The following is a 230686-nucleotide window of genomic DNA, read 5'->3' as shown; positions in this document are numbered from 1 at the left end:
AACTTATGTCGGCGTAGTCGGAGGAGGCTATTTGCCTGACAACCCCGCAGGCACGGTCGTTGCCGGTCAAGCCGTATATGTCCTGTATGCCGAGCCCAATCCCGTCAATACGGGAACAGCTACCGCGCCGGTTTACACGGATGAACAGGAATTATGGAAGTTTGATAGCTCAAGCACAGGCGGTACAGATATGAATTATCAGATACCGTCGGCGGTAGCCCCCGTTTTAAGCACTAACTTCAGGTTAGAGGCATTTTATGTCGGAGATTTAGGCGGGCAGATGTGGGCGTTTGATACTCCCGGCGGGCAGGATATTACCGCTCCGGTTCCCAAAACCGATTCCGATATTTTATCGAATTGGACGGGATGCCCGCTTTTTCAATCAACCACTACGTCAACGGCAACCCCTTTAAATATTTTTTTTCCGCCGGCTGTTGCTTATGATTCTCTCAACAACCTGTGGCTGTTCTTCGGAACGGGGAATATGGAAAACTTGAATGGTCAAAATACAAGGGATAATGAGCTGATAGCCATTAACACGGCGGGAATACCTACCGGCGAATGTCCGACTTCTCCGTATAGCGAAACTAACCTTGGAAATGTAACAACAGGAAGCACTGTGACGGCTACCGCCGACGGATGGTATATTAAATTACAGCCGAACGAAAGGCTTGTGGCTCCTGCCGTAGTTTACGATAATATAGCGTATTTTGTTACATATACGCCTCTTTCTCCTGGCGCATGCGGCTACGGAACGGCGAGCTTATACGCGGTTAATTATCTGACAGGCGCTGGTGAAGTAACTACTAACACCGGCGCAAGCAGCGGCACTGTTACAAGTATTGGAACGGGCGGCACTTCGCAATCGGGAGAGATAGGAACGGGGGTGCCTTCGGCGCCGGTTATTTCCTCCACTATTTCGGGGGGCAAGGCAACCTTGACAATAACGACTCAGTCGGGTCAGCTGGTTCAGTTGCCGATACCCGCGCAGTCGTCTGCGGTGATGCCTACTTCATGGTTTCAATTGCCGTAAATATTTATTTAGAGCATAATTTATTTAATGAGGGAAAATTAAAATGATATTAACAAAAAAAAGATTTCCTGTAATATTTCCGGCAATATTACTTGCTGCCGCGTTTATAATACCCGGTCTTCCGATAGCCGCTTCGGCAGGCAGTTCTTCATCGCTCGTGCTTGCCTCATCTTCCACATCCCCTGGTAATTACATTTATTCGGAAGGGGCTATTTCCAGCATTGGCAGCTCCTCCATAACATTGTCCAGCGGTGCAACATACCTTATAAACAGCAGTACCGTATGCATCGCCCCTAATAAGATGGATATTTCCTGTTCGGAGCTTACCTTTAACCAGACCGTCATCATAGCGGCCGTGCAAAATACAAGCGGTCAACTTGTTGCAGTTAAAATAACAATATTTCCTTCTTGATGCCCTTGATAAATTCGCAGCCATTTTTCTTAACTCGATTTAATTCGAGATTTGGGAAACCTTTTTCTAATTTCCGCATAGTTTTGGATTTGACAAAAAAATAAAATTATTGTTAAATATGTTTAACAATTAATATTAAAATATATCAAATGGATTTTAATATATTTTTTGAAGAACAACAAAAATTAATACGAAATATATCTTTAAAGAATAAAAGATATTTATACGAAAAAATAAAATGGGGAAATAAATGTATTGCTTTACTCGGACAAAGAGGGGTGGGAAAAACTACCCTTATGCTGCAGTATCTTAAAGAATTTTATCATGATAACCCTAAAGCTCTTTATATATCGGCAGATAATCCTTATTTTAAAGCCGTCTCCCTTTATGAATTTGCCCAGCAATTTGAGAAATTGGGAGGGGATGTTTTATTTATAGATGAAATCCATAAATACGACGAATGGTCGTCCCATATTAAATCCATCTACGATATGACGGATTTGAAGGTCGTTATTTCCGGCTCTTCTATGCTTAGAATCCACAAACAAAAAGCCGATTTAAGCAGAAGAATGAATGTATATAGGTTAGCCAACCTTTCTTTTAGGGAATATTTGCAATTTAACGATGTTATTAAATTCGATTCTATTACGATAGAAGACATTTTTAAAAGCCACATTAAGACAGCGTCTGAAATTTCCTCTAAAATAAAACCCCTTCAGCATTTTAACGATTATATAAAATTCGGATGCTATCCTTTTATTTCCGAAGGGAAAGAACTTTATAGCAATAAACTTACAGGCATAATAAATCAGATACTGGAAAACGATTTGCCTTATATTACCAATATTAATTTTTCCCAAATAAATAAAATTAAAAAGCTTGTTTATTTAATTGCCGTATCAGTTCCTTTTTCTCCGAATATCGCCGAACTTGCAAGGATTACGGAAATCTCAAGACCTACGCTTATAGAATATTTATATTTTCTGGAACTGGCAAGCATTATAAATACCGTCTCATATAAGGGGCGAGGCTACGGAAAATTGGAAAAACCGGATAAAATATTTCTTTATAACACAAACATTGCAAATGCGATAACAAACAATCCGAACATCGGCAATATCCGCGAAACGTTTTTTATTAATCAATTTAAATCTTATAATTACAATAAAAAAGATTTCATAGTCGAAAATATACTTCTGTCGAAAAAAGGGGATTTTTTGATAGAAAACACATATACCATAGAGATAGGCGGCAGAAATAAATCATTCGAACAGATTAAAAGCGAAAATAACGCTTTTATAGCCGCAGACGATATCGAAATAGGTTTCAGAAATAAAGTACCCCTGTGGCTTTTCGGTTTTTTATATTAATTTAACATATCGGGATGAATAAAGTTCTTACGGCACGGTCTAATACGACAGTAAATTTCCTTTTAAGTTTGTATTGCTGGACGGTTATTTCGCTTTTCACCATAGTCTTGGGAACACTTGCCGTTATAACTTCGTTTTTCGGCGAAAAAATTCCGCATAATATAGCAAAATTATGGGGAGTTTTGATTTTAAAAGCCTGCCGCGTAAAAGTCGATATTACGGGTTCGGAAAACCTGTCCCCCGAAAATTCCTATATTATCACTTCCAACCACCAGAGCTATTTCGACATATTCGTTCTTCTTGCCCGCCTCGATACAGGCTTCAGGTTTATCGCAAAAAAAAGCCTTTTTAACATTCCGTTTCTCGGCCGGTCGATGAAAAGGCTCGGCTATATTCCGATAGACAGGGAAAATCTAAGGAGCGCGCTTAAAAGCGTTAAAAAATCAACCGAGATGCTTAAAAATAAAACCTCTATACTGATTTTTCCCGAAGGCACAAGGTCGCCGGACGGAAAACTATCGAGTTTTAAAAAAGGAGGACTTAATATGTTTTTAAAGCAGGGCAATATGACCGTTCTTCCGGTAGTTATTAAAGGCACTATAAACATTTTAAGAAAAAACAGCCTTGCCGTCCATCCGGGGCAAACAGTCGAGCTTCATATTTTAAAACCGATAGACGCCGCCGAAAAAGGCGATAGTAATCTTATAATCGAAAAAATAGAGCAGGAAACCCGCGCGGTTTTGGAATCCGGAATATAAAATTCTAACACGGGATTAGGGTAAATATTTTAATTGGAAAAGGTAATGTTATAATGATAAAATATACACAATGCGCTGGAGGTAAAATGAAAAATATTTTGAAATTTGCGGGAATTGCAAAAGGTATTTATAAAGAAAATTATATCGAAGAATTAAGAAGCGAATGGGAACAGCGGGAAATTAAAATAAAAAAAAATTAATTAATTTAATGCCTACATTAAAAGCAATACCCCTTGGGGGGCTTGGTGAAATCGGTCTCAACATGATGGTTTACGAGACCGAAAAAGATATTATAATAGTCGATTCAGGGATTATGTTTCCCGAGGACTACATGCTCGGGATAGATATGGTAATCCCCGACATCAGATATTTGTACGGCCCCGAAAAAAGGCAAAAAATCAGGGGCATCGTTCTTACCCACGGACACGAAGACCACATCGGCGCCATTCCTTACATATTGCGGGAGCTTAACCTTCCGATATTCGGCACCCCTTTTACCCTTGGAATACTTGAGGAAAAATTAAAAGAACACGACCTGCCTTTTAAGGTATCGCTTTTTACCGTAAAAACGGGTAATTCCATTACGCTTGGAGATTTTGAAATCGAGTTTATAAGAGTAGCCCACTCGATAATCGACGGAGCGAGCCTTGCCATAAAAACGCCCGTCGGAACTATAATACATACGGGCGATTTTAAATTAGACCAGACATTGGACAAAAACTCCGCAACCGACATTAACAGAATTGCCCATTACGGAGATAACGGCGTTCTGGCATTATTTTCCGATTCGACCAATATTGAAAAAGAAGGTTTTACTATATCGGAAAACGATATAAAAAAAACATTCAGAAATATTTTTCAGGGCAACGGCAGAAGAATTATAGTAGCCCTTTTTGCGTCAAACATACACAGGATTTCCGAACTTCTTTCCCTTGCCGTAGAATTTAATAAAAAGGTTATATTCAGCGGAAGAAGCCTCCTCACATATACTAAAGTCGCAAGGAAATTGGGATACTTAAAAATTCCCGAGGATATTTTAATAGACGAGGAAACGATCGACTATTATAAGCCGGAGGAGCTTTTGATATTAACGACGGGAACGCAGGGCGAAGCAATGTCCGCGCTTTCGAGAATATCCGTTAACGACCACAAATATATAAAGATTAAGCCTGACGACCTTGTCCTTTTATCCTCGAAATTTATCCCCGGAAACGAAAAAGCGATATCAAAAATCATAAACAACCTTTATAGAAGGGGGGCGGAGGTTTATTACGAAAACATTTCGGAAATCCATGTTTCGGGCCACGCAAGCAAAGAAGAACTTAAACTTATGATAAATATCGTAAAGCCTAAATATTTTATACCGGTTCACGGCGAGCTAAAGCACCTCTACCAGCATAAAAAACTTGCCGTAAGCGCGGGGATTCCGGCTGACAGCGTTTTTGTTCTGGAAAATGGCAACAGCCTTGTATTTACGGAAGATAGGGAATGTTACGCGGATGAAAAAGTTTACGCGGGGAGAATTTTTGTGGACGGGAAGGGCATCGGCGATGTCGGCACCCATACCTTAAAGGAAAGGGCGCATCTTTCGGAAAACGGAATGATTATAGTTTTGCTTGTAGTCGATGCCAAAACATCGAGCATAATATCGGGACCGGAGATTGTTTCAAAAGGCTTTGTCTTTGAGGATTATTTTAAAGAATTAAACGAAACGCTTCGTAAATTGGTAGTTCATGCTATAGAAGAAAATCAGAAATACGACACCGTCGATTGGGTGAAAGTTAAGGATGACATCAGGCGGGCGTTAAAGAAATATTTAAATAAGACGATAGACAGGCATCCGTTTATTTTCCCGATGATTACGGAGGTTTAAATTAATATAATTATTTTAATATAAATCTTGTTAAAAACATTTTTTTAATTTTAATTATGATATACTTTAATTAATGTAAACGATTAAAGATATTTGGAATTTAACCGTTTAATTTATAAAGGCTTACGGAGGTGATTAAAATGGCTTGTGCTTCAAAAAAGTCAACATCTAAAAGCAAACCGGCAAAAGAAAAAGGCAAATAAGGCAAGGTTGCGCTTTTTGGATAGTTTTGCCGCAAAACGCTTTTATTTTTAAGGAGTTTTCCAACGCCTTAATTTAAAAGCGTTTTGTCGTTATGGGATAAAACAAAACGCTTAATCTTCTTCGTTTTCTTCGCCGGCATCGTCGGGATTTTCGCCGCTGTCCATCTTGGAGCGGCGCGCCTTTGTTCTTTCGATTCTGGTATCTATTCTTTTAACAAAGCTGTCGAAAACCCCTTCTATCGCAAAAATCATTTCTTTGTTGGCGTTTCCCAAATGCTCGACGACATCTACGGGAATTCTATCGTATATTGCGTCAACAATCCTGTGCCTGAATTCGGACCTCTTTTCCCTAAAGGATTTCTCGTCTTTTAAAAGCATTTTTAACCCTCCGTATATTTTAAATCAGATATAAGCGAGCGGGAACAGACATTCAATAAAATCATTATACCCCAAAAATTGTGAAAATTCAAATTATTCTTAAACAATAATCCTGCAATAGAAATTTATTTTCTGGATTCCTGCTTACGCAGGAATGACAATGCAGAGATTGGGGTTTTAATCCAAAAGGTGTCATTCCCGCGAAAGCGGGAATCTATATAATATAGGAGTTTATATCGGCAATTTTGGATTATTCCGAATATTTTTTCCCTATTTCGTAGCCGAGTTTTCCTGAAATGGTGTTGCTTGCCTCGATTGTAAGGGGGATAATAATGTTTTTAAGTTTTTCGGGCGTCGTGCGTATAACCGGGGCGGACACCGATATGCCGCCGATAATATGGGTGGTATAATCCCTTAAAGGCGCGCCCACGCAAATAATGCCCTCGTCGAGTTCTTCGTTGTCTATCGCGTATCCCTGCCGCCTTATCTTTTCCAGTTCTTTAAACAGATTTTCCTTATCCGTTATAGTGTTTTTTGTAAACGCCTTAAGTTTATCGGGCAATAGTCTTTCTATCGCATCTTTAGATTCAAAAGCTATCTGGGATTTTCCAATAGCCGTGGCATAAATAGGAAGCATGTTTCCGACCCTCGAAGCGACCTTCAATACCTGCTCGGCTTCGACTATATCGAGATAAATAACATTTTTTTCCCTTATAACCCCTACATAAGCCGATTCCTTAATTTTGCCGACTAATTCCTTAAGCACGGGCTTTGCAATGCTTAACAGCCTTAAATGGTGAATAAAGGATTGTCCGAGTTCCAAGCTTTTTAATCCTAGACGGTAGTTTTCCGTAAAAGTGTCCTGTTCGATGTATCCCATGTATTCTAATGTGGCAAGAAGCCTGAAAATCTTATTTTTATGGAGCTTGAGGATTTTGCTTAATTCGCTGACGCCGAGTTCCGGTTTTTCCCCTTTAAAAGCCTCCAAGAGTTCCAGCGAATTTAAAACGGTTTTAATGATATAGCCTGCTTTATCCTTTTTTTTATGAATGTTGTCCTTTATATCTTTTTTATTTTTTGCCTGCATAGCCTCTTTCACCTGTTATTGTTTTAATTTAAAAATATAATTTATTTTAATTTTACATAAATAAAAAATAAAATGCAATTTAAAGATAAAACAACATTGTTATGTATTATTAATAAAGATAAAATAAGATATAATATAGATAATACTATTCAAAATGATATGAATTAAAAGAAAATAAAAAAATATGCCGAAAATAAATATTAATTCCATAAAATTTAAAATATATTTTCTTTTTATCATATCGAACCTTGTCGTTTTTTCGATAGGCATATTTTTAACCGTCCATTATATTGCCTTATACAGCCGTAAATCTTTAAGGGAAGAGTTAAGGTCCGGGTTAATGACGGGGCAAATGGAGTTTATAGGCGACAGGAACTATATGCTCGAAAAGGCTAACGATATTGTCGCGCATAACTTTAAAAGCCGGTTTATACGAAAAATATCCGATTCCAAAAAAATATCGAGCATAGTATTGATAAAAATAAAAAACGGGCAGGCGGATTACATAAATAAGTTTAAATATAAATATAACAATAAAGTAAAAAAATTAAGCAACTATCAAAGATTTATGGGAATTATTTTAACAAGAAAACAGGCTATATTTACCGGATTCGGGAGGGATAAATCGGACAGGCTTATCTCACTCAGGGTAATTTACTGGCTGATACATAAAAACAACGGGTTTATAATTATTTTAAATAAGCATATAACCAGCGATTATTTAAGAAGCATAGTCCTAAAAAATCATATGGCGGTGAATCTGGGCGTCTATTACGGAGCTAAGAGGTCGGCGGTTTCAACCGTAAAAAACCATAGGTATTGGGGCTTAGGCCAGAGCGCCACGGAAAAACAGCTCTTAGTTTTAAAAAAAGGCAAAAGCGTTTATACATTCGTAATCGTAAACGGCGTCATGTTTTATATATACAATAAACCGATAAAAAACTACGGCGGCAGGATAATAGGGATTTTAGGTTCAGGGATAGAACAGTACAGATGGTTCTGGTATCTTTCGAAGATTTATATTCCGATACTTTTTTTCATCGGTTTATCTATTTTTACAATCCTGATTTTTTATTTAGTTAATAAAAAATTTTCGGACCCATTTTACGACCTTTTAAAAAGCATCGAAAAAATAGACCCGAATAACCCGGAAAGGCAGGATTTGGCAGGCAAATATCAAAATAAGGAAAGCGAATTTTACGAGTTTGCAAAAGCTATTACGGCTCTAAATGACACGATAATAGAAAAACAGGAAGAAAATAACCTTATCGTATCGAATATAAACTATTTTTCTAAAACCGTTTCCGACAGGGATGATTTTAATTCGTTAACCATTAAACTTATGAACTTGATAGTCGAAAGAATGGGTTACAGCTATGCATGGTTCGGCGTTTTGGACGAGGACAGGAAAGAGGTAAAAATAATCAATGCCTATAATAACGATTTTAGTTATACAAATAATCTGATGCTTAAATATGACGACCAGGCCGGCGGCTTAAAGTATTCGCAAAATTTAGCGGCAAGGGCGATAAAATCCAAGAATTATGCGGTGATAAACGATGCCTTAAGCGATACGACCATTCCGCTTTATAAAGATAAACTTTTAGAATATAAATTTTTATCCTTAGGAGTGTTTCCATTGATCGCCCAAGGGAATATTATAGGCGTGCTGGGGATATATTCGGGCAAGAAAGATGCTTTTGACAGTATTAAGGCAGGAGCGATTTTTAATTTGGCAAATTATGTTTCATATTTAATGACCTATCTGAAAAACCTTAAAAGGTCGCAGGTTTTATCCGAAATGGCGGAACAAATATTATCTCCCCTCGTAACAGGGCATGGACATGGTTTGATTAAGTTTTACAATAAAGAATTTTTGAATAATTTAGAAAATAATTTACAAACCGATTTTATTGAGTTTATAGTTTACGACAAGACTAAAAATGAGATTACGGAAAGCGTGTTTTCAAGGGGATGGGATTATAATATAGGTATAAGCTCCATAGCGCCCGCCCCGACATTATTTGTTCAAAAAAGAATAGTGGAAAACAGGCTGGATACCTATAATTATCAGGAAGACGAATTTGCAACCGAAGGTTTTAAAAATATGGGCGTCAAAGACATAATTCTTTACGCATTCGAAGGAACGGGAGGCAGAAGGTATCTGGCGGTAACCGGCGTAATCAACAGAAGAACGGCGTTTTACGGCGAAGATTTAGAATTTTTCAGGGACGGCATAAATCTTTTTGCCACATATTTTGAGATTAATACGCTTTTCGAGAAATTAGATTCGTCTTTGGGACTACTGGAAAACAGGGAAAATTTGATAAATAAAATGGTCGAGTTCGGGGTTGTTTCCATAAATTTGACGGATAAAGTCGTAAGCCTTTACAACGATTACTTTGCTCAGGTTTTTAATCTGGACAAGTTTTCCGCCCCGATAAGTTTAGATAAATTTTATGAAAATATAAAACCTGCTTTCGAGGGCGAAAATTTTGCTTACAATATCTTCGAAAAATATATAAAAAACAGATATGTAACCACGATAGAAAGCATAGAAATCAATCTTAAAAGCGGGATTATATTAAGTATGAAGTCGAGCATATTTTTAACCAAAAGCGGCGGCATTATAAGGCTTCTTGTGTTCGGAAATATTACCGAACCCCGGAATTACACAAAAAACTTGGAAGACTTGACTAAAAAGCTTAATTTATTAAACGATTTGTCATATAAATTATCTACGGTTTTTACGCTTGAGTACGCCTTAAAGATATTTGCGGAGGGGTTATACGCGGTAAAAAATACAAAAGGTAGCGGAAGCACCTCGCTTCATATAAACATATTCGATACGATTAGCAAAAAGACCGTAACTTCTTTGATTTGTACAAAAAAAGAGGAAGAGATAGAAAAAGGGAGAGGGAATGGGTTTATTGACGAAAACCGGCGGGTGAAAATGATGGTGGCAACAAATAAAATCGATTACGACGATTACCTTTCAAGCTGCAAGCTTTTAAAAAACGGCGGCGGAAAGGACAAGACGGTTAACGACTGTGAATTTCGCGGGACGGACGGCGGTTATACCTGTTTTTCGTTAAAAATTAGCAATGAGGTCGTCGGAACGGTTTCGGTCGAATCAAAGGACAAAGATTTCTTTACCGAAGAGATAACAGGATTAATAAAAGAGATAATCAATATAGCTTCGCCGGTTTTTGCAAAGCTGATATTAATCGAAACAAACAAAGACCTTGCGATTACCGACCCTTTGACGGGGATATACAACAGGAGATACATGTACGAGTTCGCCAAAAGGGAGATTATAAGGGCGAATAGAAATTCAACTAATCTTTCCATGGCGATTTTAGACATAGATAGATTTAAGAATATAAACGATAATTACGGACATCAAATCGGCGATAGCATGCTGGCGGAATTTGCCGTAGATTTAAGAAATATTCTGATGAGAGGGCAGGATATTATCACAAGGTACGGCGGGGACGAATTTGTTATAATCCTGCCGGATACGGATAGACAAAATGCCGTAAATCTTATGGAAAAACTAAGGAATTATTTTAAAAGCAAGACATATAGCTTCGAAAATAATGTCAGCATAAGTATTACTGTGTCCTCGGGCGTTTCATCGGTGAAACACCCGCTTAAGCCTAAAATCATAGACAACAACGGCGCGGTCGAGGACATTTTAAATGATCTTTTAAAGGTTGCGGATGAAAATCTTTACAGGGCGAAAGATTTGGGAAGAGACAGGGTAGTCGGGTGAAAGATATGAAGGATTGGCGGAAAAGCATCGTAAAGTGCAATAACGATCCCAAATCCCGATTTAGAAAATATTTATATATTCTAATGATAAGCAATTCTGGATTCCCGCCTACGCGGGAATGACACCCAAAGGGTGAATATTTAAATCGCAGTTTAGTCATTCCCGCGAAAGCGGGAATCCAGAAAATAAAATCCTAAATCAGGATTTGGGACGATAAATAGAGGTGAATATATAAAATGGTTGCTATAAGGCTTTTTAAAAAAGAGGGTGAATATGTCCAATGCCTGATTTGCGCGCATAAGTGCCGGATTAAAGAAGATAAACTGGGGGTCTGCAAGACGGTTTTAAATAAAGGCGGGGAGTTATACAGCATAAATTACGGGATTTTAGTGGCTCAAGGCGTTGACCCGGTTGAAAAAAAGCCGTTATTCCATTTTTTGCCGGAAACTTTTTCGTATTCGATTGCCTCGCCGGGGTGTAATTTCAGGTGTCTGGGATGCCAGAATGCGGATATTTCCCAGAGTTACAGGGATGAAAGCTATGAATCGTATCTTGAATATTTTAAGGGGATAAAAAGAACTCCGCCGGAAGGGGTTGTAGAGAGCGCCATAAAAGCAAATTGCAAGTCTATTTCATATACCTATACCGACCCGGCGGTTTTTTTTGATTACAGTTTAGATGTTATGGAGCTTGCGCATAAGAACGGTTTAAAAAATGTGTTTGTTACAAATGGCTATTACACCGAAGAATCGGTTGCGGCGGTTAAAGGGCTTTTAGATGCGGCAAATATAGATATAAAGTTTTTCAATGATAGCAGTTACAGGAGGATTTGCGGCGGAAGACTGGAGCCGGTGCTGGAAGCCGTAAAAATGTTTTATAAAAACGGCGTGCATCTTGAGCTTACCACGCTGCTTATAGACGAATACAACAATACGCCAAAAGAAATCAAAGACATAGCGGATTTTATCGTTTCGGTAAGTCCCGACTTGCCGTGGCATATTTCGAGATTTTTCCCGCTTTATAAGATGAAAGACGGACAGGCTACGCAGCAAGAAAGCATTATAAATGCTTATAATATCGGAAAAGAGGCGGGGCTTAAGTATATTTATGCGGGCAATATAAGGTTGAACGGCTATGAAGACACCGTTTGCCCTTCGTGCAAAAAACTTTTAATAAAAAGGCAGGGATATAGCATTTTGGAAAATAATGTTATTAACGGAAATTGTAAATTTTGCGGGTATAAAATTTACGGGGTGTTCGAATAATAAAGAAGGATGCGGGCTATTTTATGACGTCCGAAACGGTTATAATTTTTTGTGATTCTAAGGGAATTTCCAGATCCCTTCTTTTTGTTTGCGGAAGGGTTCCTTTATGAAAATCCCTAATTATCTCTTTAAGTTTCTCTTTCATAAAGAAACAATATGCATATTATTTGTAAAAGATTTAATTGGTTTTCCGGCTTATTCGGCGATTCCGACTCTGCTTCCTCTACCGCTGATATAGGAGTAAATCCCGCATCGGGGCTGCCGATGATGGACGATTCCATGATAGACGGGCAGGCAATCCTATTTTAAAGCGGCAGGTTTAATAACATCGTAGAAATACGGCAAAACTAAATTACCCGCTTCGTCTATAAACGGGGGGTATTTTTCTGCTCGGGCAATAGACATCCTTAAAAGCATTTTGTCCTTATACCTTCTCCTTTTCAGGTGTCCCCTTTTATCAAAAGGATAAAGCCCCATTTTGACTAACTCCGGCTTTTTTGTTCTGGAAAGGTTTACAATTTCCTTATAATCCCATGTTCTATCCATTTTTTCCGGTTTTCTCCAAATGCGGTTTGGGCATTTTATATATTTTGTTCTTTGCTTTTTTCAGGATATCCTCCACCTGTTCTTCTAATGCCCTCCGCCTCAGGTATTTTTCATCTATTTTTCCCTTATAGTTATACAAAAGTATGATACCCCATCTCAAATCCTCGTCTATTTTCCAGAATTTATAACTGCAAAACCTGTCGATTATAAGGTCTTCGACCGTAATCAAAGTTATTATGGTATTATCGTTGATCTTGATTTTATTAGTCAGCTTTTTATCAAAAATACTTCCGCACACATCTATATAAATATCGAGGTCTTCATTAACTATAAACCTGTCTATTTCTTTGAATCCCCATTTTTTTAAAATATTAAGTATGGACTGCTTGCTTTCGTTTATAATTATATCTATGTCTCCTGTGGTATAATTTCCTTGCGTGTATATTTCAAGAGCCTCTCCGCCGACTACGACCGGTAAAAACATATTGTTTTTTCTAAGCTCTTCCGTTAAAAACCCAAGGAAAGCGACCCTTCTCTTTGCCGGTTCTTCGATTTTTTTTAAAACTGCCTGTATATTCATGCCATGTTTTGATATATTAATGATTTATATCTAAACTTATATCTAATTAGTAGATTTACATATGCCATTACGCAAAGATTATACCAAAATAAATAGCATAATTAAAGGGCGTAAAGGCATAAATGTCAATAACTGTTAAAATGTCTATCTGTAATTATCTATAATAAAGGTTATCCCAATGTTTTTCCGGTTTTTAAAAGGTTTTTTCACTGCTTGCAACGGTTTTATCTTTATATGTCGAATATGCCGATGCGGATTTGGCAGGTTTAGCCTGAACTTTGGCCTGGGTGCAGGCTCCGGAGGCGGCAGCGCCGCTCCTTTGTTTTGTTGCCGCCGGTCCGGTGGTTCCAAGCACCGTGACAATTGTTCCGTAACCTATGTTTTTGTGCAGGAATCTGGCATTGTCGTAAGGCAATTCCACGCACCCGGCCGACTGAGGAAATCCATAATGGGTGCGGGCGATATAATGCAGAGCTATTCCGCCGTTAAAATAATCCGCGTACTTAATGCCGGAATCATTGTACGCGATCCATTTTACGGGGTGTCCGTCTAAGCACCCGACCATGCGGGGATGTTTTAATTTCAGCGATTCGTAAACTTTCATGGAAATCCGGGAGGGGGACAAGCCGCTCATCGCAGTGCTGTGAAAGCGGAGGAAGACATACCATGTCCCGTCGGGAGTGGTCGCAAATTCACCCGTATTTGCCGGAGACGAAAAAACCTTTCTGCCGTTTTCGTAAAGTTCGACCATCTCGCCTTTCGCGGCCTGCCTGACTAATATCCATTTCCACGGGTAAGGGTCTAATTCCCCCTTTGCCGCGCTTTTTTTCAGTTCGGACAAAAGCCTTCCGTTTATTTGAGGTTTTGCGTATTCCCCGTCATGCAGCATGCCCGACGCCTCGAGATATTGCGTTATTGCCCCTAAAATAAACGGGTTTTGGGGGTTCCATTTATATGAGTCCGCGGTTTTCTGCAAAGCTTTCGGAACCGGAAACGAAAATTCGTAGCCGTATTTACCGGAGGGGGAAACCGAAACAGGGAGATAACGCAAGTAATGCAAATATTTTACGATGCAGGGGAATTCGGCGGTACTTTTACACCCTAAATGGCCGGAAGATTCACCGGATAGGGCGGCGGCGGATTTTAACTTATCCAAAAAGGCGGATGTTTTGCTTGAGGACGACGGCATATATTTCTCGATAGCCGCAGTAAACAAAATTAAAATAATAATTGCAGATGCGGCTAAAATATAAAAATACCGTGCCTTAAATTTCATAGTTAAATTCCATTTCCTCCGAGTAAATATTATAACATTTTATTTGCCGATTTTTTATAAAATTTAGATAAATTAATAAATTTTTTTATGTCCCAAATCCAGAAAATAAATTTCCAAATCGGGATTTGGGTATGTTATTTTTATTGACCTTTTTTGATGCTTTATCATATAATAGTAGAACTTATTCTTGATAAAACCCGCATTTTTATCAATTTGGGGGATCGTCTAGCGGCAGGACCTGGGACTCTGACTCCCATTACGGAGGTTCGAATCCTTCTCCCCCAGCCATTTAAAAACCGCAGGAAATAAGGCATTTCAGACAATATCCTATCTTGACATAATTTCTAAAATTTACTAAAATTTATGTAAATTTATAAAATTTTGGATACAAAAACGGATACATAGGATACAGTATGAATATTTATAAAAGAGGGCAGGTTTACTGGTGCAAATTCAGGATAGATAATAAATTATACCAATATTCCTGCAAGACTAAAGATAAACCGGCGGCAAGTGAAATTGCGGCGGCTATTTATGCCGATACAATAAGGGATAGATTTAATATACCGATTAAAAATAAAGCTGTATATAATTTTAAAGAAGTTTTTACGGAATATACAAAGCAGAGAAAAGAGAAAATCAGAGAAAGAACCGCATCAAATCATTTTCTACCCATTCTATCTAATAAAGAGATTATAAATATTACGCCTATTGACATTAAAAATTATCAGTTCCAAAGAAAACTTGAAATAATAAACTTAGAAAAAAATATAGGCAAGAGAGAGTCAGAAATTAATTTTAGGTCGGTAAATTATGAGATAGCTATCCTGCGTAATTTCTTTAATTACTGCATAGAGAAAGAGATTATTGATAAGAACCCTGCCTCCGGTATCAAGAAACTAAACGAATTATCCCGCCTTAAAACTTTAAGCAACGAAGATATAGATAAACTTATTGCCGGAGCGACGAATAAGCTGACAAAAGATTTAATAACTTTTCTGATTTATACCGGCTGTCGTAAAGGCGAGGCTTTAAATCTTAAATGGGACGACGTAGATTTGCAAAACGACGTAATTACAATTAAAGGCACAAAAACTAAATTTGACCGATATATTCCAATTTCAAAGCCGTTAAAGGCTATTTTGGTCGGCATTCAAAGAAATCAGGATAGTTTATATATATTTGAGAGGAACGGGACTAAATTAACCGATTTTAAACATTCTTTTCATACGGCGTGTCGCAAAGCCGGACTTAAGGATTTAAGAATTCATGATTTACGCCATGTCTTTGCGAGTAAAATGGTAATGAACGGAACGTCGCTTTATATAACGGGGGAGCTGTTGGGCCACAGAACGACTCAGATGACAAAGCGCTATTCGCATTTAGTCCCGGATACGCTTAAAAAAGCCGTTGACGATGTTTGGGGCAAAAAGAAATAAGTTCCTTTAATTTATTTGCATATTTTCTGAAAATAGGTATATAATATTTATATATTAAGAATAATTTATTAATATATAAATCAAATGAAATTTAAGACCCAGATGCGGAGGCGATATAAATGGAAACGTTAATAGTGGGAGAAAGAGGACAGATTACTATCCCGAGCAATTTAAGAAAAAAATATAATATAAAAAGCAAACAGCCTGTTATACTAGAAGAAAGAAACGGGGAACTCGTCATAAAACCGGCATATGCTATACCTTTAAAAAAATTAAAACAGGCAGCAAGAACATTTGACGATGATTTTGTAAAAGAACTTATAGAAGAAGATGTATTAAAAAAAGACGAAAAGGCTAAAATTCTAAAGAAATGGAAAAATTAAAGGTTTTTCTGGATAGCAACGTCGTATTTTCCGCCGCTTATTCAGAAAAAGGAAAATCCCGCTCCTATCTTTTCTTCGAGCTTCAAAATCTCAATATTATCAAAATTTATATATCAAATCTCGTTAAGTTTGAGTCGATTCACAACATAAAGATAAAGAAACCGGAAAAATTAGATTTTTTAAATGAACTTTTAAGCAAAGCCGATATAATTGAAGACGTTGATGTTTATTACGAATTTGCAAAGAACCTTCCCGAAAACGATAGGATAATTTTATCTTCGGCCGTTTATCACGATATAGATTTTTTTATCACGGGAAACACAAAAGATTTTTTAACTTTTTACAATAAGAAATTAAAAAATACTCTTATTTTGACCCCCAAAGACTTTTTAGAATTAACTTTCGAAAAATAAAATAAATCAGATACTTTTTTCTCGGGATACAAAACCCCCGTAAAATGATTTCAGGTTGAATTTATTATTATTTTACAATAATTTCGGGATATTTGCATATCCCGAATCCACCTATGCGGGTTGTATTAATTTATGGGAACATTATAATCATTTATAGATTCGATTAAAAATAATAATCTTATTTCAAATATAGCCGAGCTAGGAATAGGCACAAATAAAGAAGCTAAAAATATCCTTAATATTTTAGAAGCCGAAAAGATATTCGGTTCCATTCATATAGCTCTGGGAGATAATTCGTCCTTCGGGGGAAACGTGAGGGTTAATTTTCACGAAGATTTTATTTTGTTCGCACCCGTAATAAAAGTAACGACTAAAGCCGGAAAAGAGTTTATTCTTAAGCCTGCATAATACAAATTTATGGAATACGCAATTTTTGCCTAAATTTTCATTTTTCATATTGCCTTAATATAGAAGACATGCTATGCATAATTTACGTATTCATTATCATAATGGTTTTAATGGTCTAATCCTGTTTTAAAATAATTATAAATTATTTAAATATGATAGTATAATTTATTTGAGAAGGGTAAGATTAAATTAATTTATTACAACTTCATTAAAAGTAACTATATGAAAATCAACAAAATTTATACATTAATTTATATATCTTTTATTCCTGTTTTCGTATATCTTGCAGTTTTTATACCTAAAAATCTGAAAGCATCCGGGCATATTAATAAACCATCGTGGCTGCACTCTGTCCGCATTCCGGAGCCAGGGAGAAGAAGCGGATTGGATGCCGTCAGATTGATATATCCCGGCAACTTCTGGGCGGTAGGCGCTTATCAAATTAGTACCACCGATCGCACCTTCGCCATTCACTGGAATGGTAGAAGATGGGTGTATGTTTTTACACCAAACCCATCCGCGGGTTGGGCGCACTTTTTTGGCGTGGCGGGCAAAGGAGTAAATGATGTCTGGGCGGTTGGCACCTATGCGCCGAGTGATGCCGGGTGGCCCAACCTTACTTTCAGAACGCTTGCTGAACACTGGAATGGATTAAAATGGAGAGTAGTTCCTACGCCAAACAAGGGGAAGGCCGACACCCTTTTTGATATTGCTGTACTGGGACCAAACGACGCGTGGGCCGTGGGGGGCTACTACAATTCCAAAATTTCCTTTCAAAATCTTCAATTCGAGCATACAGGACATACATTGATAGAACATTGGAACGGCTATGGATGGAAAATAGTCCCCAGTCCTGATCCTGACAGAAGCTCATCGTTTGTCCGACCGGACGGTCATTTTCATCAGCGGATAACCGTGAACGCGCTTTCAGGTATTGCAGCCGTCAATTCCCATGATATATGGGCAGTGGGGCATTACTGGAACGGCGAGGCTAATCGAACTTTGATATTACAATGGAACGGACATCGCTGGATTCGCATACGCTCGCCAAATGCAAGCCGGTATGAAAATGTTTTATACTCTGCTGTTGCCATTTCGCCTCATAATGTCTGGGCTGCAGGAACCTACCGTCCGTTTCCACGAAAGCACTACCTGACGCTTATTGAACAATGGAACGGATATATATGGCGAAAAGTTCCAAGTCCGAACATACCTCGTCAGAATAATCAGCTATATAGCATCTCCGCATGGGGCAACAATGTGTGGGCGGTTGGCCGCCATGACAGTACAGGCGGAGGACCTCTTGCCATTCACTGGAATGGCAGAAAATGGGTGATAATACCAGGGCAAAAAGTTGGCAATTGTGGGTGCCTCAATACTTTTAACGGTGTAGCCGTTGGACCGGCGGCAATCTGGACAGCAGGCGAGTTTATGAATATGCAAGTTCATAAAAGTTTTGTTGAAACGGGCAGGTCTTTAAGAGTAAAACATTAGAATATTATTTTAATTCATTATTACCGATGGGCTTCGTCCCAGTTTTTCCCGATCCAATATTTATAACTAACGGAACATCTTTAAGAAGTTCCATTACTTTTCTTAGATTAAACCCGCATTTAACAAATCCTTTGAAAAATTTCAATTTCGTCGCAAATTCGGTAAGCAGGTCATAATTTACGGTATAATAACGGACTATATCGTTTTTGGAAGTATAGTATTCAATAAATTCTTTCAATAAGGAGTTTATTTTATTATACCTCTCATTGCCTATTTTCCACCACCGGGAATAAGATAATTCTTTCGTAATTATTTCAAAGAAACGGTTTAAAAGAGCCTCGAAAAGTGGCAGGGTCATTCCATGGTATTGCCGCGCCGGAACAGGTTAATATTACTATTCGTTGTTTATGGGAACATTATAATCGCACATACCGGCTTTAAAATGGAGTTTCCGATAGGCTACGCGGCGGTTATTAAAGAAAAGTCGGGGTTAGCCGTAAAGGGCGTAGAAATAAAAGGCGGTATTGTGGACCACGAATACAGGGGCGAAATCGTAGTGCTGGCAAAAAACAAATCTAAAGATATTATCACGTTATCGCCTGGTCAAAAAATAGCGCAGATGTTAATAGTTCCCGTGTGGACGGGACAACCGCAACGAGTCGTCAGCGTCAATACGGAGACTACAAGAAAGGATAACGGCTTTGGTTCTACCGGGGAATAAAATGCTATCTAAAATCTTATTTCAAAAAAGATATGCAAAAAGCGGAGGCTAAAATTGAGTGACAAAATTATGACCAAATCTTTTAGAATAATAATATCTATTACAATATATTTTGTTTTTATTTCGCCGGTATTTTTTTTATTTTTTACAGCAGACGTATTGCATCTTTCTGTGACTGACTGTACAGACGCTTTATATCTATATATGTTTGTTATTTGGCCGTCGGCTTTGGCTTTTTTACTATATTCACTATTATAATTGGGCGGATATCTCAAAAAGATATGCAAAAAATAAAACAGGAAATGTAAAAAATAACGAATCTTAATGTCGTCCGGTAACCGGACAAGATTAACCGACAAATCTTATGAATCAAAATTCATTAATCAATAAAACAACTTATTCCGTCAAATCTCAGCTATCCGAAAACGGAATTTTATATAACAAAATTTTCGTTTTCATTGCGGACAAGTTTTATAACGGCGTAAGATATAAGACCTATTTTTCGAATCAGAACGGAGCTTTCAGGGAACTTACGGAGGTTATAGAAAACGGATATAATATCGACGATTACGAAACCATTAAGGATTTTATAAACGACTATCCGGGCTATGCGGGTTTATCAAGAATAGGCGAGGTAGAAAATCTTAACGAATCTTTGAAGTTTAAAATCGATAGCGATATAAGCAGTATCGTTAATTTAGATATAGCGGGCTTAAATCTCGACGACTACGATTTTACGTGTTTGAGGCAGGCGGTTTACAAAAGACTTAAAGAAGAAGGGTTGACGGGCGAAAATATTATCGAAAAAATAGTTAAGCCGGCGCCGTTCAAGAAGACTATTTTTAAATACGTCCGCAGCGCGGACAGGATGGAAGAAAAAAGAGAGGCGTCGAAGCGGGAAACGGAAGAAATAGAAATTCAGGAAGATTTGATAGCGCAGGCTATATACGAAGATTTTGAAGAATTGAAAGGCAAAAAAGAAAAATACGGCAAAGACGACATAGAGGAATTGAGAAACGCTTTAAGCGTTTTAATAGAAAAATTCGGAAGGGACAAGGTTAAAATTTTTATAAGGTCGGTATATTTCAGGAAATGCGTAGATAGGTCTGTATTGGAAGTTCTTTTTCCGGAGAACTTCGCTATTAAAATATAGTAAAATATTTATAATGGGAGGCTAAAAATGTTTGAATCTTATAAACTCAAAAAAGCAAAGGCTAAACTTGAGATCAACGAAGTCAAAAAACAACTCAACGAAATTGAAGCGCAAAAAGAAAAAGAACGATGGGATAGGATGCCTCTATGGGAGCGCAATATTAAAACTGAAATGCTTCTCGCTAAATATAGTGTACCTAAAAATAAAGAGCACACTCCAAAATATTCAGCTATAATGGCTGGTATTTGGCTGGTAATTATTTCAGGAGGAGTTATACTTATCGGCGACGCTATTATTTGGACTATGCCGCCTTCCCCGCCGCATAGTCCATATATTACACATTCATATGCAACGATAGCATTTAGTTCTATGTTTAACAGTTCAGGATTTAAAGTTGCTTTTGGAGTTATAGATTTGCTCATTGCGATATTCGCATATATTGAAATCTACTATATTTATCGACGCGGATATGGGCATTATTAATAGAAATAGAGTAGAAAAGAAAATTGAGTATTTTTTAAAAGGATACTAAAATATAATAATTAAAATGGTGGGGAAATGACAAGCATCGAAAGAAATTCAGAAATTCAAAAACTTCAGGCGGCGGTTGATGAAGAAAGAAGGATGAGAAATGATGTTTTTGAAAAAAACATTGCCTCTGCTTCATTACAGCCTGAAGAAGAAAAAGCAATGAAGGATAAGTATCAAAAACTCGCCGAGGAAGTAGATTTTTATAAAAAATTAGATATTGGGCTAAAATATGAAAAAAATAATCCCACTATGGATGAAATTAGGGAATCTAACATGAAGTGGTTTATTATTTCAGTTTTAGTAATTTCTGTTATATGTATATCTATTTATTTTTCTGTTTTTTGGTAATGTTTTAAATGGACATTAACATTATTGATTTTTAACATTAATTTTATTTAAGAGGAGGCTAAAAAATGAAAAAAATCGCTTTATTTTTAATGCTGGCGGTATCGATGACCGCTCTTGCCGGTTGCGGGGCAAGTATGGGAAATAGTTCTATTAAAAACGAATCAAACGCTAAATTATCTGGACGTTATTAGTTCCGATGATATCTTAGGCAATCTTTTTGAACAGGTAGAAAAGACCTTAGATTTATTAAAATCTAAGTATCTCGTTTCTGTGATAGGCTATAAAGGGTTATACAGAAACGAAACTCTTGAATATCCCGAAGAAGCATTGAGGGAAGCGGTAACAAATGCCGTCGTGCATAGAGATTATGTAGGAGCGCACACTCAGATAAAGGTATATCCCGATAGATTAGTTTTATGGAATGAAGGCGGACTGCCTTCGGGAATGAAAATCGACGATTTAAAAAAATCTCATGCCTCAAAACCGCGGAATGAATTAATCGCAGACGTCTTTTTTAAAGCTGGCTTGATAGAAACGTGGGGAAGGGGAACGGTTAAAATAATCGAGGAATGTAAAAAAGCCGGACTGCCAGAACCGGAATTTAAAGAAGAATTCGGCGGCTTTTCGGTATATTTTTATAAGAAAACGGATTTTTATTCCGAAGATAATTTAAAAAAATTAGGATTAAATCAGAGACAGATAAAATTAGCCCTGTATATAAAAGAAAATAAAAGCGCAAATTTATCTTCCCTCGAAGGAATAATGCCGGATGTATCAAGAAAAACCCTTTACAGAGATTTGCGGGAACTTGCGGACAAGAATATCTTGAAAGCGACCGGCGCTAAGAAGCTTAGAATATATGAACCAGTAAAATAATTCGTTATCGGACATTTATCGGACATTTATCGGACATTTCTTGAAAGTTAATGCCGAAATCTTTACGTCAGCACTTAAACATAGGGCTTGACGAAATTGACAGAATTGATTTATACGGCTATACTATAACTGCTTAGATTGCTTTTACAGGCATTGAAACAATAAATAAGAAGATACAATTTCGGATACATAAGATTTTTAATAATTAAAATTAATAAATAAAATCAATAAGTTAAACTATGTAGTTATAGGACTCTGACTCCCATTACGGAGGTTCGAATCCTTCTCCCCCAGCCATTTAAAAACCGCAGTATTTAACTCATTACGAAGATTTTTCGCTTGACACCTGCAAAAATGGGGACAAAAAAAATCTGAAATAAATTTCATGTCGGTGAATCTGCTTAAAAATGGCATGTATTTATACGCTCATTTTGCCGGAAATAAATTTACATGACTAAATACGCTATAAAAATAGTTTTACTTAAATAAATTATGAAAGACACTGCCCCAGTTAGGCCCGTTAATACGAATATTTGAAGTGTTATTGCTTTTTTTGGCATTTTTTAATTTATTATATACATTTACTATCTTAGAATTAGCATCTGGTCTGGCAATAAGCCATTTTCCATTTTTATAATAGTACTTCCATGTACCCTTTCCTTCAAACATATTTTTTGAAATTCTTCCCGAATATAAATATTTGGAGGTTGAAAAAGCATATGTAGTCGCGAAAGAAATATGTCTGCCATTTATCGTGCCGGTTATATGGCCCCTGTGTACGACTCCAAACATTTTATTTTTCATCGTGCCGCTTATATTGTTTCCATTTTCATTGATGTCCATTGTAAAAGGAATTAATATGGTTTTGCCTGCTGATGTGAATTTCGTAAAAAAACCTACCCAGTTTCCAGCTATATTAATCTTCGGACTTATGCTTGTAATAGTTGGCTGAGGTAAACCTGGATGAGGAACATAAGCAACAACAGTTCTTGGCCGTCGTTTATTCGGATGCGGAGCATATACGGCGGTTGGTTTTGTGATAGGTATGGGTTTAACAGATTGTTTCGGTTGTGTTTTATTAGTAATCACACGGGGCTTGTAGTTATTTGGCACAGGATTTGTAAAATTGCCGGTTTTTTCCTTAGTTTTGGCGCCAGGATTAAATTTAAACCCCAACCGCAAGAAGCCGTAAATGCTTAATAAGGCAATAGCTAATATAGATATTATAACCCAATAGGATTTTATATGTTTTTTCTTTGCAAGATATACAGGTACAGGTCTATGCAAATCATTTATGGGCATCTGTTCGGTTTGAATCTTCGACTGCACAATTATTGCTTTTTCCAATTCCTCTCTTTTTTCATCATCATTATTGAAATTATATAAATCAATGTAGTTTATGCGTTCAAAGAGTGGCGGTATCTTATGAACCTCTTCAAATAGCACGGGAATAAAAGAATAATTATTATCCTTTTCAGAATGATGCATGGCGGCTGAAAATTCTTTATAACACCAGTTTTTTCCAGAGTCATATCCTTCAAAATAATTTTTGGTTATGACAGAAATTGTTCCGCGGGTATTTTCAAGTTTTGAATTAATTGATATTTCAAAGTCTTCGCCTGGTTTAATATCTTTCATAGTAACATAACTATATCCCTTTTTATCCAATAAATTTTCAAGCCATGCAACATAGCCTTCATCTATATCGCTTTTTTTAAAACTTATAAAAAAATCGGACTTATCTTTGTTATTATCCATAAGCATTTTAAATAATTAAAATTTAATAATTTTTACAATATTAAACTATAAAATAGAAACTCAAACATGTTTCCCAATCTTTTATCTACCGGTTTATTGTTTGGGAAGTCCTTCGGGAAGTTTCCTGTGCAGTAAAAGCCAGTCTGCATTTTCCCTTAAAGCCTCACGTCCAAGCATTAAAAAAATCCTCTGTCTCGATTCTACATCCTTCGAATTTTTAAGTAACTTGTTCGCGCGCTCGAATATTCCTTGCATACGGGAATACTCTTTAATATGTTCCGTAAAACCCATCCTTACCGAGTAGGTCTCAAGGATTGCTGCATAGGCGGGCATAAGCGCTGTCATGGCAATAAGTAGATTTAATGGCGGAAGAATGCCTGTTAAACCTTTTATCAGCGCCAGAACCGCGCTGATAAAACCTAACAAAAGAAGAATAATCGTGATAGTGCGTATAGTCGTAAGCTTTTTTTGGTCCCTTGCTTTTGCGCCCGTATAGTATTTTATTTGCCCATTTATCCAGTCCTTTTGAACCATCTCGAAGTCCGGTTTTATTTTAGGTTTGATGACATTTGCCGACCTCATCGCTTCCCTTACCCATTGAAGCTCTTCCGCCTGTTTGCTCAAATAGTTGTCCGCTGCATCCTCGTGAAGACCGGCAAACCTTAGAAAAAATACCACCCTTAGCCCCTCGGCAAGAGACCTATAGTTTATATAAGATTCACGGTTTTTATGATACCTTGCGATTATAAATGCTGCCAATATATAAAGGGTTATGTAAAAAACGAGGAGATATCTTATGTTTATAAACGAGTATATAATAAAGTCGGTGACGATAAGCCCAGTTATAACAAATAGAAGCTTCTGGGAAAACAGCCATTTTTTCTGATGTTTTAACGACAAGGCATCGGCATTGGCATAAAGGTATGCTATGTCTTTTTCCTTTTCAAAATCTTTAAGAGATGTTAAGTATTTCAAAGATTTATCCGCGTCTTTAATGGTCAATTTTTCCGCTTCAAAATTAAAGTTGTCAATGGGTCGGAATGCGGTGTCGCCCTTCTTAAAATGGTCGTTATGGAAAAGACGCTCAGCCGTTCTGTCTATTATTCGAAATACGCCACCCTCCTTTTTTTTACCTTCTGTCGCCATAATAATGTTAACCTTGGCATTGTAAGGAACGGATATATCGATGTTTTTTCTTCTTCTCGTAAGTATGTGGTATACTGGGCCGCTGTCGGGGAAGTCCAACTCGCATCGGTTAGTGGCATATTCATGCGGAAGGCCTTCCGATTGAAAGCGGATAATATCCGATGTGCCTCCGGTAAGGCTTGTATGTTTGCCGTCCCATAAGGCTACCAACACTTGGGAATATCTCACTATAAAGGCTCCGACAAGCTGGTATCTTTTATCCCTTTCTTTTCCATATTTGCTTATGGATTCTATTTTGTCTTTACCCAGAGGGAGTTCAAAAAAGTCTTTTGCATTTGAAATATAATGATCGAACTCGGAAACAGTGTCAGGAAAGTCGTTTTTATAAATATTTATCGGCAAAGGGAGGGGTGAAACATATTCTATGTTTTCTTCCAATGCCACCTCGGCGGCAAGCCTGTCGGCGCCTTCAGCAAGCGGCGTTATGAGGAGCAACGGCGTATTGGGATACTCTTTTCTTAAATCATCAAAAACATCTTTTATGCGCTTTTTAAGTAAAGGGATATCTTCTTCGACTAAATCCCTGTGTCCGGTTATGCCGACCGTAAGATAAAGTTTAGCAAGATATGTCATTGCTTTTTCCCCTATAGTCTTTTTATGATATTGCTGTCATACTAAATGGATTAATATTCCGTTTTGTCATAATATCATAGGGAGTGGCCTATTTTATCTTTATCATCCTTTTTTAAGTTCGTTTAATTTTAAAAAGAATTTCCAATATTTTTGATTTAATTAAATAATATTATAAGATAATGAAGAAATACCGGCAATAAATATAAACGCATGCCGCAAGCAAAATAAGCGGAACTATGAAAATACCCGCAAACATTACCATTTTGATTATCGTCGGTTTTTATTTATTTCTTTGTGTAAATTAGTAAGAGTATAAGATTTAATTAATTATTATTTTAAAGGATTATATTGTATAATTTATTCATTGTCAAAGCATTTTTTAAAACTAATTATTTAAAATTACTAAGTTATATTATAATATATTATGGCCTCTTTGGGAGCAGGAGGCCGCTGATTCGCATCACGATAATTTCTTTTTTCTAATCTCGAGGCCGCTTTTAACCAATGCCGATTCGAAATCGGGAAAGGATTTCATCCTTTTTTCGGCTTCTTTGCCTTTCCTTCCGCCATTCCATATACTAAAGAGCATATGGAGCGCTTTTTTATTGTCGGTCAGTTCTTCAGGAATAAAGCCTGCTTTTTTAGCCGCAGTCATAACGGTGTTAGGCGGCAAAGGTGTTGCTTTAAGCCATATTCCCCTTAATTCTCTTAAAAATATATTAACGGTTACATCCCCGATGCCCTTGCCGAGGGCTTTTAACCTGTTCTCGAGGTCTTTCCCGTCCGATGCCCTTGAGTGCAATATATTTAGGTTTCCGTTATAGTTTTCGGTCAGCGATTTGCAAACCTCGAGAAACTTTGTTGCGGTTTTAAAATCGTATCTTGCGTAACCCCCTTCATCCAGAATTGCGACAAGACCGTCCCATCCTATTTTTAAAATATCTTCGGGGGAGGCGATGTCTTTCGATATTAATTTATTATATGTTTTTATCGCAATACTTCCCGATATTCTTGCTCCGAAAAGCATGGAGGCGATAAACCATTTAAATATTTCGTCCGGATTTGAGGCCGAAAGACGGATGCCCAAGCTTGACGAAAATCTGCCGCCGTATTTGTTTATAAGCTCTTGAGGGTCCATAATATGAAATTATACTCCTAAAAATTCAAAAAACAAAAACGCCAAGCGCGGGGATTAGCGCGGAGGGGGAGGAGAGGGTCAGTTGCCGGCTCGCCCGCCCACTCGATGCCGGATAAATTTAACCCGCTGTTTCATTATTATCGGCGCATTGCCGATGCATTGCCGCCAACACTTGACAACTTCTTTTTTAGTGGTAAAATCCTAATATACCATAATATATGTATATTGGCGTCGTTAAAAATAATTTATATAATCGGCAATTATATAAATTATTAAAATTTAATAAAAAGGGGGTGAATAAAATGAAAATAAAATCCAGTTACGCAAGTTTATTCGGTACAAATCTAAAATGGTTCGTTTTAGTATTAGCATTATCACTGCCTATGATATTTTTATTCGGGGTAAAATCTTCCAGCGCCATTTATCCGCGCCCTTGCCCGGGTTGTCCCGTGCATCCGCCGATAGGGCAATTTTATTATCTTATTACATGGCACGGTCAAAGAGTGCGGCTTAGACTAGTTAAAAATGTCACGGTAGAAAAAGACAGGTGCCACAGGCTTGTCGGCATGGGAACTAACTTCAGAACCAACAATCCTTATTACATGAAACTTGACGGGAAAAGCCTTAAAGTCTGGGTTGACCTCAGGTGGCCAGGATTCTACGTCGTGCATAACGGCATGCAGGGTCCTCAACCCGTTTACGGCACATGGCTGTTTAAATCGCTGCGTTAACCGATCATTTTAGCCGGCAATATTTATTATTTATATTGCATATTGCCAAATTATTTCTTCCCCCTTCGCCTTAAAAGGCGGGGGGGGGGAGAGAAACTCAAGAAACATCTCTCCCGATTTTAAAATGCTCTTCTATCCATTTCCTCGTTATTTCTATAAAAGCCTTTGCGGATAAGGAAAGGTTGTCTAAAGAACAGGAAGGGCGGTATGCCAGAGCAATTTCTCTTTTTATTTCGGGGCTTAGGGGAACCGAACATATGCCCGCATAATTTAGAGGAACGGCAAGCTCCGGCATAATAGCTACGCCTATGCCTCCCCTGACCATTTCTATAACGGTGCTTATATTCCTGACTTCTATTTTTTTAATTTCGTCTATATTTTTCATTATGTTTATTAAATTAGACGCTATAAGCATGCCGCAGCTCGACCCCTTAAATGTTATAAGATGTTCGCCGGCAAGCTCTTTTATATTTATATGTTTCTTTGAACACAAGGGATGTTTTGCGGGAAAGACCCCGAGCATCTTATCCTCCAAAAGAGGGATAGTCTTAAGCCCGTCTTTGTCCGCACCTTCGATCTGCGAAGATGCGCACTCGGACAAAGGTACAGAGGACGATACGACGAACCCGATATCCACCGCTTCGCTTATTATCCAGTCCCTGACCTCCAAGTCCGTACCTTCAAACCATGAGATTTCTATTCCGGGATACTTTTGTTTGAATACCTTTAAAATCCCGGGCAGGATTCTTACGGAAACGCTTTGAAAGCATCCTAATTTCAGTTTTCCGGTCTGCAGGTTTTTTAACGCCGAAATTTCTTCTTTCGACCTGTCTATGCGGCTTAGAATATCTTTCGCAAGAATATAAATCTTTTCTCCCGCTTCCGTAAGGGAAACACTTCTCTTATTGCTTTTAACGAGCTTGATTTCCAGTTCGTCTTCCAAAGACGCAATGGAGTGGCTCACGCCCGATTGCGTTATGTGCAGGATGTCCGCCGTTTTGGTAAAGCTTTCCGTTTCGACCACGGTTTTTAAAATGTTTAATTGGGTAAGCGTCATGAGTAAATTATCATTTTAATTATAAATATTATTCATTTGACTCATTATATAACAGGTTTTATACTGTATGCAAGATAATATTAAGGTAAGTTGTTTCATTTTTAAAAATAACTTTATTTAAATAATTTCATGGTTGGAGCGGGGAGGGGGTGTTTTTGATGAAAAACGCATATAAATTAATATCGGGCGTGTTGCTATGTTTAATCTCTACGATAGCGTGGGGCGGGATGTTCCCAGTCATGGACGGCGCTTTAAAGATAATGGATCCATTTTATTTCACAGCGTTAAGATATACGAGCGCATCCATAATTTTTTTTATACTTCTCGTAATTTTCGAAGGCAGAAAAGCCTTTAATTTTAAAGGAAAGGTACTGCCGCTATGGCTTTTCGGCTCCGCGGGATTTGCCGGTTTCGGATTTCTTGTCTTTTTAGGCCAGCAGATGATATCGGGGGCTAAAGGCGCGATAATTGCGGCAGTCTTTATGTCAACTATGCCCCTTATGTCCGCCGCAGTCTCATGGGCGGCAACCGGTAAAAAACCTAATAAATTTACTTTTATTGCTATTTTTATCGCGCTTATCGGGGTCTTGCTCGTCATCACCGATGGAAACCTGATGCTTCTTTATTCGATGAAAAAAAGCCTTTTGGCGGATGTTTTTATGTTGCTTGGAGCGTTTTCATGGGTAATCTACACTTGGGGGATAACAAAATTCGCAGGGTTTTCCCCTCTGCGTTATACCGCCTTAACATGCGCAATGGGGGATGTTACGATTCTTTTTGCAGTAGTTTTGGCGACTGCCCTCGGCTGGCTGCATGTGCCTGCCGCGAACGAAATATCCGGCGTATGGCGGGAACTTTCGTATATGATACTTATAGCCGGGGTTATGGCGGTCTTCACTTGGAACGCGGGCAATAAAATTATAGGACCCGTTAACGGGGTTCTGTTTATTAATGCGGTGCCGGTAACGACTCTGATAATTGCTTCGTTATCGGGGCGCAAAGTAACCCTTTTCGAAATGTCGGGCGCCTTGCTTGTTATTGCCGCGCTGGTTTTAAATAACATTTATCAGCGCAAGGCTTTGAGAATAACGGCGGTAAAGAGCATGAGCGATGTTAGAAACAGTGAACCTAAAAGCATAAGCGCCGAAGGAGAAATAAATTAGATTTATGGATGAAAAGATAAATATTTCCTTGATTTTTATATCTTATAAGATATAACATTATAATGAATGGGGTAAAGATCGGAACTACTCAAGCCGTAATTTCGAGAATCGAAAACGGAAACGTCAATATAGGAATAGATACTATACAGAAAGTAGCAAAAGCTTTCGGCATAACCGCGAGGTTAAGTTTTAATTTAACCGTTAAAGATAAAATAAGGAAACATCTAAATAATGATAATCAGGCACCGGGGTTTTGAGCCTCAAATAGGCCATTCCGTCTTTGTCGCCCCTACAGCGGTAGTTTGCGGAAAGGTCGGCATAGGGAAAGACTCCCGCATAATGTACGGGGCGGTATTAGATTCCGAGGGTTCCCATATAGAAATAGGCGAATGCGTTATAATTTTAGAAAATGCCGTTATCAGGGCTACCGCCTTACCTGATAAAAATAATCCCGTTATAATCGGAAATAACGTCAATGTTGGGCCGCATGCAACGCTTTTGGGATGCACCGTAGGACCCAATTCGTTCATCGCAACCGGGGCTACAATTTTGCACGGTGCTATTATCCAATCCGGAGCCGTGGTCGCCGTTTCGGCCTTCGTCCATGCCAATACCGTTATTCCGAAGGGTTTTCTCGTTCCGCCCCATACGGTTGCGATAGGCAGTCCGGTTAAGATTTACGGTACGGATGATAAAGAGGCTCTTGCGGATGCCGTAAGGGCTGTCGGATTTGTTAAAGCCGCATACGGGGTAGAAGCAGACTGGGAAGACGGGGGCAAGCGGTATAAAAGGGTAACCGAAGCAAGGTCTAAAGAATTAGGGGAACATTTTAACGATATTATTCTGGATAAATAATAAATAATCGTTAATTGGTTTAATTCGGAAGGACGGAAATGTCTAAAGAATATAGCATAAGTAAAATTAAAATACTCCCCGTATTCCCCGTATTAATAGGCCTGTTTTTCACGGTAATTTTTAACATAACTTTAAATTTCGTATTTCCTGCTCCCGCTCTTGCCTTAAAACTGACAACCGGCTCTTTTAAAAGCGGCGGGGTTATACCTGCTATTTACACCTGCGAAGGAAGCAATCTTTCTCCTTCGCTGTCATGGACGAATGTTCCCGCCGGAACGAAGACCTTCGCCGTAATAATGAAAGACATGGATGCGCCCGGAGGCGTTTTCTACCACTGGTTGATTTACAATATACCCGGTAACGCAAGAAGCCTTAAAGAAGGCATATCCCCAAGCCGCCGCGCCGTTAACGGCTTTTATGCGCAGGGGATTAACGGTTTCGGCAACACTGGTTACGGAGGGCCGTGTCCCCCGCAGGGCAAACCCCACAGGTATTTTATAACTTTATACGCTCTTAGCGCAAAATTAGAATCAGGCAGGGGGGTAAACGCGGGAGAACTTATAAACGCGATGAAAGGACGCGTACTGGATTTGGTTTCGGTAACCGGTTATTTCGGGAGTTAAAGATATAAATGAATTCTACACATAAAGACCTCTCAAATAATCCTTTATCGTGCCATTATGATTTCCGTTATGCTATAATGGCGCATAAACCAGTTAAAACTAAGTAAATAATTTTAGAGGAGTAAAAATGGAAACGGACGCTGTTTTTATCAGAACGCCGGAAATAAGCTGGACGCCCGCAAGCTCTATTTACGGTGAAAGCGTAATGCATGACGGCAAAGATATAGTATTCGTTAAACAGTTGACTAACAGGCTTGAAAACGGAAAAGGAGTTGCTTATTTAATTAAATCCCTTCCTCCCGAAGGCAAGATAATCAGAATCGTAGCGGTTGCCCGTTCCGACGAGCATGTTTATATACTCGAAGGCGGACACTGTTACAGGAACGGGGAACGAAGATTTTTCCCCGGAGATTATGTATTAAATCCAGAAGGTCATCCGCATGCCGCTTTAGTTAATATCGAAACCACAGCCCTTGTAATATGCACCGGTGCAACGGACGAGATAAAAGAATTTACGGTAATAGAACCAAAGCCTTAAAAATATCCGTATCTTAAATTTGCTTTCTTATAAACATGATTATTAACGACTATAAAATACTCGAAGAAATCCTTAACGGTTCAAGCGTAGGAGTGCTTGTAAAAAAAGAGTAAGATATATTAAAAAATAATATCATGAACCAAAAAATCAGAGATACCTTTGACTCCATAGCTTCTAAATACGATATTAACAGAAAAAAATTAATTCCGTGTTTCGACGACCTTTACTCCATTTCCGTTTCTTTAATAAGAAAAACTTCCCTGCCCCTCGATGTTTTGGACCTCGGAGCGGGAACAGGGCTGCTCACCTCTTTTCTTCTTGAAAAATATGTCGACGCAAATGTTACGCTTATCGATATGGCATCGGGAATGATGGATATCGCCAGAATGAGATTTAAGGATAAGAGAAATATAAAATATATAATAGGCGATTATGCCGACTATGATTTTAAAGATACCTTCGATGCAGTAATTTCTGCGATGTCTATTCATCATTTGCCCCATGCCGGCAAAAGGCGGCTGTTTACAAAAATATATAATTATCTTAAGCCGGGAGGTATATTCGTCAATGCCGAACAGGTTTTAGGAAATACCGAAACAATAGAATCTTATTACAAAAAGGAATGGGAGAATTTAATCAGGCAAAACGGGCTTTCTGAAGACGATATAGCGGCATGGAAGGAAAGGTTGAAATTAGACAGGGAGGCTACCATCTGCCAACAGATAAAATGGCTTAAAGAAGCCAGTTTCGCGGATGCCGACTGTGTGTATAAATTTTATAAGTTTGCGGTAATATTCGGTATAAAGCAATCGGGCAGATGACCCTGATATTAGAAGGCAAGATGGAAGTTTGGTAAATTTTGAAAGTATAACTTGCAAAATGTTCTACTTATCATATATTATAAATATATGATAAGTAGAACATTGAAAATATTTTAATAAAACTTGCAAATCAATATCCTGTTGTTACTATTACAGGACCGAGACAAAGCGGGAAGACTACATTAATAAAGCATGTTTTCCCCGATAAGAAATACGCGAATCTTGAAACCCCGGATATAAGACAGTTTGCCCTTGCCGACCCCAAAGGTTTTTTGAACCAATACGACAATGCTATCTTAGACGAAATACAGCGGGCGCCGGAAGCCTTAGTTAACTTAGTTAAAGTAAAGAATATGTTCCCGAAGGCAGATACGATAAATTAACAGGGAAATGGTCTAAAATTATAAATCAAAAGGATGATTAATGTCCTATCCGATCTGGCTTAAATACCCTTATTCCTATATTTTTTCCGCGGTTCTTATTTTGATATTTATTTCGCATTTCTTTATACTCAAGAAACCCTTAGGTTATAACAAAGGAAAGGTATATGACCGCAGATGGACGCAAATATATATTGCATCGGTCGGTATCGCCGTCTTATCGGGTTTTTTATTATCCTTCGGAAAAATAGGGAGGATTGAAGGGCATGGAGTTTTTTGGTTTTTTTCGGGATTAATTTTTATGCTGGCAGGTTCGATAATCCGTTTAGTTGCGCTTAGAACGCTGGGGAAATATTTCTCCATAATGGTTGCGATTCAGCAAAATCATACATTAGTAAAAAAAGGAATTTACAGCCTAATAAGGCATCCTGCCTATACAGGACTTTTTCTTTTCATGCTGGGCATGGGGTTGTCTTTGGGAAATTGGCTCAGCCTGTTTATCATCTTTGCCGCAAGCGTTACTATCGTTTTCGTCAGGGTGCCTTTAGAGGAGAAGGCTTTGATAGAGAAATTCGGGGACGAATACCGCAGTTATATGAAGAAAACAAAACGTTACATACCTTACCTGTTTTAGCGCAGATTTAGTTCTGCATGTTCAGTCATATCTTTGCCGGATTTTCAATAAACGGTTCTGTTTTGGGGTTAACTTAATCTTTCGATTTAACGATGCTTTTATGTTAAAATATAAAATAAGTATTTTAACCGAGGATTGAACCGATGGAAATTTGCTATTCCGTTTGTCCGCATGACTGTCCCGACACATGTTCGTTAAAGGTGGAAATAGATAACGGCAAGATAATTAAAGTTGCGGGGAACCCGCTGCATCCGGTAACAAAAGGGGTTATTTGCGAAAAGGTCAGGGCTTATCCCGAGCGCATCTATAATCCTTCGCGGATACTATATCCTATGCGCAGAACCGGGAAAAAAGGCGCCGCCGGACGGCTTGACGGGTTCGAAAGAATAAGCTGGGAAGAAGCCGTAGAGACAATCGTAAAACGGTGGCAAGAGCTTATCAGGACATCCGGTCCCGAAAGTATTTTGCCGTATTCTTACGGAGGAACCGAAGGCGTAATAAATCACGGCAGTATGGATAGGCGCCTTTTTAATAAAATAGGGGCAACGAGGCTTGAGCGTACTATATGTTCCGTTGCCGGAAATTTAGGTTACCAGCTTGCTTACGGAAAGTCTGCCGGCATGAATCCGATAGATACGATTAGCTCCAGATTAATAATATTTTGGGGCATCAACGCTTTGGAAACAAATATGCATCAGGCTATTTTTGCCGACAATGCCCGAAAAAACGGCGCAAAAATTATAGCGATAGATGTTCATAAAAATAAAACCGCAAAATGGGCGGACGAATTTTATTTAATTCTGCCGGGATCCGACGGCGCTCTGGCTTTGGGTCTTGCCCATGTCATAATAAGAGACGGATTAGCCGACGAAGTATTTTTGGAAAAATATTCGCGCGGCTTCGAAAGTTTTAAAGCGAAGACAAAGGAATATCCGCCCGGACTTGTTGCGGACTTGACCGGTCTTTCGGAAAACCAGATTGAAAACCTTGCCCATTCTTACGCCGAAATAAAGCCGTCTTTTATCCGCATTGGAAACGGCCTTCAGCATCATAGCAACGGGGGCATAAACACATGGGCTATTTCACTGCTGCCCGCATTGACTGGAGCTTGGAAAGAAAAGGGCGGAGGCGCTTTGAGATCTAATTCGGGTCATTTTCCGTTAAATAGCGATGCGCTAGAAAGGCCCGATTTGCTTAAAAATTCTCCAAGGGCGGTAAACATGGTCCAGCTTGGAAAGGTCTTATGCGGGCTTAATCCCCCCATCCGTTCGGTTTATATTTACAACAGCAATCCGGCGGTCGTAGCGCCGAATCAAAATTTAGTTTTAAAAGGACTGGCGCGGGAGGATCTTTTCACCGTCGTGCATGAACAGGTTATGACCGACACGGCAAAATGGGCGGATATTATCCTGCCCGCTACCACAAGTTTCGAACATGCGGATATGTATGTAAGCTACTGGCACACTTCCCTTCAGTGGGCTGATCCTGTCATCGCAAGGGTCGGCGAGGCTAAACCGAATATCGATGCGTTTAAACTTATAGCAAAGGGTTTAGGCTTTACCGAGCCCTGCTTTTCCGATTCGGAAGAGGATATAGCCGGCAAGGCGTTAGACCTCCCGTACTGGCGCGAACAGGGGATAACATTAGACCGGCTGAAAAAAGAGCGGTTTATTACGCTGAATGTTTTAGACCGTCCATTTGCCGAAGGCAGCTCTTTTACTCAGTCGGGCAAAATCGAGTTTAAAAGCGGGAAAGCCGCCGAATTAGGGTTAAAAGATATACCGGATTATAAGCCTATTAGGGAAAAACGGCTCAGCGATGGTAACGGCGGGATCTATTTTTTTAATGCCCCTGCCGGTGCCGGCGAAAAAATACCGGCTGAACCCGATTTCCCGCTAACGCTTATAACTCCGCCGAACCACTTTTTCTTAAATTCCACTTTTGCCGATACCCCTTCCCTTAAAATTAAATCAGGGGAGCCGTTTTTAGAAATTAATCCGAAAGACGCTAAAGTCAGGGAAATAAACGACGGCGATCTCGTTAAGGTTGAAAACATGCGGGGCAGCGTCGTTATAAAAGCTAAAGTGATTGATTCGGTTTTACCCGGCGTCGTGGTTTCGGCCGGCTTATGGTGGAAAGAAAACTATGAAAACGGGAGCGGGGTGAACGCTTTAACGCCGGATAACTTATCCGACATAGGCGGAGGAGCGACCTTTTTCTCGGCATCGGTAGAGGTTAAGAAAATATGCTCTAACGATATTATACCATAATCTCGATTTAGGGTTATATAATTAAACGAAACGGGGAAGGCAGTTTTATATGTATAAAAATAACAATGGTTTCAGCCTTGTCGAGATAATAATGGTCATAATCCTTCTGGGGGTTATAGGCATCGTCGGGACGGTCGGGCTTAATTCCGCCGTTTCGAGCGACAGGGGGATGTATGAAAGACAGCTTCAATCGGCAATAAGATATGCCCAAAATTATGCAATGGGCCATTTCAAATATACGGCTGTCGTGTTTTCCGCTTCCGGTTCAAACCCTTCATGCAATTTGGCGAATAGCGCAGCGAGTTATTCGGGTTATGCGGTATGCGCTTGCAACGGCGCAGCAACTCCGGCTTTAGAGCCGCTGCCAAATCCGCTTGCGCAAACGACAAGCAATTTTTATGTATCTATGAATTACGGTATAAATTATATGGTTGCGCCGGGCGGAAACTATAACTATATTGCGTTTAATTCGGCTGGCGAGCCGGGGACATTGTCTTCCGCTTGCTCCGGCTTCACCCCATTGCCGCCGCCGTCCCCTGTCAAAATATCTTTCGGCTATTTGCCGTCCCAGTCATTTTACCTGTATCCAAACACCGGACTTGTAAGTTATAACGGGAACCTTTAATGTTTAATAAGCCTTAAAATAAAAAATTCTTTCATAAGTTTTTTAAAAAGGTTCACAAATTAATCCCCAAGTGGTATAATGGAAAAAATTAATTTTAAAAAGTAGGGGGGATTTAATTCATGAAAAGCCTTAAAGGTTTTGCAATTCAAACTATTTTGTCAATTTTTTCTTTTGCCTTTATTTTATCCGTTTTGCCCGGTATTTCTTTTGCCAAATTTTATTGTCCGCTCGGTTATTCCTATAATTCTAAAATACAACTTTGCGTCGGCAAGGGGAGCCTAAAAGGATACAATACGACCCCGAGCACAAAAATAAATATATTTAAGGGGGAAAATCACATTTATATATGTCCCGATAACTATATATATTCAAAAAATATCCAGCTTTGCAAAGGCGAGGGCTCTTTAAAAGGTTTTACCGCCCAGCCCACCGTTAAAACAATTGCCGTAAAAACAGTCGAAAAGTCAAAAAATATTAAAAACTCTAAAAAAATAAAGAAAAGTTAATAGCATTTATTGTTTAAATGAACATAGTTGCGATATTAAGGTCAAGGGAGATGTTCGGCATTTTAAAACCGTATCTTTCGGGACATAATGTAACACATTATACAGGGAAGGACGATTTTTTAAACGATATTAAAAAGGCAAATGATTCTAATTTAAAAGACGAATTAATTTTAATCGTAAATGCAGGTATCGGTATAGGCGAGGATATTTTATCCCTTGGTAATGTTAAGTTAATTCAGCAGTTCGGGATTGGATACGAGAATGTAGATATGGATTACGCCTCTAAAAGAGGGGTGCTTGTATTTAACGCTCCGACGGTCGGTACCTATAACGCCGTTTCGGTTGCGGAGCTGTCCCTGTTTTTTATTCTTGCGCTTGCAAGAAATTATAACGGATGCGTAAACTCGATTAATCACGGTGTTGCAAACGAGCCTATGGGACACAGCATTTCCGGAAAAAAATTTGGGATCGTCGGGCTTGGGGGAATCGGGCTTGAAATTATCAAAATATTAAAAGCAGTAGGCGCCGAAATTTACGGTTTAAAGCATAGCAAACCCGGGGCGGATTACGCGAAAAATATGGGCATTAAATTTGCCGGCACGGTAGAAGGCGACTTTAAAAAGGTTTTGCCGTTGGTCGATTATCTTATTCTTGCCGTCCCTCTGGCCGAAAATACCCAAAACTTGATTAACGACGAGGCGATAGGTTTAATGAAAAACGGTTCGTTTATAATAAATGTCGGAAGGGCGGGTTTAATCGATAAAGGCGCGCTTATAAAAGGATTAAAAAGCGGAAAGATTAAAGGGGCCGGGCTTGATGTATTCTGGAAAGAGCCGGTGCATATAAGCGATGAAATATTTCACTTTAATGTTATCGCAACGCCCCATATCGGCGGGGCAACCTTCGAGTCTATCGCGGATATTTCCCGCATTTGCGCCGAAAATATAAACGGCTGGCTAAATAGCGGCGATTTAACGAATTGCGTAAATAAAGATTTAATAACTAAAATTTAATTTCCGGATTACCGCTTCGCTCTCGCACCTGACGGTGCTCGTGAAGTTCCTTCGGAACTTTCCCGCTTTCGCGGTAATGACAAATTACAGGAACTATTATGGATTATAAAGACAGCTTGAACCTTCCGAAGACCGATTTCCCCATGAAGGCAAATTTGAAAGTTACCGAGGAAAAACTCCTTCGGGAATGGGAAGAAAATAAGCTTTACGAGAACCTTATAAAACAGGCGCAAAACAGGTCAAAAACATTTATTCTTCATGACGGCCCCCCTTATGCCAACGGGCATATTCATCTGGGAACGGCTTTAAATAAAATATTGAAGGATATAATAGTCAGGTTTAAACTGATGTCGGGGTACAACGCGCCGTTTATCCCCGGCTGGGATTGCCACGGGCTTCCGATCGAACACAATGTCGATAAAACTTTAAAGTCTAAAGATTCTATTTCAAAGAGCGAAAAGAGAAAACTTTGCCGCGAATACGCCGGCAGGTTTGTGGATGTTCAAAGGCAGGAGTTCAAAAGACTTGGAAGCATCGGCAGATATGACGACCCTTATCTTACGATGAACTATTCCTATGAAGCAAACACCGTTAGAAAGCTGGCGGATTTCATCAAAAACGGCGGGCTTTACAGGGCAAATAAACCGATTTACTGGTGTTCATCCTGCAAAACCGCTCTTGCGGAGGCGGAAGTCGAATATGCCCAGAAGTCGTCCCCTTCGATTTATGTCAAGTTTAGAATCAAATCTAACTTAGGAGATATTATTAATTATGCCGAGATAGGCGAAAAGGATATTTTTGCGGTAATCTGGACTACTACGCCGTGGACTATCCCGTCAAATCTTGCCATATCTTTAAATCCCGACTTCGAATATTCTTTTGTTGACAACGGAGGAGAGATTTTTATCCTCGAAGAAAGCCTTGCGGATGAATTAATGAAAAAATTCGGGTATCTTGATTATAGGGTTATAGCGAAAACAAACGGTAAAAATTTGGAAAATAAAATTGCGGCACATCCGTTTATAAATAGAGATTCGTTGTTAATACTGGGTTCGCATGTTAAAAAAGATGCGGGAACAGGGCTTGTTCATACGGCGCCGGGACACGGGGACGACGACTACGCTGTCGGCCTTAAATACAACCTTCCGGCTTACGCCCCCGTCAATAACGAGGGGAGATTTTTAAAAGATGTGGATACATTTGCGGGGATGCATGTATTCGAATCGAATCCTCATGTGATAGAAAAGCTTAAAGAAGCAGGCGCTTTGGTTCTCGAAGAAAAGATAGACCATTCTTACCCGCACTGCTGGAGGTGTAAAAATCCTGTAATTTTAAGGTCAACAAAACAGTGGTTCATTTCCATGGGCATTAATAACTTAAGGGATAAATCCCTTAAGGCAGTAGAATCCGTTAACTGGATTCCGAAATGGGGCATAGACAGAATTTCCGGCATGCTTGAAACGAGGCCCGATTGGTGCGTTTCAAGGCAGAGGTCATGGGGCGTTCCTATAACGGCATTTTATTGCAAAAATTGCGGCGAGGCGTTTATAGATTACGATTTAACACTTAAAATAGCGGGCGAGTTCGAGAAATACGGGGCGGATTTATGGTTCGATAAACCGGCGGATTATTTTATAAACTTAAGCGAAAAAGAGGTTAAATGCAAAAAGTGCGGTTCGAAGGAATTTGAAAAGGAAGAAGATATACTCGATGTCTGGTTCGATAGCGGGGTTAGCTATTACTGCGTGTTAAAAAACGATAAAGAATTAAAGGGCAATGCTTTTGCTTTTCCCGCTGACTTATATTTAGAGGGTTCCGACCAGCATAGGGGCTGGTTCCATTCAAGCCTTCTGATAGGGGTCGGAACAGGCGACGGCGCGCCTTATAAAACGGTTTTAACCCATGGTTTTGTGGTTGACAGTTCAGGAAAAAAGATGTCAAAGTCTCTGGGTAATGTCATAAGCCCCGACGAGATTATAAACAAGTACGGCGCCGATATATTAAGGCTTTGGGCGGCATCGGAAGACTATAAAAACGATATGAGAATATCGCAGGAGATAATCCAGAGGCTTTCGGAAGGATACAGGAAGATAAGAAATACATTGCGGTTTATGCTTGGAAATTTAAACGATTTCGACGATGGGCGAGATGCCGTTAAATATGAAAATATGGGGGATATCGACAAATATGCTCTTCACAGGTTAGTCCTTTTATCCCAAAACCTTATCAGGCACTATTCAAACTACGATTTTCACTTAGTTTATCAAAATACATATAAATTTATTATAGAGTTTTCTTCCTTTTATCTCGATATCGTTAAAGATATACTTTATACGGATGCCAAAAATTCCGTTAAAAGAAGAGCGGTTCAATCGGTCCTGCACTTTTCGTTAAATATTTTCGTCAAATTTCTGGCGCCCATAATGCCTTTCAGCGCGTCCGAAGCATGGGGATATTTTAGGAAATCGGGAAAACTTGACGATATTTTCCTCGAACAGCTTGATGAACCTGCCGAATCTTATGTAAATTTTGAGATTGCGGAAAAATTCGATAAATTAATCGGGATAAGGGATGTCGTGTTATCAAGCCTCGAAAAGGCAAGGGATAAAAAGTTTATCGGGAGTTCGCTGGAAGCAAAGGTTATTTTAAAGGCAAGTAACGAGGATTACGATTTACTGAACGGGGTTAAAGCCGAAGCCCTGAAAGATTTATTTATAGTTTCGGGAGTTGCGATAGAACGGAACACCATGGCGGATTTTAATATTACCGAAGCCGTCGTGGAAAAAGCCGAAGGGGAAAAGTGCGCGCGCTGCTGGAAATATGACGCAAGCGTGGGGAAACATACCGATTATAACGATGTTTGCGACAGATGCCATGATGTTTTGATTAATTTGTAAACATAAAAAGGTGCATAAAAGGTATCAGATTTTAAATCTGATACCTTTTATGTTATGCAAAGTAATGAAGAAGAACATAATCGCTGCAAATTTTAAAATGAATAAAACAAACAAAGATATAGAAGACTATTTCGATATCTTTGCTAGAAATATAAATAAATTAAAAAACAAAAATTCTTTCGACGATGCGGAAATAATTTTTGCCCCGCCTTTTACCGCGCTTTGCGAAACTTATAGAATAATTAAGCCGTTAGGTGATTTTATAAAACTTTCTTCCCAAAATATTTATTACGAAAAAAACGGAGCATATACCGGCGAAATTTCGTTGGATATGATTAAGAGCTGCGGCTGTGTTTATGCTATAATCGGACATTCGGAAAGGCGCAATATTTTTAATGAAAGCGATGAACTGATAGCTAAAAAAATAAGCGCGGTTTATAATAATAAGGGGATAACCCCGATATTATGCGTCGGGGAAAATTTGGAAATCAGAAATAAAAACGAACACGAAAATTTTGTTAAAAACCAGCTGAATATAGCATTAAATTCAATAAAGGGCAAAAAGACTTCCTCGTTAATAATTGCTTACGAGCCGATTTGGGCCATAGGGACGGGGATTCCTATAAAACCTGACGACGGCGAGGAAATGCACAGGTTTATTTATGATTATGTTAACGCAAATTTTTTGATAGGCGAGCTAAGGATTATATACGGCGGAAGCGTCACGGAATCGAATATAAAAGAGCTTATCGCCAAAAAGCATATCGACGGGGCGCTGGTAGGCGGGGCAAGTTTAGACCCTTTGATTTTTTTTAATATATGTGAACTTTCGGTCGTTTGACAATTTTTTAAAGGGGGTATAAAATCATACTATAAATTGAGTTTTTGTCATTCTAAAAAGTGCCAAGGGAATCATGCGAGATTCATGAGCTGTACCCGCAGCCGTAAGAGGATAAACGCTTTTAAAATTATAGCCACTGGAGGCAGTTATCCGGGAAGGCTTTAAAAGTTACATTCCTCAAGCCGGAAGACCTACTTTTAGAATTTATTAAATTAAATTAATCGAATTTGGCGGGAGGTCCAAAATGTTAAGAAATCTTTTAAGCAACAATTCTTTCAAATCGAAAATTGTTTTGATGTATTCCTTTCTCATACTATTTATAATAGCATGCTGGGGAGTTCTTTTAGTATTATCTTATAATAATCCGGCATTTCTGGCTTTAGGTTCTCTTGCTTTTCTATTAGGGTTAAAGCATGCCATGGATGCCGACCATATTGCCGCGATCGATAATGTTACTAGAAAATTTGTAAACGACGGTAGAAAACAGATAGGAACAGGGCTTTTCTTTTCGATGGGACATTCGACCGTAGTTCTGGGAATGGCGGTGGGACTCGTGTTTTCCGCTTCGTTTGTGTCCAGAAATATAAATTGGCTGGGGCATATAGGGGGAGTTATAGGCACCGGTGTTTCTGCCGCTTTTTTATATATTATCGCCGTAATGAATATCGCGGTTTTGATAAGCATCGTAAGGGCTTATAACGATATAACGGCAAAAAAGAAATCCGGCAGGGATATCGATGACGAAATAGCAAAATTGGGGTTTATGAACAGGTATTTTAAAAGGTTTTATAACTCGATAAAGTCAAGCTACCAGATGTATCCGATAGGGGTTCTATTCGGGTTTGGTTTTGATACCGCTACCGAAATTTTGCTTTTAGGCATAACCGTTTCGGCGGTATTAAACGGCAAATCCTTTTTGGTTGTGTTAATTTTACCTTTTCTATTTGCTTCGGGGATGATGCTCTTAGATTCGACCGATGGAGTGGTTATGCTTTTTGCTTATAAATGGGCATTTGTAAATCCGCTTAGAAAGATTCGGTATAACATCTCCATCACGAGTTTATCGATTTTTCTCGCCTTGATAATCGGAACAATCGAATGGCTTCAGGTGGCGGCTTTAGAATTGGGATATAAAAAAGGAATATGGGAAGCGGTTGCGAAATTAAGTTTTTCCGAAATCGGCGCGATTATTGCTATATTATTCGTCATATTTTGGGGAGGGTTTATTTTTGCATATAAGGTTAAGGCTAAAGCCGGTTCGCTGAGGGATATTTACTCCGAATAATGCAACAATATTTAGACTTTAAATTACCATATAATTATAACTGTTAAAAAGGAGGGTAATGAGTGAAATATGTTATTCAGGCAGCGAACGGGACGATAATGCCTGGTCTTTTGATGAATGTCATTAAAAACCTTAGCGCGATAGCCGAAACGGAAGAAATAAATGTCGTAATCTTCGGTCCCGCCGTTGTCGCGCTTCTTCATCACGCGCAGCTTAAGGAACAATTGAGGGCAGCGCTTACTAATAAAACCAATATTTATGTCTGCCGCAATGCTATGAACATGTTCGATTTAAAAGACGGGGATATTCCCGATTACGCAAAAATAGTTCCCGCGGGCGTGGAAAAAATTGCAAAGCTTACGAAAGAAGGGTGCGTTTATATAGCTCTTTAATTTAATCCGCAATGGGAGTATAAAAAAGTGCGAACATTACGATTATATCGTTAAGAATGAATATTAAATGGCTTATACGCGGGTTGGCATATGTTTGCCAGCCCTCTTTTTTTAAATTGAAAATTTATCGAGGTACCGGTTGGTTTTAAAATGAGCAGTCTTGTGCAGCCCCCCAAGGGGACGAGGGATTTTTTGCCCGAAGAGATGATATTGAGAAGAAGGGTTATGGAAACCATAAGGGATTGTTTTGCCCTTTACGGGTTTGTCGAGATAGATTCGCCCGTTTTTGAATATTTCGAGCTTCTTTCAAGGAAATGCGGAGAGGAAATCGAAAAGGAGATATACACCTTCGAGGATAAAGCCAAAAGAAAATTAGGCCTAAGGTTCGAATTTACCTCGCCGTTAGGAAGGTATTACGCGACAAACAGGGAAAAACTTACTAAACCGTTTAAAAGATATACAATCGGCAAAGTATATAGATATGAAAACCCTCAGACAGGAAGATACAGGGAGTTTTATCAGGCGGATGCCGATATAATAGGCTCTTATTCCATGAATGTGGAGCTTGAACTATTGGACTTGGCGATATTTACGCTTACAAAATTAGAAATGGGCAGTTACGAAATTATTTTAAACAACAGAAAACTCCTTGACGGAATTATTAATGCCGCCGGAATCGGCGAAGGCAAAAAAGACGCGGCGCTCAGGGCGCTGGACAAAACCGCAAAAATCGGAGAGGACGGAGTAATAAAAGAGTTTAAAGAAAACGGGATTAACGAAGAAAATTACAGGTCTTTTATGGAATTTATCAAATTTGATAAAGATTTAGCCGATATGGAAAAATTATCGATATTAAACAAAAGACTCAATAAATCCGTTAAAGATGAGTTAGCTAAGAATCAAGCTATAGAAGGAGACAAAGAGCTTTTGTCTATATTAGAAAACGCAGGCGCTATCGGTTTAGACTTTATAAAATACGACCCTCTTTTAGTCAGGGGGCTGGGTTATTATACGGGACCTATTTTTGAAATAAAATCTAAGGATTTAAGTATCGGAAGTTTTGCGGCCGGCGGAAGATACGATAATTTGGTAGAGCTCTATGGCGCCCGTCCGGAAGGAGCCTGCGGAATATCTTTCGGCGTAGAAAGAATTATAGATATTATAATGCAAAGAGATGAAAAAGCTCTTCAATTCCTGCATTCGCCCGTTAAATTATATATCGTTTATTTAAGCGAAAATGAAAGGTTATATGCTTACAAAGCTGCTAAAACCCTTCGTTTAAAGGGGATAAGCGTGGAATTATCCGTTTCGGTTTCTCCAAATATTTCGAAAGAGATTAAATATGCGGATAAGAAAAAGATAGAATATGTGGCTATAATAGGCGAAAAAGAGGCCGATGAAAAGAAATTAACCGTAAAAAATATAAAAACGAGAGAAGAAAAGCTTATAACCTTAGAAAAGTTGATTGAATTGTTAAACAACAATTATATATAAATATCCTATCAAAATGTCCGAATATATAAAAACGGTTTTTTTAGATATCGGCAGCGTATTGCTCACCAACGGCTGGGATAGAAAATCAAGAAAACTCGCCTCGGCTAAATTTAATTTAGATTATGAAGATTTTGAAGCAAGGCATGAAGATTTATTTGCTCTGTACGAAGAAGGAAAAATTTCTTTGGATTATTATCTCGATAAAACTCTATTTTACAAAGAGCGTCCTTTTTCCAGAAATGAATTTAAAGCCTTTATGTTTGACCAGTCCCAACCTTATCCGCAAATGATTGATTTATTTGCCGGCCTTAAAGAAAAATATAAATTTAAACTGGTTTCAATCAACAATGAGGGTCTTGAACTGTCGGTTTACAGGATAAAGAAATTTTCGCTCGATCCATTATTTGATTTTTTCGTCACATCATGTTTTGTCCACATAAGGAAACCCGATGAAAACATTTTTAAGCTCGCATTAAATTTATCTTATGCAAAACCGGACGAATCTATTTTTATAGACGATAGAAGTTTTAATGTGGAAACTGCCGCCAATCTTGGAATTAATGCTTTTAGACACACAGATTACGAATCTACAAAAGGAAAACTCTCCCTGTTTGGATTTATTTAATCCCCTAAAAAATAAAAATGAATATATTCGGAAATAAAAAAGCAAGGCAAACGGTAATTAAGTCGGAAATTAAGATAAATAATCTGGATGTAACGGTTTTAAAAAAAAATATAAAAAATTTGCATTTAAATGTTCTTCCCCCGGACGGAAAAGTAAGGGTATCCGCCCCTAAAAGGTTTAATGATGACAACATCCGGCTTTTCGTTATATCGAAATTGCCGTGGATTAGAAAGCATATCGAGCGTTTTCAATTACAGCCGAGAGAAACTCCGAGGGAATATGTTACAGGAGAAAGCCATTATTTTAAAGGCGCAAGATATTTGCTAAACGTTATCGAATATGACGGAAAGCTAAAAATAGAAACAAGAAATACGAAATATATCGATTTTTATGTAAAAAAGAATATGAGCCGCGAGCAGAAGGAGAGAATATTTTTACGCTGGTACAAGAAAGAATTAGAGAAAGAGCTTTCGGATATTTTCATAGAATGGCAGAATATTATGGGGGTCGGGATAAAAGAGTGGAGAATCAAAAAGATGAAGACAAAGTGGGGCACCTGCAACATTAAAGCCAAAAGAATATGGATAAATTTGGAACTTATTAAAAAACCTGCTTATTGCATCGAATACATAGTAGTCCATGAACTGGCGCATTTGCTGGAAAAGAATCATAATAAAAGATTTTACGGATATATGGATAAATTTATGCCCCAATGGAAAAATTATAAAAAAGAATTAAACGGATCTGCATTAAGACATTACGAAAATATATAAAATAATAAAGAGTTATCTGCTAAATCGGGATTAGGGACACCCCCGGAATTGCCGGTAGAAATGGTTAAAATGGTCTCAAAGTTATATGAACACTGGATTCCCGCCTGCGCGGGAATGACACCCGTCGGGTGAAAAGTTTAATCCTCTCAAAGTCATTCCTGCGCAGGCGGGAATCCAGAAAAATAATTTTCTATCGGCAATTTTGGGACACCATAGCCGATTGACTTTTTTAAAATAATGGTTTAAAATTAATCATCGACCGTTGTTTGTAAAAAGTTAATTGCCGTTCCGTTTCGTTCAAATTCTTTAATACAAACTGCTTCCGCTAATATATTTTGTCTTTGCTGTTAAATAAAAAACATAGCTGCAAGTCTATAAATTTTATGAAAAAATTTAAAAAAGTATTAATAGCCAATAGAGGCGAAATTGCCTCAAGGGTGATTAGGGCGTGCAAGGAGCTCGGCATTAAAACCGTTGCTATTCATTCCGAAGCCGACAGTCAGGCTTTGCATGTAAAAAAGGCTGATGAGGCATACCTTGTGGGGCCAGGTCCGATATCGGGCTATCTCAATATCAACAGAATCGTGGATTTAGCTATTAACACGGGAGCCGATGCTATACATCCGGGGTACGGGTTTTTATCCGAAAATCCTAAATTTCCGGAGGTTTGCGAGAAAAGAGGAGTTATATTTATCGGACCGTCTTCCAAGACTATTGCTATGATGGGGGATAAGATAGAATCCAAAAAACTGATGAGGTCTGTCGGCGTACCAGTTGTTGAGGGCTCTGAGGGCGCCGTAGGGTCGGAAGAAGAAGCAATCGCTATCGCGAATAAAATAGGCTATCCCGTCATGATAAAAGCATCTGCCGGCGGCGGCGGCAAGGGTATAAGGATTTGCTTTAACAATGACGAATTGATCAAAAATTTTTCCTTATCCCGCTCCGAGGCTGAAAAGGCATTTGGAAACCCTGAAGTATTTATCGAGAAATATATTGAAAAGCCCCATCATATCGAGTTTCAAATACTTGCGGATAATTACGGAAATATTATACACCTCGGAGAAAGGGACTGCTCTATTCAAAGACGGCACCAAAAACTTATCGAAATAGCGCCTTCTCTTATATTAAATGATGATACGCGCGCAAAAATGGGCGAGTCTTCGATAAAAGCGGCGCGTGCCTGCAATTATCGCAATGCAGGGACAATCGAATATATCGTCGATAAAAACGGCAATTACTATTTTATGGAGATGAATACCCGAATACAGGTTGAGCATACCGTCACGGAGATTGTGACAGGCGTCGATATTGTCGGGGAGCAGATTCAGATAGCCATGGGCAAGGAGCTTGACATTAAGCAGGAAGATGTTTCGATGAGGGGATATGCCATAGAGTGCCGCATAAATGCCGAAAACCCCAGAAAAGATTTTGTTCCAAGCACAGGTAAAATTACCGCCTATTATTCGCCGGGGGGAATTGGGGTTAGAATAGACGGCGCCGTTTATAAAGACTATGTCATTCAGCCGTTTTACGATTCTATGATTGCAAAGCTTACCGTCAGCGGAAGAACATGGGAAGAAACGGTCAGAAGGGCGCAAAGGGCGCTGGACGAATATGTCATAAAAGGCATTAGAACCACAATCCCTTTTCAGCTTAAAATAGTACAGGATGAAGACTTTATAAAGGGCAATTTTGATACCCATTTTATCGATGAAAGGCTGTATTTAAGAGATTATAAATTGCAAAAGGACCCGTTTGATAAGATACTTGCAATATCTGCGGCTATATCCGCTTATTACGGAATTTAGTAAAAGCTTAAAATTGCGCCGGATTTGGTCAATTTTTATTTTTTTAAAGCAATTCAATCATTATAGGTACGTATATGGAAGAAAAGAGCTATATCAGAAAAATCGGCGTTATGGAAACCGTTTTAAGGGATGCCCATCAATCCCTTTTGGCCACCAGAATGACCACCCCCGATATACTTGGGATAGCCCATATTCTTGATAACATCGGGTTTTGGTCTTTAGAGGTATGGGGAGGAGCGACATTCGATTCCTGTTTGAGGTTTTTAAAAGAAGACCCGTGGGAAAGACTTAAAAAAATAAGGAAGGCTTATAAAAATTCGCGCTTGCAGATGCTCTTAAGGGGGCAAAATTTAGTGGGATACAGGCATTATGCCGATGATGTCGTCGAAAAGTTCGTATCCTTAAGCGCCGACAACGGAATAGATGTTTTCAGGATATTTGATTCTTTAAATGATTTCAGAAATATTAAAAAAGCGGTAGAAATTGCAAAAAAGAAAAAAAAGATAGTCGAGGCTACGATTTGTTACACTACAAGCCCTGTTCACACGAACGAACTTTTTGCTCAAATGGCTGTGGAGCTTGAAGAAATGGGCGCCGACACTATTTGCATAAAAGACATGGCGGGGCTTCTTTCCCCGACCAATGCCTATAATCTTGTGTCGATGATAAGAAAAAAGGTTAATCTCCCCATCCATGTCCATTCCCATTCTACAAGCGGTTTCGCATCTATGTCTTTGTTAAAAGCTATTGAAGCGGGAGCCGATATTATCGATACGGCCATTTCTTCGATGTCGTGCGGAACTTCGCACCCGCCTACCGAGTCGATGGTTTTTACGCTATCGGAGATGGGTTACGATATTGATCTGGATCTGGAAAAATTAAAAGAAGTTGCGGATTACTTCAGGAAGATTAGAAAAAAATACGGTTCTTTTGAAAGCGAATATACGAATATTAATGCGGATATTATCGTAACGCAGGTGCCCGGAGGCATGATGTCGAACCTGGCAAGCCAGCTTAAAGAGCAAAATGCGCTGGATAAGATGGAAGAGGTTTTATATGAAGTACCGCAGGTTCGCGAGGATTTCGGTTTTCCCCCCCTTGTAACGCCTACCTCCCAGATTGTGGGAACGCAGGCCGCTCTTAATGTGATTACCGGCGAAAAGTATAAAGTAGTAACGAGCGAAACGAAAAATTACTTAAAGGGCTATTACGGCAAACCGCCTGCGCCTATCAATAAAGAAGTTCAAAAAAGCGTGCTTGGAGGAGAGGAGATAATTACCGCAAGACCGGCAGATTTAATTGAACCGGAACTTTCTAAGGATTATGAAGAAATTAAAGAATACGGCTTATCTCCTGAGGATTTACTCACTTATGTTTTGTTTTCAAAGATTGCCGTTGAATTTTTTAAGGATAGAAAAGAGGGCAAACTGCCCGATTATTCTAAAATTGAAAGCGCGGGTTTGGCCTTAGGCCCCGAACAACGAACGAGTGTTTCAAAAGAGTCTTTGCCGCAATGCCCCGAAACAGAAGGCGGGCTTGCCCCAAGCGAGTTCAATGTTACCGTTCACGGCGAAAGTTATAAGATTAAGATTGCGGGCGTTGGACATAAATCGGATCAAAAAAGACCTTTTTTCTTAAATGTCGATGGGGTATTAGAAGAAGTTGTCATCGAATCGCTTACGGAAATTGTTCCGAGCGCCGGCGGGGAAATCGTCGGCGAAAGTATTGCCAGGTCAAAAAGACCGTCCCCTAAAAGGGAAGGCGATGTTTATGCCCCGATGCCAGGGAGGATTACAAAGGTTATGGTTAAAGAAGGCGGCGCCGTAAGGGCAGGCGATACCGTTTTAATCGTCGAAGCAATGAAGATGGAAAATGAAATACATACTCCGATTGACGGCATAGTTAAAGAAATATATGTAAAAGAAGGAGACAATGCCAACCCCGACGAAACCTTAATTTATGTCGAGGCTTGCAATACATAATAAATACTCAAAATTGCCGGGCGGGGCATATAATATAATACCCTAATCCAGAAAATAAAATCCTAAATCTGGATTTGGGTAATGTCATGTAATTTTGTGATATAATTAGAATGGATGTCTTGATACTATCAACAAGGATGTGCCGATAATTTATTTTCTATAAAGAAGGTGAACGGCTTGATTAGAAAACCTGCTGCAATAGGTTATTTTTATCCCGAAGGATTAAGCAATATCAAAAGTTTGCTTGCCTCTTTTAATATCGTCCCGCCAAAAGAAAAAATAGATGCGTTTGGCATAATATCTCCCCACGCCGGCTATGTTTACTCCGGAAAGACCGCGTATTCGGGATACTCCGAAATTAATATAAAAAATAATATAATTATTATCGGCCCAAACCATACAGGGTTAGGCGCCGATTATTCGATAATGAATAGCGGGGAATACGGATTTAAAGATTTTAGCGTCCACGTTAATGCGGGGTTAGCCAATGCTATAATAAACGAGAAAGACAGCCCCTTTATTTCGGATGAGCTTGCCCAACTAAAGGAACATTCCGTCGAGGTTCAGATTCCTTTGTTATATAATGTTAAAAAGGATTTTACGATTGTTCCGATTGTTGTTTCTTTTATAAGATACGATGATGTGTTGCGCGCTTCCAGAACAATCTTTAACGCTTTAAAAAAGTTGAATCTGCTTAACGATGTTTTGATAGTCGCAAGCTCGGATATGACTCATTACGAATCTGCGGATGCGGCTAAAACTAAAGATAATATTGCCATTAAGGAGATTTTAGATTTAAACCCTAATGGTTTATATAATAAAGTGAGAGAGCATGAAATTTCTATGTGCGGTTTTATTCCTGCATCCATAATGCTTAATGTAGCCAAAATGGCAGGGCGGACGCATGCAAAACTTGTCGATTATACAAATTCGGGGGAAGTTACGGGCGATTACGCGAGCGTCGTCGGATATTCATCCATTGTCGTGTATTAATAATGTATAATGTAAGCCATTACTGCTTCACTTTCGCACTTCGTGCTCATAAAGTTCTTTCAGAACTTTCCCGCTGAAGCGGATTTGGACGGGGAATTTGTTTAATGTTTAAATTTTACAGTTAAAGTATAAATGAAAGATATTAAAGTCAAGACGAGATTTGCCCCAAGCCCGACAGGATATTTGCATATAGGCGGCGCGAGGACAGCCCTGTTTAACTATGCTTACGCTAAACACTTCGGCGGAAAATTTGTTTTAAGAATCGAAGATACGGACTTTGAACGCTCTACAAAAGAGTTTGAAGCCGATATATTGGACAGCCTTAAATGGCTTTCCATTGTTTCGGACGAGGATGCCGTTTATCAATCCCAAAGGCAGGGCATATACAAAGGTTATGCGGACAGGCTTTTAAAGGATGGTAAGGCTTATTACTGTTTTTGTTCCAAAGAACTTTTGGATGAAGACAGAAGCAGGCTTATGACCGAAGGCAAAAAGCCCATGTATGTAGGGCGGTGCCTTAATCTAAAACCTGACGAAATAGATTTGTCGAAACCCCATGTGATAAGATTTAAAGTCGAAAGAGGACAGGGGCTGACCACCGGTTTTAAAGATTTAATAAGAAACCAGTTTATAAGTTTTAATAATAATGAAATAGACGATTTTGTCCTTGTCCGCGAAGACGGGATTCCAACCTATAACTTTGCCGTCGTTATCGATGACGCGCTTATGGAAATAACACACATAATCAGAGGGGACGACCATGTCAGCAATACCCCGAAACAGATAATGCTGTACGGCGCGCTCGGCTTTAAAGCGCCGGAGTTTGCCCATGTATCGATGATACTTGGGCAGGACGGAAAAAGGTTATCCAAAAGGCATGGGGCGACCTCCGTTAATCAGTATAAAAAAGAAGGGTTTTTGCCCGAAGCCCTGGTTAATTATTTAATCAGGCTTGGGTGGTCGCACGGAAACGATGAAATATTCACGATGGATGAAATAATAAGATATTTTGATTTAAAAAATATAAGCAAGTCCGCCGCAATATTTAATACCGAAAAACTTTTATGGTTAAATTCCCATTATATTAAATCCAAAGACCCGTTTAATATTATAAATCTGCTGAACGATATAAGGGATGTTTCGGAAAAGCCTATAGCAGCCGACATTCAAACCGTTTCGCTGATAGATTCCCTTAAGTCCAGAGTTAAGACGCTTGTAGAGTTTAAGGCTAAATTAAATTTTTTTATAAGCGAAGAGCCGGGATACAAAACAGAGCTTTTAACCGAATTTAATTTTAACGAAGGGGATTTATTCTTTCTGAAGGAGTTTAAAGCGTTTATCGCCGGTTTGCCCGATATAATATTTAATTATAAAGAAGGCGGTTTAAGCGACAAAGCCGGAATCCTTAATTTTATAAAAAACTCCGTAGAAAGGGTAAAGCAGGAGTTTAATAATTTTTTATCCAAAAATAATTGGACTATGAAAGAAAAAGCCATGATTATAAGATTAGCTTTAACCGGCGAAAAGGTCAGTCCGCCGATATTCGAGATTATATTCGCGCTTGGGAAAATTAGATGCGTCAAAAGGATTAGCGAATTTTATGAATTTATTAATCATGCAAAGCCTGCAAGGGCATAGCGGGTTCCGATTTATGAATTAAATTTGCGTTTTATTCTTGCAATAGTTAATATTAAACTGTATAAGTAATAATATGGCTTTGCAAATATGCGGTATAGATGAAGCGGGGAGGGGATGTTTAGCCGGTCCCGTCGTATCGGCCGCAATAATCATCGATAAAAATAAAATTCCATCGGGCGCCAAAGATTCTAAGCAATTGACGGAAGGAAAGAGAAAAGAATTTTACGCGGATATTTTGGCAAACGCCGCGTCTTATTCGGTCGGTGTTGCATCCAATATCGAAATAGACGAGATGAATATCCTGAACGCGGCAATGTTATCTATGGAAAGGGCGTTTTACGGATTAACCGTTAAGCCGGATATCGTTATTATAGACGGTCCAGTCATTCCAAAAAATTTATTAAAAGTTGACGGCTTAAAAGTTATTCCGGTTATCAAGGCGGATGAAAGGATTAAAATAGTTTCTTGCGCCTCCATTATTGCTAAGGTTTTTAGGGACGAATTAATGATTTCTTTAGATAATAAGTACCCTGAATACGGCTTCAAAAACCATAAGGGTTATGCCACCAAAGAGCATAAAAAAAATTTATCGAAATACGGTTTCAGCGAAATGCACAGAAAAACATTTAAATTTTAAAATTTTTAGATATTTTAGATATTATACTCTCATATATGTACAGTAAAAATAAGAACAAGTCTTTAAATAAGGCTAAAGGAGATGCGGGGGAAAAAATTGCGGCCGAGTTTTTAGAAAAAATCGGTTATAAAATTATAAAAACCAATTTCAGGAGCGGGCATAAGGAAATAGATATTATTGCCGAAAGCGAAAACGGGGTTTTAAATTTTATCGAGGTTAAATCGCGGTTTGAAAATAGATTCGGGAAACCTGTCGAGGCGTTTGATAACAATAAAAAGAATAAGATAATTGGAATTTCCCTGTTTTTTATGAGCAAATTTAATATCGGCAAAAAATCTGTAAATTACGGCTTGATTTCGATTGAGTTTATAGAACGGGGTTCGGTGAAACTGATATACTTTGAAAATGCGTGCGATTAATATACTGCTTGCGCAGGTAAATCCTCATGTAGGGGATTTAAAGAAAAACATAGAAAAGCACCTTAAGTTCATTGAAACGGCAAAGGAAGAGGGGGCGGAGTTTGTTATTTTTCCGGAGCTTTCTTTAACCGGCTATTTTTTAAAGGACAGCATTTACGATGTAGGCGTAAATTTAAACGGCGAAGAGGCATTTATATTCGAACCGCTTTATAAAGCAAGTTTAGATTCGGGTATATCCGTTATCGCCGGATTTGTAGAAAAAGACGACAGCTATAATTTTTATAACTCGTCTTTTTGTATTTCAAAGGGCAAAATCATAAATGTTCACAGAAAGGTTTATCTTCCTACTTACGGAATGTTCGAAGAATTAAGATATTTTAAACCGGGAGGCGGGTTTAATATTTTCGATATGGCAGGCGTTAAGGCTTCCATTTTAACCTGCGAAGACGCATGGCATCTTTCCTCGTCTTATATAGCGGTTAATAAAGGAGCGGAGATTATCGTTGTCAATTCGGCATCTCCCGCAAGAGGAATTGCCGAAGGGCTTGATAAATTCAGTTCCATAAATATGTGGGAAGAATTGCTTTCCGTCATCGCCTTTTATTACAGGAGTTATGTAATATATGTCAACAGGGTAGGATTTGAGGACGGGATAGGTTTTTCGGGCGGCTCCTGTATATTCGGACCTACGGGCGAAATGGACGCACGCATAGATTATCTTGAAGAAGGATACTTAAAGGTTGAGATAAATTTAGATCTTTTAAATAATGAAAGATTTAAAACCCCTCTCATAAGAGACGAAAATTTAAATTTAACATTAAAAGAGCTTGAGGGTATTATAAATTCTAAATAATTTATATGAAAAAAGACCTTCCAAAAATAGATGGGCATAATTTTCCTATCATTTTTAAGCATCTTACCTATTTTATAAAGGATGAGGTTTTAAAAACGGGGATAAATAAGGTTGTATTGGGGCTTTCGGGCGGCATCGATTCTGCCGCAGCCTGCTATCTTGCTTCCAGCGCCCTTGGGAAAAGCAATGTTACCGCCTTGCTTATGCCATACAAAAGCAGCGCTAAGTCAAGTTTGGGAGATGCCATGAAGGTGGTTGAGGCGCTTGGTATTCCTTATTATATAATCGATATTACAAAACAGATAGACGATTATTTTCAGGCAGAAAAAGACGGCACCCGGGTTAATGATATTAAAGTTAGAATGGGAAATAAAATGTCAAGGGAAAGGATGTCCATTTTATATGACTATTCGTATAAACTTAAGTCTTTGGTTCTTGGAACAAGCAATAAATCGGAGCTTCTATTAGGTTACGGCACAATTTACGGGGATATGGCATCAGCTTTAAATCCTATCGGGGATATTTATAAGACCCAGATATATCAGCTTGCCAAACTGCTGGATATTCCGGACAGCATAATGACAAAACCGCCTTCGGCAGATTTATGGCTGGGGCAGTCGGATGAATCGGAGTTAGGTTTTACTTATGAAGCAGCCGACAGCATAATGTATCTTTTGATAGATAAAATGTATAAACCCGAGGTAATCGTTTCCCTCGGTTATAATTCAGGGCTTGTGGACGCCGTTTATAATAGAATAAAAAAATCGCAGTATAAAAGGCGTATGCCTTTAATAGTTAAAGTTTCCGAACGCACGATAAATATAGACTTTAGGTATTTAAGGGACTGGTCGTAAAATGCCCGCGCTATATATTATCGCAACCCCGATAGGCAATCTCGAAGACATTACCGTAAGGGCGCTTAAAGTAATGAGGCAGGTAGATTTTATAGCCTGCGAGGACACAAGAAAAACAAGAATATTAACCTCGCGTTATCATATAAAAACCCGTTTAATTCCTTATCATGAATATAATAAAAAGCGGGCGGCGGACGGCATTGTCGCGAATATAATAAAAGGGAAAGATGCAGCCTTGGTGAGCGAGGCGGGAACCCCCTTAATATCGGACCCGGGTTCGTATTTAGTGAGATTATGCATAGAAAAGGGGATTAGAATAATTCCGATTCCCGGCCCGTCAAGTATTTTAAGCGCAATTTCCGCGAGCGGTCTCGATGTCTCCGAATTTACATTTATAGGATTTTTGCCCAAGAAAGCGGGCAAACGAAAAAAACTTTTAACCAAACTTAAAGAGGAAAAGAGAGTTTTTATTGTTTTCGAACCGGCAAGAAGCGTCGAAAAATTACTCGAAGATATTTTGGATTTATTTGGCAATGCGAGAATTTGCTATGCTAAAGAGCTAACCAAGGTTTATGAATTTGTAAAAACCCAAGATTTAAAAGCATTAATGGACGAGATCAAAAACAAGCCCGAGCTTTTAAAAGGGGAAATTACCTTGGTTATAGAGCCGCCGCTTTTGAGCGCAAGCCCGCACGCAACAGGTTTCGACGGAGTTTATTAACTTTTATATATCGCATCTTTAAGCGAGGGATGCCGAAAGTTTACCTGATAACCTTAAAATCCTTAAAGTTTGACAGGCTTTCCTGTTCGTAAAGTTTAACTTCTTTAACTTTCGAAGACGGCGGACCTATATGAACCGTTGCAACCATTTCTTTTATCCTGTTTTCCTCGCCTTCGAAAAATGCCTCCACATGGCCGTCATGGGTGTTTTTGACATAGCCTTTTATGCCGATCCTATCTGCCTCGAGTTTGGTGAAATTTCTAAAATTAACCCCCTGAACAATGCCTTTTATTATGACCCTGTATGATTTTGCCGTCATCTTTGCTATGTATAAACCTGTATTTTTCTCAATCCGTATGTTTTTTGATATGGGACAGTTTGTGAATTTTTTCTTCCAGCGTTTTTATCTGTTCTTTTAATTCTTTAATTTCCGAGCTGCGGGCAATATCAGCCTTGCTCATGGCTTTTTTAATGGATTCATCGACTAAAGCGGAAAGTTTGGCTTTGTTCGAATCATACACTGTTTTCATTTTTTTAGAAAAATCTTCGGCCTCTTTTTTCCCGAAGTTTTGATTGACGATAAATTCATCGAGTATCTTTTGAAATCTGTCTTCCGTAGTCGTAAGAACCGAACCGATAAATTCGGCAAATTTATCAAGCGGCGTTTTGGGATTTTCCATTTAAAGCCTCCTTTTTAAAATATTTAATTGATATAATATGAATGTATATAGTACATAGTATATAGTACGATTATACCATTAATATTTAAAAAGTTTTACCGATTAATTAATTATTATTAATCATGTCGAGCCTTTCTATTTTAGTTTCCTTGCCTTTTTTCTTTCTCAAATAATAAAGCTTAGCCCTTCTAACCTTTCCGCGATAAAGAAGTTCGATCTTGTCGATTAAAGGCGAGTTGACTAAAAAAGTCTTTTCTACGCCTACGCCGTAAGAATTTTTTCTCACGGTGAACGAGGAACGGAGGCCGCTTCCTTTTCTTGCGATAACAACCCCTTCAAACACTTGAATTCTTTCCTTATCACCCTCTTTAATCTTTTGGTAAACCTTAACCGTATCACCCGATTTAAAAACGGGGACGCCGGTTTTTAGGGACGAATTCTCAATTTTTTCAACGATATTCATTTAAGGCTCCTTATTTTATTAATTTTATTTTATTTCAAAAATAAGCATTTTAATATAAAATCCGTGAATAATCAACGGGTTTTTTTATCCGCCTTACGGTTAACTAAATCAGGCCTATTTTCCATGGTCTTTTTAAACGCGTTATCTAATCTCCAATCGTTAATTAGTTTATGGTTTCCGCCGAGCAAAACCTCAGGAACGGTAAGATTGTTTACAGCCCTAGGTTTTGTATATTGCGGATATTCAAGTCCGGACTTATATTCTTCCGAAAAGCTTTCTTCGGTAAGAGATTCAAAATTTCCCAAAAAATTTTCAAAATACCTGCAAACAGCTTCAATTAAAACAATGGATGCAATCTCTCCGCCTGATAATATAAAATCGCCGATGGATATTTCCAATGCGGATGTTAATTCCGCAACCCTTGCATCTATTCCCTCGTACCTTCCGCATATCACTATCATATGATTGTAGCTTGAAATTTCCTTTGCGGCTTTTGAATTAAGGAGTTTTCCCGATGCGGACATTATAACGGTAATTAAATTATTTTCGCCGGCAGTCGGATATTTTAATTCATATTCGGCTTTTGCAGATTCATAGGCTTCCAAAATAGGATAAGCCATTAAGAGTTGTCCCGCTCCCCCGCCATAAATTTTATCGTCAACCCTTTTATGTTTATCTTTAGAAAAATCCCTCGGGTTGATAATGTTAATCTCCATAATGCCGTTTTTTATAGCTCTGCTAATCAATCCGGTATTAATAAATGAGGTAAAGTATCCGGGCATTATCGAGATTATATCGATTACCCTTTTAGTCCGGCATGTTTGAACATCAAGTTTTTTATTCATTTTGCTCAGATTTTTTTAGATTTTATAATTTTCTTCGTTTTTTACGACAACCTTATTATTATCGTAATCTACCCTGAAAATATTTTCATCCGTCATTGGAATTAGATATGTTCCTTCGGCAGATTTTATTTCTATTATGTCGGTGTCGCCCTGATAAACCTCCGCAACGGTTCCGATATTTTCATTTTTACTGTTATAGCAGTTTAAATTAATCAGGTCGGAAATTAAATATTCATTCTTATCAAGCGTTATATCGGTTTTTTTTATAAAAACCCGCTTTTTTTTAAAACTTAAAGCATCGTCTATTGAATGCGAACCGTAAAGTTTTATAAGGAAGCCCTTATTTACGGGTCTGATTTTTTCAACCTTAAGCCGCTCGTAAGCATTGTCTCTTTGAATAAATAAAGGTATGCCGGGCGAAAATGCTCCTGTATCAGGGTTATATGGTATAAATAAAAGTTCTCCGTTTATTCCGTGCGGTTTAGCAAATTCTCCGACACCGATATAATCGTTCATTTCCCCTGTTTTTTCAATAAAGACATAACCGTATCGCTTGGTTTAGCGCCGAGGCTTATCCATTTGTCGAACTTATCCCTGTCAACCTTAAATTGTAAGGTATTCGAGCAGGGATTATATGTACCCAGTATTTCTATGAATTTTTTTTGAACGGCTTTTTCACCCGAAGCCGCCACAATCCTGTAAAATGGTTTTTTGTGAGAACCTGTTCTTGCAAGTCTGATTTTTACCGCCACTTGAAATCTCCTTTGTTTTGTTAAATGTTAAAAGTTTTAATAATTTACTATCGATAATTACTATTATTAATGCAATTAAATGAAAAATTAAAGATTATTGAACATATTTTTGATACCGCCGATATTTTTCAAATTTTTAAGCGAACCGAATTTCCCGCCCTTGAGCGATTTCATCATTTTTTTTACTTCTTCGAATTTATTTATAAATATATTTACATCGTTGACCGAAGTACCGCTTCCCGCGGAAATTCTCTTTCTGCGTCCGCCGTTGAGTATTGCGGGGCTAAGGCGTTCCTTTTCCGTCATTGAGTTTATGATAGCGTTTATTTTTTTAAATTCTTTTTCGGCGGCTTCAGGGTTGAACTTGTCCTTTATTTTGGAAAAACCGGGTATCATCGAGGCAATCTGACCGATGCCGCCTATCTTAGAAACCATTTTTAGCTGTTCGGCAAAATCTTTAACCGTAAAATCTTTTTTATTAAGGCTTTCTTCTATGGCTTTTGCCGATTTTTCGTCCACGGCGTTCTGGGCTTTTTCGATGAGGCTCATAACATCGCCCATGCCGAGTATCCTGTCGGCTATCCTTTCTCCGTAAAAGGGTTCGAAATCGCTTAATTTCTCGCCGACGCCTATAAATTTTATCGGTTTATCCACGGTTTTTTTGATGGAAAGAGCGGCGCCGCCTCTGGAATCGCCGTCAACCTTGGTAAGAACAACCCCGGTTATACCTACCGCCTCGTTAAATGTTTTTGCAACCGTAACGGCGCTCTGACCAAGCATAGAATCGGCGACGAAAAGTATTTCATTAGGGTTAAATTTGCTTTTGATGGTTTTTAATTCTTCCATCAAAGGCTCGTCGATTTCAAGGCGTCCCGCCGTGTCTATTATCAGTGTATCGTAAGCATGCTTTTCGGCGATTTCTAAGGCGTTTTTGACTATTTCTTCGGGTTTCTGCGTAATCCCGCCGTCTTTTTCAGGGGTTTCGTAAACCGGAATGTTTATACTTGCGCCGATTTTTTTAAGCTGAAGAACGGCGGCAGGCCTATAGACATCCGCTGGAACAAGATAAACGCTCCGCTTTAACCCCCGCAAATAGAGGGCAAGTTTTCCGGCGGTCGTAGTCTTACCCGAACCCTGAAGTCCGGCGAGCATAATGACTACAGGCGGCTTAGCTTTAATATTAAGGGGTTCGTGGCCGCCGAGAAGGCTTGTCAGCTCGTCGTGTATAATTTTAATTATCTGCTGGGACGGCGTAAGGCTGTCCATAACCTTTTCGCCGACAGCCTTGTTCTTGACCGATTCGATAAATTCCTTGACTATGAGGTAGTTTACATCGGCTTCGAGCAGGGACAGCCTGACCTCTTTGAGAGCGTCCTCGATATTTTTCTCGGAAAGCTTCCCATACCCGCGAAGGTTTTTAAATATCTTTTCTAATTTTGAGCTAAGTCCGTCAAACATGGTATATACTGAACAAGATTTATTTTTAGCAGTTTAAATTTAAGTGATTAAAATGTTTTTTTGTTGTAAAATTTTTATTTTATTAGTTTTTGAAATTTTTGTCAATTAGTTTTCAAGCCCCAAATCCATAAATCTGGATCTGGGCAAGCTTTGAAGCTTTGAAATGCGAATAAAGGGGGAATTAATTAACCGTTAATCCATAAGGCAAGTTTGCGTCTTATCCTTTTAATCCTTTCGTTGTCTATTTGACCTATTTTGCCTAAAAAGATAGATTTGTTGACTACCGCGAGCCTTAATATTCGAATAACGCTCGGTTGTTTTAAGCCTGATATCGCAAAGTCGGAATCTTCCAAACCAATAAGTTCGTCTAATTCCGGAATCAGTGTATGAATTTGCGAGGATATCATGCATATTAGATAATCGTTAAGATTATTCGGCAGTTTGCGCAAGATAAGAGCAGGTCTTAGCTTTCCTTGTTTTTGATCGGTTTGCGGAAAATTAAATAAGGTTATCTGACCTTCTAATATCACGAAAAGGATTCCTTTATATCGCTCAAGGAATAAAGAGAACTTTCGGCTTCCATTCCTTTCATTGCCGACGAAAGAGAAAAATCGTTCCACTCCGAGGCGGCGGTTGTTGACTGTAGATATTCCATAAAGTCGAGAACCTCGACTTGTTTTGATTCAGGCAGCGATTTGACGGCTTCAATTATTTTTTCTGATAAATCCATAATAAGCTTTTTTTCTGTTTAGTATAATTTATTATCTTTTAAAAATTGATTCTATGCAATATTTATACAGCTATTTCATAAAATAGTCAAGTTGATATAGGAGCAAATGGGTAGCGAATTGGGAGTATTTGATATGTAGGGATAGCTAATTTTAATAGAGCTGGGAGGGGTATCAACTCTTTGAATTTATCAAAATTATGGAATATTTTTATTGATTTTTTATTTATATTATAATAATAACATTATATTGTATTATTATAATTATATAATAGCGCAAAAAAGCCCCTTGTTATAGCAAGAGGCTTAAAGGTTACCCCATTGGGGCATATCCTGCGAAGTTAAACTTCTTATTGTAAAAAGCAGCGCAGGCATTTGTCTGGTATAATATAACTTTATATTAATAAAATTTAATATTGATGTCAATATAAATATGGAATAATAATGAATATTGGATTTTAGGAGGGTGATAATGAGCAAATACACTCTTGGTCTTGATATGGGAGCAAATTCTCTTGGATGGGCTATAATTGGTAATAGCAAAGATGAACAGCCTACAGAGATAGTTGATTGTGGCACTCGCATTTTTCAAGAGGCGTTGGACGCGAAAACAAAAGTATCTAAAAATCAGGCGCGAAGAACTGCAAGGGCGATGCGCAGGCAAGTTGCGAGACATAAGATGCGCAGAAATGCGGCATTAAGGTATTTGACAAATAATAATCTTTTGCCGGCCGATCAGGTCGAACTAAAAAAAATTTTAACCGACAATAAAAGATTTGATCCTTATCAGCTTAGGAAGAAAGCGTTAGATGAAAAACTTCAACTGTGTGAAATTGGCCGCATAATATATCATCTTGCCCAGAGGCGGGGTTTCCAAAGCAATAGAAAGGTTTCATCCCCTGATGACGGCATTATAATAAAATCCATTAGCGAACTAAAAAAAGAAATTGAAAATTCCAACAGTCGAACGTTAGGCGAATATCTTGCTAATCAGCAAAAAAAAAGGGGGCTTTATACGGATAGGGATATGTATAAAGAAGAATTTGAAAAGATATGGGAAAACCAGCAAAATTATTATCCGGATGTTCTTACCCCCGCCTATAAAGTTATACTTCATAAATTAATATTTTTTCAGCGTCCATTAAAATTGCAAAAATATTTAATCGGCAAATGCTCATTCGAGCCCTCAAGAAAGCGGGTTTCCAAAGCCCTGCTTGAATATCAACGCTTTAGAATTCTTCAAGATATAAATAATCTTAAAATCAAAGACACGAAAACCCGCGATTACCGTTCTCTTGATAGCGATGAGTATAAAAAACTTATAGATGTTTTAGAAAGGCAAAAAACCATAAGCTGGAATAAAGCGCGAACTATTTTAGGCCTTCATGGCGGGGAAATATTTAACCTTGAGGAGGGCGGAAAAAGAGAACTTATTGGAAACCGAACAGCTTATGCCGTTCGTTCTAAAATAGGAGATAAATGGGATGGTTTGCCGGAGAAAGAACAAAAAGAACTTATAACCGATATTCTTACAATTAATGACGAAAATGGACTTTTAAATCGTATGAAACAACATTGGGGTTTTGATGAAAAAACTGCCGAAGCTATCGCAAAAATAGAACTTGAATCCGGATATGCGAGTTTATCTTTGAAAGCCATAAATAAAATACTTCCTTATCTTGGAAAAAGTATGCGTTATGATGAAGCATGTATTAAAGCCGGTTATAACCATAGCAATATCGATAACGCAAAAAAAATCGTTGACGAACTTAAAGAGCCTCCATATTTACGTAACCCATTAGTACAAAAAGCTCTGTATGAAGTTAGAAAAGTTGTAAATGCTATCATTAGGAAACATGGAAAGCCTTCTCGTATTACGATAGAAATGGCCCGTAAAATGAAACTTTCAAAAAAACAAAAAGAAAAATTATCTTTGAACATGAGAGATAGGGAAAAGAAAAATAATTCAATAAAAGCAATTTTGCAAAATGATTTTGGAATTCAAAATCCTTATAAGGAGGATATACAGAAGTATCAATTATGGGAAGAATGCGGAGCTGTGTGTCCATATACAGGGGATAGCATTTCACGGGAAATGCTCTTTTCGCAAGAAGTCGATATTGAGCATATATTGCCTTATAGCAAGTCGCTTGATGATTCCTATTGGAACAAAACACTTTGCATAGCAAAAGAGAACCGCCAAATAAAACACAATAAATCTCCTTATGAGGCTTATTCTGCCGACTCGAAGAAATATGAGGAAATATTAAAAAGAGTAGAAAAATTGCCATGGAATAAAAGAAAAAAATTTGAACAAAAAAATATCGATACCGATAAATTTATAGAACGGCAACTAAACGATACACGCTATATCTCAACAGAGGTAAAGAAATATTTATTTCAATTAGGTACTCCTGTAAATGTAACTAAAGGAGAAGCGACATCTGTGCTTCGTCATCGCTGGAAACTAAATATGATACTCAGCGTGGACGGCAATAAAAAAAATCGAGAAGATCATAGGCATCATACTATTGATGCAATAGTCATTGCATTAACATCAAGAAGCTTGTTTCAAAAACTTTCTAAACTTTCTGCAGAAAGTGGTAAATCGTTAAGCGAACACGGGTTTAATATAGACGCCCCTTGGCATTCATTTTATAAAGATGTTGATGAAAAAATTCAAAATATTATAGTTTCGCATTCTCCCACTCGGAAAATAACGGGTGCATTTCATGAAGAAACCGCATACGGATATAACGAGAAAGAAGATTATTTTGTATATCGGAAGCCGCTTTCCGGAATCACAAAAGCACAAGTTGAAAAAATAATTGATAAAAAAGTTAGACAATTAGTAGAGGAGCGGATTAACAATTTTAATGGCGATTTTAAAAAGGCGTTAAGCAATAGTAGTGATCCTTTATTTCACGTTGATGGAAAAACTAATATTAGGTCAGTGCGAATAGCTTCTAATTTTAATAGGAATTCGGTATATGGAATACGTGATAATGCCGAAGGGGAGTATAAATTTTATAAATACGGCAATAACCACCATGTTGAGATTATAGAGGATATGCAAACAAAAAAAAGAAAGGGTATTTTTGTTACCGCAATGGAGGCTGCAAGAAGAGCAAGAATTGATAAAACAAGTATTGTTAATCGTAATCATGGGGATAAATATAAATTTATAGCCTCTTTAGCTATAAATGATTTAGTCGAAATCGATATGCAGGATGAAAAACGTTATTATAGAGTGCAAATGCTTGACGGCTCAAATCAACGAATAACCCTCCGTTTACATACCGCGGCAACTTTGGATGATAAAAAGACAATGCTGGTAGGTTCAGCTAATAGATTGTTGTTTAAAAAAATTATGGTTGATACATTAGGATGCATTACTTATTGCAATGATTAAGAGAATTATAGAAGTGGGTAATGCTGCCCATCTGGCATTAAAGAATAATCAGTTGGTTGTAAGACGCAATGGATTTGAACCGGAAACCATTCCAGTAGAGGATTTAGGCGTCTTAATCTTAGACCATCCTGCTATTAGTTACACGCAAGCGCTTTTGACCGCATGTTCCGACAATAATGTTGCGGTCTTGATATGCAATGAGAAACACTTGCCTAATGCTATTTGTTTGCCTCTCACCGGAAATAGTTTGCATACTAAGATATTAAACAGGCAAATTCAAATTGCCGAACCTGTCAGGAAACGTTTATGGCAAGAGATTATCAGAGCAAAAATTTTGGGGCAGGCAAAAGTTTTGGATAAAGTCATAAACGAAGATCATCTTTTAAATATATATGCCGAAAAGGTTAAAAGCGGCGATTCCGAAAATATGGAGGCTCAGGCATCTAGGATTTATTGGCCAAAATTATTTGGAGGTAATTTTCGGCGAAATCCTGATGAATCCGGTATTAATACTTTGCTTAACTACGGTTATTCTATAATTCGTGCAGCCGTGGCAAGAGCAATTGTTGGAGCAGGCCTTCATCCTTCCTTGGGCATTCATCATCATAATCAATATAATAATTTCTGTCTCGCCGATGATCTGATGGAACCTATCCGACCGGCGGTTGATATCAAAGTATTTGAATTATTAAAATTATCGTCGGATGAGTTAAAATTAACATCCGGCAATAAACTTATTATCTTAAATATTTTAAATAATAGTTGTTGTATAGGTGGCACTAATTTACCGTTAATGTCATCACTGCATTATTACTCTGCAAGCATTAAAAGGGTATTATGCGGGGAAGACAAGAAACCGGAGATCCCTTCGATATGAGTTTTGGAGGGTATCGTAGTATGTGGATAATTACGATGTTTGATCTGCCGACAGACACTAAAGAGGCGCGGAAATCCTATAGCGATTTTCGTAGATTTTTACTGGATGACGGTTTTATTATGATGCAATTCTCGGTTTATGGAAGACATTGTTCAAGTGAAGAAAATGCTGTTGTTCATGAAAAACGGGTAAAATTATCCCTACCTGACGATGGTGAAGTGCGGATATTAATAATAACGGATAAACAATTCGAAAGGATGAAAATTTTCTTTGGAAAAATACGAAAACCTACAGAAAAATCACCCGAACAAATCAGTTTTTTCTGATCTGCTTCGGGTGATTTACCAATAAATACAACTTGTTACCAAAGTTGCATTATACCAAACAAATGCCTGACCGCAAATCACAACACTATCTCGGAAATTGAAAATAAAGCCGCATTATACCAAACAAATGCCTGACCGCAAATCACAACGGAAATGTTGTAAGAACGCTTTTCAGATATATTATACCAAACAAATGCCTGACCGCAAATCACAACGATGATTTTTGTTGTAAACTTCTGATTTTTATTATACCAAACAAATGCCTGACCGCAAATCACAACGGTAAGTATTCTGGCAATATATGATTCTAATTATACCAAACAAATGCCTGACCGCAAATCACAACGATGACAAAATGTTTAAAAAGATAATTAAAATTATACCAAACAAATGCCTGACCGCAAATCACAACTTAGGTCTCGTAGTGTTATATTTTCTTTTATTATACCAAACAAATGCCTGACCGCAAATCACAACTGTATTCTTTACTGGCTTCTTCTTTTTTGAATTATACCAAACAAATGCCTGACCGCAAATCACAACAGTTTTTGCGAACAGAATTTTTTAATATCAATTATACCAAACAAATGCCTGACCGCAAATCACAACTGTTCTTTCTCATCATAAGTTTTACATTCATTATACCAAACAAATGCCTGACCGCAAATCACAACACATTCGCTTTACGAGTCTGGCGTTTAAAAATTATACCAAACAAATGCCTGACCGCAAATCACAACTCAGTTCGTTAGGTTCTGCATTTACAAACGATTATACCAAACAAATGCCTGACCGCAAATCACAACCGGGGCGAGGAGGCTTTAAATGGAAATTAAATTATACCAAACAAATGCCTGACCGCAAATCACAACTGATCATAGTTGATACAATTAATATTTACTTATATCCAGCCACAACTCCGAGAACGCAGGTATTAAAAAGATTTGCCTTAATTGAATTATAATACGATAAAGACATCATATTATGAGATTCTACATAGTTTTTTAAGATAGAAACGACATGGCTGCACCTTTCATTGCTTACCATTCCGGTATGATATTTTGTGCGCAATTTACCCCAGTTGTAACCTAAATCGTAAGATGCTTTATATAAATATTTTACCGTATTTTCTTGCTTATTCGAAATATTTCCCGCATAAGCCTTCGCCGAAAAAATAAATACCAAAGAAAGAACGATTAAGAAAAAAATTGATTTTCTCATAATACCTCTGTATAACTTATAGTTTAATTATACCAAACAAATGCCTGACCGCAAATCACAACGAAATTATCCAAAGTTTTTTCTGTAGTTAATGGCTTCCGAAAGCGTGTCTTTATCGACATATTCAAGGTCGGAGCCTATCGGTATTCCCCTTGCCAGAGCGGTTATATGGACATTGTAAGGGGATAATATTTTTTGAATATAAACCATGGTGGCTTCGCCGTTAGAATTGGGGTTTAATGCAAGGATTATTTCCTCGAAGCCGCCCTGCTCCACCCTGAGCGCAAGTTCTTTAAGTTTTATATCCGAAGGGGTTATTCCCTCCAAAGGATTTATTAAGCCGTGGAGGACATGATAAAAGCCGTTAAAGTTGCCGCTTTTTTCGAATACATATATTATTTCAGGATTTTCCACGACGCATAATAATTTAGAGTTCCTTGAGGTATTTTTGCATATAGGGCAAAAATCTTCTCCGCTCAGATTAAAACAATTTTTGCAAAGTTTGATATTTTGTTTTGCATCTTTTATTGCATTTGCAAGGCTATATGCTACCGATTCATTTTGGGATAATATGTAAAATGCAAGCCTTCTTGCGGATCTTTCGCCTATTCCGGGAAGTTTTTTAAAGGCGGACACAATATCTCTAATATAATCGGATTGATTAATCGACATAAGTCTTGGATATAATTTAGATAAAAATTGTTTTTTTAATTTATTAAAAAAGGCCGGGTAAATTAAGTCCGCCCGTTAATTTGGACATTTCATTCGTAACCATATCTTTTGATTTATTTAGGGCTTCGTTAATAGAGGCGACTATAAGGTCTTGAAGCATTTCGGCATCGTCGGGATTAATAACGGCTTTATCTATCGTTATGGATATAAGTTCCTGTTTTCCGTTCACTTTTGCCGTAACCATACCGCCGCCGGAACTGGATTCGACAATTTTAGAACCGAGTTCTTCCTGCATTTTAAGCATATCCGATTGAAACTTTTGAGCCTGCTTTAACATTCCTGCCATATTTTTGGACATTTTAACATTCCTCCGGATTTCTATTTGCGTTTATATTATATTATTCTATAATTTTTTTTAAAAAATAACAAGGAGGTTTCACTTTTTTAGGTTACTTTTTAGTCTTATCTATCCTTTCGATATCTTTCCCGAAAATGTCTTTTATGCTTTCCATGATTATGCTTTCTTCGGGTTTTTCAGCTTCGTCGGCTTTAATGCCGTCATCTATTAAAGCGTTAGTTTCCTGCTTACCATTTTCTTGAGCTAATTTTTCATCGATTTTATCGAAGTGGGCAAAGAATTCGTCTGATCCCCCGTGCGTATTATTACCGTCATTCGGCGCTGTTTTAACTTGTCTGTCCGTTTGCGCATTTGCGGGAGCGGCGATTTTCGGCAGCGGCTGACGAAGTGCAAAGGATGAGTCAAATGCGGGCGGAGGCGGTGTCAGAGTCTCATCGTTTAAATTAAACTTGCCGGTTTTATCCTCTATTTTTGGATTTTCTGCCTGATTTGTTTTAAGCGATATAAATTTATCGATTTTATTTATGAGTTCCGTTACATTATGTTTCGATGGAATATTTATAAGCCTGAAAAGAGTAAGTTCAAGCATTAATGAAGGGGAAGAGATTTTTTGATATTTGGCGTCCGAGTTGAGTAATATATCTATCATGTCTAGAAGTTCCTCCTGGTGTTTTTGTCCGGCAAGGGGAATTAAAGCATTTATTTCTTCATCCGTCATATCGTTAATCATATCTTTATATTTTAATTTTATTATTAAAATATTTCTGATGTAGAATGCAAGCTGTTTTATAAACTGCCTTATATCTGCCCCGGAGTCGTGTATTTCTTTTGCCAGCCTGATGGAAGCTTCATAATCCTTCTTAAAAATTGCGCCGATAAGATCAACGATTGCTGCTTTAACGGTTAATCCAAGAACGGGCGATATATCTTCTTTTATATCCTTTCCGAAGTACGATATAATAGTGTCAAAGGTTGTGAGAGAGTCCCTAACGGATCCGTCGGCCAAAGAGGCCATAATCATTAAGTTTTCATCGGTAACGGAAATGTCTTCCGCAGCCGCAATCTCTTTTAATTTACGGTAAATTATATCGGTCGGTATTCTTTTGAAGTTAAACCTCTGGCACCTCGATAAAATAGTTTCGGGGACTTTGTGCAATTCGGTTGTTGCAAAAATAAATTTAGCGTGGGCGGGAGGCTCTTCGAGCGTCTTTAAAAGAGCATTAAAGGCGCTGTTAGAAAGCATGTGAACCTCGTCGATGATGTAAATTTTATATTTAAAACTCTGCGGCAGATATATTATGTTTTCTTTTAAATCCCTTATTGCGTCAACGCCCGTATTCGATGCCCCGTCGATTTCTATGACATCTACCGAACTGCCGTTTTGGATCTGGACGCAGGCGGAACAAACGCCGCACGGATTTATCGTAGGGCCGTTTTCGCAGTTAATCGATTTTGCAAGTATTCTTGCGATAGATGTTTTGCCGACCCCTCTCGTACCCGAAAATATGTAGGCATGGGCAATCCTGTCGTGGATAACGGCATTTTTAAGCGTTTGGACAATGCTATCCTGTCCCGCTATTTCATCGAAAATTTTTGGCCTGTATTTTCTGGCAAGCACCTGATACATATTTTATAATTATAACATATAATAATACAAGTTTTGCATCCAAATCCCGATTTAGAAATTTATTTTCTGGATTCCCGCTTTCGCGGGAATGACACCCAAAGGGTGAAACTTTAAATCACTGCATTGTCATTCCCGCGAAAGCGGGAATCCAGAATTACTTAATATTGGAATATCTTAAATATTTTCTAAATCGGGATTTGGGTTGCAAGTTATGATTGATTTTTATAAAAAAAATTGCTAAACTTAATAATCTATGCAAAAATCCGAAGAAAATTTTAATAATTTCAAAGATTTTCCGAAAAATTACGACTATCAGGCGGTCGAAAAAAAGATAGCGCAGTATTGGGAAGATAACGATACATATAGTTTTGATTTCTTTGATACCGAAAAGGAAATTTTTTCGGCCGATACGCCTCCGCCTTATGTTTCATCCGCCCATCTCCATGTCGGGCATGTAATGAGTTATTCCCAGGCCGAGTTTATCGTCAGGTACAAAAGAATGAAAGGGTTTAATGTGTTTTATCCGATGGGTTTCGACGATAACGGCCTTCCTACTGAGCGGTATGTCGAAAAAAAGTATAAAATAAACAAGTCTAAGATAACGAGGGAAGAGTTTATAGACCTTTGCTTAAAAGAGACGAAGATTGGCATCGAGACATATAAAGCCTTATGGAAATCCGCAGGAATAAGCGTCGATTACCGGCTGTCATACTCTACGATAGATGAAAGATGCAGGAAAACATCCCAAAAATCATTTATTGATCTTTACCATAAGAAGCTGATGGAAAGAAGGAACGAGCCTATTTTATGGTGCCCTCAATGCAGAACCTCGCTTGCACAGGCGGATATTATAATAGAAGAATTAAACGGTATTTTGTACGACATAGAATTTAAATCATCATCGGGCCAGGGTCTTATAATATCCACAACCCGCCCCGAATTACTAGGGGCATGCGTTGCGATTTATGCCAACCCTCTTGACGACAGATACAGATTTTTAAACGGGCAAAGCGTTAAAACCCCTCTATATAATAAAGATGTTCCGGTTAAATATGACGAAACCGTCGATATAAATTATGGAACAGGTTTGATGATGGTTTGCACCTGGGGCGATGCCGAAGATGTTAGAAAATGGAAGGAGCATAAACTTGACACGGCTATAATTATAGATAAAGCGGGAAGATTAAACGAGGCGGCCGGGGCTTATAGCGGATTAACCGCAAGGGATGCAAAAAGAGCAATAGTAGATGACCTCAAGAAATTATCGTTTATAAAAGGGGAAAAACCGCTTTTGCATAATGTCGGCGTTCATGACAGGTGTGAAACTCCCGTCGAATTTATTCGCGAGCTCCAATGGTTTATAAAAATTTTAGATAATAAAGATAAATTCTTAGAGGCTGCAAGTGAAATAAAGTGGTACCCCGATTTTATGAAACCGAGATACGACGAATGGGTTAATAATTTAAAATGGGACTGGAATATATCGAGGCAAAGATTTTACGGCGTGCCTTTTCCTGTCTGGTATTGCGCAAATTGCGGCGAAGTAATCCTTGCAAAAGAGGACGAACTGCCCGTGGACCCTGCCGTAGCCCATCCTAACATTATTAAATGCCCTAAATGCGGGGGAGAAAAATTTGACCCGGAGACGGATGTTATGGACACATGGATGACATCGTCGATGACCCCCCTGATTAACGCCTTATGGGCATATGATTCCCGCACCGCCGATAAAAAAAAACTTTTAGATAGGATTTACCCGATGAGCCTGCGGCCGCAGGCTCAGGAAATTATTCGAACATGGTTATTTTATACCGTCGTAAAATCTATTTATCATACGGGTAATATTCCGTTTAAAAATGTTATGATAAGCGGATGGGGACTTGATAAAAACGGCAAAAAGATGTCTAAAAGCTTAGGTAATTTTGTAGGACCCGAAGAAATAATAAATAAATATTCAGCGGATGCCTTAAGGTACTGGGCTTCAAAGGCAAATCTGGGGCAGGATTTAAGGTTTAACGAAGAAGATGCCGTGAACGGCAGAAGGCTTTTAATTAAATTATGGAATGCGGCAAGGTTTTTAATCACAAATGTCAACGAAGGATTTAATCCGTATGAGAAAGACATATCGGAGCTTGAATTGGGCGAAGTCGATAAATGGGTTATTACGGAATTCGAAAACACTTTAAAGATATGCGGGAACTATATGGAATCTTACGAATACTCCTCAAGTTTAAAGGCAATGGTCGATTTCTTTTATAATGTATATTGCGATAATTATCTCGAAATTATAAAAAATGTTTTTTGGGACGAGGAAGAAGAAAATTTTGACAGAAAAGATAAGGCTTTAAATGTTATGTATTTTGTTTCATTCAATATGATAAAAATATTTGCTCCATTTTTTCCGTTTATTACGGAAGAATTATATCTGTCGTTTTATAAAAATTTTGAAACGGCCGGCAGTATTCATTTGTCAAATTGGCCCGATTACAGAAAAGAACTTAACTTCGAATCTTCCATAAAAATCGCTAAAATTTTGTTGAATATTATAGAGGCTTCAAGAAAATTAAGAACAAGTTTAAATCTTCATCAAAATCATAAGATTGACAAACTTTTAGTTAAAACGCTGAACAACGATTATATAAGCATCTTAAACAGCGTAAACAGCGATATAAAATCTGCCGCACGGGCGAAAAGAATGATATTTTCCGACGAAGCGGATTTTAAGACCGCGGATGATAACCTGTTTATAAAGATAGAAAAATGAACATTGACATTTTAATATTTTATTAATAATATAGCATATATTTTTAAAAATTGGTTTAATTCAGATTAATAAAAGGAGATTTATATGGCAAATCCAAAGAAAAGACACTCAAAATGCAGAAGGGATAAAAGGAGAACTCATGACAGCCTTGAGGCAACTAATTATTCAAAGTGCCCGAATTGCGGGGAGCCCGTGCTTCCGCATAGAATGTGCGCTAATTGCAAAACATACAGGGGACGGGTTATAATTGCGGCAACCGAATCAAAAGCCTGATTACACAAATTATATAAAAGAGTTAACGGGCGTTAAAATTTTACCTACGAATGGGGAAATTATAAATGATTAGAATAGCTCTGGACGGCTTTGGCTCAGATAAGGCGCCGGAACCCGAGGTTTTAGGGGCAATAGCCGCCGTAGAGTCGGATGAGGGATTAGAGATAATACTCACAGGGGATGAGGCCGCATTAGAGAGTGCTTTTAAAAAACACGGGCATATGTCATCAAGGGTTAAGATAAAGCATGCTTCTGAGCGGATTACAATGAAGGATTCTCCGTCTTCTATCGTAAGGAATAAAAAAAACTCTTCTTTGCGCGTTGCTTACGAACTTGTAAAGAATAAAGAGGCGGATGTCGTTATCAGCGCGGGTAATAGCGGGGCATCATTGGCTATCGCTATGTTTGTTTTTAAGCGGATCAAGGGGATAGACAGGCCTGCGATAGCTACCATTATGCCGGCAATCGGCGGCTATACCGTTTTGATAGACGCGGGAGCGAATGTCGATGTCAAACCCCATCATCTTGCTCAATTTGCAATAATGGGCGCCGAATATGCCGCTTTTATGAAGGATATAAAAAATCCGAAGATAGGACTATTAAGCAATGGGGAAGAGGAATCCAAGGGCAACGATCTTACAAGGGAGGCTTATAAGATTATAAAAAATACCGATTTAAATTTTTACGGCTATGTCGAAGGCAGAGAGATATTTAACGGAAAAGTCGATGTAGTTGTTTGTGACGGATTTACGGGCAATGTTATTTTAAAAGCATCTGAGACGCTGGCCGAAACAATATTTAATCTTTTAAGAGACGAAGTGGACAAAAGCCTTATGGCGAAATTAGGGTTTTTTCTTGCTAAAAAATCATTAAAAAATTTTAAAAAACTTGTTGACCACAACGAATACGGCGGGGCGCCGCTTCTCGGGGTTAACGGAGCGGCATTTATCGCCCACGGCGGGGCAAGCCCAAAAGCAATCGCTAGCGCCATTTTCGTTGCCAAGCACTTTGTCGAAAAAGGGATAACTTTAAATATCAGCCATAAAATCGAAGCCAATGCCGAAAGCGGTTATTTATCCTAATAAAATATAAATTTTTGATAGCGAAGGTTTAAAAAATTGATATATTCACAGATTACAGGAATCGGTTCGTATGTTCCGGAAAAAGTGCTTACCAATGAAGAACTTTGCAGTATTGTCGATACATCGGACGAGTGGATTACCTCAAGGACCGGCATTAAAGAAAGACGGATCGCCGAAGCCGGCTTAACGACATCGGATATAGCCGCCAATGCCGCAAGGCGGGCAATTAAGCGCTCGGGGGTGAGCCCGATGGACATAGAGCTTATCATAGTCGGAACAATTACGCCGGATATGATATTTCCGTCCACCGCCTGCATCGTTCAAGAAAAATTAGGGCTGAAAAATGCGGCTGCTTTTGATGTAAGCGCAGGGTGCAGCGGCTTTATCTATTCTTTATCCATTGCAGACAGCTTTATTAAATCGGGCAGATATAAAAATGCATTAGTTATCGGCGCCGATTTACTTTCGAGAATTACCGATTATACCGACAGGTCAACCTGCGTATTATTCGGCGATGGAGGAGGGGCGGCGGTGTTATCCGCAAATACCGAAAATACAAGGGGTATCTTATCGACCCACATACATTCGGAGGGAGGGCACGATAATATACTTAAACTTCCCGCAGGAGGCTCTTTAATGCCCGCAACCGCTCAGACGGTAAATAATCTTGACCATTATATAAAAATGAAGGGTTCCGAGCTTTTTAAATATGCGGTAAAATATCTCAAAGATGTTGCCGAAGAGGCCATTAAATTTAACGGCCTTAAGCCGGAAGATATCGATTTGTTTGTTCCCCATCAGGCAAATATCAGGATAATAGAAGCCACCGCAAAGAAGTTGTGTTTTCCAATGGAGAGGGTTTTCGTAAATGTGGAGAAGTATGGAAATACTTCAAGCGGTTCAATCCCTATTGCGTTAGACGAAGCGTGCGTTTCTGGCCGCATAAAAGAAGGGGATCTTGTATTAATCGATGCTATCGGCGCCGGACTCGCATGGGCATCTTCTATAATAAGATGGTAAAACTATATAACTATATATATGGTAAAACGGGGACAGACTTAAGCCTGTCCCCTAATTAGGATGAAACAATAAAATGATAAAATCTCCCATATGTGATAAAATTGGGATAAAATATCCGATTTTTCAGGGCGGAATGGCATGGGCGTCGAATTATGCTCTTGCAAGCGCCGTTTCAAATGCCGGAGGCTTGGGTATAATAGGGGCGGGGCAGATGCCCCCGGATCTCCTTGTTAAGGAAATAAGAAAAGCCAAGGAAAATACCGATAAGCCTTTCGGCGTAAATCTTATACTGTATTTGCCTCATATAGGTGAATTAGTCGATGCCGTTATACGGGAGGGCGTCCCTGTTGTTACGACTGGAGCAGGAAACGCGGGACCTTACATTAAAAAATTTCACGAAGCGGGCATAAAAGTAATTCCCGTTATTCCATCGACGGCTCTTGCAAAAAGGATGGAAAAGGCTGGAGCAGATGCCTTAATTGCCGAGGGTACAGAATCGGGAGGGCATATCGGGGAGCTAACCACCATGGTAATTGTTCCGCAGGTTGTCGATAGCGTTAATATTCCCGTTATAGCTGCGGGCGGTATTGCGGATTACAGAGGGTTCGCCGCCGCTTTATGTCTGGGCGCAAGCGGCGTTCAAATGGGCACGAGGTTTCTTGCGACTAAGGAATGTCATGTGCATCAAAACTGGAAAGATATGGTAATAAAGGCATCCGACAGGGATACCGTCGTTACAGGAAGGCCGACGGGGCATCCCGTCAGGGTGTTAAAAAACAGGCTTGCGAAAATGTTTCTCGAATTGGAAGAAAAATGTTCGCCAGCCGTTGAATACGAAAAACTCGGCACGGGAAGGCTAAAAGCCGCGTCAGTTGACGGGGATATCGAAATGGGTTCTTTAATGAGCGGCCAGATTGCGGGACTCATAAAAGAAGAAAAAACCGTAAAAGAGGTTATAGAAGAAATAATTTTTCAGGCTGAGGATTTTATTAATAATATGTCTAAATTTATAAAAGGTTAAATGGAAAAAATAGTAAACTCTAATATCGCGTTTGTCTTTCCGGGGCAGGGGTCTCAGCATACGGGCATGGGAAAGGATATTTTTGAAAATTTTAGCGAAGCAAGACTTGTCTTAGAAGAGTCTTCGGATGCCTTAGGCATGGATATGAAAAAGTTAATTCTGGGGGACGATGAATGCCCGCTTAATTTGACCGAAAATACCCAGCCCGCCATTTTGACCGTGAGCATAGCCATACTTAAAGCAATGCAAAAAGAAACGGGCATTAATCCGGTTTGCGTTTCGGGCCATAGTCTCGGCGAGTACAGCGCCAATGTTTTTGCAGGTTCGTTAGATTTTTTGCATGCTCTTTTAATCACGAAAAAAAGGGGAGTTTTTATGCAAAACGCCTGTCCTGTGGGCTTTGGCAGGATGGCGGCAATAATTGGACTTGACGAGGATATTATAAAATCGGTAATTAATAAGATAAACGGTTCGGATAATAAGGACAAGGTATTTATAGCGAATTTTAATTCGCCCGTTCAAACCGTTATATCGGGGGAATCCTCCTCCGTGGACGAGGCATGCGCCGTTCTTAAAGAACGGGGAGCCAAAAAGACTGTTATATTGCCGGTCAGCGCCCCGTTTCATACGCCGTTTATGGAAGAGGCAAAGGGTAATTTGTCAGCCTATTTTAAAGAAGACTGGTTTTCTGATGCCCATTGCGAAATATTTTCAAATGCCGCCTCTTTAAATTATTCTAAAAAAAATGATGTTATCAGGCTTCTTTTGGAACAGATAACTTCTCCCGTGAGATGGAGCGAGTCCGTTTTGAATATGAAGAAAATATTTAATGTTTCCACCTTTATTGAAATCGGACCTTCAAATGTTTTAAGTTCTTTAATAAAAAGGATAGATAAAGGGGTCAATTCTTTATCCGTTAATTCCGTTGCGACATTAAAAGAATTGGAAAAATTTTTACTTGTTAATAACTAACGGAAAATCTAAACCGGTATTTTATCTGTAAGTTAATTATAATTTATGTCTTATTGTATCGATTTAAGCGGTAAGGTAACGATTGTTACGGGAGGATATGCGGGAATCGGGTTGTCCATTGTCAAATCTCAACTTTCTGCAGGAGCAAGGGTTATAATTCTGGGCAAGACTTATAGCAAGTTTTTAGATATTCGGAATGAACTTAAAGAAATTTCGGATGAATTCGACTTCTACGAGCTCGATATAAAAAATTCTCGAGAGGTAACGGATATTATACGGAAAATAGAAGCAAAGGAGTCAAAAATAGACATTCTTGTCAATAACGCAGGCATTGTTAGGGATTCTCTGCTTATAAGGATGAGCGACGAGGACTGGCTCGATGTGCTTGATGTCAATTTAAACGGACTGTTTTATGTTACGAAAAATGTGTTGAAATATATGGTAAAAGCTAAAAGCGGCAGGGTAATTAACATAACATCCGTAATCGGCGAAACCGGAAACGCGGGTCAGGCGAACTACGCGGCAGCCAAGGCGGGAATTATTGCCTTTACTAAATCTATTGCCAAGGAATATGCCGCCAGAGGCATAATCGCGAATGCCGTTGCCCCGGGTTTTATAAAGTCGTCTATGACCGATAAATTACCGGAGGATATAAAAGACGGGATAAAAAAGACAATTCCGTTAAGCCGCATCGGCGACCCAACCGATGTTTCGAATGCGGTGCTTTTTTTATCGTCTATTTTATCGGATTATATCACGGGCGCCGTTATTAATGTAAACGGCGGAATGTTTATGCAGTAATTTAATAATAAAAATATTAATTAATTTTATGAATTTAAATTAATTAACAAGGAGGGGGTGAAAAAGTAAATGTCAGTGGAAAAAAAGGTTAAAGAAATAATCGTCGAGCAGCTCGGGGTTACTCCCGATGAGGTTACGAACGAGGCTTCATTTGTCGAGGACCTTGGTGCGGATTCTTTGGACACCGTAGAATTGGTTATGGCTTTTGAAGAGGAGTTCGGGATAGAGATATCCGATGAAGATGCCGAAAAGATTAAAACGGTTCAGGATGCAGTTTCATATATCGATGAGCATACAAAATAATTTGCATCTTTATTATTAAAACCATCAAAATAAAGATTTATAACGGATTTATTATGAGAACAGTTAATTGCGATAGAAGAGTCGTTATTACGGGACTTTCCATGATTACTGCGCTTGGCAACGATCTTGAATCGTCATGGAATAAGATGATAAAAGGGGAAAGCGGCATCGGTTTAATTACCCGCTTTGATACGGAAAGCTACGCGACTAAGATAGCCGGCGAGGTAAAAGGATTTGATCCCGAGAGATTTATCGACAAAAAAGAAGTTAAAAAAATGGACCAATTTATTCATTACGCTTATGCCTGTTCCAAAATGGCCGTTGATATGTCGGGACTTGGGATTACGAAGGAAAATGCTCACAGGGTCGGCGTATGGATTGGCGCCGGCATCGGCGGGCTTATGACCATAGAAAAGTATCACACACTGCTTTTGGAAGGAGGACCCAAAAAAATTTCGCCGTTTTTTATCCCGATGCTTTTAATAAATCTGGCGCCGGGCCAGATTTCAATAATGACGGGAGCTAAAGGCCCTAACGCCAGTACCGTGTCTGCCTGTTCCACGGGCACCAATTCCATTGGAGACGCGTACAAAATAATAGCAAGGGGAGACGCCGACGCGATGATAGCGGGCGGCGCCGAATCCACGATTACCCCGCTTTGTATTTCGGGCTTTAACGCGATGAAGGCGCTTTCGACAAGAAACGACGAGCCGGCAAAGGCTTCGAGGCCGTTCGATAAAAATAGGGACGGCTTTGTCGTGAGCGAAGGGGCGGGTATCGTTATTCTCGAGGAGCTAAGCGGCGCATTAAAAAGGGGCGCAAAAATAATCGCCGAGATTGTGGGATACGGCGTTTCTTCGGATGCTTATCATCTTTCCACCCCGGACCCGAACGCCGAAGGCGCATACTACAGTATGAAAAATGCCATAGAGGACGCAGGGTTAACCCCCGATAATATAGATTATGTAAACGCCCATGGGACATCCACTTATTATAACGATTTAAACGAAACTAAGGCTATAAAGCAGCTTTTTAAGGATAAAACTAAGGAGTTAAAAATTAGTTCCATTAAATCCATGATAGGACATGCGCTTGGAGCGGCCGGCGGAATAGAAGCGGTTGCCACTGCATTAACGGTCAGTACGGGGATAATACCCCCTACGATAAATTTGGATGAACCCGGCGAAGAGTGCGATTTGGATTACGTTCCCAATGTAATGCAAAAGGCCGATGTACGATATGCGATATCAAATTCTTTTGGATTTGGCGGGACAAATGCCACATTAGTTTTTAAAAAATGGGAGGAATAATATTATAAATGATATTCTTAGGGTCTGATCATGCAGGTTTTGAATTAAAAGAGTCTATAAAAAATTATCTTAAAGAGAAAGGTATAAATTATCTTGATATGGGAACGGATTCGTTAAAGAGCGTGGATTATCCCGATTACGCCCTTAAGGTAGCCGAAAAAGTAAAGGCGGACGACGATAAGAATTCTTTCGGTATTCTCGTCTGCGGAACGGGTATCGGGATGGAAATAGCCGCAAATAAAATAAACGGAATCAGGGCGGCTCTGGCTTATGACGAATATACGGCGGAGGTTGCAAAGAAGCATAATAATGCCAATGTCTTAACCCTGGGCGGCAGGACAACCACGCCCACAGAGGCAATAAGATATATCGACAAATTTATGTCATCAGGGTATGAGGGCGGAAGGCATGAAGACAGGATTTCTAAGATTGCCTCTATGGAAAAATTAAAGGATTAAAGATATAATAAACTGGATATATGAAAAGTTTAATATGTCATTTCCGGCAATAATCTTATAAAACTTAATAAATTTAATTAACTTATAGGTGTAATAAATTGAATATTAAAGATTTAAAGGATTTCGACAGCGAGGTTTATGAGTTTATAGGTAAAGAGCTTAACAGGCAAAGGCAGTCCATAGAACTTATAGCTTCCGAAAATTTTGTTTCAAAAGCGGTAATGGAGGCGCAAGGTTCTGTTTTAACCAATAAATATGCCGAAGGATACCCGAAAAAAAGGTATTACGGCGGGTGTAATTATATAGATAGTATCGAGCAGATAGCAATAGACAGGATTAAGGATATATTTAAAGCCGAATACGCCAATGTTCAGCCCCATTCAGGCTCTCAGGCAAATATGGCTATTTTTTATGCCTTTTTAACCCCGGGCGATACGGTTTTGGGTATGGATTTATCGCACGGCGGACATCTAACCCATGGAAGTCCCGTAAATTTTTCAGGGAAATATTTTAATATTATTCCGTACGGAGTGAATAAAAACACGGAGACAATCGATTACGACGAATTAAGAAAAACCGCCTTAAACAATAAGCCGAAGATGATAATAGCCGGGGCAAGCGCTTACCCGAGAATTATAGATTTTAAAAAATTCAGGGATATTGCGGATGAAGCCGGATGTTATCTTATGGTTGATATGGCGCATATAGCAGGTTTGGTCGCGGCCGACCTTCATCCAAGCCCGATTCCATACGCGGATTTCGTTACGACTACAACCCATAAAACCCTTAGAGGTCCAAGGGGCGGGATTATCTTAGCAAAAGCTAAATATGAAAAAGAATTAAATTCGGCAATATTTCCCGGAATTCAGGGAGGGCCGCTCGAACATATAATAGCCGCAAAGGCGGTTGCCTTTAAAGAGGCTATGTCCGAGGAGTTTAAAGATTATCAAAGGCAGGTGGTGTTCAATGCCGCCGCTCTTGCGGATACCCTTAAAAACAATGGTTTTGAATTAATATCGGGCGGCACCGACAACCATCTTATGCTTGTTGATTTCAGAAAATCCGAAATGACGGGCAAGCAGGCGGAAGCCCTTTTGGACGAAGTCGGCATTACGGTCAACAAGAACAAGGTTCCTTTCGATGAAAGGTCGCCTTTTGTAACCAGCGGAATAAGAATCGGAACACCCGCCGTAACCACAAGGGGCATGAAAGAGGGTGAAATGGTAAAAATCGGGGAGCTTATATCGGAAGTCTTACATAATCTTCACGATGAATCCATCAAAGACGGCGTAAAAAAAGAGGTTCGGCTCTTGTGCGAGAAGTTTCCGCTTTATTGAAATTTTTATTAATTCGGATATATGAAATGTCCTTTCTGTTTTAATGACGACGATAAGGTTGTTGATTCCAGAGTATCAAAAGATGGAAGGCTGACAAGGCGGAAAAGGCAGTGCAATGTCTGCGGAAAAAGATTTTCTACATTAGAAACGATTATTGTTTCGTCTCCTCTCATAATTAAAAAGGATGGGCGCAGGGAATCGTTTGACAGGCAAAAAATATTAAGCGGACTTATAAAGGCGTGCGAAAAAAGACCTGTTCCGTACCAAAGCATCGAAGAAATAGTCCAGTCCGTCGAGAGATGGATTGACGAAACAAATTTAAAGGAAATAAAAAGCGAAGATATAGGAAAATTTGTCCTCAACAAGTTAAAAAGCCTTGACGCAATAAGTTATGTCCGTTTTGCTTCCGTCTATCTCTCCTTTAAAGACATAAACGAACTTTATGAAAATGTTTCCGAACTTATTAAAAAACAGTCTTAATATCTTTCCTTTCTGAATTTATATGAACTATCAAAGCAAAGATATCGATGAATACTTTATCGCCCAAACCTTTAATCTTGCAAAAAAGGCGGAAGGCTTTACCTCCCCCAATCCTATGGTGGGAGCGATTGTCGTTAAAGACGGACTGGCGGTCGGGGACGGCTATCATGAAAAAGCAGGTTTGCCGCATGCCGAGATAGCGGCTTTAAAAAAGGCCGGTTCAAGGGCAAAAGGCGCCACTATCTATGTAAGCTTAGAACCTTGCAGTCATTTCGGCAAAACACCCCCCTGTATTTATGCCATTAAAAAATATGGAATTAAGAGGGTGGTGGCAGCAGTGAAGGACCCGAACCCGTTGGTATCGGGAAAAGGATTTGATTATCTGCAAAATAACGGTATCGAAGTAACTTACGGAATTTTTGAGGAAAAAGCTAAAAAACTTAATGAGGTATTTTTTAAATATATTACGAGCGGACTTCCCTTTATAACCGTTAAAGAGGCGATAACCCTCGACGGTAAAATCGGGCATGGAAATATCGGGAAAAAGTCGTATATTTCCTCGAAAAAATCCTTAGAACATACGCATTATTTAAGATTGGCAAACGATGCTATAATGGTTTCGGCAAAAACGGTAATAAACGACGATCCGATGCTGGATGTCCGAATAAATAATAGAGATATAAAGAATAAGTTTTTAAATAAAAGATATACAAAAATAATTTTGGACAGGGATTTATCCGTGCCGCCGGGGGCAAAAATTTTCAAAACTTACGGAACGGTATTAATATTTACGGATAAGGATTACAATAATGAAAAGAGTAAAAAAAAACTGCTTTTGGAAGAAACAGGTGCAATTATAAAGGATGTGTATTATAATAATAAAGATAAAAGATTGTTAGACCTGAAAGAGATATTTAAGATATGCGCCGAACTTAAAATAACGAGCATACTGGCAGAAGCAGGGCCGAATCTTTTTGCTTCTTTAATTGGCGGGAGGCTTTACGATAAGTTAATATTTAATATAACGCCTTATATATTTGGAAACGAAGACGGGATGAATTTGTTTAAAACCTTGGATTTAAAAAATAAAAATATGTTAAAATTTTATGATTTAAACGCAAAAAAGATAGGCGATGAGATTTTTTTAACATATTATCCAAAAGATTAATAAATTAAATATGAATTTTGACTGTATATGTTTAGCGGGATAATAAAAGAAAAAGGGGTTGTTAAGTCCATAAATAAGGGTATTTTGTCAATAAGCGCTCCTATAACGGGGGAAAATGCTTATATAGGGCAGAGTATCGCCGTAAACGGCTTGTGTCTGACGGTCAGGAAAATTAATTGCAGGGAACTCTTCTTTGATTTTACGCCGGAAACTTATCTTGCATCCACTTTAAGATACTTCAAAATAGGCGAAAAAGTCAACATCGAACCCGCCCTCTCGGCAAACTCGGACATTTCGGGTCATTTTGTATTAGGGCATATAGACGGCACCGGTAAAATTGTCCTCAAAAAGCCTGCCAATAACTCTTTTGTTATGGGTATTAAAATTTTTAATACGATAAATGACGACATCAAAAATTACTTGATAAAAAAGGGCTCTATTGCTATCGACGGTATTAGCTTAACTATTAACGAATTTAAAAATGATGTTTTTTTTGTAAGCATAATACCTTTAACATATAACGAAACAAATTTAAGCGTTAAAAAGATAGGGGAATATGTCAATCTTGAATCCGATATTATAGAAAAAACAATAATAAAACGGGTGGACGATATTATAAGAAACGAAGATAAAAAGCCGGAAACGACCCTCAAATGTCATTCCCGCGAAAGCGGGAATCCATACTTAGATAGGGATAAAAAGGCGGGAACGGAACACCCGCTTAATCGGGACAGGGAGACTTACGGCGGTTTAACCTATGAATTTTTGTCCGAAAACGGTTATTTATAAAAGCGGGTATTTTAATAAAATTGTGCGCAAGAGGTGAAAAAACTTTATGAATTTAGCTACGGTCGAAGAAGCGGCGAAAGATATAAAAGCGGGAAAGATGATTATACTTGTCGATGACGAGGATAGGGAAAACGAGGGGGATTTGGTTGTAGCAGCCGAATATGTCACCCCCGAAATAATAAATTTTATGACAAAATACGCAAGAGGATTGATTTGTTTGACATTAACCGAAGAAAAGGCTAACAGCTTAGATTTGCCCCCGATGGTTACCAATAATGAATCTAAATTTACCACGGCGTTTACGGTATCAATCGAGGCAAAGGAGGGCGTTACAACGGGTATTTCCGCACATGACAGGGCAAAAACCATATTGACAGCGATAAAAGACGATGCAAAACCAGCCGACTTAGTCAGGCCGGGACATATTTTCCCTTTAAGGGGCAAAAACGGGGGGGTTTTAACAAGGACAGGCCAAACCGAGGGATCAATCGATATTGCCCGTATCGGCGGGTTAAAACCCTATGGGGTTATATGCGAAATAATGAAAGACGACGGAACTATGGCGCGGATGCCGGACCTGGCAGAGTTTTCAAAAAAATGGGATATAAAAATACTGACGATTAAAGATCTGATAAATTACAGGCTTAAGCATGAAAAACATGTCGAAAGACTTGTCGAATCCGTAATACCGACAGAATTTGCAGGCGAATTTAAAATTATAGTATATTCCAATAATATCGATTTTAAAGAACATATTGCTCTTACGAAAGGAGATATTAGACGAAACGAGCCTGTTCTTGTCAGAGTCCACTCCCAGTGCCTTACGGGCGATATATTCGGCTCCAGAAGGTGCGATTGCGGCGACCAGTTAAAAGCCGCGATGGAGATGATAGACAAGGAAGGCAAAGGGGTTATTCTTTACCTTATGCAAGAGGGCAGGGGCATCGGGCTTGTAAATAAATTAAAGGCTTATAATCTTCAGGATGAGGGATACGATACGGTTGAAGCAAATGAAAAATTGGGATTTAAAGCGGACTTAAGAGAATATGGAGTGGGGGCGCAAATATTAGTAGATTTGGGCGTGGGGAAAATGCGGCTTATGACCAATAATCCAAAAAAAATAATCGGGCTTGAAGGGTACGGACTTAGCGTGGTCGAAAGAGTTCCCGTAGAAATATGCCCAAATGAAACCAATAGGCACTATTTAAAAACAAAGAAGGAAAAATTGGGACATATATTAAAAATAAAGTAGTAATAAAATTAAATAAAATTAAATCGTAGGGGTATGAGATGAGCAATTTTAATTTAATCGAAGGAGAGCTTAAAGCCGCCGGTTTTAAATTTGGCATTGTTATGTCGAGGTTTAACGAATTTGTCAACAGCAAGCTTTTGGACGGCGCATTAGATTACTTAAAAAGAGCCGGCGCGAATGAAGGAGATATTACGGTTGTTAAAGTTCCGGGGGCGTTTGAGCTTCCTATGGCGGTCAAAAAGTTAATCGATGCTAAAAAATTTGATGCGGTAATCTGCCTTGGCACGCTTATAAGGGGCGAGACTAACCATTTTGATCTTTTATCCTCGCAGGTTACCAAAATGCTATCCGAACTTTCCGTCAGTTCGAGTATTCCCGTTAGTTACGGAATTATAACGGCAGAATCTATCGAGCAAGCGATATCGCGTGCCGGGACGAAAATGGGGAACAAGGGTTTTGATGCCGCAATGTCCGCCGTCGAAATGGCAAGCCTTTATTCTAAGATTAAAAGGGCTTAAATCCAACATATATTTTTATAATGCAGCTTTAATTAATATTTTATGACAAAAAGAAGAAAGGCACGGGAACTGGCATTGCAGTTTTTATATGAAACGGATGGGGATATAAACGGGTTAGATTATAAAATAAGAAGTTTTTATAATGATTTTGCTTCGGAAAGTCTTATTAGAGACGGATTTAAAAAGGACACATCCCAGATTTACGATTTTTTTTTCGATATTTCCCAAGGGACATTGCTTAATTTAGAAAAGATAGACAACATTATTAAAAAGGTATCAAAAAATTGGTCGATAGAAAGGATGTCAAGAATTGACAGAAATCTTCTAAGACTGTCGCTTTACGAGATTTTATTTCATCCTGAAACACCTAAAAATGTTATTATCAACGAATCCGTGGAAATAGCTAAAAAATTTGGAAACGATGAATCCCCTTCTTTTGTCAACGGTATTTTAGATGCAGCGCTTAAAGCGGCTTGAGCGGCTAAATTAATTAAGGAGAAAAAATATTAAGGAGAAAAAATGGAGGACAAATCTTACTTAAATTATGGAAACATCAGCCTCGATATTAGGGGGCTTTGCTGAGGGCCGCCTGTTTGGGCGGTCGTCCAAAAACTTAAAGTTTTAAAACAGGATGATGTTTTAATGGTAATTTCGGATAAGAATTCTTTATTAAACGATATTCCTGCGTTATGTTCGCTTATTAATGTAAAATTGCTTAATGTAATTAACTTGAAAGACCTTTACATATTTTTTATTAAGAATAAAAAGTGGGAATAGGAGAAAATACTTTGGCAAGAAAGAAAAACAGGTTAAGCGGCGAAGCGAGGCCGATGGTAATAACGCCGAATTATATGAAATATGCCGAAGGTTCGTGTTTAATCGAGACAGGGGACACTAAGGTTATTTGTACCGCTTCCGTAGATTATAAGGTACCCCCGTTTTTAAAAGATAAAGGGGAAGGATGGCTGACAGCCGAATATTCCATGCTTCCGAGGTCGGCGCAAAACAGGATACCGAGGGATTCGGTCAAAGGAAGGATTAACGGAAGAGCGCAGGAAATACAAAGGTTAATCGGGAGGTCGCTCAGATCCGTTATTAATTTTTCCGATTTTCCAGACATAACCATATTAATAGATTGCGATGTTATAAGCGCGGACGGCGGGACAAGAACGGCTTCGATAACAGGGGCATATGTCGCCGCTTATCTGGCATTCTTAAATCTTATTAAACAGGGCGATATCGAAAAAATGCCTTTTTATGACTCGGCGGCAGCTATCAGTATCGGAATAGTAAAGGGTGAAATTTTAGTTGATCTCGATTATTCGGAAGATTCCGTTGCCGAGCTGGATTTTAACTTTGTTTTAACGGGGTCTGGGAAGATAATCGAGGTTCAAGGGTGTGCGGAAAAAACGCCTATTGAATTAGATATGCTGACGAAACTTTACGAACTTTCAAAAAGCGCCGTATCGAAAATCACGGAACTGCAGCAAAAGGCGATAGACGGCGTAATGTAGTTTCCTTTCTAAATAAATAAACATAAATAAATTTTCCGTATTTTTTACTAAATAAAATAAATGATTAATATATTAATAGCTACAGGAAATACCCATAAGTTTCAAGAGATTAAATCGATAATGGGTAATTTTGCCGGGCGTAATATTATTTTCTTAGATAAAAGTTTTCAGGTAGACGTAATCGAAAATGGGAAAACCTATAAAGAAAATGCTAAAATTAAAGTAGAAGGTTATGTAAAATTTTTAAACGAAAATCCGGAATTGGATTCGGAAATGAGCCTGGACTACATAGCAGGAGAGGATTCGGGATTGGAGGTTGAGTGTTTGGGAGGCGCTCCCGGTCTTTTTACGGCAAGATATGCCGGCGAAAATGCTTCGGATATCGAAAACATTAATAAGCTGCTTGATACGATGAGGGCAAAGAAAGACTGCGTAGAAAACAGGCGCGCCAAATTTGTCTGCCTTGCTTGTCTGTATGATATAAAAAGACGCTCATTTCGGTATTTCGAGGGAGAACTAAAAGGGTCTATTTCAAATAAGATAAGCGGCACAAAGGGTTTTGGTTACGATCCTGTTTTTTTTGTTCCGGAATTTAACAAAACCGTTGCGCAGGTGGATTCTTCGGAGAAAAATAAAATATCCCACAGGGCAATCGCTTTTAAACAGGTTGCGGAGGCGATAAAAGAAAGATAAAAAATTAATAACCTTAATCTTGCAATATAAACTATTTAAATATTTACATTATTTAGTATTTCTGGATTCCCGCCTTTGCGGGAATGACTTTATAAGTTACTTTCATTTCTCCCTTAAGCGTCATTCCCGCAAAGGCGGGAATCCAGAAGAAAAAGTAATCCGATTATTTATGAAATTATGAATCAAAAACTTATAGGCGAATTTGAAGAGCTGTTGGGCAGAAGCAGGGTTTTATCCGAAAAAGAGGAACTTCTTTGTTATTCCTACGATGCCACATCAAAAGATTTTATGCCCGATGTCGTTGTATTTCCGCTTAATGCCGAAGAAATATCTAAGATAGTCAAATTATGTTTAAAATACGATACCCCCGTTGTCGGAAGGGGTGCGGGAAGCGGATTTTCGGGCGGCAGCCTGCCTTTAAAAGGCGGGGTCGTGGTTTCATTCACAAAAATGAATCATATTTTGGAAATAGATGAAGAAAATATGTTTGTTACCGTCGAGCCTGGGGTTATAAACGCGGATTTAAAATCATATCTGGCGGATAAGGGATATTTTTATCCACCAGACCCTGCAAGTTATGAATTTTCCACAATCGGGGGTAATGTTGCCGAGTGTTCCGGGGGGCCAAGCGCGGTAAAATACGGCGTTACGAAAGATTATGTTGCGGCTCTCGAAGTGATTACCGGAGACGGCGAAATAATAAATACAGGCTCAAAGGCCGTTAAAAATGTTTCGGGATACAATCTTACACAGCTTATGGTTGGTTCCGAGGGGACGCTGGGCCTTTTTTCCAAGATTACGCTAAAATTTTTATCCAAGCCTGATACAAATTTATTAATTTTAGTATCGTTTGACAATATAGACAACGGTTTTAACGCAGCCATTTCTTTGTTAAAACTTGGGAACAGGCCGTCAATGTTAGAATTTATGGATAAATCCTCGATTGAATCGGTTAAAAGTTATTTCAAAAGCGACATAATAAAAATAGAAGGGGCTTTTCTGTTTATTATAGAGGCGGACGGTTCTCAAATCGAGGTTGACAAGTCTATCGCGGAATACGAAAAGATATTAAAAGAATTTTCGCCGGTTTTTCTTTTTTCTTCGGGCAACGAAGAGGAGAAAAAGATTATAATGGAGGCAAGAAAGGCTATATCCCCGTCTTTAAGGAGGTATGGAAACCTGAAGATAAATAACGACATAGCCGTCCCGATAAATAAAATTACCTTTATGCTGTCTTTCATAGAGGAGGCGTCAAAAACATATAATATTCCTATAATAAATTTTGGACACTTCGGCGATGGAAATATTCATGTGAATATTATGTTAAATAAAGATGACGCGGATATGATTAAAAGGGGCGAGAAGGCAAAATTTGAGATTTTAAAGAAAACGGTTGAAGCGGGCGGAAGCTTGTCTGGAGAACATGGAATCGGGCTGGAAAAAAAGGAGTTTATGAAATTAAAATATAACGATTACTACATGAATATTTTAAAAAATATAAAAAAGGTATTCGACCCGCAAAATATAATCAATCCCGGCAAGATATTCTAATCCAAACATTAACGGCCGCCGCCTTTTAGTTTTTTATAGATACTCTGGATTTTCGCTTATGCAGGAATGACAAAAAGGAGTTTTATTAATTGGAATTGGAAGATAAAGATATAAGTTACCTGAATTGCGTCCACTGCGGCAAATGCCTTCCTGTTTGTCCGACATATAATATAAGCTTAAACGAATTTTATAGCCCGAGGGGCAGGGTCCGGTTAATTTTAACCGATAACGCGGATACGATGCCGTTAAAGGTTTCAAAGGTTGCGGAAGCTATGTCAACCTGCCTTTTATGCGGGAGATGCGTTAAAGTCTGCCCGAACGATGTTAAAATAGGAAATTTGATAATAAACGAAAAGATTAAATTAAATAAGTTTCAGGATAATAAATTTTCGGTTTCCGCTATAGCGCTTAAAGCCCTTAAAAATAAAAGGAAAATTTTATTAAAATCCGCCTTAAAAATTGCAAACATTCCGCTCGTAAATCAACTTAGCAGGCGATTTGCGCCGAATCCTCAGGGTAAAGCTTTTATCTCCGGCAGGGATTACCGGTTTAAAGCAGAAGGCGCAGACGCAAGCGGTAAAAGGGAGGAAATTAGAGCCGGTTATTTTAGCGGATGCGTATTTAACAGCATATATCCTCAAATATCAAGGGATACCGTTTCGTCTTTAATAAAAAACGGGGTTTCGGTTTTTGTTCCCGCAAATCAGGGCTGCTGCGGCCTGCCTTTTATATCAAGCGGAGACATAAAGTCGTTTAAAGACCTCGCTCTCAATAATGTCAATGCCTTTAAGGATAAGGATATAGATTATATAATTACATCCTGCGCATCATGTTCCTACTCCATAAATAACCTTTATCCTTTGTATTTTAATGAAAATGACGAGGGTTATAGCGAGGTTTTAAATTTTTCAAAAAAATTGCTTAATATCTGGTCGTTTTTCAAAATCTTGGAAAAAAGAGGCGTTAATATAAAAACGGGGAAACTAAAAAAGGATACAGATGCGGTATTTCATATCCCCTGCCATCTTTCTAATCTGCCCGGATTTAAGCCGTCGTCTTATAGCGAAAGTTTAATAGGGGAAGCAGGGCTGATTGCGGACAAAATTAACGGCTTAAAATTAAAGCCGTTGAAACATAACTATTGCTGCGGCAACGGCGGCATGTTCAATATAAGGCATTACGATTTTTCCAAAGAGATAACGAGGCGAAAATTTGAGGAAATTAAAGAAGCATCCCCTCAAAATATTTTGACATCTTGTTCCGGCTGTATGTTTTCTTTAAGCGATCAAAGGGGCATTTTAAAAGAAAAAGATGCGATACCCGTAAATCACTTAATAAGCATTTATGCGCAGAGCTTAAAGGAATGAGGCCGGATTTACGAGCATGGTTACCGCGTTATTTACCTTTTCTATTTCTACAGGCAGCGTTCCAGCAAATTCCCCGTCACATTGGTAATATATTTTTTCGTTTTGCGCCGGATCCAAAGATGATATATAAATTTTACCTGCCTTTATGTAAAAATCGGGGTTATCTTCATATTTTTTGTAAAGCGTCAGTGATTTTAGTATAGAAAATATAGTCTGTATCCTGTTATTTACATCTTTTACCAATCTTATATCGAACTTATCGTCTAAAGGCGAGTTTTTAGGAAATACTTTAAACGGTCCGCCGTAATATCTTATATTCGAAACAATAATCTCTTTGGCATAGTGCAGTTCCCGCCTCTCAAAACCGTGAGCATTAGAATCTCCGGTATTACCGCTATCTATTACATTTAAAGATAAGTCGTAAAATTTATAATTTCCGGATATTTTTATTATGTTACATATGTAGTTAAGATATTTTATAGAATTATTGTATATCCTTTTCTTGCTCTTTCTTATTTTTTCTTCCATACTTTTAACGATAAAGGCATCAAGGCCAATTCCGACCATGGCGATAAAATATTGCTCGTTAGCTTTTCCCAGATTTATTTTAACAGGTTTGTATTTGTATATAATTTCGTTAAGCGCTTCGCCCAAAGAGTAAGGGGTTTTGTTTTCCAGGGCAAAAAGATTGACCGTTCCCGTAGGCAAATGGGCGATCGGAATATCCGAGAAAACTAAATTATTTATAACATAATTTAAACTTCCGTCTCCTCCGGCTACTAAAACCATATCAAAAAAATTCGCAAGATTTTTTTTAATAGGCCTTTCAATCATATTTAAGGGATATGTCAGGATATTTTTACTCTTGAAGAAATTTAAAATATAAGACAGCTTGTCTTCGGAAAACCGTCCGGATTTTGGATTATAAATAATTAAAACCTTCTTTAAAAAAATCATTTAATTTGCCGTTTAATTTATCGGATCAGGCATTAGATAGGAATTAAGTTTATGAATTATTCAGTTCAATTTTATTGAAGCAATTAAATTTTAATAAAAAGAAAGAATATTTTCAAGAGATATGAATTAAAAGTACTTGAAAATCTAATTTATCAGGATTTGGGCAACGGCGCTAATTTGACTTTATTATGGTGTTGTAGTATAAATGTAATATAATATAAAGAACTATATATCAAAAACTAATTGGCAATATCTTAAGGAGATTATATGCACCACACAAATACAGGTATTTTTAATAAAAAGGTTTATATACCATATATGTCGGATGCTGCCTACGCTTTAAGCGCGGCATTTAGAAGATGCGGCGTGGATTCCGAAGTTATGGACGAACCGGATGAATCAACGCTCGATTTTGGCCTTAAATTTACTAACGGTAACGAATGCATGCCGTGTTTCGTGACCACAGGGGATATTATAAAAGTTATCGAGAAACCGGGTTTTGACGCCAAAAGATCCGCCTTTTTTATGCCCACCTCGCCGGGTCCGTGTAAATTTGGCCAGTATAACAGGCTTCATGAGTTAGTGTTAGATAATATGGGGTATAATGAAGTTGAATTTTTGGTTCCAAGCGCCAAAAAATCATATACAGATTTTGTCGGAGATAAGGCTGTTCTTTTCAGAAGGGTTGCATGGCAGGGCTGCCTTGCCATAGATACTTTAGAAAAGGCCCTGTATAGGGTCAGGCCTTATGAAATCAACAAAGGCGATGCCGTATCGGCCTATAAGGAATGCATAAATTTAGTAGTTAATGCGGTAGAAAACGGGAATGATATATATGATACAATGAAAATATGCGCCAAAAAGTTTGAAGAAATTCCAAGAAAAGATGTGGATAGGCCTCTTATAGGCGTCGTCGGCGAAATATTTTTAAGATTAAATAAATTTACAAATAATTTTACGACGGAAAAGATAGAAGCGCTCGGAGGGGAAGTATCCGTTGTTCCTACTTACAAGTGGATAACTTTTACCACTCACGAATATGCCGTAAACGCGTTTAAAAGTAAAAAAGTAAAGGATATCTTTTTAAGCTTCCTTGTAAATTATTACCAGAAAAAGGATGAGGCTAATATGTTCAAGCCTTTTAAAAGGCTGCTCAGGAACCATAAAGAAACAGACATCAAGGAAATACTTTCCTATGCAAGGAAATATCTCGATTTATCGCTGGGCGGGGAAGCTATTCTGACGGTAGGCGAATCTATAGATTTCGCAAAAAAGGGATATTCGGGGGTTGTCAGCATTCATCCTTTCCATTGTATGCCTGGTTCCATCGTGCAAACTATATCGAAAAAATTCAGGGAAGACCTTAATAATTTTCCATGGATAAATTTATGGTTTGATGGTCAGGAGAGCACCAATTTAATGCTCAGGCTGGAGGCTTTTATGCATCAGGCTAAACAGTGGAGGGGGGTTAAAAATGTTTTTTCGGAGGCTGCATAGATATAGTTTCACAATATTAATTTTGATTTTTTTTACGGCTCTAACCTATAATTTATTTGCAAAGCAGTCTTATGCTTACCGCAATAATAAAAGCAAAAGCGGTTCCATTGTCGAACGGCTTTTTAACAAGCTCAAGCCAAGTGTTGTGCATATCGAGGTATTAGGGGTTACAAGGCTTAAAAATGGCGCTATAATGCCGGAAGAAGACATCGGAACAGGGTTTTTTATAAGCAAGAATGGAGATATCCTTACAAACTTTCATGTTATCGGAAATGCGGGTAAAATTTACATAAGTTTTTTAAAATATAAGGATATAAGAGCAAATGTTATAGGAACCGACCCGTCATCCGATATAGCCGTCATTCATATTAATCCTGACGGCAAAACAATCATTCCTGTAATTATGGGAAATTCCGACAACTTAAGGGTCGGCGAAAGGGTTATGGCTATCGGAAACCCTTACAATCTTTACCAGACCGTTACCACGGGAATAATCAGCGGCCTTAAAAGGTCTCTTTTTTTTCCTTCGGCAAGATTTTACGGAAACATAATACAAACGGATGCGTCAATTAACTTTGGAAATTCAGGCGGACCGTTGGTAGATTATGAAGGGCGCGTCATCGGCATAAATACCGCAAAACTTGCAAATAGCGCTCAAAATATAGGATTTGCAATCCCGATAAATCTTGCGAAAAAAAATATACCGGAGCTAATCAAATATGGAAGGGTGATAAGGCCGTGGCTTGGAATAGAAGCGATAAAATTAACAGAAAGCCTTTCCACGCTTCTCGATATCAAGTATGTTAAAAGGGGGCTTTTAGTCGAGAAGGTTTTTTCGGGGAGTCCTGCTTTTAAAGCAGGTCTTGTGGCAGGGGACAGGATAATTGCAATGAAGAATATTACTTATGTAGTCGGCGGAGATATTATAACAAGGATAAACAACAAAAAGGTCTATTCGTTTTCCCGCCTTGAAGAGCTTATAAATACATTTGCTCCCGGACAGGTTATCGTTCTTAAGGTGCATAGAGGCAAAAGTGTCAGGCTTGTTAAGGTTAGGCTGTCAAGCATGCCTTAATTTAAATATGTTATTTTAGAGGTTGTATGCCATGTTTTTAACGGAAAAGAAAGATACCAAAGAGATAGACGAGGCATTAAATAAATATAAAAGGATAGGTATTGTAGGTTGCGCTTCCTGCGCTTCCGTTTGTTTAACCGGAGGAAGTAAAGAGGTTAAGGAAATGGAAAAACACTTGATAAATACGGGCAAAGAGGTTCCATTTACGATTTCGATAGATGAGCCTTGCGACAAAAGGGTTTTAAAGGAAGATATCCGCTTTGTGGAGGACGAGCTTGCGGATACTGAAGCCCTTTTAGTGTTATCATGCGGGACGGGGGTTCAAACAATAGGCGAATATACGGGTAAAAAGGTTGTAACAGGAGTCGATAGCAGGTATATTGCCCAAACGGAGCATATCGGAGAATATAATGCCTTATGCGGCGGATGCGACGAGTGCAGGCTTAATTTTACGGGCGGCGTATGTACTGTTACCCTGTGCCCCAAGGGATTATTAAACGGTCCTTGCGAAGGGCATAACGGCATTAATTGCGAGGTTGACGAGGAGAGCAAATGCGTGTTCATGAAATCTTATGAAAATATGTCTAAGTTTTTTGAGGAAGAAAATCTTAGCCTGATATTCAGCCCGAGGGATTATAGCAGAACAATAAGGCGAAAAATTTAAGTTTATAATAAAACTATACATTTAAAATATAATATAATATATAGATATAATAAATAGGTATAAGATATTAATATAACAACAACGATACAATGAAAATAATACCGCAAATCGAGACTCCTGCCGGCGAAAACTATATAAATTTTGAAGAAAATTTAAGCAAGCTTATAGAAGGCATAAAACATAAAGGTAAAAAATTTGGATTAAACGGGGCTGAGGGTGCAATGGATTCTTATCCCGTCGTTATAGAGCAGAATTTTGGAATAAACGCGTTATTATTATGCAATGATTTAAAAAATAGGCATAACAATAATAATCTTAATATAATTTATGCCTTTAATATGAGGGATAAAAATAGGGTTGCCATTTTATCCGATTTAATAACGCTTGAACAATTAGGGCTCAAAGATATAATTATATCGGAAGGCTTACATCCTTTAAAGACCGTATTTTATGCCGCAAAACCAGTCTATGATATAGATGTTTTAGGGTTAAGTTCGATTATAAAAACAGGTTTCCCGCTTCTTAGGGACAATGATTATGTAAATAATTTTAGTCTTTTCAATCTTGGGGTTGTGGTAGGCATATCTACCCCGGCGGATTTTTTGAAAATTAAGAAACTTTCTAAAATAGGGGTTGACAGGTTTATTATAAATTATTTTGGAGATAATCTTGATATAAATATTATTAATTACATAAAAGCCGAAAAAAAGCCTGTTTTTATATTCATCGACGAATCTAATGTAAAATCTACCTTAGAAGAATTTATAAAAAAGAATTTAGAATTAAATGTGGATGGAATTATAATAAAAATATTAAATGAAAAGTCAAATATATTTACGCAAGATTAATAATGATTAAATATGAGCAAGGGTAATTTATTTATAAGTGGAAGACAGGGCGATAAAGGTATAGTACTTGGAAACGAAGCCATAGCCAGAGGAGCATTGGAAGCCGGAATCGGTTACGCGTCCATGTATCCAGGGACTCCTGCCTCTGAAATTATTGCGGCGCTCGATAAAAATAAGAATAATATCGAAAACTTATATACGGAATTTAGTTTAAATGAACATATATCGCTTCATGGCGCGATTGGCGCTTCATGGTCGGGCATAAGGTCGCTTTGCGCTATGAAAAATGTCGGGCTTAATGTTGCAAGCGAACCGGCCCAGTTTTTGTCCTATACGGGTGTTAAAGCGGGTTTGGTACTTGCGATAGGTTCCGATCCCGGCGCCCCAAGCAGTTCAAACGAACAGGATGACAGATGGTATAGTCTTCACACATATATGCCTATTATCGAGCCTTCGAATATTCAGGAGGCAAAGGATTTCACCAAAGAGGCATTCGATATATCCGAAGATTTTTCTTTCGGCATTATGCTGATGGCGCCGTCAAGGCTCTGTCATAATGCGGGAGCGCTGCATTTTGGCGATTTAAGGGGAAGGTCTGATATTAAGGGGAATTTTGAAAAAGACCCTGAAAATTACCTGAACCTTTTTAATATGGCCGTCAAAAACCACGGCAAATATTTGGAAAGGCATAATCTTCTCAAAAAATATCTTGAAGATTCACAATTTAATTATACTATACTGCCTGATACTAAAAATACCGGGTCAAAAATAGGCTTTATATCTTCCGGCGTAATTTATGCGCATTTAATAGAGGCGCTGGATATATTAGAAATTTATGATCATAAGATTTTAAAACTCGGATTTACTTTCCCTATCCCCGATAAACTTATAAAGAATTTTTTTGAAGGGCTGGATAAAGTTGTTATCGTCGAAGAAGCCGAAGGATTTTTGGAGTTTCAAATTAAAAAAATAGCTTATGAAATAGGTTTCAGAGGCGAGATTCATGGAAAAGACATATTTAAAGCAACGGGAGAATTAACTTTAGACGATGTCATTATAGGAACGGGCAAATTTTTAGAAAAGACCCCGCCGGCATTTTTTGATTTTGCCGTTAAAAAATCGGAAGAATTAAAGGAAAAATTACCTCAAAGGTCGGGAACATTCTGCATCGGATGCCCTCACAGGGCAACAATTTATGCTATTCTTAAGGCCGTAGGATTTTCGAATACGGACGCTAAAGACAGGGACGCGGTTATAGCGGGGGATATCGGATGTTATACGCTCGGCCTTTTGCCGCCTTATAACGCAATGGATTTTCTTACCTGTATGAATGCGGGTCTTGGAATAGGGCAGGCAATAAGCCGTTTTGATAAAAAGAAAAAGGTTATTGCGCTTGTCGGCGATTCGACTTTTTATCATTCGGGAATTCCCGTATTGTTAAACGCCGTTCAAAATAATGCGGATATCCTTTATGTTATCCTCGATAATAGCTGGACTGCTATGACGGGGCATCAAAAGACGCCGTCAACCCAAAAGGATATAGACGGTACTTTATCTAATAATCCAGTGAATTTAAAGGATTTAATCAAATCGCTCGGCGTAAGCTACATTAAAAGCCTTGACCCTAATAGCGTAAAAAGATTTGCGTCCCAGGTAAAAAGCGCCCTGAAAGAGCCCGGGGTTAAGGTGCTTATTGCCAAAAGGGAATGTATCCTGCAGGAAGTAAGGAGAAACAAGCTGATACAAAAAACTTCCAATGCAAAAGTCGAAACGGCGGAATCCCTGTACGAAATTCAAAAATCAAGATGCGTAAAGTGCAACGAGTGTTTTGTCGAACTTGCCTGTCCCGCCATTATTCCTAAAAAGGACGACAATGAAAACGGCGAGTATTATTATATCGACCCTGCTTCATGCGTAAGATGCGGCGTATGTTTCGAGGTTTGTCCGAACAGCGCAATCCGTAAGGTTGAATTTGATTTAAAATCAGAATTAAATAAAAAGATTGATAAAACAAAGTTGACAGGAATACAGGTCCATGTTTGATAAACTGTAAATAAACCGTAATTAGTTTCGCTAATAAATTAAATAAATCTTCTTATTGCTAATAAACCGTTAAATGAAAAGATTTAACATCGCGATAGTCGGTCTTGGCGGTCAAGGTATTATAACGATGGGGACCGTTTTAAAGAACGCGGCGCTTAACTCCGATTTGCAGGATGTATCCGGTTCCGAAAGAAGGGGCGGCGCCCAGAGGGAGGGATATGTCGAGACATTTGTTAAATACATTTTTTATGAAGATAATTCCGAACTTAAAGATCCCAAAAAAAATATGCATTCCCCGATGATAGAGTCTGGCGGCGCGGATGTTTTAATATCTTTAGAGCCGCTCGAAACATTAAGGGGAGCCTGTTATTTAAACAGGAATTCAACCGTAATTTTTAACGAAATGCCGCACCCGCCTATCAGCGTAAGGATGGGGCAAACCTCTTATCCTGAGCTTTCTTATATTACTTATGAACTAGAAAAAATAACCGGCAAGATATTCTTTTATGATTTTGACAAAATTTCTCTCGGTAATTTTAATTCCCTTACGCAAAGAAATATTATTGCTTTAGGCGTTTTGTTTGCTAAAACCGATATGCCGATAGATAAAATTGTGGTAGAAAATATTTTATCGGCAGGGAAAGGCGCTAAAGATAATTTAGAGGCATTCCATATAGGGCTGACCCTTTAGCTTTTTAACCCTTTTTGCTAATTTTAATGCGCCTGCCGGGCAATGTAAGCTTTAATAGCGGCATAATGGTTAAGATTATAAAATGAAGGTTAATGATATGGATTTTGCTTCCGATTCAGATTTGGTTCAGTTTTTTAAAGGTGTAAAATCCTTCATAGAATCTCATAAAGAATATTTTACCGTTAGTTCAGCCGCATCTAATAAACCTATAATACTTGATGATTACGATATGAGAAATAAAGGCGAACCGAATTTAAAAGCTAACGCTCCGTCAGACCTGCGCAGCCAGCTAAAATTTTTAGAAGATGTAAGCGTAAATAAATGCATAAAGTGTAAGTTAAGCGAGACTCGAAAAAATATAGTTTTTGGAGAAGGAAACCCGTCGAGCAAGCTTATGTTTATAGGAGAAGCCCCGGGAGCGGAAGAAGATAATACGGGAAGACCTTTTGTCGGCAGGGCGGGACAGCTTTTAACAAAAATAATCGAATCGATAAATCTCAAAAGAGAAGATGTTTATATAGCCAATATAATCAAATGCAGGCCTCCCCAAAATAGAAATCCTTTCGAGGAGGAAATAAAGCAATGCTCCCCATTTTTAAAAGAACAGATTAAAATAATAAAGCCGAAAATAATCTGCACGCTTGGGAAATTTTCAACGGAGTTTATTATAGGAACGGATAAAGGAACGATATCGGCGGTTAGAGGAAATGAATTCGATTACGACGGCATAACCGTAATACCGACATATCACCCGTCTTATTTGTTAAGAAACCCTGATGCCAAAAGAGAAACATGGGAAGACATGAAAAAGATAAGGGATTTATATTTTAAAGCAACATAAATTAGCGCAGCTCTCATAGCCGCTTATTTTACCTTGGAGTTTAAATTTATGGTTTATTTTGCCGATGTTTTAATATTTTTAGCTTTTATATTTGTTATCACGGATTTTTTTGCAATGAGCTACGGCGTTTTTACAGCTGCGGGCGCAATTTTTTTTGTTGTAGGGACAGTAATTCTTTTTTCGGTTATGCCTGCTGTCCCGGGATTTTTTATAAGGATTGTTTTACCCACTTACATTACCCTGACGGTTTTTGTATCGATTTTTATTTACTTAGGGTACAAAGCGTATAGAACAAAAGTAAAAGTGGGAGGGGCTACCTTAATCAACGAGGTCGGAGAGGTTACCCGGGATATTAAAGCGGGAGGGGAAGGAAAGATTCTTATTAACGGAGAATTATGGACGGCTTATTCGGACTATGAAATATTAAAGGACTCGAAGGCGGTTATAATAGATATCGATAGCAGGCTAAGGCTTAGGGTTAAGCCTTTTGAAACTATAAAATGACAGCTTAATTATTTAATCCGGAGGGAGTATGGATACCAATGCAATTTTTTTTGCCATTATAATAATTGTTGCAATTATTATAATTTTAAATGCCATTAGAATAATAAACGAATATGACAGGGCTGTTATTTTTAGATTGGGCAGGGCAATTAGAATTAAAGGTCCGGGGCTGATACTTTTATGGCCCGTTATCGATAGAATGGTCAGGGTAACTTTAAGGATAATTACCCTCGATGTGCCGGCCCAGGATGTTATTACAAAGGATAATGTAACGCTAAAAATCAGCGCGGTGGTTTATTATAAAGTTGTCGATCCGTTAAATGCCATAGTTCAGGTTTACGACTATAATTACGCAGTATCCCAGCTTGCCCAGACAACTTTAAGAAGCGTATGCGGCGAGGGAGAACTCGATAAACTTTTATCCGAAAGAGAAAAGATTAATCTGGAGATACAAGACATACTCGATAAACACACGGGACCATGGGGTATTAAGGTTACGGTGGTAGAGCTTAAGCAAATCGACCTGCCGCAGGATATGCAAAGAGCCATGGCAAGACAGGCAGAGGCAGAAAGAGATAGAAGGGCAAAGATAATCAATGCCGACGGCGAATTTCAAGCGGCGCAAAGACTTAGCGACGCCGCTAAAATTATATCAGAAAATCCTATGGCGCTTCAACTTCGTTATCTTCAAACATTAAATGAAATTTCTTCAACGAACAATACAACGATGATAATGCCGATCCCGCTCGATATCATAAGGGAAGTGGGCAAGAGTTTGAGCAATAACGGTTCTAAGTAATAAGCAGGATTTTAAAATAGGAGATTACAAAATGGAAATTGGAATGATCGGTCTCGGGAAGATGGGAATGAATATGGTGTTAAGACTTTTAGAGGGCGGACACAGGGTCGTTGTCTTTAACAGGACAGTTTCCAAAGAAGAGATGGTTATAAATAAAGGAGCAATCGGTTCGAACACGGTTAAAGAATTCGCAGGAAAACTGACGGCCCCCAGGGTCGTATGGCTTATGGTTCCAAGCGGTCAGCCTACAGACGATATGCTTAACGAAGTTTTGCAATATACGCAAAAGGGCGACATAATTATAGACGGCGGCAATTCTTACTATAAAGATTCTATAAGAAGAGCCAAACTCTGCGGCGAAAAAGGAATTAAATTTATGGACTGCGGTACAAGCGGAGGCATCTGGGGCTTAAAAAACGGGTACTGCTCTATGATAGGCGGGGAAGATGAAACTTTCAAGTACTGCGAGCCGATTTTTAAAACGCTTGCGCCGGAAAACGGTTATCTGCATGTGGGTCCCCACGGTTCGGGGCATTTTGTTAAAATGGTTCATAACGCCATAGAATACGGCATGATGGAGGCATATGCGGAAGGGTTCGAGATAATGAAGTCAAGCGATTTCGATATTAATCTGGAGAAGGTTTCAGATCTATGGAACCATGCTTCGGTTGTGAGGTCATGGCTTCTCGAGCTTGCGCATAACGCCCTTAAAGAAGACCCTGAACTTAATAATCTGAAACCTATTGTTGACGATTCCGGCGAGGGAAGATGGACGCTGAAAGAAGCGATAGACAAAGCCGTTCCGGCACCGGTTTTAGCCGATTCGGTATTTATGAGGTTCAGGTCGAGGCAGGAAAATTCATTCGCCGCCAGAATGCTTGCGGCGCTGCGGCATCAGTTCGGGGGACATCCTATTTATAAATAAATTCATAGCCTTTTTGCGGCAATGACGAACATGACGAACAGGGGAAAAATATTATGTTTATAGATATAAGTATGGATATTGAGGACGGGATGCTTCACTGGCCGAGCGACCCCGCAATAGAAATCGACAACTATTCGGATATAAAAAAAGGAGCCGCTTCGAATAACAGCAAAATCACTTGCGGCGTTCACACAGGGACGCATATGGATGCGCCGCGCCATTTTATAGAAGGCGGCGCAGGAATAGATAAATTTAACTTAGATACATTGATAGGCCCGTGCAGGGTTATAGAAGTTCCCGCGGGGATTTCGCCCATATCTAAAGAGTTTCTTGAGCCGTTGAATATAAAAAGGGGCGGCAGGCTTCTTTTTAAGACGAAAAATTCGGAATGGATAAACGCAGGCGATAATAATTTCCATACCGATTATGTTTGCGTAAATCCTGAAGCCGCAAAATATATGGTTGAAAATGGGGTTATACTGGTTGGGGTGGATTATCTTTCTGTAGAGGGTTACCATGTCGGACACGATACCCATAAAACTTTACTTGGCGCCGGGGTTGTTATAATAGAAGGACTTAATTTATTTAAAGTTGCGGCTGGAGATTACAAGATTATTGCGCTTCCGGTTAAGATAAAAGATTCTAACGGAGCCCCTGCGAGGGTTATACTGGAGAAATAAATTCCGGCAACAATTAAATATTATTAAATCTTTATAGAAAATAAATAAAAATAAAGGCGGGTGCAGTAATGGCAGAACTAAAACCTTCTATAATCGTAATTTTCGGGGCAAGCGGAGATCTGGCGCATATTAAAATATTTCCCGCGTTATACAGCTTATGGGAGGACGGGTTTTTTCCCGATAGTTTTTTCATTGCAGGATTTGCCAGGACTGGTATGGACGATGAAACTTTCCGAAAAACAATCCTTGATGCTTTGAATGCGAATTGCAGGAAAAAACCCATAAATGAAGATGATTTTTTAAATTTTTCAAAGCATATATTTTATCTGAAGTCAAAATACGATGATGAATCGAGTTATAAGGAATTGGGCAAATTCGTTAAATCTAAGGCTTCGGAATATAATATACCTAAAAATATCGTTTATTACCTTTCCACCCCGCCGAATGTTTATATTAAAATAATTGACGGCATTCGAAGCGCAAATCTTACTTCAAGCGAATTTAAAGGGGATAACTTTTCAAGGATTGTCGTCGAAAAGCCGTTTGGCTACGATTACGAAAGCGCGAAAGATTTAAACAGTAAACTTCTTTCCGTGTTTAAAGAAGAAGAAGTTTACAGGATAGACCATTATCTTGGAAAAGAAACCGTTCAAAATATATTTGCTTTCAGGTTTTCGAACGCTATTTTTGAACCCCTGTGGAACAATAAATATATAGACCATATACAAATATCGGCATTGGAACCTATCGGGGTAGGGTTCAGAGCCGGCTATTTTGATAAATCCGGCATTATAAGGGATATGATGCAAAATCATATGATGCAGTTATTATCATCCGTTGCAATAGAACCGCCCGCTATTTTCCATGCCGACGATATAAGAAACGAGAAGGCGAAACTATTGAAAAGCATAAGGCCTTTCAGTTTAAACGATGTAAAAAATTTTGTAGTCAGGGGGCAATACGACAGAGGATTTATCGCCAATAAGCCTGTAATAAGCTACAAAGAAGAGGAAGGAATACCGCAGAATTCGAATACCGATACATATGCGGCTTTACGGCTTTTCGTAGATAATTATAGATGGGCGGGGGTTCCGTTTTACCTGAGGTCGGGTAAAAGATTAAAAAAGCATAAAACCGAGATAGCGGTGTTTTTTAAAAAGCTGCCTTACAGCCTTTACGGAAAAGACGGAATGGAAAAAATTAAACAAAATTCTATAATAATTACGATTCAACCGAATGAAGGCATATCGATAAATTTCGGCGCCAAGACGCCCGGGTTTAAAATGGATATAGAACCTGTAAATATGGTATTTAATTATAAATCGTCATTTAAACTTTCTCCCCCGGAAGCTTATGAAAGACTTATATATGACATAATTGTCGGCGATCAGACTCTTTTTGCAAGATACGACGATACGCTTATCGCATGGCAATTTATCACATCCATAATAAACGGGTGGTCAAAAATAGAACCTCCCGCATTTCCAAACTATGAAGCCGGGTCATGGGGGCCGAAAGAAGCAGATGACCTGATTAATGCCGATGGCAGGGTGTGGAATAATAATTAATTCATTTATATTTCTTTTTTAACAAAATTATATAAATCCTGCGGCGATAAACCTGCCAATTTGTATAACTCATCGGGCTTTCCCGAAGAACTGTAGAATTTAGCCCCCAGTTTTCTAAATTTTACGGAAATTCCGTTCTCGGCAAGCATCGACCCTAAAACCGTCCCAATGCCGTTTTTTATATTGTGGTCTTCTATCGTAACTATGAAGCCGGTTTTTGCGGCAAGACGCAAGTCTTCCGTGTCTATGTCGCTCGGGCAGGAAACATTTAGAAGCATCGGGTTTATTCCGTCTTTTTTAAGCATTTCGTATCCTTTTAACGCGTGCGTCAGCATATTTCCCGAAGATATTATAGTTAAATCCCTTCCATTTCTGATAATATCCATTTTTCCGTACCTAAAATTATAACCATCCCCGAAAAATGGCTTGTTCTCCTCATCCAATATAACCGGAATAACCGACCGCCCCATAATCAGCGCAAAATTGCCCGCATTAGAAGCAATATGCCTTACTGCCCTGTCCGTTTGATTCGGGTCTGCCGGGATTATGACCTTAAACCCGAATGTTGAGTTAATCACGCCGAAATAATCGATGCATTGATGCGTTTTGCCGTCTTCTCCTACATCTATTCCGCAATGAGTGCATACCACCTTTAAGTTTGTGTGATTTATATCGTTCAGCCTTTGCTGGTTATAAACTTCGTCTATTCCGAAGACGCCGAAGTCGGCGAAGAAGGTAAGGATGTTTTCGGTTGACAGCGCGCCTGAAATAACGGCGGTATTATGTTCCTCTATGCCCGATTCGAAGAAATTATCGGGGAAGGCATTCCTGAACGCGCCGGTTTTAACCGAGCCTTCTAAATCGCAGTCGAACACGGCAAAAGGGATATTCGGGGAATTATTTTGTTCTTTATAATTTTTTGCTATATCGTACAGCGCGTTGCCGAACGCAGAACGATTGTCCGTGTTTTTCTCCCTTGTATAAATTATGTTTTTATTGCCGGCGTTTGAAATCAAAAAATTGTTTTTCTTTTCTTTTAAGGGCTTAATAGGCAAACCTAATTTCTTTTTACCTCCGAGTTCATCGATATTTTCCGGTTCTCCAAGTTCGGCCAACGCCTTTTTGCAATCAGCCGGACTTAGTGCCGCGCCGTGATATTTAGCCTGATTTTCCATAAAGGATACACCTTTTCCCATTATCGTATTTGCGATAATGACAACAGGGGAGGCAAATTCATTAGCTTTTTTCACAGCAGAATATATCTCGTTAAAATTATGCCCGTCTATTTCTATGACATGAAACCCATCCGCCTCAAAATTTTCTTTTATATTATCGGGCATTACTTCGGATGTTTTTCCGCCGATTTGCAGTCCGTTTTTATCTACTATGACAGTCAGGTTATTTAATTTGTATTTTACCGCAAATCTTCTTGCCTCGCCTATCTGGCCCTTTGTTTGCTCTCCGTCGCCCATAACGCAGTAAACATTATATTTTAAATTATTCAATCTTGAATTTAATGCGAATCCGCAGGCGGCCGAAAGACCCTGTCCAAGATTGCCGGTATTCCATTCTATTCCGGGAACCGTTTTTTCGACATGGCCTTCAAAAGGAGACCCCGCGCTTCTAAAATTTAAAATTGCGTCTTCTATGTCGAAAAATCCGTAATTGCCGAGAGCGGAGTAAGCGCCCGGCGTTGTGTGTCCGTGGCTTATCACTATTCTATCCCTGTCTTGTTTAAACGGGTTTGACGGGTCAACATTGCAAAATCCGTATAAAACGGCATATATGTCGATTGAGGACATCGAACCGCCGGGGTGCCCTGAAGCGGCGAGCGTGGTCATTCTTAAAATATCTCCCCTGCATTTTTTTGTAAAATTCTTTAAAAATTCGATTTCTTCTCCCGACAATTCTTTCCTCCCAAACCCTTTATTAATTTCCATTACCGCAGGCGCCTCCTTAAAATTAAAATAAATTTAAAATAATTAATTTAAATATTCTCAATCGATTTAAGCAGCTTTTCATAGGAATCTTCAAACGATTTAACCCCGTTCAATTGCAATTTTTCGCCGACCTCATTTAAATCTATGCCTATTTTCAATAATTCTTCGTTTATATGCATCGAATAATCAATATCTTCGGATGCGGTTTCCGGAATCAAATTTCCATGTTCCGCAATATGCAGGATAGTTTCATCGGGCAGAGTATTTATAGTATTTTTACCGATTAAAGGTTCGACATATTTTAAGTCATAATAAGCCGGATTTTTCGTACTTGTGCTTGCCCATAAAAGCCTCTGAATATTAGCGCCTTTTTTTTTCAGGGAGGCAAATTCGCCGCCGTTATCAAAAATATCGCCGTATTTTTTAAAAATAATTTTTGCATTTGCGACGCCGGCTTTTCCCAACAAATTTGTAATTTTTTCTTTTATGGAAGAGTCGTTTGTATTTTTAATCAATTCCTCCAATTGTCTATCCACCATTGTATCAATCCTGCTTATAAAAATGCTTGCGACGGAATGAATGTTTTTTAAATCTATTCCATTTTCTGAAGCCTTTTTAATGCCTTTTATGTAAGCATTTGCCACTTGAGTATAGTGGTTTACCGAAAACATCAATGTAACATTAACATTTATGCCTTTGGACAGCAGTATCGGGATAATTTCAAGTCCTTCTTTTGTGGCGGGTATTTTTATCAGAACATTTTTTTCGTTTATAAGCGCAAATATTCTTTGGGCCTCGCTTATCGATGTTTCAATATTTGTCGCGATATTGGGGGGGACCTCTATGCTGACGAATCCGTCGTTTCCGCCGGTTTTTTTAAAAACGGGCAAAAGGATTTTAGCGGCTTTTTTGATGTCTTCGCGCGTGATGATGTCGTATATGGTAAAGGAATCTAATTTTTCCGACGAGAGTTTTTTAATTAACTCAGGGTATCCGCATTTTCCGGAATTTATAGATTTTTCAAAAATAGAAGGATTGGATGTTATTCCGGTAATTATGCCGTTTTTAACCAATTGCTCAAGTTCGCCGGAGTCTATCAGGCACCTCGATATATTGTCAAGCCACGGGCTTTGACCATATGAAATTAACTTTCTAAATTGTTCCTTTTTAGAAATTAAGAAATCGGCTTTCATTCCATCTCCTTATAGAATTAAATTATATACATATTTATAAATCGTATAAATTTATCCAACCGAATAGTTTATTATAGTTTATGCAAAATGGGCGTATGCATTATAATCAGGGATTAATTTAGTTATCGGGAAACATTTATTATTTATTTTTAAAAAATAGCCAGTGATTTTCTCCTGCCTTATCGAACTTTAGCAAGGTATATTCACCGTCCATTTTTTCACCGTTAAAATTAAGGATATACTTAGAATTGTCTTTTTTTATGGTTCTATAAGTCCCGTTATCCCAAATTTTAACGGTTCCTGCGCCGTAATGACCTTCGGGAATTATGCCTTCGAAATTTGCATAAGAAAGCGGATGATCTTCAACTTTTATCGCAAGGTTCCTTTTTCCATGTTCTAACGGAGGTTCTTTAGGTAAGGCAAAAGAAATTAAAACCCCGTTTTCTTCAAGCCTTAAGTCCCAATGTAAGTGGCTTGCATGATGTTCATGAACCACAAATATTTTATTCACAATAAAGATTATATCATAAAAAATAATTCGCGGGGCAATAGACATAATTAATTTTTCGTGATATTATTTTTGATATTAAATATTAAAAATTTAGATTAATATAAAATTTGGGATTGAAAGATTTGAAAATCGCATTATTTATCGTTGCGCACCGTACTATTAATTATAAATTGTAATATAATCTCAAATTAACGATAATAAGTTAAGGTATTTTTATGGCGGCTAAAAATTCAAGTGTGTGGAATGCTTTTTTGCGGATATATATAGGTATTTATTTTCTTTATGCCGTCCACTCTAAATTAAGTCCGTTTTTCTTTTCCAATTTTCATAGCAGGCTTTCATATTTTGCAAGTCATGACCCCTTACGGCTTTATGTTATATTTTTAAATCATTTTGTTATTCCAAACGCGTTTTTGTTTGCTATATTAATAGTTATGGGAGAGTTATTCGCGGGGATTTTTTTGACGGCAGGGTTTTTAACCGGAATCGCGGGTTTTGTCGGTATTTTTCTAAACCTTAATTATCTTCTGGCGATGTTCTGGATGGGTCCTGCAGAGTTGGCGATAAATCTTACCTTTATAATGTGCGAATTGGTGATAATATTTACAGGTTCAGGAAGGGCGTTAGGAATAGATGCATTATTTTAAGTTTAAAAAAATATTTAATTTTAAATTGAATTTTGATAAAATAAAATATATAGTATCTCTCTTATGGTGGATGTAGCTCAGCTGGTAGAGCCCCGGATTGTGACTCCGGTGGTCGCAGGTTCAAAACCTGTCATCCACCCCACTTAAAACCGCATATTTCATAAGGCTTTCCTGTTTTCAAACCTTTATCATATTTAATCAAATAATATCGTTTTTTACCCATTTTTGTCTTTTTATGGCGGAATTTTTACATGGGTGATATAATAGTCAAAAAGCCCGTGGAGATGGGTAAAATACGGCTATTATAAAATACGCAAGTTTTATTATTACGATTTCCTGTTCGGGGGAAAAAGATACAGGCACTCATGCAAAACTGCCGACCGCAAGCTTGTCGAACAGATTGAAATATCCGTTAAGAACGATATTATTAAAAGGGAAAATAGTCTGCTGACTAATAGAAACAAGAGCCTTTTATTTTTGGCCGCATGGCAAAATTACTTGAAAAATAACGGTAATTCCAAAAAAGCTATAGAGCGTAAAATTATTGCCGCCAGGCATTTTTTCCTTTCTTTAAAGACAAAACATTATCGGCAATCGTGCCGCTTGACATTAAAAATTACCGGCTCGAGAGAAAACTTGCATTGATGTCGTTGGAAAAAAATAAAAATAAAAAAGAAGCGAAGATAAATTTCGGGCCGGTAATTTTTATGTTATAATACCCATATGAAGAATATTGATAAAATTAACAACATTACGATTGACGACCTGAACCAGATAATAGAGGAAAAGGTTGTTGAACTGCTTGGCGACCCTGATTCCGGTTTACATCTTGATGAGGAATTCAAAGTCGAACTGGAACGCAGGTTAAAAAATCCTTCCAAAAAAATATCCCACGCGGAGGCGCTGAAAAGGTTTGCATAATGCCGAATGGACCGAGAACGCATTAGAAGACCTCGGCAGGCTCGATAAGCCTGTAGCAAAGCGCATACTAAGTAAAATATCGTGGTTCTCGGAACGCTTCGACAATATAATTCCCCTGCCCCTTTCAGGAGACTTATCGGGGGTTTACAAGTTCAGGATAGGAGATTATAGAGTTATCTACACGATTAAAGACGAGTCTCTCCTCATTCAGGCCGTTGGCCATAGAAGAAACATTTATAAGAAATAGAGCCGGTTATACACTCTCTTTTAGTTTCGGAAAATCAGGGACGCGATGCCGCTTAATATTTTTCAGTTTTGTTTGGCATCGCTTGGAGTCCTCTTATCGGCAATAAATTTATCCATGTCCTCTTTGATTTTCATAAAGTATTAAAAAAAATAAATCGGATACCTTTTCCACAATACGTTTTTTGACTCTTTTTTTGCGTTAGTAATTATTTAAGGGTTGCCTTCTGTTTCAACCTCCGCTTTTTCCAATATTGTTCGTTGGGATTCAGTACTATTGACAAGAAATATACCCAACAAAATAAAAAAGCCGCCTAAAATTATTTGCAAAGTGACAGGTTCCCTTAATAAAATTAATCCGGACAAAACTCCGAACAGCGGAGCTAAAAATAAAAAAGAGCTGACCTTCCCGGGGTTGTTTTTTTGAATTAAATAAAACCAGATTCCAAATTGCACAATGGAGCTCATAATTGCAAGCCAAAGAACGATTAAAACAAATGAAAAATTTAAAATGACATATGGATGCCCAAAAATTTCACTGATAAAAAGCAGCAGTATTCCTCCAATCAGCATTTGATAAGCGGTCAGCACCCAAATGTTTATAAAACTGGCCACCCGCTTAACCAATAATGTGGTTATAGCCCAAAATACCGCACCTGACAGTGCTATCCACACGCCTACTTGATAATAAGGGTGAAATCCAATTAATATTACTACTCCGATAAAGCCAACAATGACCCCAAACCACTGAAGCAAACGATATCGTATGCCGATAAACGCACTAAATAAAACAACTAATATGGGGTTTACGAATATTAAAATAGATGATTCTCCCGCAGTGATGGTGCGCAAACTCAAAAAAATAGCTCCAAAAACACCTGTTGTTTGAAAAAATCCAATCAGTGCAACGTAAAACCATTCGCTTGAATGTTTTGGATGAGGCATCCGCATAAGTCCTACAATGAAAGATAACAATAGCCCGGCCAGAATGAAACGTATCGCGGCAAACATTAAAGGCGATGCATACATATCGCCCATTTTAATTACTGAAAAAGCTGACCCCATCAGCGCAGTGGATAACACAATTAATATAATGAACTTTAAACGATTCATAAAAGAAATTCCATGCAGTTTAGTTTAAATTAATAGTCAAAATCTATTTAGAAATATAAATAATTTCAAAATTTTATATATATTTTTTATTTGATTTAAAATTATGTTATCATATAAATAATTTATAAATAAAATGAATAGTATTCATAAAATATGAGAAAAAACTCATGACATTAAATCAATTAATAATTTTAATCAAAATCATTGAATTAAAAAATTTTTCAATGGCGGCAGACGAACTTTATATCACCCAATCTGCGGTAAGTCACTCAATAGCAGATTTAGAGTCTGAATTAGATATAAAACTCATTCATCGAGGAAAAGACGGGATTTACCCCACGGAAACAGGTGTTAAAATACTCAAACACGCACGCGCTATTGTTGCAAATATGGAGTATATAAAACAGGAAGTTAGCGCTTCGTTAAAACTGCAGGCAGGACAAGTTAAAATCGGAAGTTTTGAAGGCGTTTCTACTAATTTTCTCCCCGGAATAATCCGTTTATTTAAATTAAGATATCCTAAAATTGATTTAAAAATTTTTGAAGGGACAGAGGGAGAAATAAGAGACTGGATCGTATCCCGCACGATAGATGTGGGATTTATTACATTTCCGTATGATACTCTTGAAACAATTCCTATAATATCCGATGATATGATGGTGGTTTTATCCGAAGCCCATACTTTGGCGACTCAAAATTCAATTAGCATTGAGGAATTAACTAAATATTCCATGATGATAACATGGAACAGTAACTGCCAGTTATTAGTAAAAAAAGCGTTTAAGTCGTTAACCGGAAAACTTCCGCCGTGGAAATACAAAGTAAGCAATATAGGAACGCTATTGGCTATGGTTAAAGAAGGACTGGGGATAGCTATAATGCCAAAATTTGCATTACCTGAATATATACCTAATGTTAAAATTTTGCCGCTTAAACCTATTTTAAAACGCAGGATAGGTCTTGCGTCTATAATGCCGTTTTCAGATCTTTCTCCCGCTACTTCAGCTTTTGTTGCAGTTACCTTGAAATGGATAAAAAATAATATATTGACAGACAGTAAATTTATAGAAAATGAAATAACATATTAATAATAACATGGAAGGTTTCAACATTTGCGGATAAATAAATTCGGCTCCATTATTATGTATTATTAATACTATAATAAATACAGTATATAAATAACGTGAGTAAATCTTTAGCGGAGAAAAAAATGCAGACGGTCAAAAATGAAGTTGCCGACCTTCTAAAGCGCTTGCCGGATAACTGCACTTTAAAAGATATACAGTATCATTTATATGTAATACACTAAATCGAACGCGGCTTGAAGGACGAGGGATAAAAAAGAGTCTTTAGAACCGGCAGTATAATTTGAACTGTAGTCCGATGCATGCGCGGGCGGCAGCAAATAAACAAACTGTACGAATATAAATATAATCCAGAGTTAAAAACAGCCTATAGGTTTTTTTTAAAATCAATCGTCGGATTTATCATTATTTTCATTCGCCCCCGTTATATCTTTCTTCTACCCTGCTTAATTTATACACGGCTAAGGATAGAAGCCATGCGGACGTCAATATTATAGCGATAGCGCCGCCCAACATTCCGAATGAAACATTATTGAAAAAATCCCACGGCTCTCCCCTCAGATTAAATTCCATTCCTATAACCTGAAGCCATTCTATCGTTCCTATGCAGAATGCCAAAAAAACGGAAATGCTTGTAATGGAGATATTATAAAAGATTTTTCTTACCGGATTTAAAAAAGCCCAGCTATAAGCATACTGCATTATAACGCCGTCGGTAGAGTCAAGCATCATCATGCCTGCCGAAAATATTAAAGGCAATATCATAACATCTATAAACGGATGTCCTGATGAAGCGAATAAAGCGGACATCGACAGTATCGCGACCTCGCTTGCGGTATCGAAGCCGATGCCGAATAACACTCCTACAAAGAACATCTGCCAGCTCGACGTTATAAGCTTCATAATTCCGCTGAAATACCGGAACATAAACCCTCTTTTCAGCAGTTCTTCTTCGATTTTTTTATTTTTTAGGTTTTTAAAATCCTTTGCAATCTTAATGATGCTTATTAAGATGATAACGTTCATAAAAGCGATAAGATACAAAAACAATGCAGAAACGCCCGTGCCTATCAAACCGCCTATATCGCCCAATTCAGGATATGCCTTAACCACAAATTTTCCTATTATTATGGTAATTATAGTTAAGACAAAAACGGAAACGGAATGTCCCAGCGAAAAAAAGAATCCGACTCCGACGGGCTTTTTTCCGTCATTCATTATTTTTCTCGTGGTATTATCTATCGCAGCAATATGGTCGGCGTCTAAGGCGTGCTTTAAACCGAAGAAAAAGGCGAGCGCGCCGAGGCTCAGCATAGTAGGGAATTCTCGTGATCTGTCGATTAAGATGACTACGGAAACTAACAGATAGGAAATTAATAAAGCGTAAAGAAGAATGGCTCTTTGTTTAAAACTAAAAGAATTAAAAAGGCGTGAAAACATAATTAGACCTCCCGCTAATTAAATTAAAATGTTATCTAAAAGCAGGTCTTCCGGCTTAAACATGGGAACATTCCGCCTTCCCGGCAAATATTAATCTTGCCAGTGGCATATCGGAATATTCTTAATAACGGTTTAGAATAAAAAGCCCGTTATAAGTTATCACGGCTGCGGGTACAGTACAGGATTTACACCTGTTTCCCTAAACTTTTAAGATAAAGTTTGGTTAATATTTATTTACAAAGAACGATTTGCCAAAATATTAGCATACATAAATAATTAGTGTCAAGGATTTTTTTATGGATTTTTTTCATATCTTTTATATGTAATACACTAAATCGAACGCGGCTTGAAGGACGAGGAATAAGGGCGCGTTTACGAAGAAAATGAAATCGAAAAGAAAATGTCGAAATGGCTCGAAAAATAATCCGGACATTTGAAGCCGCTGACGACCTTGAAGCGATTTCAGCTTACATAAAATAGAAAATGGGTGTATACTTTTAATATGTGATTTATTAAAGAATCATTTAATAAATTAAGCGGCGGCGATTAAGATAAAAGAAAAATAGGTAAAATAATATTATATTGGGATTTTAATTATGAATATTAATTTAAAAGGCAAGAGAGCTTTAATTACAGGCGCAAGTTCGGGGCTTGGCGAGGTTATTGCCAAGGAGTTTGCAGCCGACGGGGCAATGATAGGCCTTAATTACCATTCGGAAGCGGAAGCGGCAGGGGAAATTGCCTCGGAGATAAAAAAGACAGGCGGCGATGTGCTTACCTTGCAATCCGATGTTTCGGATGCGGGTTCGGTTGAAGCAATGATGAATGCTTTTATAAAAGAATGGGGTGGGATAGATATTCTCGTAAATAATGCCGGAATCGACGGAACCCGCTCCCTTGTGTGGGAATCGGATATAGCCGAGTGGGAAAAGGTAGTAAAAATTAATCTATTCGGGCCGTTTTATTGCTCCAGGGAGGCTTTAAAATATATGGTAATCCAAAAAAGAGGCGTAATTTTAAATATAACTTCGGTACATGAAAATATTCCGTGGAGCGGTTACAGCGGATATACGGCTGCAAAAGCGGGCTTATCCATGCTGACAAAAACTATGGCGCAGGAAGTCGGCTCTTTAGGAATAAGAATAATGTCTTTAGCCCCCGGCGCAATTAAAACGCCTATTAACCAAAATGTTTGGGATAATCCGGAAACCCTTAATAATCTTCTTAAAAAAATACCGCTTGGAAGAATGGGGGAATGTGAAGAAGTAGCCCGGGTAGCCGCTTTTTTGGTTTCCGATTACGCTTCTTATGTAACGGGAAGTACGATATTCGTGGATGGGGCTATGATTGATTATTCTAATTTTACGCATGGGGGCTAACTAACCCTAATTAATTAAATTAATTAAAAATAAAAAATTAGGATTTAATTTAATCTTTAATTTAATAAAAGCAAATAACAAATAATAACGATAAACGGAAAATTAAGAGGATTATAAAGAATGTCGGAGTCAATTTCTGCCCCGGGATGGCCGGGAATTCCTGGAAGGTGGACTAGCGCTAATAAAAGCGGAGTTGGAACCGCTTTTAAAGGAAGTCCCGTCTGGTTTACTATTTCCCACGGCATCCTTAATGAAGTCTATTCTCCGAGAATAGACGAAGCCGCCATTCGTGATCTCGGCTTTATTGTTACGGCGGACGATGGTTTTTTTTCCGAAGAAAAACGGCACGCCGCCCATTCGTCGTCGCTTCTTTATACCGGAGTTCCTGCTTATCATCTCGAAAGTGTCTGCGACAGGGGATATTACCGCTTCGAAAAAGATATTATAACCGATCCCGATAGACCCGTAGTTCTTATAAGAGGAAAGTTTACTCCATTAAAACCCGGAAATTACAGGCTTTATGTAATTATGGGTTCGCATATCGGCAATTACGGCGCAGGCAATACGGCATGGGTTAGTGATTACAAAGGAATTACGGGGCTTTTTGCCTCCCGCCATAATACTTCCCTTTGTCTTATGAATAATACCTGCTTTAAAGCATGTTCGGTAGGTTTTGTCGGATTTTCCGATGGGTGGCAGGACTTAATCCGCAACGGCTACCTTGCCTCTCTTTATACAAGAGCGGAAAACGGCAATGTGGCGCTTACGGGCGAGATAGACCTTAAAAACGATACTTTTGTTTTAGCGCTCGGATTTGGACGCAATCCTTCAGAAGCCGCACAGCAATCGAGGGCATCCCTTAATGAGGGCTTTCAAAACCTTCTTGATTCTTATAGCGGAGCATGGCGGCAATTTTGGCAGAGGCAAAAACCGGTTTTTTATGCCGAAAAACACAAACTTTTTTCAATAAGCGCTATGGTTATTCTTGCACACAGTTCTAAATATGTTCCAGGAGCTATTCTTGCAAGCCTTGCCGTACCATGGGGTTTTTCTAAGGGAGATGGGGATCTTGGCGGTTATCACCTGATTTGGCCGCGTGATATGGTGCAATCCGCAGGCGGTCTTATCGCCGCAGGCATTAAAACGGAAGTGAGGAATTTACTCGTTTATCTTGAATCGACTCAGGAATTGGACGGGCATTGGCCGCAAAATATGTGGATTGACGGCTTTCCGTATTGGAGCGGCATACAGATGGATGAAACAGCCTTGCCCATTCTGCTTTTTGACCTTGCCCGCAGGGAGACGGCACTTTTCGAAAGCGACATTGGCCGTTTTTGGCCCATGATAAAAAAAGCACTTAGTTATATTGCGAAAAATGGTCCTGTTACTCAACAGGACCGCTGGGAAGAAAACGGAGGATATACCCCTTTTACTCTTGCAGCAGAAATTTCCGCCCTTATAACCGGCGCCGAACTTGCCGAATTAGCGGGCGAAGAAGGTGCAGCTCCTTATCTGCGTGAAACCGCAGATGCATGGTATTCATGCATAGACCGCTGGCTTTATGTAAAAGGAGGGGAACTTGCGGATAAAACGGGGGTTAAGGGTTATTATGTAAGGGTTACCCCTCCCGATTTTGAAGAAGGCGATGATATTATATGTATTAAAAACCGGCCCCCCGCTTCCTGTTATCCTCATATTGCCTCCGTAGTGTGCACCGATGCTTTAGCTCTGGTTCGTTTTGGGTTAAGGAATGCGGACGATGAGCGGATACTTAGCACATTGAAGGTTATAGACACTTTGCTTAAAGTAGAAACTCCTTCAGGTCCCTGCTGGCATAGGTACAACGGGGACGGCTACGGCGAACACGATGACGGGAGGCCTTTTGACGGTACGGGCAGAGGGCGGCTGTGGCCTTTGCTCACCGGCGAGCGTACCCACTATGCAATAGCCGCCGGAAATTTCAAAGAAGCGGAGCGTTTGCTCAAAACTATGGAAGGTCTGGCAGACGGCATCGGACTTTTGCCCGAACAGGTATGGGACAGCCCCGACATACCCGGGCGGGGTCTTTTTTTCGGCCGTCCGACGGGGTCGGCGATGCCTTTGGTATGGGCTCATGCAGAATATTTAAAACTTGTCCGTTCGCTTACGGAAGAAAGAGTATTCGATATGCCTCCCCAGACGGTTTTCCGTTACCTTAAAAACGGCGTAACATCCAGTCTTATGCAGTGGCGCTTTAATCATAAACTGCATAAGATGCCTCAGGGCAAAACACTGCGCATCGAAACCCTCTCCCCTGCCATGGTCCACTGGAGCGATGACGGCTGGCATACTGTTAAAGATACGCAAACAAAAGATTCGGGTTTCGGGGTTTATTATGCCGATTTGCCTTCCTCTAATATTCCTGAGGACGGTGAAATAGCTTTTACATTTTATTGGATAAACGCCAACCGTTGGGAAGGAAGTGATTTTAATGTACAAATAAAAACTTAAGCGAAAATCTGGAGGAACATCCCATCCCGCCATGTTAATCCCATATTAAATTAACGACTTAAAGCGTTTTTCCGTATTTTTAAATATATTATAAGGGTCGTGTTCAAAATGGTAAATTTTGGCAACTTCTATTTTGAGCCATGGAGCCCATTTATTAAGTATAATAAGGGAAATAAAAACGCCGGCGAACGGACCTATCCAATATACCCACCACCCGCTCCACATTCCAGATGCCAAAGACGGTCCCAGACTGCGCGCGGGATTAGTACTTGTTCCCGAAATAGGCGCCTCAAAATAAACCATAACGGCATATAGAAATGGAAAAAGAGCCGGGGTATAAGGTCTTAATTTTTTATGTCCCAGAAAGAAAAAAAGACCTGTAATCAAAAGAAATGTGGTTATAGATTCTCCGATAACTGCGGCAATGACCCCTTCTTTTCCGGGAAAGGTAGCTCCGTAGAATACCCTTTTTCCTAATTTTCCCCATGCGAGAAGAGCGGCGGCGCCGGCAATGCCGCCAAGAATCTGGGATATGACATAGCCTAAGGCTACAAAAGTTTTAATTTTTCCTTTTAACCAAAATGAGAGTGTTACTGCCGGATTAATATGAGCGCCGCTCCATTTGCCGACAGGCGAAAATGTGATTAACATTCCCGTGCTTCCGAACAAAAAGCCGGTAATAATACGCCTTAATCCGGCGTTTGGAATCATTGCAGGTACAGGGCTTCCTTTGGCAAAATCGAGAATAACAAAAGAAACGCCTATACTTATAAGCAGCGCCGTTCCTATAAATTCAGAAAGATATAATCTCCATATTTTCATCTATGATAAATTTTAACTATAAACATAACCAAGTTAAGTTATTTTCCTGCCTTGCATAAATCTTGTATAATAATATGTAATATGCGCATTATAATTACATATATAATTAAAATTTAACATTAATATTAATGCTCGATATTGTATTAAACGGTTTAAATCCCGCAGGAACAAGCGTTTGATATTCAAGTTCATAGTAGATAGCAATATATATGTTTTTTACTATTTTCGTGCTCAATTTAGTTAAAGATTCGTAAAAAGAGCCGCCTTTGTTTGCGAGATATGCCGTGATTTCCTCTTTAAACTTGACACCTTTATTTAATTTCCAATGATACTTCGCTCTAATCATTGTCGTAACAGATCCAAAATACGGACCGCCGATAATTTTTTCCTGCCTTAATCCCGGCGCTAATTCTATGGACGCATTCATATTTTTAGAAATAATAAACTTTTTACCGTAGCCGATATTTTCGTATATTCTGTATCCGAATCCGGTAACAATATTCCTATCGAATCTTTCATCGGCAAACATGTAGGAAGTTTTGTTGAAATAATAAGATGAATTTTCTTGCGTAATAAGCCTTAAATAACTGAGCTGGCTATATTCTGTTATGTAATTGTAAACAAACCTGAGTTTATGATGCCATGGGTAGTTTTTGTATTTTAGGTAGTCCCGCGTATTTATATTAAATGACGGAATCGTTCCCGTCGTGTTTGATATTCCAAGACCGATGCCCGCTTTTAGATTTTTATTATTTGTCTTTGTATTTGCATAAGATATTTTAGTGAAAAAGATTAAATTTGCGAGTAAAATAAAAATGAATACAAAAACCGCTTCGGCATTTTTAGTCTTTAGGGCTCTAAGTGATTTTGATTTTCTCATATTTTAAAAATTATAGTATAATTTAATTATTATATCGCCAATAAATTCTTTTAACAACCTATAATATTAACCCAAATCCTATATTAGAAACTATTTAGGCATCGTAATGTTGGATAATGTAATATAGGAAATAAATTTCTATTGCAGTATAGGGGTTAATCCAAATCCCGATTTAGAAAATATTTATATATTCCAATGTTAAGTAAATCTGGATTCCTGCTTTCGCAGGAATGACACCCAACGGGTGAAACAATAAATCCTCTCAAAGTCATTCCTGCGAAAGCAGGAATCCAGAAAATAAATTTCTAAATCGGGATTTGGGGCTAAAAAAGATGTTGACAATTAATTTAATTTTTTGATAAGATTAAGGTTTCTAAACTTAAATTGGGTATTATTGGGTATTTTGCGAAGAAAAGGCTAAGCTGGCGTAGCTCAATGGTAGAGCAGCTGATTTGTAATCAGCAGGTTGCGGGTTCGATTCCCATCGCCAGCTCCATAATTTAAAAGGAAAGCGGAGAGGTGCCCGAGCGGCTAAAGGGAACAGACTGTAAATCTGTCGGCGCGAGTCTACGGAGGTTCGAATCCTCCCCTCTCCACCAGTATTATATTACCAGTATTATATTAAGGTATTATATTAAAATTATTTAAGAAAAGAGGTTTTTCATTGCGGGAATAGCTCAGTTGGCTAGAGCGTCAGCCTTCCAAGCTGAGGGTCGCGGGTTCGAATCCCGTTTCCCGCTCCATATTATAACTATAACTTATGCCCATGTAGCTCAGTGGTGGAGCACTTCCTTGGTAAGGAAGAGGCCATCGGTTCAATCCCGATCATGGGCTCCACAAATTATAAATTATAATAAATAATTTTTACAGGAGGAACTAAATGTCCAAAGAGAAATTTGACAGATCAAAGCCGCATGTCAATATAGGCACGATAGGTCATGTTGACCATGGCAAGACCACATTAACCGCCGCTATTACAAAGGTTCTTTCGAGAAAAGGCCAGGCTTCCTTTAAATCGTATGACCAGATTGATAATGCGCCCGAAGAAAAGGAAAGGGGTATTACGATTGCCACATCCCATGTCGAATATTCTACCGATAAAAGGCACTATGCCCATGTCGACTGTCCGGGACACGCCGACTATGTTAAGAATATGATTACCGGCGCCGCCCAGATGGACGGAGCCATACTTGTGGTTTCCGCAGCCGACGGCCCTATGCCCCAGACGAGGGAGCATATACTTTTAGCCCGTCAGGTCGGCGTTCCCTATATAGTCGTATTTTTAAATAAGGTCGATATGGTGGACGACCCCGAACTTCTCGAGCTTGTCGAACTCGAAGTAAGAGAGCTTTTAACCTCCTATAACTTTCCCGGGGACTCTGTTCCCGTAGTAAAGGGTTCCGCCCTTAAGGCCCTCGAGGCGGAGTCGGATAACGAATGGACGCAGAAGATAGTTGACCTTATGAATGCCGTCGATGAATATATTCCGCTTCCGAAAAGGGATATAGATAAGCCGTTCCTTATGCCGGTCGAGGATGTATTTTCCATATCGGGAAGGGGAACCGTTGCAACGGGCAGGGTAGAAAGAGGCATAGTCAAGGTCGGAGATGAAATCGAACTTGTCGGAATACTTCCGACATCCAAAACAGTCGTAACAGGCGTAGAAATGTTCAGGAAGCTCTTGGACGAAGGACAGGCAGGCGACAACATAGGCGTTCTTTTAAGGGGCAAGAAGCGCGAAGAGGTGGAAAGGGGCATGGTTTTGTCCAAACCCGGTTCCATAACCCCCCATAAGAGGTTTAAGGTAGAGGCATATGTTCTTACCAAGGAAGAAGGCGGCCGCCATACCCCGTTCTTCAACGGCTACCGTCCGCAGTTCTATTTCAGGACTACGGATGTTACAGGGGTTTGCACGCTGCCGGAAGGCGTCGAAATGGTAATGCCGGGAGACAATGTTTCTATGAGCGTAGAACTCATTACCCCGATAGCCGCCGAAAAGGAATTAAGGTTTGCCATAAGAGAGGGAGGACATACTGTAGGTGCAGGGGTTATAACCGAGGTTATAGAGTAATTTAAACAATTTAGAAAAGGGACAGGCTTAAGTCTGTCCCCATCGTAAAAAAGAGGTAATAAATAAATAATGAGAGAAATAATAACGCTTGCATGCAGCGAATGCAAACAGAGAAATTATACAACCACCAAAAATAAAAAACTTACCACGGAAAAATTAAATTTAAAAAAGTATTGCAAGTTTTGCAAGACTCATACTATACATAAGGAAACAAAATAATAATAATTTTTTAAATAGGCCAGTAGCTCCAACGGCTAGAGCGTCGGACTCCAAATCCGAGTGTTGGGGGTTCGAATCCCTCCTGGCCTGCCATTATGCGAATATAAAATGAGAGAAAATACTATTTTGGGATATGTAAAGATGGTAAGCAATCCTGTTTCGGAGTTTATAAAAAAAGCGAAGCAATATTTATATGAAGTAAGATCGGAGCTTGGCAAAATTATATGGCCTGATAAAGATAAGGCTACAAAGACCACATATGTCGTAGTTATTTTTATAGTACTTGTGACCGCTTTTCTTGGTCTTATCGATATGCTTTTTGCTAAAGTTTTTTCTTATTTTTTCCATATTATATAGAATAAGAGAATAAGAAAAAATAAGTAAATTAAAATAATCTTAGAGTTTTACATAAAAAAGGTTTTAGATATTAAAAATGATGGATGACGAAAAAATAACCGAAAATCATGCCGTAGATTCCAGCGATGCTAATGTAAATGTAGATACCTTGAACGATGACGGTATCCAGAAAAAATGGTATGCCGTTCATACCTACTCCGGCTTTGAAGACCATGTGAAGTTAGCCCTTGAAGAGAGAATTGCATCGAGCGGGCTAAAAAAGTATTTTGGCGATATTATTATCCCAAAGGAAGATGTTATAGAAAAAAATGTAAAAGGCGGAAAAAAAAAGGTTAAAAGAAAGTTTTTTCCGGGTTACATTTTTGTAAATATGAATGTAAATACCGATTCATGGCATTTGCTTAAAGGAACTCCAAAGGTTACAGGCTTTGTCGGAGACCAATTAAATCCTATGGCGGTCGATGAATCCGAGATGGATAAGATAATAGCTCAAATAACCGAGGGAATCAAAAGGCCGAAGGCAAAAATTGAGTTTTCTAAGGGCGATATCGTCAAAATCACGGAGGGGCCATTCTCAGGGTTTAATGGAACAATAGACGATATAAAGCCTGATAAGAGCAAGCTCGAGGTTCTTGTTTCCATTTTCGGCAGGGCTACCCCGGTAGAATTAGATTTTACGCAGGTTGAGAGAAATTAGTTAATATAAAATTATTATATAATTAATTATAGATATATTAAGATTTAATAACAGAGGAAAAAGATTATGGCTGTAAAAAAAATTCAAGCTTTGGTTAAATTGCAAATCGTGGGCGGAAAAGCTAACCCCGCTCCTCCTGTCGGACCTGCGTTAGGTCAGCACGGTGTTAATATAATGGAATTTTGCAAACAATTCAATGAACGGACAAAATCGCAGGAAGGAACCGTTATACCTGTTGTTTTAACCATATACGCCGATAGGTCGTTTGATTTTATTTTAAAAACTCCGCCAGCTTCCATTTTGCTAAAGCAGGCTTCCGGTATAGAAAAGGGTTCGAATCAACCAAATAAAAATAAAGTTGCGACTATAAACAGAACTAAAGTAAGAGAAATTGCAAAAACTAAAATGCAGGATCTTAATGCTAATGAACTTGAGCAGGCTGTTAAAACTATTGAAGGAACAGCCCGAAGCATGGGTATAGATGTCATAGATTAAAGGAGGATATGTCAGAATGACACTGAGAGGAAAAAAATATTTAGAAGCTTCTAAAAAATTGGGTATAGATAAAAATAAGAATTATACGATAGATGAGGCATTCAATGCCGTCGTAGATTCGCATTATGTAAAATTTGACGAGTCGGTTGATATTGCAATAAATCTCGGCATAGATGTGAAGAAAAATGATCAGCAGGTTAGAGGGTCTGTGCTTTTACCTCACGGAACGGGGAAAGAGGTTAAAATTCTTGTTTTTGCAAAAGGGGAAAAGGAGAGGGAGGCATTGACGGCCGGAGCGGATTATGTCGGACAGGAAGACATGATAACTAAGGTACAGCAAGGGTTTATGGATTTCAACAGGGTCGTTGCGACCCCCGATATGATGGCAAGTGTCGGCAAGCTTGGTAAAATATTAGGTCCAAGGGGCTTAATGCCCAATCCAAAAGTTGGGACAGTCACTTTTGATGTAGGGAAAGTTGTAAAAGAGCTTAAAGAGGGTAAGATAGAGTTTAAAGCCGAAAAAAGCGGTATTTTACACGCATCCTTAGGAAAGGTTTCTTTTGGGTCATTAAAACTTAAGGATAATTTTATGGCGCTTATCGAAACTATAAACCGGCTGAAACCGGCTTCCAGCAAAGGCGTATATATCAAAAAGATTTCTCTTTCATCCACGATGGGGCCGGGTGTTCATTTAGATATCATTAAACTTAGAAACGAAATAATGTAATAAATTATTTAAGTTTGTCAATGACGGCAGGTTTATAAATCCTGCCATAGACAAAAAAAGGGCATTATCAACCTGATTTTCTTTTAATTGCTCTTATATTGTTGTATTGACAAAATCGTAAGAGAAAATTTAAAAGAAAGGAGGGGAGAAAAAATTGAAAAAAGAGAAAAAAAATCAAGAGATTGAATTTTTAAAACAGAATCTTAATAATAGTCAGGGTATTTTTATAAGTAAATACCATGGGCTTAATGTCGAAAAATTCAGTCTATTAAGGAAAGAGATGCGAAGCCATGGCGCCCTTCTTAAAGTATTCAAAAATACTTTAAGCCGCATAGCGTTTAAGCAAACGTATGCGGAAGCCATTTCCGGTCATCTCGAAGGCCCTAATTTCTTGATTTTTACAAATGACCCAATGGCAAGCTCAAAAGCGCTTTTAAAGTTTGCGCAGGAAAATCCTGAAAATATCGAGATTAAAGCAGGATATTACCAGACGATATTGGATAAGAGTAGAATTACCACTCTTGCGACTTTGCCTTCCAAGGATATTTTAATATCGAGATTTATTTCTGTTATAAAATCTCCTGAAGTACGCCTTGTTTTTACGCTTAGAGCGCCTGTCGTAAATTTAATAAGAATTCTTCAAGCTGTGGAAGCTAAAAAATCTGCATAATAAATTTACCTTATGTTATATGGATTCGGCGCTTCTTTTGAAATGACAAATTTTTTTATTTAATTTTAAAATTATATTTTAAATATCGGAGGAAATAATAATGGCTGTAACTAAAGATGATGTATTAAGCTACATTGAAAATGTTTCTGTAATCGAATTGAATGATCTTATTAAAGAGATAGAAGAAAAATTTGGAGTCAAGGCCGACCAATTTGCCATGGCTGCCCCGGCCGGAGGAGCAAAGGCTGAAGCGGCTCCTGCCCAAGCTGAAGAAAAAACCGAATTTGATGTCATTCTTGAGAATGCAGGTGCAAATAAAATTCAGGTTATTAAAGTCGTAAGGGAGCTGACAAGCTTAGGGTTAAAGGAGGCGAAAGATCTTGTTGACGGCGCTCCGAAACCTTTAAAAAATGCCGTTAATAAGGAAGAAGCCGATAAAATGAGAGCAAAGCTTGAAGAAGTTGGCGCTAAAGTTTCGGTTAAATAAATAAAATATATTATATTTAAGTGAGTTAAGACGGGAGTTTAAATCATAAATGGCAAAAACAAAATTGCAATTTAATTTGGAAGGCAGTGTTCCCATAATTTTAAGAAAGGATTTTTCCAGAATTAAAAGGGTAATAAATACCCCTAACCTTCTTGAAGTTCAAAGAAAGTCTTATGAGAGATTTCTGCAAAAGGATATACCTCAAGATAAAAGAGCGAATAACGGGCTTCAAGGAGTTTTTAAATCTGTTTTTCCCATAGAAGGGTTAAGTAAAAATTTTTCTTTAGAATTTATGGGCTACACTATCGGCGAACCAAAATATAGCATTTTCGAATGTAAACAGAAGGGACTGACTTATAGCGCATCCCTGAAAGTCCTTTTTGACCTTGTGACCTTTGAACTTGATTCCGATTTGAACGGGAAAAATGTGCAAAGAGAAATTAAGGATATCAAGGAACAAGAAGTATATTTTGGTGAAATACCGCTAATGACCCAAAATGGATCTTTTATTATTAACGGAATCGAAAGGGTAATCGTAAGCCAGTTGCAAAGGTCTCCCGGGGTTTTCTACGATAATGACAAGATAAGAAGCCATACCCAGGGAAGACCTTTTTATACTGCGAGGGTTATACCTTACAGGGGGTCATGGCTGGATTTTGAATTCGACCAGAGGGACATGATTTTTGCCAGAATAGACAGAAAAAGAAAATTCCCTGCGACTATTTTGCTTAAAGCGGTGGGATATTCAAGAGACGATATTCTTGGCAGTTTTTATCAACATGAAGTATTTAAGCTCATTAACGGGAAATATTTCAGGAGAATGCCGAAGGATTTTCTGACGCAGACAAGGGCAAGCGAAGACATTATTAACCCGAAAACAAAAGAAGTTTTAATCAAGAAAAACAGAAGAATAACAAAACTCTTAATAGATAAACTTGAAGAAGCAGGGGTTGAGTTTTTGCCTTGCGATGAATCCGAAGTTATAGGGAAGTACCTTACGAAAGATGTTGCAAAGGATGGAGAGACTATTGCCAAATCGGTTCAACCCGTAACATCCAATCTTTTAGAGGTTTTCAAAAATCTTGGCATAAATGAGTTTAGCGTCTATTTCATTGATAATATAAATGTATCTTCCTCGATATTAGATACGATATTGGCCGATAAAATAAATTCTAAGGATGATGCCGTTATCGATATTTACAAGAGAATGAGACCAGGAGATCCGCCGAACCTTATATCCGCAACATCCTATTTCGAAAATATGTTTTTTAACCCTGAGAGATATGATTTGTCCGAGGTCGGAAGGCTTAAAATAAATAATAAATTGAATCTGAATAAAAGCCTTGACGACAGGGTATTGTTTCCGGACGATATTCTAAATGTCTTAAAATATTTAATGGAGCTCAAAGACGGCAGAGGAATAATAGACGATATCGACCATCTTGGAAACAGAAGGGTAAAAGCTGTGGGAGAGTTACTGGAAAATCAATTTAGAATAGGTCTCGTAAGAATGGAAAGGGCCATTAAGGAGAGAATGACCACGCAAAAACTTGACTCTTTAATGCCCAATGACCTTATTAATCCTAAGCCCGTTAATTCGCTGATAAAAGAATTTTTTGGAAGAAGCCAGTTGTCCCAATTTATGGATCAAACGAATCCGCTTTCCGAAATCACTCATAAGAGACGTCTTTCTGCGCTTGGACCCGGCGGCCTGACAAGGGAAAGGGCAGGATTTGAAGTCAGGGATGTTCATCCAACCCATTACGGCAGGATTTGTCCTATCGAAACACCTGAAGGGCCGAATATCGGACTTATAGCCTCTCTATCTTCTTATGCAAGAGTCAATGAATATGGGTTTATTGAGACCCCTTACCGAAAAGTTAAGGTCGCGGAGAAAGGCGCTATGGTAACCGACGATGTTGATTTTCTGACGGCTATGGAAGAGGAAAAATATGTTATAGCCCAGGCTAATGCGGAAATAGACAAAAACGGCTATCTTGTAAATGAATTGATTCCTGTCAGGAGAAGCGGAGAAACGGTGATGGTTTACCCAAATGAGGTCGATTACATCGATGTTTCCCCAATGCAGCTTGTTTCGGTTGCTACCTCGTTAATCCCATTTTTGGAGCATGACGATGCTAACCGTGCTTTAATGGGTTCCAATATGCAAAGGCAGGGCGTACCGTTATTAATGCCCGATCCTCCGATTATCGGAACAGGTATCGAAAAAATTGTGGCAAAAGACTCGGGTGTTTGTGTCGTAGCGGAACATAACGGCATAGTCAGTTATGTAGATTCGACAAAGATTTATATAAATCGTGACGGTGAATTAACCGAAAGCAAAGAAGATAATGATCCTGTCTCTATTTATAACCTTGTAAAATTTCAAAGATCGAATCAAAATACATGTTTAAATCAAAGACCGTTGGTTAAGGCGGGGGACAGGGTTATTGCCGGACAAATTATTGCGGACGGCGCATCGACAAAAGACGGAGAGTTGGCTCTCGGGCATAATGTCCTGGTTTCGTTTATGCCTTGGAACGGCTATAACTTTGAGGATTCGATATTAATAAGCGAAAAATTATTACATGAAGATGCGTTTACATCTATCCATATAGAAGAATTTGAAGTAGCATGCAGGGAAACAAAATCAGGCAAGGAGGAAATTACTTCAGATATTCCTAATGTAGGCGAAGATGCCTTAAGAAATTTGGATGAAAACGGGATTATCAGAATAGGCGCGGAGGTTAAAGCTCAGGATATATTGGCGGGCAAGGTTACCCCGAAAGGGGAAACGGTTCTTACGCCCGAAGAAAAACTTTTAAGAGCTATATTCGGGGAAAAGGCAAAGGAAGTTAAAGATACATCATTAAGGGTTCCTCCGGGTGTTTCCGGCGTCGTTGTCGATGTCAGGGTATTTTCGAGAAAGGGCATTGAAAAAGACTTTAGGGCAAAGGAGATTGAAGACAGCGAGGTAGCAAATCTTATTGCGGAATTGGACGATAAGATATTGTCTATTTCGGATAACGCCCTTGAGAAGATGCGCGGAGTGGTACAAAATAAAAAATGCGGTTCAAATACGGCACTTTCATCTGGACATAAGCCTGTGTACCTTAAAAAAGGGGATATATTGACGGAAAATATAGTTTCCAAGCTTACCAGAGACGATATTTTTAATATAGAATTTGAGGGCAATGCTAAAAATATATATGATAAATTAAAAAAGATAGACGATGAATCATTAGAAGATATCGACCTTTTGAAAGGATTTTACGAGGATAAAATCACAAGAATGCAAAGAGGCGATGAACTTCCCCCTGGCGTTCTTAAAACGATAAAGGTTTATATTGCTATTAAAAGAAGATTATCCGTAGGGGATAAAATGGCGGGAAGACACGGAAATAAGGGCGTGGTTTCCAGAATACTGCCCCTTAACGATATGCCGTTTATGAAAGACGGAAGGATAGTCGATATGGTGCTAAACCCTCTTGGGGTTCCTTCCAGAATGAATGTCGGACAAATTTTAGAGGTTCATCTGGGTTGGGCTGCGCATAATTTAGGTATTCAAATCAATAAGATTATAGAAGAAAATTTTGGTCCGGAAAAGGTTAGAGAAAAATTATTGGCGATTTTTAACGACCCTACGATGGTTCAATTTATTAAAGGATTAAATGGAGATGAGGTCATAGAACTTGCAAAAAAATATAAGAACGGGGTTTATATGGCAACCCCTATTTTTGACGGGGCAAAAGAAAGCGAAATTAGGAATTACCTTAAACTTTCGGGCGTAGAAGAAACGGGACAGGTTACGCTTTATGACGGGAGATCGGGTGAACCGTTCGACAGGAAGGTTACCGTCGGCATAATGTATATGCTTAAACTCCATCATTTAGTCGATGATAAGATACATGCGAGGTCAACAGGTCCTTATTCATTGGTAACTCAGCAGCCGTTAGGCGGAAAAGCGCAGTTTGGAGGACAGAGATTGGGAGAAATGGAGGTATGGGCAATGGAGGCCTATGGAGCCGCTCATACTCTTCAAGAGTTTCTTACGGTTAAATCGGATGATTCCGTCGGAAGGACAAGAATGTATGAAGCGATTGTAAAAGGGAATACATCTTTTAAGGTAGGGCTTCCTGAGTCGTTTAATGTTCTTATTAAAGAGTTGCAGAGTCTATGCCTGAATGTCGAGTTGTTAAAGGAGGGAGAAAATGTCAATTGATGACGATATAGATAATTATAGTAATGACAATAAGGATGCCACCCTTACGATTAGCCTGAATGATATTTCCGAAGACGAAGAAGATATGGTTCAGATTGAGGAAAAGGAGCCAAACCTTGAAAAATTATTTGACGGTAAAAATAAAAGAGATTTCTTTTTGAATGACAGGGAGGGGATTAAAGATCCGCTAAGCTTTAATTCTATCAGGCTGGGAATCGCGTCTCCTGAAACAATAAAAAAATGGTCGCATGGAGAGGTCAAAAAACCGGAAACTATAAACTATAGAACATTAAAACCGGAACGGGACGGACTTTTTTGCGCTAGAATTTTTGGCCCGATCAAGGATTATGAATGCAATTGCGGAAAATACAAAAGAATGAAGCATCGCGGCATAGTGTGCGAAAAGTGCGGCGTAGAAGTTATTTCATCCAAAGTTAGAAGAGAAAGGCTCGGGCACATTGAACTTGCTTCCCCCGTGGCGCATATATGGTTTTTTAAAAGTCTGCCTTCAAGAATTGGAAGCATTCTTGATATGACCCTTAAGGATATCGAAAAGGTCCTTTATTTTGAGTCTTATGTTGTTATAGAACCGGGTGATGCATCAAAAATTGGATTAAAATATAAAGATATTATAACAGAGGAAAATTATCAAAAAATTCAAAAGGAGGGGTATAATTTTAAGGCGGGTATCGGCGCTGAAGCCTTAAAAGAACTTCTTAAAGGAATCGACCTCAATTCCTTATCTAAAAATCTAAAAGAAGAGATAAAAGATTTGCCGAACGGCATTAAAAAGAAAAAACTTGCAAAACAATTAAAACTAATTGAGGCGTTTAAAACATCAGGAAATAGACCTGAATGGATGATTTTAGATGTAATTCCCGTTATTCCCCCTGATTTGCGCCCTTTGGTTCCGCTTGAAGGCGGAAGATTTGCGAGCTCCGACTTAAATGATTTATACAGGAGAGTTATAAATAGAAATAACAGATTAAAAAAACTTATAGAACTTTCTGCCCCTGATATAATTATTAAAAATGAAAAAAGGATGCTCCAGGAAGCGGTGGATGCGCTCTTTGATAATGGACGGCGCGGCCGCGTAATAATGGGCTCCAATAGACGGCCGCTTAAGTCCTTAAGCGAGATGCTAAAGGGAAAAACAGGAAGATTCAGGCTTAATCTGTTGGGCAAGAGAGTGGATTACTCCGGAAGGTCGGTTATAGTCGTAGGACCAGAGTTAAAACTTCATCAATGCGGTTTGCCTAAAAAAATGGCCATAGAACTTTTTAAACCGTTTATTTTTCATAAGCTATTGCAAAAGGGTGTAACCGATACGCTTAAGACCACAAAAAAATTGGTCGATAAAGAGGCGCCGGAGGTTTTTGATGTTTTAGAAGAGGTAATTAAAGAGCATCCCGTATTGCTAAACAGGGCTCCAACCCTTCATAGGCTGGGGATACAAGCATTTGAACCCGTATTAGTCGAAGGGAAGGCAATTCATTTGCATCCGTTAGTCTGCGCGGCATTTAACGCGGATTTCGATGGAGATCAAATGGCTGTCCATGTTCCGCTTTCGATAGAGGCTCAGGTTGAAGCAAGGGTTTTGATGATGGCAACCAATAATATACTTTCGCCGGCAAGCGGAAAGCCGATTATAGTTCCTTCTCAGGACATAGTGCTCGGCTTATATTACATGACGAGAGAGATCCCGTTCGCAAAAGGAGAGGATAAGATATTTTCCAATCCCGATGAGGTTAAATTTGCTTATGACAACGGGTTTGTGAGCTTGCATGCCCGCATAAAAGTAAAGATTAATGATAAAATCGAGACGACAACCGTTGGAAGGGTCATACTTTATGAAATAATGCCGCGTGAAATAGATTTTTCGTTTGTAAATACACTTATGTCCAAAAAGGAAATTACGAACTTAATAGATTATGCCTTCAGGATATGCGGCCCGAAAAAGACCGTTATACTGGCGGATAAGCTAAAGTCGATAGGTTACGAATACTCTACCAAATCAGGCATATCCATTTGCATAAGCGATATGGAGGTGCCGCCTGCAAAAATTAATGTTATCAAAGAAGCTACGGCAAAAGTGGAAGAGATAGAAAATAGCTATAAAGAAGGCCTTATAACAAACGGAGAGCGGTACAACAAAGTTGTTGACACATGGGCAAATGCTACGGATGAAATTGCCATGGCTATGATGAATCAATTGGGTACGCAGGAATATTCAGGGGGTACAAAAAACAAGAAAATTACGGGGAAAAGCTTTAATTCTATTTTTATGATGGCGGACTCAGGTTCCAGAGGCTCCGAGGCGCAAATAAGGCAGCTTGCAGGAATGAGGGGATTAATGGCAAAGCCTTCGGGAGAAATTATCGAAACGCCTATCACTGCAAATTTTAGAGAAGGGCTTACCGTTCTGCAGTATTTCATTTCTACTCACGGAGCAAGAAAGGGGTTGGCGGATACAGCCTTAAAAACGGCTAATTCAGGTTATTTAACGAGAAGATTAGTCGATGTTGCCCAGGATACTATCATAACCGAACATGATTGTCATACAATGGACGGGATAGTGGTCTCGACTTTAGTAGAAAGCGGCGATGTAATCGAACCGATAGAAGATCGAATACTGGGGAGGGTTGCTTTGGAGGATATTATAGATCCGTTTACGGGCAGCCTGATTGTCAAAGCCAACGAGGAAATTCAGGAATCCCATCAATCGCTGATAGAAAATGCACACATAGAGAGCGTTAAAATAAGATCCGTTTTAACTTGCAAGACTCAAAAGGGCGTGTGCGTAAAATGCTATGGAAGAGACCTGGCCAGAGGCCATTTGGTAAATATAGGGGAATCTATCGGCGTTATGGCGGCGCAATCGATTGGCGAGCCCGGAACGCAGCTGACGATGAGAACATTCCATGTGGGAGGCACTGCTTCAAGAAGATCGGAACAGACAAGTATCGAAAATAAATATGACGGTATTGTTAAATTTAATAACCTTAATATTATTAAAAATAGAGATAATGAATATGTTGTTATGAACAAAAACGGCGAAATCGTTATCTTAGACGACTTAGGAAGAGAATTAGAAAAAATTCAATTGACTTACGGTTCGAAAATAAAAGTTGAACCCGATTCCAAGGTTAAGAAAAATACTCTTTTAGCCGATTGGGATTCATACATTAACCCGATAATTGCGGATATCTCCGGAAAAGTAAGATTCGATGATATAAGAGAAAATGAAACTATGCAGGAGCAGGTCGATGAAACATCCGGCTTATCGAGGAAGGTTATCATCGAACCTAAAGATCAAACATTAAGGCCAAAAATAATTATTAAGTCGGCTAATCAGGAAAAGTCTTATTTGATGCCTATAGGGTCGCATTTGTCCGTTCAAGACGGGGATGAAGTTTATGCAGGAGATATAATTGCAAGAATTCCGAGAGAGACTACTAAAACTAAGGATATTACAGGCGGTTTGCCGAAAGTGGTGGAGCTGTTTGAAGCCAGAAAGCCGAAGGAATGGGCTGTTATAACCGAGATAAGCGGCAAAATATCTTTTGGACGGGATTTTAAGGGTAAAAGACGGGTTATTATCGAACCCGTAAACGGAGAGCCGAGAGAATACTTAATTCCTAAGGGGAAACTTGTCAGCGTTCATGAGGGGGATTATGTTAAGGCCGGCGAGCCCTTAATGGATGGTTCGCCTAATCCACACGATATTTTAAGAGTTCTCGGAGAAAAAGAACTCGCAAAATTTTTAGTCGATGAAATTCAAGAGGTTTACAGACTTCAAGGCGTTAAAATAAATGATAAGCATATCGAAGTTATAGTAAGACAGATGCTAAAAAATGTAAGAATTAAAAATGCAGGAAGTTCCAGATTCCTTGAGGATGAAGTTGTGGATAAAAATTTGTTCGATGCAGAAAATGAACGGATTATAAATGAAGGCGGAAATCCTGCCATAGCCGAGCCTGAATTAATGGGTATAACCAAAGCCTCGTTAAGTACCGAAAGCTTTATTTCTGCCGCATCATTCCAGGAAACCACAAAGGTCCTGACCGAAGCGGCTATTCATGGTAAAATAGACCATTTGAGAGGACTTAAGGAAAATGTTATTATGGGAAGGCTTATACCTGCGGGTACCGGCTCCACGAAGTATTTAGCCCTTGATGTCGAGGTAGTATAATTTTTTAATTGGAAATGCAAAAAAATCTTGACAAAAAAGTAATTAAATATTAGAATCTAAAATTCCATAAATAATTCCATAAATTGTTTTAGGAAAACCGATAAGGTTAAAAGTATTTAATTTTTAAAAATATAATTTAATAATTTAGTTAGCTAAGGAGATATTGTGCCAACCGTAAATCAATTAATCAGGAGTGCGAGAAAGAAGGTATTAAAGAAAACCTCTTCCCCTGCCCTAAAAGGATCTCCTCAAAAAAGGGGAGTTTGTGTTAGGGTTTATACCACCACCCCAAAAAAACCTAACTCAGCGCTTCGTAAGGTTGCGAGGGTTAAGTTAACCAACGGCATGGAGGTAACTTCGTACATTCCAGGAGAGGGACATAATTTGCAGGAACACTCGGTAGTATTGATAAGGGGCGGAAGGGTTAAAGATTTGCCGGGCGTAAGGTATCACATAATTAGAGGGACTCTTGACTGCGTCGGCGTAAACGGAAGAAAACAAAGCAGATCCAAATATGGGGCTAAAAGAACTAAATAATAGTATATAAAGTGAGGAGTTAAAATTGTCTCGGAGAAAAAGGGCTGTTAAAAGGGTTATCGAAAGCGACCCAAAGTTCAATGATAAGGTTGTGCAAAAGTTTATAAATAAACTTATGTATAACGGAAAAAAGAGCGTGAGTGAAAAAATATTCTATAAATCGCTTGATATAATCCATGAAAAGACTAAAGATGACGGTCTTAAGATTTTTAGGCAGGCTATTGACAATGTTAAACCTGTTCTTGAAGTAAAGGCCAGAAGGATAGGAGGTTCTAACTATCAAGTCCCTGTCGAGGTAAGAAGCGATAGAAGATTATACTTAGCAATAAGATGGATTATAGGATATGCCAGAGCAAGAAGCGAAAAATCCATGGAAGAGAATTTAGCCCTTGAAATATTGGATGCCGCAAACAACAGGGGAAGTTCAATTAAAAAGAAGGAGGATACATTTAAAATGGCTGAAGCGAATAAGGCTTTTGCACATTTTAAATGGTAATAAGAGGGCTAAATGGCAGATAAAATACCTTTAGAAAAAACAAGAAATATAGGCATTATGGCACATATTGACGCAGGTAAAACCACAACTACCGAAAGGATTTTGTATTACACGGGGGTCAACTACAAAATTGGCGAGGTTCACGATGGAACGGCCACGATGGATTGGATGGAGCAGGAGCAGGAAAGAGGAATAACAATCACATCTGCTGCTACCACATGTTTTTGGAAAAACAACAGGATAAATATAATAGATACCCCGGGGCATGTTGATTTTACAATAGAGGTAGAAAGATCCTTAAGGGTTTTGGATGGAGCAGTAGCCGTATTTGACGGTGTCGCAGGAGTCGAACCGCAATCCGAGACAGTTTGGAGGCAAGCCGATAAATATAAAGTGCCAAGAATATGTTTCGTGAATAAGATGGACAGAACCGGCGCAAATTTTTTTAGATGCGTGGATATGATCAGGAAAAGACTTAATTCAACACCCGTTGTTATGCAAATTCCGCTGGGTCTTGAAGATAATTTTAAAGGTATTATCGATGTTGCTACAATGAAAGCATTTGTTTATAAGAATGAAAGCCTCGGGGCAGAGTATGACGCAATAGATATTCCCCAGGACTATTTTGAAGAATCAAAAAAATATCATGACGAATTTATTGAAAAGGCGTGCGATTTTGATGACGCCCTGATGGAAAAATATTTAGCGGGCGAAGATATCGATATTAATTTAGCTAAAAAAGCGATAAGGAAAGCAACGCTAGAGTTTAAGCTTGTTCCCGTATTTTGCGGGTCGGCATTTAAAAATAAAGGCGTGCAACCGTTGCTGGATGCCGTAATCGACTACCTGCCTTCTCCTGTGGAAGTGCCGCCTATTAAGGGTATAAATCCTAAAACAGAAAAAGAAGAAACGAGGCATGCCTCCGATGACGAGCCTTTTTCGGCGTTAGCCTTTAAAATTGCATCGGATCCTTATACAGGCCAGCTGACATATATCAGGGTTTACTCAGGCGTCCTTTCTTCGGGGTCGTATGTTTATAATTCTGTTAAGGATTCCAAAGAAAGAATTGGAAGGCTTTTAAGGATGCACGCAAATAAAAAGGAGGAAGTAAAAGAGGTTCATGCAGGGGATATTGCCGCTGCCGTCGGGTTAAGAAGCACTATTACGGGGGACACCCTTTGCGATGATTCCCATCCGATAGTTCTTGAATCGATGGAATTTCCCGATCCGGTTATATCCGTCGCTATCGAACCGAAGACTAAAGCGGATCAAGAAAAATTAGGACTGTCGCTGCAAAAATTAACAGTAGAAGATCCGTCTTTTAGGGTTAAAACCGATTTAGAAACAGGGCAGACTATAATTTCGGGTATGGGCGAGCTTCATCTTGAAATAATAGTCGATAGATTAACAAGAGAATTTAAGGTCGATGCAAATGTAGGCAAACCTCAGGTTGCGTACAAAGAAACAATAAATAAAAAAGTTCAATCGGAAGGCAAGTTTATCAGACAATCAGGCGGCCGAGGCCAATATGGCCATGTATGGCTTGAGCTTGAGCCTCTCGGAAAAGGCGCAGGTTATGAATTTGTTAATAAAATAAAAGGCGGCGTTATTCCCACAGAATATATACCTGCTATCAATAAAGGTATTGCAGAGGCTTTAACAAGCGGGGTTTTGGCCGGTTATCCTGTGGTCGATATTAAGGCTTCCGTATATGACGGGTCTTTTCATGAGGTTGACTCTTCAGAAATGGCATTTAAGATTGCTGCTTCAATGGCATTTAAGGACGGCGCTAAAAAGGCTTCCCCTGCGCTTCTTGAGCCGATAATGAAAGTTGAGGTTTTAGTTCCCGAAGAATTTATGGGCGATGTAATAGGGGATTTAAATTCAAGAAGAGGAAAGATTATTAATTTAGAATCAAGAGGAGGAATTCAGGTCATAAATGCAGAGGTTCCTTTAGCCGAAATGTTTGGTTATTCTACCGATTTAAGATCTAAAACACAAGGCAGGGCCAATTATACCATGGAATTTCTTAAATATGAACAGGTGCCAAAAGTTATATCCGATGAAATTATCGCTAAATCGCAAGGTAAATAGATACAATCAGGAGGAACTAAATGTCCAAAGAGAAATTTGACAGATCAAAGCCGCATGTCAATATAGGCACGATAGGTCATGTTGACCATGGCAAGACCACATTAACCGCCGCTATTACAAAGGTTCTTTCGAGAAAAGGCCAGGCTTCCTTTAAATCGTATGACCAGATTGATAATGCGCCCGAAGAAAAGGAAAGGGGTATTACGATTGCCACATCCCATGTCGAATATTCTACCGATAAAAGGCACTATGCCCATGTCGACTGTCCGGGACACGCCGACTATGTTAAGAATATGATTACCGGCGCCGCCCAGATGGACGGAGCCATACTTGTGGTTTCCGCAGCCGACGGCCCTATGCCCCAGACGAGGGAGCATATACTTTTAGCCCGTCAGGTCGGCGTTCCCTATATAGTCGTATTTTTAAATAAGGTCGATATGGTGGACGACCCCGAACTTCTCGAGCTTGTCGAACTCGAAGTAAGAGAGCTTTTAACCTCCTATAACTTTCCCGGGGACTCTGTTCCCGTAGTAAAGGGTTCCGCCCTTAAGGCCCTCGAGGCGGAGTCGGATAACGAATGGACGCAGAAGATAGTTGACCTTATGAATGCCGTCGATGAATATATTCCGCTTCCGAAAAGGGATATAGATAAGCCGTTCCTTATGCCGGTCGAGGATGTATTTTCCATATCGGGAAGGGGAACCGTTGCAACGGGCAGGGTAGAAAGAGGCATAGTCAAGGTCGGAGATGAAATCGAACTTGTCGGAATACTTCCGACATCCAAAACAGTCGTAACAGGCGTAGAAATGTTCAGGAAGCTCTTGGACGAAGGACAGGCAGGCGACAACATAGGCGTTCTTTTAAGGGGCAAGAAGCGCGAAGAGGTGGAAAGGGGCATGGTTTTGTCCAAACCCGGTTCCATAACCCCCCATAAGAGGTTTAAGGTAGAGGCATATGTTCTTACCAAGGAAGAAGGCGGCCGCCATACCCCGTTCTTCAACGGCTACCGTCCGCAGTTCTATTTCAGGACTACGGATGTTACAGGGGTTTGCACGCTGCCGGAAGGCGTCGAAATGGTAATGCCGGGAGACAATGTTTCTATGAGCGTAGAACTCATTACCCCGATAGCCGCCGAAAAGGAATTAAGGTTTGCCATAAGAGAGGGAGGACATACTGTAGGTGCAGGGGTTATAACCGAGGTTATAGAGTAATTTAAACAGAAAAAAGGGTAATATAAAATAAAGGATATTATGGATATTCAAAAAATAAGAATCAGACTTAAAGCATATGACCATAGATTGTTAGATCAATCGGTTATAGAAATTGTCGAAACGGCAAAACGCACCGGTTCCAAAGTCAGCGGTCCGATACCTCTGCCTACTAAAATTAATAAATATTGCGTTTTAAGGTCTCCCCATGTAGATAAAAAATCGAGAGAGGAGTTCGAAATGAGAACGCATAAAAGAATTATCGACTTATTAGAGCCAAATCAAGCTACTATCGATGCCTTAATGAAGCTGGATCTTTCGGCAGGTATCGATGTGGATATTAAGCAGATTTAATTTCATGTTGGAGCCTTATATATGATAAAAGCACTGATTGGAAAAAAGATTGGAATGACGCAGCTGTTTAACGAAGAGGGAATGATTGTTCCCGTTACCGTCATTAAAGCGGGACCATGTACGGTCGTGGCAAAAAAAAATAAACAAACCGACGGATATAATGCCATACAATTAGGATTTGAAGAAGTAAAATCTTATAGGGTAAAAAAGCCTGTTCTCGGCAAATTTACAAAAAATAATATATCTCCGTTAAAAGTACTGAAGGAATTTAGAGATTCGGATGTCGATGCCTTAAACATAGGCGATACGATAGATGTCTCGGTTTTTAACGAGGCAAAGTCGGTGTCCATTAGCGGGATTACTAAAGGAAAGGGATATCAGGGGGTTGTAAAAAGATGGGGCTTTTCAGGCGGCAGGGATACGCACGGCTCAATGTTTCATAGAGCGCCTGGTTCCATAGGCCAATCGTCATTTCCTTCGAAAGTATTTAAAGGATTAAAAATGCCCGGACATATGGGGAATGATAAATGTTCCGTATTAAATTTGAAAGTTATAAAAATCGATGCCGCCGAGAATCTTTTGTATGTCAAGGGTTCCGTTCCAGGTGCAGGCAATGGCATTTTATATATATATGCGGCAGATGAGTCGGGAAGAAAACTGAATAAGTAATTCTTTAATTAATAAATTAAGAAGGATTTATAATGTCTGAGAAAGTAAATGTCGTAAACAAAAATAATGAAAAGGTCGGGGATATCGAGTTGAATGAAATTGTTTATTCATATCCCGTGAAAGAGGCGTTAATAAAAGAATATGTTTTATTAACTCTGGCAAATAAAAGGCTTGGTTTGGCTTCCACCAAAAACAGAAAAATTGTTTCGGGTGGCGGGATTAAGCCATGGAAGCAAAAGGGAACGGGAAGGGCAAGGGCAGGTTCGATAAGGTCTCCTTTATGGAAGGGCGGCGGAACCATTTTTGGTCCAAAAAATGAGAAAAATTATAAAAAGGATATGCCGAAAAAGGCGAGAAAAGCCGCGGTGAAGTCTGCGTTGTCATATCTTTTTAAAGAGGGACGGCTAACTTTTATCGAGGATTTTGATATTCCTGAAATTAAAACTAAAGAAATGGTAAAATTTTTTAGTAAATTCGGCATCGAAAAGGGGTTAGTTATATTGCCATCCACTAATATTAACGATAAAATTGTTAAATCAACAAGAAATCTTGCTGATTTTAAAGCAACTAATGTAAATGAAATTAATATTATCGATTTACTTAAGTATAAGAAGATATTAATTAGCGTAAAAGCCAATGAAGAATTAGAGAGGAATCTTGCGATATGAAAGAATTATATGCCGTTATTGAAAAGGCGCTGCTCTCCGAAAAAAGTCTGGGGATAAGAGAAACAAATAATACCTATGTTTTTAATGTTAATAAAAAGGCAAATAAAAAAGATATTAAAGATATGGTGGAAAAATATTTTAATGTGAAAGTAGAAAATGTTCATACCCTGATTAACAGGGGTAAATACAGGCGGGTTGGAAAATATACCGGTAAATTATCAAATTTTAAAAAGGCTTATGTTAAACTTAAAGACGGCCAAAGAATTTCTGCTTTAGAGGCTTAATCGGGAGACAATAGGAATGCAATTAAAAAAATATAAACCTACATCCAGCGGAAGAAGATTTCAAACTGTTTCAGATTTTTCTGAAATTACGCGGGATTATCCAGAAAAGAAACTGTTATCCAAATATAAGAAAAATTCGGGAAGAAACAATAATGGAAGGGTAACAACCCGCCACCAGGGCGGCGGCCATAAAAAGAGATACAGGATTATCGATTTTAAAAGGGATAAGAGAGATATTCCGGCGCGTGTCGCGGAAATAGAGTACGATCCTAATAGGTCTGCAAGGATTGCCCTTTTAAATTATATCGATGGCGAGAAAAGGTATATATTATGTCCCGACGGATTAAAAAAAGGGGATAGCGTTATATCATCGGAAAAGGCGGATATACAACCGGGAAACTGTCTTCCTTTGCACAATATTCCTGTCGGCACGATGATTCATAATGTTGAATTAAAGCCTAATTCAGGAGGGAAACTTGTCAGAAGCGCAGGCGCTTATGCCGAGCTTCTGGGGAAAGACGGCGGATATGCTCAAATTAAAATGCCGTCAGGCGAGTTCAGGCGGGTTCTCGAGGGATGTTGCGCCACAATAGGCCAAATCGGAAATATAGACCATGAGAATATCAGTATTGGAAAAGCAGGCAGGTCAAGATGGTTAGGAATCAGGCCGTCTGTTAGAGGCGTTGCTATGAATCCGATAGATCATCCGCACGGCGGAGGAGAGGGAAAAACTTCCGGCGGGCGTCATCCGGTTACCCCGTGGGGTGTTCCTACTAAAGGTTTTAAAACAAGAAAAAACAAGAGAACATCAAAATACATAATATCTAGAAGAAAAGTTAAATAAAATTTATTAAAGGAGAGTTTGATTTTGGCCAGATCGATTAAAAAGGGACCTTTCGCCGATGAATCGCTTATAGAAAAGGTGGAAAAGGCATTCGAGACTAACGATAAAAAAATTATAAAAACCTGGTCTAGAAGATCTACTATTTTGCCATCTATGGTTGGATTTACATTTGCCGTTCATAACGGTAAAAAATTTATTCCCGTATTTGTCAGCGAAAATATGGTTGGGCATAAGCTTGGCGAATTTTCGCCGACCAGAACTTTTACCATGCATTCAGGGGATAGAAAAGCCAAGGTTAAATCCAGCGGTCGTCCTGCTGCAAAATAAATATAAAGGGGTTAAAGATGGAGTTTAAAGCTGAAGCAAAATATATTAAGGTTTCTCCTCAGAAGGCCAGACTTGTGGTTGACCTGATACGGGGGAAGAAGGTCTATGACGCTCTTAATATACTTAAGTTTACAAAAAAAAAATCGTCGCTTACCGTATATAAGCTCTTAAAATCAGCGTTAGCAAATGCTTCAAGTACAGGAAGGGTTGATATAGATAACCTGATTATTTCTAAAATCAGCGTCGATATGTCGTTTTCTCTTAAAAGGCTAATGCCGAAAGCTATGGGAAGAGGCGCTACAATTAAGAAGCGTATGAGTAACATTAAAATAGTTCTTGCGGAAATTTAAAATCGGAGGTTAATTTTGGGGCAGAAAGTAAATCCAACTGGATTAAGAATAGGAATCAATCAATCCTGGAATTCGATATGGTATAGTGATCGCAATTACTCTACTTTTTTGCATGAGGATTTAAAAATCAGGGATTTCTTAAAGAAAAAACTTTACTCGGCGGGGGTATCTAAAATTAATATCAGCAGAAAGGCCGAAAAATTAATTATCGATATATATACTGCCAGACCGGGAATGATATACGGGAAAAAGGGTTCCTCCGAATTTGAAAATTTAAAAACAGAGCTTGCAAGGCTTATTAAAATTAAAAATAAAGACATCAATATAAACATAATAGAGGTAAAGAAGCCTGAAATCGATGCTACTCTGGTAGCGGAAGGCATTGCTTCCCAGTTGGAAAAAAGAATAGCGTTCAAGAGGGCGATGAAAAAAAGTGTTTCAATGGCGTTGAAAAGCGGCGCGAAAGGTATTAAAATTACCTGCGGCGGCAGGCTTGCCGGGGCTGAAATTGCCAGAGCCGAATGGTATCGCGAAGGCAGGGTTCCGCTGCATACCCTCAGGGCGGATATTAACTATGGTACGGCGGAAGCCAATACGACATACGGAAAAATCGGCATTAAAGTGTGGATATATAAAGGAGATGTTCTTTAATTTTATAATTAATAGAAATAATAGAAAAAGCCAAAGGTGAATAAATATGTTAATGCCAGCTAAGACTAAATATAAAAAGCAGATGAAGGGAAGGATGAAAGGAAAAGCCTCGAGAGGCAATACTCTTGCCTTCGGTGATTTCGGACTCAAGGTTATAGAATGCGGATATATAACTTCAAAACAAATTGAAGCTGCGAGAATTGCGATGACAAGGTTTGTTAAAAGAGGCGGTAAAATTTGGATAAGAATATTTCCCGATAAGCCGATTACCAAAAAACCCGCCGAGACCAGAATGGGAAAAGGAAAAGGCAGCGTTGAGGAATGGGTGTGCGTTGCCAGGCCGGGATTAGTTTTGTATGAAATGGAAGGAATATCTAAAGAGATCGCACAGGAGGCCCTAAGGCTGGCATCCCATAAATTACCGCTTAAGACGATATTTATAGAAAGAGGAGAGTTTTAATATATGAAATATAATGAACTTAAAGCGATGAATGATGATGAACTTTTAGTTAAAGAAACCGATTTTAGAAAGGAAATTTTTAACTTGACTGTCCAAAAGTCTATAGGCTCTTTAGAAAATCCCAAAAGGATTAAAACGGTTAAAAAAGATATTGCGCGTATAAAAACGATTTTAAATGAAAGAGGCGGGAGGCAATTATGAAAAAAACCTATATAGGCATTGTGACTTCCGACAAAATGGATAAAACGATTGTTGCCGTAGTTTCTAATATCGTGAAACATCCTTTATACAAGAAATATGTAAAAAAGAACAAGAAATTTAAGATTCATGATGAAAAAAATACTGCAAAAATCGGGGATAAAGTTTTATTTATTGAAACGCGCCCGTTATCCAAAGAGAAAAGGTGGAATTTAAAAAAGATTCTTGAAAAACAGGCAAATTAAGATAAATTAAACGAGGGGCCATAATAATGATTCAAATGCAAACAATATTAGGATCTGCCGACAACTCGGGGGCGAAGAAACTCATGTGCATTAAAGTCCTCGGCGGATCAAAGCGTAAATATGCCGAAATTGGAGACATAATAGTTGTTTCTATAAAAGAAGCAATTCCTAATTCAAAGGTTAAAAAAGGCGATGTTTCTAAAGCGGTGATTGTAAGAACTGTAAAAGAAATAAAACGCCCTGACGGAAGTTACATAAGATTCGATAACAATTCGGCAGTTTTGATAAACACGCAGAATGAACCCGTAGGAACGCGTATTTTTGGACCCGTTGCAAGGGAACTGAGAGCAAAAAAATTTATGAGAATTATCTCATTAGCGCCAGAGGTTTTATAATATGACTATAAGATTAAAAAAGAACGACAGCGTTATGGTTTTAACAGGAAAAGAAAAGGGTAAGGTCGGTAAAATCATTCGTATCGATAAGGATGATAACAGGGTTTATATCGAAAAGATTAATATGATTAAAAGGCATATAAAACCGAGAAGCGCTCAGGAACCCGGCGGCATTATAGACAAAGAAGCAGGATTAGATATTTCAAATATCGGGCTTTATTGCTCAAAATGCAAAAAACCCGTCAGGTTTTCTGTAAAAGTTAATGAAAATAATAAGAAGATTAGAATTTGTAAAAAGTGCGGTTCTGAAGTTTAATTCTGGAGGATTTAAAATTGGCTTCGAGATATAAAGAATTTTATAAAAATGAGGTTGCCCCTAAGTTAATGGAAGAAACAGGTTATAAAAATGTTCACCAGATACCTAAATTGTCAAAAATCGTCATTAATATGGGTCTTGGGGAAGCAACATCAAATTCAAAGATTATTGAGCAATCCATAACGGAACTTGCTAAAATATCGGGCCAGAAGCCCGTGGTCGCAAAGGCGAAAAAATCTATTGCAGCTTTCAAATTAAAGGAAAATCAGGAGATAGGGTGCTTTGTTACCTTAAGAAATGAAAGGATGTATGACTTTTTCGACAAACTTATCAACATAGCTCTTCCGAGGGTTAGAGATTTTAAAGGCCTGTCAAAGAAGTCTTTTGACGGCTATGGGAATTATACATTTGGGGTTAAGGAACAGGTGATATTTCCGGAAATAAGCTATGAACTTATCGACAAGATTAAGGGAATGAATATAACGATAGTAACAACTGCAAAAAATAATGATGACGGATATAAACTTTTAAAAGGGTTTAATTTTCCTTTTAGAAATTAGGAGACAAAATATATGGCAAAAAAGTCTATGATTATTAAAGCGATCAGGAAGCCAAAGTTTAAAGTTCGCGCGCACAACAGGTGTCCGATATGCGGAAGACCGAGAGGATACTACAGGAAGTTCGATATGTGCAGAATATGTTTTAGAACTTTGTCGAGCAAGGGACTCATTCCCGGTGTCACAAAATCTAGTTGGTAGCAGACAGTTTAATTTATTTAAATGTATTTAATGAGGATGAATAAAATATGACATATCCAATATCTGATATGATTATAAGAATTAAAAATGCGTACAAAGTGGGTAAGGAAAGGGTAAATTTACCATATTCCGGGATCAAAGAAAACATATGCGTCATTCTTAAAAGAGAGGGTTTTATCGATGATTATGCAATAAATAATATAAAAGACAGCGCTTTTAAAAACATAGAAATTAAGCTGAGTTATTTTGAAAATAAAAAATCCACCATCATCGATATTAAAGTTACAAGTACTCCAGGGTTAAGATTTTACAAAAGGGCCTTGGATATTAAGTCATATAAAAACGGCTTAGGTATGGAAGTATTTTCAACCTCTGCAGGAATTTTGTCGGATGTCGAATGCAGGGAAAAAAATATCGGCGGACTATCGCTGCTGAAAGTTTTCTAACAAGATAAAAAAATTAAATAAGGTGTCGGCAAAATGTCTAGAATAGGTAAAAAAGCTATCGAGATTCCCAAAAATGTTTCCGCGGGCATTGCGGGTAATTTATTTACATGTACGGGACCTTTGGGGAAATTAACAAAAAAACTTCCCGAAGGCGTAATAGTAAAAATAGACGGGTCAAGTATATCCGTGGCATTAAAGGATGACAACCGCGATTTCGAAAAATATACGGGCTTAACAAGAACAATCATCGCAAATTCTATTAGCGGCGTTGTTAACGGATTTACAAAGGAGCTGGAAATTGTCGGAGTCGGGTATAGAGCGGAAATTAAGAGTAAAAATCTGTCTTTAAATTTGGGATTTTCGCATCCGATAAGTTTTATAATTCCGGAAGGGATCGGCATAAGCGTCGAGAAAAATACCTTATTGAAAATTTCAGGCTACGATAAGGAGCTTGTGGGATTTGTTGCTTCAAGGATTCGGAGTTTAAGAAAGCCGGAGCCTTATAAGGGGAAAGGCATTAAGTATTCAAGCGAAATTATTAAAAGAAAGGTTGGCAAGGCTTCAGGAAAATAAATAAATAGAAAAATAAAGGAATATTCTATGAAAGGTAAAAGTGAAAAAAGATCCCGTAGAAAGGCGCATATAAATAAGGTTTTAAAAAATAGTACAAAACCGAGATTATGCGTTTTTAAAAGTTTAAACAATATATATGCGCAGGTGTTTTCGCCTGACAATAAAGTCCTTGCGCAGGTTTCGTCGCTTTCAAAAGAATTAAAAGGTAAAATTAAAGGTCATGCGGGAAATATACCTGCCGCAAAAATTGTGGGAAGCGAAATAGCTGAATTATGTGTGCAAAAATCTATAACAGAGGTTGCATTTGATCGAAACGGCTATATTTATCACGGGAGAGTGAAAGCCCTTGCCGACGCCGCAAGAGAAAATGGTTTGAATTTTTAGGAGGGTAATTTGCAAAAAACAGGCATTGAAGATTTAAATATTCAGGATAAAGTAATCCATGTTTCCAGGGTTGCTAAGGTTGTTAAAGGAGGGAGGCGGTTTGGCTTTTCCGCATTAGTTGTCGTTGGCGATCCGGAAGCAAATTTTGTCGGAATCGGACTCGGTAAGGCAAAAGAGGTGCCGGAAGCGATTCGCAAGGGTTCGGAGCAGGCCAAAAAGAATATGATAAGGGTTAAAGTTCATAAGAACACTATTCCCCATGAGCAGTATGGCAAGGATGGAGCGGGTTATGTGTTTATGAAACCCGCGCCTGAAGGGACAGGTATTATCGCAGGCGGAGCAATGAGAGCAATATTTGAGCTTTCGGGGATTAAGAATGTTTACGCAAAATCTATCGGTTCATCAAATCCTCACAATGTCGCCAATGCCACATTGAAATGTATATCGTCGTTTTATTTTAAGGGCGAATTATTGAAAAGAAGAAAGAATAAGTCATTATCGTAAGTAATAATAGAGGAATATAAATAAAATGATAAATTTAAGCGAATTCGGCAAACATAATAACAAAAAAAGAAAGCGATTAGGAAGGGGTTCGGGATCGGGACACGGTCAGACATCGGGAAAAGGCAATAAAGGTCAGAATGCAAGAGCCGGCGGCGGCGTCAGGCCGGGTTTTGAAGGCGGGCAGATGCCGTACATTAGAAGGGTTCCCAAAAGAGGATTCAATAATCCATTAAAGGAACGATATGCCATAGTTAACCTTGATGCCCTGGCAAATCTAAAAGACGGGAATATCGATATAGATGTTTTAAAACAAAACGGAATATTAAAAAAGGGCGAAAAGAGGTTTAAGCTTTTGGGCAGCGGAGAGATTGATAGAAAATTGAATATAGTTTGCAATAAAATCTCGAAAAAAGCAAAGGAAAAGATAGAGAATAATGGTGGAGCCGTAAGGATAATATAATGGCGCAAAGCTTTGAAAATTTAGGGAAAATTCCGGAATTAAGAAACCGTATTCTTTATACGCTCTTAATGTTCATAGTTTTTAGAATCGGGGTTTATATTACGACCCCAGGTGTTAATCCGGTTGCCCTTACGCAATTTTTCCATGCCTCGAACAGCAATCTGTTCGGGCTTTTTAATATGTTTACGGGGGGAGCGCTATCCAGATTCTCGATATTTTCCTTAGGTATTATGCCGTATATAAGTTCTTCCATTATATTTCAAATGCTGCCCATGGTTATTCCTTCGTTAGAAAGATTGCAGAAAGAGGGCGGAGATGCAGGAAGAAAAAAATTTATGCAATATATAAGATATGGGACGGTTATTCTTTCCTTATTTCAGTCTATCGGCATTAGCTACGGCATCGAATTAATGAAAAGCCCCAGCGGAATGCCGGTTGTCGGCCACCCGGGGTTAAATTTTATGATGATATCGGTAATAGCCTTAACTGCCGGTACGGTTTTTGTAATGTGGATAGGAGAAGAGATTTCGGAGCACGGGATAGGAAACGGCATATCCCTTATAATATTCGCGGGAATTGTCGCCGCTATACCAGCGGCATTGATAAATACCATAAAGATCGTTCAAACCGGCGAACTTAATGTGATGCTTCTGATTCTGATTGTCGCAATGATGATTCTTGTAATAGGATTTATTGTTTTTGTGGAGTCTGCCCAAAGAAGAATACCGGTTCAGTACGCTAAAAAAATGGTTGGGAGGAAATTATATTCGGGTCAAAGCAGTTATCTCCCGATAAAAGTTAATACGCCGGGCGTCATTCCTCCTATTTTTGCGATGTCGATACTTCTTTTTCCTGCTACCATTGCAAATTTTATTAAACTTCCGGCTTTCGAGGGAATATCAAGTTATTTAAACCCTACAGGTTTGGTGTATAATATACTGTTCGTTGCATTAATTTTTTTCTTTTGTTATTTTTATACCGCAATTACATTTAAAGTCGATGATGTTGCAGATGATTTACGCAAATACGGCGGGAATATTCCGGGAATTAAACCGGGTAAATCCACCGCCCATTACATCGATAAAATTTTAAACAGGGTTACATTTATCGGAGCTATTTATGTTTCGGCAATTTGTTTATTGCCTACTATTTTAATTAATAAATTTCATGTCCCGTTTTACTTTGGAGGAACAGGGCTTTTGATAGTAGTGGTTGTGGCGATGGATACCATAGTTCAGATTCAATCACATTTATTATACAGGAATTATGATAGTTTGCTTAAAAAAGTTTCAAAAAAGAGATAATAATATCCCGATTTTTTAATTAACGGCGTATGAAAATTAATAATTTCAATTTGAGGTGAAAAATGAAGAGCAGGATTTTTATTTTAATCGGTCCTCCAGGGGCGGGCAAGGGAACTCAGGCTAAAAATATTGCAAATTTAAAGGATTTTGTTCTTATTTCCACAGGCGACCTTTTAAGAGAAAATGTGGAAAAAAAGACCGAACTTGGAATTACCGCGAAATCGTACATGGATAAAGGGGAACTTGTTCCCACCGAATTAGTTGCCCGTATGATAAAAGCCAATATTAAACAAAATATCGGCAGAAACGGGTTTTTATTTGACGGGTTTCCAAGAGATTTAGCGCAGAATACCCTTTTGAGCGAGATGCTGAAAGAATTTAATCTGGATGTTGACAAGGTAATTTATATAGATGTGAAAGATGAAGCAATTTATGAAAGGCTCACTAACAGGAGGATATGCCCTAAATGTAAAAAGGTTTATCACATGAAGTATAATCCTCCGAAACATGACGAGTTATGCGACGATTGCAATGTATCTCTTATCGTCAGAGACGACGACAAAATAGATGTAATTAAGAAAAGATTGGAAGTTTACCACAAATCGACCCAACCGTTAGTCGATTATTTTGAGAAGGGCGGCAGAATTACTAAAATTAACGGTGAAAGAACGCCTAAAGAAGTTGAGGGTGAGATTATTTCGAATATATAAGTATTAAATGATAAACCTTAAAAGTGAAGTTGATATTGAAGGAATAAGGAATGCAGGGATAATTGTCAGAAAAGTGCTTAATGAACTATCGAGCATTACTAAGCCGGGAATTGCAACAATGGAGTATAACAGCGTCTGCGAAGAGATTGCATTTTCTATGAATGCCGTGCCGGCATTTAAAGGATATAACGGATTTCCTTATTCGGTATGCGTTTCGGTTAATGAAGAAGTCGTTCACGGGTTTCCGTCAAAAAGAAGGCTTAGAGAAGGTGATATCGTAAGTATCGATTTTGGATCGTATTACAAAGATTACTATGCCGACGCCGCCATTACCGTTTCGGTTGGGGATATTTCAAATAAAGCCTTAAAGCTGATGGAAATAACCAAAGAGGCATTAAATCTTGGAATATCTAAGGCTGTACCGGGGAATAAACTTAACGATATTTCAAGGATAATCGAAGAATATGTCGTGAAAAATAATTTTGCGGTTGTGAGAGACTTTGTGGGGCATGGGGTTGGATTTAAATTGCACGAAGACCCCCAGGTTCCCAATTATTATATTAAAGATAACGATATATTACTGGAAGAAGGGTTGGTTATAGCGATTGAGCCCATGGTAAACGAATTTGGTTATAAAGTTAAAGTTAAGAAGAACGGATGGACAGTTGTTACGCGGGATAAAGGCCTATCGGCGCACTTCGAACATACAGTTGCCATAACAAAAGAAGGTCCGCAAATCTTAACATAAGGAAAAACTTAATGGCAAGCAAGGAAGATTTGATAGAGGTCGAAGGAACGGTTGTGGAACCGTTGCCCAATGCAATGTTTAGGGTTGAACTCGAAAATGGACATAAGGTATTAGCTCACATATCAGGGAAAATGCGCATGCATTATATTAAAATTCTTCCCGGCGATAAAGTGACCGTTCAGCTTTCACCTTATGATTTAACCCGGGGACGAATTATATTTAGAAGTAAGTAAATAAAATAAAAGTAAAAGGAAATTATAAAGGAGTTTAAAATTGAAAGTCAGATCTTCGGTTAAAAAAATATGCGATAAATGCAAGGTTGTAAAGAGAAAGGGCGTTGTAAGAATAATTTGTGAAAATCCAAAACATAAACAGCGTCAAGGTTAATAAGGAGGAAAAATGGCCAGAATTTCAGGAATTGACCTGCCAAAGGATAAAAGAATCGAAATTGCCTTAACTTATATTTTTGGGCTGGGGAGATCATTGTCGAAAAGAATTTTAGAAAAAGCTGATATCAGCCCGGATTTAAAGGCAAAAGATTTGACTGATGTCCAGGTTAACCTCATAAGGCAAATAATTGACGGTGAATATAAGGTTGAGGGTGATTTAAGAAGGGAAGTCCAGATGAATATAAAAAGGTTAATCGATATCGGGAGCTACAGGGGTCTCAGGCATAAAAGAGGATTGCCCGTAAGGGGACAGAGAACAAAAACTAATGCCAGAACAAGAAAAGGACCGAGGAAATCTACAACCTCAGGCAAATAACTTTTTTAATAACGATTTTATTTTTAAGAGGTATAAATGGCAAATACAAAAAAAAATATAGTAAAAAAGAAAAAAGAAAAGAAAAATATTCAAAATGCAATTGCTCACATAAAATCGACATTTAACAACACGATTGTTTGCATAACCGATTTAAGTGGCAATGTCCTTGCATGGTCTAGCGCGGGAACAAGCGGATTTAAGGGCTCCAGGAAAAGCACCCCTTATGCGGGACAGGTTGCAGCCGAACAGGTGGCTAAAAAAGTATCAGATTACGGGGTTTCCAATATCGAAGTATTCATTAAAGGTCCGGGAGGAGGAAGGGAATCGGCTCTTAGAGCTCTTCAAAGTTCCGGTTTTAACATTACAATGATTAAAGATGTAACGCCTATACCGCATAACGGATGCAGGCCTCCGAAAAGGAGAAGGGTGTGACAATATAAAAATTTACGAGGTGAAATGTGGCTAAATATAACGATGCCGTTTGCAAAATCTGCAGAAGAGAAGGGGCAAAGCTCTTTTTAAAAGGTGACAGATGTTATTCCGATAAATGTTCATATGATAAAAGAGAATATGCTCCAGGCGAACATAAAGGCGCCAGGAGAAAATTATCGGAGTACGGGGAGCAATTAAGGGAAAAACAGAAATTAAAGAGAACATATGGACTTTTAGAAAGGCAATTTAAAAAAACATATAGAACCGGTGAAAAAATGAAAGGAATAACCGGTGAAAATTTGCTGTCTTTATTGGAAAGAAGGCTTGATAATGCGGTTTATGCTTTTGGATTTGCAAATTCAAGGAAATTAGCAAGACTTTTGGTTGCCCACGGGCATTTTACGGTTAACGGAAGAAAGGTAAATATTCCTTCATATGTTTTAAAGCCTGGCGATGAAGTTATGGTATGCGAAAAGAGTAGAAAATGCGATCTTATCAATAGTTCATTGGAGTCTTCTGTGAGAAAGATGCGCCCCGGATATTTCGAACTTGATAAGGACGCATATAAAGGCGTGATAAAGAGCATTCCAGAAAGAGACGAAATTATCTCGACAGCTAACGAGAAACTTATAGTCGAGCTTTATTCTAAATAGACAGACGCCTAATAAAAAATTTTGGAGGCAATATGAAAAAAAATTGGCTTTCGCTTATTAAGCCAAAAAAAATCGAGTTTGAAAAAGAAACATACACGGATTATTATGGAAAATTAGTAGTCGAACCTTTAGAAAGAGGGTTTGGAGTTACCGTTGGTAATTCACTCAGGAGGGTTCTTTTGTCTTCGATAGTCGGCTATAAGATATCGGAGGTTAAAATAGACGGCATATCCCATGAATTTTCACCTGTTCCTGGTATTGTGGAAGATGTCTCGGAAATTATTTTAAATTTAAAGGATATTGATTTTAACATGACCACAGGCGAGCCTGAATTAGTATATCTTGACATAGATAGGGAAGGAGATGTTTATGCTTCGGATATAAAAACATCTCAAAATATTGAAGTTGTCAATAAAGAAAAAAAGATATTAAGGATAGCAAAGGGCGGCCATTTTAAAGCCGAGATGCTTGTCAGGGGCGGAAGAGGGTATGTGCCGAGCGAACTCAATACGCGGGAGGACGCGCCGATTGGAACGATAACCTTAGATGTGGCTTATTCCCCGATTAAAAAGGTTACAATGGATGTATCTTACGCAAGAGTCGGCGGAATAACGGACTATGATAAACTTGTAATGGAGATATATACCAATGGATTTATTACTCCTGAGGATGCGCTTAACGAATCGGCTTTGATTTTACAGGAACAGATTTCGGTTTTTGTCGCCTTCGAGGAAATGGAGCAGTTAATTGAAAAAAAACCGCAATTCGAAAACGAAAAACCTAAAGAAAATCAGATAAACGAAAATCTTTTTAAAAATGTCGATGAGCTTGAACTTTCGGTTAGATCCGCAAATTGTCTAAAAAACGCCAATATAAAAACCATTTATGAGCTGGTTCAAAAAACCGAGGGAGAAATGCTTAGAACAAAGAATTTCGGAAGAAAATCTCTTAATGAGATAAAAGAGGTTTTGTCCACAATGGGTTTAAATTTTGGAATGAAACTTGACAATGTAAGTATCCAAAAACAAGAGAAATAATTTATTATAAATAGGGGTATGCAATGCGTCACAGGAAAATTAAAACCAGGTTAAACAGAACATCTTCACATAGAACCTCGCTCTTAAGAAATATGGCGTCCTCTCTTATAGAACATGAAAGGATTGAGACCACTTTGCCGAAGGCAAAGGTCCTGAGAAGTTATGTGGAAAAACTTATTACAATAGGTAAAATAGATTCCGTTGCCAAAAGAAGGCTTGCATTTTCAAGGCTTAGGAGTAAAGGGGCTACTACTAAGCTTTTTAAAGAGTTGGGGCCGAGATATAAAGATAGGCCGGGAGGATATGTCAGGATTATAAAAACAGGTTTTAGGTCCGGAGATTTAAGTCCTATGGGTTTTATAGAATTTGTCGTGAAAGAAGAAAAATAGTCTTACAAAATTGTTCATAGGCTTTAATCCAGCATTAGAAATTTTATTTTCTGGATTCCCGCTTTCGCGGGAATGACTATGCGGGATTAAGGTTTTAACCCAACAGTCGTCATTCCCGCGAAAGCGGGAATCCAGATTTAACATAGCTTTTGAGTATATAATGTAATTTTTAATGCAGGATTAAAGATAGGCAACAAACTATAATAAAGATTAAAAGTATGATATAATCATCACTGTTATGCCTATCACAAGTTTTGAGGATATTTTAAATATACCGGACACATTTAATGTAATCCCCGTAATACAAGAAATAAGCGGGGATATGGATACCCCGATATCCATATTTTCTTCCTTTTATAAAGAATCATACGCATTTTTTTTTGAAAGCGCCGAAGGTGTGGGTCGTTGGGGAAGATATTCATTTATATGCTTAAACCCATTTTTGACCATCAGCCTGTATAAAGATGTGTTAAGCATTGACAATTTTGGCGGTTCAAGTCTTAAGTTTCCCGAAACTATTAATCTCAAAGACTTAAACGAAGATATATTTTCATATTTAAAAAAAATCCTGTCTAACTTTAGGCTATATGGAAAAGACCTGCCCGAAGCTTTTACGGGGGGTTTATTCGGCTATTTAAGTTACGAGATAAGCAGTCTTATCGAAAAACTTCCCCCTCATAAAGCAGATATTACGGATGTTTACGATCTTTTTTTTATGCTCCCCCGGGATATTATAATTTATGACTCTTTAACTCAAATTATCATGGTAGTATCGTTTTTATTTAAAGATAATTTAGAACAGCGGAATCTTAAAGAAGCATATGAGTCCTCATTAAATAGAATAAATGAAATAACCTCTTTGATTAAAAAAAGGGGGGTAGGAACGGATGCAGGTACTGTCGGTGCAGGTAAAAAATTTGATATTAAGATTATCGATGAAATAGATTTTGACGAATATAAGCAAAAGGTTTTAATGGCCAAAGAGTACATTCTGCGCGGGGATATATTTCAGGTGCAGGTATCCAGAAGGAAAAAAATCTTAAATCCGCCGCCCCCGTTCCTTTTTTATCGGGCGCTAAGGCTTGTCAATCCTTCCCCGTATATGTTTTATCTTAAAATTAAAGATTTTGCCATTGTAGGTTCTTCGCCGGAAAACTTAGTAAAAGTCGCCGGAGGTTTCATCGAAACCAGACCTATAGCGGGAACAATTAAGCGGGGGGAAAATCCCGCCGAGGACGATTACCTTGCGGTTAAACTATTAAACGACCAGAAAGAACGGGCGGAACATATCATGCTTGTGGATTTAGGGAGAAACGACATCGGAAGGGTTTCTAAAAAAGGAACCGTTAAAGTCGAAAGGCTTATGTATATCGAAAAATATTCCCATGTTCAACATATAGTTACAAGCGTGGTTTCGGAAATAGAAAACGGCAAGGACGGATTTGATTTAATCAGGGCGACATATCCTGCAGGTACGGTAACCGGCGCTCCAAAAGTTAGGGCAATGGAAATAATCAATGAGCTTGAAGACTCAAAAAGGGGTGTTTATGCGGGGGGAGTTGGATATTTCGGGTTTTTAGAAGATAACAGATGTCAAAAAATGGAATTTTGCATAACGATTAGAACGGCGTTATTTAAGGAAGATGCCGCATACATTCAGGCGGCAGGCGGAATAGTATATGATTCCACGCCCGAAAATGAATTTATGGAAACGGAAAATAAATTAAAGCACTTGATAGCGGCATTTAATCTTGTAAATAGACTTAATTAGAGTTTATGATATTAATTATAGATAATTATGATTCGTTTACTTATAATATAGTTCAATATGTGGGCGAATTGGGGTTCGAAGCGGCTGTTTTTAGAAATGACGCTATCGATGTTTCGTCGGTTAAAAAGATGAATCCCGAGAAAATTATTATATCGCCTGGGCCAAAATCCCCGCTTGAAGCGGGAATCACTGTCGATATTATTAAAAATTTTTATGACAAAATCCCAATATTAGGCGTTTGCCTCGGTCATCAGGCTATCGGCTATGCCTTTGGGGCAGAAATAGTCCGCGCCAAAAATATAATGCACGGAAAGGTTTCGTCTATCAAACACGATTCGTCTATTATTTACAAAGATATACCAAATCCGTTTGAAGCCACAAGGTATCACTCGCTTATTATAAAAAAAGAAAAACTTCCGGACATTATAAATATTACTGCAACAAGCGAGGATGACGGCGAGATTATGGGTATCGAGCTTAAAGGCTATAAGACATACGGGGTTCAGTTTCATCCCGAGTCTGTTCTTACGGCTTATGGCAAGCAAATAATTAACAATTTCTTATCTATATAATTTTACGGGCTAAAAATGGAAGAAAATTTTATTAAAACTATACTGGATAGAGTTGCTAATAACGCTGCTTTAAGTAAAGGCGAATCTTATAAAGCTTTTAATATGATTTTAAACGGCGAGTTCACAAACGCGCAAATCGGCTCTTTTTTGACATCCCTTAAAATAAAAGGAGAAAATGTCGGGGAGATAGCCGGAGCGGCAAATGCTATGAGAGAAAATGTTCTTCCAATACCATTGGAGAATTCTATCCAATTAGAATTAGTAGATACATGCGGGACAGGCGGGGATTGCAAAAATACTTTTAATATTTCTACCTGCGCTGCATTGATTGCCGCAGGGGCAGGGGTTAAAATAGCAAAACACGGAAACTACGGTGTTTCCTCGAAGTCCGGCAGCGCCGATGTTTTAAAAGAGTTGGGCGTAAACATTTTTATGGACCCGCAAAAGGTTTTGAAATCCATAGAATATGCAAATATCGGTTTTTTATTTGCGCCAAACTTCCATACGGCAATGAAATTTGCGGCCCCGGCAAGAAAAGAATTAGGATTTAAAACCATATTTAACATATTGGGGCCCCTGACTAATCCATTCGGAGCTAAAAAACAAATTATTGGGGCATACTCTAAAAATTTAGCGGAAAAAATTGTCGAAGTTTTGAGATTATTAAATACCGAAAGGGCTTTTGTCGTATATGGCAGGGATGGAATAGATGAGGTCAGCCTTTCGTCCATTACGGATATTTACGAATTAAACTCCGGCGATATAAGACATTTTGAATTCAATCCGAAAGAATATGGATTTGATTTTTCTGAGCAGACCGTATTTCAATCATTTTCGGTTGCCGAAAATGCGAAAATTATATATGATATTATCAGCGGTAATCCTGGCCCTAAGGCCGATATAGCGCTTTTAAATGCAGGATTTGCTATTTTGGTTTCGGGGAAAGCGGGCAACTTAAATGAAGCGCTTGATGCGGCAAGGTATTCTATCCTGTCCGGAAGGGCAATGAAATCTTTACAAAACCTGATTGAAATTTCCAATAAATAATGAAATAATGGTTGAAATGCAGTATTAACAACTGGATAATAATATGATTTTAGACGGTATATTAAAAGAAAAAACAAAAGAGGTAGAAAAATTTAAAGCTTCTATAAACGAGCCCGAATACAAAGCCCAAGCTTATCAAGCCTTTTATGGATTAAGAAGTTTAAAAAAAGCCTTAAAGCCGAGATCTAACGGAGAAGCTGTGTCTTACCGGATTTGCAGCATAATCGCGGAAGTAAAGAAGGCTTCCCCGTCAAAAGGGGTTTTGATTCGCGATTTTAAACCTGATGAAATTGCAGGGGTTTACGAAAAAGCCGGGGCAAGCGCCATTTCCGTTTTAACCGATAAGACGTTTTTTATGGGCAGTCCTTCGGATATATTAAAAGTCAGGAATGCGGTTCATCTTCCTATTTTAAGAAAAGATTTTATTATCGATGAAATTCAAGTTTTTGAGTCTAAAATAATAGGGGCGGATGCAATTCTTTTAATTATTAAAGCATTGTCCTCCGAACAATATAAAAATCTCCTTTCTCTTGCCCGGGAACTTTCCTTAGAAGTTCTTACCGAAATCTCAAATGATGAGGAGCTTGATATAGCAATGAAATATAATGCGGAGATTATAGGGATTAACAGCAGGGACCTTCTGACATTCAAAACCGATTTATTTAAAACGGCAAGGATTGCGGAGAAAATACCCCCTGGCAAGCTGATCGTTGCAGAAAGCGGTATTAGCGGAAGGGGGGACATCGAAATGCTGATGAAAAGAGGGATTAATTCTTTTCTTATAGGCGAAGCCCTCGTTACCTCGGATGACGCGTTGAAAAAATTAAAAGACCTTTTATTGCCATACACGATAAACAGTTATTTATGAGGTTTAAGTTAAAAATGCAAAATATTCCAAAGATAAAAATATGCGGGATAACTAACCTTGATGATGCCGAAGAAGCCGTAAGGCTGGGCGCAGACAGCATAGGTTTTATATTTTACGACAAATCAAAAAGAGGTATAATTCCCGAAAAGGCAAAAGAGATTATCGGCGCTTTGCATAAAACTAAAGAAAAATTTTCTAAAGAATTTTTAAGGGTTAACCGGGATATTGTTATTGCAGGTGTTTTTGTCGATGAAGAACAGGAAAAGATTAAAACCATCGTTAATGATTTAGGCATCGATATCGTTCAGCTATCGGGCACGGAGTCAACCGGTTATATCGAAGATTTAAATTTAGACAAAAACAGAATTCTTAAAGCTGTTCATATAAAAGATGAAGCCGATATCGAAAAGATTTATTATTATAAAAATGCGGGCGTTAATATACTTTTAGATACTTACGCAGGCGGAGGCATTTACGGAGGGACGGGTTTGCCGTTTGACTTAAATCTTATAAAAAATCTTGATTTAAGTTCCATGGTTATAGCGGGAGGAATAGGTCCTGATAATATAAAGTATATTACGGAAACCGTAATGCCTTACGGTTTTGATCTTTCTTCGAAAATCGAGGAGTTCCCCGGGAAAAAAGATTATAAAAAAATGAGCAGTTTTTTTGATAATTTTAAAGGAGCAGTATATGAAATTGCCTGATAATATGGGGCATTTTGGCGATTACGGCGGAAGGTATATATCCGAGACATTGATGCCCGCGATAATCGAACTTGAAGAATTTTATAAAAAGATTCGAAAAGATAATAGTTTTAAAAAAGAGTTTAACTATTATTTAAAAAATTATGTCGGAAGGCCGAGCCCCTTATTTTATGCGAAAAGGCTTTCGGATATTTATAAATCTGAAATTTACCTTAAAAGGGAAGATTTAAACCATACGGGAGCCCATAAAATTAATAACACGATCGGTCAGGCTTTACTTGCGGTAAAGATGGGGAAAAAGAGAATTATTGCCGAAACGGGGGCAGGTCAGCACGGCGTTGCAACGGCCACCGTCTGTGCCCTTTTTGATCTTGAATGTGAGATATTCATGGGAAAAAAGGATATTGAAAGGCAGGAGCAGAATGTTTTTAGAATGGAACTTTTAGGGGCGCATGTTAATCCTGTGGAATCAGGTTCTCAAACACTTAAAGATGCCATGAATGAGGCGTTAAGAGACTGGATTGCAAATGTAAAAAATACTTATTATATGATCGGAACCGTTGCTGGACCCCACCCTTATCCTCAAATAGTAAGAGATTTTCAATCGGTTATAGGGAAAGAAATTTTAAAGCAGATTAAAAAGCTTCCCGATATTATGATAGCCTGTATAGGCGGGGGGAGCAATGCCATGGGGATGTTTTACCCGTTTATGAAATATGATAAGGTTAAAATGTACGGCATTGAAGCCGGCGGTTTGGGAATAGAAACAGGAATGCATGCGGCATCCATTTCGGGCGGAACTCCGGGGGTATTGCATGGAAACAAAACTTATCTGCTTCAGGATGAATTCGGCAGAATAAAAGAGGCGCACTCAATTGCGGCAGGACTGGATTATCCGGGCGTCGGCCCCGAACACAGCTATTTTGCCGATAAAAAAAGAATTATTTTTGACAGCGTAACAGACGAAGAAGCGGTTTCGGCTTTTCAAATGCTCTGTAAATTGGAAGGCATTATTCCTGCGTTAGAAAGCGCGCATGCTATTGCATATTTGGAAAAAATTAAAAGCGGGATAAAAGGAAAATCGGTTATTATAAATCTTTCGGGCAGGGGCGATAAAGATATGCACACGGTCTCCGACTATATTTTATCTAAATAAATTTAAAACATGGATTCCCGCTGAAGCGGGTTGGGACAATGCCATTCCGGCACGGGATATAAATAAATAATAAAAATGAACAAAATCGATACTTTTTTTAATAAACTTAAGGCCGCAAACAGAACAGCTTTTATACCTTTTATTTCCATAGGAGACCCCGACATCGAAACATCGTTCGAAATAGCTAAAACATTGGTAAATAACGGGGCGGATATGATTGAGTTAGGATTTCCTTTTTCCGACCCTATGGCGGACGGAAAGGTTATACAAAAATCATACGAAAGGGCATTAAAAAACATAATTTCAATGCAGGATGCCTTTGATTTTATAAAAAGGCTTAAGGCTTATCGGGACATACCCGTTATTTTTTTCACATATTACAACCCTGTTTTTGTCTTAGGGCCTAAATTTGCGACAGGTGCGGCTAACGCGGGAGTTGACGGCGTTTTAATCGTGGATTTACCGCCGGAAGAGAGCGGTGAATTTACCAAATATATTAAGAAAAAGGATATATACCAGATTTTCTTGCTTGCGCCGACGACCGATATTGATAGAATGAGGTATATTCTGTCCTATGCTAAGGGATTTGTTTATTATGTCAGCGTGACCGGAGTCACGGGGGCAAGAGAAACCCTGTCCGCGGCTATTCGCTCCAAAGTGGAAGAGATTAAGAAGATAAGCGATATTCCCGTAGGAATAGGTTTTGGAATCTCCACTAAAGAACAGGTAATAGAAATAAGCGAATATGCCGATGCCGTCATAATCGGATCAAAAATTATTCAGTTTATAGAAAATAATATTAATGATAAATCAAGGATTTTAAAAGAAATAGCCGAATTTTCATCCAATATCGGGTCAAGCCTTTCATAATTGAATTTTTCTGTAAATAATTTATCTAATTTATACTTTATTATTATATTATGCTTTTATTTAAGCCTAAAAACGGAAAGAAAGAACAGGGAAAGCTGGCGATACCTGAAGGTTTATGGATAAAATGCCCGAGCTGCAGCGAGATTATTTACAAAAAAGAGCTTGAAAGAAATCTCGAGGTTTGCCCAAAATGTAATTATCATTTTAGGATTAATGCGGACAGAAGGATTAATATAACATTCGATGAAGGCAGTTTTAAAAGCCTTTTTGAAGATATTACGCCGCAAGATTTGCTTGATTTTACGGACACAAAAAAATACAGGGATAGGCTTAAGGAAGACAGCAAAAAAACCGGACTGTCGGATGCGGTTATTTCGGGAGAAGGAACTATAGATAAAATAAGGGTAGCGGCTACCCTTTTTGATTTTAATTTTATGGGCGGTTCGATGGGCAGGGTTGTTGGAGAGAAAATAGCAAAGACTTTTGAATACGCCATCCAAAAAAAACTTCCCGTAATAATTTTCTCCTCCTCAGGCGGCGCCAGAATGCAGGAAGGGATTTTTTCGCTGATGCAAATGGCTAAAACCGTTGCTTTTGTTTCGGAATTTCAAAAGGTTTCCCTTCCCTATATATCTGTCGTAACCGACCCCACAACCGGCGGCGTATCGGCAAGCTTTGCAAGCTTAGGCGATGTTATAATTGCGGAACCTAAGGCATTAATAGGGTTTGCAGGTCCAAGGGTTATCGAAAAAACTATACATCAAAGTCTTCCTGAGGGATTCCAAAGATCCGAGTATCTTTTGGAACACGGAATGATAGACATGATAGTCGAAAGAAAAGATATTAAAAATACGCTAAAAAATCTGTTGCTTCTTCTTGTAAATGAGTAAATTTGATGCGCTGCACGACAAAAGCGGCTTTATTATAAATTTAGGACTTGAACGAATAACAGCCTTACTGAGTTATGCAGGCAATCCCCAGGAAAGACTAAAAATAATACATATAACGGGAACTAACGGTAAGGGTTCGGTAAGCAGGTTTATGTACGCAATATTAAAGGAGCATGGCTTAAAAACCGGTCTTTATACTTCGCCTCATCTTGTAAGTTTTAACGAAAGAATAATAATAGGAGACAGAAAAATAGATGATTACGATCTGGAAAGACTTAACCTTTTTTTTAAAAAAATTATTTTAAACAATAAAGAATTTGAGAAATTAGGCGAACCTTCGTTTTTTGAACTTACTACGGCGGTATGCTTTAAATATTTCGAGGAGCAGCATGTCGATATAGCTATAATAGAGGCAGGTCTCGGCGGAAAGTTAGACGCGACTAATGTAATTAAAAAACCGCTTCTTTCGGTAATTACAAACATATCGATGGATCATAAGGATATTTTAGGAAATTCTTTAAAAAAGATTGCTATCGACAAGGCAGGGATTGTCAAAAAGGGGTCGTTTGTCGCAACGGGCGAAAAAAAAACAAAAATAAAAGGGGTTATAAAAGAACGCGCCTTAAGCTTAGATGTTCCGTTTTTTTCTACCTGTCAGGTAAAACTTTATAAAATAAAAAATCTTTATAATTATAGCGGCTTAAAATTAATATTAAAGGGTATAAAATTACATAATCAGGCGTGGTATCAAAAATATAATTTAGGGCTTGCCCTTTTATCATTAGAAATTATTTATAATAATTATAAGGATATTTTAGGGCTAAAAATTAAAAAGAATCTAATTAAAACAGGCATATCCAAGTTTAATAACGAGGGAAGGTTCGAGATAATAAAATATAAAAATTACGATTTGATTTTAGACGGGGCGCACAATCCTGAAGGGATTAAAAACCTTGTCATATCTTTGCAAAGAGGATTTAAAAATAGCAAATTCGTTATCATTTTTGCCGTCATGAAAGATAAAGATTATAAAACGATGTTAAGGAGGCTGTCGGCTTTAAACGGGTCTATAATTTTCACGGATTTGAATATGGATAGGGCAAAAGATATAAAAGAACTGGAGTCGGCGTCTAAAGAACATAATTATTTTAAAAATACTTTTTGCTCAAAAAATATAAAAGAGGGGTTAGATTTAGCTTTTAAATATAAAGAAAAAAATGATTTAATACTCATTTGCGGTTCGCTTTATTTAATAGGGGAATTCAAACGAATAGTTCTTAATTAGATATATGAATTTAAATTTATGAAAAAGCTAATTGCAGGTTATATGAAAATAACCCTACTTCTTCTTTGCGTCATTTCTATTTTATATATTTCTAATATCAAAGCATCGTTCGCCGCCCGGAAACCCAAAAATAATCAAGCAAACTTGCCTGTCAATATCTCTGCAAACAAGATAGTTTATAATAAAAAGGATAATACCTATATTATCACCGGTAATGTGATAATAATTCGGAAAAATTTTCGCTTAAAAGCCGATAAGGTCATATACTATTATAAAACCGATTTTGCTATCGCCACCGGTAATGTGGTCGTTTACTCAAAAGGCACTCTGACGAAAGCCAAAATACTAAAAGTATATTTAAGCAATAGATTCGGTACTATATATAACTCCCATATACATTATCTTAAAAGAAACATATATGTTTACGGGAAGAAAATTTATCACAGGGGTAAGGGGTTTTATCAGGTTGAGGACGGTTATTTGACTTCCTGCTCCAGAAAACCTCCTTCATGGAAAATATACTCCGGATTTTCGGATATCTACATGGGCAACTATGCTTTTTCTTACAACTCGGTTTTTTATATTCATAATGTCCCCATTTTGTACTTTCCCATTATGGTTACGCCCATTAAGACGAAAAAGTCTTCGGGGCTTTTGATTCCTACAATGGGCTATAGCTCTCTTACGGGGTTTCAAGCCGGCGACGGATACTATTTTGATCTGGGCAGGTCTTCGGATTTAACCTATTATCTTAACTATTACAGCTTTTTGGGCGTCGGCAATTCACTAAAGTACAGGTATAGCCTTAATCCATATTCTCATGGCTCTATTTACGGATTTTATATGAAAGAGATGGATAACGCGAAAAGCCTCGCCCTGTCGCCAAGCCTCACAAGATACCTGCTTTTCTCGCATAATGTAGATTTTCTGGATGGACTGTCGGTTAAAACCAATATTAATGTTCCGTCCGACCCGGCGTTTTATTATGATTTTTCAACGAATGTTTATCAGATGACAAAAAACAGGCTTTCATCCAATTTTTCGGTTACAGGCAACACAGGCGGCTATTCCGCAAGAATGAATTTCTTAAGGCTCGATAATCTATTTTTTCCAAATTATGCGACGGTTGACGAATATCCCTCCATTAGTTTTAACGGGGAGTCCAAAATCGGGAATTTATTGAACAACCCTTTATATTTCAATTTCGGCTCGTCTTTAGATGTTTTTAGAAGTGCAAGCTATCTGAATGACGACAGGTTAGATTTGTTTCCAGAGGTTTATTTGCCGATAGATATCACCCCCGGAATTCATATTACCCCGAAAGCGGGGTTTAGATATACGGGATATTATAATATAAGAAACGGTTATACAGCCATTTCAGAGTCCAATAGAAACAGGGAAATTTATTACGCTTCCATAGATAACAACGCCACGCTTTTTAAAAATTATATCACTTCTAATAAAAATAATGCCGGATATTTGGCATTTATTACACCTTTTATAAATTACAACCTTATAAGGCCCGTTAATCAGACCGGCATTCCGTTGATTGACCAAACCGACTATATTCCGCATGAAAGCGCATTTAAATATGGATTTAATTTTAATCTGGAAGGCTATTCCGAGCATGGAATAAACAATTTATTGAGGCTTAGCCTTTATCAGTATCATTCCCTGTCAGGAAATTTTATAAATCCAGTAAACTATTATAATTATAACAATGCAAATTCCGATATAATGGCCAGGATAAAAATACATCCGCTTTCAAACCTTTATTTCTTTGGAAACGGCAGCTACGACGCTTATAATTACATTTTTCACGATTATAATGTCAGCTCTCAAATAACGGATTTTAGAGGCGACTCTTTTGGAATCGGATATACGGAAATTAATGATGTTCAGGGGTATCTTACGGCGTTAAATATGTTTAATTCGACAAATGCAGACCTTTTTCCGCAGACATCAATTCCCATAACAAATCTTGATACGCTTTCTTATACCAGTTTATCCGCAAATTTAAAAATTGCATACGGTTTTAGCATAAATACATCCGAAAATATAGATTTAACCATACATAAGGATATATCAAACTCCGTAGGAGTAATTTATCAAAACGGCTGTATCGGCTTTATCGCCAATTATATGAATTTGCCATATTTTCATCAATGGGCTTTTTCTTTTGGTATAATATTAAAAGGTGTCGGAACCTATGGCTTCGGCAATATGATTTCGCCCGGCGCCGCCGCTTCAGGCTTGTCGATGAGCGGCCCCAGCTTTAATAATAGTTTTTAAGGAGGTTTAAATAAAATTATTATGAAAACATGTCTTATAACAGGCGGTTTTGGATTTATCGGGTCAAATTTTATACGGTTTGTCTTGGAAGAAAAAAAAGATATTATGGTTATTAATGTAGATAAGATAACTTATGCCGCCAATCCTAAAAACCTTCCCGATAATCCAGGGAGTTACAAGTTTTACAAAATCGATATTGCCGATAAGTTAGAATTATCAAAAGTTTTTGATGAAAATAACATAGATTATGTAATCAATTTTGCCGCCGAATCCCATGTGGACAGGTCAATTATGGACCCTTCCGTTTTTATTAAGACTAATGCGGCGGGAACTTTAAATTTATTGGAGTTATCCCTTAAGCACTCAGTTGAGAGATTTTTGCAAATCTCGACCGATGAGGTTTACGGTTCTTTGGGTTTGACGGGTAAATTCAGCGAAAAAACCCCGCTTTCGCCTCGCAGTCCTTATTCCGCCTCAAAAGCTGCCGCAGATATGCTGGTAATGTCCTTTTTTCATACATATAACATGCCTGTTCTAATATCGAGATGTTCAAATAATTACGGACCATATCAGTTTCCGGAAAAATTAATCCCACTTGTCATTATAAACGCATTAAATAATAAGGATATACCGCTTTACGGGGATGGAAAGAATATCAGGGATTGGATATATGTTTTAGATCATGTTAAGGGCATATACTCTATTCTTGAGCATGGTAAGGCTGGAGAGATATATAACATCGGAGGCGGTGCCGAGATGGAAAATGAAGGTATCATAAAACATATCCTGAATAAACTTAATAAACCATTTTCTTTAATAAAATATGTTAAGGACAGGCCCGGGCATGACAGGCGGTATGCCATGGATTTTTCCAAAATTGCCGGTGAATTGGGATTTTTACCTGATTATGATATAGAAAAAGGATTGGAGTTAACGATAAATTGGTATCTGAATAACGAAAATTGGTGGAGAGAAATATTATCGGGAGATTATAAAGAATACTATAAAACAATGTATGATTATAGATGAGGTTTTGCAATGCTGAAGATCGCTCTTATAGGTTCGACCGGAATGCTGGGTATCGATGTCAATGCAGCGCTAAAAGGAACTAATTTTCTGCTTAAAAATTATAATTCTAAAAATTTGGATATAACGGACGCAGGGCTGACGCAGGAAGCGATGAATAATTTTAAGCCGGATTATATTATAAACTGCGCCGCATTTGCCTTTGTGGATTTGGCAGAAGAAGAAAAAGAAAAGGCGGACGCCGTTAATCATCTGGGCGCCCAAAATTTGGCCGAGGCGGCTCTGGCATTAGACTCAAGAATAGTACATATAAGCACAGATTATGTGTTTGACGGAGCAAAAAAAACGCCGTATTTTGAAGATGACGAAACAAATCCGATAAACGAATACGGTTTATCTAAACTTAAAGGCGAGAATGCCGTAAAAGATTCGGGAGCAAGTTATATAATACTGCGCACTTCATGGCTATACGGGAAAAATGGGAAGAATTTTGTCAACACGATACTGAAATTAGCCGACAATCAAAAAAAAATAGAGGTTGTAAACGACCAGATAGGGTGTCCTACATACACAAAGGATGTGGCCTATGCAATATCCGAAATTATCCTTAAGGATAATTCAAAAAATGAAATATACCATTTAACTAACAGCGGCTCGGCTTCATGGTATGAATTTGCTCTCGAAATAATTCATGTATTCAAGAGAACAAATTGTGAAATAATCCCGGTAAGCACGGATAAGTTTATCAGACCGGCAAAAAGACCCTTTAATAGCATATTGGATAACTCGAAGATTAAGGAAGATTATAATATCGAACTCAGGCACTGGAAGGATGCCCTCAAAAAATACTGCAACGATATAGGATATTTTATCAGATAGCCTGTTAATCTTATGGCTTGAAAAAGCAAATTTCCGATATATAATATAAAATGCCGGTGTTAAGTATTAGGCTATAAATTAATAAAACGATTTAAGACGAAGGAGGTTTTATGAAAACGAAGTTTGGCATGGAAAAGCATGGTTTTTCTGCTCAAAAGTTTTTTTTATCGGCGCTTTTCATTTTAACGGCTGTATTTGTCATTGCCCCGTTAGTTTCGGCAACCGCGCATATGATGCCAAAAAAAATGATGCCGGAAAAAACAAAAATGATGAAGAAAATGAACCCCGAACAGGCAAGATTAATAGCCGAAGGGAAGAAGCTGTTCTATTCCGAAAGTATCGGAACCACTGGTCTTTCATGCGCTACCTGCCATGTATATAGCGCAGGCACTTATATAAAAATGCATGGAATGGGAATGATTATAAGGCCGCTTAAAAATGCTGCCAAAAAAATTATGGCATTCAATAAAATGCACCATACTCACATGACAGTTGAAAAAAAGATTGCAATGTGCGTCAGGTTTAATCTAAAAGGGTCAATATCGAAAGGCGGGTTAGAAGCATTAACCGCTTATGTTAATTCATTAAGATAACAATAATCGTAAATTTCAAGAAGGTAATTTTTAAAAGCGCTTTCTTTTTACCTAAAAAGGGGAGCGCTTTGTTTTTATCCTGCGCAAATTTATATTAAAGCTAAAAAGGTAAAAAAGGTGTTTATGTATAAAAGTTTGTTAAGTAAGATTAAAAATAGATTTTTGACAGGTTTAACCGTGGTTATTCCTGGTGTTATTACGGTTTTTGTCGTTGCATGGCTTTTGAGGGAAGTCAATCAATTGTTTAGTCCATTTTCTTTCTTTTTAAAGCGGTATATTCATGTATATATACCCGATATCGGGTTAATATTGCTGTTTGTTTTAATTCTCTTTGCCGGTTTTTTTATCACGAATTGGATAGGCAGAGCCGTTATTAATTTTTATGAAAATGTTATGCTTAAAATTCCTCTTGTAAGCTTGTTGTATAAATCCACAAAGCAGTGGGTCGATATATTTTCCCCTGATAAAACTTCATTTAAAAAATTTATTTTAGTAAGGTATAACGATAATAAATATATTTACGGTTTTTTGACTTCTAATACCAGAATAAAAGAAGGCGGCGATGAAAACGATTATGTCGTTGTATATGTGCCGACGAATCATCTCTACATCGGGGTTAACATAATTGCAAGTAAAAATGATATAATAGAAACTAATCTTAGTGTCGAGCAGGGGATTAATATTGTTCTTTCCGCCGGCATAGCGTTTCCGGATAAATTATAATCATTTAACTTTAAAAGGGAATTAAATCTAAAATAAATATGAACATATTAGTAACAGGCGGGGCGGGTTATATCGGATCGCATACGGTTATCAGTTTGATTGACAACGGGTTTTCGGTTACGGTAGTGGATAATTTTTGCAGCGGCCATATCGAAGCGCTTGACGCCGTGAGCAAGTACGAAAATAAAAAAGTTAAAGTTTATAATGCCGATTTTTCCGATATTAATGTAGTTGAAGATATAATTAAAAAACATAATATAAACGGAGTAATTCACTTTGCCGCTCACAGCCTTGTCGGAGAATCGATGAATGACCCTCTTAAATACTATAAAAACAATGTTGCTAAGACAATTTTGTTCCTTGAATTTTTAAAAAAATCGAGCATAAACCATTTTGTGTTTTCGTCTTCCGCAGCTGTTTACGGTATTCCGGATAATAATCCTATAGACGAAATGAGCCGGCTAAATCCTATAAATGTTTATGGAAGCACCAAACTGGCGGTTGAAAATTTGCTTGCCGGCATGGACAGGGCCTACGGGTTTAAATATATATCCCTGAGGTATTTTAATGCGGCAGGAGCAAATAAATCAGGACTGATAGGGGAAGATCACCGTCCCGAGACGCATCTTATACCGAAGGTTTTAAAATCCGTTGCGGCGGGAGAAAATAAAGCGGTTGTTTTTGGCAATGACTATCCGACTAACGATGGAACTGCAATAAGGGATTATATTCATGTGGATGATTTAGCAAATGCTCATGTTTTATCGCTTAAATATTTAATAGAAAATAAAAAGAGCAAAAGCAGCGTCTATAATCTTGGCTGTGAAAAAGGGTATTCCGTTATGGATATTCTTAGAAAGATAGAGGAAATAACTGGAAAGAAACTAAAAATAGAGTTTGCGGGAAGGAGAGAAGGCGACCCCGCTGTTTTAGTGGCAAGCTATGAAAAGATAAAAAAAGAACTGTGCTTTGAATTTAAATATAATATAGGCGATATTATTAGCTCCGCATGGAACTGGCATTCAAACCATTTAAACGGCTATATTGCAACATAGAGGCATGTTTTATTTATGAAGCTAAAAACTTATGCCCTGTTCCCCGCGTTTTTTTCATCTATTATCGATAACAAATTTAGAAATTTGTTTGAAAATATGGAAAAAAATGTGGAACTTATGGGGGTTAAACCAGGCATGAAGGTTCTTGAGGCGGGGTGCGGAAGCGGATTTGTAACAGAATTTTTATCAAAAGCCGTTGGAAAGGAAGGGTCGGTGATTTCTATCGATATCCAGGAAAAGATGATAAAAAAGGCTCAAAGGAAAAGAGGATATTTGCAAAATGCCTTTTTTCGCGTTTCCAGCGCATCCGATTTAAGCAGTGTCAAAAATGAGGAAATAGACCTTGCTTTTCTTTATTATTCGTTTCATGAGATAGAAGATAAAGAAAATGCCGTTTCCGAGCTATTTCGCGTAATAAAGCACAACGGAATGCTGTCGATTAAAGAACCCAGGTTTGAAGTTTTTGAAAAAGACAGGGAATCTTATAAAGAACTAATAATAAGCAAAGGTTTCAGGTTTATCGAGAGTATTAAAAATTGCGATTTTTTAGGATGCTATCTTAAATTTGTTAAGAATTGATATATTTTATAAGAATGCACAACAGATTTTATATAGAAGAAGAAATTAGCCCTTATTTGGGGAAGGAAATAGCTTTAAGTTCGATAACAGACCATATTAAAGCGTTTCGCAAAAAAGCGGATGATGAAATCAGGTTATACGACGGTTTGGGAAATGTGTATTCCGCAAAGGTTATCCAAATTTCAAAAAAATTTACCAAAGTTAAGCTGATATCAAAAGAAACTTTTTCGGAAAAAAAAACCAAAATTAACCTTTTTCTACCCCTTATCACATCCCATTTAATGGATCAGCTTCTTTCGAGGTTGTGCGAAATGGAAATAAGCGAAATTTTCCCCGTGGTTACCGAAAGGTCTATTAATTTAAAAGACGGCAAAGAAATAGATAATAAATTATTAAAATGGAATAAGATTTCAAAAGGGGCTTGTGTTTTAGCTGGTAAAGCCTTTTCAACAATAATTAATAAACCCGTAAGTTTAAAAGATTCGTTTAGATTGACGGCAAATTTCGATATTAAATTGATAGCATCCCCAAATGCCAAAATGTTTTTAAAGGATTACCTGATGTCTAAAGATTTTCTTTCCAAGAACTTTTCCGCAGGCTTATTCATAGGACCGGAGGGTGATTTTTCCGGGCATGAAATAGAACTGTCGGAGGAGTTTGGTCTTGTGCCTGTAAAGTTGTCTAATTATATTATGAGCACATTTGTCGCATCTTTATATCTTGTCTCTAATTTAACCTGTTTTGCTTTGCAGGATGAAAATTATGCATCTTAAATTTGTAGAGCTTTTTGGATTTAAAACCTTCCCCGATAAAATAAGAATACCTTTTGATACAGGCATAAATATCATCGTAGGGCCGAACGGATGCGGGAAGACCAATATCGTCGATGCAATTAGATTTATTCTGGGGGAGCAAACGCTTAAGGATTTACGCTTAAGAAATATGAACGATATTATATTTCACGGCTCTAATTTAAGGGGGCAATCTTCCGTTGCGCTATGCAGAGGTGTTTTTGTAAATGACTCGCCCATTGATTTTAAATATAAGGATTTTTCGGAAATTATGGTGGAAAGAAGGCATTTTAAAAATAAGGAGACCGAATACAGGATAAACGGATTTTTGGTTTCCTACAGGGAATATCTGGGCTTTTTTAATGAAAGCGGTTTATCGAAATACTATTCTATTGTGGATTCTTCCAAAATTAACGCCCTGTTAAACTATAAGCCTAACGATTTAAGGTTGTTTTTTGAGGAGGCATCGGGGATAACAAAGTATAAAACGCAAAAAAAATCGGCTTCAAAGAAATTAGAGGCGGCGCAATTAAATTTGTTAAGAATTAATGACCTGTATGGCGAGGTTGAGAGGCAGTTAACTTTGCTAAAAGGCCAGTCCGAGGTATTAGAGAAGTATAAAGAACTTGAAAAGGAGAAAAGGCTGTGCGATTATGTTTTATATGATAGATTAAAAAGAAAAATAAATTCGGATATAGATAAACATAATGAGAATTTAGATAATTATTCTTCGCTTTTTACCTCCCTTACGGCAAAAACCGCTTCTATCGAAAGTGATTTAACGGAACTAAAAACATTATTTGATAATCTTAACGACAGGTATAAACGCATCACCGATGAAAAAAATAAAATCCTAATCGATATGACAAAATTAAATTCCGATATCGATTACGGAACCTTAACGATAAAAAAATTAGAATCGGAAATTGAAAAGAAAAATAGAGAAATAAACGAACAAAATGATATAAAAAATAGAAACGCGGGTAAACTCGGAGATTATAAAAACAAGGAGTTATCGGATGAATCAGCCATAAAGGTTTTATATGAAAAGTTAAATGATTTAAATACGATAGTTGCGGGGAAAAAGGAATCGGTTTTAAAAATTAAAGGTGAAGCGGAAATTATTAACGATGATATTTTAGATATAACGGAGAAATCCCAAAATGTTAATAATAAATTAATTTTTACCGTTAAAAATATAAAAAATATAGATGCGAGAATTTATAATACAAAAGATGTTATAGCAAAAATTTCCCATGAAATTAAAACCCTTGAGGACAGTTTAGCCGTAAAAAACGATTTTATCCTTGAAACCGTAAAAGATATTAAAAATTTAAAGGGCATGCTGGTATTAGAAAACGAAAAACTATTGAAATCGTCAAATGAATTGGAAGCGCTTAAATTAGTTAAAGACAGTTTAGAAAAGGGACTTATAGAAATAGATGTTACAATATCCAAACTTTCTGATTTTATTATTAATCGCGAGGGTTTTCCCGAAGGGACAAAAAGGCTTTTGAATTCACACAGGGATTATGAGGCTTATCCTTTATCCGATTTAATAGAAGCGGAAACAGGATTCGAAAATATTATATGGGCAGGTTTTGAAGACTTGCTTGAAGCCGTGGTGGTAAATGGCATCGAGGACGCCCAAAAGGCATTAGATTGTCTTAATAATGATAAAGCGGGGCAGGCAAAAATATTTATTCCGGGGACAAGAAACAATAGATTTTTACGGAAGGACTTACCGGAACTTGCAGGCAGGCAGGATTTGCTCAAACAAAAAGGCATTGTCCCGCTGCGGGATAAAATAATATTAAATCAAAAGATTTGTAATGGCGGCGCCCTTGACTTAGATGATATCGGGATGAATTTTTATTATTCTGAAAATGCGCAGGATATTTTAGATTATATAAAACAAACCGGTTTTTTTCCCGAAGTTAATATAATCACAAATGACGGCGTAATTTTTCTTTCGAACGGATTTATTATTGCAGGCAAGAATAAAAATGCCGAAAGTCAAAATTTATTCATTAATAAGAAAAAATTATCCGAATATAAAAATATAAAAGCGGATAGAGAAAAGGAACTAAATAGGGCAAATTTATTATTCGAAGAAACGCGTTTAAAAATTAAAGAGATTGAGGCCGTCATAGATAAATTAAATAAAGATATAAGATTAAAGGAGATGGATGAACTGACGGCAAAAAATGATATAAAGCATATGGACAGTCAGATAATTAAATCCTTCGAGCGGCTTAATATATTAAAAAGAGAGTTAGAAAATCTTGAATCGGAAAAAGCCAAAGCGCTATCGGAAGCGGAGATTCTGAAAGAAGAGCGGTTATTATTGGAAGATGAATTAAAAATAAAGTCTCAAGAAAAGCTAATCCTCGAAACAAAACTAAAATCTTTTGAGGATGAATTTGAAAATGCAAAAGAAGATGAATTAAAATTAAAAATAGAAATCAATTCGGCGGAGCAAAATCTTAATTTTTTAAAAAAAGGGATTAAAGATTTGGAAAGCTTGCTGATGGGTTACTCGAAAAGACTTGATAATTTAAATCTTCAGATTGACAATATTAAACAGGAAATAAAGCAGGCCGCGGGCGATATATCCGACAAACAAAAGAACGCCTGCGGTTTAAACGATGCTCTTACATCTAAAGAGTCCGAAATTAAAACCCTTGAGGTTGATATGGAAAGCACAAGGGATAGCATAAATAATATCGAAAAAGACCTGGAAAACGCAAAAAGAGAAAAAAGCAATATAGAAAAGAAAAGGGATACTGCGTTAACATATATAAATATGTATAAAGAAAAATTGGCGGAATTAAATTCAGGCGAGTTTTCCGAAAACGAACCCATTTCAAGAATCTCAGGGCATGGGCCAGATGCAAAATCCCTTAATTTTTCGGATGCCGGCGGTGATTACGATAAATTAAGCGAAGAAAGTATTAAAAAAAATATAGAAGAACTTAAAATTGCAATGTCAAACCTCGGAGATATTAATATGAATGCAACAAATGAGTACGGGGAGGCTTTAAACCGTTTAGATTTTTTACTGGCGCAAAAGACTGATCTCGAAGGCTCTATTAAATCCTTAGAAAATATAATAAAAAAATTGGACATGGTATCGAAAGAAAAATTTAGTTCAAGTTTGAAGCAAATCAGGCTCAAATTTAACGAATTATTTGTTTTTTTATTCGGTGGCGGACATGCCGATATTTTAAATGTGTCATTGGAAGAGGGGAATGAAACCGACGAAAATGATATACAGGGGATGGAAATTAATGCGCAAATACCGGGGAAAAAGTTTTCGGGTATAAATATTCTATCCCAGGGAGAAAGGGTTTTAGTTGCGATAAGCCTGCTTTTTTCCATTTTTTTGGTGAAAAAAACGCCTTTTTGTGTGATAGACGAAGTGGATGCGCCGTTAGATTATGCAAATAATGCCAGATATAACAGGCTTATAAGCGAGATATCCAATCATTCACAGGTAATTTTGGTAACCCATAACAAAAAAACTATGGAGATAGGCAAGAATATATTCGGAGTGACATCGAAACAGCCGGGGATTTCCAAAATAGTTTCGGTTTCAATGAATTAACGGGAATTTACGATAAAAATTAATTTTTAAAAATAAGGGTTAATCAATGAAAGTATTTGAAAAATTTAAAAATTTTAAGGACAGTCTTAAAAAAACGAAAGAGGCGTTATCGGAAAAAGTAAATTCCATTTTTAGTTTTACCAAGCTTGAACCTGCCGATTTAGACAAGCTCGAAGAGGCATTAGTCCTATCCGATATATCTTTCCAAACGGCTAACGAAATAGTCGAGGGAATCAAAAAACGAGTCTCAAAAACCAAAGGCGGCGTTAACGGGCAAAGCCCGTTAACGGAAGGCGTAATTAAAGATGCCCTGAAAGACGAGATTAAGAGCAAAATATCAAAAGATTTCCCGGGGATTAATATAAACAACGAAAAAAACATTTTTTTGATTGTCGGAGTGAACGGAGTAGGGAAGACCACTACCGTGGGGAAGCTTGGCAAATATTATGCCGGCATGGGTAAAAAGGTTATTATTGCCGCCTGCGACACATTTAGAGCCGCGGGAAAAGAGCAATTGGAAGTCTGGGGAAATCGTACGGGCGCCTATGTGGTATCCGGAAAAGAAAACCAGGACCCAGCATCCGTTGCCCATGACGCCGTTCAAAAATTAAAAGACAAAGATTTTAATCTGCTGATAATCGATACCGCCGGAAGGCTTCATAATAAAAAGCATCTGATGGAGGAATTATCAAAAATAAAAAGGATTATCTCGAAAACAAACGGACGTCCTCCCGACGAGACATTTATTGTAATAGATGCGAGCCTTGGGCAAAACTCTCTGGTTCAGGTAGAGCAATTTAAAGAACTTATAGATATTTCGGGGGTTATCATTACAAAATTAGACGGTTCGGCAAAAGGCGGAATAATTATCGATATCATACATAAGCTAAATTTACCCGTTAGATTTATAGGCACTGGTGAATCCCCCGATAAAATATCCGAGTTTTCCCCTGAAATTTTTGCGGACGGGCTGTTTTAATTTAAAATTTTGATTTCCTTAATCCCGATTTAGAAATTTATTTTCTGGATTCCTGCCTACGCAGGAATGACACCCGCTTGGTGAAATCTTAAATCACCGAATTGTCATTCCTGCGTAGGCAGGAATCCAGTGTTATTTAGTATTAAAACTTATAAATATTTTCTAAATCGGGATTAAGGAATTTTGATTTGCTTTACAAGCTTTAAAAAAAAATATAAAATAAAAAACTTATGGATTATAAAAACGCAGGTGTTGACATAGAGGCAGGAAAAAAAGCGGTTTTTGATATTTCCTCGATAGTGAAAAGCACTTACACTAAAGGGGTTATCGATAACTTTGGTTTATTCGGTTCGTTATTTTCTATAGGCGAGCTCAATTTTAAAAATCCGGTTCTGGTTTCTGGAACGGACGGGGTGGGAACAAAACTTAAGGTCGCCTTTGCCGCAAATAAACACGACACTATAGGCGTTGACCTTGTTGCGATGAGCGTTAACGATATTGCATGTTTGGGAGCTAAACCGCTTTTTTTTCTCGATTACATATCCACTTCGAACTTAAAGCCCGATGTTATTACGGAAATCGTCTCTGGGATAGCGGAGGGGTGTAAATTGGCGAAATGTTCGCTTCTGGGGGGCGAGATGGCTGAAATGCCCTCTTTTTACCTGAAAGATGAATACGATTTAGCCGGCTTTGCCGTAGGCATAGTTGAAAAGGATGAAATTATTAACGGTTCTAATATCGAGGAAGGCGACAAAATAATAGGCGTAGCATCCAGCGGCTTGCATTCAAACGGTTATTCTTTAGCCCGTAAAATAATATTTGAACTTATGGGGCTAAATATTAACGATGTTCTGCTATCCTCCGGCAAAACCGCGGGAGAAGTTCTGTTGGAACCCACTATGATTTATTCCGAACTTATACAAAATCTTAAAAAAAACTTCAAAATAAAAGGAATTGCCCATATAACGGGGGGAGGATTACCCGAAAACCTCATTAGAATTTTACCCGATAATATTACGGCTAAAATAGATAAAAGTTCATGGAAAATGCCGGAGCTTTTTAATATATTAAAGGAAAGGGGCGGGATTGAAGATAACGAATTTTATAAAGTATTTAATGCGGGCATAGGTTTGGCCATAGTGGTCGATAAAAATGTTTTAAATGATGCGCTTTATTTTATTAATGATTTTGAATATATAAATTCAAAGCGGTTTGCAGCCTATGAAATCGGCGAAGCCGTTTTTTCGAAAAAATCCGCAAAGGATGTCATGTTATATTGATTAATGATGATTGTAAACCGAAAAGTTATTTTAAACCTGATAACGCTGTCCAATGACCTCAAATTCAAATAAAATTAATCCGCAAGATAATAAAAATTGCGTTATTTTAGCATCAGGCAACGGTTCAAATGCTTTAAATATAATTAATCATTTTTTGACCGGCAAAAAAAATAATGGTATTAACATAGTTGCCGTTGTTTCCAATATAGCGGCCGCCCCCGTGATAGAAAAAGTAAAAAAAATAGCCCCGTTTATTCCCGTTTTTGCCGTACCTTTTAATAATTTATCGGAAAGAGATGCATTTGAGAGCGAACTTGAAAAGATAATTAAAAATTACGGCGTTGAATTGATTATTCTTGCAGGGTTTATGAAAGTGCTCTCCAAAGAATTCGTGTCAAAGTTTTCACATAAGATAATTAATATACATCCCTCACTTCTGCCGTCTTTTAAAGGGAAAGACGCAATTAAAAAGGCTTATGATTACGGCGTAAAATATACAGGAGTGACTGTACATTATGTAACGGAGGAAGTTGATTCCGGGCCTATAATATTGCAAGAGGTTGTTAAAATAGAGGAAGATGATACTATCGAATCGTTAGAGGCAAAAATACATAATATCGAGCATAAAATTTATCCTGTCGCTTTAGAGTTGCTGGCAAATAAGGCTTATAAGGCGGGGTAATTTAATATCGCAAAATTATTAAACCTATATCCATATACCCGCTGAAAATATTTTAATTTATGCCTCAAGTATAAAATTAAGGTAATGTAATAGTTAATTTATTATTGGTATAAATTTGAATCCAACCATTAATCGAGAAAATATATTTAACAAATTAAGATTTATATCCTATATCGGCATATCTATAAATCTGATTTTAACGCTGGCCAAGTTTTATATCGGGATTACCGGGCATTCTACTGCTCTTGTGGCGGACGGCTTCAATTCACTCTCCGATATATTCGCAGGTTTTGTTGTTTATCTGTCTTTTAAAATATCAAGCAAACCTGAAGATAAGGAGCATCCATACGGTCATGCAAAGGCTGAAATGATCGCTACTTTTGTTGTTGCCTTAATTCTGTTTCTTTTCGGGTTTTCGATTATAGCAGGGTCGTCTTTAAAACTCTATTTCCATCAATACGAAAAGCCTGCTTTAGATACATTAATCGTTGCATTATCGACCGTTATCATAAAGGAAATTCTTTATAAATGGACTTTAAGATGGGGAAAACTTTTAAAATCCTCGGGTTTGGTTGCTACGGCTTACGATCACAGGAGCGATGTTTTTGCGTCGATTGCTGTTGTAATCGGCATTTTGTTTGCAATAAAGGGCTATTTTTATATGGACCCTATTGCCGGAATTGTCGTTAGTTTTTTTATTTTTCGGCTTGCGGTAAAACTTATAAAGGAATCTATCGGTAATCTTATGGATGAAAGCCCGCCCGCCTTTGTTATAGATAAAATAAAAGCCGTGATTACAGGAGTAAAAGGGGTAGAAAGAATTACAAGCATAAAGGTCAGAAAGTCGGGGCCATATCTGTATATAGATGTCGAAATAGAGATTAATCCGAATATGACCGTGAAAATGTCCCATGATATTGCGGAAAATGTTAAAGAAAGATTAATAATTTCAAATCCGTACATAAACGAGGTTATGGTTCATATAAACCCCTATGATAGTCACATGGCCAAATAAAGATGAATTTTGACAAAAGTCACATAGGCATTAGATAAATACGATTATAATATACCTGAATATTATATATGGGGAGAGGCGCATATAATTATGGATATTTATGTTCAAATAAAAAATAAAAAAGGAGAAGTATTTAAGGTTGTCAATTTTGGAAGGGATGATTATTTTGAATTTTTTAAAAAACATATCGGCGAAATAAATGGTGAAAAGGATTTTCCTATTTTTTTCACGGAATTTAAAATTAATAATTACCTCGATGTCAAAAAAGTTAAGCAACTCAGGGAAGAGATTAAAAATATTGCAGGGCTTATAGGAAAAGACATCGAGAAATACAGAGAATTACTTGAAAAAAGGGCGCGAATAGAGGCGGATATTCTTAACCATTCTTCTTTAAAGAATTTAATGATAATAGGCGCAAATAGGCTTGAGGAGATGGGCGATGAAATTGACGAAACAGAAATTGACAATCAGCTAAAAGTTATCAGGGAAGAGATTTGCAAGCTTGACGAAAACGAGCTTTTTTTGGACAGGGAAAGGGATAAGCTTAAAATGCTATTCGATGTTGAATTATTATTCGATATATTACAGGAAAGCATTAAATCATCGTCCGGCATTTATATTAAAAATTAACCCAAAAATAAAATCACCGGCCCCGTTTATTTTGGACTTTTCAAATTAATATTATATTCTTTAATTTTTTTTCTTAAGGTGTTCCTGTTTATTCCCAATAGTTGAGAGGCTTTTATCTGATTGCATTTGCATATATTAAGTATTTCCTCTATAACCGTCTTTTCGGTTGTTCCTATAATTGTTTTATATACATCATTTAAATTGGTATTTTTAATTTTTTCTATATAGGTTTTTATGCGTTGCCTTATAATATCCTCGAAAGAGCCGATATCGCTTATCTGATCCTTTGCATATTTTTGCGGTATTATATTACCCGTATTGATTATCTCTTTAAAATCTTCGGGCGTTAATATGGAAGATGGAGACATAACCATTGCCCTTCTTACGGCGTTTTCAAGCTCTCTTATATTTCCGGGGAAATTGTAAGATTGCAGGTATATCATTGCGTCTTCATTTAGCTGCTTTTCGGGAATAAAAAACTCTTTTGCGAATTTTTTAATAAAAAAGTTTGCCAAAATCGGTATATCGGATTTCCTTTCTCTTAACGGAGGCAATGTTATTTCTATGACATTTAGCCTGTAATATAAATCCTCTCTAAATTTCGAATCTTTAATCATTGTTTTTAGATTTTTATTGGTAGCCGCTATAATCCTCACATCTATCTTTATAGGTTTGTTTGATCCAATGTGTTCGACCTCCTTCTCCTGCAATACCCTTAAAAGTTTGGCCTGCAGGTTTAACGGCATATCCCCGATTTCGTCAAGGAATATGGTGCCGCCGTTTGCCTGAACGAATTTACCTTCCCTTTTTTCATTTGCTCCGGTGTATGACCCCTTTTCATGGCCAAACAGCTCCGATTCAAGCAGTTCTGAAGGAACCGACGGGGTATTTACCACTACAAACGGCTTATCGCTTCTTATGCTGTTTAAATGTATGGCTCTTGCGACCAATTCCTTGCCCGTGCCGGATTCCCCCAGAATTAATACGGTAAGATTATTGTGGGATAATTTACCTATCGTTTTGAAAACTTCTTGCATAGTCTTTGATTTCCCGACTAATAGCGTATCAAGAAAATCATCGCTTCTAAGCCCTTCCCCCGTTTTTGAATATTCGTCCTTTTTAATTTTATTAATTATGCCTACAATTTCGTCCAGTTCAAACGGTTTGGTTATGTAATCGTAAGCCCCTTTCTTCATTGCATCTATGGCATTTATCATGGTATTTTGAGCGGTCATTATAATGACATTAGGTTTGTAGGGTAATTTCTTTGTATATGATAGAACCTCCATACCGTTTATTTTTGGGATTCTAATGTCTAAAAATACGGCAAAGTATTCATTCTGCTGAATATAGGAGATTGCCTTTTCTCCATCCGTTGCGGTATCTATTATGAATTCATCTTCTAAAAGCTTTTTCAGTACATATACCAAACTTTCTTCGTCATCGACTATTAATATTCTATTTTTTTGCATCTTTTAATTAATTATATCACATTAAATATTATATAAAATAAACATCGATATAATCGTCTTCTTTTATTTCAAAGGTATTCTCGGGGATTGATACAACGGAGTTTATGTTGCCGAGGGCGCTAATCATTGCCGGACCGTGTTTTTTGTAATCTTCGGAATAAAAGCATCCATTTTTACTGTAAGTGTAGGCAGGAATAAATTCTCTCCTTTTATGGTTTTTGATATATTTAAATAAAGACCGTGATTTTGCGGTTCTAACACTATTTTTTATGTCAATCTGGTTTCCGATAAACGGCTTTAAAAAGACGACTAAACAGGTAAAAAATGCCATAGGATTACCCGGAAGCATAAATACGGGTATGTTGTTATTAAAGAGTCCAAATGAAAATGGTTTGGCAGGCTTTATGGCAACCTGCCTGAATTTAATATTAAGCCCTGATTCGATAAGCGCTTTTTCCGTAAAGTCCTTTTCTCCAAAGGATGCCCCGGCCGAAGTTATTATAATCTTGCTTGATTTCAAAGCCGTTCTTATCGCATTTTTAATTACGGTCAAATTGTCTTTGCATACGACATTTTTCACCACCGAACAGCCGTTTTGAGATAAAAAAAGTTCTGCCAATATTCCATTTGAGTTAAAAACCCTGCCATACCTGAATTTTTGATTTAAAGTCAATATCTCATTACCCGTTGAAATTATCGAGACGGGGATTTTTTCATATACATTAATCTTTTTAATATTGCAAGAAGCAAGTAAGGCAATGACTTCCGGCGTTAATCGGGTGTTTTTATCTAAAATCTTGTCCCCTTCTTTTATGTCCTCGCCCTTTTTCCGGACATTTTTATTTGACTTAATAGGCGATGTTATGATGAGGCGGCCGCCTATAACCTTTGCATCCTCTAAAGGCAAAACGGCGTCTAATTTGTCAGGTAAATAGCCGCCGGTCATTATTTTTACTGCCCTGTCTTCCCTGATATTTTTTTTCGAGTTATCCCCGGCATATATCGTATCAGGCTCTATTTCTAATCTTAATTCCCCCGAAGTTATATTTTGCGTTAGCGAAGATTTTAGGGCATAACCGTCCATTGCCGAATTATCCTCGGCAGGAAGGTCTAATTTTGACGGCACATCCCGGTAAGCTACCCTATTTAAAGAATCCAATAAGGGGATGTTTTCTGATTTTACCTTGATTTTAACGGAATTTAATATCTTTAAAGCTTCATCAAAGCTGGTCATAATAATGTTTTATTCTTCACTGATTTATTTTAAGAATTTCCCCCGGATAAATTGCGTTAGGGTTCTTAATATTGTTGTCGGCCATAATATTCTTAATATTGCCATGAAATTTTAAGGCAATCGAATATAAAGAATCTCCAAATTTTACCCGATAATGTAAAAAGCCTTGATTTGCTTGAGGGTGATTATTATGAATATAAGAGTATCTGCTATTAAAGTTTTGCCTTTTTATGAATATTTTTTCTCCGGCATGGATATCGTTTCCTGATATATGATTTATAATCCTTATCGTATTTAAAGAGACATTATAGTCATGCGATATGCTCCATAGCGTCATACCAGGTTTAACAACTACATAGGCAAGCTGAAGATTTGCCGGTGCCGTCTTTATATGGGATATGCCCGGAATGGTAATTCTTTCTCCTACCCTGAGGACGGAATAGTTATTAAGCCCGTTATACCTCTCTAATGTTCCGAGGGATATTCCATATTTGGAAGCGATCCCCATAAGGGTGTCGCCGGGCAGAACAGTATAATAAGCATTATTTGTTATGTTCCTATAAACCGCCCCCTTTGCGTTTATGCCCGGAATGGTAATTCTTTCTCCTACCCTGAGGACGGAATAGTTATTAAGCCCGTTATACCTCTCTAATGTTCCGAGGGATATTCCATATTTGGAAGCGATCCCCATAAGCGTGTCTCCTGGAATGACGGTATAATAAACATTATTTTCCGATCTTTCATAAGATGTGTTAATGACCTGAGGTTCTTGATTAATATATTTTTGGATATGCTTAAAATTTTTCATAAAAATTTTATATTTACTTGCGGGTATATTAAGCATAAATCCAGGATCATTCGGCGGGGTTGCATTTCTTAAAAGGTCTTGATTCATATGCCACAGCGTATATTCCGAAATACCGGCGCATTTTGCAAGAGCGTATAAATTGACGGAAAAAGGAACATTGACCTGTTTAAATTTGATAGGTTTTTTATAGATTATATTGTGAAACCCAAAATTTTCGGGGTCTTTCGCAATAATTGCGGCGGCAATTATTTTAGGGACATATCTCCTTGTTTGCCCGGGCAAAAGATACGGCCTATTTTGGGATATTGTCCAGAAATTTCCTCCCGGATATAGCGATAGAGCCCTTTCAATGGTTAACTCGCCGGAATTATAAGCCGCGGCGGCAAGATACCACGAACCGAACTTATTGAAGAGATCTCTTAAATATCTGCCTGCGGCATAAGTGGATTCAACTGGGTTTCTTCTTTCATCGACCCACCAGTTTGTGGTTAAACCAAACAGCCTTCCCGTAGATGGGATAAACTGCCACATTCCGCTGGCCCCGGCATAAGAATAAGCGGTAGGGGAAAAGCCGCTTTCAATCATGGCAAGGTATGCCAAATCGTTTGGTATGCCTAACTTATTAAAAACCTTCTTTATCATCGGAATATATCTTTCGGACCTTGAAAGAGCATATTTAAAAAATTTTCTACCCGCGGTTTGATAATAATGTATGTAATGGACGATTTCTTTATTTATTATCATCGGGAATATATGGGATATGTTTTTTTTGTAATTTGCGAGGTCGCCGCTTTTTGCTAAAAGTCCGGATTTAATTAAATCGGCGTTTGCTTCGCGGCTGAGGGAACCCGCCGATTTTTGCTCCGGTTTTTTTATTAAAACCCGCTTAGAATTTTCTTTACTATTCTTCGGCGTATCGGTTATATTGTTTTTTGATGATTTTGGAGTCTTGTCTGGAGCGTTACCCGCAACGGTTGAGTTTACTATGACTACGCTTGCGGAGCCTTGACGGTTAACCTTGTTTTTTATTTTGTTGTTATATTTAGATGTTTTAAATCTTATCTGAATAAAATCCTGGTTATTAAGATTTGATGCAAAGACATGGCGGGTCGTTGAAATAAATAATATCAAAATTAAAAAGGTGCACAAGCCGTAGCCTTTTAATCTTTTCATCACAAAGCCTCTCTCCGATTGGTTCCGTTTCCTTAAGTATAAATTTATCCGTAATAAAAACTTATCTATTTTTCTAAAAAATGATTATAATGCGGTTAAATGCAAATGTCAAATTTATTTAAGAAATTCTTGACAATTTTATATAAATTTGGTTAAGTATTTAATGTATTATATGTCATTATAAGATTATCCTAATTAGTTAATCTTTGTTAATCTTTTAAAAATCACGATTAATCAATTAATTTTAGAAGGGGTTAAAAATGCAAAAAAAGTATTTATTGGCACCGGGTCCCACTCCTGTTCCAGAGCGCGCCTTAGCCGATATGGCGCTTCCTATTATACATCACAGGGCTCCAGAATATTCGGTTATACTTCAAGAGGTTAGAGATAATTTAAAATATTTATTCCAGACGAAACAGGAGGTTTTAATATTTACATCAAGCGGGACGGGGGCTATGGAAGGCTGCGTGTCAAATCTCCTTTCGGCGGGAGATCATGCGCTTGCGGTAAGAGGGGGAAAATTTGGAGAAAGATGGTTCGATATATGCAAAGCATATTCCGTTAATGTAAAAGCTATAGATGTCGAATGGGGGCACACCGTTTCTCCCGGGGCTATAGAAGACGCCCTAAAAAATGACCCCGAAATAAAAGCGGTCTATATTCAAGCCTCTGAAACATCGACAGGCGTTTATCACCCGGTAAAAGAGATTGCGGACATCATTAAAAAACGGGAAAATACCATTCTTATAGTTGATGCAATTACCGCACTCGGAGTTGTCAGTATTCCGCAGGATGAGTGGGGAATAGATGTGATTGTTACCGGCTCGCAGAAAGCGCTTATGCTTCCCCCCGGGCTTGCATTTGCTTCTCTTAGCGAGAAAGCCTGGAGTTTTGTCGAAAAATCTACTCTTCCCAAATATTACTTTAACTTCAAAAAAGAAAAGAAGTCGTTAGAAAAAAATCAAAATGCTTACACCCCTAATGTACAGCTTATAATTGGATTAAGAGAGGTGTTAAGAGAGATTAAGGAGGAAGGGCTGGAAAAAGTCTTTGAAAGGCATGCAAGGCTTGCAAATGCCACAAGATTGGCAGTTCAAGCTTTAGGTTTAAAACTTTATACGGCAGATAAACCTTCTAATGCTCTCACGGCTGTTTGGGCGCCCGATGGAATGGATGCGGGAAAAATAACAAAGCTTATAAGGGAAAAATACGGCATCACTATCGCCGGCGGGCAGGATGCCGCAAAAGGCAGGATATTTAGAATAGCGCATTTAGGTTACGCAGGCTGCTTTGATGTAATAACCGCTATTTCCGCATTAGAAGCTGTTTTAAAAGAATTAGGCTATAAATTTGAACTTGGCATCGGACTTAAAGCCGCTCAAAAAGCCCTTTTTGGCGAGTAAATTATTGGGAAAGCACGTTTTTAAATATATATGGTATGATAGGAGGAGAATAAATGCTTAAGGTTCTTGTTAGCGATAAACTTTCAAAAGAAGGCGTAGATATTTTAACTAAAACAGGGGAGATTCAAGTTGACATTAAAACCGGCTTGAAACCCGAAGAGCTTAAAGCAATAATCCATGAATATCACGGCATAGTCATCAGAAGCGCAACCAAGCTTACCAAGGATATAATAGAGGACGCAAAAAATCTAAAAGTTATCGGAAGAGCAGGAAGCGGCCTCGATAACGTGGATAAGGCGGCGGCAACAGCGGCAGGCATAGTCGTTATGAACACGCCCGGCGGAAATACGATAACCACCGCCGAACTTACATTTGGAATGCTGCTTGCCATGTCAAGGCATATACCGCAATCATTTCTTTCGATAAAAGAAGGCAAATGGGAAAAAAGCAAGTTTCAGGGAACAGAGGTTTACGGTAAAACATTGGGTATAATTGGTATGGGAAATATTGGACAGGTACTTTATAAAAGGGCAAAATGTTTCGGCATGAATGTTATGGGATACGATCCTTTACTGTCTAAAGATAAGGCTTTGGAACTTGAAATAAACCTTGTAAGCCTCGATGAAATATACGCAAGTTCCGACTACATCAGCGTTCATACGCCTTTGGTAAAAGAAACCAAGGGCATGATCAACAAAGAAACTATAGCGAAAATGAAAGACGGGGTCAAACTTTTAAACATTGCAAGAGGGGGAATAATCAACGAAAGCGATCTTTATGAGGCTTTAAAATCGGGAAAAGTTTCATCCTGCGCCCTTGATGTCTTTGAAGTCGAACCGCCTGAGGGCAATCCTCTTTTAACGCTTGATAACCTGATTGCCACCCCACATCTCGGGGCATCGACCGAGGAAGCTCAAGTTAATGTCGCCGTTGCAATTTGTAATCAGATTGTTGACTATCTTGTTAACGGAACTATAAAAAATGCGGTAAATGTTCCGTCCGTCACAAAAGAAGAGGTCGAAGTAATAGGGCCGTATCTAAATTTAGGAGAAAAAATAGGCAAGCTTTTGGGAAATATTGTAACTGGCGGGATTAAATCCATTAAAATAGATTATAACGGGGCTGTTTCCTCTCACAATACTAATGCCATAACCCCGAATATCGTCAAAGGCATTCTTTATCCGTTGCTTGGCGAAGATGTGAACTATGTTAATGCAATAGAAACCGCAAAAAAAAGAGGCATATCTATCGTAGAATCAAAATCGGAACAGGCATTGGATTACACGAGTACTATCAGTATTTTTGTTACTACCGATACAAAAACATTCTCTATTTCGGGGGCAATTTTCGGCAAAAAAAATCCATGGATAGTTAAAATAGATGAATACTCAATCGAAGCTATTCCCGAGGGGCATATACTTGTCTTATTCAATCTTGATAAACCGGGCGTTATAGCATCCATTGGAAAAGTTCTCGGAAGAAATAATATCAATATCGCAAGGATGCATTTGGGAAGATATAAGGATAAAGCGGTTTCTATTTTACAGTTAGACTCTCAGGTAGGTAACGGTGTCATTGAGGAGCTCAAGGCAGAACCAAATATAACCGGCGCAAAATATTTAGAGTTATAGTGAATAGAAAAAACACAATAATTTCTTCGCAACCCCCTCCCGGAACAAGGGATTTTTTACCTCTTGAAGCCAAATTTATTAATATGGCCGCCGATACTTTGCTGGACGAATTCTCGAAGTGGGGATATAAAAGGGTTGCAACGCCCAGCATCGATTATCTCGATGTATTTCTTTTAAGTTCAAAAGCCAATGAACTATTTAAAGTAGCCGATATCGGTTCTGGAGAGATGCTTTCTTTCAGAAGCGATTTCACGCCCCAAATCGGCAGGCTTAGCTCGGCATTAAGAAATTCCAGTATGCTGCCGTACAAGTTTTCATACTTTGGACCTGTTCTGCGAAACTTTGACCCTATTTTGGGAAAGTCTCGCGAAATATGGCAGGCAGGGGCTGAGCTAATAGGCCCGGAAAGTCCCGAAAGCGATGCCGAACTCATTATTATGGGTATCGAATCCTTAAAAAAACTTAATGTTAAGGATTTTAGCGTTGATATAGGCAATGTAGAATTTTTCAGAGGCATTGTTTCGGATATAGATGAGCCTGCCAGGAATAAAATCGAAGAATTTACCCTGAGGAAAGATTCCTCGGGTTTAAACTCTTTTTTGGAGGATTTATCTTTACCGGAGGGCAAAAAGGATATTATCAAAGAATTGCCTTTTATGTTCGGCGAAAAAGCCGTTATAAAAAGGGCATGGAAAATGACGGATAACGAAAGAGCGATAAATGCTCTTGAAACTATGGAGCGGGTTATTTCGTACATAAAATCGTATAAACTTGAAAAATATATTACAATCGATTTAGGAGAAATCAGGGGTTTAAATTATTATACGGGGACTATTTTCGAATGTTTCATACCCCATGTCGGTTATGAAATTTTTGGGGGAGGCAGATATAATAACTTAATTGGAATGTTTGGAGAAAATTGCGCGGGAGCAGGTTTTGCCGTTAATTTAGATATATTGAGCAAATATGTTGATTTTCCTGATTTCAGGAACGATGACTTTTTAGTTTTTAATAAAACGGATAATAAAAAATTGGAAGTCGAAATAATTATGCTTTTGAGAAAAAAAGGTTTGAAAGCCGAATCCGATTTTATGGATTATGATTATTCAGATGCTTTAAAGTATGCGGAAGAACAGGGTATAAAACATGTCGTATATATGCAAAATAATGAAGGCAAAACGCGGTTCGGCGGAGCGGAGGCTGAAGAAAAATATTACATTTTATTAAAAAACATTTATAATAATAGCGAAAAAAGATTTAGAACCATGGCAGATTTTAAAAAATATCTTGAATTATAGGTTATTAGCAAGGTTAATTAAAATTAATTTAATTTAAACAAAGGATTTATGGGAAAGAAAAATATCATTGTCGTAGGCCTTCAGTGGGGAGACGAGGGAAAGGGAAAAATCGTGGATTTATTGGCGAAAGATGCCGATATTATAGCCCGTTATCAGGGCGGGAATAATGCAGGGCATACCGTTGTGAACGGGGATTTAAGCCTCGTATTCAGACTCGTTCCATCGGGGATACTCAACGAAGAAAAAATCTGTATTCTGGGCAACGGCGTAGTTGTGGATCCAGCGGTGCTGTTTGAAGAATTAGACGCTTTAAAAAAAATAGGCATAGATATTAAAGACAGGTTTTTTGTCTCCAATAAATGCCACATAATTATGCCTTATCATAAAAGGCTTGACATTGCAAGAGAAAGGCTAAGGGGCGCCGGCATGATAGGGACAACCGGAAGGGGGATAGGTCCGGCTTATGAAGATAAAGTTGCGAGGCTTGGCATTAGAGCGGTAGATCTGCTTGACAGAGAATTGTTATACGATAAGATTGTTTTAAGTTTGAAAGAAAAAAACTATTTGTTTAAAAATGTTTTGGGCGAAGATATGTTCAGCCCGGACGATTTAATCGATGAGTATTTTAAATTTGGAACAAAATTAAAAGATTTTCTAATCGATTCATCCAGCTTTGTAAACGAAAGACTTAAGAAGGGATTTAATATAATGCTTGAAGGCGCTCAGGGGACATTTCTTGATGTTGACCACGGGACATATCCTTATGTTACATCGTCTAATACGGTTGCCGGCGGCGCTCTGGCAGGCATTGGGTTGGGGCCGACTATAATCGATGAGGTAATAGGAATAACTAAGGCATACACTACAAGGGTGGGGGAGGGTTATTTTCCCACCGAACTCAAGGAAGGAACGGGCAATACAATTCGCGATAAGGGCGAAGAATTTGGTTCCGTTACGGGAAGGCCGAGAAGATGCGGATGGTTTGATGCCAATCTTATCAGGGAGGCTAAAAATTTAAACGGTATAACAGGAATGGCCGTTACTAAACTCGATGTTTTATCCGGTATTACAAAAATAAACATCTGTACGGGTTATATGTTTAAAGGCGGTGTAACTGACCATCTCCCCCCTTCCATGGCCGATTATGATAAAATAACCCCGGTATATGAGGAAATTTCTGGATGGAGCGGAGAAATATCCGGTATAAAATCGTTCAAAGATCTTCCCGTAAATGCGCAGAAATATCTTTTAAGAATAGAAGAACTGACGGGTCTGCCGTTAAATATCGTATCCATTGGAAAAGAAAGAACGCAGACTATAATTTTAAAAGGCATATTTTAAGCCCTGAAAGGCATATTTTAGGATAATCGCTTGCTTTGCGAAAAATGCATTAAAATAAAAAATTCGCTAAATTATTCACCTCATGTGAGATTTCTGGCTTTCCAGTCCTATTTAACCTCGCATCACCTTCTGCATCAGTTAAACGGCATCCCCTATAACTTCGATAATAAAATTGCGGCCGATATCGGAACAGGCTTGGGAATATTGCCATGTTTGCTTAAAAATAGAAATGCCGGAAAGATTATCGGTATCGATTCCGATAAGGAACTTTTAAATGCGGGCAGTTCTTTGATAGAAGATAAAAATGTATATTTTATATGTGCAGACGGGTTTAATATGCCGATAAAAGATGCATCTTTCGATGCAGTTTTTATCAGGTATGTTTTTCAACATGTAAATTTATCGGATGATTTTCTCATAGAAGTAAAAAGGGTAATGAAGGATGACGGAATATTGGTTATAATAGATATAGACGATGAACTAAATTTATTTTATCCCGATTTACCCGAAAGGTCAGAAAATTTGTTTAAAATTTATTCGGAATATCAAAAATTAAAAGGAGGGGATAGATTTATTTCAAAAAAATTACCGTCCTTTTTATCGGCGCATGGATTTAGAGATATAAAAGTAAAACCATATACCGCAACTTTTTTTAGTAAAAAGGACAATGATTTTAATTTTTCGGGGTTAAAGGATGCTTTTTTATTAATTCAAAACGAGTTAGAACTTGTTAAAAATGACCTTTTTAAAGAAAATCTTATAGGCATGGCGGAATTTCACAGAGGCTTGAATGATTATTTTAATTTTTTAAATTCTAAAGAATATTTATTTATTTCGAAAACGGAGTTTGTAATCACCGGTAAAAAATGAAAACTGAATTAAGCGCATTTATAGCAATAAATAATAGAGAAATTTTGAAATTTATAAGGCAAAGGTCAAGGCTTATCACGGATCTTTCAAGGCCGGTTATCTGGCTTTTATTCGTTGGTTTCGGCATTTCGACTATGGTTAAGATTAAAAGCGGTTCTTATATGCAGTTTATCTTTCCGGGGATACTTGTAATGACGGTTCTTTTCAGATCTATTTTTTCTTCGATATCGATAATATGGGATAGGGAGTTCGGGGTTTTAAAGGAGATTCTCGTTTCCCCCGTATCGAGAAAAACATTCGTATCCGCAAAGATAACATCTGGCGGTATTATCAGCACCATTCAGGCGATAATAATGCTGGCTTTTGCCCCTGCGTTAGGAATTAAAATTTCTTTAAGCGTTTTTATTCTTACCGTTTTTTCCCTTTTTTTAATTTCATGCTCCATTACCGCCTTTGGAATAGTTATAGCCTCGAGAATGACATCCTTTGAGGGTTTTAATTCGATTATAAACCTTATAGTCCAGCCGATGTTTTTTGTAAGCGGCGCGCTTTATCCGATAAAAAGATTCCCATTTTTCTTAAAAATACTGGCTTATGTTAATCCCATAACGTATTCCGTCGATATACTGAAGTATATCTTTTTTTATAACAAAAAAGTAAGTTTTTTTATCCCCGAGACCCCCATTATATTAGACTTTATTTTTATTTTATCATTTCTGATTATAATGATTTTTCTTTCTAATTATTTTTTTGAAAAAGAGGATAATTAAAAAATTTAAACAAAAATGAAGATTAATTTAAAGATATTTAAAAAATCTATCAGAAAAATAAAGGTTAAAAAACCTTTAGAGAAAAAAGGCTTTGTCATCTTTCAGATTGACGGACTTTCCTATGAAGCCGTAAAAAAAGCCTTGTCGCTTAATTTAATGCCCCATTTGAAAAAAATCATTACGGGGGACGGATACAGTTTTGACAAGTATTTTATAGGGGTTCCCAGCGATACCCCCTTTTTTCAGGCAGGACTTCTATATGGAAATAACGATAATGTGCCGGGATTCAGGTGGATAGAAAGAGAAACTGGAGACGAGATAATCTTTAAAAAACCTGAAAGCGCCGGTTATATCGAGGAGGCGCTTGCAAAAAAAAATCGCGGGCTTCTCATCGGGGGTTCAAGTTATGTCAATCTTTTTGCGGGCGGAGCATCCAGATCAACTTTCACGCTTTCAACCTTTTCTATTCGTTATTTATTTAAAAGAAAGGTTCGAAATTTTGATATTTTCATTGTGTTTATATTTCATATTTTTACCTTTTTAAAGACATTTATTTATGTTTTTTTTGAGTTTTTAATTGAAATATGGGAAAGGGTCGTCGATGTCGTAAAAAAAAGAGATATCCGTCCCGAAGGTCTTTTTCCGTTTGCAAGGGTTATGTCTAATGTTATATTTAAAGAAATAGAAACATTTGGCGCCATAATGGATATATCAAGGGGGGTTCCGTCTATTTATCTCGATTATATAGGTTATGACGAAATTTCTCATCATAGGGGACCGTATTCGCTCAGCGCTTTAAGTACATTAAAGGCTATAGACAGAAAAATATATCATATTTATAAAGAAATAAAGAGGGCTGAAAGAAAATACGATTTTTTTATTATTTCCGACCACGGCCACACCCCGTCCATACCCTTTTTTCATTTAAATCATAAAAAAAAGCTTGAGAATATAATCGCAGATTATATTAAAAATGATAATTTCACAATTTATGAGTTTGATACGGGATACAATGCCGTTATAAAAAGATTAATTATATACATAAACGATTTTTTTAAAAGAGGGACATGCAATAAAATTTTAAATAATTTCAGAGGTAAAATAGATGCGAACAATAAGCCTGCCCGCGATTTCAATAAAAAAATAAACTGGGAAAGGGATAAAATAGTTTATATTATGAATTCAGGACCAATGGCCAATATTTATTTTTCGGGGAAATCATCAAAGATGTCCGTCGAAGAAGTCGAAAAATCATTCCCATGTATAACTCTTATGCTTGCAAAAACCAGAGGTATAGGGTTTATTATGGGTCAGAATGATAATGGCGAAGCGGTTATTTTTGACAAAAACTCTCACAGGTTTTATCGTTTTTTAGACTTTTTTGAAAACGGTGCGGATAATTATCCAAGTCTAAAACACATCATAGACGATTACGGCAGCAAAGAAGAAAAGGATATGGCTCTTTCGTCTATCGAAAGGTTCTGTAAGTTTAATAACGCCGGAGATTTAATATTATTTGGGGAATATAACGGCCGCCGCATAATAAATTTCGAAAATCAGCTGGGCGCCCACGGCGGCATAGGCGGAAAACAGAATATGCCGTTTGCCGTGTGGCATAGCAGCACGCCGTTTGCCTTCGGGTCAGTTAATAATTCTTGTAAAATTTATGAATTTTTGTATAATAATTATGTAGTTTGATTTATATTTGAAAAATAAAAATTATATAATATTTAATCGCACGCCTGATGTCAGAATTAAGACAGGACCCAACAACAAGGGAATGGGTTATTATTGCTACGGAAAGAAGGAGAAGGCCTCACGAGTTTGACACCTTTCCTCCGTCTAAAAAAGAAATTAACGCAAACTCCTTAGAATATTCCGAGGATTGTCCATTTTGTTCAGGAAACGAATATCTTTCTCCAAATGAGGTTAAATCATACAGGACGCCGGGAACAAATCCTAACTCAAAAGGCTGGTGGGTTCGGGTTATCCCGAATAAATTTGCGGCCCTTTCTCTTAGCCCCGAGGTTAGCCTCTTATCACGCGGGGATGCAAAAGTTTTTAATACCGATTTTACAGGATATTTTTTCCCCAAAGCCACGGAGATTTTCAGGACCAAACCCGGAATCGGCGCTCATGAGGTGGTTATAGATACCCCAAAGCATAATGAAATGATACCCTTTTTTTCCGATAAGCAGGTTCAAGAGCTATTTTTGATGTATAGGGACAGATACTTAAGTTTAAGCCGGGATTCAAGGTTTAGATACATTATAATATTTAAAAATAACGGGGTTAATGCGGGAACATCCATAATCCATTCTCATTCCCAGATAATTGCGACCCCTATTATTCCGCTTACATTAAGAAATAACATTTCTCAGGCCAGATTTTATTATGACGAAATAGGCAGATGTATTTTTTGCGACATGATACAGGGAGAGATTGTCGATGGCAGGCGAATTATCCTGCAAACCGGCGATTTTATAGTTTTTCACCCGTTTGCTTCTACCAGTCCGTTTGAAACATGGATAATGCCGCTTGTGCATGAGCCATGTTTTGCCTCTATGACGGTTGACAAGACTAAAGCTCTGGGAATTATCGTAAAAAAAGTTCTCAAAGGAATGCGCGATGCGCTGAACGACCCTGATTATAATTTTGTTTTTAACAATCCGCCTATAGCGGACGAAAAAGAGGATTATTATCACTGGAGTTTGAGGATTATTCCACGCCTTACCATGAAAGCGGGTTTTGAAATCGGAACCGGAATGTCCATAAATACTGCGATACCTGAAGAAACTGCCGAATTTATGAGGGGATTTTTAAAGGAGTAAAAAACTATATGATTAAAATTTTAGATAAATTTGATTCAATAATTTTTGATCTCGACGGAACATTAATCGATTCTTTTGAAGCTATTAACGATGCCTTCGATGAAGTTTTTTCCAGATTTCAGGGGAGAACCATAACTTTTCAAGAATCCAACTCCTATGTCGGCGTTCCGCTCGAAGGCCTTTTGGGCGAGCTTTTTGGAAAGGAAAATCAGGATGAGGCGATCGAAGTTTTCAGAAATAAATATAAAGAGGTTTGTTTTGAAAAAACTTCGCTGATCGGCGGGGTAAAAGAACTTTTAATTTATTTTAAGAAAAAGGGAAAGTCTTTAAATGTAGCCACAAACAAAACCGGTTCGATTTCAAGGAAATTACTGGAGCATTTGGAAATAGGCAATTTATTTGATTATGTTTTTGGCGTGTATGACGGACTTCCGGGGAAACCCTCCCCGGAAATGATTCAAAAAATAGTTGAAAAAACCAATATTTCTTTATCCTCAACAATATTGGTAGGGGATTCCCCTATAGACATAATGACTGCTAAGAATGCAGGTATCCGCATTTTCAGCGTTGCATCTGGAAACCATTCCTATGAAGAACTTCAATCGTTTAACCCTGATTTTATATCGATGTCTATCTCCGGATTAATGCCGAACGGTAATAATAAATGATATATATCGGTGAAATAAATTATCTTAATGTTTATCCTATTTATTATTTTTTAAAAAAGGAAATAAAAATTCATCCGGAATTAAATTTTCTGGAGTTTATTTATGGAACGCCCGCTTTTTTAAATAAAGGCCTAAAATTAGGGGATATCGATATAAGCCCGTCATCTTCCTCTTATTATATTTTAAATTATAAATCGTCCGTCCTATTTCCCGATCTTTCGATAAGCTCTCAAAAAACAGTAAAAAGCATTTATTTATTTTCCCAAAAACCCATTGAAGATTTTAACAAAGGCGAAGCTATTTATATAACTCCTGAAACATTAACCTCTTTAAATTTATTAAAGGTTTTATTGGTTGAAATTTATAAATTAGATTTTAATAACCTTAACTTTGTTACCCTGCCGTCAAGCGATAAGTTTGAGCTTAAAACTGAATTTAACGGCAGTAAAATGAACGGCAAAAATTTTTTGCATATCGGTAATAATGCTTTAAAATATAGAAAATTTATCCCGGAAGGTTATTTTGCGTACGACCTTGCCGATTTGTGGTATAAATTTACAGGTTTTCCATTTGTATTTGCGTTATTTATATTAAGAAAAGACGCTTATGATAAAAAGAAAATCGAATTCGAAATTCTTTATAGGTATCTTATAAAATCTAAAGAAAATGCTGCCCGCGGTTTTAAAGAGGCGGCTTTATCTGTATTGAAGCTCGATGAATATAAATTTATATCGTATGAGGAACTTATAAATTACTGGACAGACTGCCTAAGCTTTGATTTTGGGGAAAGAGAAATTGCGGGATTTAAGCTTTATTGTGAATTATTGTATAAAAATAGGCTTATAGATTCTTTTCCGGCATTAAATTTTGTAAATTTTGCCTAAAGCGGCGCGGCCTGTTCCCCGTCTTTAATATTAATGTAATCTTGAGATAAAGGTATCATAAATGTAAACATAAAGCCGTTTCCCAGACTGCTCTTAAGCACGGCAGCGCCGTTAAGGAGTTTAAGCGTGTGCTTTATAATTGCAAGTCCAAGCCCCGTTCCTTTATATTCGGTTGTATGCGAACTGTTTACCCTGAAAAATCTTTCTCCCAGCCTTAAAAGATTGGTATAACTCACACCTATACCTGTATCCTCGATAGAAAAGAAAAAGAATTCTTTATGTGTTTCGGCTCTACCTAGGTTATCCCATAAAATGGATGCCTCCTCAGCCCCGGCTATAAAGTTATAGACAGTTTTGGCGTCCTGAATAGATCCTTCGATTTTGATAATTCCTCCCTTTTCGGTATATTTAACGGCATTTTGGATTAGATTTATTATAATCTGATTAATTTTAGAAAAGTCTGAAATAAATAATTCATTGCCTATGTTTTTAACTATGTCTATTTTTTTTTCTTTTATTTCTTTTTCAAACAGCGATAAGGAATGTTCGACCGAAGATTTAATGTTAATTTTTTCTAATTTTATCTGCGCCCTTCCCGTTTCTATTTTAGTTAATGTTATCAGATCGTCTATAAGATAATTAAGCCTTTTTGTGTGGTGTTCTATTATATCGAGGAATTTAATGCCGGTAGCATGATTATCCATAGCGCCGTTTTTTAAAGTTTCGACAAAACCCATTATGGCGGTAATCGGTGTTTTAACTTCGTGGGATATATTTTGAATGAATGTCGATCTTATATTTTCTATTTTTTGCAGATATGTTACATCTCTTACTATAACGGCATATTTTTCGGTATCCTTAATTTTAAATACCCTGCAGTTTACCGTTTTTTCGTTAGCTTTATCGAAATAGGATATTCTTTTTTCGATAGAATCAAGATTATCTTTGTTGATTATATTATCGACAAGGCTGTTTATCTCAAAATTTCTTATCAAAAATTCAAATTTTTTAATGCTATACGGAAAGGCAGCCGATCTTATATTGTCTTTAAAAGCCGGATTCACGAATAATATATTCTTATCTTTATCCACAATGGTTAAGCCGTCATTTAAATTATTTAGAATATATAAATAAAGATTTACCTGTTTTTCATATTCTCTAATCGTATTTTTAGTTAAAAATTTTTTTATTAGAATATCCTTATATATTTTTTTTTGTAAAAAGATATACAAAAAAAATATAAATAATGATAATATTAAAATCAAAGCTATTATTGCGGGCAAACCATTCATATTAAAATTTTATATTATATCGTTATTATTTTCTATAAAAATAAATGTATAAAAAACTGATATATAGTTCTTTTTTTTTATTTTTTCTTTTTTCGTGTAAAAACTCCTATGGATTCTTAATAAACGAAATTGCAGGAACGGTGAACGGCACGCCTGTAACATTGAACGAATTATATTTTTCTGCCGGCGTCAACCAGATTAATGAGCTAAAATGCGATGAATTAAATCATAAATTCTCAAAAAGCAGCTTAAAAAGAAATTTGAACATTTATATCAACAGATTAATAATTTTGGAGCAGGAAAAAAAAATCGGAATGATAAAAGTATCAAAAAACCAGATAGACGCTTATATAAAAAGCTTCAAAAAAAAATTTAAGGCGGTATGTAAAAGTATGCAATTTCAGGTGTTTTTAAAAAAATATGGATTTAATACGATGATGTTCTTTGATTATGTAAAAAATATATTGCTCGAAAAAGAATTTATCTATGAAAGATTGCATTTTTTATCGTATAGTCCCGAAAATGGCATAACTTCTTTTAATAACGCAAAGAAAATACAGAGCAAGGAGTTGCTGTCCAAGTTAAAAGCATGGATTCAAGGACTAAGGAAACATGCCGATATCGAAATTAATGACAATTATTAATTATATTTTATTTAAATATTTTTATAAAATATCCGTATAATATATGTATGAATTAAAAGTATTATCGAGTTTCTCTTCCGCCCATGCGCTCAGGGGATATAACGGCAAGTGTGAAAATATTCATGGACATAACTGGCGGGTTGAAACCACGGTTACTTCCAATGTATTGAATGAAATAGGTTTAGTTATCGATTTCAAATTGCTAAAAAAGTATGTTGACGGGGTAATGGAAATACTCGACCATAAATTTATAAATGAACTCGATTTTTTTAAAGAAGTTAATCCATCTGCGGAAAATATTGCAAGATATATATACGAAGAGCTTGAAAAAATAATCGGTCTCAATGAATACAATGAGTGTAAAGATATTAGAATAACAAGAGTCGATGTTTACGAAACTTCTTCATCGATGGCATCATATCGTAAAAATTGATTGACTAAAATTCTTGAATATATTAAAAGATTATTGATATATTAATATTAAAATTAAAATAACGAATTAAATTTAATGCTTCCGTGAATCCAAATAATAAAAAAATTTTTAATTTAATTCTTGTAATAATTCTCATCATCTCTATTTTCATTTTTTATTTCTTTTTTCAAAACGCCGTTAAAAAAGAAAAAGAAATGAATTCTAAAATAGACAAGAAAGTTAATCACTTAAAAATAATACAAAAAGATATTGCCGAAAATATAGGTAAAATAAAGGAAATAGGCATCCCATCCCTTAGATATGGATACTATTTTAATAAAAACGACCAATATTTTATTTCAAAAATTTTAAATGATTCCAAAAAATATTATGTAAAATTAAGCTATGTAAAATTAAACTATTTTAAAAAACATAAAAACAGAGAAATATATTCCTTTAAAATTTCAGGATACGGGAAGCCTAAAAATATTTATTTATTTATAAAGACATTGGAATATAACGATAAAATCCAATTAAATAAATTTTTAATTAAAAACAAAACGAACAGGGATTATGTCTCGTTTTATTCGGATTTATCCGTATATGCTATAAAAAAAACGGATGTCTTAACGCATATTTTAAAATATAAACGCAATTTAACCCCGCCCCCGCAAACATTTGGAACTATTAACCCCTTTTTTGCTCCCGCCGCGTCTAAAAAATATGTAAAAAAAATTAAATCTGCGAGGAAATATCCGCCGGAAGTAAAAAGTAAAAAATTGAAAATTGAAAAAGAAAAAATTTCCAATAAAGCTTATGAAAAGTTGGCATATAAAGCAAAACTAAAAAAATCCGATTATTACAATAAAAAAGGAGTTGCATTTTTTGTACGGGAAGATTATAGCAGGGCTTTCGAAATGTTTAAAAAAGCTATAGCCCTAAACCCTTCAAATTATCAGGCTTTGTCAAATGCGGCTCTTGATAATTATGAAAAAAAAGATTACAATAATGCTTTACTTTATGGCAAAGAGGCGCTAAAGCAAAAAAATGTATGGCAGATTAATTTTATTTTAGGGCTGATTTATTTGCGTAGCGGAGACTTTTTAAGAGCAAAGCATTATTTTGCCAGATCATTAGAGTTAAATCCTTCAAATTATAAAATTAAATATTATTTAAATATCGCTGAAAAAGGACGATAAATATATGTTATAAGTTTATTACACTATTATTTTATGAGGGAATCTATTATGAATATTAATTCTATTAAAAAGGCGATATTTTTTTGGGCAGCTTTATTTTTATTTAGTTTTTCCTTATTCAACAACGCATCTGCCTTTACCACCATTACGATTATGCCCGGCAAGTTGAATACCTTTAGGATAAGCGTTCCCCATGAAGTTGTAGCGGGAAGGAAATTTAAAATTAAAATCGTTGCGTTAGACGATTATGGAAATGTGATTACAGACTTTGCCGCTAAATATGAAGGGTTAAATGTCGGGGTAACTATCGGCAATTATTATATAGAACATTTAAATATTCCTGCTTCCGAATTTAAAAACGGGGTAGTCAGTTTTAATCTTTCTTATAAAAAAGCGGGAAAAATGAATTTAGCCGCATCATTTGAAGGAATTAGTAATTCCAGTTCGCCTATAAGAGTGTCGCCGGGCCCGTTCCATGATTTAAAAATAGTTTCCCCTGCAAAAGTTACGGCGGGACAGCCGTTTAATGTTAAGGTATATGCCGCAGACCAATATGGCAATCCAGTTAACTTTATGCCTAAAGGCGACATACAGGTTTACCTTACCGGCGATAATTTTAAAATTCGTCCAAGGGTTATTCCTTCAGGTTATATAAAAAACGGGATAGGCAAGTTTAGTTTTATTTCCGATAGGGCAGGCATAAGCCAGCTTAATTTTGAAGCGCATTACGATGGAAAGAGCCATGTTTTTATAAGCAAGAATATCGATATAAAGCCTTCAGGTTTCGATAAGTTCCTTATATCGACCAATATCTCTAAGGTTCCGGCCGGCAGACCTTTTATAATTAAGATTGTTTCCGTAGATAGATATAATAATGTTATCGGAAATATTAATAAAACGAAGGGAGAAGTAAAGCTTATCTTAATTTCCGGGCTGGGGATAGAAAGAAGCTCCGTATTTAGTTTTAAATCTTTTCATAAAGGCGTTGCCCTGGTAAAAACTGTTTTCAACAGGGTCGGAACATTTTCTATATACGCAAAACCTATCGGACTGGCTTTAAAGAAAATAAAGGAACCTTCAAAGGTTTTCAAAAATAAAATACCGGCTAAAAGTCTTCTTTTATACAAGTAATATACGGGTAACCAAAATTTTTTATTTTATGTAAAAAATAAAAATGCTATAATATATACATTAATGGAATATGGCGCAATTTCCTGAAAGGGAGTTCTGCTAAATAATCTGCAGCATATCCAACAAAGTTAATTAAAGTTATGATATTTTATTTTTTCGGCGGCATAGCCAAGCGGTAAGGCAGAGGTCTGCAAAACCTCTATACCTCGGTTCAAATCCGAGTGCCGCCTCCATAATATTCGTCTTATGAGGGATCGATATGTATGAAATAGTTGGCAGAAAAAGTATGGGGGAAGGTATTAATTTATATAATATTTTGGCTCCCGATATTGCCTCGAAGGCTTTGCCCGGACAATTTATCATCTTAAGGGTTTACGGAAAAGGAGAAAGAATACCTATAACTATTGCAAAAACCGACAAAAATGACGGAACCGTCACTATATTAGTTCAAACGCTCGGCAAAACAACGCATATGCTTAGCGAATTGAATGTGGGAGATAGTTTGGCAGATGTGGTTGGTCCGCTGGGCGTTCCTACGGAAATCATTAAATTCGGGACCGTGGTTTGCATTGGCGGAGGATTTGGCATAGCGGCAATTTACCCTATCGCCAAGGCTTTAAAAGAGAGCGGGAATAAAGTTATTTCTATTATAGGCGCGAGAAGCAAGAACCTTTTGTTAATGGAAGATGAAATGAGGGCCGTCAGTACGGAACTTTTAGTTGCTACAAACGACGGCAGTTACGGAACAAAGGGTATTGTTACGGATGTTTTAAAAGAGCTTATAGATGATAAAAAAGAACCCGTAGATAGAGTTATTGCAATTGGGCCGGTAATTATGATGAAGGCCGTCAGCGATTTAACAAGGGATAAGTCTATTAAGACTATCGTCAGCCTAAATCCAATCATGATTGACGGGACCGGTATGTGCGGCGCTTGCAGGGTGCTTGTAGATAAAAAAACCAAATTCGCCTGCGTGGATGGACCGGACTTTGACGGCCATAAGGTTGATTTTGATAATCTTATGAACAGGCTTAAATTTTATAAGGAAGAAGAAAAGGCTTCTTATGAATGCCATACGAAAGAACATCATCAAAGTTAACCGTTTTTCATTTTTAATTTGTGAATGAACTAAATTAAATATTTTATTTATATATTGTGAGTAAATAATTATGGATGAGGGTAAAGATTTAAACAAAGACAATTCATTGGACACGAAGGCCCGTCTTAAAATTAAAAGACATGAGATGGCTTCCCAGCCCCCCGAAGAAAGGAAGCGAAACTTCAAGGAGGTGCCTTACGGATATTCTCCCGAAGAAGCAATAGAAGAGGCTAAAAGGTGCATTCAGTGCAAAAGCGAAGTGCCCGAATGCGTAAAAGGATGTCCTGTAAATATTGATATCCTCGGTTTTATAAACCTTATCGAGAAAGGCGATTTTTTGGCTGCCGCTAAAAAGATTAAAGAGACTAACTCCCTTCCCGCAATTTGCGGCAGAGTTTGTCCGCAGGAAGACCAATGTGAAAAACTATGCGTGATTGGCAGAAGAAAAGATACGCCGTCCGTCGCAATCGGCAATTTAGAAAGATTTGTTGCCGACTATGAGGCAAAATACGGAAATACCGGTATTACGGTAAAAGCCGACAAAGGTAAAAAAGTTGCCGTCATAGGGGGCGGACCTGCAGGCTTGACGGTGGCGGGAGACTTATGCAAAATGGGGTACAGTGTTTCCATATTTGAAGCGCTCCACGAAATTGGGGGTGTTTTAATGTACGGGATTCCCGAGTTCAGGCTTCCAAAGGAAATACTTTTGAGAGAGCTAAAGGTTTTAGAGGATATGGGCGTTGAGATTTTTACAAATGCTGTTATAGGAAAAACTTTTACGGTAGATGAATTACTTGAAAAAAAGGGATATAGCGCCGTCTTTATCGGAACCGGCGCCGGAACGCCAAAATTTCTTAATATACCGGGGGAAGAACTAAACGGTGTTTATTCGGCAAACGAGTTTCTTACGAGGGTTAATTTAATGCGCGCATACAATAAATCTGAATACGATACGCCGATGAAATGTGGCAAAACTCTTGTCGTATTTGGCGCAGGCAATACCGCAATGGATGCGGTAAGAACAGGTTTGCGGCTTGGATACGAGGATGCGCGGATTTTTTATAGACGCTCAAGAAAGGAGATGACGGCAAGGCTTGAAGAGGTGCACCACGCCGAAGAGGAAGGGATTAAATTTGAATTTTTAATTAATCCCGTAAGGTTTATCGGTGACGAAAATCAAAATGTTAAGGCTGTCGAATGCCAGAGAATGGAACTGGGAGAGCCGGATGAAAGCGGCAGAAGAAGACCTATCCCGATTAAGGGATCGGAGTTTATAACCGCTATAGAAGCCGCTGTTATTGCGATTGGAACTAATGCAAACCCTATTGTGCCGAATTCCACGCCGGGGATGGATTTAAATAAATGGGGACACATAGTTGCCGATGAAAATACAGGAAGAACCACAAAAAAGGGCGTTTTCGCAGGCGGCGATATTGTAACGGGCGCGGCAACCGTTATACTGGCGATGGGGGCAGGCAAAAAGGCTGCGGTCTCCATAAATGAATATCTCAGGACAGGTACATGGTAAAGGTAAAAACACTTTTGCCGCGATAATAAATTATTGTTAAATTATATTTTTAATCGCCGCGCTTTAAATAAAATGCCGGGGTGGCGGAAATGGTAGACGCAAGGGACTTAAAATCCCTCGGAACTTTGTTCCGTGCCGGTTCGATTCCGGCCCTCGGCACCATTCTTTAACTTTTTTGCCATGCTATTATATTTCATAATAAAGATTTATAGGAAAATAATTTAAAATATTATAAAATTACCATTATGAATAACGAAATCGGGAACGGCGCCGAGCCGGGTGCGGATTCAAATCGGCAAAGCCCGTTTTTAAGTAAAATCGGCGAAATTTTAGAAAACGCATTAGATGAATTAAAGGCTGCGAGAGATTTATCCGAGTTGGAAAATCGATTTAAATTTTTTTGCGGCAAAAAAGGCAAACTCACCGAAATACTTCATTTAATTTATTCTTTAAGCCCCGAAGAAAAAAAGAATATAGGGTCTAAAGCCAACGAAGTCAAGAAGCAGATAGAAGTATTTTATCAAAATAAAAAAAACGAATTATTAGAAGCCGGTAAAATAGGGCTGCTTAAAAAACATAAATTAGATTTAACCGTTCCCGGCGCTTATATCGAAAAATTCCATAAACATCCTATTACGGCAGTTCTCGAGGAAGCCGTTAATTTTTTTTCCTCGATGGGTTTTGAAATAGCCGAAGGCCCGGAAATAGAAACCACATATTATAATTTCGACGCCTTAAATATTCCCGCAAATCATCCTGCAAGGGATGTTTGGGACACCTTTTATCTTTTGAACGGACTTGTTCCCCGCACTCATACATCGAGCGTTCAGGTTAGAACCATGGAAAAAAAATCTCCTCCGTTTAGAGTTATAGCGCCGGGCAGATGCTACAGGTACGAGGCTGTCGATGCAACACATCTATTTATGTTTAATCAGATGGAAGGGCTTTTCGTCGATAAAAATGTTAGATTAACCGATTTAAAAGGTATTTTAGAAGAAACCGTTAAATATCTTTTAGGCGCAAAAAAAACCAGATTTAGACCCGCGTTTTATCCATTTGTGGAGCCGGGCCTTGATTTGGATATAGAATGCGTATTTTGCGGAGGCAGGGGATGCGGCATTTGTAAGCATACGGGCTGGATAGAGGTTATTCCGTGCGGCATGGTTCACCCCAATGTCTTTAAGTATGCAGGGATAGACCCGAACGAGTACCGGGGATTTGCCTTCGGAATGGGATTCGACAGGATTGTAATGTTGAAATACAACATCAATGATTTAAGATTTCTTTATCAGGGAAACTTAGATGTATTAAGCCAGTTTTGACCTATGCTAAAAATTCGGACTTCTTGCCTGAGTATGTTATAAAAACTTTCTTCTTTGCTCTTGAAACCGCTACATAAAATAGTTTAATTTCATCATCATATGCGCTATTTCCATTAATATCGTTATTTAGAAAAAACTGGAACGGGTGGTTTAAATTTTTGCTTTTTTTATTTTTGCTATATGCCTGCGTTAAACTTTTTGAGTGGGGTATGTTGCCGTTATTTGCATTTGCAATAAATACGGTATCAAATTCCATTCCTTTGCTTTTATGGATTGTTCCGATAAACCAATTTTTAGAATTTGCATAGACTTCGGGATTCATTTCTTTTAAAATTTTTTTAAAATTATCCTCCTCTTTTTGCGTTCTGACAAGAATCCCTACATTCCCCCCCTTAGCCAGATACAAATTAAACCGGCCAATAATAAATCTTTCCTCCGAATTTTTACTTTCAAAACTTAGAATATCGATAGCATTTTCATCGGACAGCATATTATCACCTTCGGATTGAATCATCTTTTTAGGAAATCTAAAATTTATATTATTAAGGAGGGAATTGCAAAAATTTATAATTTTTGAATTAGACCTGTAATTATATTGCATTATAAACAATTTTCCCGAAGAATAAAATAAATCGAAGAAAAGAAGATTTGTTGAATCGCCGCCGTTAAAACCATAGATAGATTGATCGTCATCCCCCGCGTACATCGTAATGCCTCTGCCGCTGTCTATTTTTTTGATAATAATATCGCTTAAAAAATCCAGATCCTGATATTCATCAACTAAAATATATTTAAACCGGCTTGCAATATCATAAACTATATTCTTATTTTTAAATAATTTTAAGACATTTAAAATCATGTCGTCGTAAGATATAAAACCGCTTTTAATATTTTCGCAAGCCTGTTCCTTTACTAACGGCGCAGACTTAAATCCAAGTTCTAAATAATATTCCCTGATGATTGAGTAGAAAAAACTATGGTATGTCGTAATATTTAATATTTTTTTTATATTAAGATTATCGCCTGTGCAAAGGCGGCCAATGCGGTTTTTTATTTCATCAGCGGCGTTATTCGTATATGTTAATACCAAAATTTCACCCGGGGGCATAAAATTCATAAGATATAAGAATTTATTTACGATCAGTCTGGTTTTCCCCGAACCAGCCCCTGCTATAACAAGATGAGCCGAATTTAATTCTTTTATAGAAATATCCTGAATTTTACTTAATTTGTCATATTTAAATTTCACAGTTTTTTTATTATTCGGAACATTTTTAATGCCCCGAACAATAAATGGGAATATCTTAATTTTATTAATTATTTCATCGGGGTTGAAATAAATATCGTTAAATGAAATATTCAACATTATTTTAGAATCTCCTATAAATTCATCTCTTATGGCGATAATTTTTTTTAGAGGGTGGATTCTAAGCATTATTGTAAAATTATCTTTGCCCATAAATTTTAAGCAGGGATTGCCAAACGGGTTTTGCCGGTTTGAACCGTGACGGAGAAATCCAAGTTCGCTTATCTTTTTAATAATATAAGTTATAGCCGTAGCAAATTCGGAGCTTCTATCATAAATTATTCTTGTGGCCGTCAGAAGCCCGAGGCGAAGTTTAAAAATATCTATAATTAAATCTTCATAAAAATTTTTATTAAAATTATCGTATATCCTTTGTAAATCAAAATTGTCCGCAATTACTGGGCATAAAATAATTTTGTTATGCAAAACAAAATCGCATATCGCATTAAATAAAACGGCATCCGTCAGATTTTCTATAAACAAATCTTCTAAAATTATAAACTTTGAAGAGAAAAGTTCTTCGATGTCTTTTAAAGGAAAATTAAGCGGACGGGAAATTTTATTTTTATTATAAAGCCGTAAAGAAGATTTCATTTTAATAAAGGATATGACATTATAATCCAATTCCAAATTTGTCAGATTTTTTATAAATGATTTTTTCTTATCCTCCGAAAAAATGGCAATTCCTATAAAGTTTGATAGATTAAAATTGAAATTTTTAAAATAAAGATTTATCATAATAAAATCAGTATGCGTTTTTATTTTTAATAACCTTTACCCGAGATGCAAAGCAAAATTTTAAAAAATAGTATAAATATAGGCGGCGACGGGGAATATTTTTACATAAGAAATTATATTCCAAGAAATAAAAAAGATACCAGTTCCTCTTTAGATGAATATTCCGAATTAATACTGCGGTACAAAAAAGGAGATTATAAAATAATATCATTTTTTGCAAGACTTTTGAGCAATATAATTTATTACTACTTTTATCCGTACGATTTAATTTTACCTGTGCCGCCAAGCAGTTCTTATCTCGACATTTATCCGAACAGCATAGTTTGTTCATATTTAAACTCGGCCGGCTTGATCGGTTATTTAAAGGATGAAGTAGTTTGCATTAAAGGGCATAAACCCAATCATATAACGGGAGCAAAATATAAAAAAAGCTCTATAAGCTCTATTTTAATTAAAAACAAAAGTGAACTAAAATCAAAAAATATTATTTTATTTGACGATATTATTACCACGGGAGCAACATTTAGACAAATAAAACAAACTTTATTGAAAAAGGGGGCTAATTCGGTTACGGGTCTTTTTCTGGGAAAAACATCCGGAGATTACGGCAAATTGCAAGGTGATTTTAATGGATGATTTAATATGTACCCTTGCGCTAAAAAAAATTAAAGGATTAAAAAATATTCATATCTTTCTTTTACTGAAAACATTTAAAAATCCGTGCGATATTTTTGATGCAGGGAAACCGGATTTCTTAAAGGCAGGACTGAAGGATGAACAGATAGAAATTTTAAGGAATACGAGGATTGTCAGGACGGCATTTTTTGAAGCTATCAATGAAATCGAAGATGCTTCAAAAAATGGGATTAAAATTATAACATATAACTCGCCGTTTTATCCTTATAATTTAAACTTTATAAGAAACAAGCCGATAATTTTGTACTATAAGGGGGTTTTGAAGGAAAACTTAAAATTTGCGGCTGCGGTTGTCGGACAGAGAAATCCGCCTGATTATTCATTGAATCTGGCGCAAAATTTAACGGAGCAGCTTTGTTCATCCGGGTTTTCGATAATAAGCGGTCTTGCCATGGGGATAGATGCCGTTGCGCATAAAACTGCGTTAAAAAACAACTGTTATACCGTTGCGTATATCGGCTCAGGATTATTAGAATCCGTATATCCGCCTGAAAACAGGAATCTTTATCAAGAAATTATTTTGCGCAACGGAGCAATAGTTTCCGAGTTTCCCCTGTATTCAAAAATTAGCGCTAAAAATTTAATTGCGAGAGACAGGCTCCAGAGCGGTTCAAGCCTCGGGACATTCGCTATATCGTCTCCTGTAAATGGCGGAACCATGAAAACTTGCGGTTTTTCTTTAAAGCAAAAAAGGCCGGTTTTTGTTCCCGAATACGCTAAAGAACTTATGGATTCAAAAGATAACTCCGGTTTAAAATCTTTGCTGGGAAGAAACGGGGTAGTAGCGTTAAAATTAGATAAAAACGGCATACTTGATTTAGCGGAAGTTATGGATGAATTAAGAATCGTATATAATGACATTTATGAAGAAAAATCCGATACCCGCAGTTCATTATTGATGCAACCCGGCTTATTCGGTTAGTTTAATTTTTATTTTAAGGAGGATTTAAAAGAGTTGAAGGTCAGCTTAAATTGGCTTAAAGAGTTTATTGATTTCGATATGGACAGCGAAAAGATTGCGAATCTTTTTAATAATAGAACTATGGAGGTTGAAAAAATAATTCCATATTTTTTGAAAAAATCTTTCAAGAATATCGTCGTCGGGGAAATACGGTCTATTAGCGAACACCCTTCGAACGATAAGTTTGGAATTGCAGGAGTTTACGGCGGTGAAATTATCGGAATGAAAAAGGTGGTTTTTACGAAGGCGGGTCTTGATATTAAGGTTGGGGAGAAACCGCTGATTGCAACAAAGGGGGCTGTTTTCGAACACGGGTTAAAGATAAGGGATAAAGCAATCTTTGGCGTTATTTCGGAGGCGGCATTTTGCTCCGAAAAGGATTTAGGCTTTCAGTTAAATATGCCATCCATTATAAAATTTCCTTTCGAAGAAGTCGGCGCAACGGCATACGAAATCTTTAATCTTGACGATACTGTTTTAGAATTTGACCTTGAGCCTAATAGACCCGATTTATTTGGAGTATTGGGGTTTGCGTACGAGTTATCCGCCATAATTAACAAAGAAATTATTTTACCCGAAATTTATAATGATATAGAAATCATCCCGGGAAAATTTTATGGCGCCCAAAACGATAAATTAACCGTTAATGTAGAAAACAGGGATTTGATTCCTGCTTATATTGCGGTTAAAATTAGCAATATAAAGATAAAAGAGTCGGGCGCAGATATTAAAAACAAACTGATAAAAAGCGGAGTTAGACCAATTAACAATGTCGTGGATTTAACAAATATCGTTATGCTTGAGACATCTCAGCCGCTTCACGCCTTCGACGAAAAAAAGCTTGGCGAAAAGCAAATAAATATTAGATCGGCAGGTGACGGGGAGTCTGTTTTTACTATAGACGGTAAGGAAAGAAAATTAATGAACGGGGATATTGTCGTAGAATGCGGACAAAAAATAATAGCCCTTGCGGGAATCATGGGGGCTTTAAATAGTGAAATTGACGAAAATTCGAATTCTATCGTCGTTGAATCGGCAAATTTCGATATGTCGAGCATTAGGCGGACTTCAAGGATACTTTCCCTGAGAACCGACGCATCTACAAGGTTTGAAAAGGGGCTGCACCCGTTAGTTTCCGTTTTAGGAATTAAGAGGTTTATATATTTAGTGAAAAAGTATATCCAAGGTGCGAAGGTTGAATGCTATGCTTATGATATTAAAGAAGTGGAAAAGCCGCAAAGTTATTCGATGAAGTTCAAGGATTTATTTGAATTTTCGGGCGAGGCAATTGAAAACGGCAAAGTATTAAATATTCTATCGAGGCTTGGATATGATGTTAGCGTGGTAAAGTCTAAAATTAACGAAAATGGAGATATATTTGAAGCCGTTCCTCCGTATTTTAGAAACGATATATCGGATAAAGTTAATATTTACGAGGATGTCCTCAGGATATACGGCTATGAAAATATTAAATCCTCAATTCCGTACGGCGTTTTAAATCCGCCCCCCAAAAACATAAATCACGAAACATCTACGATGCTTAGAGATTTATTAAGATATAACGGTTTTATCGAAGTAATAAACCCGTCGTTAGTCGGAGAGCTTGAGCTTAGAATATCGGGTAGTAAAAAGGATAAAATTTTGGAACTAAAAAACCCGATTTCGGCGGACTATACATATTTTAGAACAAGTTTAGTCCCCGATATCCTGAGGGTTTTATCTCAAAATTCAAAAAAATATAAAAACATAAAGATATTCGAGATTGGCAAGACTTATGTAAACGAACCTTCGGATAATTACCCTGTTTTGGAACAAAATGTCTTGTGCGGACTGTTATGCAGCGGGATAAAATTTGATAAACAAGAAACGGAATTTTACGCCGGCAAAGGCATAATAGAATTTTTACTTAAAGAATTAGGTCTTAAAAAAATTGTTTATTCTAAAATAGAGGATAACCCTATATTTGATATTGATACTTCTTTGGAAGTTTTAACAGGTAAAAAAAGGATAGGTATTTTTGGTGAAATAAAGAGGAATATATTGGAAGAGTTCGGGATAGAATACAAGACATTTGTCTTTGATATCGATTTAGACTCCCTTAAAGAATTTATTTCATTAAAAAAGGCATTCGTTATACCGCCCAAATATCCGGCAATAGAGCAGGATATTTCGATTATTGCGGATTCAAATATAGAATACGGGAGTATTGAAAAGTATATAAAGAGCTTTTCGGAATTAATCAGAAATGTAAGGCTGGCGGATATTTACACGGGCAAGCAAATAGAAGAAGGCAAAGTATCCTTTCTTATAAGATATGACGCGATAGCGGGCGATAGAACTTTAACTATGGAAGAAGTAAACTTATTAAGGGATAACTTATTAAAAGAGCTGGGCATCCTGTTCGGAATAACCTTAAGGGGTTAAAACCGGTATGATATTAGGGGACATATTTCAAATCCGCCCCTAAGACGAAAAATAAATTGCACTTTATGGCAAAAAACAATATAATAATATCTATATTATGGGACATATTTCAAATCTGCCCTCAGACGATTTTAAGATGCCGGAATCGGGAGGTTATAAGTAAATTTAAAATAAAATAAAATAAATATATGATAATTAACGGAATTTTCTATGATGTAGTTGCATTTCTCATTGTTATAAGCATTATTGTTTTAATCCATGAGTTTGGACATTTTATTGTCGCAAAAAAATTAGGGGTAAAGGTAGAGAAGTTTTCTTTAGGTTTTGGTCCAAAAATATTTGGCAAAAAAGTGGGGGAAACGGAATATGTCGTTTCGGCCCTTCCGCTCGGGGGGTATGTTAAACTTCTCGGCGAAGACCCTTCCGAAGAATTGCCGCCCGAAGATCAAAAGCGTTCTTATAGCAATTTGCCGCCGTATAAAAAGTTTCTTATTATCTTTTGCGGTCCCTTTTTTAATTTCATTTTAGCTTTAATAATTTTTACGATTATATTTATGGCAGGCAGGCCTGTTTTAAAATCCGTAATAGGCGGCGTAATTAAAGGGCATCCCGCCGCAAAAGCGGGGCTTAAAAAAGGCGATGTTATAACAGGGATTAACGGAACAAAGATAAAATCGTGGCAGTCTTTGTCGAAATATATTCAAAAATATGGTAAAACTACGATAACGCTTGCCGTTGAAGAGGGGAAGAAAAGTTATTTCGTCAAATTAAAGCCCGTTGTTGCCGCAGGACTAAATGTTTTCGGACAAAAAACAAAAAGATATATTATAGGCATTTACCCGTCGCAAAATGCCGTTTATTATAAATACAGCAATATATTTAATTCTTTTTATTCATCGCTTAAAGAAATTTGGTTTATAATTTATATAACCATGATTAGCCTTTTTTACCTTATTGCGGGTAAACTTCCTGCAAGCGATTTAGGAGGGCCGATAATGATAGCTCAACTTTCAGGAAGAGCTGCAAGCATGGGAGTTTCGGATTTTTTTTATTTTATAGCGTTTATTAGCGTGAATATAGGACTTATAAATCTATTTCCAATCCCTGCTCTCGATGGGGGACATTTGTTATTCTCCATTATCGAGATGATTAAGAGAAAGCCTTTAAGCGTTAAGTTTCAGGAAACAGCCGCTAAAGTCGGTTTTGCGCTGTTAATTTTACTGTTATTATTTGTTTCTTATAATGACATTATTAGAACTATAAAGACTTAAACTATGCCTATCCTGTCTATCGATAGTTCAAGCGGGTACTCAAATATATTAATAATGGGCGATAATTTTAATGTGATTGCCGAAACAATTTCCGGATTTCATGAAAACCATTCCGTATTAATTTTTAAGCAAATAGACGCAATGTTATCGAAAACCTGCATAAAATTAAATGACTTAAACGGAATAGTAGTATCGTTAGGCCCCGGTTCTTTTACGGGAGTAAGGGTTTCTCTTACGATAGCCAAAACGCTTTCCTACTCCCTCGGCTTAAATATAATCGGGCTTGGAAGTTTATTTGTCTGCGCTTACCCCTTTTTTAAAAATAATTTAGGTTCTAAATATATCGTAGCCGTAAAAGATGCAATGAAAAATAAATACTATGCATCTGCTTTTATGTTAAAAAATGGAAATTTTACCCCATATCTTAAGATTGGGCAGTTTAATTTAGAAGAACTTAAGTCGTTTATAAGCGGGCTTGGCAGCGCGCCAATCTTAGTTTACGGATATAACCAAAAAGACAGGTATAAAAGAGTTAAAAGTGAACTTCAGGAAATTGTTTCACTGAATCCTTTTGATTTAATAAAAATACCGTATTATGCGGCTAAGCATGCGTTGGAAAGCGGAATAAAAAACGACTTAAAATATGCCGAAGGGCTTTCTCCATATTATGTTTATAGCGAGGGGCCGTTTTAGCAGGCATTTATAACAATTATAAGTTTTGTAAGTTTAACGATATTAATATTGTCACTATAAGGAGGTTTTTTTATGCAATTTTTAGATGAAACCGAAAGAATAGTAGCAGAATCCCTTCTATCATCGGATGAAAATTTTAAAAAGATATATAATGAGCATATCGAAATCGATAAGTTATTAAATAAATACAGCACTAAGCCGTTTTTAACTCCCGAAGAGCAAAAAGCCATTAAGGAGCTTAAATTAAAAAAACTTTACGGTAACGATATTATGAAAAAAATCGTCAGGGAAAAGATTGCAGTTAAGTAATCTATTTATTTAAAATATATTATATCAAGATTTATTAATTTAACATTAAATATAACGGCATTTTATGAAAAGTAAAAATATTAAAGAAGGCGTTGACAGAACTCCTCACAGGTCTTTACTTTATGCAACCGGCATGACAAAAAACGAGATGAAGAAGCCGTTTATCGGCATAGCTTCAAGTTTTACCGATTTGATTCCGGGGCATGTAGGCATAAGGGATCTCGAAAAGGCTGTCGAAAACGGCGTATATAGCAACGGCGGCCACCCGTTTGTTTTCGGTATTCCGGGAATTTGCGACGGTATCGCCATGGGACATTTTGGGATGCACTATTCGCTCCCGTCCCGCGAACTTATTGCCGATATGATAGAAACGATTGCGGAGGCGCATTGTCTCGACGGTCTTGTGCTTTTAACGAATTGCGACAAAATTACCCCCGGAATGCTTATGGCTTCTTTGCGTTTAAATATTCCATCTATAATTGTTACTGCGGGGCCTATGCTTTCCGGTCACTATCACGGAAAACGGCTTTCATTTGTCAGGGATACATTTGAGGCGGTGGCTAAATACAGGGTAAACGAGATAACGGAACAGGAGCTTTCCGATCTGGAAATGTGCGCTTGCCCGGGTCAAGGGTCATGTCAGGGATTATATACGGCTAATACTATGGCCTGCTTAACGGAGGTTATGGGTATGTCTTTGCCCGGCGCGGGGACGGCGCTTGCCGGTTCGGCGGTAAAAAAACGAATTGCCTTCGAAAGCGGCGCCAGGGCGGTTGACTTAGTAAAAGAAAATGTACTTCCTAGAAACATAGTAACATTAGGTGCTTTAAAAAATGCCGTCATGGTCGATATGGCATTAGGCGGTTCATCTAACTCAGTTTTACATTTATTGGCTATAGCAAATGAAGCCGGAATGAAATTAGATTTAAGGCTTTTTGACGAAATTTCAAAAAAAACACCTCAGCTCACAAGTTTAAGGCCTGCAGGGGAATATTTCCTCGAAGACTTAGATTTTGCCGGCGGAATACCTGCGCTGCTCTACGAGTTAAGAACTATCGTCAATAATAATGAGGCAACCGTTAGCGGCGGCAATATAGGGCAGATAATATCCGGCGTTAATTATGTAAATAACGAAGTAATTAGAAAAATTGATAATCCATATAGAAAGGAAGGCGGTATCGCCGTTCTTTTCGGCAATTTAGCCCCAAATGGAGCAATAATTAAAGCAAGCGGCGTTAATCCCGATATAATGCAATTTACAGGCAGCGCTGTTGTTTTTGACAGCGAAGAAGCGGCCATGGAAAGTATTTCAAAAGGTAAAATTAAAGAGGGAGATGTTGTCGTCATAAGATATGAAGGACCGAAAGGCGGTCCGGGAATGAGAGAAATGCTTGCCCCGACATCCCAGATTGTCGGCATGGGTCTTGGCGATAAAGTGGCGCTAATCACGGACGGCCGTTTTTCGGGCGGGACGCGCGGCCCCTGTATCGGACATATATCCCCGGAGGCGCAGGAGGGCGGACCCATTGCTTTGATAAATAACGGGGATAAGATTGAAATAGACATACCAAAGAGGAAACTTAATGTTCTTTTATCTGCCGAAGAATTGAACATTAGGAAATCAAAATTACCCGCAAGGGGTAAAAAAATAGATTACGGCTATTTATCGAGATATGCCGATATGGTTTCTTCGGCAGATGAAGGAGCAATTGTAAATAAAGGAGTAAGAAAGTGAAGCCGGGTAACGGAAAAGAGATAATGACAGGTTCAAAAATAATTCTCGAGAGTTTAATCAGGGAAGGGGTGGATACCATATTCGGTTATCCAGGTGGAGCGGTATTAAATATATATGACGAGCTTTTTAATTATAAAGATAAAATAAAGCATGTGCTTGTCAGACATGAACAGGGCGCAGCTCATGCGGCGGACGGCTATGCCAGGGCATCGGGCAAGGTGGGGGTTGTTCTTGTAACATCGGGTCCAGGCGCCACAAATACAATAACAGGTATTGCAACGGCTTATATGGATTCTGTGCCGATTGTCATATTGACAGGGCAGGTTCCGACTAATTTGATAGGAAACGATGCTTTTCAGGAGGCCGATACCGTCGGTATAACGAGACCATGCACAAAACATAACTATCTTGTGAAAGACATAAAAGATCTTGCAAGAACTATTAAAGAGGCCTTTTATATAGCTTCCACGGGAAGGCCGGGCCCCGTATTAATCGATATTCCTAAAGATATTACTTCAAGCGTATATGAATTCGATTATCCGGAAGGCGTAGAGCTCAGAGGTTATAACCCTACATATTTCGGACATCATGTGCAGCTTTCCAAGGTTGTCAAAGAGCTTTTGAATGCGAAAAGACCCTTGCTTTATGTGGGCGGAGGCGTTATTAGTTCAAATGCCTCGGCGGAACTTAAAGAATTAGCGGAACTCCTTGATTTGCCGGTTACCTCGACATTAATGGGGCTTGGCGGATTTCCGTCCGAACATTCGCTATTTTTTGGAATGCTTGGAATGCACGGCACTTATGCGGCAAATATGGCAATATCCAACGCCGATTTTATTATCGCTATAGGCGCAAGATTTGACGACAGAGTTACGGGCAAGGTTGAAGAGTTCGGCAGAAACGCAAAGTTTGCCCATATCGATATCGACCCTTCGTCTATCGGCAAAAATGTAAAAATTGAGATTCCCGTCGTAGGGGATGTCAAGTCCGTATTAAATAGTCTTTTGGAAATGCTAAGCGCGAAATCTAAAGAAATTTCTTCCACCCAATACGACAGGCTTAAATGGCTTGAAGAGATTAATATATGGAAGTACGAGCATCCGCTTTCGTATAAAATGAACGATATAATTAAGCCCCAGTATGTTATCGAAAAAATATACGAACTTACAGGGGGTTCTGCTATCATTTCGACCGAGGTCGGTCAAAATCAAATGTGGGCGGCGCAATTTTATAAATTCAATAGCCCAAGAACATTTTTAACCTCCGGCGGCCTTGGCACTATGGGTTATGGATTTCCAGCCGCCATAGGCGCACAGATAGCATGTCCCGACAAGGTAGTTTTCGATATTGCGGGGGACGGCAGTATTCAAATGAATATTCAGGAGCTGGCCACCGCCGTTCAATATAATTTACCCGTTAAGATTGCTATAGTCAATAATAACTTTTTGGGTATGATAAGGCAGTGGCAGGAATTATTCTATAAAAAAAGATATTCTTTTTCCGAAATGAATGTCAATCCGGATTTTGTTAAGCTTGCCGAGGCTTATGGCGCCGTAGGTTTAAGGGCAACCAAGCCAAATGAGGTGGAAGATGTTCTTAAAAAGGCGTTATCCATAAAAAAACCTGTTATAATGGATTTTGTTGTTGCCCCGGAAGAAAGCGTTTATCCCATGGTTGCCCCGGGAGCCCCTATTACGGGCATGTTATTAGTTTAAAATAAAAATTATTTTGATAAGAATAAATAAAGGATGAAATAATTATGGATAAAACCCATATTTTGTCAATACTTGTCGAGAACGAAGCAGGGGTGTTGACCCGTGTTGCGGGTCTTTTTTCGGCAAGAGGGTTTAATATCGATAGCATTTGTGTGGCAAAGACGCTTGAAAAAAACGAGTCGAAAATGATAATTACCACATCCGGAGACACTCAGATATTAGAGCAGATTACAAAGCAGCTTAACAGGCTTATAAATGTGATAAAGGTTCAAGAATTAACGGATGAAGATTCGGTAGTCAGACAAACCGTTTTGATAAAAGTAAACGCCGATGAAACTACAAAAAGCGACATTATAAGGATCAAGGATATATTTGGCGGCCGCATTATCGATATTTCCAGAAATTCATATACGGTTGAGGCTACAGGTTCGGAAAAGAAAATAGAATCTCTAATAGATATTTTGAGGCCGCTCGGCATAAAAGATATAGTTATGACGGGGGCAATAGCAATACAGCGCGCAAGAAGGCCAAGTTAATAAGCCAAGTTAATAAGATAACTTAATAAGATAATTTTGCAAATGGGGGTTATTGATGAACATTTATTATGAAAAAGATGCCGATTTAAGATTAATTCAATCCAAAACAGTCGCGATCATCGGCTATGGATCGCAGGGGCATGCGCACGCCTTAAATTTAAAAGATTCAGGCGCGCGTGTTATTATCGGACTGAGGACTGACGGCGGTTCATTTGAAAAGGCTAAAAATGCGGGTTTCGAAGTTTATTCCGTGGGCGAGGCCGCAAGCAAGGCCGATGTTATTATGATACTTCTTCCGGATGAAATTCACGGAAATGTCTATAAACAGGAGATAGCATCTAATTTAAAGGCGGGGAAATACCTTGTTTTTGCCCATGGTTTTAGCATTCACTTCGGACAGATAGTCCCGCCAAAGGAAATAAATGTTTTTATGGTAGCGCCAAAAGGACCCGGCCACCTTGTAAGGCATGAATTTGAAAAAGGCGGCGGAGTCCCTGATTTAATTGCCGTACACAATGATTATTCGGGAAATACGAAAAATATGGCATTATCTTATGCGTCCGCGATAGGCGGGGGAAAAGCAGGTATTTTGGAATCCACATTTAAAGAAGAAACGGAAACCGATCTTTTCGGAGAGCAAGCCGTTCTTTGCGGCGGATTGTCCGCCCTCATGACTGCCGGTTTTGAAACGCTTGTAGAGGCGGGTTACCAGGAGGAAAGCGCATATTTTGAGTGTATCCATGAGATGAAGCTTATCGTGGACCTTATATATGAAGGCGGTATCGCAAACATGAGATACTCGATCAGCAATACGGCTCAATATGGGGATTTGACAAGAGGACCAAGAATTGTGAACGAAAATGTAAAATCCGAAATGAAAAGGGTGCTCGAAGAAATCAGATCAGGGAGATTTGCGACGGAATGGATGCTCGAAAATAAAGCCGATAAACCAACATTCAATGCCTTAACGAGGAATGGCGAAGAACATCAGTTAGAAAGGGTTGGAAAAAGATTAAGGTCTTTAATGCCGTGGATTACTAAAAACAAATTAGTCGACAAATCCAAAAATTAATTACATCATAAAGGGCAATCAACGGATGAAATATATAGCAAAAGAAGGGATTGGTTTTATAATAGTTTCCCTGTCCGTTTCTTTTGTTTCTTTTATTTTATATTTTTATATTGGCGATAAAATATTAAAATATGTTTTTTTATCCCTATCCCTTATATTTTTAATATTTTTTATTTTTAATATATATTTTTTTAGAGACCCAGAGCGCAAAACTACTTTAAAAGAAGATGAGATACTGTGCCCTGCCGACGGCAGGGTTATTTTCATGCAAAGGGTCTTTGACGACAGGTTTTTAAATCGGGAGGCCGTAAAGATAAGCATTTTTATGTCGCTTTTTAATGTTCATGTAAACAGGGTGCCGATAAATGGAAAGGTCGAAAAGATCATATATAATAAGGGAAGATTCTTTTCCGCTAATCTTGATAAGGCATCTTTGGAAAATGAATTTAACGGGATTATTTTAAATTCGAATATTAGCGGCGGAAGAATCGCAAAAATCGCATTTGTCCAGATAGCGGGTCTTGTTGCAAGAAGAATAGTTTGTACGATTAGAGAAGGGGACGAAATAGCCGCGGGAGAAAGGTTTGGTTTAATTAAATATGGTTCGAGGTTAGATTTGTACCTTCCCTTAGATTTTAAAAGTTATGCCAGGATTAACGACAGGGTTTTTTCGGGAAAGACGGTTCTGGGAAGATTATTATAGTAGCAAATTTGGTATATTGCGTTAATTCCCAAAATTGCCGATAGAAAATTATTTTTCTGGATTCCCGCCTACGCGGGAATGACACCCGTTGGGTGAGAAGTTAATCCCCGTAAAGTCATTCCCGCGTAGGCGGGAATCCAGTGCTTATAAAACTTTGAAGCAGCTTTAAGAGTTTCTATCGGCAATTTTGGTTAATTATTAATTCTTTATGGATATAGATGCAAATAAGAAACTAAAGACAAAAAGCATAAAGGCTCCCCGTAATGCCGCTGCCGATATTTACAAAGATAGTATGACAAAAGGGGTTTTTTTGCTGCCCAATCTCTTAACAAGCCTTTCTCTTTTTTCAGGTTTTTACTCGATTATAAACTCCATTAACGGAAAATTTTATATCGCCGGATGGCTTATAGTCGTATCGATTTTTTTAGACGGAATCGATGGGAAAGTTGCAAGGCTCACAAATTCAAGCTCTAAGTTCGGCATAGAATATGATTCCTTATCAGACTTAATAGCATTCGGGGTTGCCCCATCCATATTATTGTTTAAGTGGCAGCTTTTTGTCTATGGAAGACTCGGCTGGGCATCTATTTTTGTATATCTTTTGGGTGCGGCGCTTAGACTTGCCAGGTTTAATGTTCAGGTAAATTCCGTGGAATACAATAAATTTAGCGGGCTTCCTTCCCCTGCTGCCGCAGGCATGGTTGTTTCATCGATATTTTTTATGGCGGATATTTCTCTAAATTTTGCCGTAATAAGTACGGTTATGATTGCCTTAATGATAATTACAGGTTTATTAATGATAAGTAATATTAAGTATTTTGCTATGAAAGATTTATCTGTTTTCAAAAGAAGGCCGTTCGAGATTCTGGTTTTGCTTTCCTTATTAATTATAATAATCATAGTAAAACCAATCGAGGCCTTTTTTGTAATCTTTTTCCTCTATACCTTCGTTTCGCCCCTATTGTATTTTTATATCGATAATGTTAAGATGAAGAGTAATAAAAAGATAGGATAAATAAGCTTGCGGGAACTATTTATGGATAACGGACATATTAAGAAAATAAAGATATTCGACACGACCTTGAGGGATGGGGAACAATCTCCCGGCGCAAGCATGAATACATCCGAAAAGTTAAATTTAGCGCGCCAGCTTGCCCGCCTTGGAGTTAATGTTATTGAAGCTGGATTTCCCATAGCTTCCGAGGGCGACTTCGAGGCTGTCAAAGCAATAGCTCAGGAGATAAAAGGCGTTGAAATTGCGGGTCTTGCAAGAGCTAATGAAAAAGATATTTACAGGGCTTATTCCGCCGTGAAATACTCAGAAAAACCGGTTATCCATACCTTTATCGCAACTTCCGATATACACCTTAAACATAAGCTTAAGATGACGCGCGAGGATCTGTACGAAAAAGCCGTCTCCATGGTTAAATATGCAAAATCTTTTATAGAAAACATCGAATTTTCCGCGGAAGATGCCACAAGAACGGATATGAATTTCTTATGTGAAGTAATAGAAGGGGTTATAGCCGCCGGCGCCACGACTGTGAATATTCCAGATACTGTCGGTTTTGCGACCCCTTTCGAATTCTATGATTTTATAAAAAATATACGGGAAAGGGTTAAGGGCATAAAAAATATTATATTAAGCGTTCACTGCCATAACGATCTCGGTCTCGGCGTTGCAAATTCCCTTGCCGCGATTCAGGCGGGAGTGGGTCAGGTAGAATGTACGATAAACGGCATAGGGGAGCGCGCGGGCAATGCCGCATTGGAAGAAATAGTCATGGCGCTTGATGTCAGGAAGGATATTTATAATGCCGCCACCAATATAAACACTGCGGAGATATACCGCTCTTCTCAGCTTTTAACTCATATAACGGGTATATCTGTTCAACCGAATAAGGCTATCGTCGGGAAAAACGCTTTTGCCCACGAGGCGGGTATTCATCAGGACGGCGTATTAAAAGAAAAGACGACATACGAGATAATGACTCCCGAAAGAGTGGGCAGGCAGTCGAACGATTTAGTTCTGGGCAAGCATTCGGGAAAGCATGCTTTTAAAGAAAAATTAGAATCCTTAGGATATTTATTAAACGATAAAGAGATAGAGGATGCCTTTGTTAAATTTAAAGCGCTGTCGGATAGAAAAAAAGAAATCTACGACGAGGATATCGATTCGCTTATCGCAAAATCCCATTCATTCGAAAAGTATGAACTTAAATATGTGAATGTCGTTTGCGGCGATACGGTTACGCCCCTTTCTATGGTCAAGGTTATGGTAAACGGAGAATTGAAGCATGACTCTTCCTGCGGCAATGGTCCTGTCGATGCCGCTATTAACGCTATCGAAAAAATTGTTAACTCCAAAGCCAGGGTTATAGGGTACGAGGTTAAATCCATTAGAGGAACTACCGAAGCTCAAGGGGATGTTTCTATTACCATAGAGGAAAACGGGACCAATATAACGGGAAGAAGCGCTCATACCGATATTGTGGTCGCCAGCGCGAAGGCTTATGTAAATGCGATAAACAAACTGTATATACATAACAGTAATTTAAAAAAATCGGTAGAATCGGAAATTTATGAGTAAAACCTCATCTTTATTATCAATATTATTCATTTGACCCATTTCTTAATAGGTTTTATATTATATATTAGCCGTACATAATTCCACAAAATTGAAATTAGCTTTATAAAAATTTTATAACGGGGGTAACATCAGGATGGGAAGACCTCTTACCATTACCGAAAAAATAATATTAAACCATACGGATTTAGGCGAAGTTAAGCCCGGCGATATCGTCAATGCAAGGGTCGATATTGCCCTCGGCAACGATATTACGGCGCCTATCGCAATAAAGGAATTTGAAACTATTGGAATAAACGGAGTTTTTGACAGGCAGAAGATAGCTCTGGTTCCTGACCACTTTGTCCCCAATAAGGACATCCTGAGCGCAAAACAGGCAAAAATGCTCAGGGAATTTGCGAAAACCTACGATATTAAATACTATTTTGAATGCGGCGAAGCAGGGGTCGAACATGCTCTTTTGCCGGAAAAAGGGATTGTTTTACCCGGAGACCTTGTAATCGGGGCAGATTCCCATACCTGCACTTACGGGGCGTTGGGCGCTTTTGCCACGGGCGTAGGTTCGACCGATCTGGCATACGCCTTTGCCTTTGGCGAACTGTGGTTAAAAGTTCCCGAGTCGATAAAGGTGGTTTTTACGGGAAAACCCAAAAAATGGGTTTCAGGCAAGGATCTGGTGCTGTATTTAATCGGGCAGATAGGCGTCGAAGGGGCAAATTATATGGCGCTTGAATTTTCGGGAAACACATTTAAACATCTCGGTATGGCAGACAGGTTTACTATATCTAATATGGCGATAGAAGCAGGAGCTAAAAGCGGAATTTTCGAACCTGATGAAATTACCGAAGAATATGTAAAAGGAAGAGCAAATAGAGATTACACATTTTATAAAAGCGATGAAGGGGCAAAATATGCTAAGGTTTTAAATTTTAATACCGAAACGATAAATCCGCAGGTTGCGTTGCCCCATCTTCCCGAAAACAGCGTCGATATAAGCGAAGCATCCGCTAAAAATATTAAAATAGACCAGTCCGTTATCGGTTCTTGCACAAATGGAAGAATCGAGGATTTAAGAATAGCCGCTCAAATTTTAAAGGGGAAAAAGATTGCAAAATACACCAGATTAATCGTTATTCCCGCAACGGTTGAGGTTTACAGGACGGCAGAAAAAGAGGGCTTAATAGATATATTTATGGATGCGGGGGGTGTCGTAAGTACCCCCACCTGCGGGCCATGCCTTGGCGGATATATGGGGATTTTAGCCGACGGTGAAAGGGCAATTTCTTCCACTAACAGGAATTTTAAGGGAAGAATGGGAGATGTAACAAGCGAGGTTTATCTTGCAAACCCTGCGGTGTGCGCCGCATCGGCAATACTCGGCAAGATAGCAAGCCCTGAAGAGGTTGTTTAATCCTAAATAAGTAATTCTGGATTCCTGCCGAAGCGGGTTGGGACATCCTTTAAGATAAGACGGTAAACTTCTCTATATGTCATTCCTGCGAAGGCAGGAATCCAGAAAATATGGAGTAATTTAGTTAAAGGTTTTAACATTTATAAAGGAGAGGTTATGATCTTTAAGGGAAAAGTTTTTAAGTTCGGGGATAATATAGACACGGACGCTATAATTCCGGCAAGATACTTAAATGATTCAAGCGATGAGAATTTAAAAAAACACTGTATGGAAGATGCTGACCCCGCATTTTCCTCCAATATTTCGAAAGGCGATTTTATTGTTGCGGGAAATAATTTTGGATGCGGCTCCTCAAGAGAACATGCCCCAAGGGCTATTAAAGTCAGTGGCGTCCCGGTCGTTATAGCAAAGAGCTTTGCCAGGATTTTTTATAGAAATTCCTTTAATATCGGCCTGTTTATTTTAGAAGCAAATACCGATGATATAAATAATGGGGATATGCTCGAGGTAAACACCGATAACGGCGAGATTAAAAATTTAACTAAAAATAGCGTTATAAATGCAAAGCCCATTCCTAAGTTTATGTCCGAGCTTGTTAATGCGGGGGGATTAATGGAATATGCGAGAAAAAGGGTTAAGGAAGGAGGACTTAAATAAATGATGAAATTGGCGCTTTTTGCAGGCGACGGCATCGGCACGGAGGTTTCCTCGGAGGCTGTAAATGTTTTAAAATTTGTTCTGGACGAAAATGGAGCGGCTTATGAAATAGAAGAAGGCCTTGTCGGCGGGGCGTCTTATGACGAATATAAAAATCCTATAACCGAAAGAGCCCTTAAACTTGCCAAAGAATCGGATGCCGTTATTTTTGGAGCGGTCGGCGGACCAAAATGGGAATCTTTGCCGATTGCCCTTAGGCCAGAAAAAGCCCTTTTAACACTGAGATACGAACTCGGGCTTTATGCAAATCTCAGACCCGCAAAAATTTATGACGAACTTATAGATGCTTCTCCCTTAAAAAAAGAAATTGTAAGCGGAACCGATATGATGATAGTCAGGGAGTTAACCGGCGGGATTTATTTTGGACAGCCTAGAGGGGTTTTTGATATGGAAGACGGTCAAAAAAAGGGCGTCAATACTTTAGTTTATACAACGAATGAGATAAAAAGGATTGCAAAAATCGCATTTGAAATTGCCCGCAAAAGAAGGAAAAGGGTTTTATCGGTCGATAAGGCTAATGTTCTGGAGTCCACCGAACTGTGGAGGCAAGTTGTGGCAGCCGTTTCAAAGGATTATCCCGATGTCGGGTTAAGCAATATGTATGTGGACAACTGTTCGATGCAGCTCATAAGGCAGCCAAAATCGTTCGATGTTATTGTTACCACAAATATGTTTGGGGATATATTGAGCGACGAATCATCGATGGTGGCAGGTTCAATCGGCATGCTGCCGTCGGCCAGTTTGAACGGCAGAAAGGGGATGTATGAGCCGATTCACGGCAGCGCTCCCGATATCGCAGGACAAAACAAGGCAAACCCGCTGGCGGCAATTTTGTCCGTTGCAATGATGCTCCGTTATAGCTTTGATATGGATAATTTGGCTGCGGCGATAGAAAAAGCCGTAGAAAGGGTTATTAAAAAAGGATATAGAACCCTTGATATTTATTCTAATTCCGCAGGAACAAAACTTATCGGCACAAAAGAAATGGGCAAAGCGGTTATTTCAGAATTAAAAGATGTTAAAGCCCGGGCGTAGGCCCTGATTCTTACAAAGGAGTTTTATGAAAAAAGATAAATATAATGTCGGCATTGTCGGCGCTACGGGATTGGTCGGGAGAGAATTTTTAGAGATATTGGAACAGAGAAATTTTCCCGTTATGGAACTTTACCTGTTTGCTTCCGAAAATTCTATGGGAGAGGCCGTAAAGTTTAAAGGCGAGGATTATATCGTCGAAGCATTAAATGAAGATTCTTTTAAAAAAAAGAAAATAGATATTGTTCTGTCAAGTCCTGGAGCATCTGCCAGTTCAAAATATTCTCCGCTTGCCGCAAAAGAAGGCGCTATCGTAATCGATAACACTTCATATTTTAGAATGGACGACGATATTCCTTTAGTTGTTCCAGAGGTTAATCCCGACGATATACGGCATTACGGCAAAAAGAATATAATAGCAAATCCCAATTGCTCCACTATTCAAATGGTTGTTCCGCTGAAACCGATTCACGATAAATATAAGATAAAAAGGGTTGTCGTTTCAACTTATCAATCAACCTCGGGGGCAGGGAAAAAAGCAATGGATGAGCTTTTTTACCAAACCACAGGGATTATAAACGCAAAAGGCGATATATTTCCAGAGAAGTTTCCCGTTCAAATCGCATTTAATTGCATACCTCAAATAGATGTTTTTAGTGAAGACGGTTATACCAAAGAAGAAATTAAGATGGTAAAAGAAACGCATAAAATAATGCATGACAAGGGGATCGGCATAACGGCGACGACCGTCCGCGTACCCGTATTCTTCTGTCACGGCGAATCGATTAATATCGAAACCGAGAAACCTTTCGATATTAAAGATATTAAGGCTATGTTGTCCGAAACAAAGGGTATAAAGATTGTGGATAATATATTCAGCGACGACCCTGACGAAAGATACCCTTACCAGACGCATGTTGCAGGGCTGGACGATGTTTTTGTCGGAAGAATCAGGAGAGATTTTTCCATACCGAACGGCTTAAATTTATGGGTTGTTGCGGATAATGTCAGAAAAGGGGCCGCCTTAAACGCTATTCAGATAGCAGAAATACTTATACAAAAGTATTTGTGATTAAATTTAATGGCGCAATCCAAAAATCATGAGATAGTCAGGAATTTATCGGTAGTTTCGTTTTTCACTTTAATAAGCAGAATTTTAGGTTTATTAAGGGATATTTGTATTGCGTATTTTTTTGGCGCCGGCGTTGCTACCGATGCCTTTTTTGTCGCGTTCAGGATACCGAATCTTTTTAGAAGACTTTTTGGGGAAGGGGGGCTTTCGGCGTCCTTTATCCCTGTCTATTCAGAGAGCTTAGTTAAAAAGCGGGCGGAGGAATCCTCTGACCTCTTGATGACCGTTTTCACAATTCTTTTTTTTATTCTTTTATTTCTCTCATGTCTGGGCGTTTTGTTTTCTTTTATATTTGTCGCTATAACCGCCCCGGGTTTTCTAAATAAGCCCTTTGAACTTCATCTTACCGTATTTCTTACCAGAATGATGTTTCCTTACATATTTTTAATAGGGCTTACCGCTTTTTTTGCGGGGGTTTTAAATGTCCATAATTCTTATGCCCCGGGTGCAATATATCCCATAATATTAAATATTTTATTTATAATTTCCGCTATCTTTTTAAGGCCGTTTTTTCACGAAGGCATATATGCGCTTGCTATCGGGGTTATTATCGGCGGCATTTTGCAGATTTTATCTCAGGTTTACTATATTAAACGAAAAAAAATCAAGCTGGGATTTAGATTTAATTTTAAAAATAGCGATGTAAAGACCGTTTTTAAATTACTTACCCCTTCGCTTCTCGGAATGGCTGTAATACAGCTTAATCTGCTGTTCGATACCCTTCTTGCATCGTTTTTGCCGTCCGGGAGCATATCATATCTTTACTACGGGGACAGGCTCTACCAATTTCCGCTCGGGGTATTTGCCATAGCCATGCAAACGGCAATTTTTCCGGCGCTTTCCGCTTCTTTTGCAAGGGGCGATATAAAAGAGGTGGATAATGCGTTTAACTTCTCCGCATCCCTTATGTTTTTCATAATAATACCTTCAAGTATAGGGTTAATCTTATTAAGAAATCATCTTGTAAGATTAATCTATATGCATGGGATTTTTAATTTGATAGATGCGCAAAAAACGGCATCCGTCCTCCTTTTTTTTATTATAGGTCTATGGGCATCGGCATTGCTAAAGACCGTGGTTCCGGTTTTTTATTCGATGAAGGATACTAAGACCCCCGTTAACGCAGCCGTATATTCTTTGATAATTAACATAATCCTTGCCGTAATACTTATGCAAATAATGGGGGTTGACGGATTGGCTTTGGCCTCGAGCATTTCTTTGATTTTTAATTACTTATTCCTTTTGAGAAGGCTTTATTCAAAAAAAAGGATAGGACTGGGAAGCGGTTTTTTTAAGTCCTTCATAAGGACAATAGCGGCAAGCATCGTTATGGGAGTTTTTGTCGAGCTTATAATAATTATTTTAAACAGGTTAAACTATCGTTCTTTAATGATTGTAGTCGTTTCTCTCGTCATAGGAATAGCATCTTACCTTTTTGCTTCATTTATATTCAAAAACGATTCGCTGCGTGTTATGCGGGATGTTTTAATGAGAAAATATTAAAGTATTAGAAAACTAAAAAATATAGGGTAAAATAAAAAAGCGCTAAGGTTTATAAAATAAATGCAAGGTGATGAATTTTCTTGACCGGTCATTATAAGAAGTATTATGATAAATTTATAAAATAAAAACCGGCGATGCTTATAATAATATAAAAACAATAAATAGGCGATAAAACTATTAAAGTTATGAAATTAAGTTCTGCTGAACTTCGTTTTCCTGAAGACTTTACAAATCAAATAGTTTGCGGAGATGCCGTAAATATTATGAAGCAAATCCCCGGCGGTTCCGTTGATTTAGTTATTACCTCGCCGCCGTATAATTTAAAAAATTCTACCGGAAACGGCATGAAAGACGGCCGCGGCGGGAAATGGGCAAATGCCGCCCTTCAGAAAGGCTATTCCCACCACAATGATTGTATGCCTCATGATAAATATGTAAAATGGCAAAGGGATTGCCTTAAAGAAATGTTCAGGATAATTCCAGATTCGGGGGCTATTTTCTACAACCATAAATGGCGCGTTCAAGCCGGAATCCTGCAGGATAGGCAGGACATAGTTTCGGGTTTTCCCGTAAGACAAATTATTATATGGAAAAGAAAAGGGGGGCTGAATTTTAACCCCGGCTATTTTTTACCTACCTACGAAGTTATCTACCTTATTGCAAAACCAAAATTCAAACTTATAGAAAAAGCCAATAGATACGGCGATGTGTGGGAATTTACGCAAGAGATGAAAAACGACCACCCCGCCGCATTTCCCATCAGTCTTATTGACAGGATTATATCCTCGACCGATGCCAAAATTGTTTTAGACCCGTTTATGGGTTCCGGAACGACCGCTATTTCAGCGATTAATTTTAACAGGGATTATATAGGAATTGAAATATCCCCTGAATATTGCGGCATGGCGGAAGAACGGATTAAAAAACATTTATCCCAAGGCAAGCTCTTTTCTATGGTATGAAAAAACCTGTAATATATACAAAACAAACTTTAATAGATAAATTAAAAGAAATTTATGCAATAGGCTGGATTCCAAACGCCCGCAAAGGAAACCACGGCGGAATCGGGAATACCTTGGAAGACTTGCTTGGTATTAAAGAGAATAATTTACCGATTCCAAATGCAGCCGAGTGGGAACTTAAATCGCAACGCATTAACTCCACGTCTCTTACCACCTTATTCCATACGGAGCCTTCCCCAAGAGCTATTCGTTTCGTACCGCAAGTCTTTTTGCAAAGATACGGCTGGCCGCATAAAGAGGCAGGCAAACATTATCCTGAAAACGAAATGAGTTTCAGGCAGACTATCCATGGATTATCAAGGAGCGATAGGGGCTTCATGGTCGTTATAGACAGGAAGGAAAGAAAGGTTTTAATTTCCTTCGATGCCAAAGCCGTTGATATAAGGCATGCCGATTGGCTTAAGACGGTTAAGGAGAATATAGGGCTTGGGGAATTAGATCCGCAACCATATTGGGGTTTTGATGATTTAGAACATAAAGCGGGAACAAAACTTTTAAATTGTTTTTATGTTCAGGCGGAAGTTAAAAAGGAGAAAGCTAAAGAGTTTTATAAATATTCAAAAGTTATGATGTTGCAGAAGTTTAATTTCGCGGGCTTTTTAAAAGCAATCGAAGACGGAAAAATATTGGTAGATTTCGATGCCCGCACCGGACACAATCATGGAACGAAATTTAGGATGAGGCAGAACGCGCTTCCTTTGCTTTATGGAAAAGCTAACGTGATTATATAGATTTTTGTTATACAAAACAAAAAATATGCCAGTATGGAATTTAAATAATATGTATTTATTGGATTTTAGGATATGAACAAATCGCAATTAATAATAAAAACAAATTATTATATTGGCATTATTCTTTTTTATTTAAGATTTTATAAAAAAGCTAAAGAAAGTTTTTCGAAAGTTTTAAGAATAAACGATAAAAATGCGGAAGCATACAATTTTAGAGGTATGACTTTTGCTGCTTTAGGGCATTACCATAAAGCTATCAATGATTACATAAAAGCTACAGAACTTAACCCTGATTATATTAATATTAATTTTCAAATAAAAAGCCGTTATTATCCTTTCTTAAAAGAAAAATATATTAAAACCATTAAAGATTATATAATTGAACTAAAATTGACTAATACAGGAGAGTTTCCTAATTATCCAAGATGTGCTTATATGCGAAGAGGACGAATTTATTACGAACTAAAAAAATATGAGGAGGCCATTAGCGATTTCACAGAAGTTATAAAATTAGATTTAGAATCAAAACATGATGACGCAGAGGTTTATAATTTTAGAGGAATGTCCTATGGCTCTTTAAAAGAATATGATAAAGCCATTGACGACTTTACAAAAGCCATAGAAATAAATAAAGAATATACTGATGCGTATAATAATAGAGGTTCAACTTTTCGAGATTTAAAAAAATTTCAGAAGGCTTTCGACGATTTCACAGAAGCTATAAAATTAAATGATAGAAATTCCAAAACCTACAATAACAGGGGACTAACATATTTTGATTATAGCGAACAACAAAAAGGTAATGATAGAAAATATGAAGATACTATAAATAATGCTATTGACGATTTTACAGAGGCTATAAAATTAGATGACAAAAATGCAGAAGCTTACAATAACAGGGGATTAGCTTATTTTTATTTGCGCAATTTAAAAAATAATGAAGAATATGGAAATATTATTAATAAAGCCATTGACGATTTTACAGAGGCTATAGAGATTAAAAAAGAGTTTGCAGATGCTTATAATTATCGTGGCGCAGCTTTTGCTTCTTTAGGTCCCGATAATCCCGACAATTATAACAAGGCTATCTCCGATTTTACAAAGGCTATAGAACTAGACAATAAAAATGCTGAATTCTTTAATAATAGGGGGTTATCATATCTTGATTCAGGCGAAAAAAACAAAGAGGCTATAAGTGATTTTTCTGAAGCAATAAGAATTAATTCTAAGAATGCTGAGTACTATAAAAATAGAGGAACGACCTATTATAATTTACGCAAATATCGAAAAGCCGTACATGACCACACAAAAGCAATAAAAACAAATTCAAATAATAATGAGTTTTACTCATTTAGAGCCTCTGTTTATTTTAGAATGGGTAAATATCAAAAAGCTATTAAAGATCTCAAAATAGTAATAACAAAAGAAAAAGATGCAAAAGAATTAAGCTATGCTTATGCCGACAGAGGAATAAATCATTTTAATTTAAATGATTATAGTGCAACCATTAAGGATTGCACAAAAGCTATAAAATTATTTCAAGAATGTGATAATGCTTACTTCCTTAGAGGAAGATCTTACCTTTTTTTAAGAAAATACAAAGAGGCTATCGAAGATTTTACAAACACAATTAAAATAGATCCAAAATCTATAAAGGCCTATAATTACAGAGCATTGGCTAACTACGATAACATCCAAAAAGCTAAGAATGATTGGGAAGAAGCCATAAAAATAGAAATAAATCAGGATGATTATCAAAAATACGATTATTATGACGAGATTTATATTGACAAAGGGAGAGCCTACCTTAATTTGGAAAGCTACCCTGAAGCTATCAATTTTTTTACCGAAGCTATTAGAATAAATGATAAAAATACTGAAGCTTACAGGCTTAGGGGATTGGCAAATTATGAGTTGGAGCTATATAAAGAGTCTATCAATGATTTCACAAAAGTTGTAAATGCAAGACCTAAAAAAAATATGGATAAAAACATTACAGCCGAGGCTTTTAACTATAGAATTAAGGCTTATAATTATCTTTCCTATTGTAAAATAATACGCGCACATTTGTGTAATCTTCGTCATCCAATTTTATATTCAAATGTAATTATAGAAAATATAATATCAAATATATCTTTTATTGAATCTTTAATGATGTTGCTTGGAATTGCTTTTTTGATAATTGGTATTTTTATTGATTTGCTTAATTTAATCCCTGAATTTAAATCATTTTTTGGAATAATTATAGGATTGGGATTGGGTTTAATAATAGATGCTATAATTGCAAAATATGAAATTAAATCAAATGAGGAAAATGTTAATAAGGTAATTCTTGGTGAACCATCTCTCCTTGAAAAGAAATATTGAGCAATATATTTAAATTTTTATATACCGTATTAAATTTAAACTCACAAGTATTATGAATTTATATATTGCCAAATTAAATAAAATTTAACTTAACTTGAATATTTTATAATTAGATTATATATTATTATATAAAGCCTTGATGGTGCGAGCTTTTTATGCTGTGTAAAATTTTAATTCAGTTTAATATGGGAGATTCAATATGAAAAAAGAAGTTTTTTTAGATTCCATTTACACCATGGAGCCAAAATCTTCAATACAAAAATGGAGCGGGCACTGGAATTATCAATGGGGCAGCAGAATATCCCCTTATGTTTCAAGTCAATATAGATGGAGAAAAGAGGGAGAAAATAATTATACTGTTCAGGATAAGGAAGGGATTATATGGAAAATGGACGAAGAAGCTTTTAACGAGTTTATCAGTCATGAACAAACAAAATAATTTAGATTTGCGATCTCCGTTGCTTTTGGTTATTGAAATAACCGATAGGTGCAATTTAAATTGTAAGTACTGTTATGATAGATTTGGCTATAATAAAAGAGAAAATTGCGATATTAGCCTTGAAGATTTCTCGTTAATTGTCGAGGAAGCCAACGAGATTGGAATATTTGATATAAATTTAAGCGGCGGAGAACCGTTTATTCATAAAGATATATTGAAATTTATTGAAATAATCAAATCAGCTAAACTTGGAATATCAATAGTTTCAAATGGCACATTTATCGGCAAAGAAATTGCAAAATCGTTATTTGAACTTGAAATAATACCTTTTATTCAAATCAGTTTTGACGGTCATACGCCGGATATCCATAATAAAACCAGACAATTATATAATGAAACTTATAGAGGTTTTATGAATTTAGTTGAAGAAGCTGGCAATAAAGAATTATCCCCTTCTATAGGAATAGTTATAAATAAATATAATTTTTTAGACATTTCTGAGGCTATAGATTTTTTTAGTAAATTTACCAGCCGATTTCATTTAATGAATGTTATGGGTCATCCAGAAATAGAACTGAGTGCTATCGAAAGAGATATATTTTCCGCTGAAATCATTCCGCAAATAAAAGATATTGCAATATCTAAATCTATAGCTGTTTCAAATTTTAATGATAAAAACCCAACAATTACAAATTTTCAAGCAAGAGATTCACATATTGATTGCCTTGCCGGTTTCACTACGTTAGTTTTATCCCCCAATAAAGAAGTGTTCCCTTGCGATATTGCAAGATATAGCCTTTCAGAATGGAATGGAAAGGGCTCACTCTTAAAGATTTTTAATAATAGCAAAAAATTATGGAGAAACATGACAAAACCATGGTGTCTATCCGATTTATGTGCATATTCTTCAGACTGTGATGAACATTTGCTTTTTTGAAGCGTTTAAATTATAAAAAACTTTGGAAATAAAAATGTCTGTATTTAAATATATCGGGGAAATTTTATCCAACTTTTACTTCAAATACTGATCGTCACTTGGATGTAGGCAAGGTCTAATAAAATTAAAAATGCTCGGATAGATGAGAACTTGTCATAATTTTTTGTGTAAAAATAAATAATTAGGAGGTAAACTCAATGCTTAAAGGAACCGTAGAAAATATACTCGAAAAAATTAAGAAACACCGTTCTCTTTATGAACAAAACGAAATGGCTGTGAGAGAACAAGTAATAAATCCGCTCTTAAGAAGTTTAGGTTGGGATACTGAAAATCCCGAAGATGTTCAACCAAATATTTCAATTGATGAAGGCAAAGGCATACCCGATTATGTTCTTATTAAAAACGATAAAAAAGTGATTTTTATTGAAGCCAAGAATTTATCTACAGATATTGAAGAAAAATCTGATATATCACCGCTAAAACAATTAGCGAGATACTGTTTTTCTGAAGGGATGAAATATAGCGTTTTAACCAACGGGGTAATTTGGATACTATTTAGATCATTTGAAGAAGGAACAACCGTATCAGAGCGAATAGTATGGAAAACGGATATGGAAAGCGATGGATTAACTGCCGTTATAAGAAAACTAAATACTATCAGCAAAGAGAGCATT

230 protein-coding genes, 9 tRNA genes, 1 CRISPR repeat array and 2 riboswitches (2 of these 242 running past the window's edge) are annotated in these 230686 nt (G+C 37.8%); of the genes, 203 read left to right on the top strand and 36 right to left on the bottom strand.

Features of this window, described 5'->3' with window-relative positions; translation table 11 throughout:
- The 5 genes from EVJ47_03230 to EVJ47_03210 form a co-directional block, all read left to right on the top strand.
- On the top strand, positions 1-1033 hold the end of the coding sequence (locus EVJ47_03230; protein ID RZD15297.1) for a hypothetical protein. It extends 2903 nt beyond the left edge of the window; 1033 of the gene's 3936 nt are visible here — the last part of the coding sequence; the start codon falls outside the window, past its left edge; it ends in the stop codon at positions 1031-1033.
- A 43-nt stretch (positions 1034-1076) separates the two neighbouring features.
- The gene (locus EVJ47_03225) at positions 1077-1445 is read left to right on the top strand and encodes a hypothetical protein (GenBank protein ID RZD15296.1); all 369 of its coding nucleotides are present in this window, start codon (positions 1077-1079) and stop codon (positions 1443-1445) included.
- A 149-nt stretch (positions 1446-1594) separates the two neighbouring features.
- Complete coding sequence (locus EVJ47_03220) at positions 1595-2815, top strand: AAA family ATPase (GenBank protein RZD15295.1); 1221 nt, start codon at positions 1595-1597, stop codon at positions 2813-2815.
- A gap of 14 nt (positions 2816-2829) precedes the next feature.
- A complete protein-coding gene (locus tag EVJ47_03215; GenBank protein ID RZD15294.1) occupies positions 2830-3573 on the top strand; it encodes a 1-acyl-sn-glycerol-3-phosphate acyltransferase in 744 nt (247 codons plus the stop codon).
- A gap of 208 nt (positions 3574-3781) precedes the next feature.
- Positions 3782-5446 carry a ribonuclease J gene (locus EVJ47_03210; GenBank protein RZD15293.1) on the top strand — a complete coding sequence of 555 codons (1665 nt, stop codon included), beginning with the start codon at positions 3782-3784 and terminating at the stop codon, positions 5444-5446.
- A gap of 314 nt (positions 5447-5760) precedes the next feature.
- Here EVJ47_03210 and EVJ47_03205 read toward each other — a convergent pair whose 3' ends face one another.
- Both EVJ47_03205 and EVJ47_03200 read right to left on the bottom strand, forming a co-directional pair.
- A complete protein-coding gene (locus tag EVJ47_03205) occupies positions 5761-6027 on the bottom strand; it encodes a hypothetical protein (GenBank protein ID RZD15292.1) in 267 nt (88 codons plus the stop codon).
- Between the two features lie 250 nt (positions 6028-6277).
- Positions 6278-7114 carry an IclR family transcriptional regulator gene (locus EVJ47_03200; protein ID RZD15291.1) on the bottom strand — a complete coding sequence of 279 codons (837 nt, stop codon included), beginning with the start codon at positions 7112-7114 and terminating at the stop codon, positions 6278-6280.
- A 184-nt stretch (positions 7115-7298) separates the two neighbouring features.
- Here EVJ47_03200 and EVJ47_03195 point away from each other — a divergent pair, with 184 nt between their 5' ends.
- Entirely contained in the window at positions 7299-10889 is a 3591-nt protein-coding gene (locus EVJ47_03195) for a diguanylate cyclase (protein ID RZD15290.1), read from the top strand.
- A gap of 236 nt (positions 10890-11125) precedes the next feature.
- Positions 11126-12154 (top strand): AmmeMemoRadiSam system radical SAM enzyme, encoded by a 1029-nt coding sequence (gene amrS, locus EVJ47_03190; protein RZD15289.1) that lies wholly within the window; start codon positions 11126-11128, stop codon positions 12152-12154.
- A 300-nt stretch (positions 12155-12454) separates the two neighbouring features.
- On the opposite strand, the gene EVJ47_03185 is transcribed toward amrS, so the two are convergent.
- The 3 genes from EVJ47_03185 to EVJ47_03175 all read right to left on the bottom strand — a co-directional run bounded on the left by EVJ47_03185 (position 12455) and on the right by EVJ47_03175 (position 14556).
- Positions 12455-12700, bottom strand: coding sequence for a hypothetical protein (locus EVJ47_03185; protein RZD15288.1), 246 nt, complete (start codon positions 12698-12700; stop codon positions 12455-12457).
- Positions 12693-13280: a hypothetical protein gene (locus EVJ47_03180; GenBank protein RZD15287.1), complete on the bottom strand. Its 588-nt coding sequence runs from the start codon at positions 13278-13280 to the stop codon at positions 12693-12695. Before EVJ47_03180 ends, EVJ47_03185 begins: the two co-directional genes overlap by 8 nt.
- A 193-nt stretch (positions 13281-13473) precedes the next feature.
- Positions 13474-14556, bottom strand: a complete 1083-nt coding sequence (locus EVJ47_03175) for a murein L,D-transpeptidase (protein RZD15286.1) — start codon at positions 14554-14556, stop codon at positions 13474-13476.
- Between the two features lie 214 nt (positions 14557-14770).
- On the opposite strand from EVJ47_03175, the gene EVJ47_03170 reads away from it, so the two are divergent.
- The 5 genes from EVJ47_03170 (at position 14771) to EVJ47_03150 (ending at position 18693) form a co-directional block, all read left to right on the top strand.
- Positions 14771-14844 (top strand) — tRNA-Gln (locus EVJ47_03170).
- A gap of 125 nt (positions 14845-14969) precedes the next feature.
- Entirely contained in the window at positions 14970-15995 is a 1026-nt protein-coding gene (locus EVJ47_03165) for a site-specific integrase (protein ID RZD15285.1), read from the top strand.
- A 119-nt stretch (positions 15996-16114) separates the two neighbouring features.
- Positions 16115-16378 carry an AbrB/MazE/SpoVT family DNA-binding domain-containing protein gene (locus EVJ47_03160; GenBank protein ID RZD15284.1) on the top strand — a complete coding sequence of 88 codons (264 nt, stop codon included), beginning with the start codon at positions 16115-16117 and terminating at the stop codon, positions 16376-16378.
- Positions 16366-16791 (top strand): PIN domain-containing protein, encoded by a 426-nt coding sequence (locus EVJ47_03155; protein ID RZD15283.1) that lies wholly within the window; start codon positions 16366-16368, stop codon positions 16789-16791. The genes EVJ47_03160 and EVJ47_03155 overlap by 13 nt, the downstream gene beginning before the upstream one ends.
- Before the next feature lie 1149 nt (positions 16792-17940).
- Positions 17941-18693, top strand: a complete 753-nt coding sequence (locus EVJ47_03150; GenBank protein RZD15282.1) for a hypothetical protein — start codon at positions 17941-17943, stop codon at positions 18691-18693.
- A gap of 4 nt (positions 18694-18697) precedes the next feature.
- On the opposite strand, the gene EVJ47_03145 is transcribed toward EVJ47_03150, so the two are convergent.
- Positions 18698-19051, bottom strand: a complete 354-nt coding sequence (locus EVJ47_03145) for a hypothetical protein (protein ID RZD15281.1) — start codon at positions 19049-19051, stop codon at positions 18698-18700.
- 3 nt (positions 19052-19054) lie between these two features.
- On the opposite strand from EVJ47_03145, the gene EVJ47_03140 reads away from it, so the two are divergent.
- The 5 genes from EVJ47_03140 (at position 19055) to EVJ47_03120 (ending at position 22322) form a co-directional block, all read left to right on the top strand.
- Positions 19055-19414 carry a dUTP diphosphatase gene (locus EVJ47_03140; GenBank protein RZD15280.1) on the top strand — a complete coding sequence of 120 codons (360 nt, stop codon included), beginning with the start codon at positions 19055-19057 and terminating at the stop codon, positions 19412-19414.
- Positions 19415-19778: 364 nt separating this feature from the next.
- The gene (locus EVJ47_03135; GenBank protein ID RZD15279.1) at positions 19779-20567 is read left to right on the top strand and encodes a hypothetical protein; all 789 of its coding nucleotides are present in this window, start codon (positions 19779-19781) and stop codon (positions 20565-20567) included.
- A 27-nt stretch (positions 20568-20594) separates the two neighbouring features.
- Positions 20595-21050 carry a hypothetical protein gene (locus EVJ47_03130; GenBank protein RZD15278.1) on the top strand — a complete coding sequence of 152 codons (456 nt, stop codon included), beginning with the start codon at positions 20595-20597 and terminating at the stop codon, positions 21048-21050.
- 75 nt (positions 21051-21125) lie between these two features.
- Complete coding sequence (locus EVJ47_03125) at positions 21126-21446, top strand: hypothetical protein (protein RZD15277.1); 321 nt, start codon at positions 21126-21128, stop codon at positions 21444-21446.
- Positions 21447-21560: 114 nt separating this feature from the next.
- Entirely contained in the window at positions 21561-22322 is a 762-nt protein-coding gene (locus EVJ47_03120; protein ID RZD15276.1) for a hypothetical protein, read from the top strand.
- A gap of 477 nt (positions 22323-22799) precedes the next feature.
- Here EVJ47_03120 and EVJ47_03115 read toward each other — a convergent pair whose 3' ends face one another.
- The 3 genes from EVJ47_03115 to EVJ47_03105 form a co-directional block, all read right to left on the bottom strand.
- A complete protein-coding gene (locus tag EVJ47_03115; protein RZD15275.1) occupies positions 22800-24086 on the bottom strand; it encodes a toll/interleukin-1 receptor domain-containing protein in 1287 nt (428 codons plus the stop codon).
- Positions 24087-24173: 87 nt separating this feature from the next.
- Entirely contained in the window at positions 24174-25859 is a 1686-nt protein-coding gene (locus EVJ47_03110; protein RZD15274.1) for a hypothetical protein, read from the bottom strand.
- A gap of 460 nt (positions 25860-26319) precedes the next feature.
- Positions 26320-26997, bottom strand: coding sequence for a hypothetical protein (locus EVJ47_03105; protein RZD15273.1), 678 nt, complete (start codon positions 26995-26997; stop codon positions 26320-26322).
- A 302-nt stretch (positions 26998-27299) separates the two neighbouring features.
- Here EVJ47_03105 and EVJ47_03100 point away from each other — a divergent pair, with 302 nt between their 5' ends.
- Positions 27300-27728: a hypothetical protein gene (locus EVJ47_03100; GenBank protein RZD15272.1), complete on the top strand. Its 429-nt coding sequence runs from the start codon at positions 27300-27302 to the stop codon at positions 27726-27728.
- A 97-nt stretch (positions 27729-27825) separates the two neighbouring features.
- Here the strand turns inward: EVJ47_03100 and EVJ47_03095 are convergent, their stop codons facing one another.
- Positions 27826-28785, bottom strand: coding sequence for a LysR family transcriptional regulator (locus EVJ47_03095; protein ID RZD15271.1), 960 nt, complete (start codon positions 28783-28785; stop codon positions 27826-27828).
- 158 nt (positions 28786-28943) lie between these two features.
- Between EVJ47_03095 and EVJ47_03090 the strand changes: the two genes are divergently transcribed.
- The 28 genes from EVJ47_03090 (at position 28944) to rsmI (ending at position 56425) form a co-directional block, all read left to right on the top strand.
- Complete coding sequence (locus EVJ47_03090; GenBank protein ID RZD15270.1) at positions 28944-29948, top strand: DMT family transporter; 1005 nt, start codon at positions 28944-28946, stop codon at positions 29946-29948.
- A 62-nt stretch (positions 29949-30010) separates the two neighbouring features.
- Complete coding sequence (locus EVJ47_03085; GenBank protein RZD15269.1) at positions 30011-30205, top strand: XRE family transcriptional regulator; 195 nt, start codon at positions 30011-30013, stop codon at positions 30203-30205.
- On the top strand, positions 30180-30803 hold the full coding sequence (locus EVJ47_03080) for a gamma carbonic anhydrase family protein (GenBank protein RZD15268.1): 624 nt from the start codon (positions 30180-30182) through the stop codon (positions 30801-30803). Before EVJ47_03085 ends, EVJ47_03080 begins: the two co-directional genes overlap by 26 nt.
- Before the next feature lie 38 nt (positions 30804-30841).
- A complete protein-coding gene (locus EVJ47_03075) occupies positions 30842-31426 on the top strand; it encodes a YbhB/YbcL family Raf kinase inhibitor-like protein (protein ID RZD15267.1) in 585 nt (194 codons plus the stop codon).
- Between the two features lie 127 nt (positions 31427-31553).
- The gene (locus tag EVJ47_03070; GenBank protein RZD15266.1) at positions 31554-31964 is read left to right on the top strand and encodes a hypothetical protein; all 411 of its coding nucleotides are present in this window, start codon (positions 31554-31556) and stop codon (positions 31962-31964) included.
- Between the two features lie 134 nt (positions 31965-32098).
- Complete coding sequence (locus tag EVJ47_03065; GenBank protein ID RZD15265.1) at positions 32099-32785, top strand: class I SAM-dependent methyltransferase; 687 nt, start codon at positions 32099-32101, stop codon at positions 32783-32785.
- Positions 32786-32886: 101 nt separating this feature from the next.
- A complete protein-coding gene (locus tag EVJ47_03060; GenBank protein ID RZD15264.1) occupies positions 32887-33168 on the top strand; it encodes a hypothetical protein in 282 nt (93 codons plus the stop codon).
- 40 nt (positions 33169-33208) lie between these two features.
- The gene (locus EVJ47_03055) at positions 33209-33799 is read left to right on the top strand and encodes an isoprenylcysteine carboxylmethyltransferase family protein (protein RZD15263.1); all 591 of its coding nucleotides are present in this window, start codon (positions 33209-33211) and stop codon (positions 33797-33799) included.
- A 143-nt stretch (positions 33800-33942) separates the two neighbouring features.
- The gene (locus tag EVJ47_03050) at positions 33943-36069 is read left to right on the top strand and encodes a molybdopterin oxidoreductase family protein (protein RZD15262.1); all 2127 of its coding nucleotides are present in this window, start codon (positions 33943-33945) and stop codon (positions 36067-36069) included.
- A 49-nt stretch (positions 36070-36118) separates the two neighbouring features.
- The gene (locus EVJ47_03045; protein ID RZD15261.1) at positions 36119-36694 is read left to right on the top strand and encodes a type II secretion system protein; all 576 of its coding nucleotides are present in this window, start codon (positions 36119-36121) and stop codon (positions 36692-36694) included.
- 119 nt (positions 36695-36813) lie between these two features.
- Positions 36814-37200 (top strand): hypothetical protein, encoded by a 387-nt coding sequence (locus EVJ47_03040; protein RZD15260.1) that lies wholly within the window; start codon positions 36814-36816, stop codon positions 37198-37200.
- 17 nt (positions 37201-37217) lie between these two features.
- Complete coding sequence (locus EVJ47_03035; protein ID RZD15259.1) at positions 37218-38213, top strand: lactate dehydrogenase; 996 nt, start codon at positions 37218-37220, stop codon at positions 38211-38213.
- Positions 38214-38311: 98 nt separating this feature from the next.
- The gene (locus EVJ47_03030; GenBank protein RZD15258.1) at positions 38312-41110 is read left to right on the top strand and encodes an isoleucine--tRNA ligase; all 2799 of its coding nucleotides are present in this window, start codon (positions 38312-38314) and stop codon (positions 41108-41110) included.
- A gap of 64 nt (positions 41111-41174) precedes the next feature.
- Positions 41175-41951 carry a triose-phosphate isomerase gene (locus EVJ47_03025; protein ID RZD15257.1) on the top strand — a complete coding sequence of 259 codons (777 nt, stop codon included), beginning with the start codon at positions 41175-41177 and terminating at the stop codon, positions 41949-41951.
- A 21-nt stretch (positions 41952-41972) separates the two neighbouring features.
- Positions 41973-42165, top strand: a riboswitch (cobalamin riboswitch).
- Positions 42166-42195: 30 nt separating this feature from the next.
- The gene (locus EVJ47_03020; GenBank protein ID RZD15256.1) at positions 42196-43236 is read left to right on the top strand and encodes a HoxN/HupN/NixA family nickel/cobalt transporter; all 1041 of its coding nucleotides are present in this window, start codon (positions 42196-42198) and stop codon (positions 43234-43236) included.
- Between the two features lie 62 nt (positions 43237-43298).
- On the top strand, positions 43299-43628 hold the full coding sequence (locus tag EVJ47_03015; GenBank protein ID RZD15255.1) for a hypothetical protein: 330 nt from the start codon (positions 43299-43301) through the stop codon (positions 43626-43628).
- Between the two features lie 150 nt (positions 43629-43778).
- Positions 43779-45122, top strand: coding sequence for a histidine--tRNA ligase (gene hisS / locus EVJ47_03010; GenBank protein ID RZD15254.1), 1344 nt, complete (start codon positions 43779-43781; stop codon positions 45120-45122).
- Positions 45123-45135: 13 nt separating this feature from the next.
- A complete protein-coding gene (locus tag EVJ47_03005) occupies positions 45136-45747 on the top strand; it encodes an HAD family phosphatase (protein ID RZD15253.1) in 612 nt (203 codons plus the stop codon).
- A gap of 17 nt (positions 45748-45764) precedes the next feature.
- On the top strand, positions 45765-46520 hold the full coding sequence (locus tag EVJ47_03000) for a M48 family peptidase (protein ID RZD15252.1): 756 nt from the start codon (positions 45765-45767) through the stop codon (positions 46518-46520).
- A gap of 383 nt (positions 46521-46903) precedes the next feature.
- The gene (gene accC, locus EVJ47_02995) at positions 46904-48328 is read left to right on the top strand and encodes an acetyl-CoA carboxylase biotin carboxylase subunit (GenBank protein ID RZD15251.1); all 1425 of its coding nucleotides are present in this window, start codon (positions 46904-46906) and stop codon (positions 48326-48328) included.
- A gap of 74 nt (positions 48329-48402) precedes the next feature.
- Positions 48403-50310 (top strand): oxaloacetate decarboxylase subunit alpha, encoded by a 1908-nt coding sequence (gene oadA / locus EVJ47_02990; protein RZD15250.1) that lies wholly within the window; start codon positions 48403-48405, stop codon positions 50308-50310.
- A gap of 159 nt (positions 50311-50469) precedes the next feature.
- Positions 50470-51303 carry an AmmeMemoRadiSam system protein B gene (gene amrB / locus EVJ47_02985; GenBank protein RZD15249.1) on the top strand — a complete coding sequence of 278 codons (834 nt, stop codon included), beginning with the start codon at positions 50470-50472 and terminating at the stop codon, positions 51301-51303.
- Positions 51304-51435: 132 nt separating this feature from the next.
- On the top strand, positions 51436-52941 hold the full coding sequence (gltX, locus tag EVJ47_02980) for a glutamate--tRNA ligase (GenBank protein RZD15248.1): 1506 nt from the start codon (positions 51436-51438) through the stop codon (positions 52939-52941).
- Positions 52942-53014: 73 nt separating this feature from the next.
- On the top strand, positions 53015-53578 hold the full coding sequence (locus tag EVJ47_02975) for a ribonuclease HII (protein ID RZD15247.1): 564 nt from the start codon (positions 53015-53017) through the stop codon (positions 53576-53578).
- Positions 53579-53613: 35 nt separating this feature from the next.
- Positions 53614-53997 carry a hypothetical protein gene (locus EVJ47_02970; GenBank protein RZD15246.1) on the top strand — a complete coding sequence of 128 codons (384 nt, stop codon included), beginning with the start codon at positions 53614-53616 and terminating at the stop codon, positions 53995-53997.
- On the top strand, positions 53984-54850 hold the full coding sequence (locus EVJ47_02965; protein RZD15245.1) for a hypothetical protein: 867 nt from the start codon (positions 53984-53986) through the stop codon (positions 54848-54850). Before EVJ47_02970 ends, EVJ47_02965 begins: the two co-directional genes overlap by 14 nt.
- A gap of 5 nt (positions 54851-54855) precedes the next feature.
- Positions 54856-55704, top strand: coding sequence for an NAD+ synthase (locus tag EVJ47_02960; GenBank protein RZD15244.1), 849 nt, complete (start codon positions 54856-54858; stop codon positions 55702-55704).
- Between the two features lies 1 nt (position 55705).
- Positions 55706-56425: a 16S rRNA (cytidine(1402)-2'-O)-methyltransferase gene (gene rsmI / locus EVJ47_02955; GenBank protein RZD15243.1), complete on the top strand. Its 720-nt coding sequence runs from the start codon at positions 55706-55708 to the stop codon at positions 56423-56425.
- Between the two features lie 40 nt (positions 56426-56465).
- Here rsmI and EVJ47_02950 read toward each other — a convergent pair whose 3' ends face one another.
- The 9 genes from EVJ47_02950 to EVJ47_02910 all read right to left on the bottom strand — a co-directional run bounded on the left by EVJ47_02950 (position 56466) and on the right by EVJ47_02910 (position 61353).
- Positions 56466-56744, bottom strand: coding sequence for an acylphosphatase (locus EVJ47_02950; protein RZD15242.1), 279 nt, complete (start codon positions 56742-56744; stop codon positions 56466-56468).
- A gap of 28 nt (positions 56745-56772) precedes the next feature.
- On the bottom strand, positions 56773-57105 hold the full coding sequence (locus tag EVJ47_02945; protein RZD15241.1) for a hypothetical protein: 333 nt from the start codon (positions 57103-57105) through the stop codon (positions 56773-56775).
- Positions 57106-57211: 106 nt separating this feature from the next.
- Complete coding sequence (gene rplS / locus EVJ47_02940; GenBank protein RZD15240.1) at positions 57212-57568, bottom strand: 50S ribosomal protein L19; 357 nt, start codon at positions 57566-57568, stop codon at positions 57212-57214.
- Positions 57569-57639: 71 nt separating this feature from the next.
- Positions 57640-58413 (bottom strand): tRNA (guanosine(37)-N1)-methyltransferase TrmD, encoded by a 774-nt coding sequence (gene trmD / locus EVJ47_02935; protein ID RZD15239.1) that lies wholly within the window; start codon positions 58411-58413, stop codon positions 57640-57642.
- A 15-nt stretch (positions 58414-58428) separates the two neighbouring features.
- Positions 58429-58929 (bottom strand): 16S rRNA processing protein RimM, encoded by a 501-nt coding sequence (gene rimM, locus EVJ47_02930; protein ID RZD15238.1) that lies wholly within the window; start codon positions 58927-58929, stop codon positions 58429-58431.
- Entirely contained in the window at positions 58926-59165 is a 240-nt protein-coding gene (locus tag EVJ47_02925; protein ID RZD15237.1) for a 30S ribosomal protein S16, read from the bottom strand. The genes rimM and EVJ47_02925 overlap by 4 nt, the downstream gene beginning before the upstream one ends.
- Before the next feature lie 87 nt (positions 59166-59252).
- Positions 59253-60623, bottom strand: coding sequence for a signal recognition particle protein (locus tag EVJ47_02920; protein RZD15236.1), 1371 nt, complete (start codon positions 60621-60623; stop codon positions 59253-59255).
- 185 nt (positions 60624-60808) lie between these two features.
- Entirely contained in the window at positions 60809-61153 is a 345-nt protein-coding gene (locus tag EVJ47_02915) for a type II toxin-antitoxin system PemK/MazF family toxin (GenBank protein ID RZD15235.1), read from the bottom strand.
- Positions 61150-61353, bottom strand: coding sequence for a DUF2281 domain-containing protein (locus tag EVJ47_02910; protein RZD15234.1), 204 nt, complete (start codon positions 61351-61353; stop codon positions 61150-61152). The genes EVJ47_02915 and EVJ47_02910 overlap by 4 nt, the downstream gene beginning before the upstream one ends.
- Positions 61354-61822: 469 nt before the next feature.
- Between EVJ47_02910 and cas9 the strand changes: the two genes are divergently transcribed.
- The 3 genes from cas9 to cas2 are packed head-to-tail and all read left to right on the top strand — an operon-like array spanning position 61823 to position 65965.
- Positions 61823-64762, top strand: a complete 2940-nt coding sequence (gene cas9, locus EVJ47_02905) for a type II CRISPR RNA-guided endonuclease Cas9 (protein ID RZD15233.1) — start codon at positions 61823-61825, stop codon at positions 64760-64762.
- On the top strand, positions 64755-65639 hold the full coding sequence (gene cas1 / locus EVJ47_02900; protein ID RZD15232.1) for a type II CRISPR-associated endonuclease Cas1: 885 nt from the start codon (positions 64755-64757) through the stop codon (positions 65637-65639). Before cas9 ends, cas1 begins: the two co-directional genes overlap by 8 nt.
- Positions 65636-65965 (top strand): CRISPR-associated endonuclease Cas2, encoded by a 330-nt coding sequence (gene cas2, locus EVJ47_02895; GenBank protein ID RZD15231.1) that lies wholly within the window; start codon positions 65636-65638, stop codon positions 65963-65965. The genes cas1 and cas2 overlap by 4 nt, the downstream gene beginning before the upstream one ends.
- A 48-nt stretch (positions 65966-66013) precedes the next feature.
- Positions 66014-66837: direct repeats of the CRISPR family, unit length 36 nt; unit sequence ATTATACCAAACAAATGCCTGACCGCAAATCACAAC.
- A 25-nt stretch (positions 66838-66862) separates the two neighbouring features.
- Here cas2 and EVJ47_02890 read toward each other — a convergent pair.
- The 4 genes from EVJ47_02890 to dnaX all read right to left on the bottom strand — a co-directional run bounded on the left by EVJ47_02890 (position 66863) and on the right by dnaX (position 69843).
- Positions 66863-67186: a hypothetical protein gene (locus tag EVJ47_02890; protein RZD15230.1), complete on the bottom strand. Its 324-nt coding sequence runs from the start codon at positions 67184-67186 to the stop codon at positions 66863-66865.
- A gap of 66 nt (positions 67187-67252) precedes the next feature.
- Positions 67253-67858, bottom strand: coding sequence for a recombination protein RecR (gene recR, locus EVJ47_02885; protein ID RZD15229.1), 606 nt, complete (start codon positions 67856-67858; stop codon positions 67253-67255).
- Between the two features lie 43 nt (positions 67859-67901).
- Positions 67902-68216: a YbaB/EbfC family nucleoid-associated protein gene (locus tag EVJ47_02880; protein RZD15228.1), complete on the bottom strand. Its 315-nt coding sequence runs from the start codon at positions 68214-68216 to the stop codon at positions 67902-67904.
- 91 nt (positions 68217-68307) lie between these two features.
- Positions 68308-69843, bottom strand: a complete 1536-nt coding sequence (gene dnaX, locus EVJ47_02875; protein ID RZD15227.1) for a DNA polymerase III subunit gamma/tau — start codon at positions 69841-69843, stop codon at positions 68308-68310.
- Positions 69844-70096: 253 nt separating this feature from the next.
- On the opposite strand from dnaX, the gene EVJ47_02870 reads away from it, so the two are divergent.
- The 21 genes from EVJ47_02870 (at position 70097) to EVJ47_02770 (ending at position 90516) form a co-directional block, all read left to right on the top strand.
- On the top strand, positions 70097-72607 hold the full coding sequence (locus tag EVJ47_02870; protein ID RZD15226.1) for a valine--tRNA ligase: 2511 nt from the start codon (positions 70097-70099) through the stop codon (positions 72605-72607).
- A gap of 84 nt (positions 72608-72691) precedes the next feature.
- Positions 72692-72880 (top strand): 50S ribosomal protein L32, encoded by a 189-nt coding sequence (locus tag EVJ47_02865; GenBank protein ID RZD15225.1) that lies wholly within the window; start codon positions 72692-72694, stop codon positions 72878-72880.
- A gap of 68 nt (positions 72881-72948) precedes the next feature.
- On the top strand, positions 72949-73962 hold the full coding sequence (plsX, locus tag EVJ47_02860; protein ID RZD15552.1) for a phosphate acyltransferase PlsX: 1014 nt from the start codon (positions 72949-72951) through the stop codon (positions 73960-73962).
- Between the two features lie 36 nt (positions 73963-73998).
- Positions 73999-74982, top strand: coding sequence for a ketoacyl-ACP synthase III (locus EVJ47_02855; protein RZD15224.1), 984 nt, complete (start codon positions 73999-74001; stop codon positions 74980-74982).
- Between the two features lie 73 nt (positions 74983-75055).
- Complete coding sequence (fabK, locus tag EVJ47_02850; GenBank protein RZD15223.1) at positions 75056-76003, top strand: enoyl-[acyl-carrier-protein] reductase FabK; 948 nt, start codon at positions 75056-75058, stop codon at positions 76001-76003.
- Positions 76004-76975, top strand: coding sequence for a [acyl-carrier-protein] S-malonyltransferase (gene fabD, locus EVJ47_02845; GenBank protein ID RZD15222.1), 972 nt, complete (start codon positions 76004-76006; stop codon positions 76973-76975).
- A 45-nt stretch (positions 76976-77020) separates the two neighbouring features.
- Positions 77021-77776: a 3-oxoacyl-[acyl-carrier-protein] reductase gene (fabG, locus tag EVJ47_02840; protein RZD15221.1), complete on the top strand. Its 756-nt coding sequence runs from the start codon at positions 77021-77023 to the stop codon at positions 77774-77776.
- A 69-nt stretch (positions 77777-77845) separates the two neighbouring features.
- Positions 77846-78079 (top strand): acyl carrier protein, encoded by a 234-nt coding sequence (locus tag EVJ47_02835; protein ID RZD15220.1) that lies wholly within the window; start codon positions 77846-77848, stop codon positions 78077-78079.
- A gap of 53 nt (positions 78080-78132) precedes the next feature.
- Entirely contained in the window at positions 78133-79389 is a 1257-nt protein-coding gene (gene fabF, locus EVJ47_02830) for a beta-ketoacyl-[acyl-carrier-protein] synthase II (GenBank protein ID RZD15219.1), read from the top strand.
- A gap of 8 nt (positions 79390-79397) precedes the next feature.
- The gene (rpiB, locus tag EVJ47_02825; protein ID RZD15218.1) at positions 79398-79847 is read left to right on the top strand and encodes a ribose 5-phosphate isomerase B; all 450 of its coding nucleotides are present in this window, start codon (positions 79398-79400) and stop codon (positions 79845-79847) included.
- A gap of 104 nt (positions 79848-79951) precedes the next feature.
- Positions 79952-81184 (top strand): serine hydroxymethyltransferase, encoded by a 1233-nt coding sequence (locus tag EVJ47_02820; GenBank protein ID RZD15551.1) that lies wholly within the window; start codon positions 79952-79954, stop codon positions 81182-81184.
- 21 nt (positions 81185-81205) lie between these two features.
- On the top strand, positions 81206-81664 hold the full coding sequence (gene nrdR / locus EVJ47_02815; GenBank protein RZD15217.1) for a transcriptional repressor NrdR: 459 nt from the start codon (positions 81206-81208) through the stop codon (positions 81662-81664).
- Positions 81665-81686: 22 nt separating this feature from the next.
- The gene (ribD, locus tag EVJ47_02810; protein ID RZD15216.1) at positions 81687-82832 is read left to right on the top strand and encodes a bifunctional diaminohydroxyphosphoribosylaminopyrimidine deaminase/5-amino-6-(5-phosphoribosylamino)uracil reductase RibD; all 1146 of its coding nucleotides are present in this window, start codon (positions 81687-81689) and stop codon (positions 82830-82832) included.
- Positions 82833-82859: 27 nt separating this feature from the next.
- On the top strand, positions 82860-83621 hold the full coding sequence (ribE, locus tag EVJ47_02805; GenBank protein RZD15215.1) for a riboflavin synthase: 762 nt from the start codon (positions 82860-82862) through the stop codon (positions 83619-83621).
- A gap of 46 nt (positions 83622-83667) precedes the next feature.
- Positions 83668-84873 (top strand): bifunctional 3,4-dihydroxy-2-butanone-4-phosphate synthase/GTP cyclohydrolase II, encoded by a 1206-nt coding sequence (locus EVJ47_02800; protein ID RZD15214.1) that lies wholly within the window; start codon positions 83668-83670, stop codon positions 84871-84873.
- 38 nt (positions 84874-84911) lie between these two features.
- Positions 84912-85391 carry a 6,7-dimethyl-8-ribityllumazine synthase gene (locus EVJ47_02795; GenBank protein RZD15213.1) on the top strand — a complete coding sequence of 160 codons (480 nt, stop codon included), beginning with the start codon at positions 84912-84914 and terminating at the stop codon, positions 85389-85391.
- 42 nt (positions 85392-85433) lie between these two features.
- Entirely contained in the window at positions 85434-85868 is a 435-nt protein-coding gene (gene nusB, locus EVJ47_02790) for a transcription antitermination factor NusB (GenBank protein ID RZD15212.1), read from the top strand.
- Between the two features lie 311 nt (positions 85869-86179).
- The gene (locus EVJ47_02785; protein ID RZD15211.1) at positions 86180-86905 is read left to right on the top strand and encodes a ribonuclease PH; all 726 of its coding nucleotides are present in this window, start codon (positions 86180-86182) and stop codon (positions 86903-86905) included.
- Between the two features lie 60 nt (positions 86906-86965).
- Complete coding sequence (gene rdgB, locus EVJ47_02780) at positions 86966-87598, top strand: RdgB/HAM1 family non-canonical purine NTP pyrophosphatase (GenBank protein RZD15210.1); 633 nt, start codon at positions 86966-86968, stop codon at positions 87596-87598.
- A gap of 177 nt (positions 87599-87775) precedes the next feature.
- Positions 87776-89149, top strand: coding sequence for an FAD-binding protein (locus tag EVJ47_02775; protein ID RZD15209.1), 1374 nt, complete (start codon positions 87776-87778; stop codon positions 89147-89149).
- Positions 89150-89238: 89 nt separating this feature from the next.
- Positions 89239-90516, top strand: coding sequence for a (Fe-S)-binding protein (locus EVJ47_02770; protein ID RZD15208.1), 1278 nt, complete (start codon positions 89239-89241; stop codon positions 90514-90516).
- Here EVJ47_02770 and EVJ47_02765 read toward each other — a convergent pair.
- Complete coding sequence (locus EVJ47_02765; protein ID RZD15207.1) at positions 90505-91473, bottom strand: hypothetical protein; 969 nt, start codon at positions 91471-91473, stop codon at positions 90505-90507. The genes EVJ47_02770 and EVJ47_02765 overlap by 12 nt on opposite strands.
- Before the next feature lie 267 nt (positions 91474-91740).
- Here EVJ47_02765 and EVJ47_02760 point away from each other — a divergent pair, with 267 nt between their 5' ends.
- The 12 genes from EVJ47_02760 to zwf all read left to right on the top strand — a co-directional run bounded on the left by EVJ47_02760 (position 91741) and on the right by zwf (position 103608).
- Positions 91741-92970 carry a hypothetical protein gene (locus tag EVJ47_02760; GenBank protein RZD15206.1) on the top strand — a complete coding sequence of 410 codons (1230 nt, stop codon included), beginning with the start codon at positions 91741-91743 and terminating at the stop codon, positions 92968-92970.
- Positions 92948-94045, top strand: coding sequence for a trypsin-like serine protease (locus EVJ47_02755; GenBank protein RZD15205.1), 1098 nt, complete (start codon positions 92948-92950; stop codon positions 94043-94045). The genes EVJ47_02760 and EVJ47_02755 overlap by 23 nt, the downstream gene beginning before the upstream one ends.
- Positions 94046-94076: 31 nt before the next feature.
- A complete protein-coding gene (locus tag EVJ47_02750; protein RZD15204.1) occupies positions 94077-94709 on the top strand; it encodes a hypothetical protein in 633 nt (210 codons plus the stop codon).
- 89 nt (positions 94710-94798) lie between these two features.
- Positions 94799-95557 (top strand): hypothetical protein, encoded by a 759-nt coding sequence (locus EVJ47_02745; GenBank protein ID RZD15203.1) that lies wholly within the window; start codon positions 94799-94801, stop codon positions 95555-95557.
- 12 nt (positions 95558-95569) lie between these two features.
- A complete protein-coding gene (locus EVJ47_02740) occupies positions 95570-97600 on the top strand; it encodes an indolepyruvate ferredoxin oxidoreductase subunit alpha (protein RZD15202.1) in 2031 nt (676 codons plus the stop codon).
- A 73-nt stretch (positions 97601-97673) separates the two neighbouring features.
- A complete protein-coding gene (locus tag EVJ47_02735; protein RZD15201.1) occupies positions 97674-98291 on the top strand; it encodes a hypothetical protein in 618 nt (205 codons plus the stop codon).
- A gap of 229 nt (positions 98292-98520) precedes the next feature.
- A complete protein-coding gene (locus EVJ47_02730; protein RZD15550.1) occupies positions 98521-99132 on the top strand; it encodes a uracil-DNA glycosylase in 612 nt (203 codons plus the stop codon).
- 48 nt (positions 99133-99180) lie between these two features.
- Positions 99181-99636, top strand: a complete 456-nt coding sequence (locus EVJ47_02725; protein RZD15200.1) for a hypothetical protein — start codon at positions 99181-99183, stop codon at positions 99634-99636.
- Between the two features lie 28 nt (positions 99637-99664).
- Positions 99665-100435, top strand: a complete 771-nt coding sequence (locus EVJ47_02720) for a slipin family protein (protein RZD15199.1) — start codon at positions 99665-99667, stop codon at positions 100433-100435.
- Between the two features lie 31 nt (positions 100436-100466).
- Positions 100467-101360: a decarboxylating 6-phosphogluconate dehydrogenase gene (gene gnd, locus EVJ47_02715; protein ID RZD15198.1), complete on the top strand. Its 894-nt coding sequence runs from the start codon at positions 100467-100469 to the stop codon at positions 101358-101360.
- Positions 101361-101413: 53 nt separating this feature from the next.
- Positions 101414-102040, top strand: a complete 627-nt coding sequence (locus tag EVJ47_02710) for a cyclase family protein (protein RZD15197.1) — start codon at positions 101414-101416, stop codon at positions 102038-102040.
- A 68-nt stretch (positions 102041-102108) separates the two neighbouring features.
- On the top strand, positions 102109-103608 hold the full coding sequence (zwf, locus tag EVJ47_02705) for a glucose-6-phosphate dehydrogenase (protein RZD15196.1): 1500 nt from the start codon (positions 102109-102111) through the stop codon (positions 103606-103608).
- A 5-nt stretch (positions 103609-103613) separates the two neighbouring features.
- Here the strand turns inward: zwf and EVJ47_02700 are convergent, their stop codons facing one another.
- The 3 genes from EVJ47_02700 to EVJ47_02690 all read right to left on the bottom strand — a co-directional run bounded on the left by EVJ47_02700 (position 103614) and on the right by EVJ47_02690 (position 107297).
- A complete protein-coding gene (locus EVJ47_02700; protein ID RZD15195.1) occupies positions 103614-105548 on the bottom strand; it encodes a transketolase in 1935 nt (644 codons plus the stop codon).
- 47 nt (positions 105549-105595) lie between these two features.
- Complete coding sequence (gene tal, locus EVJ47_02695) at positions 105596-106741, bottom strand: transaldolase (GenBank protein ID RZD15194.1); 1146 nt, start codon at positions 106739-106741, stop codon at positions 105596-105598.
- Between the two features lie 139 nt (positions 106742-106880).
- Positions 106881-107297, bottom strand: coding sequence for a hypothetical protein (locus EVJ47_02690; protein RZD15193.1), 417 nt, complete (start codon positions 107295-107297; stop codon positions 106881-106883).
- A gap of 170 nt (positions 107298-107467) precedes the next feature.
- Between EVJ47_02690 and EVJ47_02685 the strand changes: the two genes are divergently transcribed.
- The 4 genes from EVJ47_02685 (at position 107468) to EVJ47_02670 (ending at position 109067) form a co-directional block, all read left to right on the top strand.
- Entirely contained in the window at positions 107468-107899 is a 432-nt protein-coding gene (locus tag EVJ47_02685; GenBank protein RZD15192.1) for a DoxX family membrane protein, read from the top strand.
- Between the two features lie 66 nt (positions 107900-107965).
- Positions 107966-108041, top strand: a tRNA-His gene (locus EVJ47_02680).
- Between the two features lie 581 nt (positions 108042-108622).
- Positions 108623-108820 carry a hypothetical protein gene (locus EVJ47_02675; GenBank protein ID RZD15191.1) on the top strand — a complete coding sequence of 66 codons (198 nt, stop codon included), beginning with the start codon at positions 108623-108625 and terminating at the stop codon, positions 108818-108820.
- Entirely contained in the window at positions 108813-109067 is a 255-nt protein-coding gene (locus EVJ47_02670) for a type II toxin-antitoxin system RelE/ParE family toxin (protein RZD15190.1), read from the top strand. Before EVJ47_02675 ends, EVJ47_02670 begins: the two co-directional genes overlap by 8 nt.
- A gap of 209 nt (positions 109068-109276) precedes the next feature.
- On the opposite strand, the gene EVJ47_02665 is transcribed toward EVJ47_02670, so the two are convergent.
- Positions 109277-110176, bottom strand: a complete 900-nt coding sequence (locus tag EVJ47_02665; protein ID RZD15189.1) for a DMT family transporter — start codon at positions 110174-110176, stop codon at positions 109277-109279.
- A 167-nt stretch (positions 110177-110343) separates the two neighbouring features.
- Here EVJ47_02665 and EVJ47_02660 point away from each other — a divergent pair, with 167 nt between their 5' ends.
- Positions 110344-111264 carry a LysR family transcriptional regulator gene (locus tag EVJ47_02660; protein RZD15188.1) on the top strand — a complete coding sequence of 307 codons (921 nt, stop codon included), beginning with the start codon at positions 110344-110346 and terminating at the stop codon, positions 111262-111264.
- A gap of 408 nt (positions 111265-111672) precedes the next feature.
- Here EVJ47_02660 and EVJ47_02655 read toward each other — a convergent pair whose 3' ends face one another.
- Positions 111673-112701, bottom strand: a complete 1029-nt coding sequence (locus EVJ47_02655; protein RZD15187.1) for a HoxN/HupN/NixA family nickel/cobalt transporter — start codon at positions 112699-112701, stop codon at positions 111673-111675.
- A 22-nt stretch (positions 112702-112723) separates the two neighbouring features.
- Positions 112724-112925, bottom strand: a riboswitch (cobalamin riboswitch).
- 369 nt (positions 112926-113294) lie between these two features.
- On the opposite strand from EVJ47_02655, the gene EVJ47_02650 reads away from it, so the two are divergent.
- Together EVJ47_02650 and EVJ47_02645 are read left to right on the top strand one after the other, a co-directional pair.
- Positions 113295-114080: a glucose 1-dehydrogenase gene (locus tag EVJ47_02650; protein RZD15186.1), complete on the top strand. Its 786-nt coding sequence runs from the start codon at positions 113295-113297 to the stop codon at positions 114078-114080.
- Positions 114081-114200: 120 nt separating this feature from the next.
- Positions 114201-116570, top strand: a complete 2370-nt coding sequence (locus EVJ47_02645; protein ID RZD15185.1) for a glucan 1,4-alpha-glucosidase — start codon at positions 114201-114203, stop codon at positions 116568-116570.
- A 45-nt stretch (positions 116571-116615) separates the two neighbouring features.
- Here the strand turns inward: EVJ47_02645 and EVJ47_02640 are convergent, their stop codons facing one another.
- Together EVJ47_02640 and EVJ47_02635 are read right to left on the bottom strand one after the other, a co-directional pair.
- Positions 116616-117392, bottom strand: a complete 777-nt coding sequence (locus tag EVJ47_02640) for a hypothetical protein (GenBank protein ID RZD15184.1) — start codon at positions 117390-117392, stop codon at positions 116616-116618.
- Positions 117393-117498: 106 nt separating this feature from the next.
- On the bottom strand, positions 117499-118272 hold the full coding sequence (locus EVJ47_02635; GenBank protein ID RZD15183.1) for a DUF481 domain-containing protein: 774 nt from the start codon (positions 118270-118272) through the stop codon (positions 117499-117501).
- A 421-nt stretch (positions 118273-118693) separates the two neighbouring features.
- On the opposite strand from EVJ47_02635, the gene EVJ47_02630 reads away from it, so the two are divergent.
- From EVJ47_02630 to EVJ47_02275, 72 genes are all read left to right on the top strand, one after another.
- Positions 118694-118768: transfer RNA gene (locus tag EVJ47_02630), tRNA-Thr, on the top strand.
- A 17-nt stretch (positions 118769-118785) separates the two neighbouring features.
- Positions 118786-118871: transfer RNA gene (locus EVJ47_02625), tRNA-Tyr, on the top strand.
- 67 nt (positions 118872-118938) lie between these two features.
- Positions 118939-119015: transfer RNA gene (locus tag EVJ47_02620), tRNA-Gly, on the top strand.
- Positions 119016-119034: 19 nt separating this feature from the next.
- Positions 119035-119109, top strand: a tRNA-Thr gene (locus tag EVJ47_02615).
- Between the two features lie 43 nt (positions 119110-119152).
- Positions 119153-120343 (top strand): elongation factor Tu, encoded by a 1191-nt coding sequence (tuf, locus tag EVJ47_02610; protein ID RZD15182.1) that lies wholly within the window; start codon positions 119153-119155, stop codon positions 120341-120343.
- Between the two features lie 69 nt (positions 120344-120412).
- Positions 120413-120562: a 50S ribosomal protein L33 gene (gene rpmG, locus EVJ47_02605; GenBank protein RZD15181.1), complete on the top strand. Its 150-nt coding sequence runs from the start codon at positions 120413-120415 to the stop codon at positions 120560-120562.
- 16 nt (positions 120563-120578) lie between these two features.
- Positions 120579-120655, top strand: a tRNA-Trp gene (locus tag EVJ47_02600).
- A gap of 15 nt (positions 120656-120670) precedes the next feature.
- Entirely contained in the window at positions 120671-120919 is a 249-nt protein-coding gene (secE, locus tag EVJ47_02595; GenBank protein ID RZD15180.1) for a preprotein translocase subunit SecE, read from the top strand.
- Between the two features lie 79 nt (positions 120920-120998).
- Positions 120999-121616 carry a transcription termination/antitermination protein NusG gene (gene nusG, locus EVJ47_02590; protein RZD15549.1) on the top strand — a complete coding sequence of 206 codons (618 nt, stop codon included), beginning with the start codon at positions 120999-121001 and terminating at the stop codon, positions 121614-121616.
- 66 nt (positions 121617-121682) lie between these two features.
- Complete coding sequence (rplK, locus tag EVJ47_02585; protein ID RZD15179.1) at positions 121683-122111, top strand: 50S ribosomal protein L11; 429 nt, start codon at positions 121683-121685, stop codon at positions 122109-122111.
- A gap of 16 nt (positions 122112-122127) precedes the next feature.
- Complete coding sequence (locus EVJ47_02580; GenBank protein RZD15178.1) at positions 122128-122838, top strand: 50S ribosomal protein L1; 711 nt, start codon at positions 122128-122130, stop codon at positions 122836-122838.
- A 154-nt stretch (positions 122839-122992) separates the two neighbouring features.
- A complete protein-coding gene (locus EVJ47_02575) occupies positions 122993-123508 on the top strand; it encodes a 50S ribosomal protein L10 (GenBank protein ID RZD15177.1) in 516 nt (171 codons plus the stop codon).
- A 100-nt stretch (positions 123509-123608) separates the two neighbouring features.
- Positions 123609-123995, top strand: coding sequence for a 50S ribosomal protein L7/L12 (locus tag EVJ47_02570; protein RZD15176.1), 387 nt, complete (start codon positions 123609-123611; stop codon positions 123993-123995).
- Between the two features lie 49 nt (positions 123996-124044).
- On the top strand, positions 124045-128217 hold the full coding sequence (rpoB, locus tag EVJ47_02565) for a DNA-directed RNA polymerase subunit beta (GenBank protein ID RZD15175.1): 4173 nt from the start codon (positions 124045-124047) through the stop codon (positions 128215-128217).
- An 85-nt stretch (positions 128218-128302) separates the two neighbouring features.
- Positions 128303-132409, top strand: coding sequence for a DNA-directed RNA polymerase subunit beta' (rpoC, locus tag EVJ47_02560; GenBank protein RZD15548.1), 4107 nt, complete (start codon positions 128303-128305; stop codon positions 132407-132409).
- 165 nt (positions 132410-132574) lie between these two features.
- Complete coding sequence (locus EVJ47_02555; GenBank protein ID RZD15174.1) at positions 132575-132946, top strand: 30S ribosomal protein S12; 372 nt, start codon at positions 132575-132577, stop codon at positions 132944-132946.
- Between the two features lie 25 nt (positions 132947-132971).
- A complete protein-coding gene (locus EVJ47_02550) occupies positions 132972-133442 on the top strand; it encodes a 30S ribosomal protein S7 (protein RZD15173.1) in 471 nt (156 codons plus the stop codon).
- Positions 133443-133454: 12 nt separating this feature from the next.
- Positions 133455-135536 carry an elongation factor G gene (gene fusA / locus EVJ47_02545; GenBank protein RZD15172.1) on the top strand — a complete coding sequence of 694 codons (2082 nt, stop codon included), beginning with the start codon at positions 133455-133457 and terminating at the stop codon, positions 135534-135536.
- A gap of 20 nt (positions 135537-135556) precedes the next feature.
- On the top strand, positions 135557-136747 hold the full coding sequence (gene tuf / locus EVJ47_02540; protein RZD15171.1) for an elongation factor Tu: 1191 nt from the start codon (positions 135557-135559) through the stop codon (positions 136745-136747).
- Between the two features lie 39 nt (positions 136748-136786).
- On the top strand, positions 136787-137098 hold the full coding sequence (locus tag EVJ47_02535; GenBank protein RZD15170.1) for a 30S ribosomal protein S10: 312 nt from the start codon (positions 136787-136789) through the stop codon (positions 137096-137098).
- 21 nt (positions 137099-137119) lie between these two features.
- Positions 137120-137767, top strand: a complete 648-nt coding sequence (locus tag EVJ47_02530) for a 50S ribosomal protein L3 (protein ID RZD15169.1) — start codon at positions 137120-137122, stop codon at positions 137765-137767.
- Positions 137768-137799: 32 nt separating this feature from the next.
- Positions 137800-138435, top strand: a complete 636-nt coding sequence (locus EVJ47_02525; protein ID RZD15168.1) for a 50S ribosomal protein L4 — start codon at positions 137800-137802, stop codon at positions 138433-138435.
- Complete coding sequence (locus EVJ47_02520; protein ID RZD15167.1) at positions 138432-138719, top strand: 50S ribosomal protein L23; 288 nt, start codon at positions 138432-138434, stop codon at positions 138717-138719. Before EVJ47_02525 ends, EVJ47_02520 begins: the two co-directional genes overlap by 4 nt.
- Positions 138720-138735: 16 nt before the next feature.
- Positions 138736-139563: a 50S ribosomal protein L2 gene (locus tag EVJ47_02515; GenBank protein RZD15166.1), complete on the top strand. Its 828-nt coding sequence runs from the start codon at positions 138736-138738 to the stop codon at positions 139561-139563.
- Between the two features lie 24 nt (positions 139564-139587).
- Positions 139588-139890 (top strand): 30S ribosomal protein S19, encoded by a 303-nt coding sequence (locus EVJ47_02510; protein RZD15165.1) that lies wholly within the window; start codon positions 139588-139590, stop codon positions 139888-139890.
- 17 nt (positions 139891-139907) lie between these two features.
- Complete coding sequence (locus EVJ47_02505) at positions 139908-140240, top strand: 50S ribosomal protein L22 (GenBank protein ID RZD15164.1); 333 nt, start codon at positions 139908-139910, stop codon at positions 140238-140240.
- A 15-nt stretch (positions 140241-140255) separates the two neighbouring features.
- The gene (locus EVJ47_02500; GenBank protein RZD15163.1) at positions 140256-140891 is read left to right on the top strand and encodes a 30S ribosomal protein S3; all 636 of its coding nucleotides are present in this window, start codon (positions 140256-140258) and stop codon (positions 140889-140891) included.
- 46 nt (positions 140892-140937) lie between these two features.
- Complete coding sequence (locus EVJ47_02495) at positions 140938-141351, top strand: 50S ribosomal protein L16 (protein RZD15162.1); 414 nt, start codon at positions 140938-140940, stop codon at positions 141349-141351.
- A 3-nt stretch (positions 141352-141354) separates the two neighbouring features.
- Entirely contained in the window at positions 141355-141552 is a 198-nt protein-coding gene (locus tag EVJ47_02490; protein RZD15161.1) for a 50S ribosomal protein L29, read from the top strand.
- Positions 141549-141794: a 30S ribosomal protein S17 gene (locus EVJ47_02485; protein RZD15160.1), complete on the top strand. Its 246-nt coding sequence runs from the start codon at positions 141549-141551 to the stop codon at positions 141792-141794. The genes EVJ47_02490 and EVJ47_02485 overlap by 4 nt, the downstream gene beginning before the upstream one ends.
- 26 nt (positions 141795-141820) lie before the next feature.
- Complete coding sequence (locus EVJ47_02480; protein ID RZD15159.1) at positions 141821-142189, top strand: 50S ribosomal protein L14; 369 nt, start codon at positions 141821-141823, stop codon at positions 142187-142189.
- Position 142190: 1 nt separating this feature from the next.
- Positions 142191-142505, top strand: a complete 315-nt coding sequence (locus EVJ47_02475; protein RZD15158.1) for a 50S ribosomal protein L24 — start codon at positions 142191-142193, stop codon at positions 142503-142505.
- A gap of 17 nt (positions 142506-142522) precedes the next feature.
- Positions 142523-143065, top strand: coding sequence for a 50S ribosomal protein L5 (locus tag EVJ47_02470; protein RZD15157.1), 543 nt, complete (start codon positions 142523-142525; stop codon positions 143063-143065).
- A gap of 12 nt (positions 143066-143077) precedes the next feature.
- Positions 143078-143263: a type Z 30S ribosomal protein S14 gene (locus EVJ47_02465; protein ID RZD15156.1), complete on the top strand. Its 186-nt coding sequence runs from the start codon at positions 143078-143080 to the stop codon at positions 143261-143263.
- Positions 143264-143310: 47 nt separating this feature from the next.
- A complete protein-coding gene (locus EVJ47_02460) occupies positions 143311-143709 on the top strand; it encodes a 30S ribosomal protein S8 (GenBank protein RZD15155.1) in 399 nt (132 codons plus the stop codon).
- 33 nt (positions 143710-143742) lie between these two features.
- Positions 143743-144282 (top strand): 50S ribosomal protein L6, encoded by a 540-nt coding sequence (locus EVJ47_02455; GenBank protein ID RZD15154.1) that lies wholly within the window; start codon positions 143743-143745, stop codon positions 144280-144282.
- Positions 144283-144309: 27 nt separating this feature from the next.
- The gene (locus EVJ47_02450; GenBank protein RZD15153.1) at positions 144310-144666 is read left to right on the top strand and encodes a 50S ribosomal protein L18; all 357 of its coding nucleotides are present in this window, start codon (positions 144310-144312) and stop codon (positions 144664-144666) included.
- Positions 144667-144675: 9 nt separating this feature from the next.
- Positions 144676-145170: a 30S ribosomal protein S5 gene (locus tag EVJ47_02445; GenBank protein RZD15152.1), complete on the top strand. Its 495-nt coding sequence runs from the start codon at positions 144676-144678 to the stop codon at positions 145168-145170.
- Positions 145171-145195: 25 nt separating this feature from the next.
- On the top strand, positions 145196-145630 hold the full coding sequence (locus tag EVJ47_02440; protein ID RZD15151.1) for a 50S ribosomal protein L15: 435 nt from the start codon (positions 145196-145198) through the stop codon (positions 145628-145630).
- Positions 145630-146934 carry a preprotein translocase subunit SecY gene (secY, locus tag EVJ47_02435; GenBank protein RZD15150.1) on the top strand — a complete coding sequence of 435 codons (1305 nt, stop codon included), beginning with the start codon at positions 145630-145632 and terminating at the stop codon, positions 146932-146934. The genes EVJ47_02440 and secY overlap by 1 nt, the downstream gene beginning before the upstream one ends.
- A gap of 62 nt (positions 146935-146996) precedes the next feature.
- On the top strand, positions 146997-147644 hold the full coding sequence (locus EVJ47_02430) for an adenylate kinase (GenBank protein ID RZD15149.1): 648 nt from the start codon (positions 146997-146999) through the stop codon (positions 147642-147644).
- Between the two features lie 7 nt (positions 147645-147651).
- Positions 147652-148392 carry a type I methionyl aminopeptidase gene (gene map / locus EVJ47_02425; GenBank protein ID RZD15148.1) on the top strand — a complete coding sequence of 247 codons (741 nt, stop codon included), beginning with the start codon at positions 147652-147654 and terminating at the stop codon, positions 148390-148392.
- An 11-nt stretch (positions 148393-148403) separates the two neighbouring features.
- Complete coding sequence (locus EVJ47_02420; GenBank protein RZD15147.1) at positions 148404-148625, top strand: translation initiation factor IF-1; 222 nt, start codon at positions 148404-148406, stop codon at positions 148623-148625.
- Between the two features lie 40 nt (positions 148626-148665).
- Complete coding sequence (locus EVJ47_02415; GenBank protein RZD15146.1) at positions 148666-148779, top strand: 50S ribosomal protein L36; 114 nt, start codon at positions 148666-148668, stop codon at positions 148777-148779.
- Between the two features lie 12 nt (positions 148780-148791).
- Positions 148792-149157 (top strand): 30S ribosomal protein S13, encoded by a 366-nt coding sequence (locus EVJ47_02410; protein ID RZD15145.1) that lies wholly within the window; start codon positions 148792-148794, stop codon positions 149155-149157.
- 36 nt (positions 149158-149193) lie between these two features.
- On the top strand, positions 149194-149589 hold the full coding sequence (locus EVJ47_02405; GenBank protein RZD15144.1) for a 30S ribosomal protein S11: 396 nt from the start codon (positions 149194-149196) through the stop codon (positions 149587-149589).
- Positions 149590-149615: 26 nt separating this feature from the next.
- On the top strand, positions 149616-150242 hold the full coding sequence (locus EVJ47_02400) for a 30S ribosomal protein S4 (GenBank protein ID RZD15143.1): 627 nt from the start codon (positions 149616-149618) through the stop codon (positions 150240-150242).
- Positions 150243-150274: 32 nt separating this feature from the next.
- Entirely contained in the window at positions 150275-151279 is a 1005-nt protein-coding gene (locus EVJ47_02395) for a DNA-directed RNA polymerase subunit alpha (protein RZD15142.1), read from the top strand.
- A gap of 23 nt (positions 151280-151302) precedes the next feature.
- The gene (locus EVJ47_02390; GenBank protein ID RZD15141.1) at positions 151303-151668 is read left to right on the top strand and encodes a 50S ribosomal protein L17; all 366 of its coding nucleotides are present in this window, start codon (positions 151303-151305) and stop codon (positions 151666-151668) included.
- A 238-nt stretch (positions 151669-151906) separates the two neighbouring features.
- Positions 151907-153439: an anthranilate synthase component I family protein gene (locus EVJ47_02385; protein ID RZD15140.1), complete on the top strand. Its 1533-nt coding sequence runs from the start codon at positions 151907-151909 to the stop codon at positions 153437-153439.
- 5 nt (positions 153440-153444) lie between these two features.
- Positions 153445-154011 carry an aminodeoxychorismate/anthranilate synthase component II gene (locus EVJ47_02380; GenBank protein ID RZD15139.1) on the top strand — a complete coding sequence of 189 codons (567 nt, stop codon included), beginning with the start codon at positions 153445-153447 and terminating at the stop codon, positions 154009-154011.
- Between the two features lie 15 nt (positions 154012-154026).
- A complete protein-coding gene (gene trpD / locus EVJ47_02375; GenBank protein ID RZD15138.1) occupies positions 154027-155058 on the top strand; it encodes an anthranilate phosphoribosyltransferase in 1032 nt (343 codons plus the stop codon).
- Positions 155059-155101: 43 nt separating this feature from the next.
- Positions 155102-155926: an indole-3-glycerol phosphate synthase TrpC gene (gene trpC / locus EVJ47_02370; GenBank protein RZD15137.1), complete on the top strand. Its 825-nt coding sequence runs from the start codon at positions 155102-155104 to the stop codon at positions 155924-155926.
- On the top strand, positions 155923-156633 hold the full coding sequence (locus EVJ47_02365; protein RZD15136.1) for a phosphoribosylanthranilate isomerase: 711 nt from the start codon (positions 155923-155925) through the stop codon (positions 156631-156633). The genes trpC and EVJ47_02365 overlap by 4 nt, the downstream gene beginning before the upstream one ends.
- Positions 156620-157789: a tryptophan synthase subunit beta gene (gene trpB / locus EVJ47_02360; protein RZD15135.1), complete on the top strand. Its 1170-nt coding sequence runs from the start codon at positions 156620-156622 to the stop codon at positions 157787-157789. The genes EVJ47_02365 and trpB overlap by 14 nt, the downstream gene beginning before the upstream one ends.
- 75 nt (positions 157790-157864) lie before the next feature.
- Complete coding sequence (locus EVJ47_02355; GenBank protein RZD15134.1) at positions 157865-158659, top strand: tryptophan synthase subunit alpha; 795 nt, start codon at positions 157865-157867, stop codon at positions 158657-158659.
- 50 nt (positions 158660-158709) lie between these two features.
- Complete coding sequence (locus tag EVJ47_02350) at positions 158710-159549, top strand: acetyl-CoA carboxylase carboxyltransferase subunit beta (GenBank protein ID RZD15133.1); 840 nt, start codon at positions 158710-158712, stop codon at positions 159547-159549.
- Positions 159542-160834 carry a bifunctional folylpolyglutamate synthase/dihydrofolate synthase gene (locus EVJ47_02345; GenBank protein RZD15132.1) on the top strand — a complete coding sequence of 431 codons (1293 nt, stop codon included), beginning with the start codon at positions 159542-159544 and terminating at the stop codon, positions 160832-160834. The genes EVJ47_02350 and EVJ47_02345 overlap by 8 nt, the downstream gene beginning before the upstream one ends.
- Before the next feature lie 18 nt (positions 160835-160852).
- A complete protein-coding gene (locus tag EVJ47_02340) occupies positions 160853-163126 on the top strand; it encodes an LPS-assembly protein LptD (GenBank protein RZD15131.1) in 2274 nt (757 codons plus the stop codon).
- Positions 163127-163147: 21 nt separating this feature from the next.
- Positions 163148-164155, top strand: a complete 1008-nt coding sequence (rfbB, locus tag EVJ47_02335; protein RZD15130.1) for a dTDP-glucose 4,6-dehydratase — start codon at positions 163148-163150, stop codon at positions 164153-164155.
- A gap of 9 nt (positions 164156-164164) precedes the next feature.
- The gene (gene rfbD, locus EVJ47_02330; GenBank protein ID RZD15129.1) at positions 164165-165031 is read left to right on the top strand and encodes a dTDP-4-dehydrorhamnose reductase; all 867 of its coding nucleotides are present in this window, start codon (positions 164165-164167) and stop codon (positions 165029-165031) included.
- A gap of 110 nt (positions 165032-165141) precedes the next feature.
- Positions 165142-165624: a hypothetical protein gene (locus EVJ47_02325; GenBank protein ID RZD15128.1), complete on the top strand. Its 483-nt coding sequence runs from the start codon at positions 165142-165144 to the stop codon at positions 165622-165624.
- Between the two features lie 123 nt (positions 165625-165747).
- Positions 165748-166347 carry a DUF502 domain-containing protein gene (locus EVJ47_02320; GenBank protein ID RZD15127.1) on the top strand — a complete coding sequence of 200 codons (600 nt, stop codon included), beginning with the start codon at positions 165748-165750 and terminating at the stop codon, positions 166345-166347.
- A gap of 38 nt (positions 166348-166385) precedes the next feature.
- Positions 166386-167402: a UDP-glucose 4-epimerase GalE gene (galE, locus tag EVJ47_02315; GenBank protein ID RZD15126.1), complete on the top strand. Its 1017-nt coding sequence runs from the start codon at positions 166386-166388 to the stop codon at positions 167400-167402.
- Between the two features lie 15 nt (positions 167403-167417).
- Positions 167418-167981 carry a methyltransferase domain-containing protein gene (locus EVJ47_02310; GenBank protein ID RZD15125.1) on the top strand — a complete coding sequence of 188 codons (564 nt, stop codon included), beginning with the start codon at positions 167418-167420 and terminating at the stop codon, positions 167979-167981.
- Positions 167982-167995: 14 nt separating this feature from the next.
- Entirely contained in the window at positions 167996-168754 is a 759-nt protein-coding gene (locus EVJ47_02305) for an RsmE family RNA methyltransferase (protein ID RZD15124.1), read from the top strand.
- Positions 168735-172379 carry a chromosome segregation protein SMC gene (gene smc / locus EVJ47_02300; protein RZD15123.1) on the top strand — a complete coding sequence of 1215 codons (3645 nt, stop codon included), beginning with the start codon at positions 168735-168737 and terminating at the stop codon, positions 172377-172379. The genes EVJ47_02305 and smc overlap by 20 nt, the downstream gene beginning before the upstream one ends.
- A 46-nt stretch (positions 172380-172425) precedes the next feature.
- Positions 172426-173358 (top strand): signal recognition particle-docking protein FtsY, encoded by a 933-nt coding sequence (ftsY, locus tag EVJ47_02295; protein ID RZD15122.1) that lies wholly within the window; start codon positions 172426-172428, stop codon positions 173356-173358.
- Between the two features lie 230 nt (positions 173359-173588).
- Entirely contained in the window at positions 173589-174638 is a 1050-nt protein-coding gene (locus EVJ47_02290) for a phosphoribosylformylglycinamidine cyclo-ligase (GenBank protein ID RZD15121.1), read from the top strand.
- Between the two features lie 52 nt (positions 174639-174690).
- The gene (locus tag EVJ47_02285; GenBank protein RZD15120.1) at positions 174691-175320 is read left to right on the top strand and encodes a phosphoribosylglycinamide formyltransferase; all 630 of its coding nucleotides are present in this window, start codon (positions 174691-174693) and stop codon (positions 175318-175320) included.
- Positions 175321-175420: 100 nt separating this feature from the next.
- The gene (locus EVJ47_02280) at positions 175421-176335 is read left to right on the top strand and encodes a cation transporter (protein RZD15119.1); all 915 of its coding nucleotides are present in this window, start codon (positions 175421-175423) and stop codon (positions 176333-176335) included.
- A 90-nt stretch (positions 176336-176425) separates the two neighbouring features.
- Entirely contained in the window at positions 176426-176965 is a 540-nt protein-coding gene (locus EVJ47_02275; protein RZD15118.1) for a hypothetical protein, read from the top strand.
- A gap of 26 nt (positions 176966-176991) precedes the next feature.
- On the opposite strand, the gene EVJ47_02270 is transcribed toward EVJ47_02275, so the two are convergent.
- Genes EVJ47_02270 through EVJ47_02260 form a run of 3 tightly spaced genes read right to left on the bottom strand, consistent with a single transcriptional unit; the run spans position 176992 to position 181652 of the window.
- A complete protein-coding gene (locus tag EVJ47_02270) occupies positions 176992-178437 on the bottom strand; it encodes a sigma-54-dependent Fis family transcriptional regulator (GenBank protein RZD15117.1) in 1446 nt (481 codons plus the stop codon).
- A 28-nt stretch (positions 178438-178465) separates the two neighbouring features.
- Positions 178466-179671 (bottom strand): molybdopterin molybdenumtransferase MoeA, encoded by a 1206-nt coding sequence (locus tag EVJ47_02265; GenBank protein ID RZD15116.1) that lies wholly within the window; start codon positions 179669-179671, stop codon positions 178466-178468.
- 16 nt (positions 179672-179687) lie between these two features.
- Positions 179688-181652, bottom strand: coding sequence for a LysM peptidoglycan-binding domain-containing protein (locus tag EVJ47_02260; GenBank protein RZD15115.1), 1965 nt, complete (start codon positions 181650-181652; stop codon positions 179688-179690).
- Between the two features lie 260 nt (positions 181653-181912).
- Between EVJ47_02260 and EVJ47_02255 the strand changes: the two genes are divergently transcribed.
- The 10 genes from EVJ47_02255 to EVJ47_02210 are packed head-to-tail and all read left to right on the top strand — an operon-like array spanning position 181913 to position 193348.
- A complete protein-coding gene (locus EVJ47_02255) occupies positions 181913-183055 on the top strand; it encodes an alanine--glyoxylate aminotransferase family protein (GenBank protein RZD15114.1) in 1143 nt (380 codons plus the stop codon).
- Positions 183056-183108: 53 nt separating this feature from the next.
- Positions 183109-184686 (top strand): phosphoglycerate dehydrogenase, encoded by a 1578-nt coding sequence (locus EVJ47_02250; GenBank protein RZD15113.1) that lies wholly within the window; start codon positions 183109-183111, stop codon positions 184684-184686.
- On the top strand, positions 184686-185984 hold the full coding sequence (gene hisZ, locus EVJ47_02245) for an ATP phosphoribosyltransferase regulatory subunit (GenBank protein RZD15112.1): 1299 nt from the start codon (positions 184686-184688) through the stop codon (positions 185982-185984). Before EVJ47_02250 ends, hisZ begins: the two co-directional genes overlap by 1 nt.
- Positions 185985-186032: 48 nt before the next feature.
- Positions 186033-187325 (top strand): adenylosuccinate synthase, encoded by a 1293-nt coding sequence (locus tag EVJ47_02240; protein RZD15111.1) that lies wholly within the window; start codon positions 186033-186035, stop codon positions 187323-187325.
- Between the two features lie 30 nt (positions 187326-187355).
- Complete coding sequence (locus tag EVJ47_02235; GenBank protein RZD15110.1) at positions 187356-188195, top strand: methyltransferase domain-containing protein; 840 nt, start codon at positions 187356-187358, stop codon at positions 188193-188195.
- Positions 188192-188965, top strand: a complete 774-nt coding sequence (locus EVJ47_02230; protein ID RZD15109.1) for an ABC transporter — start codon at positions 188192-188194, stop codon at positions 188963-188965. Before EVJ47_02235 ends, EVJ47_02230 begins: the two co-directional genes overlap by 4 nt.
- 15 nt (positions 188966-188980) lie before the next feature.
- The gene (locus tag EVJ47_02225; GenBank protein ID RZD15108.1) at positions 188981-190663 is read left to right on the top strand and encodes a hypothetical protein; all 1683 of its coding nucleotides are present in this window, start codon (positions 188981-188983) and stop codon (positions 190661-190663) included.
- Between the two features lie 47 nt (positions 190664-190710).
- The gene (locus EVJ47_02220; GenBank protein RZD15107.1) at positions 190711-191796 is read left to right on the top strand and encodes a DUF4931 domain-containing protein; all 1086 of its coding nucleotides are present in this window, start codon (positions 190711-190713) and stop codon (positions 191794-191796) included.
- 8 nt (positions 191797-191804) lie between these two features.
- A complete protein-coding gene (locus EVJ47_02215; protein ID RZD15106.1) occupies positions 191805-192464 on the top strand; it encodes an HAD family hydrolase in 660 nt (219 codons plus the stop codon).
- Entirely contained in the window at positions 192461-193348 is an 888-nt protein-coding gene (locus tag EVJ47_02210) for a hypothetical protein (GenBank protein RZD15105.1), read from the top strand. Before EVJ47_02215 ends, EVJ47_02210 begins: the two co-directional genes overlap by 4 nt.
- Here EVJ47_02210 and EVJ47_02205 read toward each other — a convergent pair.
- Positions 193345-194640, bottom strand: a complete 1296-nt coding sequence (locus tag EVJ47_02205; protein RZD15104.1) for a hypothetical protein — start codon at positions 194638-194640, stop codon at positions 193345-193347. The genes EVJ47_02210 and EVJ47_02205 overlap by 4 nt on opposite strands.
- A 140-nt stretch (positions 194641-194780) precedes the next feature.
- Between EVJ47_02205 and EVJ47_02200 the strand changes: the two genes are divergently transcribed.
- From EVJ47_02200 to EVJ47_02160, 9 genes are all read left to right on the top strand, one after another.
- Positions 194781-195284, top strand: coding sequence for a hypothetical protein (locus tag EVJ47_02200; protein RZD15103.1), 504 nt, complete (start codon positions 194781-194783; stop codon positions 195282-195284).
- 43 nt (positions 195285-195327) lie between these two features.
- Complete coding sequence (gene queD, locus EVJ47_02195; GenBank protein ID RZD15102.1) at positions 195328-195717, top strand: 6-carboxytetrahydropterin synthase QueD; 390 nt, start codon at positions 195328-195330, stop codon at positions 195715-195717.
- A 194-nt stretch (positions 195718-195911) separates the two neighbouring features.
- Positions 195912-196895, top strand: a complete 984-nt coding sequence (locus EVJ47_02190; protein RZD15101.1) for a tetratricopeptide repeat protein — start codon at positions 195912-195914, stop codon at positions 196893-196895.
- Positions 196896-196943: 48 nt separating this feature from the next.
- Positions 196944-198026, top strand: a complete 1083-nt coding sequence (locus tag EVJ47_02185; protein ID RZD15100.1) for a hypothetical protein — start codon at positions 196944-196946, stop codon at positions 198024-198026.
- 158 nt (positions 198027-198184) lie between these two features.
- A tRNA-Cys gene (locus EVJ47_02180) sits at positions 198185-198259 on the top strand.
- Between the two features lie 26 nt (positions 198260-198285).
- Positions 198286-199125, top strand: a complete 840-nt coding sequence (locus tag EVJ47_02175) for a sulfide/dihydroorotate dehydrogenase-like FAD/NAD-binding protein (GenBank protein ID RZD15099.1) — start codon at positions 198286-198288, stop codon at positions 199123-199125.
- Between the two features lie 70 nt (positions 199126-199195).
- Complete coding sequence (gene gltA / locus EVJ47_02170; protein ID RZD15098.1) at positions 199196-200653, top strand: NADPH-dependent glutamate synthase; 1458 nt, start codon at positions 199196-199198, stop codon at positions 200651-200653.
- 74 nt (positions 200654-200727) lie between these two features.
- Positions 200728-200815, top strand: a tRNA-Leu gene (locus tag EVJ47_02165).
- A 155-nt stretch (positions 200816-200970) separates the two neighbouring features.
- Entirely contained in the window at positions 200971-201975 is a 1005-nt protein-coding gene (locus EVJ47_02160; protein ID RZD15547.1) for a phenylalanine--tRNA ligase subunit alpha, read from the top strand.
- Position 201976: 1 nt separating this feature from the next.
- Here EVJ47_02160 and EVJ47_02155 read toward each other — a convergent pair whose 3' ends face one another.
- Positions 201977-204019 (bottom strand): hypothetical protein, encoded by a 2043-nt coding sequence (locus tag EVJ47_02155; GenBank protein RZD15097.1) that lies wholly within the window; start codon positions 204017-204019, stop codon positions 201977-201979.
- Positions 204020-204064: 45 nt separating this feature from the next.
- Between EVJ47_02155 and EVJ47_02150 the strand changes: the two genes are divergently transcribed.
- The 23 genes from EVJ47_02150 to EVJ47_02040 all read left to right on the top strand — a co-directional run.
- A complete protein-coding gene (locus tag EVJ47_02150) occupies positions 204065-204655 on the top strand; it encodes a ComF family protein (GenBank protein RZD15096.1) in 591 nt (196 codons plus the stop codon).
- A complete protein-coding gene (locus EVJ47_02145) occupies positions 204648-205637 on the top strand; it encodes a DNA-processing protein DprA (GenBank protein RZD15095.1) in 990 nt (329 codons plus the stop codon). The genes EVJ47_02150 and EVJ47_02145 overlap by 8 nt, the downstream gene beginning before the upstream one ends.
- A 33-nt stretch (positions 205638-205670) precedes the next feature.
- A complete protein-coding gene (gene pheT / locus EVJ47_02140; GenBank protein ID RZD15094.1) occupies positions 205671-208100 on the top strand; it encodes a phenylalanine--tRNA ligase subunit beta in 2430 nt (809 codons plus the stop codon).
- A 188-nt stretch (positions 208101-208288) separates the two neighbouring features.
- Complete coding sequence (gene rseP, locus EVJ47_02135; protein ID RZD15093.1) at positions 208289-209371, top strand: RIP metalloprotease RseP; 1083 nt, start codon at positions 208289-208291, stop codon at positions 209369-209371.
- A 3-nt stretch (positions 209372-209374) separates the two neighbouring features.
- Positions 209375-210064 (top strand): tRNA (adenosine(37)-N6)-threonylcarbamoyltransferase complex dimerization subunit type 1 TsaB, encoded by a 690-nt coding sequence (gene tsaB / locus EVJ47_02130; GenBank protein RZD15092.1) that lies wholly within the window; start codon positions 209375-209377, stop codon positions 210062-210064.
- Positions 210065-210136: 72 nt separating this feature from the next.
- Entirely contained in the window at positions 210137-210373 is a 237-nt protein-coding gene (locus tag EVJ47_02125) for a hypothetical protein (GenBank protein ID RZD15091.1), read from the top strand.
- A 64-nt stretch (positions 210374-210437) separates the two neighbouring features.
- The gene (gene ilvD / locus EVJ47_02120) at positions 210438-212108 is read left to right on the top strand and encodes a dihydroxy-acid dehydratase (GenBank protein RZD15090.1); all 1671 of its coding nucleotides are present in this window, start codon (positions 210438-210440) and stop codon (positions 212106-212108) included.
- 23 nt (positions 212109-212131) lie between these two features.
- Entirely contained in the window at positions 212132-213823 is a 1692-nt protein-coding gene (ilvB, locus tag EVJ47_02115) for a biosynthetic-type acetolactate synthase large subunit (GenBank protein RZD15546.1), read from the top strand.
- 44 nt (positions 213824-213867) lie between these two features.
- Complete coding sequence (gene ilvN / locus EVJ47_02110; protein ID RZD15089.1) at positions 213868-214359, top strand: acetolactate synthase small subunit; 492 nt, start codon at positions 213868-213870, stop codon at positions 214357-214359.
- Positions 214360-214414: 55 nt separating this feature from the next.
- Positions 214415-215431, top strand: coding sequence for a ketol-acid reductoisomerase (gene ilvC, locus EVJ47_02105; protein RZD15088.1), 1017 nt, complete (start codon positions 214415-214417; stop codon positions 215429-215431).
- Between the two features lie 25 nt (positions 215432-215456).
- Positions 215457-216134: a phosphatidylserine decarboxylase family protein gene (locus EVJ47_02100; protein RZD15087.1), complete on the top strand. Its 678-nt coding sequence runs from the start codon at positions 215457-215459 to the stop codon at positions 216132-216134.
- A 208-nt stretch (positions 216135-216342) separates the two neighbouring features.
- Complete coding sequence (gene pssA, locus EVJ47_02095; GenBank protein RZD15086.1) at positions 216343-217149, top strand: CDP-diacylglycerol--serine O-phosphatidyltransferase; 807 nt, start codon at positions 216343-216345, stop codon at positions 217147-217149.
- A gap of 21 nt (positions 217150-217170) precedes the next feature.
- Entirely contained in the window at positions 217171-218724 is a 1554-nt protein-coding gene (locus tag EVJ47_02090; protein RZD15085.1) for a 2-isopropylmalate synthase, read from the top strand.
- A 133-nt stretch (positions 218725-218857) separates the two neighbouring features.
- Entirely contained in the window at positions 218858-220132 is a 1275-nt protein-coding gene (gene leuC / locus EVJ47_02085) for a 3-isopropylmalate dehydratase large subunit (GenBank protein RZD15084.1), read from the top strand.
- A gap of 159 nt (positions 220133-220291) precedes the next feature.
- On the top strand, positions 220292-220789 hold the full coding sequence (locus tag EVJ47_02080; GenBank protein ID RZD15545.1) for a 3-isopropylmalate dehydratase small subunit: 498 nt from the start codon (positions 220292-220294) through the stop codon (positions 220787-220789).
- A complete protein-coding gene (gene leuB, locus EVJ47_02075) occupies positions 220790-221884 on the top strand; it encodes a 3-isopropylmalate dehydrogenase (protein RZD15083.1) in 1095 nt (364 codons plus the stop codon). It begins immediately after the preceding gene.
- Positions 221885-221909: 25 nt separating this feature from the next.
- A complete protein-coding gene (locus EVJ47_02070; GenBank protein ID RZD15082.1) occupies positions 221910-222953 on the top strand; it encodes an aspartate-semialdehyde dehydrogenase in 1044 nt (347 codons plus the stop codon).
- A gap of 9 nt (positions 222954-222962) precedes the next feature.
- On the top strand, positions 222963-224516 hold the full coding sequence (gene murJ, locus EVJ47_02065) for a murein biosynthesis integral membrane protein MurJ (protein ID RZD15081.1): 1554 nt from the start codon (positions 222963-222965) through the stop codon (positions 224514-224516).
- Between the two features lie 185 nt (positions 224517-224701).
- Positions 224702-225478 (top strand): site-specific DNA-methyltransferase, encoded by a 777-nt coding sequence (locus EVJ47_02060; GenBank protein ID RZD15080.1) that lies wholly within the window; start codon positions 224702-224704, stop codon positions 225476-225478.
- Entirely contained in the window at positions 225475-226269 is a 795-nt protein-coding gene (locus tag EVJ47_02055; GenBank protein RZD15079.1) for an MvaI/BcnI restriction endonuclease family protein, read from the top strand. The genes EVJ47_02060 and EVJ47_02055 overlap by 4 nt, the downstream gene beginning before the upstream one ends.
- A gap of 72 nt (positions 226270-226341) precedes the next feature.
- Positions 226342-228636, top strand: a complete 2295-nt coding sequence (locus EVJ47_02050) for a tetratricopeptide repeat protein (GenBank protein ID RZD15078.1) — start codon at positions 226342-226344, stop codon at positions 228634-228636.
- A gap of 308 nt (positions 228637-228944) precedes the next feature.
- Entirely contained in the window at positions 228945-230012 is a 1068-nt protein-coding gene (locus EVJ47_02045; GenBank protein RZD15077.1) for a radical SAM protein, read from the top strand.
- A gap of 197 nt (positions 230013-230209) precedes the next feature.
- On the top strand, positions 230210-230686 hold the 5' end (the start) of the coding sequence (locus tag EVJ47_02040) for a hypothetical protein (protein RZD15076.1). It continues 567 nt past the right edge of the window; only the first 477 of its 1044 coding nucleotides appear in the window; the start codon lies at positions 230210-230212; the stop codon falls past the right edge of the window.

This window comes from Candidatus Acidulodesulfobacterium ferriphilum (genome assembly GCA_004195035.1).
In the GTDB taxonomy this organism is placed as follows: domain Bacteria; phylum SZUA-79; class SZUA-79; order Acidulodesulfobacterales; family Acidulodesulfobacteraceae; genus Acidulodesulfobacterium; species Acidulodesulfobacterium ferriphilum.
The sequence above is the reverse complement of the archived record's forward strand: the minus strand, read 5'-3'. Positions and strand labels throughout refer to the sequence as shown.

Bases quoted from the DNA above. Each gene is read 5' to 3' on its own strand.
- EVJ47_02530 (RZD15169.1), top strand. From the start codon at position 137,120: ATGATAAAAGCACTGATTGGAAAAAAGATTGGAATGACGCAGCTGTTT.
- fabG (RZD15221.1), top strand. From the start codon at position 77,021: ATGTCTTATTGTATCGATTTAAGCGGTAAGGTAACGATTGTTACGGGA.
- EVJ47_02740 (RZD15202.1), top strand. From the start codon at position 95,570: ATGAGCAAGGGTAATTTATTTATAAGTGGAAGACAGGGCGATAAAGGT.
- EVJ47_03075 (RZD15267.1), top strand. From the start codon at position 30,842: ATGTCTAAAGAATATAGCATAAGTAAAATTAAAATACTCCCCGTATTC.
- EVJ47_03085 (RZD15269.1), top strand. From the start codon at position 30,011: ATGAATGGGGTAAAGATCGGAACTACTCAAGCCGTAATTTCGAGAATC.
- EVJ47_02420 (RZD15147.1), top strand. From the start codon at position 148,404: ATGGCAAGCAAGGAAGATTTGATAGAGGTCGAAGGAACGGTTGTGGAA.
- rplK (RZD15179.1), top strand. From the start codon at position 121,683: ATGGCTGTAAAAAAAATTCAAGCTTTGGTTAAATTGCAAATCGTGGGC.
- EVJ47_03195 (RZD15290.1), top strand. From the start codon at position 7,299: ATGCCGAAAATAAATATTAATTCCATAAAATTTAAAATATATTTTCTT.
- tuf (RZD15182.1), top strand. From the start codon at position 119,153: ATGTCCAAAGAGAAATTTGACAGATCAAAGCCGCATGTCAATATAGGC.
- EVJ47_02745 (RZD15203.1), top strand. From the start codon at position 94,799: ATGAAAATAATACCGCAAATCGAGACTCCTGCCGGCGAAAACTATATA.
- EVJ47_02060 (RZD15080.1), top strand. From the start codon at position 224,702: ATGAAATTAAGTTCTGCTGAACTTCGTTTTCCTGAAGACTTTACAAAT.
- EVJ47_03035 (RZD15259.1), top strand. From the start codon at position 37,218: ATGAACATAGTTGCGATATTAAGGTCAAGGGAGATGTTCGGCATTTTA.
- EVJ47_02410 (RZD15145.1), top strand. From the start codon at position 148,792: ATGGCCAGAATTTCAGGAATTGACCTGCCAAAGGATAAAAGAATCGAA.
- EVJ47_03205 (RZD15292.1), bottom strand. From the start codon at position 6,027: ATGCTTTTAAAAGACGAGAAATCCTTTAGGGAAAAGAGGTCCGAATTC.
- dnaX (RZD15227.1), bottom strand. From the start codon at position 69,843: ATGTATCAGGTGCTTGCCAGAAAATACAGGCCAAAAATTTTCGATGAA.
- nrdR (RZD15217.1), top strand. From the start codon at position 81,206: ATGAAATGTCCTTTCTGTTTTAATGACGACGATAAGGTTGTTGATTCC.
- EVJ47_02800 (RZD15214.1), top strand. From the start codon at position 83,668: ATGAATTTAGCTACGGTCGAAGAAGCGGCGAAAGATATAAAAGCGGGA.
- EVJ47_02405 (RZD15144.1), top strand. From the start codon at position 149,194: ATGGCAAATACAAAAAAAAATATAGTAAAAAAGAAAAAAGAAAAGAAA.
- EVJ47_03030 (RZD15258.1), top strand. From the start codon at position 38,312: ATGGATTATAAAGACAGCTTGAACCTTCCGAAGACCGATTTCCCCATG.
- EVJ47_02430 (RZD15149.1), top strand. From the start codon at position 146,997: ATGAAGAGCAGGATTTTTATTTTAATCGGTCCTCCAGGGGCGGGCAAG.
- leuB (RZD15083.1), top strand. From the start codon at position 220,790: ATGATGAAATTGGCGCTTTTTGCAGGCGACGGCATCGGCACGGAGGTT.
- EVJ47_02690 (RZD15193.1), bottom strand. From the start codon at position 107,297: ATGTCTATTGCCCCGCGAATTATTTTTTATGATATAATCTTTATTGTG.
- EVJ47_02090 (RZD15085.1), top strand. From the start codon at position 217,171: ATGGATAACGGACATATTAAGAAAATAAAGATATTCGACACGACCTTG.
- map (RZD15148.1), top strand. From the start codon at position 147,652: ATGATAAACCTTAAAAGTGAAGTTGATATTGAAGGAATAAGGAATGCA.
- cas9 (RZD15233.1), top strand. From the start codon at position 61,823: ATGAGCAAATACACTCTTGGTCTTGATATGGGAGCAAATTCTCTTGGA.
- smc (RZD15123.1), top strand. From the start codon at position 168,735: ATGAAAATTATGCATCTTAAATTTGTAGAGCTTTTTGGATTTAAAACC.
- EVJ47_02290 (RZD15121.1), top strand. From the start codon at position 173,589: ATGGATTATAAAAACGCAGGTGTTGACATAGAGGCAGGAAAAAAAGCG.
- EVJ47_03005 (RZD15253.1), top strand. From the start codon at position 45,136: ATGTCCGAATATATAAAAACGGTTTTTTTAGATATCGGCAGCGTATTG.
- EVJ47_02305 (RZD15124.1), top strand. From the start codon at position 167,996: ATGCACAACAGATTTTATATAGAAGAAGAAATTAGCCCTTATTTGGGG.
- trpC (RZD15137.1), top strand. From the start codon at position 155,102: ATGATTTTAGACGGTATATTAAAAGAAAAAACAAAAGAGGTAGAAAAA.
- cas2 (RZD15231.1), top strand. From the start codon at position 65,636: ATGAGTTTTGGAGGGTATCGTAGTATGTGGATAATTACGATGTTTGAT.
- EVJ47_02240 (RZD15111.1), top strand. From the start codon at position 186,033: ATGGGAAAGAAAAATATCATTGTCGTAGGCCTTCAGTGGGGAGACGAG.
- fabF (RZD15219.1), top strand. From the start codon at position 78,133: ATGAGAACAGTTAATTGCGATAGAAGAGTCGTTATTACGGGACTTTCC.
- rpiB (RZD15218.1), top strand. From the start codon at position 79,398: ATGATATTCTTAGGGTCTGATCATGCAGGTTTTGAATTAAAAGAGTCT.
- EVJ47_02325 (RZD15128.1), top strand. From the start codon at position 165,142: ATGAAAACGAAGTTTGGCATGGAAAAGCATGGTTTTTCTGCTCAAAAG.
- secE (RZD15180.1), top strand. From the start codon at position 120,671: ATGAGAGAAAATACTATTTTGGGATATGTAAAGATGGTAAGCAATCCT.
- EVJ47_02665 (RZD15189.1), bottom strand. From the start codon at position 110,176: ATGAATCGTTTAAAGTTCATTATATTAATTGTGTTATCCACTGCGCTG.
- pssA (RZD15086.1), top strand. From the start codon at position 216,343: ATGGATATAGATGCAAATAAGAAACTAAAGACAAAAAGCATAAAGGCT.
- ftsY (RZD15122.1), top strand. From the start codon at position 172,426: ATGAAAGTATTTGAAAAATTTAAAAATTTTAAGGACAGTCTTAAAAAA.
- EVJ47_02570 (RZD15176.1), top strand. From the start codon at position 123,609: ATGGCTGTAACTAAAGATGATGTATTAAGCTACATTGAAAATGTTTCT.
- EVJ47_02340 (RZD15131.1), top strand. From the start codon at position 160,853: ATGAAAAAGCTAATTGCAGGTTATATGAAAATAACCCTACTTCTTCTT.
- rseP (RZD15093.1), top strand. From the start codon at position 208,289: ATGATAATTAACGGAATTTTCTATGATGTAGTTGCATTTCTCATTGTT.
- EVJ47_02535 (RZD15170.1), top strand. From the start codon at position 136,787: ATGGATATTCAAAAAATAAGAATCAGACTTAAAGCATATGACCATAGA.
- EVJ47_02795 (RZD15213.1), top strand. From the start codon at position 84,912: ATGAGCAATTTTAATTTAATCGAAGGAGAGCTTAAAGCCGCCGGTTTT.
- rpoB (RZD15175.1), top strand. From the start codon at position 124,045: ATGGCAAAAACAAAATTGCAATTTAATTTGGAAGGCAGTGTTCCCATA.
- rfbB (RZD15130.1), top strand. From the start codon at position 163,148: ATGAAAACATGTCTTATAACAGGCGGTTTTGGATTTATCGGGTCAAAT.
- EVJ47_02950 (RZD15242.1), bottom strand. From the start codon at position 56,744: ATGACGGCAAAATCATACAGGGTCATAATAAAAGGCATTGTTCAGGGG.
- EVJ47_02685 (RZD15192.1), top strand. From the start codon at position 107,468: ATGGCGGCTAAAAATTCAAGTGTGTGGAATGCTTTTTTGCGGATATAT.
- EVJ47_02920 (RZD15236.1), bottom strand. From the start codon at position 60,623: ATGTTTGACGGACTTAGCTCAAAATTAGAAAAGATATTTAAAAACCTT.
- EVJ47_02660 (RZD15188.1), top strand. From the start codon at position 110,344: ATGACATTAAATCAATTAATAATTTTAATCAAAATCATTGAATTAAAA.
- EVJ47_03070 (RZD15266.1), top strand. From the start codon at position 31,554: ATGGAAACGGACGCTGTTTTTATCAGAACGCCGGAAATAAGCTGGACG.
- EVJ47_03090 (RZD15270.1), top strand. From the start codon at position 28,944: ATGAAAAACGCATATAAATTAATATCGGGCGTGTTGCTATGTTTAATC.
- trmD (RZD15239.1), bottom strand. From the start codon at position 58,413: ATGAATAAAAAACTTGATGTTCAAACATGCCGGACTAAAAGGGTAATC.
- EVJ47_02350 (RZD15133.1), top strand. From the start codon at position 158,710: ATGCTTTTATTTAAGCCTAAAAACGGAAAGAAAGAACAGGGAAAGCTG.
- EVJ47_02640 (RZD15184.1), bottom strand. From the start codon at position 117,392: ATGAAAATATGGAGATTATATCTTTCTGAATTTATAGGAACGGCGCTG.
- nusG (RZD15549.1), top strand. From the start codon at position 120,999: ATGGATGACGAAAAAATAACCGAAAATCATGCCGTAGATTCCAGCGAT.
- queD (RZD15102.1), top strand. From the start codon at position 195,328: ATGTATGAATTAAAAGTATTATCGAGTTTCTCTTCCGCCCATGCGCTC.
- EVJ47_02380 (RZD15139.1), top strand. From the start codon at position 153,445: ATGATATTAATTATAGATAATTATGATTCGTTTACTTATAATATAGTT.
- EVJ47_02450 (RZD15153.1), top strand. From the start codon at position 144,310: ATGAAAGGTAAAAGTGAAAAAAGATCCCGTAGAAAGGCGCATATAAAT.
- EVJ47_03110 (RZD15274.1), bottom strand. From the start codon at position 25,859: ATGACATATCTTGCTAAACTTTATCTTACGGTCGGCATAACCGGACAC.
- EVJ47_03130 (RZD15278.1), top strand. From the start codon at position 20,595: ATGTTTGAATCTTATAAACTCAAAAAAGCAAAGGCTAAACTTGAGATC.
- trpD (RZD15138.1), top strand. From the start codon at position 154,027: ATGGAAGAAAATTTTATTAAAACTATACTGGATAGAGTTGCTAATAAC.
- EVJ47_02975 (RZD15247.1), top strand. From the start codon at position 53,015: ATGGCTTTGCAAATATGCGGTATAGATGAAGCGGGGAGGGGATGTTTA.
- EVJ47_02150 (RZD15096.1), top strand. From the start codon at position 204,065: ATGCAAAGCAAAATTTTAAAAAATAGTATAAATATAGGCGGCGACGGG.
- EVJ47_02345 (RZD15132.1), top strand. From the start codon at position 159,542: ATGAGTAAATTTGATGCGCTGCACGACAAAAGCGGCTTTATTATAAAT.
- EVJ47_03180 (RZD15287.1), bottom strand. From the start codon at position 13,280: ATGAATATACAGGCAGTTTTAAAAAAAATCGAAGAACCGGCAAAGAGA.
- EVJ47_02710 (RZD15197.1), top strand. From the start codon at position 101,414: ATGTTTATAGATATAAGTATGGATATTGAGGACGGGATGCTTCACTGG.
- EVJ47_02260 (RZD15115.1), bottom strand. From the start codon at position 181,652: ATGAAAAGATTAAAAGGCTACGGCTTGTGCACCTTTTTAATTTTGATA.
- EVJ47_02365 (RZD15136.1), top strand. From the start codon at position 155,923: ATGAGGTTTAAGTTAAAAATGCAAAATATTCCAAAGATAAAAATATGC.
- tsaB (RZD15092.1), top strand. From the start codon at position 209,375: ATGCCTATCCTGTCTATCGATAGTTCAAGCGGGTACTCAAATATATTA.
- EVJ47_02175 (RZD15099.1), top strand. From the start codon at position 198,286: ATGTATGAAATAGTTGGCAGAAAAAGTATGGGGGAAGGTATTAATTTA.
- EVJ47_02675 (RZD15191.1), top strand. From the start codon at position 108,623: ATGAAGAATATTGATAAAATTAACAACATTACGATTGACGACCTGAAC.
- EVJ47_02755 (RZD15205.1), top strand. From the start codon at position 92,948: ATGTTTTTTCGGAGGCTGCATAGATATAGTTTCACAATATTAATTTTG.
- EVJ47_02275 (RZD15118.1), top strand. From the start codon at position 176,426: ATGGATATTTATGTTCAAATAAAAAATAAAAAAGGAGAAGTATTTAAG.
- EVJ47_03215 (RZD15294.1), top strand. From the start codon at position 2,830: ATGAATAAAGTTCTTACGGCACGGTCTAATACGACAGTAAATTTCCTT.
- nusB (RZD15212.1), top strand. From the start codon at position 85,434: ATGACAAAAAGAAGAAAGGCACGGGAACTGGCATTGCAGTTTTTATAT.
- rdgB (RZD15210.1), top strand. From the start codon at position 86,966: ATGATTAATATATTAATAGCTACAGGAAATACCCATAAGTTTCAAGAG.
- EVJ47_03040 (RZD15260.1), top strand. From the start codon at position 36,814: ATGAAAAGCCTTAAAGGTTTTGCAATTCAAACTATTTTGTCAATTTTT.
- ilvD (RZD15090.1), top strand. From the start codon at position 210,438: ATGAAAAGTAAAAATATTAAAGAAGGCGTTGACAGAACTCCTCACAGG.
- EVJ47_02735 (RZD15201.1), top strand. From the start codon at position 97,674: ATGAAAAGATTTAACATCGCGATAGTCGGTCTTGGCGGTCAAGGTATT.
- EVJ47_02945 (RZD15241.1), bottom strand. From the start codon at position 57,105: ATGGAAAATCCCAAAACGCCGCTTGATAAATTTGCCGAATTTATCGGT.
- ilvC (RZD15088.1), top strand. From the start codon at position 214,415: ATGAACATTTATTATGAAAAAGATGCCGATTTAAGATTAATTCAATCC.
- EVJ47_02485 (RZD15160.1), top strand. From the start codon at position 141,549: ATGAAAAAAACCTATATAGGCATTGTGACTTCCGACAAAATGGATAAA.
- EVJ47_02215 (RZD15106.1), top strand. From the start codon at position 191,805: ATGATTAAAATTTTAGATAAATTTGATTCAATAATTTTTGATCTCGAC.
- EVJ47_02700 (RZD15195.1), bottom strand. From the start codon at position 105,548: ATGGAAATTAATAAAGGGTTTGGGAGGAAAGAATTGTCGGGAGAAGAA.
- rplS (RZD15240.1), bottom strand. From the start codon at position 57,568: ATGAATATCGTTGAAAAAATTGAGAATTCGTCCCTAAAAACCGGCGTC.
- EVJ47_02455 (RZD15154.1), top strand. From the start codon at position 143,743: ATGTCTAGAATAGGTAAAAAAGCTATCGAGATTCCCAAAAATGTTTCC.
- EVJ47_02055 (RZD15079.1), top strand. From the start codon at position 225,475: ATGAAAAAACCTGTAATATATACAAAACAAACTTTAATAGATAAATTA.
- EVJ47_02635 (RZD15183.1), bottom strand. From the start codon at position 118,272: ATGAGAAAATCAAAATCACTTAGAGCCCTAAAGACTAAAAATGCCGAA.
- EVJ47_02125 (RZD15091.1), top strand. From the start codon at position 210,137: ATGCAATTTTTAGATGAAACCGAAAGAATAGTAGCAGAATCCCTTCTA.
- fusA (RZD15172.1), top strand. From the start codon at position 133,455: ATGGCAGATAAAATACCTTTAGAAAAAACAAGAAATATAGGCATTATG.
- EVJ47_02220 (RZD15107.1), top strand. From the start codon at position 190,711: ATGTCAGAATTAAGACAGGACCCAACAACAAGGGAATGGGTTATTATT.
- EVJ47_02355 (RZD15134.1), top strand. From the start codon at position 157,865: ATGAACAAAATCGATACTTTTTTTAATAAACTTAAGGCCGCAAACAGA.
- EVJ47_03200 (RZD15291.1), bottom strand. From the start codon at position 7,114: ATGCAGGCAAAAAATAAAAAAGATATAAAGGACAACATTCATAAAAAA.
- EVJ47_03140 (RZD15280.1), top strand. From the start codon at position 19,055: ATGGTATTGCCGCGCCGGAACAGGTTAATATTACTATTCGTTGTTTAT.
- gltA (RZD15098.1), top strand. From the start codon at position 199,196: ATGGATGAGGGTAAAGATTTAAACAAAGACAATTCATTGGACACGAAG.
- EVJ47_03175 (RZD15286.1), bottom strand. From the start codon at position 14,556: ATGAAATTTAAGGCACGGTATTTTTATATTTTAGCCGCATCTGCAATT.
- EVJ47_02205 (RZD15104.1), bottom strand. From the start codon at position 194,640: ATGAATGGTTTGCCCGCAATAATAGCTTTGATTTTAATATTATCATTA.
- EVJ47_02070 (RZD15082.1), top strand. From the start codon at position 221,910: ATGAAAAAAGATAAATATAATGTCGGCATTGTCGGCGCTACGGGATTG.
- oadA (RZD15250.1), top strand. From the start codon at position 48,403: ATGGAAGAAAAGAGCTATATCAGAAAAATCGGCGTTATGGAAACCGTT.
- EVJ47_03160 (RZD15284.1), top strand. From the start codon at position 16,115: ATGGAAACGTTAATAGTGGGAGAAAGAGGACAGATTACTATCCCGAGC.
- fabD (RZD15222.1), top strand. From the start codon at position 76,004: ATGGAAAAAATAGTAAACTCTAATATCGCGTTTGTCTTTCCGGGGCAG.
- EVJ47_03095 (RZD15271.1), bottom strand. From the start codon at position 28,785: ATGACGCTTACCCAATTAAACATTTTAAAAACCGTGGTCGAAACGGAA.
- EVJ47_02310 (RZD15125.1), top strand. From the start codon at position 167,418: ATGAAGCTAAAAACTTATGCCCTGTTCCCCGCGTTTTTTTCATCTATT.
- EVJ47_03210 (RZD15293.1), top strand. From the start codon at position 3,782: ATGCCTACATTAAAAGCAATACCCCTTGGGGGGCTTGGTGAAATCGGT.
- EVJ47_02865 (RZD15225.1), top strand. From the start codon at position 72,692: ATGGCAAATCCAAAGAAAAGACACTCAAAATGCAGAAGGGATAAAAGG.
- EVJ47_02520 (RZD15167.1), top strand. From the start codon at position 138,432: ATGAAAGAATTATATGCCGTTATTGAAAAGGCGCTGCTCTCCGAAAAA.
- EVJ47_03155 (RZD15283.1), top strand. From the start codon at position 16,366: ATGGAAAAATTAAAGGTTTTTCTGGATAGCAACGTCGTATTTTCCGCC.
- tal (RZD15194.1), bottom strand. From the start codon at position 106,741: ATGAAAGCCGATTTCTTAATTTCTAAAAAGGAACAATTTAGAAAGTTA.
- ilvB (RZD15546.1), top strand. From the start codon at position 212,132: ATGACAGGTTCAAAAATAATTCTCGAGAGTTTAATCAGGGAAGGGGTG.
- zwf (RZD15196.1), top strand. From the start codon at position 102,109: ATGGCAGAACTAAAACCTTCTATAATCGTAATTTTCGGGGCAAGCGGA.
- EVJ47_02580 (RZD15178.1), top strand. From the start codon at position 122,128: ATGACACTGAGAGGAAAAAAATATTTAGAAGCTTCTAAAAAATTGGGT.
- EVJ47_02760 (RZD15206.1), top strand. From the start codon at position 91,741: ATGCACCACACAAATACAGGTATTTTTAATAAAAAGGTTTATATACCA.
- EVJ47_02730 (RZD15550.1), top strand. From the start codon at position 98,521: ATGAGAAATAAAGGCGAACCGAATTTAAAAGCTAACGCTCCGTCAGAC.
- EVJ47_02890 (RZD15230.1), bottom strand. From the start codon at position 67,186: ATGAGAAAATCAATTTTTTTCTTAATCGTTCTTTCTTTGGTATTTATT.
- EVJ47_02505 (RZD15164.1), top strand. From the start codon at position 139,908: ATGGAGTTTAAAGCTGAAGCAAAATATATTAAGGTTTCTCCTCAGAAG.
- EVJ47_03135 (RZD15279.1), top strand. From the start codon at position 19,779: ATGAATCAAAATTCATTAATCAATAAAACAACTTATTCCGTCAAATCT.
- EVJ47_02190 (RZD15101.1), top strand. From the start codon at position 195,912: ATGAATTCTAAAATAGACAAGAAAGTTAATCACTTAAAAATAATACAA.
- EVJ47_02870 (RZD15226.1), top strand. From the start codon at position 70,097: ATGCAAAAATCCGAAGAAAATTTTAATAATTTCAAAGATTTTCCGAAA.
- EVJ47_03050 (RZD15262.1), top strand. From the start codon at position 33,943: ATGGAAATTTGCTATTCCGTTTGTCCGCATGACTGTCCCGACACATGT.
- EVJ47_02835 (RZD15220.1), top strand. From the start codon at position 77,846: ATGTCAGTGGAAAAAAAGGTTAAAGAAATAATCGTCGAGCAGCTCGGG.
- EVJ47_02045 (RZD15077.1), top strand. From the start codon at position 228,945: ATGTTTCAAGTCAATATAGATGGAGAAAAGAGGGAGAAAATAATTATA.
- EVJ47_02965 (RZD15245.1), top strand. From the start codon at position 53,984: ATGCGTGCGATTAATATACTGCTTGCGCAGGTAAATCCTCATGTAGGG.
- EVJ47_03100 (RZD15272.1), top strand. From the start codon at position 27,300: ATGAAAATAAAATCCAGTTACGCAAGTTTATTCGGTACAAATCTAAAA.
- EVJ47_03025 (RZD15257.1), top strand. From the start codon at position 41,175: ATGAAGAAGAACATAATCGCTGCAAATTTTAAAATGAATAAAACAAAC.
- amrS (RZD15289.1), top strand. From the start codon at position 11,126: ATGGTTGCTATAAGGCTTTTTAAAAAAGAGGGTGAATATGTCCAATGC.
- EVJ47_02480 (RZD15159.1), top strand. From the start codon at position 141,821: ATGATTCAAATGCAAACAATATTAGGATCTGCCGACAACTCGGGGGCG.
- EVJ47_02145 (RZD15095.1), top strand. From the start codon at position 204,648: ATGGATGATTTAATATGTACCCTTGCGCTAAAAAAAATTAAAGGATTA.
- EVJ47_02880 (RZD15228.1), bottom strand. From the start codon at position 68,216: ATGTCCAAAAATATGGCAGGAATGTTAAAGCAGGCTCAAAAGTTTCAA.
- hisS (RZD15254.1), top strand. From the start codon at position 43,779: ATGAGCAGTCTTGTGCAGCCCCCCAAGGGGACGAGGGATTTTTTGCCC.
- galE (RZD15126.1), top strand. From the start codon at position 166,386: ATGAACATATTAGTAACAGGCGGGGCGGGTTATATCGGATCGCATACG.
- EVJ47_03225 (RZD15296.1), top strand. From the start codon at position 1,077: ATGATATTAACAAAAAAAAGATTTCCTGTAATATTTCCGGCAATATTA.
- EVJ47_02255 (RZD15114.1), top strand. From the start codon at position 181,913: ATGCAAAAAAAGTATTTATTGGCACCGGGTCCCACTCCTGTTCCAGAG.
- EVJ47_02475 (RZD15158.1), top strand. From the start codon at position 142,191: ATGACTATAAGATTAAAAAAGAACGACAGCGTTATGGTTTTAACAGGA.
- EVJ47_03105 (RZD15273.1), bottom strand. From the start codon at position 26,997: ATGGACCCTCAAGAGCTTATAAACAAATACGGCGGCAGATTTTCGTCA.
- EVJ47_02100 (RZD15087.1), top strand. From the start codon at position 215,457: ATGAAATATATAGCAAAAGAAGGGATTGGTTTTATAATAGTTTCCCTG.
- EVJ47_02385 (RZD15140.1), top strand. From the start codon at position 151,907: ATGCCTATCACAAGTTTTGAGGATATTTTAAATATACCGGACACATTT.
- EVJ47_03055 (RZD15263.1), top strand. From the start codon at position 33,209: ATGTCCTATCCGATCTGGCTTAAATACCCTTATTCCTATATTTTTTCC.
- EVJ47_02270 (RZD15117.1), bottom strand. From the start codon at position 178,437: ATGCAAAAAAATAGAATATTAATAGTCGATGACGAAGAAAGTTTGGTA.
- EVJ47_02495 (RZD15162.1), top strand. From the start codon at position 140,938: ATGTTAATGCCAGCTAAGACTAAATATAAAAAGCAGATGAAGGGAAGG.
- gnd (RZD15198.1), top strand. From the start codon at position 100,467: ATGGAAATTGGAATGATCGGTCTCGGGAAGATGGGAATGAATATGGTG.
- ilvN (RZD15089.1), top strand. From the start codon at position 213,868: ATGGATAAAACCCATATTTTGTCAATACTTGTCGAGAACGAAGCAGGG.
- EVJ47_03020 (RZD15256.1), top strand. From the start codon at position 42,196: ATGTTAAGAAATCTTTTAAGCAACAATTCTTTCAAATCGAAAATTGTT.
- EVJ47_03000 (RZD15252.1), top strand. From the start codon at position 45,765: ATGAATATATTCGGAAATAAAAAAGCAAGGCAAACGGTAATTAAGTCG.
- EVJ47_02645 (RZD15185.1), top strand. From the start codon at position 114,201: ATGTCGGAGTCAATTTCTGCCCCGGGATGGCCGGGAATTCCTGGAAGG.
- EVJ47_02210 (RZD15105.1), top strand. From the start codon at position 192,461: ATGATATATATCGGTGAAATAAATTATCTTAATGTTTATCCTATTTAT.
- ribD (RZD15216.1), top strand. From the start codon at position 81,687: ATGAACTATCAAAGCAAAGATATCGATGAATACTTTATCGCCCAAACC.
- cas1 (RZD15232.1), top strand. From the start codon at position 64,755: ATGATTAAGAGAATTATAGAAGTGGGTAATGCTGCCCATCTGGCATTA.
- EVJ47_03080 (RZD15268.1), top strand. From the start codon at position 30,180: ATGATAATCAGGCACCGGGGTTTTGAGCCTCAAATAGGCCATTCCGTC.
- secY (RZD15150.1), top strand. From the start codon at position 145,630: ATGGCGCAAAGCTTTGAAAATTTAGGGAAAATTCCGGAATTAAGAAAC.
- EVJ47_02515 (RZD15166.1), top strand. From the start codon at position 138,736: ATGCAATTAAAAAAATATAAACCTACATCCAGCGGAAGAAGATTTCAA.
- EVJ47_02230 (RZD15109.1), top strand. From the start codon at position 188,192: ATGAAAACTGAATTAAGCGCATTTATAGCAATAAATAATAGAGAAATT.
- EVJ47_02720 (RZD15199.1), top strand. From the start codon at position 99,665: ATGGATACCAATGCAATTTTTTTTGCCATTATAATAATTGTTGCAATT.
- EVJ47_02490 (RZD15161.1), top strand. From the start codon at position 141,355: ATGAAATATAATGAACTTAAAGCGATGAATGATGATGAACTTTTAGTT.
- ribE (RZD15215.1), top strand. From the start codon at position 82,860: ATGTTTAGCGGGATAATAAAAGAAAAAGGGGTTGTTAAGTCCATAAAT.
- rimM (RZD15238.1), bottom strand. From the start codon at position 58,929: ATGAACGATTATATCGGTGTCGGAGAATTTGCTAAACCGCACGGAATA.
- EVJ47_02775 (RZD15209.1), top strand. From the start codon at position 87,776: ATGAATCAAAAACTTATAGGCGAATTTGAAGAGCTGTTGGGCAGAAGC.
- EVJ47_03125 (RZD15277.1), top strand. From the start codon at position 21,126: ATGACAAGCATCGAAAGAAATTCAGAAATTCAAAAACTTCAGGCGGCG.
- EVJ47_03185 (RZD15288.1), bottom strand. From the start codon at position 12,700: ATGGATAGAACATGGGATTATAAGGAAATTGTAAACCTTTCCAGAACA.
- EVJ47_03165 (RZD15285.1), top strand. From the start codon at position 14,970: ATGAATATTTATAAAAGAGGGCAGGTTTACTGGTGCAAATTCAGGATA.
- EVJ47_02655 (RZD15187.1), bottom strand. From the start codon at position 112,701: ATGTTTTCACGCCTTTTTAATTCTTTTAGTTTTAAACAAAGAGCCATT.
- fabK (RZD15223.1), top strand. From the start codon at position 75,056: ATGATAAAATCTCCCATATGTGATAAAATTGGGATAAAATATCCGATT.
- EVJ47_02395 (RZD15142.1), top strand. From the start codon at position 150,275: ATGAAAAAAAATTGGCTTTCGCTTATTAAGCCAAAAAAAATCGAGTTT.
- EVJ47_02750 (RZD15204.1), top strand. From the start codon at position 94,077: ATGTTTTTAACGGAAAAGAAAGATACCAAAGAGATAGACGAGGCATTA.
- EVJ47_02285 (RZD15120.1), top strand. From the start codon at position 174,691: ATGACCTCAAATTCAAATAAAATTAATCCGCAAGATAATAAAAATTGC.
- EVJ47_02320 (RZD15127.1), top strand. From the start codon at position 165,748: ATGTATAAAAGTTTGTTAAGTAAGATTAAAAATAGATTTTTGACAGGT.
- EVJ47_03145 (RZD15281.1), bottom strand. From the start codon at position 19,051: ATGACCCTGCCACTTTTCGAGGCTCTTTTAAACCGTTTCTTTGAAATA.
- EVJ47_02960 (RZD15244.1), top strand. From the start codon at position 54,856: ATGAAAAAAGACCTTCCAAAAATAGATGGGCATAATTTTCCTATCATT.
- EVJ47_02525 (RZD15168.1), top strand. From the start codon at position 137,800: ATGTCTGAGAAAGTAAATGTCGTAAACAAAAATAATGAAAAGGTCGGG.
- EVJ47_03065 (RZD15265.1), top strand. From the start codon at position 32,099: ATGAACCAAAAAATCAGAGATACCTTTGACTCCATAGCTTCTAAATAC.
- EVJ47_02910 (RZD15234.1), bottom strand. From the start codon at position 61,353: ATGGATTTATCAGAAAAAATAATTGAAGCCGTCAAATCGCTGCCTGAA.
- EVJ47_02390 (RZD15141.1), top strand. From the start codon at position 151,303: ATGCGTCACAGGAAAATTAAAACCAGGTTAAACAGAACATCTTCACAT.
- trpB (RZD15135.1), top strand. From the start codon at position 156,620: ATGAAATTGCCTGATAATATGGGGCATTTTGGCGATTACGGCGGAAGG.
- EVJ47_02250 (RZD15113.1), top strand. From the start codon at position 183,109: ATGCTTAAGGTTCTTGTTAGCGATAAACTTTCAAAAGAAGGCGTAGAT.
- leuC (RZD15084.1), top strand. From the start codon at position 218,858: ATGGGAAGACCTCTTACCATTACCGAAAAAATAATATTAAACCATACG.
- accC (RZD15251.1), top strand. From the start codon at position 46,904: ATGAAAAAATTTAAAAAAGTATTAATAGCCAATAGAGGCGAAATTGCC.
- EVJ47_02185 (RZD15100.1), top strand. From the start codon at position 196,944: ATGAATATTAATTCTATTAAAAAGGCGATATTTTTTTGGGCAGCTTTA.
- EVJ47_02050 (RZD15078.1), top strand. From the start codon at position 226,342: ATGAACAAATCGCAATTAATAATAAAAACAAATTATTATATTGGCATT.
- gltX (RZD15248.1), top strand. From the start codon at position 51,436: ATGAAAGATATTAAAGTCAAGACGAGATTTGCCCCAAGCCCGACAGGA.
- EVJ47_02725 (RZD15200.1), top strand. From the start codon at position 99,181: ATGGTTTATTTTGCCGATGTTTTAATATTTTTAGCTTTTATATTTGTT.
- EVJ47_03115 (RZD15275.1), bottom strand. From the start codon at position 24,086: ATGCTTATGGATAATAACAAAGATAAGTCCGATTTTTTTATAAGTTTT.
- murJ (RZD15081.1), top strand. From the start codon at position 222,963: ATGGCGCAATCCAAAAATCATGAGATAGTCAGGAATTTATCGGTAGTT.
- rfbD (RZD15129.1), top strand. From the start codon at position 164,165: ATGCTGAAGATCGCTCTTATAGGTTCGACCGGAATGCTGGGTATCGAT.
- rsmI (RZD15243.1), top strand. From the start codon at position 55,706: ATGCCCGCGCTATATATTATCGCAACCCCGATAGGCAATCTCGAAGAC.
- EVJ47_02440 (RZD15151.1), top strand. From the start codon at position 145,196: ATGATAAATTTAAGCGAATTCGGCAAACATAATAACAAAAAAAGAAAG.
- EVJ47_02970 (RZD15246.1), top strand. From the start codon at position 53,614: ATGTACAGTAAAAATAAGAACAAGTCTTTAAATAAGGCTAAAGGAGAT.
- EVJ47_02155 (RZD15097.1), bottom strand. From the start codon at position 204,019: ATGATAAATCTTTATTTTAAAAATTTCAATTTTAATCTATCAAACTTT.
- EVJ47_03045 (RZD15261.1), top strand. From the start codon at position 36,119: ATGTATAAAAATAACAATGGTTTCAGCCTTGTCGAGATAATAATGGTC.
- recR (RZD15229.1), bottom strand. From the start codon at position 67,858: ATGTCGATTAATCAATCCGATTATATTAGAGATATTGTGTCCGCCTTT.
- tuf (RZD15171.1), top strand. From the start codon at position 135,557: ATGTCCAAAGAGAAATTTGACAGATCAAAGCCGCATGTCAATATAGGC.
- EVJ47_02225 (RZD15108.1), top strand. From the start codon at position 188,981: ATGAAGATTAATTTAAAGATATTTAAAAAATCTATCAGAAAAATAAAG.
- EVJ47_02265 (RZD15116.1), bottom strand. From the start codon at position 179,671: ATGACCAGCTTTGATGAAGCTTTAAAGATATTAAATTCCGTTAAAATC.
- rpoC (RZD15548.1), top strand. From the start codon at position 128,303: ATGGTTCAGATTGAGGAAAAGGAGCCAAACCTTGAAAAATTATTTGAC.
- EVJ47_02460 (RZD15155.1), top strand. From the start codon at position 143,311: ATGACATATCCAATATCTGATATGATTATAAGAATTAAAAATGCGTAC.
- EVJ47_02765 (RZD15207.1), bottom strand. From the start codon at position 91,473: ATGATTTTTTTAAAGAAGGTTTTAATTATTTATAATCCAAAATCCGGA.
- rpmG (RZD15181.1), top strand. From the start codon at position 120,413: ATGAGAGAAATAATAACGCTTGCATGCAGCGAATGCAAACAGAGAAAT.
- EVJ47_02465 (RZD15156.1), top strand. From the start codon at position 143,078: ATGGCAAAAAAGTCTATGATTATTAAAGCGATCAGGAAGCCAAAGTTT.
- EVJ47_03220 (RZD15295.1), top strand. From the start codon at position 1,595: ATGGATTTTAATATATTTTTTGAAGAACAACAAAAATTAATACGAAAT.